General features: G+C 41.6%; 233 protein-coding genes, 1 pseudogene, 1 riboswitch and 1 other annotated feature (2 of these 236 only partly in view). Of the genes and pseudogenes, 194 read left to right on the top strand and 40 right to left on the bottom strand.

Annotated features, from left to right (window positions below):
• From G575_RS0101445 to G575_RS0101435, 3 genes are all read right to left on the bottom strand, one after another.
• On the bottom strand, positions 1 to 1,026 hold the 5' portion of the coding sequence (locus G575_RS0101445; protein WP_027971155.1) for a cysteine desulfurase family protein. Its footprint begins 90 nt before the window's first position; the window shows 1,026 of its 1,116 coding nt (coding positions 1–1,026); it begins with the start codon at positions 1,024 to 1,026; its stop codon lies beyond the left edge, outside the window.
• A 5-nt stretch (positions 1,027 to 1,031) separates the two neighbouring features.
• Positions 1,032 to 1,985: a ribose-phosphate diphosphokinase gene (locus tag G575_RS0101440; RefSeq protein WP_027971154.1), complete on the bottom strand. Its 954-nt coding sequence runs from the start codon at positions 1,983 to 1,985 to the stop codon at positions 1,032 to 1,034.
• Between the two features lie 122 nt (positions 1,986 to 2,107).
• Positions 2,108 to 2,674, bottom strand: coding sequence for a CYTH domain-containing protein (locus tag G575_RS0101435; protein ID WP_027971153.1), 567 nt, complete (start codon positions 2,672 to 2,674; stop codon positions 2,108 to 2,110).
• 101 nt (positions 2,675 to 2,775) lie between these two features.
• Between G575_RS0101435 and yjbM the strand changes: the two genes are divergently transcribed.
• From yjbM to pta, 4 genes are read left to right on the top strand one after another with little or no spacing between them, the layout of a single operon-like run.
• The gene (yjbM, locus tag G575_RS0101430; RefSeq protein ID WP_027971152.1) at positions 2,776 to 3,447 is read left to right on the top strand and encodes a GTP diphosphokinase; all 672 of its coding nucleotides are present in this window, start codon (positions 2,776 to 2,778) and stop codon (positions 3,445 to 3,447) included.
• Positions 3,422 to 4,258: an NAD kinase gene (locus tag G575_RS0101425; RefSeq protein WP_027971151.1), complete on the top strand. Its 837-nt coding sequence runs from the start codon at positions 3,422 to 3,424 to the stop codon at positions 4,256 to 4,258. Before yjbM ends, G575_RS0101425 begins: the two co-directional genes overlap by 26 nt.
• Positions 4,248 to 5,165: an RluA family pseudouridine synthase gene (locus G575_RS0101420; protein ID WP_027971150.1), complete on the top strand. Its 918-nt coding sequence runs from the start codon at positions 4,248 to 4,250 to the stop codon at positions 5,163 to 5,165. The genes G575_RS0101425 and G575_RS0101420 overlap by 11 nt, the downstream gene beginning before the upstream one ends.
• The gene (gene pta, locus G575_RS0101415) at positions 5,152 to 6,141 is read left to right on the top strand and encodes a phosphate acetyltransferase (protein WP_027971149.1); all 990 of its coding nucleotides are present in this window, start codon (positions 5,152 to 5,154) and stop codon (positions 6,139 to 6,141) included. Before G575_RS0101420 ends, pta begins: the two co-directional genes overlap by 14 nt.
• 548 nt (positions 6,142 to 6,689) lie before the next feature.
• On the opposite strand, the gene G575_RS10905 is transcribed toward pta, so the two are convergent.
• On the bottom strand, positions 6,690 to 7,151 hold the full coding sequence (locus G575_RS10905) for a TetR/AcrR family transcriptional regulator (RefSeq protein WP_051176860.1): 462 nt from the start codon (positions 7,149 to 7,151) through the stop codon (positions 6,690 to 6,692).
• A 278-nt stretch (positions 7,152 to 7,429) separates the two neighbouring features.
• On the opposite strand from G575_RS10905, the gene G575_RS10900 reads away from it, so the two are divergent.
• Positions 7,430 to 8,251, top strand: coding sequence for an alpha/beta hydrolase (locus G575_RS10900; protein ID WP_211218378.1), 822 nt, complete (start codon positions 7,430 to 7,432; stop codon positions 8,249 to 8,251).
• Positions 8,252 to 8,426: 175 nt separating this feature from the next.
• Positions 8,427 to 9,407, top strand: a complete 981-nt coding sequence (locus G575_RS0101395) for an alpha/beta hydrolase family protein (protein WP_027971148.1) — start codon at positions 8,427 to 8,429, stop codon at positions 9,405 to 9,407.
• 451 nt (positions 9,408 to 9,858) lie between these two features.
• Here the strand turns inward: G575_RS0101395 and G575_RS0101390 are convergent, their stop codons facing one another.
• The gene (locus G575_RS0101390; protein ID WP_027971147.1) at positions 9,859 to 11,442 is read right to left on the bottom strand and encodes a hypothetical protein; all 1,584 of its coding nucleotides are present in this window, start codon (positions 11,440 to 11,442) and stop codon (positions 9,859 to 9,861) included.
• Positions 11,442 to 12,188, bottom strand: a complete 747-nt coding sequence (locus G575_RS0101385; RefSeq protein WP_027971146.1) for an ABC transporter ATP-binding protein — start codon at positions 12,186 to 12,188, stop codon at positions 11,442 to 11,444. The genes G575_RS0101390 and G575_RS0101385 overlap by 1 nt, the downstream gene beginning before the upstream one ends.
• Before the next feature lie 120 nt (positions 12,189 to 12,308).
• Between G575_RS0101385 and G575_RS0101380 the strand changes: the two genes are divergently transcribed.
• Positions 12,309 to 13,061: an SDR family oxidoreductase gene (locus G575_RS0101380; protein ID WP_027971145.1), complete on the top strand. Its 753-nt coding sequence runs from the start codon at positions 12,309 to 12,311 to the stop codon at positions 13,059 to 13,061.
• A 10-nt stretch (positions 13,062 to 13,071) separates the two neighbouring features.
• Positions 13,072 to 13,653, top strand: a complete 582-nt coding sequence (locus G575_RS0101375) for an HD domain-containing protein (protein ID WP_037622432.1) — start codon at positions 13,072 to 13,074, stop codon at positions 13,651 to 13,653.
• Positions 13,654 to 13,732: 79 nt separating this feature from the next.
• On the opposite strand, the gene G575_RS0101370 is transcribed toward G575_RS0101375, so the two are convergent.
• From G575_RS0101370 to G575_RS0101355, 4 genes are read right to left on the bottom strand one after another with little or no spacing between them, the layout of a single operon-like run.
• Positions 13,733 to 14,380, bottom strand: coding sequence for an amino acid ABC transporter permease (locus G575_RS0101370; protein WP_027971143.1), 648 nt, complete (start codon positions 14,378 to 14,380; stop codon positions 13,733 to 13,735).
• A 12-nt stretch (positions 14,381 to 14,392) separates the two neighbouring features.
• The gene (locus G575_RS0101365) at positions 14,393 to 15,094 is read right to left on the bottom strand and encodes an amino acid ABC transporter permease (RefSeq protein WP_027971142.1); all 702 of its coding nucleotides are present in this window, start codon (positions 15,092 to 15,094) and stop codon (positions 14,393 to 14,395) included.
• Between the two features lie 15 nt (positions 15,095 to 15,109).
• On the bottom strand, positions 15,110 to 15,910 hold the full coding sequence (locus G575_RS0101360; protein ID WP_027971141.1) for a transporter substrate-binding domain-containing protein: 801 nt from the start codon (positions 15,908 to 15,910) through the stop codon (positions 15,110 to 15,112).
• Between the two features lie 5 nt (positions 15,911 to 15,915).
• Positions 15,916 to 16,683, bottom strand: coding sequence for an amino acid ABC transporter ATP-binding protein (locus G575_RS0101355; RefSeq protein WP_027971140.1), 768 nt, complete (start codon positions 16,681 to 16,683; stop codon positions 15,916 to 15,918).
• A 226-nt stretch (positions 16,684 to 16,909) separates the two neighbouring features.
• Between G575_RS0101355 and yycF the strand changes: the two genes are divergently transcribed.
• The 14 genes from yycF to ptsP all read left to right on the top strand — a co-directional run bounded on the left by yycF (position 16,910) and on the right by ptsP (position 30,071).
• The gene (gene yycF, locus G575_RS0101345) at positions 16,910 to 17,620 is read left to right on the top strand and encodes a response regulator YycF (RefSeq protein ID WP_027971139.1); all 711 of its coding nucleotides are present in this window, start codon (positions 16,910 to 16,912) and stop codon (positions 17,618 to 17,620) included.
• The gene (gene vicK / locus G575_RS0101340) at positions 17,613 to 18,980 is read left to right on the top strand and encodes a cell wall metabolism sensor histidine kinase VicK (protein WP_027971138.1); all 1,368 of its coding nucleotides are present in this window, start codon (positions 17,613 to 17,615) and stop codon (positions 18,978 to 18,980) included. The genes yycF and vicK overlap by 8 nt, the downstream gene beginning before the upstream one ends.
• A complete protein-coding gene (locus G575_RS0101335) occupies positions 18,958 to 19,764 on the top strand; it encodes an MBL fold metallo-hydrolase (RefSeq protein WP_027971137.1) in 807 nt (268 codons plus the stop codon). The genes vicK and G575_RS0101335 overlap by 23 nt, the downstream gene beginning before the upstream one ends.
• Before the next feature lie 130 nt (positions 19,765 to 19,894).
• Entirely contained in the window at positions 19,895 to 21,232 is a 1,338-nt protein-coding gene (xseA, locus tag G575_RS0101330; protein ID WP_027971136.1) for an exodeoxyribonuclease VII large subunit, read from the top strand.
• Positions 21,233 to 21,556: 324 nt separating this feature from the next.
• On the top strand, positions 21,557 to 21,775 hold the full coding sequence (locus G575_RS0101325) for an exodeoxyribonuclease VII small subunit (RefSeq protein WP_027971135.1): 219 nt from the start codon (positions 21,557 to 21,559) through the stop codon (positions 21,773 to 21,775).
• Complete coding sequence (locus tag G575_RS0101320) at positions 21,775 to 22,644, top strand: polyprenyl synthetase family protein (RefSeq protein ID WP_027971134.1); 870 nt, start codon at positions 21,775 to 21,777, stop codon at positions 22,642 to 22,644. The genes G575_RS0101325 and G575_RS0101320 overlap by 1 nt, the downstream gene beginning before the upstream one ends.
• Complete coding sequence (locus G575_RS0101315; RefSeq protein ID WP_027971133.1) at positions 22,637 to 23,482, top strand: TlyA family RNA methyltransferase; 846 nt, start codon at positions 22,637 to 22,639, stop codon at positions 23,480 to 23,482. Before G575_RS0101320 ends, G575_RS0101315 begins: the two co-directional genes overlap by 8 nt.
• Positions 23,451 to 23,897 carry an arginine repressor gene (locus G575_RS0101310; protein WP_027971132.1) on the top strand — a complete coding sequence of 149 codons (447 nt, stop codon included), beginning with the start codon at positions 23,451 to 23,453 and terminating at the stop codon, positions 23,895 to 23,897. The genes G575_RS0101315 and G575_RS0101310 overlap by 32 nt, the downstream gene beginning before the upstream one ends.
• Positions 23,898 to 23,911: 14 nt before the next feature.
• On the top strand, positions 23,912 to 25,570 hold the full coding sequence (gene recN / locus G575_RS0101305; protein WP_027971131.1) for a DNA repair protein RecN: 1,659 nt from the start codon (positions 23,912 to 23,914) through the stop codon (positions 25,568 to 25,570).
• Between the two features lie 131 nt (positions 25,571 to 25,701).
• On the top strand, positions 25,702 to 26,544 hold the full coding sequence (locus G575_RS0101300; protein ID WP_027971130.1) for a DegV family protein: 843 nt from the start codon (positions 25,702 to 25,704) through the stop codon (positions 26,542 to 26,544).
• Entirely contained in the window at positions 26,537 to 27,376 is an 840-nt protein-coding gene (locus tag G575_RS0101295) for an SGNH/GDSL hydrolase family protein (RefSeq protein WP_027971129.1), read from the top strand. Before G575_RS0101300 ends, G575_RS0101295 begins: the two co-directional genes overlap by 8 nt.
• A complete protein-coding gene (locus tag G575_RS0101290; RefSeq protein ID WP_027971128.1) occupies positions 27,351 to 27,965 on the top strand; it encodes a YpmS family protein in 615 nt (204 codons plus the stop codon). Before G575_RS0101295 ends, G575_RS0101290 begins: the two co-directional genes overlap by 26 nt.
• Positions 27,966 to 28,069: 104 nt before the next feature.
• Positions 28,070 to 28,333: a phosphocarrier protein HPr gene (locus G575_RS0101285; RefSeq protein ID WP_027971127.1), complete on the top strand. Its 264-nt coding sequence runs from the start codon at positions 28,070 to 28,072 to the stop codon at positions 28,331 to 28,333.
• Positions 28,334 to 28,337: 4 nt separating this feature from the next.
• Positions 28,338 to 30,071 carry a phosphoenolpyruvate--protein phosphotransferase gene (ptsP, locus tag G575_RS0101280; RefSeq protein ID WP_027971126.1) on the top strand — a complete coding sequence of 578 codons (1,734 nt, stop codon included), beginning with the start codon at positions 28,338 to 28,340 and terminating at the stop codon, positions 30,069 to 30,071.
• Positions 30,072 to 30,185: 114 nt separating this feature from the next.
• On the opposite strand, the gene G575_RS0101275 is transcribed toward ptsP, so the two are convergent.
• The gene (locus tag G575_RS0101275) at positions 30,186 to 30,836 is read right to left on the bottom strand and encodes a DNA alkylation repair protein (protein ID WP_037622429.1); all 651 of its coding nucleotides are present in this window, start codon (positions 30,834 to 30,836) and stop codon (positions 30,186 to 30,188) included.
• A gap of 79 nt (positions 30,837 to 30,915) precedes the next feature.
• Between G575_RS0101275 and nth the strand changes: the two genes are divergently transcribed.
• From nth to G575_RS0101250, 5 genes are all read left to right on the top strand, one after another.
• On the top strand, positions 30,916 to 31,542 hold the full coding sequence (gene nth / locus G575_RS0101270) for an endonuclease III (RefSeq protein WP_027971124.1): 627 nt from the start codon (positions 30,916 to 30,918) through the stop codon (positions 31,540 to 31,542).
• A gap of 131 nt (positions 31,543 to 31,673) precedes the next feature.
• Positions 31,674 to 33,596: a fructose-bisphosphatase class III gene (locus G575_RS0101265; protein WP_027971123.1), complete on the top strand. Its 1,923-nt coding sequence runs from the start codon at positions 31,674 to 31,676 to the stop codon at positions 33,594 to 33,596.
• A 376-nt stretch (positions 33,597 to 33,972) separates the two neighbouring features.
• Entirely contained in the window at positions 33,973 to 34,896 is a 924-nt protein-coding gene (locus G575_RS0101260; protein WP_027971122.1) for a phosphodiester glycosidase family protein, read from the top strand.
• The gene (locus G575_RS0101255; protein ID WP_037622425.1) at positions 34,871 to 35,269 is read left to right on the top strand and encodes a hypothetical protein; all 399 of its coding nucleotides are present in this window, start codon (positions 34,871 to 34,873) and stop codon (positions 35,267 to 35,269) included. Before G575_RS0101260 ends, G575_RS0101255 begins: the two co-directional genes overlap by 26 nt.
• 42 nt (positions 35,270 to 35,311) lie before the next feature.
• Positions 35,312 to 36,331 (top strand): bifunctional glycosyltransferase family 2/GtrA family protein, encoded by a 1,020-nt coding sequence (locus G575_RS0101250; RefSeq protein WP_027971120.1) that lies wholly within the window; start codon positions 35,312 to 35,314, stop codon positions 36,329 to 36,331.
• Between the two features lie 261 nt (positions 36,332 to 36,592).
• On the opposite strand, the gene G575_RS0101245 is transcribed toward G575_RS0101250, so the two are convergent.
• Positions 36,593 to 37,420 (bottom strand): exodeoxyribonuclease III, encoded by an 828-nt coding sequence (locus tag G575_RS0101245; RefSeq protein WP_027971119.1) that lies wholly within the window; start codon positions 37,418 to 37,420, stop codon positions 36,593 to 36,595.
• Between the two features lie 126 nt (positions 37,421 to 37,546).
• On the opposite strand from G575_RS0101245, the gene G575_RS0101240 reads away from it, so the two are divergent.
• On the top strand, positions 37,547 to 39,220 hold the full coding sequence (locus G575_RS0101240) for a hypothetical protein (protein WP_027971118.1): 1,674 nt from the start codon (positions 37,547 to 37,549) through the stop codon (positions 39,218 to 39,220).
• A 157-nt stretch (positions 39,221 to 39,377) separates the two neighbouring features.
• Positions 39,378 to 41,231 carry a family 43 glycosylhydrolase gene (locus G575_RS0101235; protein ID WP_027971117.1) on the top strand — a complete coding sequence of 618 codons (1,854 nt, stop codon included), beginning with the start codon at positions 39,378 to 39,380 and terminating at the stop codon, positions 41,229 to 41,231.
• Positions 41,232 to 41,342: 111 nt separating this feature from the next.
• On the opposite strand, the gene G575_RS0101230 is transcribed toward G575_RS0101235, so the two are convergent.
• On the bottom strand, positions 41,343 to 42,554 hold the full coding sequence (locus G575_RS0101230) for an AraC family transcriptional regulator (protein ID WP_027971116.1): 1,212 nt from the start codon (positions 42,552 to 42,554) through the stop codon (positions 41,343 to 41,345).
• A 164-nt stretch (positions 42,555 to 42,718) separates the two neighbouring features.
• On the opposite strand from G575_RS0101230, the gene G575_RS0101225 reads away from it, so the two are divergent.
• The 5 genes from G575_RS0101225 to G575_RS0101205 all read left to right on the top strand — a co-directional run bounded on the left by G575_RS0101225 (position 42,719) and on the right by G575_RS0101205 (position 51,682).
• Positions 42,719 to 44,242, top strand: coding sequence for an MFS transporter (locus G575_RS0101225; RefSeq protein ID WP_027971115.1), 1,524 nt, complete (start codon positions 42,719 to 42,721; stop codon positions 44,240 to 44,242).
• 65 nt (positions 44,243 to 44,307) lie between these two features.
• Entirely contained in the window at positions 44,308 to 46,497 is a 2,190-nt protein-coding gene (locus G575_RS0101220; RefSeq protein ID WP_027971114.1) for a glycoside hydrolase family 2 protein, read from the top strand.
• A 7-nt stretch (positions 46,498 to 46,504) separates the two neighbouring features.
• Positions 46,505 to 48,136, top strand: coding sequence for a GH35 family beta-galactosidase (locus tag G575_RS0101215; protein ID WP_027971113.1), 1,632 nt, complete (start codon positions 46,505 to 46,507; stop codon positions 48,134 to 48,136).
• A 37-nt stretch (positions 48,137 to 48,173) separates the two neighbouring features.
• A complete protein-coding gene (locus tag G575_RS0101210) occupies positions 48,174 to 50,840 on the top strand; it encodes a family 78 glycoside hydrolase catalytic domain (RefSeq protein ID WP_027971112.1) in 2,667 nt (888 codons plus the stop codon).
• Positions 50,837 to 51,682: a sugar phosphate isomerase/epimerase family protein gene (locus G575_RS0101205; protein ID WP_027971111.1), complete on the top strand. Its 846-nt coding sequence runs from the start codon at positions 50,837 to 50,839 to the stop codon at positions 51,680 to 51,682. The genes G575_RS0101210 and G575_RS0101205 overlap by 4 nt, the downstream gene beginning before the upstream one ends.
• A 65-nt stretch (positions 51,683 to 51,747) precedes the next feature.
• Here the strand turns inward: G575_RS0101205 and tehB are convergent, their stop codons facing one another.
• Entirely contained in the window at positions 51,748 to 52,626 is an 879-nt protein-coding gene (gene tehB, locus G575_RS0101200; RefSeq protein WP_037622422.1) for an SAM-dependent methyltransferase TehB, read from the bottom strand.
• Between the two features lie 125 nt (positions 52,627 to 52,751).
• On the opposite strand from tehB, the gene G575_RS0101195 reads away from it, so the two are divergent.
• From G575_RS0101195 to rfbB, 19 genes are all read left to right on the top strand, one after another.
• Complete coding sequence (locus G575_RS0101195) at positions 52,752 to 54,089, top strand: M20 family metallopeptidase (protein ID WP_027971109.1); 1,338 nt, start codon at positions 52,752 to 52,754, stop codon at positions 54,087 to 54,089.
• A 112-nt stretch (positions 54,090 to 54,201) separates the two neighbouring features.
• On the top strand, positions 54,202 to 56,259 hold the full coding sequence (metG, locus tag G575_RS0101190; RefSeq protein ID WP_027971108.1) for a methionine--tRNA ligase: 2,058 nt from the start codon (positions 54,202 to 54,204) through the stop codon (positions 56,257 to 56,259).
• A gap of 102 nt (positions 56,260 to 56,361) precedes the next feature.
• Positions 56,362 to 57,042 carry a tRNA (adenine(22)-N(1))-methyltransferase gene (locus tag G575_RS0101185; protein ID WP_027971107.1) on the top strand — a complete coding sequence of 227 codons (681 nt, stop codon included), beginning with the start codon at positions 56,362 to 56,364 and terminating at the stop codon, positions 57,040 to 57,042.
• Entirely contained in the window at positions 57,035 to 57,826 is a 792-nt protein-coding gene (locus G575_RS0101180; RefSeq protein WP_027971106.1) for a Nif3-like dinuclear metal center hexameric protein, read from the top strand. The genes G575_RS0101185 and G575_RS0101180 overlap by 8 nt, the downstream gene beginning before the upstream one ends.
• Before the next feature lie 21 nt (positions 57,827 to 57,847).
• Positions 57,848 to 58,666, top strand: coding sequence for a ZIP family metal transporter (locus tag G575_RS0101175; RefSeq protein ID WP_027971105.1), 819 nt, complete (start codon positions 57,848 to 57,850; stop codon positions 58,664 to 58,666).
• 2 nt (positions 58,667 to 58,668) lie between these two features.
• Positions 58,669 to 59,781, top strand: a complete 1,113-nt coding sequence (locus G575_RS0101170; protein ID WP_027971104.1) for an NAD(P)/FAD-dependent oxidoreductase — start codon at positions 58,669 to 58,671, stop codon at positions 59,779 to 59,781.
• Between the two features lie 30 nt (positions 59,782 to 59,811).
• Positions 59,812 to 60,921, top strand: a complete 1,110-nt coding sequence (gene glf / locus G575_RS0101165; RefSeq protein WP_027971103.1) for a UDP-galactopyranose mutase — start codon at positions 59,812 to 59,814, stop codon at positions 60,919 to 60,921.
• Positions 60,922 to 60,936: 15 nt separating this feature from the next.
• Positions 60,937 to 62,106 (top strand): beta 1-4 rhamnosyltransferase Cps2T, encoded by a 1,170-nt coding sequence (gene cps2T, locus G575_RS0101160; protein WP_027971102.1) that lies wholly within the window; start codon positions 60,937 to 60,939, stop codon positions 62,104 to 62,106.
• 3 nt (positions 62,107 to 62,109) lie between these two features.
• A complete protein-coding gene (locus tag G575_RS0101155) occupies positions 62,110 to 63,258 on the top strand; it encodes a glycosyltransferase family 4 protein (protein WP_027971101.1) in 1,149 nt (382 codons plus the stop codon).
• A gap of 53 nt (positions 63,259 to 63,311) precedes the next feature.
• A complete protein-coding gene (locus G575_RS10895; protein WP_342664493.1) occupies positions 63,312 to 63,869 on the top strand; it encodes a DUF1919 domain-containing protein in 558 nt (185 codons plus the stop codon).
• 57 nt (positions 63,870 to 63,926) lie between these two features.
• The gene (locus G575_RS0101145; RefSeq protein WP_027971100.1) at positions 63,927 to 64,913 is read left to right on the top strand and encodes a glycosyltransferase; all 987 of its coding nucleotides are present in this window, start codon (positions 63,927 to 63,929) and stop codon (positions 64,911 to 64,913) included.
• Positions 64,914 to 64,919: 6 nt separating this feature from the next.
• Positions 64,920 to 65,861, top strand: coding sequence for a WaaS/CpsH family glycosyltransferase (locus tag G575_RS0101140; RefSeq protein WP_027971099.1), 942 nt, complete (start codon positions 64,920 to 64,922; stop codon positions 65,859 to 65,861).
• Positions 65,858 to 66,934 carry a glycosyltransferase family 4 protein gene (locus G575_RS0101135; protein WP_027971098.1) on the top strand — a complete coding sequence of 359 codons (1,077 nt, stop codon included), beginning with the start codon at positions 65,858 to 65,860 and terminating at the stop codon, positions 66,932 to 66,934. Before G575_RS0101140 ends, G575_RS0101135 begins: the two co-directional genes overlap by 4 nt.
• Before the next feature lies 1 nt (position 66,935).
• Positions 66,936 to 68,048 (top strand): hypothetical protein, encoded by a 1,113-nt coding sequence (locus G575_RS0101130; protein ID WP_027971097.1) that lies wholly within the window; start codon positions 66,936 to 66,938, stop codon positions 68,046 to 68,048.
• Between the two features lie 39 nt (positions 68,049 to 68,087).
• Entirely contained in the window at positions 68,088 to 69,512 is a 1,425-nt protein-coding gene (locus G575_RS0101125) for a flippase (RefSeq protein ID WP_027971096.1), read from the top strand.
• Positions 69,513 to 69,755: 243 nt separating this feature from the next.
• Entirely contained in the window at positions 69,756 to 70,625 is an 870-nt protein-coding gene (gene rfbA / locus G575_RS0101120) for a glucose-1-phosphate thymidylyltransferase RfbA (RefSeq protein WP_027971095.1), read from the top strand.
• Positions 70,625 to 71,218 carry a dTDP-4-dehydrorhamnose 3,5-epimerase family protein gene (locus G575_RS0101115; RefSeq protein WP_027971094.1) on the top strand — a complete coding sequence of 198 codons (594 nt, stop codon included), beginning with the start codon at positions 70,625 to 70,627 and terminating at the stop codon, positions 71,216 to 71,218. The genes rfbA and G575_RS0101115 overlap by 1 nt, the downstream gene beginning before the upstream one ends.
• The gene (locus G575_RS0101110; protein ID WP_027971093.1) at positions 71,218 to 71,703 is read left to right on the top strand and encodes a phosphoribosylanthranilate isomerase; all 486 of its coding nucleotides are present in this window, start codon (positions 71,218 to 71,220) and stop codon (positions 71,701 to 71,703) included. The genes G575_RS0101115 and G575_RS0101110 overlap by 1 nt, the downstream gene beginning before the upstream one ends.
• A 187-nt stretch (positions 71,704 to 71,890) precedes the next feature.
• Positions 71,891 to 72,937 carry a dTDP-glucose 4,6-dehydratase gene (gene rfbB, locus G575_RS0101105; protein WP_002939751.1) on the top strand — a complete coding sequence of 349 codons (1,047 nt, stop codon included), beginning with the start codon at positions 71,891 to 71,893 and terminating at the stop codon, positions 72,935 to 72,937.
• Positions 72,938 to 73,136: 199 nt separating this feature from the next.
• Here the strand turns inward: rfbB and birA are convergent, their stop codons facing one another.
• Positions 73,137 to 74,072 (bottom strand): bifunctional biotin--[acetyl-CoA-carboxylase] ligase/biotin operon repressor BirA, encoded by a 936-nt coding sequence (birA, locus tag G575_RS0101100; protein WP_027971092.1) that lies wholly within the window; start codon positions 74,070 to 74,072, stop codon positions 73,137 to 73,139.
• A 353-nt stretch (positions 74,073 to 74,425) separates the two neighbouring features.
• Between birA and metK the strand changes: the two genes are divergently transcribed.
• The 6 genes from metK (at position 74,426) to G575_RS10890 (ending at position 79,630) form a co-directional block, all read left to right on the top strand.
• Entirely contained in the window at positions 74,426 to 75,616 is a 1,191-nt protein-coding gene (gene metK, locus G575_RS0101095; RefSeq protein WP_027971091.1) for a methionine adenosyltransferase, read from the top strand.
• A gap of 123 nt (positions 75,617 to 75,739) precedes the next feature.
• The gene (gene sstT, locus G575_RS0101090; RefSeq protein ID WP_027971090.1) at positions 75,740 to 76,951 is read left to right on the top strand and encodes a serine/threonine transporter SstT; all 1,212 of its coding nucleotides are present in this window, start codon (positions 75,740 to 75,742) and stop codon (positions 76,949 to 76,951) included.
• A 138-nt stretch (positions 76,952 to 77,089) separates the two neighbouring features.
• Positions 77,090 to 78,025, top strand: a complete 936-nt coding sequence (hprK, locus tag G575_RS0101085; protein WP_027971089.1) for an HPr(Ser) kinase/phosphatase — start codon at positions 77,090 to 77,092, stop codon at positions 78,023 to 78,025.
• Complete coding sequence (gene lgt, locus G575_RS0101080) at positions 78,018 to 78,800, top strand: prolipoprotein diacylglyceryl transferase (protein ID WP_027971088.1); 783 nt, start codon at positions 78,018 to 78,020, stop codon at positions 78,798 to 78,800. Before hprK ends, lgt begins: the two co-directional genes overlap by 8 nt.
• Positions 78,801 to 78,808: 8 nt before the next feature.
• The gene (locus tag G575_RS0101075) at positions 78,809 to 79,219 is read left to right on the top strand and encodes a DUF948 domain-containing protein (protein ID WP_027971087.1); all 411 of its coding nucleotides are present in this window, start codon (positions 78,809 to 78,811) and stop codon (positions 79,217 to 79,219) included.
• Positions 79,220 to 79,222: 3 nt separating this feature from the next.
• Positions 79,223 to 79,630 (top strand): YtxH domain-containing protein, encoded by a 408-nt coding sequence (locus G575_RS10890; protein ID WP_037622415.1) that lies wholly within the window; start codon positions 79,223 to 79,225, stop codon positions 79,628 to 79,630.
• Between the two features lie 58 nt (positions 79,631 to 79,688).
• On the opposite strand, the gene G575_RS10885 is transcribed toward G575_RS10890, so the two are convergent.
• Positions 79,689 to 79,967, bottom strand: coding sequence for a DUF3270 family protein (locus tag G575_RS10885; protein WP_037622414.1), 279 nt, complete (start codon positions 79,965 to 79,967; stop codon positions 79,689 to 79,691).
• Between the two features lie 161 nt (positions 79,968 to 80,128).
• Here G575_RS10885 and G575_RS0101060 point away from each other — a divergent pair, with 161 nt between their 5' ends.
• Together G575_RS0101060 and G575_RS0101055 are read left to right on the top strand one after the other, a co-directional pair.
• Positions 80,129 to 81,058: a peptidase U32 family protein gene (locus G575_RS0101060; protein ID WP_027971086.1), complete on the top strand. Its 930-nt coding sequence runs from the start codon at positions 80,129 to 80,131 to the stop codon at positions 81,056 to 81,058.
• 176 nt (positions 81,059 to 81,234) lie between these two features.
• The gene (locus G575_RS0101055; protein WP_027971085.1) at positions 81,235 to 82,521 is read left to right on the top strand and encodes a peptidase U32 family protein; all 1,287 of its coding nucleotides are present in this window, start codon (positions 81,235 to 81,237) and stop codon (positions 82,519 to 82,521) included.
• A gap of 37 nt (positions 82,522 to 82,558) precedes the next feature.
• On the opposite strand, the gene G575_RS0101050 is transcribed toward G575_RS0101055, so the two are convergent.
• The 4 genes from G575_RS0101050 to G575_RS0101035 form a co-directional block, all read right to left on the bottom strand.
• Positions 82,559 to 83,209, bottom strand: coding sequence for a phosphatase PAP2 family protein (locus tag G575_RS0101050; RefSeq protein WP_027971084.1), 651 nt, complete (start codon positions 83,207 to 83,209; stop codon positions 82,559 to 82,561).
• 22 nt (positions 83,210 to 83,231) lie between these two features.
• Positions 83,232 to 83,792, bottom strand: coding sequence for an ECF transporter S component (locus G575_RS0101045; RefSeq protein WP_037622411.1), 561 nt, complete (start codon positions 83,790 to 83,792; stop codon positions 83,232 to 83,234).
• A gap of 75 nt (positions 83,793 to 83,867) precedes the next feature.
• Positions 83,868 to 83,999, bottom strand: a riboswitch (FMN riboswitch).
• Positions 84,000 to 84,067: 68 nt separating this feature from the next.
• Positions 84,068 to 84,715, bottom strand: a complete 648-nt coding sequence (locus G575_RS0101040) for an HD domain-containing protein (protein ID WP_027971082.1) — start codon at positions 84,713 to 84,715, stop codon at positions 84,068 to 84,070.
• On the bottom strand, positions 84,712 to 85,221 hold the full coding sequence (locus G575_RS0101035) for a tRNA (cytidine(34)-2'-O)-methyltransferase (RefSeq protein ID WP_051176858.1): 510 nt from the start codon (positions 85,219 to 85,221) through the stop codon (positions 84,712 to 84,714). Before G575_RS0101035 ends, G575_RS0101040 begins: the two co-directional genes overlap by 4 nt.
• Before the next feature lie 261 nt (positions 85,222 to 85,482).
• Here G575_RS0101035 and pepF point away from each other — a divergent pair, with 261 nt between their 5' ends.
• From pepF to dnaX, 3 genes are all read left to right on the top strand, one after another.
• Positions 85,483 to 87,285 (top strand): oligoendopeptidase F, encoded by a 1,803-nt coding sequence (gene pepF / locus G575_RS0101030; protein WP_027971080.1) that lies wholly within the window; start codon positions 85,483 to 85,485, stop codon positions 87,283 to 87,285.
• Between the two features lie 318 nt (positions 87,286 to 87,603).
• A complete protein-coding gene (locus G575_RS0101025; protein WP_027971079.1) occupies positions 87,604 to 88,101 on the top strand; it encodes a GAF domain-containing protein in 498 nt (165 codons plus the stop codon).
• Positions 88,101 to 89,768, top strand: a complete 1,668-nt coding sequence (dnaX, locus tag G575_RS0101020) for a DNA polymerase III subunit gamma/tau (RefSeq protein ID WP_027971078.1) — start codon at positions 88,101 to 88,103, stop codon at positions 89,766 to 89,768. The genes G575_RS0101025 and dnaX overlap by 1 nt, the downstream gene beginning before the upstream one ends.
• A gap of 220 nt (positions 89,769 to 89,988) precedes the next feature.
• On the opposite strand, the gene G575_RS0101015 is transcribed toward dnaX, so the two are convergent.
• The gene (locus tag G575_RS0101015) at positions 89,989 to 90,180 is read right to left on the bottom strand and encodes a hypothetical protein (RefSeq protein WP_027971077.1); all 192 of its coding nucleotides are present in this window, start codon (positions 90,178 to 90,180) and stop codon (positions 89,989 to 89,991) included.
• A 112-nt stretch (positions 90,181 to 90,292) separates the two neighbouring features.
• On the opposite strand from G575_RS0101015, the gene G575_RS0101010 reads away from it, so the two are divergent.
• The 5 genes from G575_RS0101010 to budA all read left to right on the top strand — a co-directional run bounded on the left by G575_RS0101010 (position 90,293) and on the right by budA (position 94,588).
• On the top strand, positions 90,293 to 90,769 hold the full coding sequence (locus G575_RS0101010; RefSeq protein ID WP_037622409.1) for an NUDIX hydrolase: 477 nt from the start codon (positions 90,293 to 90,295) through the stop codon (positions 90,767 to 90,769).
• A gap of 98 nt (positions 90,770 to 90,867) precedes the next feature.
• On the top strand, positions 90,868 to 91,386 hold the full coding sequence (locus G575_RS10880; RefSeq protein ID WP_051176857.1) for a helix-turn-helix domain-containing protein: 519 nt from the start codon (positions 90,868 to 90,870) through the stop codon (positions 91,384 to 91,386).
• A gap of 76 nt (positions 91,387 to 91,462) precedes the next feature.
• Positions 91,463 to 92,650 carry an AI-2E family transporter gene (locus G575_RS0101000; RefSeq protein ID WP_027971075.1) on the top strand — a complete coding sequence of 396 codons (1,188 nt, stop codon included), beginning with the start codon at positions 91,463 to 91,465 and terminating at the stop codon, positions 92,648 to 92,650.
• The gene (locus G575_RS0100995; protein WP_027971074.1) at positions 92,640 to 93,869 is read left to right on the top strand and encodes a tetratricopeptide repeat protein; all 1,230 of its coding nucleotides are present in this window, start codon (positions 92,640 to 92,642) and stop codon (positions 93,867 to 93,869) included. The genes G575_RS0101000 and G575_RS0100995 overlap by 11 nt, the downstream gene beginning before the upstream one ends.
• Positions 93,869 to 94,588, top strand: a complete 720-nt coding sequence (budA, locus tag G575_RS0100990) for an acetolactate decarboxylase (RefSeq protein ID WP_027971073.1) — start codon at positions 93,869 to 93,871, stop codon at positions 94,586 to 94,588. Before G575_RS0100995 ends, budA begins: the two co-directional genes overlap by 1 nt.
• A gap of 85 nt (positions 94,589 to 94,673) precedes the next feature.
• On the opposite strand, the gene G575_RS0100985 is transcribed toward budA, so the two are convergent.
• Both G575_RS0100985 and G575_RS0100980 read right to left on the bottom strand, forming a co-directional pair.
• On the bottom strand, positions 94,674 to 95,549 hold the full coding sequence (locus G575_RS0100985; protein ID WP_027971072.1) for an AraC family transcriptional regulator: 876 nt from the start codon (positions 95,547 to 95,549) through the stop codon (positions 94,674 to 94,676).
• A 246-nt stretch (positions 95,550 to 95,795) separates the two neighbouring features.
• Positions 95,796 to 97,004, bottom strand: a complete 1,209-nt coding sequence (locus G575_RS0100980) for an L-lactate MFS transporter (protein WP_027971071.1) — start codon at positions 97,002 to 97,004, stop codon at positions 95,796 to 95,798.
• A gap of 224 nt (positions 97,005 to 97,228) precedes the next feature.
• Here G575_RS0100980 and G575_RS0100975 point away from each other — a divergent pair, with 224 nt between their 5' ends.
• Together G575_RS0100975 and G575_RS0100970 are read left to right on the top strand one after the other, a co-directional pair.
• Complete coding sequence (locus tag G575_RS0100975) at positions 97,229 to 97,837, top strand: NADPH-dependent FMN reductase (protein WP_027971070.1); 609 nt, start codon at positions 97,229 to 97,231, stop codon at positions 97,835 to 97,837.
• A 36-nt stretch (positions 97,838 to 97,873) separates the two neighbouring features.
• A complete protein-coding gene (locus G575_RS0100970) occupies positions 97,874 to 100,285 on the top strand; it encodes a flavocytochrome c (protein WP_027971069.1) in 2,412 nt (803 codons plus the stop codon).
• Positions 100,286 to 100,366: 81 nt separating this feature from the next.
• On the opposite strand, the gene G575_RS0100965 is transcribed toward G575_RS0100970, so the two are convergent.
• The 4 genes from G575_RS0100965 to G575_RS0100950 form a co-directional block, all read right to left on the bottom strand.
• Positions 100,367 to 102,085, bottom strand: coding sequence for a phospho-sugar mutase (locus G575_RS0100965; RefSeq protein WP_027971068.1), 1,719 nt, complete (start codon positions 102,083 to 102,085; stop codon positions 100,367 to 100,369).
• Between the two features lie 78 nt (positions 102,086 to 102,163).
• Positions 102,164 to 102,700, bottom strand: coding sequence for an ECF transporter S component (locus G575_RS0100960; RefSeq protein ID WP_245562361.1), 537 nt, complete (start codon positions 102,698 to 102,700; stop codon positions 102,164 to 102,166).
• Between the two features lie 31 nt (positions 102,701 to 102,731).
• Complete coding sequence (coaC, locus tag G575_RS0100955) at positions 102,732 to 103,277, bottom strand: phosphopantothenoylcysteine decarboxylase (RefSeq protein WP_027971066.1); 546 nt, start codon at positions 103,275 to 103,277, stop codon at positions 102,732 to 102,734.
• Complete coding sequence (locus G575_RS0100950; protein WP_027971065.1) at positions 103,274 to 103,954, bottom strand: phosphopantothenate--cysteine ligase; 681 nt, start codon at positions 103,952 to 103,954, stop codon at positions 103,274 to 103,276. The genes coaC and G575_RS0100950 overlap by 4 nt, the downstream gene beginning before the upstream one ends.
• Before the next feature lie 439 nt (positions 103,955 to 104,393).
• On the opposite strand from G575_RS0100950, the gene G575_RS0100945 reads away from it, so the two are divergent.
• From G575_RS0100945 to rpmA, 31 genes are all read left to right on the top strand, one after another.
• Positions 104,394 to 104,888, top strand: coding sequence for a YkgJ family cysteine cluster protein (locus G575_RS0100945; protein ID WP_027971064.1), 495 nt, complete (start codon positions 104,394 to 104,396; stop codon positions 104,886 to 104,888).
• A gap of 43 nt (positions 104,889 to 104,931) precedes the next feature.
• On the top strand, positions 104,932 to 105,252 hold the full coding sequence (locus tag G575_RS0100940) for a putative heavy metal-binding protein (protein WP_027971063.1): 321 nt from the start codon (positions 104,932 to 104,934) through the stop codon (positions 105,250 to 105,252).
• A gap of 84 nt (positions 105,253 to 105,336) precedes the next feature.
• A complete protein-coding gene (gene uvrB, locus G575_RS0100935; protein ID WP_027971062.1) occupies positions 105,337 to 107,322 on the top strand; it encodes an excinuclease ABC subunit UvrB in 1,986 nt (661 codons plus the stop codon).
• 400 nt (positions 107,323 to 107,722) lie between these two features.
• Positions 107,723 to 107,872: a hypothetical protein gene (locus G575_RS12260; protein ID WP_169365881.1), complete on the top strand. Its 150-nt coding sequence runs from the start codon at positions 107,723 to 107,725 to the stop codon at positions 107,870 to 107,872.
• A 180-nt stretch (positions 107,873 to 108,052) separates the two neighbouring features.
• Positions 108,053 to 108,394: a putative quinol monooxygenase gene (locus tag G575_RS0100925; protein ID WP_027971061.1), complete on the top strand. Its 342-nt coding sequence runs from the start codon at positions 108,053 to 108,055 to the stop codon at positions 108,392 to 108,394.
• A 116-nt stretch (positions 108,395 to 108,510) separates the two neighbouring features.
• Positions 108,511 to 109,395 carry a tRNA (adenosine(37)-N6)-dimethylallyltransferase MiaA gene (gene miaA, locus G575_RS0100920; protein WP_027971060.1) on the top strand — a complete coding sequence of 295 codons (885 nt, stop codon included), beginning with the start codon at positions 108,511 to 108,513 and terminating at the stop codon, positions 109,393 to 109,395.
• Between the two features lie 79 nt (positions 109,396 to 109,474).
• On the top strand, positions 109,475 to 110,713 hold the full coding sequence (gene hflX, locus G575_RS0100915; RefSeq protein WP_027971059.1) for a GTPase HflX: 1,239 nt from the start codon (positions 109,475 to 109,477) through the stop codon (positions 110,711 to 110,713).
• Positions 110,706 to 111,353, top strand: a complete 648-nt coding sequence (locus G575_RS0100910) for a cystathionine beta-lyase (RefSeq protein WP_027971058.1) — start codon at positions 110,706 to 110,708, stop codon at positions 111,351 to 111,353. Before hflX ends, G575_RS0100910 begins: the two co-directional genes overlap by 8 nt.
• On the top strand, positions 111,354 to 112,283 hold the full coding sequence (rnz, locus tag G575_RS0100905; protein ID WP_027971057.1) for a ribonuclease Z: 930 nt from the start codon (positions 111,354 to 111,356) through the stop codon (positions 112,281 to 112,283).
• Positions 112,280 to 113,047 (top strand): SDR family NAD(P)-dependent oxidoreductase, encoded by a 768-nt coding sequence (locus G575_RS0100900; protein ID WP_027971056.1) that lies wholly within the window; start codon positions 112,280 to 112,282, stop codon positions 113,045 to 113,047. The genes rnz and G575_RS0100900 overlap by 4 nt, the downstream gene beginning before the upstream one ends.
• Positions 113,047 to 113,418, top strand: a complete 372-nt coding sequence (locus G575_RS0100895; RefSeq protein ID WP_027971055.1) for a PaaI family thioesterase — start codon at positions 113,047 to 113,049, stop codon at positions 113,416 to 113,418. Before G575_RS0100900 ends, G575_RS0100895 begins: the two co-directional genes overlap by 1 nt.
• 27 nt (positions 113,419 to 113,445) lie before the next feature.
• Positions 113,446 to 115,650 carry a single-stranded-DNA-specific exonuclease RecJ gene (gene recJ, locus G575_RS0100890; RefSeq protein ID WP_027971054.1) on the top strand — a complete coding sequence of 735 codons (2,205 nt, stop codon included), beginning with the start codon at positions 113,446 to 113,448 and terminating at the stop codon, positions 115,648 to 115,650.
• A complete protein-coding gene (locus G575_RS0100885) occupies positions 115,643 to 116,059 on the top strand; it encodes a hypothetical protein (RefSeq protein WP_027971053.1) in 417 nt (138 codons plus the stop codon). The genes recJ and G575_RS0100885 overlap by 8 nt, the downstream gene beginning before the upstream one ends.
• Before the next feature lie 381 nt (positions 116,060 to 116,440).
• Entirely contained in the window at positions 116,441 to 118,273 is a 1,833-nt protein-coding gene (gene lepA, locus G575_RS0100880) for a translation elongation factor 4 (RefSeq protein WP_027971052.1), read from the top strand.
• A 387-nt stretch (positions 118,274 to 118,660) separates the two neighbouring features.
• Positions 118,661 to 118,852 (top strand): hypothetical protein, encoded by a 192-nt coding sequence (locus G575_RS0100875; protein WP_027971051.1) that lies wholly within the window; start codon positions 118,661 to 118,663, stop codon positions 118,850 to 118,852.
• A gap of 316 nt (positions 118,853 to 119,168) precedes the next feature.
• On the top strand, positions 119,169 to 119,453 hold the full coding sequence (locus tag G575_RS0100870) for a hypothetical protein (RefSeq protein ID WP_027971050.1): 285 nt from the start codon (positions 119,169 to 119,171) through the stop codon (positions 119,451 to 119,453).
• A 154-nt stretch (positions 119,454 to 119,607) separates the two neighbouring features.
• Positions 119,608 to 120,729 (top strand): radical SAM family heme chaperone HemW, encoded by a 1,122-nt coding sequence (gene hemW / locus G575_RS0100865; protein ID WP_027971049.1) that lies wholly within the window; start codon positions 119,608 to 119,610, stop codon positions 120,727 to 120,729.
• Between the two features lie 12 nt (positions 120,730 to 120,741).
• Positions 120,742 to 121,500 carry an acyl-ACP thioesterase domain-containing protein gene (locus G575_RS0100860; RefSeq protein ID WP_027971048.1) on the top strand — a complete coding sequence of 253 codons (759 nt, stop codon included), beginning with the start codon at positions 120,742 to 120,744 and terminating at the stop codon, positions 121,498 to 121,500.
• The gene (locus tag G575_RS0100855) at positions 121,490 to 122,110 is read left to right on the top strand and encodes an NUDIX hydrolase N-terminal domain-containing protein (protein ID WP_027971047.1); all 621 of its coding nucleotides are present in this window, start codon (positions 121,490 to 121,492) and stop codon (positions 122,108 to 122,110) included. The genes G575_RS0100860 and G575_RS0100855 overlap by 11 nt, the downstream gene beginning before the upstream one ends.
• Positions 122,111 to 122,215: 105 nt before the next feature.
• Positions 122,216 to 122,683: an 8-oxo-dGTP diphosphatase gene (locus tag G575_RS0100850; protein WP_027971046.1), complete on the top strand. Its 468-nt coding sequence runs from the start codon at positions 122,216 to 122,218 to the stop codon at positions 122,681 to 122,683.
• Positions 122,684 to 122,694: 11 nt separating this feature from the next.
• Positions 122,695 to 123,468 carry a TIGR01457 family HAD-type hydrolase gene (locus G575_RS0100845; RefSeq protein WP_027971045.1) on the top strand — a complete coding sequence of 258 codons (774 nt, stop codon included), beginning with the start codon at positions 122,695 to 122,697 and terminating at the stop codon, positions 123,466 to 123,468.
• Complete coding sequence (locus G575_RS0100840; protein WP_027971044.1) at positions 123,458 to 124,087, top strand: TIGR01906 family membrane protein; 630 nt, start codon at positions 123,458 to 123,460, stop codon at positions 124,085 to 124,087. Before G575_RS0100845 ends, G575_RS0100840 begins: the two co-directional genes overlap by 11 nt.
• A 251-nt stretch (positions 124,088 to 124,338) precedes the next feature.
• Positions 124,339 to 126,093 carry an ABC transporter ATP-binding protein gene (locus G575_RS0100835; RefSeq protein WP_027971043.1) on the top strand — a complete coding sequence of 585 codons (1,755 nt, stop codon included), beginning with the start codon at positions 124,339 to 124,341 and terminating at the stop codon, positions 126,091 to 126,093.
• A complete protein-coding gene (locus tag G575_RS0100830) occupies positions 126,068 to 127,810 on the top strand; it encodes an ABC transporter ATP-binding protein (protein WP_027971042.1) in 1,743 nt (580 codons plus the stop codon). Before G575_RS0100835 ends, G575_RS0100830 begins: the two co-directional genes overlap by 26 nt.
• Positions 127,811 to 128,283: 473 nt before the next feature.
• Positions 128,284 to 129,429: a cysteine desulfurase family protein gene (locus G575_RS0100825; protein WP_027971041.1), complete on the top strand. Its 1,146-nt coding sequence runs from the start codon at positions 128,284 to 128,286 to the stop codon at positions 129,427 to 129,429.
• Positions 129,426 to 130,301 carry a glycosyltransferase family 2 protein gene (locus tag G575_RS0100820; protein ID WP_027971040.1) on the top strand — a complete coding sequence of 292 codons (876 nt, stop codon included), beginning with the start codon at positions 129,426 to 129,428 and terminating at the stop codon, positions 130,299 to 130,301. The genes G575_RS0100825 and G575_RS0100820 overlap by 4 nt, the downstream gene beginning before the upstream one ends.
• 22 nt (positions 130,302 to 130,323) lie before the next feature.
• Positions 130,324 to 131,547, top strand: a complete 1,224-nt coding sequence (thiI, locus tag G575_RS0100815; RefSeq protein ID WP_027971039.1) for a tRNA uracil 4-sulfurtransferase ThiI — start codon at positions 130,324 to 130,326, stop codon at positions 131,545 to 131,547.
• Positions 131,548 to 131,549: 2 nt separating this feature from the next.
• Positions 131,550 to 132,152 carry a hypothetical protein gene (locus tag G575_RS0100810; RefSeq protein WP_027971038.1) on the top strand — a complete coding sequence of 201 codons (603 nt, stop codon included), beginning with the start codon at positions 131,550 to 131,552 and terminating at the stop codon, positions 132,150 to 132,152.
• 78 nt (positions 132,153 to 132,230) lie between these two features.
• Complete coding sequence (gene brnQ, locus G575_RS0100805; protein WP_027971037.1) at positions 132,231 to 133,556, top strand: branched-chain amino acid transport system II carrier protein; 1,326 nt, start codon at positions 132,231 to 132,233, stop codon at positions 133,554 to 133,556.
• A 75-nt stretch (positions 133,557 to 133,631) separates the two neighbouring features.
• Positions 133,632 to 133,703: a sequence feature (ribosomal protein L21 leader region), on the top strand.
• Between the two features lie 33 nt (positions 133,704 to 133,736).
• Positions 133,737 to 134,051, top strand: a complete 315-nt coding sequence (gene rplU / locus G575_RS0100800; RefSeq protein WP_027971036.1) for a 50S ribosomal protein L21 — start codon at positions 133,737 to 133,739, stop codon at positions 134,049 to 134,051.
• A 35-nt stretch (positions 134,052 to 134,086) separates the two neighbouring features.
• Entirely contained in the window at positions 134,087 to 134,377 is a 291-nt protein-coding gene (gene rpmA, locus G575_RS0100795) for a 50S ribosomal protein L27 (protein WP_027971035.1), read from the top strand.
• Between the two features lie 124 nt (positions 134,378 to 134,501).
• On the opposite strand, the pseudogene G575_RS11775 reads toward rpmA, so the two are convergent.
• Positions 134,502 to 134,687 (bottom strand): annotated as a pseudogene (locus tag G575_RS11775) (tyrosine-type recombinase/integrase); the annotation flags it as partial.
• A 308-nt stretch (positions 134,688 to 134,995) separates the two neighbouring features.
• Here G575_RS11775 and G575_RS0100790 point away from each other — a divergent pair.
• From G575_RS0100790 to pyrR, 4 genes are read left to right on the top strand one after another with little or no spacing between them, the layout of a single operon-like run.
• A complete protein-coding gene (locus G575_RS0100790) occupies positions 134,996 to 135,913 on the top strand; it encodes a LysR family transcriptional regulator (RefSeq protein ID WP_027971034.1) in 918 nt (305 codons plus the stop codon).
• Positions 135,910 to 136,368, top strand: a complete 459-nt coding sequence (gene lspA / locus G575_RS0100785) for a signal peptidase II (RefSeq protein WP_027971033.1) — start codon at positions 135,910 to 135,912, stop codon at positions 136,366 to 136,368. Before G575_RS0100790 ends, lspA begins: the two co-directional genes overlap by 4 nt.
• Positions 136,359 to 137,264: an RluA family pseudouridine synthase gene (locus G575_RS0100780; protein WP_027971032.1), complete on the top strand. Its 906-nt coding sequence runs from the start codon at positions 136,359 to 136,361 to the stop codon at positions 137,262 to 137,264. Before lspA ends, G575_RS0100780 begins: the two co-directional genes overlap by 10 nt.
• Positions 137,265 to 137,308: 44 nt before the next feature.
• Positions 137,309 to 137,830: a bifunctional pyr operon transcriptional regulator/uracil phosphoribosyltransferase PyrR gene (gene pyrR, locus G575_RS0100775; protein WP_027971031.1), complete on the top strand. Its 522-nt coding sequence runs from the start codon at positions 137,309 to 137,311 to the stop codon at positions 137,828 to 137,830.
• 42 nt (positions 137,831 to 137,872) lie between these two features.
• Here the strand turns inward: pyrR and G575_RS0100770 are convergent, their stop codons facing one another.
• Complete coding sequence (locus G575_RS0100770; protein ID WP_027971030.1) at positions 137,873 to 138,313, bottom strand: MarR family winged helix-turn-helix transcriptional regulator; 441 nt, start codon at positions 138,311 to 138,313, stop codon at positions 137,873 to 137,875.
• A gap of 150 nt (positions 138,314 to 138,463) precedes the next feature.
• On the opposite strand from G575_RS0100770, the gene G575_RS0100765 reads away from it, so the two are divergent.
• The 8 genes from G575_RS0100765 (at position 138,464) to G575_RS0100730 (ending at position 143,945) form a co-directional block, all read left to right on the top strand.
• On the top strand, positions 138,464 to 138,820 hold the full coding sequence (locus G575_RS0100765; RefSeq protein WP_027971029.1) for a DUF1304 domain-containing protein: 357 nt from the start codon (positions 138,464 to 138,466) through the stop codon (positions 138,818 to 138,820).
• Positions 138,821 to 139,153: 333 nt separating this feature from the next.
• Positions 139,154 to 140,533: a pyruvate carboxylase subunit B gene (locus G575_RS0100760; protein ID WP_027971028.1), complete on the top strand. Its 1,380-nt coding sequence runs from the start codon at positions 139,154 to 139,156 to the stop codon at positions 140,531 to 140,533.
• A 10-nt stretch (positions 140,534 to 140,543) separates the two neighbouring features.
• Entirely contained in the window at positions 140,544 to 140,849 is a 306-nt protein-coding gene (locus G575_RS0100755) for an OadG family protein (RefSeq protein ID WP_027971027.1), read from the top strand.
• Positions 140,850 to 140,867: 18 nt separating this feature from the next.
• Entirely contained in the window at positions 140,868 to 141,212 is a 345-nt protein-coding gene (locus G575_RS0100750; protein WP_037622402.1) for a biotin/lipoyl-containing protein, read from the top strand.
• A 9-nt stretch (positions 141,213 to 141,221) separates the two neighbouring features.
• On the top strand, positions 141,222 to 142,352 hold the full coding sequence (locus G575_RS0100745; protein ID WP_027971025.1) for a sodium ion-translocating decarboxylase subunit beta: 1,131 nt from the start codon (positions 141,222 to 141,224) through the stop codon (positions 142,350 to 142,352).
• 177 nt (positions 142,353 to 142,529) lie between these two features.
• Complete coding sequence (locus tag G575_RS0100740) at positions 142,530 to 143,147, top strand: VTT domain-containing protein (RefSeq protein ID WP_027971024.1); 618 nt, start codon at positions 142,530 to 142,532, stop codon at positions 143,145 to 143,147.
• 268 nt (positions 143,148 to 143,415) lie between these two features.
• Entirely contained in the window at positions 143,416 to 143,688 is a 273-nt protein-coding gene (gene rpsP / locus G575_RS0100735; RefSeq protein WP_027971023.1) for a 30S ribosomal protein S16, read from the top strand.
• 17 nt (positions 143,689 to 143,705) lie between these two features.
• Positions 143,706 to 143,945 carry a KH domain-containing protein gene (locus tag G575_RS0100730; RefSeq protein WP_027971022.1) on the top strand — a complete coding sequence of 80 codons (240 nt, stop codon included), beginning with the start codon at positions 143,706 to 143,708 and terminating at the stop codon, positions 143,943 to 143,945.
• Positions 143,946 to 144,012: 67 nt separating this feature from the next.
• Here G575_RS0100730 and G575_RS0100725 read toward each other — a convergent pair whose 3' ends face one another.
• Both G575_RS0100725 and G575_RS0100720 read right to left on the bottom strand, forming a co-directional pair.
• Complete coding sequence (locus G575_RS0100725; RefSeq protein WP_027971021.1) at positions 144,013 to 144,315, bottom strand: DUF1827 family protein; 303 nt, start codon at positions 144,313 to 144,315, stop codon at positions 144,013 to 144,015.
• Between the two features lie 39 nt (positions 144,316 to 144,354).
• Positions 144,355 to 144,813 (bottom strand): NUDIX hydrolase, encoded by a 459-nt coding sequence (locus G575_RS0100720; RefSeq protein ID WP_027971020.1) that lies wholly within the window; start codon positions 144,811 to 144,813, stop codon positions 144,355 to 144,357.
• Between the two features lie 137 nt (positions 144,814 to 144,950).
• On the opposite strand from G575_RS0100720, the gene G575_RS0100715 reads away from it, so the two are divergent.
• From G575_RS0100715 to G575_RS0100695, 5 genes are read left to right on the top strand one after another with little or no spacing between them, the layout of a single operon-like run.
• The gene (locus G575_RS0100715; RefSeq protein ID WP_027971019.1) at positions 144,951 to 145,130 is read left to right on the top strand and encodes a hypothetical protein; all 180 of its coding nucleotides are present in this window, start codon (positions 144,951 to 144,953) and stop codon (positions 145,128 to 145,130) included.
• Positions 145,127 to 146,008 (top strand): ABC transporter ATP-binding protein, encoded by an 882-nt coding sequence (locus tag G575_RS0100710; RefSeq protein WP_027971018.1) that lies wholly within the window; start codon positions 145,127 to 145,129, stop codon positions 146,006 to 146,008. The genes G575_RS0100715 and G575_RS0100710 overlap by 4 nt, the downstream gene beginning before the upstream one ends.
• 5 nt (positions 146,009 to 146,013) lie before the next feature.
• Positions 146,014 to 146,757: an ABC transporter permease gene (locus G575_RS0100705; RefSeq protein WP_027971017.1), complete on the top strand. Its 744-nt coding sequence runs from the start codon at positions 146,014 to 146,016 to the stop codon at positions 146,755 to 146,757.
• Entirely contained in the window at positions 146,757 to 147,845 is a 1,089-nt protein-coding gene (locus tag G575_RS0100700; protein WP_027971016.1) for a sensor histidine kinase, read from the top strand. Before G575_RS0100705 ends, G575_RS0100700 begins: the two co-directional genes overlap by 1 nt.
• Entirely contained in the window at positions 147,842 to 148,438 is a 597-nt protein-coding gene (locus tag G575_RS0100695; protein WP_027971015.1) for a response regulator transcription factor, read from the top strand. The genes G575_RS0100700 and G575_RS0100695 overlap by 4 nt, the downstream gene beginning before the upstream one ends.
• 128 nt (positions 148,439 to 148,566) lie before the next feature.
• On the opposite strand, the gene G575_RS0100690 is transcribed toward G575_RS0100695, so the two are convergent.
• Positions 148,567 to 150,825 carry an ATP-dependent Clp protease ATP-binding subunit gene (locus tag G575_RS0100690; protein ID WP_027971014.1) on the bottom strand — a complete coding sequence of 753 codons (2,259 nt, stop codon included), beginning with the start codon at positions 150,823 to 150,825 and terminating at the stop codon, positions 148,567 to 148,569.
• Between the two features lie 269 nt (positions 150,826 to 151,094).
• Here G575_RS0100690 and G575_RS0100685 point away from each other — a divergent pair, with 269 nt between their 5' ends.
• Positions 151,095 to 151,325 (top strand): DUF1797 family protein, encoded by a 231-nt coding sequence (locus G575_RS0100685; RefSeq protein ID WP_027971013.1) that lies wholly within the window; start codon positions 151,095 to 151,097, stop codon positions 151,323 to 151,325.
• Between the two features lie 208 nt (positions 151,326 to 151,533).
• Here G575_RS0100685 and G575_RS0100680 read toward each other — a convergent pair whose 3' ends face one another.
• Positions 151,534 to 152,625, bottom strand: a complete 1,092-nt coding sequence (locus G575_RS0100680; protein ID WP_027971012.1) for an iron-containing alcohol dehydrogenase family protein — start codon at positions 152,623 to 152,625, stop codon at positions 151,534 to 151,536.
• A gap of 137 nt (positions 152,626 to 152,762) precedes the next feature.
• On the opposite strand from G575_RS0100680, the gene G575_RS0100675 reads away from it, so the two are divergent.
• The 8 genes from G575_RS0100675 (at position 152,763) to recR (ending at position 160,582) form a co-directional block, all read left to right on the top strand.
• Positions 152,763 to 153,443: an amino acid ABC transporter permease gene (locus G575_RS0100675; RefSeq protein WP_027971011.1), complete on the top strand. Its 681-nt coding sequence runs from the start codon at positions 152,763 to 152,765 to the stop codon at positions 153,441 to 153,443.
• A 1-nt stretch (position 153,444) separates the two neighbouring features.
• Positions 153,445 to 154,179 carry an amino acid ABC transporter ATP-binding protein gene (locus tag G575_RS0100670; RefSeq protein ID WP_027971010.1) on the top strand — a complete coding sequence of 245 codons (735 nt, stop codon included), beginning with the start codon at positions 153,445 to 153,447 and terminating at the stop codon, positions 154,177 to 154,179.
• A gap of 92 nt (positions 154,180 to 154,271) precedes the next feature.
• Positions 154,272 to 155,543, top strand: coding sequence for a UDP-N-acetylglucosamine 1-carboxyvinyltransferase (murA, locus tag G575_RS0100665; protein WP_027971009.1), 1,272 nt, complete (start codon positions 154,272 to 154,274; stop codon positions 155,541 to 155,543).
• A gap of 1 nt (position 155,544) precedes the next feature.
• Entirely contained in the window at positions 155,545 to 155,733 is a 189-nt protein-coding gene (locus G575_RS0100660; RefSeq protein WP_027971008.1) for a DNA-directed RNA polymerase subunit beta, read from the top strand.
• 30 nt (positions 155,734 to 155,763) lie between these two features.
• Positions 155,764 to 156,606 carry a DNA/RNA non-specific endonuclease gene (locus G575_RS0100655; protein ID WP_027971007.1) on the top strand — a complete coding sequence of 281 codons (843 nt, stop codon included), beginning with the start codon at positions 155,764 to 155,766 and terminating at the stop codon, positions 156,604 to 156,606.
• Between the two features lie 335 nt (positions 156,607 to 156,941).
• Positions 156,942 to 157,634: a phosphoglycerate mutase gene (locus G575_RS0100650; protein ID WP_027971006.1), complete on the top strand. Its 693-nt coding sequence runs from the start codon at positions 156,942 to 156,944 to the stop codon at positions 157,632 to 157,634.
• A 257-nt stretch (positions 157,635 to 157,891) separates the two neighbouring features.
• Positions 157,892 to 159,967: a penicillin-binding protein PBP2B gene (gene pbp2b / locus G575_RS0100645; protein WP_027971005.1), complete on the top strand. Its 2,076-nt coding sequence runs from the start codon at positions 157,892 to 157,894 to the stop codon at positions 159,965 to 159,967.
• A gap of 18 nt (positions 159,968 to 159,985) precedes the next feature.
• Positions 159,986 to 160,582, top strand: a complete 597-nt coding sequence (recR, locus tag G575_RS0100640) for a recombination mediator RecR (protein WP_027971004.1) — start codon at positions 159,986 to 159,988, stop codon at positions 160,580 to 160,582.
• Positions 160,583 to 160,738: 156 nt separating this feature from the next.
• On the opposite strand, the gene G575_RS0100635 is transcribed toward recR, so the two are convergent.
• Both G575_RS0100635 and G575_RS0100630 read right to left on the bottom strand, forming a co-directional pair.
• Positions 160,739 to 161,479 carry an amino acid ABC transporter ATP-binding protein gene (locus tag G575_RS0100635; RefSeq protein ID WP_027971003.1) on the bottom strand — a complete coding sequence of 247 codons (741 nt, stop codon included), beginning with the start codon at positions 161,477 to 161,479 and terminating at the stop codon, positions 160,739 to 160,741.
• Positions 161,479 to 163,653, bottom strand: coding sequence for an ABC transporter substrate-binding protein/permease (locus tag G575_RS0100630; RefSeq protein ID WP_027971002.1), 2,175 nt, complete (start codon positions 163,651 to 163,653; stop codon positions 161,479 to 161,481). Before G575_RS0100630 ends, G575_RS0100635 begins: the two co-directional genes overlap by 1 nt.
• Before the next feature lie 223 nt (positions 163,654 to 163,876).
• Here G575_RS0100630 and proB point away from each other — a divergent pair, with 223 nt between their 5' ends.
• The gene (gene proB, locus G575_RS0100625) at positions 163,877 to 164,677 is read left to right on the top strand and encodes a glutamate 5-kinase (protein WP_027971001.1); all 801 of its coding nucleotides are present in this window, start codon (positions 163,877 to 163,879) and stop codon (positions 164,675 to 164,677) included.
• 3 nt (positions 164,678 to 164,680) lie between these two features.
• Positions 164,681 to 165,931: a glutamate-5-semialdehyde dehydrogenase gene (locus G575_RS0100620; RefSeq protein ID WP_027971000.1), complete on the top strand. Its 1,251-nt coding sequence runs from the start codon at positions 164,681 to 164,683 to the stop codon at positions 165,929 to 165,931.
• Positions 165,932 to 165,959: 28 nt separating this feature from the next.
• Here the strand turns inward: G575_RS0100620 and G575_RS0100615 are convergent, their stop codons facing one another.
• Together G575_RS0100615 and G575_RS0100610 are read right to left on the bottom strand one after the other, a co-directional pair.
• Positions 165,960 to 166,877, bottom strand: coding sequence for an FAD:protein FMN transferase (locus G575_RS0100615; RefSeq protein WP_037622399.1), 918 nt, complete (start codon positions 166,875 to 166,877; stop codon positions 165,960 to 165,962).
• 31 nt (positions 166,878 to 166,908) lie between these two features.
• Positions 166,909 to 167,094, bottom strand: a complete 186-nt coding sequence (locus G575_RS0100610; protein ID WP_027970998.1) for a 4-oxalocrotonate tautomerase — start codon at positions 167,092 to 167,094, stop codon at positions 166,909 to 166,911.
• Between the two features lie 124 nt (positions 167,095 to 167,218).
• Here G575_RS0100610 and G575_RS0100605 point away from each other — a divergent pair, with 124 nt between their 5' ends.
• The 45 genes from G575_RS0100605 to G575_RS0100380 all read left to right on the top strand — a co-directional run bounded on the left by G575_RS0100605 (position 167,219) and on the right by G575_RS0100380 (position 207,031).
• Positions 167,219 to 167,428, top strand: a complete 210-nt coding sequence (locus G575_RS0100605) for a hypothetical protein (protein ID WP_027970997.1) — start codon at positions 167,219 to 167,221, stop codon at positions 167,426 to 167,428.
• A 95-nt stretch (positions 167,429 to 167,523) separates the two neighbouring features.
• Positions 167,524 to 168,093 (top strand): thymidine kinase, encoded by a 570-nt coding sequence (locus tag G575_RS0100600; RefSeq protein WP_027970996.1) that lies wholly within the window; start codon positions 167,524 to 167,526, stop codon positions 168,091 to 168,093.
• A 326-nt stretch (positions 168,094 to 168,419) separates the two neighbouring features.
• The gene (prfA, locus tag G575_RS0100595; RefSeq protein ID WP_027970995.1) at positions 168,420 to 169,499 is read left to right on the top strand and encodes a peptide chain release factor 1; all 1,080 of its coding nucleotides are present in this window, start codon (positions 168,420 to 168,422) and stop codon (positions 169,497 to 169,499) included.
• Entirely contained in the window at positions 169,499 to 170,332 is an 834-nt protein-coding gene (gene prmC, locus G575_RS0100590; protein ID WP_027970994.1) for a peptide chain release factor N(5)-glutamine methyltransferase, read from the top strand. The genes prfA and prmC overlap by 1 nt, the downstream gene beginning before the upstream one ends.
• The gene (locus tag G575_RS0100585; RefSeq protein ID WP_027970993.1) at positions 170,319 to 170,951 is read left to right on the top strand and encodes an L-threonylcarbamoyladenylate synthase; all 633 of its coding nucleotides are present in this window, start codon (positions 170,319 to 170,321) and stop codon (positions 170,949 to 170,951) included. The genes prmC and G575_RS0100585 overlap by 14 nt, the downstream gene beginning before the upstream one ends.
• On the top strand, positions 170,923 to 171,450 hold the full coding sequence (locus G575_RS0100580; protein WP_027970992.1) for a GNAT family N-acetyltransferase: 528 nt from the start codon (positions 170,923 to 170,925) through the stop codon (positions 171,448 to 171,450). The genes G575_RS0100585 and G575_RS0100580 overlap by 29 nt, the downstream gene beginning before the upstream one ends.
• A 118-nt stretch (positions 171,451 to 171,568) precedes the next feature.
• Positions 171,569 to 172,495: a metal ABC transporter ATP-binding protein gene (locus G575_RS0100570; protein ID WP_027970991.1), complete on the top strand. Its 927-nt coding sequence runs from the start codon at positions 171,569 to 171,571 to the stop codon at positions 172,493 to 172,495.
• On the top strand, positions 172,488 to 173,291 hold the full coding sequence (locus tag G575_RS0100565; RefSeq protein WP_051176856.1) for an ABC transporter permease: 804 nt from the start codon (positions 172,488 to 172,490) through the stop codon (positions 173,289 to 173,291). The genes G575_RS0100570 and G575_RS0100565 overlap by 8 nt, the downstream gene beginning before the upstream one ends.
• A gap of 527 nt (positions 173,292 to 173,818) precedes the next feature.
• Positions 173,819 to 174,250, top strand: coding sequence for a GNAT family N-acetyltransferase (locus tag G575_RS0100560; protein WP_027970989.1), 432 nt, complete (start codon positions 173,819 to 173,821; stop codon positions 174,248 to 174,250).
• Positions 174,244 to 175,062 (top strand): metallophosphoesterase family protein, encoded by an 819-nt coding sequence (locus G575_RS0100555; RefSeq protein WP_027970988.1) that lies wholly within the window; start codon positions 174,244 to 174,246, stop codon positions 175,060 to 175,062. Before G575_RS0100560 ends, G575_RS0100555 begins: the two co-directional genes overlap by 7 nt.
• Before the next feature lie 13 nt (positions 175,063 to 175,075).
• Positions 175,076 to 176,326 (top strand): serine hydroxymethyltransferase, encoded by a 1,251-nt coding sequence (gene glyA / locus G575_RS0100550; RefSeq protein WP_027970987.1) that lies wholly within the window; start codon positions 175,076 to 175,078, stop codon positions 176,324 to 176,326.
• 39 nt (positions 176,327 to 176,365) lie between these two features.
• Positions 176,366 to 177,343 carry a nucleoid-associated protein gene (locus G575_RS0100545; RefSeq protein ID WP_027970986.1) on the top strand — a complete coding sequence of 326 codons (978 nt, stop codon included), beginning with the start codon at positions 176,366 to 176,368 and terminating at the stop codon, positions 177,341 to 177,343.
• Positions 177,343 to 177,951 carry a lysozyme family protein gene (locus G575_RS0100540; RefSeq protein WP_027970985.1) on the top strand — a complete coding sequence of 203 codons (609 nt, stop codon included), beginning with the start codon at positions 177,343 to 177,345 and terminating at the stop codon, positions 177,949 to 177,951. The genes G575_RS0100545 and G575_RS0100540 overlap by 1 nt, the downstream gene beginning before the upstream one ends.
• A 24-nt stretch (positions 177,952 to 177,975) precedes the next feature.
• Positions 177,976 to 179,700: an ABC transporter ATP-binding protein gene (locus G575_RS0100535; RefSeq protein WP_027970984.1), complete on the top strand. Its 1,725-nt coding sequence runs from the start codon at positions 177,976 to 177,978 to the stop codon at positions 179,698 to 179,700.
• Positions 179,693 to 181,408, top strand: a complete 1,716-nt coding sequence (locus G575_RS0100530; RefSeq protein ID WP_037622394.1) for an ABC transporter ATP-binding protein — start codon at positions 179,693 to 179,695, stop codon at positions 181,406 to 181,408. Before G575_RS0100535 ends, G575_RS0100530 begins: the two co-directional genes overlap by 8 nt.
• 207 nt (positions 181,409 to 181,615) lie before the next feature.
• Positions 181,616 to 183,634, top strand: a complete 2,019-nt coding sequence (locus tag G575_RS0100525) for a DUF1430 domain-containing protein (protein ID WP_027970982.1) — start codon at positions 181,616 to 181,618, stop codon at positions 183,632 to 183,634.
• 1 nt (position 183,635) lies between these two features.
• On the top strand, positions 183,636 to 184,268 hold the full coding sequence (locus G575_RS0100520; protein WP_027970981.1) for an ABC transporter ATP-binding protein: 633 nt from the start codon (positions 183,636 to 183,638) through the stop codon (positions 184,266 to 184,268).
• A gap of 115 nt (positions 184,269 to 184,383) precedes the next feature.
• Positions 184,384 to 185,460 carry an aspartate-semialdehyde dehydrogenase gene (locus tag G575_RS0100515; RefSeq protein ID WP_027970980.1) on the top strand — a complete coding sequence of 359 codons (1,077 nt, stop codon included), beginning with the start codon at positions 184,384 to 184,386 and terminating at the stop codon, positions 185,458 to 185,460.
• A gap of 24 nt (positions 185,461 to 185,484) precedes the next feature.
• Positions 185,485 to 185,757, top strand: a complete 273-nt coding sequence (locus G575_RS0100510; RefSeq protein ID WP_027970979.1) for a hypothetical protein — start codon at positions 185,485 to 185,487, stop codon at positions 185,755 to 185,757.
• Positions 185,758 to 185,818: 61 nt separating this feature from the next.
• A complete protein-coding gene (gene dapA / locus G575_RS0100505; RefSeq protein WP_027970978.1) occupies positions 185,819 to 186,754 on the top strand; it encodes a 4-hydroxy-tetrahydrodipicolinate synthase in 936 nt (311 codons plus the stop codon).
• A gap of 160 nt (positions 186,755 to 186,914) precedes the next feature.
• A complete protein-coding gene (locus G575_RS0100500; protein ID WP_156874698.1) occupies positions 186,915 to 187,394 on the top strand; it encodes a hypothetical protein in 480 nt (159 codons plus the stop codon).
• 136 nt (positions 187,395 to 187,530) lie between these two features.
• A complete protein-coding gene (locus G575_RS0100495; RefSeq protein WP_027970976.1) occupies positions 187,531 to 187,869 on the top strand; it encodes an inorganic diphosphatase in 339 nt (112 codons plus the stop codon).
• Positions 187,870 to 187,962: 93 nt separating this feature from the next.
• The gene (locus G575_RS0100490; RefSeq protein ID WP_027970975.1) at positions 187,963 to 188,232 is read left to right on the top strand and encodes a zinc ribbon domain-containing protein; all 270 of its coding nucleotides are present in this window, start codon (positions 187,963 to 187,965) and stop codon (positions 188,230 to 188,232) included.
• A gap of 183 nt (positions 188,233 to 188,415) precedes the next feature.
• Entirely contained in the window at positions 188,416 to 188,829 is a 414-nt protein-coding gene (locus G575_RS0100485) for a DUF1801 domain-containing protein (RefSeq protein WP_027970974.1), read from the top strand.
• A complete protein-coding gene (locus G575_RS0100480) occupies positions 188,822 to 189,502 on the top strand; it encodes a YdeI/OmpD-associated family protein (RefSeq protein WP_027970973.1) in 681 nt (226 codons plus the stop codon). Before G575_RS0100485 ends, G575_RS0100480 begins: the two co-directional genes overlap by 8 nt.
• Before the next feature lie 116 nt (positions 189,503 to 189,618).
• Positions 189,619 to 189,957, top strand: a complete 339-nt coding sequence (locus G575_RS0100475) for an ATP cone domain-containing protein (protein ID WP_027970972.1) — start codon at positions 189,619 to 189,621, stop codon at positions 189,955 to 189,957.
• A 69-nt stretch (positions 189,958 to 190,026) separates the two neighbouring features.
• Entirely contained in the window at positions 190,027 to 190,239 is a 213-nt protein-coding gene (locus G575_RS0100470) for a DUF1858 domain-containing protein (protein WP_037622461.1), read from the top strand.
• A gap of 1 nt (position 190,240) precedes the next feature.
• On the top strand, positions 190,241 to 191,599 hold the full coding sequence (locus G575_RS0100465; RefSeq protein WP_027970970.1) for a DUF438 domain-containing protein: 1,359 nt from the start codon (positions 190,241 to 190,243) through the stop codon (positions 191,597 to 191,599).
• A 179-nt stretch (positions 191,600 to 191,778) separates the two neighbouring features.
• A complete protein-coding gene (gene gloA, locus G575_RS0100460; RefSeq protein ID WP_027970969.1) occupies positions 191,779 to 192,162 on the top strand; it encodes a lactoylglutathione lyase in 384 nt (127 codons plus the stop codon).
• A 208-nt stretch (positions 192,163 to 192,370) separates the two neighbouring features.
• Complete coding sequence (gene pynA / locus G575_RS0100455; protein ID WP_027970968.1) at positions 192,371 to 193,054, top strand: pyrimidine 5'-nucleotidase PynA; 684 nt, start codon at positions 192,371 to 192,373, stop codon at positions 193,052 to 193,054.
• 67 nt (positions 193,055 to 193,121) lie between these two features.
• Positions 193,122 to 193,565 (top strand): VOC family protein, encoded by a 444-nt coding sequence (locus G575_RS0100450; RefSeq protein ID WP_027970967.1) that lies wholly within the window; start codon positions 193,122 to 193,124, stop codon positions 193,563 to 193,565.
• A gap of 59 nt (positions 193,566 to 193,624) precedes the next feature.
• A complete protein-coding gene (gene uvrC / locus G575_RS0100445; RefSeq protein ID WP_027970966.1) occupies positions 193,625 to 195,412 on the top strand; it encodes an excinuclease ABC subunit UvrC in 1,788 nt (595 codons plus the stop codon).
• 331 nt (positions 195,413 to 195,743) lie between these two features.
• On the top strand, positions 195,744 to 197,165 hold the full coding sequence (locus tag G575_RS0100440; RefSeq protein WP_027970965.1) for a PTS sugar transporter subunit IIC: 1,422 nt from the start codon (positions 195,744 to 195,746) through the stop codon (positions 197,163 to 197,165).
• Between the two features lie 63 nt (positions 197,166 to 197,228).
• Positions 197,229 to 197,507 (top strand): PTS sugar transporter subunit IIB, encoded by a 279-nt coding sequence (locus G575_RS0100435; protein WP_027970964.1) that lies wholly within the window; start codon positions 197,229 to 197,231, stop codon positions 197,505 to 197,507.
• Between the two features lie 55 nt (positions 197,508 to 197,562).
• Positions 197,563 to 198,048 carry a PTS sugar transporter subunit IIA gene (locus G575_RS0100430; RefSeq protein WP_027970963.1) on the top strand — a complete coding sequence of 162 codons (486 nt, stop codon included), beginning with the start codon at positions 197,563 to 197,565 and terminating at the stop codon, positions 198,046 to 198,048.
• Positions 198,049 to 198,060: 12 nt separating this feature from the next.
• Entirely contained in the window at positions 198,061 to 198,726 is a 666-nt protein-coding gene (locus tag G575_RS0100425; RefSeq protein ID WP_027970962.1) for a 3-keto-L-gulonate-6-phosphate decarboxylase UlaD, read from the top strand.
• Positions 198,727 to 198,730: 4 nt separating this feature from the next.
• The gene (locus G575_RS0100420; protein WP_027970961.1) at positions 198,731 to 199,594 is read left to right on the top strand and encodes an L-ribulose-5-phosphate 3-epimerase; all 864 of its coding nucleotides are present in this window, start codon (positions 198,731 to 198,733) and stop codon (positions 199,592 to 199,594) included.
• Positions 199,594 to 200,310, top strand: a complete 717-nt coding sequence (locus tag G575_RS0100415) for an L-ribulose-5-phosphate 4-epimerase (RefSeq protein ID WP_027970960.1) — start codon at positions 199,594 to 199,596, stop codon at positions 200,308 to 200,310. Before G575_RS0100420 ends, G575_RS0100415 begins: the two co-directional genes overlap by 1 nt.
• A 94-nt stretch (positions 200,311 to 200,404) precedes the next feature.
• Entirely contained in the window at positions 200,405 to 202,087 is a 1,683-nt protein-coding gene (locus tag G575_RS0100410; protein ID WP_027970959.1) for a BglG family transcription antiterminator, read from the top strand.
• A 105-nt stretch (positions 202,088 to 202,192) separates the two neighbouring features.
• Positions 202,193 to 203,284, top strand: a complete 1,092-nt coding sequence (gene ulaG / locus G575_RS0100405) for an L-ascorbate 6-phosphate lactonase (protein WP_024381204.1) — start codon at positions 202,193 to 202,195, stop codon at positions 203,282 to 203,284.
• Positions 203,285 to 203,380: 96 nt separating this feature from the next.
• Entirely contained in the window at positions 203,381 to 203,851 is a 471-nt protein-coding gene (locus tag G575_RS0100400; protein ID WP_027970958.1) for a hypothetical protein, read from the top strand.
• Positions 203,852 to 203,939: 88 nt separating this feature from the next.
• Positions 203,940 to 204,545, top strand: a complete 606-nt coding sequence (locus tag G575_RS0100395; protein ID WP_027970957.1) for a nitroreductase family protein — start codon at positions 203,940 to 203,942, stop codon at positions 204,543 to 204,545.
• A gap of 9 nt (positions 204,546 to 204,554) precedes the next feature.
• Complete coding sequence (gene pepV, locus G575_RS0100390) at positions 204,555 to 205,961, top strand: dipeptidase PepV (protein ID WP_027970956.1); 1,407 nt, start codon at positions 204,555 to 204,557, stop codon at positions 205,959 to 205,961.
• Positions 205,962 to 206,001: 40 nt separating this feature from the next.
• Entirely contained in the window at positions 206,002 to 206,460 is a 459-nt protein-coding gene (locus G575_RS0100385) for a GNAT family N-acetyltransferase (RefSeq protein ID WP_027970955.1), read from the top strand.
• Positions 206,447 to 207,031, top strand: a complete 585-nt coding sequence (locus G575_RS0100380) for a uracil-DNA glycosylase family protein (RefSeq protein WP_027970954.1) — start codon at positions 206,447 to 206,449, stop codon at positions 207,029 to 207,031. The genes G575_RS0100385 and G575_RS0100380 overlap by 14 nt, the downstream gene beginning before the upstream one ends.
• Positions 207,032 to 207,194: 163 nt before the next feature.
• Here G575_RS0100380 and G575_RS0100375 read toward each other — a convergent pair whose 3' ends face one another.
• The 3 genes from G575_RS0100375 to trkA form a co-directional block, all read right to left on the bottom strand.
• Complete coding sequence (locus G575_RS0100375; protein ID WP_027970953.1) at positions 207,195 to 207,722, bottom strand: hypothetical protein; 528 nt, start codon at positions 207,720 to 207,722, stop codon at positions 207,195 to 207,197.
• Between the two features lie 293 nt (positions 207,723 to 208,015).
• Positions 208,016 to 209,455: a TrkH family potassium uptake protein gene (locus tag G575_RS0100365; protein ID WP_027970952.1), complete on the bottom strand. Its 1,440-nt coding sequence runs from the start codon at positions 209,453 to 209,455 to the stop codon at positions 208,016 to 208,018.
• Between the two features lie 3 nt (positions 209,456 to 209,458).
• Positions 209,459 to 210,859: a Trk system potassium transporter TrkA gene (gene trkA / locus G575_RS0100360; protein ID WP_083958809.1), complete on the bottom strand. Its 1,401-nt coding sequence runs from the start codon at positions 210,857 to 210,859 to the stop codon at positions 209,459 to 209,461.
• A 163-nt stretch (positions 210,860 to 211,022) separates the two neighbouring features.
• Here trkA and G575_RS0100355 point away from each other — a divergent pair, with 163 nt between their 5' ends.
• The 19 genes from G575_RS0100355 to G575_RS0100265 all read left to right on the top strand — a co-directional run.
• Positions 211,023 to 212,069, top strand: coding sequence for a D-alanine--D-alanine ligase (locus G575_RS0100355; RefSeq protein ID WP_027970950.1), 1,047 nt, complete (start codon positions 211,023 to 211,025; stop codon positions 212,067 to 212,069).
• Positions 212,070 to 212,171: 102 nt separating this feature from the next.
• Positions 212,172 to 212,549 carry an OsmC family protein gene (locus tag G575_RS0100350; protein ID WP_027970949.1) on the top strand — a complete coding sequence of 126 codons (378 nt, stop codon included), beginning with the start codon at positions 212,172 to 212,174 and terminating at the stop codon, positions 212,547 to 212,549.
• A 98-nt stretch (positions 212,550 to 212,647) separates the two neighbouring features.
• Entirely contained in the window at positions 212,648 to 214,009 is a 1,362-nt protein-coding gene (locus G575_RS0100345) for a UDP-N-acetylmuramoyl-tripeptide--D-alanyl-D-alanine ligase (RefSeq protein ID WP_027970948.1), read from the top strand.
• Between the two features lie 108 nt (positions 214,010 to 214,117).
• Positions 214,118 to 215,545: an NADP-dependent glyceraldehyde-3-phosphate dehydrogenase gene (locus tag G575_RS0100340; RefSeq protein WP_027970947.1), complete on the top strand. Its 1,428-nt coding sequence runs from the start codon at positions 214,118 to 214,120 to the stop codon at positions 215,543 to 215,545.
• A gap of 93 nt (positions 215,546 to 215,638) precedes the next feature.
• Positions 215,639 to 217,030 carry a polysaccharide deacetylase family protein gene (locus tag G575_RS0100335; RefSeq protein WP_027970946.1) on the top strand — a complete coding sequence of 464 codons (1,392 nt, stop codon included), beginning with the start codon at positions 215,639 to 215,641 and terminating at the stop codon, positions 217,028 to 217,030.
• Between the two features lie 173 nt (positions 217,031 to 217,203).
• Positions 217,204 to 218,844, top strand: coding sequence for a phosphoenolpyruvate carboxykinase (ATP) (locus tag G575_RS0100330; protein ID WP_027970945.1), 1,641 nt, complete (start codon positions 217,204 to 217,206; stop codon positions 218,842 to 218,844).
• A 141-nt stretch (positions 218,845 to 218,985) separates the two neighbouring features.
• Positions 218,986 to 220,683: a M3 family oligoendopeptidase gene (locus tag G575_RS0100325; protein WP_027970944.1), complete on the top strand. Its 1,698-nt coding sequence runs from the start codon at positions 218,986 to 218,988 to the stop codon at positions 220,681 to 220,683.
• Positions 220,684 to 220,816: 133 nt separating this feature from the next.
• Positions 220,817 to 221,701: a mevalonate kinase gene (gene mvk, locus G575_RS0100320; RefSeq protein ID WP_037622389.1), complete on the top strand. Its 885-nt coding sequence runs from the start codon at positions 220,817 to 220,819 to the stop codon at positions 221,699 to 221,701.
• Positions 221,683 to 222,618 (top strand): diphosphomevalonate decarboxylase, encoded by a 936-nt coding sequence (gene mvaD / locus G575_RS0100315; RefSeq protein WP_027970942.1) that lies wholly within the window; start codon positions 221,683 to 221,685, stop codon positions 222,616 to 222,618. Before mvk ends, mvaD begins: the two co-directional genes overlap by 19 nt.
• Positions 222,619 to 223,605, top strand: a complete 987-nt coding sequence (locus G575_RS0100310; RefSeq protein WP_027970941.1) for a phosphomevalonate kinase — start codon at positions 222,619 to 222,621, stop codon at positions 223,603 to 223,605. It abuts the gene before it with no gap.
• The gene (locus G575_RS0100305) at positions 223,602 to 224,147 is read left to right on the top strand and encodes a GNAT family N-acetyltransferase (protein ID WP_027970940.1); all 546 of its coding nucleotides are present in this window, start codon (positions 223,602 to 223,604) and stop codon (positions 224,145 to 224,147) included. Before G575_RS0100310 ends, G575_RS0100305 begins: the two co-directional genes overlap by 4 nt.
• Positions 224,134 to 225,132, top strand: a complete 999-nt coding sequence (fni, locus tag G575_RS0100300; protein ID WP_027970939.1) for a type 2 isopentenyl-diphosphate Delta-isomerase — start codon at positions 224,134 to 224,136, stop codon at positions 225,130 to 225,132. The genes G575_RS0100305 and fni overlap by 14 nt, the downstream gene beginning before the upstream one ends.
• 68 nt (positions 225,133 to 225,200) lie before the next feature.
• Positions 225,201 to 225,377: a 30S ribosomal protein S21 gene (gene rpsU / locus G575_RS0100295; RefSeq protein ID WP_027970938.1), complete on the top strand. Its 177-nt coding sequence runs from the start codon at positions 225,201 to 225,203 to the stop codon at positions 225,375 to 225,377.
• Positions 225,378 to 225,455: 78 nt separating this feature from the next.
• On the top strand, positions 225,456 to 226,706 hold the full coding sequence (locus G575_RS0100290; protein WP_027970937.1) for a bifunctional folylpolyglutamate synthase/dihydrofolate synthase: 1,251 nt from the start codon (positions 225,456 to 225,458) through the stop codon (positions 226,704 to 226,706).
• A 76-nt stretch (positions 226,707 to 226,782) separates the two neighbouring features.
• Complete coding sequence (murB, locus tag G575_RS0100285) at positions 226,783 to 227,682, top strand: UDP-N-acetylmuramate dehydrogenase (protein ID WP_027970936.1); 900 nt, start codon at positions 226,783 to 226,785, stop codon at positions 227,680 to 227,682.
• 170 nt (positions 227,683 to 227,852) lie between these two features.
• Positions 227,853 to 229,007: an ABC transporter ATP-binding protein gene (locus G575_RS0100280; protein ID WP_027970935.1), complete on the top strand. Its 1,155-nt coding sequence runs from the start codon at positions 227,853 to 227,855 to the stop codon at positions 229,005 to 229,007.
• Positions 228,991 to 229,788 carry an ABC transporter permease gene (locus G575_RS0100275; protein WP_027970934.1) on the top strand — a complete coding sequence of 266 codons (798 nt, stop codon included), beginning with the start codon at positions 228,991 to 228,993 and terminating at the stop codon, positions 229,786 to 229,788. Before G575_RS0100280 ends, G575_RS0100275 begins: the two co-directional genes overlap by 17 nt.
• Positions 229,785 to 230,561 carry an ABC transporter permease gene (locus tag G575_RS0100270; protein ID WP_027970933.1) on the top strand — a complete coding sequence of 259 codons (777 nt, stop codon included), beginning with the start codon at positions 229,785 to 229,787 and terminating at the stop codon, positions 230,559 to 230,561. The genes G575_RS0100275 and G575_RS0100270 overlap by 4 nt, the downstream gene beginning before the upstream one ends.
• A protein-coding gene (locus G575_RS0100265) for an ABC transporter substrate-binding protein (RefSeq protein ID WP_027970932.1) crosses the window boundary here: on the top strand, positions 230,554 to 230,686 show its start. The gene runs 935 nt beyond the window's last position; the window shows 133 of its 1,068 coding nt (coding positions 1–133); it begins with the start codon at positions 230,554 to 230,556; its stop codon lies off the right edge, out of view. Before G575_RS0100270 ends, G575_RS0100265 begins: the two co-directional genes overlap by 8 nt.

Raw genomic sequence — 230,686 nt, 5'->3', positions numbered from 1 at the left:
TTTTAGTCTTGGCGATTGTTTGCCGTAGTAACTGGTTAGGACATGGCTAGGTGTAACGGCTCCTGCGGTGCAAGCTGATCCAGTTGAGACGGCAAATCCAGCTAGATCTAATTGGGTTAGTAAAAGGCCATTGTCGACACCAGGAAAGCCGATATTTAAGACATGAGGCAAACTCTCTTGGTTGGCATTGATGTAGTAATCGGTCCCATCAAGTCCTGTCAGCAAAGCCTCTCGACACTGTGATACTTTTTGGTAGCTGGCAGCCATGTTTTCGACACTTTCGATCAAAGCGGTGCTCATGCCAGCCAGAGAAGGCATATTTTCTGTTGAGGCGCGACGCTTATTTTCCTGATCTCCGCCGTGCAGGAGTTTATCAAATACTAAGGGCTTGGCGTAGAGTAATCCAACTCCCTTTGGACCGTGAAATTTATGGGCAGAAGCTGATAGGAAGTCAATCTGCCACTGGTCGGGGAGAACAGGGATTTTACCAAGTGTTTGTACAGCATCTACGTGAAAAGCGGCTTGATGAGTGCTAAGAACCTGACCGATTTCTGAAATTGGGTTTAAATCTCCCGTTTCATTATTGGCGTGCATGATAGAAACCAAAATAGTGTCTGATCGTAAGGCTTCTTGCACCTGTTGAGCAGAGATTTGCTGATGGATTGGCTGCAAGTAAGTGACGTCAAAATGAAAGCGACTCTCTAGATAGGACATGGCATGTAAGACCGAATGATGCTCTGTGGCGCTTGTAATCAAGTGCCTTCCTTTATCCTGATTAGCGAGCGCGTAGCCAATGATAGCGGTATTATTGCTTTCAGTGCCACCGCTTGTAAAGATGATATGGCTTTCGCTGGTTTCTAGACATCGGGCAATAGCAGAGCGATAAGTTCTGAGGAGTTGCTTTGCTTTGCGGCCATAGCTATGGAGACTAGATGGGTTGCCATAGGAAGTTTCTAATGCCTCTGTCATAGCAGCGATAACAGTAGGTGTTAAGGGTGTCGTGGCGGCATTATCAAAATAAATCATGTCTATTATTCTGGTTTATAAGTGAAAAGTGGGCTGACCGGTTGACGTTTGTGGATACGTTCAAGGGCTTCCCCAAGGAGCTCGCTTGCAGAGAGGTAATGGATTTTTGCAGGTTGGCGTTCTTTAGTAACCACAGAATTGGTCACTAAAATTTCTGTGATAGGAGCAAGGTCCAAAATATCTGCGGCTCCACCTGCGAAGAGACCGTGGCTGGCAACGGCATAAATATCAGTCGCTCCTCCACGTTCAACAATTTTAGCGGCTTCAGCAAAGGTTTTACCAGTATTTAGAATGTCGTCGATGAGAATAGCTTTTTTCCCTGCTACCTCACCGATGATATAGCCAGCTTCACGATTGGAATCATCTTGGGCATAGTCAATGATGGCAATAGGAGCATCTAGATATTCCGCCAAACTACGAGCACGTTTAATGCCAGAATTTTTTGGACTAACCACGACAACATCAGAGCCAGTCAATCCTTTTTCGATATAGTGTTTAGCAAACAGCGGTACGGTGAAGAGGTTACCTACTGGGATATCAAAGAAGCCTTGAACCTGAATAGCGTGCAAATCTAGAGTAACCACTCGATTAACACCTGCCTTGACCAGCATGTTAGCAACTAGTTTAGCTGTAATGGGTTCACGTGGGGCAGCGACACGATCCTGACGTGAGTAACCAAAATAAGGCATGACAACCGTTACGCTATTAGCGCTTGCTCGCTTACAAGCATCGACTGCAATCAATAGTTCCCAGAGATTATCATTGACAGGGTAGCTTGTGGATTGGATGAGATAGACATCAACACCACGAACGCTCTCCTCTAGATTGACCATGATTTCCCCGTCCGCAAACTGACGAGAAGACAATTTGCTTAGTGGGACACCGACAGCTTCGGCAATGTGATTGGCGATGTCTGGGTTAGATGAGAGGGAGAAGAGTTTCATTTTTTTGTCAGCCATGTCAAAGACTCCTTTTTGATACACATGAAAATTTTTCTCTCTTATTTTATCAAAAAATCTCTTAAAAATCATTAAGAGAGTGACGAAAAACAAAAGGAGACTCTAAAAAGTCTCCTCGTTCATTATCTTTTTAAGGTACTGACAAATCTAGCAACCTTGCTTTTAGCATATTTAAAGGCAATATTGTGCTCTTCTAAGAAATGGTCAAAATCTTTTTTTCCCACTTCAGGATCCTGAACTTCTAATTCTAGTTCGTAATCTTTGATACCAGCGTACTGGTTGTAGTCTAGAGCGAGAAGACCGATAGGGGTAAGCGTCTCTCTTCTTATGGTTGTTAAATGCCCAAGGACCATGAGGTCTTCAAGAGGAATTTTTCGTTCCAGGAGAAGGGAGAGGATTTCCCCTTCAGGAAGGGTAGCAGTTTTGATATAGTTTTTAGCATCAGAAAGCGCCAAGCTCTGATTGTACTCTCGGTTGCCGACTTCTTGTGGTACTTTGAGTGTCAGTTCAGCCTTGTCTGAGAATGTCCGAATGCGCAGGGACATTCGGTGGTTTTTGATGTCATTTGTCTTAGTGTCTAAGTAATAGTTCGTCTGAGTTAGAGGTTTAACATGGGAAAAACGAGCTTCCAGTCGTTGAAATTCATCCTGAGTTAGTAAGGTTTTGTATTCGATTTCTAGCGTAGGCATGATAATGTTTCTTTCTCTTAAAATTCCCAAAATATGTTATAATTAGATGTTGTGTTCATTTTAGCTTAAAGTTGGATATTTGACAAGAAAAGAGGGCGCTAATGAGTTTTGATTGGGAATATTTTTTGGATCCATACATTCAGACTGTCGGGGAACTAAAAATAAAACTTCGAGGCATTCGTAAACAGTTCCGCAAGCAGAATCGCCACTCTCCGATTGAATTTGTCACGGGACGTGTCAAATCGGTAGAGAGTATCAAAGAAAAACTGGAACGGCGTCACATAGCCTTTGAGAATATGGCTCAGGAGGTTGAAGATATTGCCGGTTTGCGTATCATGGTTCAGTTTGTCGATGACATTGATGATGTTTTAGAATTGATCCGTTCCAGAACAGACATGACGGTTATCAGAGAGAGGGATTATATTGCTAACATGAAAGCAAGCGGCTACCGTTCTTACCATGTCATTGTCTCCTATCCTGTTAATACCATCGATGGTCCTAAGACGGTTCTAGCTGAGATTCAGATTCGTACCCTAGCCATGAATTTTTGGGCCACTATTGAGCATTCTCTCAATTACAAATATCAAGGAAAATTCCCCGATGAACTTAAGCGACGTTTGGAAATTACAGCTAAAATTGCCCTCGAGTTGGATGAGGAGATGCGGAAGATTAAAGAAGAAATTCGCGAAGCCCAACTTTTATTTGATCATGATAGTAGAAAGCTCAGTGATGGCGTAGGAAATAGTGATGACACCGATGAATTTTACAGATAGTAAAAAAGTAGCAATTATTGCGAATGGCAAGCCTCAGAGCAGACGAGTTGCCGACAAAATTTTTAAAGCCTTGATGAACGATCCAGATTTTTATCTAACCAAGAAAAATCCTGATATTGTCATTTCTATTGGTGGAGATGGGATGCTTCTATCAGCCTTTCATTCCTATGAAAAAGAGTTGTCGCGCGTACGTTTTGTCGGGGTTCACACAGGGCATCTAGGGTTTTATACCGACTACCGTGATTTTGAAGTTGATGAATTGTTGCAAAATCTTCGTGAGGACACAGGAGAGAAGGTTTCTTACCCCATCTTAAAAGTCAGTCTGACACTGGCTGATGGACGTGTTATCACTTCGTTAGCTTTAAATGAAGCGACGATTAAACGAATGGAAAAAACCATGGTAGCTGATGTCTTGGTCAATCATGTGCCACTGGAGCAGTTTCGTGGCGATGGATTGGCGGTATCGACGCCAACAGGGTCTACAGCCTATAACAAATCATTGGGTGGAGCAATTTTACACCCGACCATTGAAGCTTTGCAATTGACAGAAATTGCTAGTCTGAATAATCGTGTCTACCGAACCTTGGGAAGTTCTATTATTGTCCCTAAAAAGGATAAAATTGAAATCATTCCCAAACGAGCGGGCTCTTATGTGCTAACAATTGATAATAAGACCTATCATCATCGGAATGTGCAATCAGTGACCTACGAGATTGATAGTGACAAGATTAGTTTTGTGGCGACACCACGACATACAAGTTTCTGGTTACGAGTTAAGGAAGCCTTCATAGGAGAAGACCATGAGATTTGAGTATGTGGCTCATAGACCTTGTCAGGTTAAAAGTTTATTGAAAGAACACGAGATTTCAAAAGGGCTACTAGCGAAGATAAAGTTCAAAGGTGGCCGTATTTGGGTTAATGGCAAGGAAGAAAATGCGATTTATGTTTTAAAGGTTGGTGATGTCGTGACGGTTGACATCCCTAATGAAGCAGATTTATCAGGGAGTTTAAAACCTGTTTTTCAACCTTTATCCGTAGTAGACGAAGACGATCATTTTTTAGTGCTTGATAAGCCTCATGGGATTGCAAGCATTCCAAGCAGTCTTCATTCTCACACCATGGCAAATCGTGTCAAAGGCTACTATGTATCAAAACAATACCCTAACCAGCAAGTTCATATTGTGACCAGACTAGATAAGGACACTAGTGGTCTCATGTTATTTGCCAAGCATGGCTATGCCCATGCCAGGTTAGATAAACAGTTGCAACAAAAACGTATTGAAAAGCGTTACTATGCCTTGGTTGCGGGTGATACTGATTTACCAGAAGAAGGCGATATAATAGCGCCAATTGCAAGACCTACGGATAGCATTATCACACGGTGTATTAATCCGTCTGGTAAATATGCCCATACCTCTTATAAGCTGGTTCAAAGCTTTGGTAAGGTAAAGTTAGTTGACATTCGTTTACATACAGGCAGGACTCATCAAATCAGGGTACATTTTGCTCATATCGGTCACCCACTATTGGGAGATGACCTGTATGGGGGGAGTTTGGATTACGGTATTGACCGCCAAGCCCTTCATTGCCACTACCTGTCATTCGTAGACCCTTTCACAAAAACACAAAAGGTGCACCAGTCTCCCTTGACATCAGATATGGAAAGGGTTATTCTAGATTTACAAGAAAAAAATAAAGAGGTTGATTCAAATGCGTAGTTTATTTGGTGATTTACGTAGCAAAATTGTTGGAAAACACATTAAGATTGTATTCCCAGAAGGAAATGATGAACGTGTGGTTCGTGCGGCAGCACGTTTGAAATTTGAAGGTTTGCTTGAGCCAATTATTCTTGGGAAGCCAGAAGAAGTTACGGGGCTTTTGACCAATCTTGGTTTTGAAGATCCTCGTGTAACCATTATTGACCCAACGACCTATGCTGACTTTGATGCAATGAAGGAAACCTTCCTAGAGATTCGTAAAGGAAAGGCAACACCAGAGCAGGCAGATACCATTTTGCGCGATGTTAACTATTTTGGAGTGATGTTGGTACAAATGGGCTTTGCTGATGGTATGGTTTCAGGAGCGATTCACTCAACAGCAGATACAGTTCGTCCAGCTCTTCAGACTATCAAGACGAAACCAGGTATTTCGCGTACGTCGGGTGTTTTCCTAATGAACCGTGAAAACACTAAGGAACGTTACATCATGGCTGACTGTGCGATTAATATTGATCCTAATGCTCAAGAATTAGCTGAGATTGCAGTTAATACAGCTGAAACAGCAGCGATTTTTGATATTGATCCAAAAGTGGCCATGTTGAGTTTCTCAACTTATGGTTCTGGTCAAGGTTCTCAGGTTGAGAAGGTAGCAGAAGCTACAAAAATTGCTAAAGAACTACGTCCAGAATTGGCGCTTGACGGTGAGTTGCAGTTTGATGCTGCATTTGATGAAAGTACTGCTAAAATCAAAGCACCAGATAGCCCAGTTGCAGGTCAGGCAAATGTCTTTGTTTTCCCAGATCTTCAGTCAGGAAATATTGGTTATAAAATTGCACAGCGCCTAGGAATGTTTGAGGCAATTGGACCGATTCTTCAAGGTCTTAATAAGCCGGTTAACGATCTTTCACGAGGCTCATCAGCTGATGATATTTATAAACTTGGTATCATTACAGCAGCTCAAGCCTTGGAAGGTTAAGAAGTTTATAAAAAAGAAAATCCCGATTAGCCGAGCTGACACCTAGCGGTTCAGTTATTCGGGTTAATAGTAGCGAGTCAGTCCACCTGACTCGCTTTTTTGTTGTTTAGTTTTTCGATGAAATTGTAATAAATGCCTATCTGGATAATTCGGTTGCGTTTCGTGCCAGTTGGCTTGCGAATCACAATTTTGTCAAATTTGGACCGACAAATCTAGTTTAAGTTTTGCAGTATTTCATGTGATGGATTAGGCTTAAAAGTCTCATTTTACAGGATTAAAAGAATTTTCTTCATCTACACGATTCGAAGACCGACTAGAATACCTATTCACCAAGTATGGTGTCAAAGGCGGTGATATTTCAAGGCTGAAAGAATAACTTTTGAATACAGTGACTTCCACTTAACAAATACCGCCAAGGCTTTAATTGAGATTTTGGAGATTGAGACGGATGATGAGTTTTTGGGGAATTAACAGAGTCTTACAAGAAAAAATTGAATGTGGATAAGGTTACTATAGAGATTCATTCAGTAGAAGATTTGGAATAATTATCACTGTTTGATTCTCTTCAAAATCTCTTCTGTTGAATCAACCATACCTCTTTGATACCAGGCATTTGCCCAGCCAAGAAGTAGATAATTGACTGTGGCAACACTATAAGCTACTTCCAGTGGCAGTTGTGTTATATTGTCTGATTCAATTAATTCGAGTAATAAGACTTCTTTCTTACTCTTAAATAATACTGAGATTAGATCCTTGTTTTGATTGAAGAACTCGAACATAAATCCGATTGAAAACTCTGTATCTTTAGTGAGTTTTTGAGTTTCATAGCGTTTCTTCATTTCTTGTCGCAAGATATCTTCCTTGCTGTCAAAGTTTCTGTAAAAACTGATTCGTGTGACACCCGCTTTTTTTGCGATATCTGTGATGGTAATATCATCGTAATTTTTTGATTCGATTAACTTAAAAAGAGCTTGAACAATAAAATCTTTTGCACGTAAGTTTTGGGTCATGTTACACTTCCTCCTTGTTTGTTACATTTTGTCGTAGCAGCATTGACTCTAATACATTTACGTGATACACTTGTTACATATTTTAGCAAAACTACAATATTTGTCAAGATTATATCTCAGTAGAAAAGGAGAAAGAAATGAGGAATGTCAATGGCTAATAAAAAAAGGATAATTATATTGCTACTGCTCGCCCTTGTGGGTTTTGTACTCGGTCGATTATTGATGAGATTTGTGATGAATACTCTACTAGGAGGGACCTTATTTGGAGGTAATTTCTTATGAGAAAAGTGAAGATGGGAAAGAAAATGTTTGTATTTATTAGCATTCTGACATTTGTCATTTCGTTGGCACTTGGTATTGTGTCTACATTTGCCATAAAACCAGCTTGGACCAAGGATTATAGCGTTACTTGGTCAGATGATATAGGAACAAGATATACTGACTTAGCCTATGGTGAAGGTGAAGCCAATAAATTTGACCTTTATCTTCCTAAAGATAATAGTAAAGAACATTATGGCTTAGTTATCTATCTTCATGCTGGTGGTTTTACTACTGGAGATAAATCCGATGATGAGGCCATGCTATCTTGGTTAACTTCTAAGGGATATGTCGCAGCTGGAATTAACTATACTTTACGAAATGAAACCAACACTGCGAGTGTGCTGAGTCAGTCTAACGAAATTAAGGAAGCTATTCCCAAAGTCATTGATGCAGCTAAAGAATATGGCTATAACATTGATGAAATGGCAGTAGCAGGTGGTAGTGCTGGACATGCTTTGGCGATGCTATACTCTTATCGTGACGGTGCAAATAGCCCTGTTCCAATTAAATTAACCTTTGGAGCTGTGGGTCCATCCAGTTTTTATGTAGAAGATTGGGGAATATTTGGTTTGGGTCAGGATACTGAAGAATCAAGAGAAGCAGGTGCAAATTTATTAAGCGTCATGAGTGGTGAAGAAATCACTGCGGAAATGATAGCAGATGGTAGCTATCTTGAAAAAGTCAAACCGATTGCTGCTTCTGAGTGGATTACGGAAAATTCACCAGCTACTGTTGTCGCTTATGGTACACATGACAAAATGCAACCATTCCAAGCATAACAGCGACTTTTACAGACTTTGGAAGAAAATAAAATTGATTACAAGTATTTTGAAATGCCACACTCCGGTCATGGATTACAAAATGATAGCAAACTTTACCAAGAATATATGGAGACTGTTGAAGAGTACTTGAATCTCTACATGCCTGTCAATAACTAATTCGGAGAATGAAGAGATGAAATTTTTGAAAGTAATAATCATTACGTTGCTAGTGATCATCGGTATCGTTTTGGTAGCAGTCTTGGCATTTGGTTTTCTAGCTAAGCAGAGAACTGACTCATATTACAAGTACTCCAATCCTGTTGGAGTGATCGAACAAACTTACGCCCCCATGGGGCCAAGTGAGGTTTCAGAGAAAGTATTTCCTTCCGATAATAAAAATATTGGTCAATTTATCATTCGTTATCCGAGTGAGCTTGAAAAAAATGACACTCATGCTCCAGTTGTCCTATGGGCAAACGGAACTGGGTCGAAATCAGGTACATATCAGTCGTTTCTGAATCATTTATCTTCTTGGGGATTCATTACGGTTGTAACTGATGATGAAAATTCAAGAACTGGGGAATCATTGAATGCTGCAATTGACTTGTTGATAAAAGAAAATGAAAATCCTGATAGTGTATTGTATCAGAAAGTGAATTTAGAAAAAATTGGTATTGGAGGACATTCTCAAGGTGGCGTAGCTGTCTTTAACATGGCAACAATCCAGCCACATGCAGACCTGATTAAAACAGTATATGCTGTGAGTGCGACCTCATCCTATCATTCCAATGTTTTTCAAGATGGTTGGCAATATGACATTTCAAAAGTGACAGTTCCAACCTTTCTAACTGCTGGTACAGGAGCTTTTGACGCAGGAACTGCAACATCAGCAAATCAGGAGTCTGATGAAAAGGCAGGAATCATGCAAGGGATCACACCCTTGTGGAGTTTGGAAGAAAATTTTAATCTTCTAACAAATGTTGATAAAGTTTATGTACGAAAAACGAATGTTGACCATGGTGACTCATACTTGCAGTTTGATGCCTATATGACAGCCTGGTTTAGGTATTATCTAATGAATGATAAAGAAGCTGGAAAAGCTTTCTTTGGTGAAAATCCAGAACTAGCCACAAACAAAAATTATCAAGATTTTAAATCATACTTGACAGAATGACTTTAGATTAACCTTTGTCCCATAATTGATTGGTTTTAATGAGTAAACGTTTAATTCATAAAACAATACAATAAAAAAACGGCAAATTGCCGTTTTTTATTGCTCTTATAAGGTGTATGAACTCAGATTTTCTTAAACTGCTGAATGTCATACTTCCATTTTCGGGATTTTTTTAAATATTGAAGAAAAGGTCCTTTTGCTATTTTTCTTAAGTGATAGAGACGGTAGTGGCTTTCTTTGGAATGCCATGCCTCATTTTTGAGTCTAGGATCTCAAAAATCCCTGGCGACGTCATTGCTAGTCTTGACGCAGGGCAAACAGTATCTGATGTGGCTTGCTTTTGCCTGCAAAATCGGTAACCACGTTTAGGCAAGTAGGGCTGTTTAGTTGGTTTAGTGAAAAATAAGGTCTATCCACACACTAAAAAAATCCCGAAAATCGGGATTTTCTGTTACATTTTTTTCCAGAAATGGAAGTAAAGGTAAATCTGTAGTCCAATAATGATAGCAAGTACAATAAAAGTCAAGGTGAGACTGACTAAGATCTCCCCGATGCGACTAGCGAGGATAACTGCGAGAACAGTGATTGCAATGTAGGTGATAAAAAGGAGAATAACCAGCAGGGCTGTCCACATTTGCCGATTACCTCGGGTTAGCAGTTGGTTGATGTTTTGCCAGTTGAGCATGAGATTCTTTTGATCACGTCGGAAATCAAATTGTCCCCCAACCAAAGAAGCTAGGAAAATGCCAGCTACAAGACAGAAAATCAATGCAGGGTGGAAGCCAAGAATACCTCCGATAATGCAATAGATTAGAGCAGGGAGGCCTGACTGGAGCAACCAAAGCAGGATAAATTTTTCTTTGATAAAGTTATTGAAATTAATTGGTAAGGCCTTGATGAAGGTATAGTTTTCTCGCTCTAGGGATATGCCAACCATGGTTAATACGGTCGACGACATTCCGATAAAGGTTCCGATAAATAGAGAAATCCCAAAAAGTCCCGGACTGATGAGGCTAGCCTTAAGATCGCCAGATGTCAATGGGCCAATCAGCATGAAAAGCATCATGGTAGATGAAAAGAGTGCAGATGTCCAAAGAGCAGGAATTTTCAATGTTGCTAGATGGTGGCGAATCCAAAGTTTTCTGACCCCATGATTTTTAGTGCGGCGTTGGCGATTCACTTTTGGAGTGCTATCAATCAAAAGCAGCTGATTATGGTAGCTTGGGATAACCGTTTTGATGAGGATAAAAATCAAGACAGCTAGCGCTACAATCCAAATCCAGTAATGTAGAAGGCTATCTAGTGAAAATGGATTGATGGCTACATGATAAAAACCGCTTAAAAATGGCACAAGGGGTAGGCTTAGGGGATGTTGTCCTTCCATGGATGCAGCATTGTTTGCATTCAGAAAGACAATCCCTCCCACAGCAATGACTTGAGATAGGATTAAAATACCCGTCGAAAAGACTTTCTTATATGGGCTTTTTACCAGCAAAGCTCCGACACGATTGACCAAAATAACAGACAAGCTGAGTGTAACTAGAGTAATCACAAGGAAGTTAAAGAGAGCTAACAATAAGGCTAAAAGAGGGTTGGTTAAGCGCCAGTAGAGAAAAGTCAGCAGACCCAAGGCAGGGAGCAGGTAGACACAGGCCTGACCAAGAGTAGATAGTACTTTTGCCAGTAAGATTTCCCCTGGTTTGAGAGGAAGTGGCAGGTAAAGTCGGGTGTCTTGACTATCATAGAAAACCGTAAAGAGTGGTGGGAAGGCCGAGACAAATGTCAGCACGACAAAAGTCGAGAGGTACATGGTAAATATGCCTGGATAGCTCGCATAGTCAACAAAAGCCAAGAGTGCACTGTAGAGGACGCCAATCAAAAGCATAGAAAATAGTTGCTGGCTCAACACACTTTTGTAGGCTTGGATTTTCTTTTTAGGCTTTTTAGCCTGTTTGTTTCGAATGTTAACGAGTAGCTGTGGGTTAGAATAGAGAATGTTAACTTTAACCAGTTCCCAAATGTTTGACCAGTTCATTAGGCTTCACCCGCCTCTCCTAAATCAGCATCACGTCCTGCTAATTCGAGATAGATAGCTTCCAAGTCTTTACCTGGATGTTTGTCCTTAAGTTCCTCAAGGGTTCCAACGAAAATGAGTTGCCCACGACGTAGGATACCGATGCGGTCACACAATTGCTCTGCGACAGAAAGGACATGAGTGGAGAAGAGAACAGTGTTTCCCTGCTCAGCATGTTTTTTCATCATTTCTTTAAGGTCAAACGAGGCTTGGGGATCAAGACCAGTTAAAGGCTCATCCAAAATCCAAATATCTGGACTTGGGATTAAAGCGCCAATCAAAATCGCTTTCTGGCGCATGCCGTGAGAATAACTAGCAATGGTTTCAAAACGACGGTCATAAATATCAAAAAGTGTTGCCAGCTCTTCAATGCGACTCTCGATAAGCTCGTCTGGAACTTGATAAATCTTAGCTAAGAAGTGCCAATATTCATCTGCTGTTAAGTTTAAGAAAATATCTGGTGAATCAGGAACGTAAGCAATTTTCTTTTTGATGGTATCGCGGTGCTCGCTCAATTTGAGATGATCAACATAGATATCACCGTAGGTCGCCTCAATGATAGAAGTTAACATAGAAATCGTGGTTGTCTTACCAGCGCCATTATGGCCGATGAGGCCAAAAATCTCACCATTTTCAATAGTTAAGTTTAAGTCGCTGAGAGCGAATGTTTCTCCATATTGTTTGGAAACGTGGTCAAATGTAATCATATCAAATCTCCTTTTTATATTTGCTTCATTATACCACTAATATCATACAAAAGTAAAGGGCTTAATGAGAAAAAAATGACAAAATATGATATGATAAAGAAAACGAAGGAGGAGAGACTTATGGGAAGAACGGTTTTGATTACAGGCGCTTCTGCTGGTTTTGGTAAAGCGATGGCAGAGCTTTTTATCGCAAAGGGTTATCGCGTCATAGGGGCAGCGAGACGCCTTGAGACGCTTGAGGATATGCAACTAAGGCTAGGCGAGAGATTTTATCCTCTGTCTATGGATATGACAGACTTGTCATCTATTGATAATGCGCTGGCGCATTTGCCTATTGATTGGCAGCGAATCGATGTTCTGGTTAATAATGCTGGTTTGGCTTTAGGACTTGACAAGGCCTTTGAAGCTAACTTTTCTGATTGGCAGACCATGATTATGACTAATATTGTTGGCTTAAGCTATTTGACGCGTCAGCTGTTGCCACAAATGGTTGATAGAAAGTCGGGACATGTGATCAATATCGGATCAACAGCAGGTACTTATCCTTATCCTGGCGGAAATGTTTATGGTGCGACCAAGGCTTATGTCAAACAATTTAGCTTAGAATTAAGGGCCGACCTAGCTGGCACTAAGGTACGTGTGACCAATGTCGAACCTGGCCTTTGTGGAGGAACGGAATTTTCAAAAGTTCGATTTAAGGGTGATAATGATAGGGTCGAAAACCTTTATGCTGGAGCAAATAGTCTTCAGCCAGAAGATATCGCAAACACCGTTCTTTGGATTACAGAGCAGCCAGAGCATGTCAATATCAACCGCATTGAAATAATGCCGACTTCACAAAGTTTCGGTCCTCAACCTGTAGAAAGAGAATAGGGAATAACGAATGTCAGACTTATATTTGCAGTGGGAATTTTTTAAAGAGTTAGAAGGTTTGAAAACGATTCAGAGGCAAAATCAAACCTTGGATGGTCGCTTTGAAAATTCAGCAGAACATTCTTGGCAACTGGCTTTGATGGCTGCTACTTTACGCCAGCATTTTCCAGAAAAGGTAGCAATGGAAAAAGTGTTGACCATGCTACTTCTCCATGATGTGGGGGAGATTGGTGCAGGAGACACTTCAGCTTTTGACGAGAAAGGTAAGTCTAGTTCTTATGACAGAGAGTTAGCATCTGTTCGGGAAACGTTCTCCCTTTTGCCAGAAGAGCAAGGAAGAAGTTACTTGGAACTTTGGAAAGAATTTGAATGTGGCGATTCTGCTGAAGCGCGTTTTGCGAGGTGTGTAGATGCTATTGCCCCTTTAATGAATCATCTCCTCATTGCAGAAGAAGGGGATAATCCAGATGGGTTGACCAAGGCTCAAGTTTTAGCGAAGAAAGCTTTTATTGAAAAAGACAGTCCAGATTTGTGGATTTGGGTACTCGATATGATTGATCAAAGTGTGCAAAAGGGATTGTATAGGCATTAAGGCCTTATTCTTCTCTTGTGGACATAAATAAAGACCCCCTATGATAGTCGTATAGGACTTCCGTAGGGGGTCTTTAGCGTTATTCTGCACTTGCAGCCCAACTTTTTGCCAAGTAGCGAGAAAGGCTAGAAATGGCAAAATTAATCAGAAAATAGGTTCCTGCAACGATGGCATAGAGGGTAAATATTTGTCCTGTTTCAAAATATTTACCCATCAGGATTTGGCTTTTTCCGAAAAATTCCTGAAGCGCTATGACAGTGTAGAGGAAGGAAGAGTCTTTGATGACCGTAACGAACTGTGAGATAATAGCAGGTAACATCTTTCGAAAAGCCTGCGGAAAGATGATATGGACAAAAATCTGAAAATGACTAAGCCCTTGTGAAAGCCCTGCTTCGGTTTGTCCGTAAGAAATAGCGTTTAAACCACCTCTGATGATTTCAGCTAAGGCAGCAGAGGTAAAGACGGTAAAAGCAATAATTCCTGCTGGAGTGGATTTGATTTGGAACACCAAGAAAATAATGAAAATCCATAAGAGATTTGGCACATTACGCACAAATTCGATATAGATACTAGCTATAAAGCTAAGCCATTTTTTCTTGCTATTACGCATAAGGGCTAAAATGCTACCAAATACGGTGGATAGCACAATAGCTACAAAGGAAATGTATAGGGTTAAAGCCAAGCCACTAAACAAAAAAGAGAGGTTGGCACTTGTAAAAATATCCATGAAAATCCCTTTCTAGAGACTGTAAGTCTCTTTGTTTTTGGCTTCAATGCGACGCCCCCAGTTTGCCATTGGGAAGCAGACAATAAAGTACAAGAAAGCTGCAGAAGCAAATGCCGGAATATAGTTCGTTGTATCATAGGCAAAATTTTTCGCAGTGAACATGATATCTGCTCCTGAAATGACAGAAACGGTTGCAGTGTTTTTGATCAGGTTAACCACTTGGTTTGTTAGAGGTGGTAAAATGCTGCGAATTGCTTGAGGCAAGACAATGAGGCGCATGGTTTCGCTAGGTGTAAATCCTTGAGAAAGAGCAGCCTCTGTCTGTCCTTTGGGAACCGCTTCAATACCAGAACGGATTACTTCAGCGATGTAAGCTCCGTGATAAAGTCCTACGCAAATAACGGCAGTTAAGAAGGCGCTAATCTGGATAAAGCCATCGGTCATAATAGCAAGTCCGTAGTAGATAAAGATAAAATGCACCAAGAGTGGCGTGTTTTGAAAGACTTCTACATAGACACGTGCTAAAAATCTTGGGATAGCTGAATGGTGTCTTTCTAGCATGGCAAAGACAGTTCCAAGAGCTAGTGCAAAAATCAGGGCCAAAGCTGCCGCGCTCAGCGTGTAAAGGAAGCCCCAGAAGAACTCATCAGCATAATCAAGAATACCTGCCCACCGCTCCAATGCCCAAGGGCTCACAATTGTTGTTAAGTACATGAGGTGTCCTCCTTCTTAATTGATTGGATCAGCTGGCGTTAAATCGTAGCTGTCATAAATATCTTGTAGGCTACCGTCTTTTGTCCAAGTTGCTAGTTGTTGATTGATAAAATCAGTTAGATCCGTATTGGTTTTCTTGGTCGCAATACCGTAGGCTTGGGTATTAAAGCCCTCCTCAAGAATGTTGCTATTTTTGCTGACATAGCCAGAGAGGATTGATTTATCAACGGAGAAGGCATCAATGCGTTTGGCTTGCAAGGACATGCTTAGCTCTGGAAAACTGCCTAGCTGTACAAAGCGGAACGTCAACCCATTTTCCTCAGCGTAAGCCTGTAAGTTAGCTTTTGTGGTAGATCCTTGGGTAACTCCAATGGTTAGACCGTCTAAATCTTCCATCTGGTTAACCTTACTTTTTTTTCTAACAAGAAAACCAATTTGGTCATAGTAGTAGGGGTCAGAAATGCTGAAGTTAGCTTGTCGTTGTTCGGTGATGGTATAGGTCGCAATAACCATATCGACTTGTCCGTTATCCATCAACGGTTCACGTGTCTGGGTTGTCACGGGGACATACTCGATAGAAACGCCTAATGCCTTAGCAATTTTTTTGGCAATGTCAATTTCCATCCCTTCGAATTGATTGGTCTCAGCATTTAGGTATCCAAAGTTAGGAACATCCTGTTTGACACCGACACGAAGGACTCCAGCTTTTTTGATCGCATCAATTTTTGGTGTTTTACTTGTTGCCGATGTTGTTAGGCTGGAGAATAGCAAGAGCAGTGTCAGAAAAACAAGAGCTAATAAATTTTTTTTCTTCATAAGCTTTACCCTTTCTTGCTAACTTTCTCACTAGTATGGTTGATAATTTTGCTAAGGAATTGCTGTGCGCGTGGGTCGCTTGGATGATCGAAGAATTCATTGACATCTGTTGTGTCGACAAGAATTTGGCCTTCTGCCATAAAGATAATACGGTCAGCCACTTCACGAGCAAAGCCCATTTCGTGAGTAACCACCATCATGCTCATGCCTTCAGAAGCAAGGTTTTGCATAACGGTCAAAACATCTCCGATAGTTTCAGGGTCAAGTGCTGAAGTAGGCTCATCAAAGAGAAGAAGCTCAGGTTGCATGGCTAGTCCACGTGCAATGGCAACACGTTGTTTTTGCCCGCCAGATAGGGTCCCTGGGTAATACTCTTTACGGTCCCACATGTTAACGTAGGTTAGGTATTTTTCTGCGAAAGCAATTGCCGTTTTCTCATCCATACCCAAGACTTTTCTAGGTGCTAGTGTTACATTTTCTAACACTGTTTTGTGAGGGTAGAGGTTAAAGAGTTGGAATACCATGCCTGCTTCTTTGCGAAGTGCTTGTAAATCTTTAGCGCTAGCTTTGGCAACTTCATGGCCGTTGACAATAAGACTTCCCGAATCAATGGATTCTAGGGCGTTAATTGTGCGGATTAGAGTTGATTTTCCAGACCCAGATGGTCCCAGAAGAACCACAACCTGACCTTTTTCAATGCTCAAATTAATATCTCGTAAGGCGTGGTAGTCACCATAATATTTATTGACGTGTTTAAATTCGATGAGTGCCATAAGGGACCTCCTTGTTTTGTGTTATGCATGTCACAAAATATAACATGTGATTACAATATCACACTTATTCCTGAGTGTCAAGGATTTTTTTGTATTTTCAGAAAATTGTATCGAAGGGTTTAGGGGGGAGCACTCCGCAGTTTTATTTTTTAGGCTTATTTGATATAATGAAAGCACGAGAATATGATGTAGAAAGAATAAAAAACCTTGAAAGGAATCAATTACCATGAAAAAAATTCTGATTGTGGATGATGAAAAGCCAATTTCAGATATTATAAAGTTTAATTTATCAAAGGAAGGCTATGAAGTGGTAACGGCCTTTGACGGTCGCGAAGCTCTAGCTCAATTTGAAGCAGAAGATCCAGACTTGATTGTTCTAGATTTAATGCTACCTGAGTTGGATGGTCTGGAAGTCGCAAAAGAAGTTCGTAAGACTAGCCATATTCCAATTATCATGCTGTCTGCAAAGGATAGCGAATTTGATAAGGTTATTGGTCTTGAAATTGGAGCAGATGATTATGTGACCAAGCCCTTCTCTAATCGGGAGCTTCTGGCACGGGTTAAGGCCCACCTTCGTCGGACAGAGAATATCGAGATGGCAATTGCAGATGAAAATGCCACGGACGCCTCAAATAGATTGCAAATCGGAGAACTTGAAATCTTGCCGGATGCCTTTGTAGCTCATAAACGTGGACAGGAATTAGAACTGACGCATCGTGAGTTTGAATTGCTTTTCCATCTGGCAACGCACATGGGTCAAGTCATGACGCGTGAGCATTTGCTTGAAACGGTTTGGGGATATGATTACTTTGGAGATGTGAGGACAGTTGATGTGACTATTCGCCGTCTCAGAGAAAAAATTGAAGACACGCCAAGTCGTCCAGAATATATCTTGACACGTCGTGGCGTTGGTTATTACATGAAAAATTATGATTAATCTCAAGAATTTAGGGGCATTTGAACTGTCCCTTCTCTTACTTTTAATAACAGCAACAGCTTACTTACTTTATGGTGCTTATCGTGACTATAGACAGGCAAAGGTTCTGCGACAGTTGACAGATAATGTGCAAGCCTTAATTAACGGGGACTATTCCGATGTTCTAGACGTTAAGGCGGGTTCAGATTTAGAAGAATTGGCAGATAGTTTAAGTGATTTGTCTGAAGTGGTGCGCTTGACTCATGGAAATTTATCCCAAGAGAAGGATCGTCTGGCAAGTTTACTAGCTTATATGACAGATGGGGTTATTGCGACCGACCGTGGAGGTAATATCACAACCATCAATGAAACGGCACAAAAACAGCTCAACTTAACGGCAGAGCAAGCTATGAAATTGACGATTCTGGATATCTTGGGAAGTGACAACACTTATACCTATCATGACTTGATTGTCAAGACGCCAGAAATTTCATTGAGTCGTCGTGACGAATTCGGTGAATTTATCACCCTACGCTTACGTTTTGCTCTTAACAGACGTGAGTCTGGTTTTATTTCGGGTCTGGTTGTGGTGCTTCATGATGTGACAGAACAAGAGAAAGAGGAAAGAGAGCGTCGTCTCTTTGTCTCAAATGTTAGTCATGAGTTACGCACCCCTTTAACCTCTGTAAAATCTTATCTGGAAGCACTGGATGAAGGGGCACTAAAAGATGAGGTTGCTCCGCAATTTATTAAGGTGTCGCTAGACGAAACCAATCGCATGATGCGAATGATTACTGATTTACTTAATCTCTCGCGGATTGATAATGGTGCGGTGCGTTTAGAAGTGGAAATGACCAACTTCACCGCTTTTATGACATCAATCCTCAATCGTTTTGAGCGCATCAAAGAGCAACATAGCACTTCGGAGAAAACCATTGAACTGGTCAGAGATTATCCCTTAAACTCTGTTTGGATGGAAATTGATAACGACAAGATGACTCAGGTGATCGAAAATATCCTCAATAATGCTGTCAAGTATTCTCCTGATGGAGGTCAGATACGAGTCAGCATGAAAACGACAGATAGTCAGTTAATTGTCTCGGTATCAGATCAAGGGTTAGGGATTCCAAAGAAGGATTTGCCCTTAATTTTTGATCGCTTTTACCGTGTTGACAAGGCTAGAAGCAGGGCTCAAGGTGGTACAGGTCTAGGACTCTCCATTGCTAAGGAGATTGTCAAGCAACATAAAGGGTTTATCTGGGCAAAGAGTGAAGAAGGAAAAGGGTCTATTTTTACCATTGTATTGCCTTATGATAAGGATGCTTTAGATTTGGATGAATGGGAGGATTACGAGGAAGATGACGATAAACAAGGGGTTTAAATACAGTATTCTAGCCTCTGGTTCAAGTGGCAATTGCTTCTATTTAGAAACTCCTAAGAAGAAAATTTTAGTGGATGCGGGTCTCTCTGGAAAGAAAATCATTAGCTTGCTCGGTGAGATTGATCGCAAACCTGAAGATTTGGATGCTATTTTGGTGACTCATGAGCACAAGGACCATATCCATGGTGTGGGCGTTTTGGCGCGGAAATACCACCTTGATGTCTATGCTAACAGCAAAACGTGGCAGGCTATGGATGCTGCCATAGGAAAGCTAGATGTTGACCAGAAGCATATTTTTGAGACGGGTAAAATGCTCACCTTTGATGATCTTGATATTGAGAGTTTTGCAGTCAGTCATGATGCTGTAGCCCCACAGTTTTATCGTTTTATGAAGGATAATAAAAGTTTTGTGATGTTGACCGATACGGGATATGTATCTGACCGAATGAGTGGTATTATTGAAAATGCGGATGCTTATTTGATTGAAGCAAACCACGACATTGAGATTCTTCGCGCAGGATCGTATCCTTGGTCGACCAAACAGAGGATTTTGTCGGACTTTGGGCATTTGTCAAATGAAGCTGGCGCTCAAGCTATGATTGATAGTTTGGGAGATCGGACACAAAAAATCTATCTGGGACACCTGTCGAAAGAAAACAACATCAAAGAGTTAGCTCATCTAACGGTGAAGACGAGTTTGGCACAGGCTGACATTGATGTTGACCGCAAAGTCAAGATTCTGGATACTTCGCCAGACACAGCTACTCCCCTAACTCAAATTTAAAAGTACCAGAGGGTACTTTTTTTGCCAAATTTCAGTCATTTATACAAGAATTTGGTATAATTGTATAGCTATGCAAAAATAAAAAGAGAAGTCTCTTGGAGAAGGTCAGTCACAGAAAGGGAGGAAAATAATGCCAGATTATCTTTCGGTTACGAGCTTGACCAAGTACCTCAAGCTAAAGTTTGATAGGGATCCTTATTTGGAGCGGGTTTATCTGACAGGTCAAGTATCAAATTTTAGACCTAGGCCAAACCATCAGTATTTTTCTTTGAAAGATGAAGGAGCTGTCATCCAAGCAACCATGTGGGCTGGTGTCCATAAAAAGCTTGGTTTTAATCTGGAAGAGGGAATGAAGGTCAATGTGGTCGGTCGTATTGAACTCTACCAGCCAAGTGGCTCATATTCTATTATCATTGAAAAGGCAGAGCCAGACGGTATTGGTGCTCTGGCGCTTCAATTTGAGCAGGTTAAGCAAAAATTGGCCGAGGCAGGGTATTTTGACGATCGTCACAAACAAGCTCTTCCTCGATTTGTTAAAAAGATTGGTGTGATCACCAGTCCAAGTGGGGCGGTTATTCGTGATATTATCACGACGGTTAATCGTCGTTTTCCAGGTGTTGAAATCCTACTCTTTCCAACAAAGGTCCAAGGAGATGGCGCTGCTGCTGAAATTGCGAGTAACATTGCTAAAGCTAATCTACGAGATGACTTAGATCTTCTTATCGTTGGGCGAGGTGGCGGATCGATTGAAGACCTTTGGGCCTTTAATGAAGAAGCAGTCGTTCAGGCTATTTTTGAAAGTCGTCTGCCACTAATCTCGTCGGTTGGACATGAGACGGACACTACTTTGGCAGACTTTGTGGCGGATCGTAGAGCAGCGACTCCGACAGCAGCAGCAGAGCTAGCCACACCGATAACACGAGCGGATCTCTTGTCTTGGATTTCAGAGCAACAGCATCGTGCTTATCAAGCAAGCTTACGTCGTGTCCGTTTTCAAGGCGAACGCTTGGCAAAACTTAGCAACTCTGTCATGTTTAGGCAACCAGGTCGCCTTTATGACACTTATGTACAGAGATTGGATAGGCTGACAAGTGGTCTAAAAAATGGCATGACAAACCAATTTAGGCAAGGTCAGCAAGCTCATATTTTGTTAGAGCAAAGATTGCTTGGATGTGATTTATTGGGGAAAGTTCGAGGATATCAAGATCGTATAGCCATTCAAGAACGTCTTCTGAAATCAAACACTTCCAATCAGTACGACAGCAAATTGGCTCGATTTGAGAAGGCACAGGATGCGCTTTTATCCCTAGATACCAATAGGATTATCGCTCGTGGCTATGCTATGGTCCAAAACACTGATCAGATAATATCAAGTGTCAAAGGCCTGGCGAAAGGTGATAAAATCAGCGTCCTCATGCGAGACGGTCGTTTGGAAGCCGAGGTTGTGGATGTCAGAGATGATCTGTGATAGTTGCTATCATGAAGGCTCATCAAATGATCGGTTAGAGGATGACAGGTGTATAACTCAATTGCCTAAAGCATTGAACAAAGGCACTCAACAATCCTTAGACTAAATGGCAAAAGAAATTGTGTCGGCTATTTTATCTTGCAGCTTGCAGGTAGGCTAGAAGCCTACGGTTATAATAACAAGATGAGGCGCTCTTAGCGGTCAATGAGGCTGATTTTTCAGCAAAGAATTGATATGAAAAACTAGGATTTGAAGTGATAAGAGATGATTTCCCTGGAAAATGTGGCACATTAGTCATCATGAAAAAAGAAAGAGAGGCCTGTTATGCCAAGTAAGAAAAAAACGTTTGAAGAACAGTTACAAGAATTAGAAGCGATTGTCACTAGGTTGGAAAATGGAGACGTGACTTTAGAGGATGCCATTTCAGAATTTCAAAAAGGAATGCAACTGTCTAAAGATTTACAAAAGACTTTGACGCAAGCGGAGAAAACGATCGTTAAGGTAATGCAAGCAGATGGCACTGAGACAGAATTGGAAGACTAATGGATAAATTAACAGCAATAGATGACGCTATTTACCGGTTTTATCAGGAACAAGGTGCGGTGTCGACGGAATTGATTACTAGCATCCTTTATTCGGTTGACAGTGGCGGTAAGCGGATTCGACCTCTGATATTACTGGAGCTATTGGAAGGTTTTGGGCTTTCATTGAAGGCGTGTCATTTTGATGTGGCAGCCAGTGTCGAGATGATTCATACGGGATCTCTCATCCATGATGATTTGCCTGCTATGGATAATGATGACTATCGTCGTGGTCGTTTGACCAATCATAAAAAATTTGATGAGGCAACCGCTATTTTAGCAGGGGATTCTCTTTTTTTGGACCCTTTTGCCTTGTTGGCAAAGGCAACATTTCCTGCACAGATTAAGGTGGATTTAATCGCAGAATTATCAGCAGCTGCAGGGACCTTTGGTATGGTCGGAGGTCAAAAATTGGATATGGCTGGTGAGGGGCGACAGTTGACCTTAGAAGAGCTACAAGCCATTCATGAGGGTAAAACAGGCGCGCTTTTAACCTTTCCTTTTGTTGCAGCAGCTATCATAGCTGAGCAGTCCTCAGATGTTCTGGAGGATTTAAGAAGAGCAGGTAGTTTAATTGGCCTTGCGTTCCAAATTCGTGATGACATTTTAGATGTCACAGCGACCTTTGCAGAGCTTGGAAAGACACCGCAAAAAGATGTCATAGCAGAAAAATCAACCTATCCTGCTCTGATGGGGTTAGATAAATCTTATGTGGTATTGCACAGGTCACTTGATCAAGCGCTAGCTATTTTTCAAAAACTAGAGAAAACTCAAGACTTTAAGTCTGATAAAATCAGAGATATTGTAGAAAGGTTGCGACTCTATGCCTAAGGAAAGAGTAGATGTCCTAGCTTATAAACAGGGGCTCTTTGAGACTCGTGAACAGGCTAAGCGAGGTGTTATGGCAGGTCTTGTTGTCAATGTGATCAACGGAGAACGTTACGATAAGCCAGGTGAAAAGATTGATGAAGCTATCGAACTCAAGCTTAAAGGTGAGAAGTTAAAATATGTCAGTCGGGGTGGTCTTAAACTAGAGAAGGCTTTGGCTGTTTTTGACATTGATGTGACAGGGGCTATTGGTTTAGATATCGGTGCTTCAACAGGTGGCTTTACAGATGTCTTGCTGCAGAATGGTGCTCAGCTAGTCTATGCGGTAGATGTAGGCACCAATCAACTGGCCTGGAAATTGCGTCAAGATGCGCGTGTTCGGTCTATGGAACAATACAATTTTCGCTATGCAGAGGAGACGGATTTTACAGAGGGGCGACCGGTCTTTGCATCGATTGATGTCAGCTTCATTTCACTCAGTTTAATTTTACCAGCCTTGCATAGGATTTTGGCAGATGGAGGTCACGTTGTGGCTTTGATTAAGCCACAGTTTGAAGCTGGTCGTGAACAGATTGGTAAGAACGGTATTGTCAAGGATAAGGCGGTACACCAAAAAGTCTTAGAAAAGGTAACGACGTTTGCGGTTGATTACGGTTTCAGTGTTAAGGCGCTTGACTTCTCTCCGATTCAAGGAGGGCATGGGAATATTGAATTTTTGGCACATTTGGAAAAGGCCACTGATGCAAGCAATACCATCAGTGCGAGCATTTCTGATATTCTAGAAAAAGCACACGAGGAATTTAAAAAAAATGAAGAAAAAGGAACGTTTGGAACTGATTAAAAGAATGGTCTTGACTCACGAAATTGAGACCCAACATGAGCTTTTGGACTATTTAGAAAAGGAAGGTTTGACCTTGACGCAGGCCACCATTTCAAGAGATATGAATGAAATTGGCATTGTTAAAATTCCGACAAAAGCTGGCAAATACATTTATGGTTTGTCAAATAGCAAAGCAGCAGTTGTGACGCCGCAACATTTAGACACATCGGAGATTTTACTAGGCATTTCTCGATTGAAAAACATGCTCCATTTTGATGTGGTTCCTGGCAATAGTCGTCTTTTGAAACGCCAAATCATGGCAGAATTTTCAGAACAGATTTTTAGTTTGATTGCTGATGATGATAGCCTATTACTTGTAGCTCCAACAGAGGCGACTGCAGAGGCGCTTCAAACGCGAATCAGTAAATGGATTTAACCTAAGGAGTGGCTATGTTATTAGAAATTGCCATTAAAAATTTTGCCATCATTGAGGAAATTTCCCTCAATTTTGAAACGGGTATGACTGTTTTGACTGGTGAGACAGGTGCGGGAAAATCCATTATCATTGATGCCATGAATCTTATGTTGGGAGCCCGTGCGAACACAGAGGTGATTCGGCATGGCGCTAGCAAGGCTGAAATTGAAGGGCTTTTTTCAATTGATGAGAATCCAAATCTCTCTAAGCTCTTAGAGGAAAATGGTTTGGAGGTTACGAATGAGTTGGTTATCCGTCGCGAAATTTTACAAAATGGTCGTAGCATCAGTCGTATCAATGGTTCCCTCGTTAATTTAACAACTCTAAAAGCTGTTGGTCAGTATTTGGTAGATATTCATGGTCAACATGATCAAGAGGAGTTGATGCGCCCGGCCTTACATGGTCATCTTTTAGACGCTTTTGGAGAGGCTGATTTTAGCCGTCTTAAAAGCTCTTACCAAGAAACCTTTGATGCTTATAAGACCTTGCGCCAGCAAGTGTTAACCAAACAGAAAAATGAACTAGAGCACAAAGCCCGTATTGAAATGCTAGAATTTCAATTAGCAGAGCTGGAAGCGGCCGATTTGAAAAGCGGTGAGGAGGCTTCTCTCAATCAGGAACGCGACAAATTGCTCAATTATAAGCATATTGCTGAAACACTAGCAAATGCTGCTGCGGTGCTGGATAATGAAGACTTCTCAAGTCTGTCAAATGTGAGGATTGCGATGAATGACCTCATGTCCTTGGAAACTTTTGATCCTCACTATAAGGCACTTTCAGCGAGCTTATCTGAAGCTTACTATGTCTTAGAGGATGTTAGTAAGCGCCTATCGGATATGATTGAAGGACTGGATTTTGATGCCAGTCGTTTGCAAGCCATCGACAATCGGCTAGACGTCATTTACAGCATGACTCGTAAATACGGTGGAACTGTCGATGATGTTTTAGAATACTTTACTAATATCAGTTCAGAATATCAGTTGTTGACAGGACAAGGAAAATCTTCTGATGATATGGAACGTGACCTTAAAGTTTTAGAGAAGGAATTGGTTCAAAAGGCGACTGAGCTCAGTCAAGCAAGGCATCAGATAGCTCAGGTGCTCCAAAAAGAGATTAAGCAGGAACTGCAGGATCTTTATATGGAGAAAGCAGAGTTTCAGGTTCAATTTACTAAAGCTAAGTTTAATCGAGAGGGTAATGAGACGGTTGAATTTTACATCTCAACAAACCCTGGTGAAGGGTTTAAACCCTTGGTTAAGGTTGCTTCAGGAGGTGAGTTGTCTCGTCTGATGTTGGCCATAAAATCAGCTTTTGCCAGACGAGAAGATAGAACCAGCATTGTATTTGACGAAGTGGATACGGGAGTTTCTGGTCGCGTTGCGCAAGCTATTGCCCAAAAAATTTATAAAATCGGTAACCACGGTCAGGTGCTGGCCATCTCACACCTGCCTCAGGTCATTGCGATTGCGGATTATCAATTTTTCATCGAAAAACAAAGCGATGATATGAAAACGGTGTCTACTGCTCATCTTTTAACAGCAGATGAACGAGTAGAAGAAATTGCTAAAATGATAGCTGGTAGTGATGTGACTGAAGCAGCTCGGATACAGGCTAGAGAATTGCTAAAGAAATAAATGAAAAAGGGAAAGCGCAAGTGTTTCCCTCTTTTGTTATTTTGTGCCAAATTTTGTTATAATAGGGGTATTAACAATGAAAAGGATGTGGGCTTACAAAGACATGTTGCTGTCTAGTTAGCCAAATAGGTATTAGTATGATAAAAATTATGACAGACTCTTCAGTGACCATTGAACCTGAGTTGGTTGAAGAATTAGGAATCACCGTTGTTCCCTTGTCGGTCATGGTTGATGGCCAGTTATATTCGGATGCGGACCTTAAGGAGGAAGGAAAGTTTCTTGGCCTAATGCAGGCAAGTAAAGAACTTCCCAAAACCAGCCAACCTCCAGTAGGTGTTTTTGCAGAAGCTTATGAGGATTTGGTCAATAGCGGAGCTGAGCACATTGTTGCTATTCATTTAACACATGCCTTGTCTGGTACGATTGAAGCTTCTCGTCAAGGTGCTGCCATCGCAGAAGCGCCAGCAACGATTATTGATTCGACTTTCACGGATCAATCCATGAAATTTCAGGTAGTAGAAGCGGCACGTTTAGCCAAAACAGGAGCCGATTTAGAGACCATTTTGGAAAAAATCGAAGACATCAGACAAAAAACAGAACTGTTCATTGGCGTATCCACGCTTGAAAACTTGGTTAAGGGAGGGCGAATTGGGCGTGTGGCAGGCATGTTAAGCTCACTTCTTAACATCAAAGTAATGATGGAGTTAAAAGACCATGAGCTAAAACCTATTGCTAAAGGTCGAGGAACAAAGACCTTTACCAAGTGGCTCGAGTCTTGGAAAGAACAGGTCGGTTCCCGTAAAATTGCCGAAATTGGGATTTCCTACTCAGGTACCATTAATTTTGCCAATAGTTTAAAAGAAAGTCTGCGTGATGTGGTGGATGTGACACAGATTTCGGTTTTAGAAACAGGGTCAATCATTCAGACCCATACAGGCGAGGGAGCCTTTGCAGTAATGGTGCGCTATGAATAAAGAACGTCTGATAGCCAATACATTATTTTTCGCTGTTAGCTTTATGATTTTCTTTGCTTTTTTCAATTGGATAATTCCAAAGTCGGACACCAAATTAACCAAAAGAGATTTTCTTTCTCAGAAAGTAGAGACCTTTTCTTACGTTGCTATAGGGGATTCGTTGACTCAAGGTATCGGCGATACGACGGGGCAAGGAGGATTTGTTCCCCTTTTGGCAAATAACCTCAATGCGACTTATGGCTATGAAATAGAAACCTCAAATTATGGTGTGGCAGGAAATACCAGCAATCAGATACTAAGCCGAATGCAGAAAAATGATGAGATTACCCAAAAGTTAGCTCAGGCTGATTTATTGACCCTCACCTTAGGTGGGAATGATGTTATGGCAGTGATTCGTAAAAACCTAGCTGATTTGAAGGTAGAGACCTTCAAAAAGCCTGCTAAATCCTATCAAAAACGCCTACGGAGTATTATTGAATTAGCAAGAGAGCAGAATGCTGATTTGCCCATTTATATTTTGGGGATTTACAACCCTTTTTACTTGAATTTTCCAGAGGTCACCGAAATGCAGACGGTGATAGATAATTGGAATCAAGCCACAGAGGAAGTTAGTCAGGAATATCAAAATGTCTACTTTGTCCCCATCAATGATCTTCTCTATAAGGGCATTGATGGGCAAGAAGGTATTGTTCAAACCGTCGGTGGACAAACCACTATTATCAATGACGCCTTGTTTGAAGATGATCTCTTTCATCCAAATAATCTCGGTTATCAATTGATGGCGGATACTGTAACGGAGGAAATACGTGTTACCAAGAAAAAATGGAAGTAAGCGCCGGTTAAATGTCTGGAAAATTAGTTTTTTAGTGTTATTGTCTGCTCAGGTAGCATTTTTTGCTGTGATTGCCAGTCGTTTGATAGAAGTACGTGAGCCAGTTACCGAAACCGTAGCAACGACTCCGGCGAAAGAGATTGTCAGTATCGGCACCATTACAACGACAAAAGAACAGCTTAATGAAACCTTGTCTTCTTACATGAATGGTCTTAAGTCAAAGAATATTACCTTTAATTTTTATGCCAGTTCGACGACCATGCTTTTTGAAGGGACTTATACCTTTTTAGGTTATGAGGTACCACTCTATATTTATTTTGAACCCTATGCCTCAGAAGAAGGAGCAGTGCAGCTGAAGTTGACGTCTTTTTCAGCAGGAACCCTATCATTGCCTAAGGCAGAGGTATTGAAATATCTGAGCAAGGTCTATGACTTACCCAAATTTGTCCATGTGGACATTGAAAATACCTTAATCACGATCAATTTAGAAGAAATCACAAACAAGCAAAACATTTTCTTGAAAGCTAAGAAAATTGACTTGAAAAATGATGTTATCACATTTGATATTTACAAGAAAATCGTAAAATAGCATAGCCATAACTTGAAAAAAAATCGGGAGTATGCTATAATTTGAGCTTGTAAGGGTTATCATAGGATAATTCATAAATTCAAAAAACATAAAGGAGAACCATTATGGCTTCTAAAGTATTTAATATTGTTGCAGAAACAGGAATTCACGCACGTCCAGCTACTTTGCTTGTCCAAACAGCAAGCAAATTCGCTTCAGATATCACATTGGAATACAAAGGAAAATCAGTAAACCTTAAATCAATCATGGGTGTTATGTCACTTGGTGTTGGTCAAGGTGCAGAAGTGACTATTTCAGCAGAAGGTGCTGATGAAGCAGAAGCACTTGCAGCAATCGAAGAAACAATGACAAAAGAAGGATTGGCATAAGAAGATGACAGAAATGCTTAAAGGAATCGCAGCATCTGACGGTGTTGCCGTTGCTAAAGCATATCTACTGGTTCAGCCAGATTTGTCATTTGAGACAATCACAGTTGAAGATACGAATGCAGAAGAAGCTCGTCTGGATGCTGCTCTGGCGGCGTCTCAGGACGAGCTTTCTGCTATTCGTGAAAAAGCAGTAGGTACGCTTGGAGAAGAGGCAGCAGCCGTTTTTGATGCTCACCTCATGGTGTTATCTGACCCAGAAATGGTTGGTCAGATTAAAGAAACCATCCGTGCAAAACAAACCAATGCAGAAACTGGTTTGAAAGAGGTGACTGATATGTTCATCACCATCTTTGAAGGCATGGAAGATAACCCATACATGCAGGAGCGCGCTGCGGATATCCGCGATGTGGCGAAACGTGTCTTGGCAAATCTCCTCGGTCGTAAGTTGCCAAATCCAGCAACCATCAACGAAGAAGCTATTGTGATTGCACATGACTTGACACCTTCAGATACTGCTCAATTGAACAAGCAGTTCGTCAAAGCCTTTGTAACTAATATCGGTGGCCGTACAAGCCACTCAGCGATCATGGCTCGCACCCTTGAAATCGCCGCTGTTTTGGGCACAAACAACATTACTGAAATTGTTAAAGACGGCGATGTTCTTGCGGTTAACGGTATCACAGGTGATGTGATTATCAACCCAACGGATGCACAAATTGCAGAATTCAAAGCAGCCGGTGAAGCTTATGCGAAACAAAAAGCTGAATGGGCTCTTCTCAAAGATGCTCAAACGGTGACAGCTGATGGCAAACACTTTGAATTGGCAGCCAACATCGGTACACCTAAAGATGTTGAAGGTGTCAACGACAATGGTGCTGAGGCAGTTGGTCTTTACCGTACAGAGTTCTTGTACATGGATTCTCAAGACTTCCCAACGGAAGATGAGCAATACGAAGCCTATAAGGCAGTATTAGAAGGCATGAACGGCAAGCCAGTTGTGGTTCGTACCATGGATATCGGTGGTGATAAGGAACTTCCTTACTTCGACCTTCCACACGAAATGAACCCATTCCTTGGTTTCCGTGCTTTGCGTATCTCAATCTCTGAGACTGGTAACCAGATGTTCCGTACGCAGTTGCGTGCCCTTCTTCGTTCATCTGTGCATGGTAAACTCCGTATCATGTTCCCAATGGTTGCCTTGTTGACAGAATTCCGTGCAGCAAAAGCAATCCTTGAAGAAGAGAAAGCAAAACTTTTGGTAGAAGGTATCGCAGTAGCAGATGATATCCAAGTAGGTATCATGATTGAAATCCCTGCAGCAGCAATGATTGCGGACCAATTTGCTAAGGAAGTTGACTTCTTCTCGATCGGTACAAACGACCTTATCCAGTACACAATGGCTGCTGACCGTATGAACGAGCAAGTTTCATACCTCTACCAACCATACAATCCATCTATCCTTCGTTTGATTAACAATGTTATCAAGGCTGCACATGCAGAAGGCAAATGGGCTGGTATGTGTGGTGAGATGGCTGGTGATCAACAAGCTGTTCCACTTCTTGTCGGAATGGGCTTGGATGAGTTCTCTATGAGTGCAACATCTGTCCTTCGTACACGTAGCCTCATGAAGACACTTGACACCGCTAAAATGGAAGAATATGCTCACCGTGCCTTGACAGAATGTGCAACGGCAGAAGAAGTTCTTGAACTTCAAAAAGAGTATGTTGATTTCAACTAATATGAAATAAAACCACTCCCAAATGGGAGTGGTTTTGACGTTAACTAGAGACAATTCCGCTATTTATAAGTGTGACGGATAAGGCGGTTTCGCCTATACCTGATTTTCTAGCTTTTAAATATACTTACTAGCTTCTCGGATAGAGAGGGGAGCTAGGCTGTCGCGGTGTTCTTCAATAAAGTCACGCACCCAGTCAGGGTTTGTTTTAGAATAGTCGCGGAGGCTCCAGCCGATGGCTTTGTTAATAAAAAATTCCTTGCTGCCAAGATTGTTGAGGATAATGGATTTTAGAAGATTGGTATCAGTCTTGTCTTTTCGTCCTAGCTGGTGATCGATGGCGATGCGACGTAGCCAAAAGTCCTCGGACAATGATAGCTCTAGCATGAGATTTGAAATCCTAGCGTCAGCAATATTGCCCAAAATACGGTCAAAATAATCAATGGTATCCCACCATTGATGGCTACTAGCATAAGTCAGAAGCTTAGGGACGTCATCGAAAGTGAGATGTTTTTGCATGCCTTTTAGGTAGTCGCAGACAAAATAGTCAAGTTCACGATGAGGGGCAGCCCAGGCTTGATTTAGCAAGCTCCAGTCGATAACCTTGCTCTTTTTAGCGGTGGCGATCACATCCTTGTAGAGGAGGCGACGCTGGGGACTAGGTACACCAAAAAAGGTAAACTGATGGCGCATGTAAGCCGACATGCTGTCAGCAAGCTCAGGATTTTGCGCTTCTTCAAAACGAGCGATTAATTCTTTGATTAGCATGCTTCTATTATAATGGAAAACAGTCGAGCTATCAAACAAGAGGTTTGGGCAATGGCAGAGCTTCTGCTATAATAGGGATATGGTATTATCAAAAAAACGGGCAAGACATGTCCTTGAAGAAATTATTGCACTTTTTCCAGATGCTAAGCCTAGCTTAGATTTTCGAAATCATTTTGAATTGGTCATTGCAGTTCTATTATCCGCTCAGACAACAGATAAGGCTGTTAATCAAGTTACTCCGGCCCTTTTTGCAGCTTTTCCGACTCCAGAAGCAATGGCTAAGGCCAGCGAAGAGGAGTTAGCAAACTATATCGCACGGTTAGGCCTCTACCGGAATAAGGCAAAGTTTATGAAAAAATGTGCAGAGCAGTTGGTCAATGAATTTGGCGGTGAGGTTCCCAAGACGAGAAAAGAGCTCGAGAGCCTAGCAGGAGTAGGGAGAAAGACAGCCAACGTGGTGTTGTCTGTCGGTTTTGGCATTCCAGCTTTTGCGGTTGATACCCATGTGGAACGGATTTGCAAGCACCATCATTTGGTCAAACAATCGGCGACACCTCGCGAGGTGGAAGACTATGTCTGCTCGGTCTTACCCCCTGAAAAATGGCTGGCGGCTCATCAGGCCATGATTTACTTTGGAAGAGCCATTTGCCATCCTAAAAATCCAGACTGCCATGAGTACCCTCAGTTGTACCACTTTCCAGATTGAAGCCAATCGTAATCGACAAGATGACCTAGAACTTAGTTTTAGGTTTTTTGGTGCTTATTTCCCTACTTAACTTGAAATCTAATTACTTTTTGTTAGACTAAAGGTAAGAAGCATGTGCAAGGAGGTTGGTTGTGGAGAGATATTATCAATTATTGAAGGAGAAATTTCCAACAAGATCAGCAGTGATGACGGAATTAATTAATTTGGAGGCGATTCAGCACCTTCCTAAGGGAACGGAATATTTTGTCAGTGATTTGCATGGGGAATTTCAGGCTTTTGATTACTTGTTGCGTAGTGGGGCAGGGTTAATCAAGGAGAAAATACGGCTATGTTTTGTGGAAGAGCAGCTAGATCAGGCGCTACTGGATGACTTATCATTCTATATCCTTTATCCAAGAGAACAACTTGAAAGAGGATTTAGCCAGTTAGGAAGTAAAGGCTTAGAACAACATCTGATGTCTTTGATTCCGAAAATGATCAGCTTTGCCCGATTTATAGGGAAAAAATATAGTCGCTCCAAGGTTCGTAAGGCGATGCCGAAGGAATTCTCTTATATTATTGAAGAATTACTAACAGAGATTGAGAGTAGGCGTGCTAAGCAAATCTATGTCCAAGCCATTCTTTCGAAGATTGCTCAGCTGAATCGATTGGATGATTTAGTGATTGCTTTATCAACATTTATCCAACGCCTGACGGTCGATCACCTGCATGTTGTAGGAGATATTTATGATCGAGGGAAAGAGCCAGATCGCATTTTAGATAAGTTGCTAGAACATCGTTCAGTTGATATACAGTGGGGTAATCATGATATTACCTGGATGGGCGCTGTTTCAGGATCCTTGGTTTCTATGGTCAATGTCATCAGGATTGCCGCACGTTACAATAGCATTGATCTTTTGGAAAATCGATACGGCATCAATCTTCGTCCTCTTATTGACTACAGTCAGCGTTACTTTATTCCTCAGGATAATTTTGCTCCCATTTTAGATGGGGAGGTTTTAGCAGAATCAGAAATCATCATCCTTAACCAATTGCAACAAGCTACCGCCTTGCTACAGTTTAAACTAGAAGAGCAGTTGATTCAGCGCAGACCAGAATTTCAATTGGAACATAGACGCCTCTTGAGTCGAGTGAATGTTGAGAAAGAAACAATCCAGTTGGGGGATAAAGAATATCCATTAAGAGGCTTTCCGACCGATAGCCTAGATTCTCAGTTCCCAGCTCGATTGAGTAGTGAGGAGAAGGCTTTGTTGCAGCAGTTAAACCATAGTTTTCAGCAGTCCGAAAAACTTAACCGTCACGTAGATTTTCTATTTGAAAAGGGTAGCATGTATTTGGTTTACAATCAACATCTGCTCTTTCACGGCTGTCTTCCGCTGCATGATAATGGTGATTTTAAATCTCTACGCATCAATGGCGTGTCTTATTCTGGTAAATCTTTGCTCGATTTTTATGAGGCATCGATTCGAAAATCCTACAAAGAGCCATCTGTTCAAGATGACTTAGAAACGGATTTGTTCTGGTATCTGTGGGTAGGAGAATCCTCTTCCTTATTTGGAAAGAAATCAATGACAACCTTTGAGCGGTATTTTATTGCAGATCAATCCACTCACCACGAAGAGAAGAATGCCTACTATCGATTAAGAAATCAGGCAGATATTTGTCAGTTGATATTGGAAGAATTTGGATTGACAGCTGGTGGGCGGATTATCAATGGGCATACGCCTGTCAGAGAGAAAATTGGCGAAAGTCCGATTAAGGCTGAGGGACGGATCTTGGTAATTGACGGCGGATTTGCTAAAGGTTATCAAGCTAAAACCGGATTAGCAGGCTACACACTGGTATCTAGTAGTTATGGGATGCAGTTGGTTGCCCACCGCTCTTTTAGAGGAGTTGACCATGTTTTAAAAGGTGAGGGAGATATCATCTCTGCTCACTATTTGGTGGAAGAGGCTTCTGAACGAGTGCTGGTAAAATCAACCACCATTGGTCAAAAACTGGCTAGGGAAATTCAAGACTTGGATTATCTCTACCAACACTACGAAGAACTATAAGCGGTGCTCTATTCGATATCAGGTGGTTAATAGACAAGAAATCAAAGCGAGTTGCAGGGGCAACTCGTTTTAATGTTCTTGTCGTTATCAAATGGTGTTAAGAGAAACTCTTTACGGCCCAAAATTCTTGATTTCTTGATTACAGATTTGTTAATGGAAGTACGAGGAAATCTTCTGTTATCTGAAACGCCTTCGTGTTCAAAGCTTCTCTAAGTCTTTTACCTACAAAGAATTTTTGCCTTATCTGAAGCTTCTAAGAAGATGACAGCTGGATGGTTTGAACAGAAGTGATTTTAAGGTTTTTATTAGCTTTCTTTAAGGAAAACTTTGGAAAACTGCTTTAGAATAGAGCCATCATAAAAGAGGGAGATGAGATATGAAATTCTTCAAAAAACACATTTACACATTGCTGTTTTCCAGCATCTTGTTGACAGCAAATACCTATCAGTTATTAAAGGTTTTTGTCTTACCAGAGGCAATGGCAACCGTTGTTACAAATACAACAACGACCAGCAATACAATTGTAGCAACGGCTTCTAGTGATATAGGAACTGTTAGTCAGACGGACTCATCTTATACAGATGACAATATCAGTATTAACATTAGTACAGGGCGTACATCAGATACAACCTATTACGTTGCAGATATCCGATTGGCAGATGCTTCTTATTTGAAGACAGCTCTCGCACAGAACACCTTTGGTACCAATGTGACAGAAAAGACATCGACTCAGGCTGCTAATGTTGGTGCGCTGTTTGCTATCAATGGTGATTATTACGGAGCAAATAGTACAGGCTATGTCATCAAAAACGGCGTCCTTTATCGAGACAGTGCACGTAGTAGTGATTATGAGGACCTGGTCGTTTATGAGGATGGTTCATTTGGATTGATTAACGAATCAGACACGACAGCTCAGGAGTTGATTGATTCAGGAGTGGTTCAAACTTTTGCTTTTGGTCCTGCTTTGATTAAAGATGGACAAATCGCCGTCTCAAGTTCTGATGAAGTGGGACGTGCTATGTCAGATAATCCTCGAACAGCCATTGGTATCATTGAGGAATCAGATGGTAGTCTCCATTACATTGTGATTGTTTCAGATGGAAGGACAGATGAATCTTCGGGTTTGACGTTACTGGAGATGGCTGAGCTAATGAAGTCTTACGGCGTAACGACAGCTTACAATTTAGATGGCGGTGGGTCATCAACCATGTATTTTAACGGTCAAGTAGTTAATAATCCGACAACAAGCGGACGCATTTCAGAAAGGGCGGTGAGTGATATTGTTTACATCGGTTACTAAAAAAGCTTTTAACAAGGCTAGTTTTATCTATTTATTATTGACAGTATTTCTAGGTCTATTTGCCTATGTCTACGAGCAATTCAGCTTTGGGGAAAGTTCTTGGTACATGCGCCTCATGTTTCTAGCCACCCTATTAGCGAGCTTTGTAACCTTCCTAGCAGGTCAAGCAGGACTGTGGATTCATCATCGTTTCTCTCTTTTGACCTATAACTCAAGCATTGCCACCATTGTTAGCGCTTGTTTGATTAAGGGGATTGTTGAGATTTCAGGACGAACCACTAATTTAGAAATTCAATATTGGTATGCAGCTTTAGCCCTTCTAGCTGTTAGCTTACTCAGTGGCATTATCTTTAGGCCTCATCGAGCTAGCTAAGAAGGACTTGTATATCCCTAGAGATGAGAAAGGAGAACACTTATGTATATCATCATACCCGCTTATGAACCCGATCAGCGCTTGGTTGATTTAGTAGCGACCATCCGTCAGCAACTTCGTGATGCCAAGGTTATCTTAATCAATGATGGTTCCAATCAACGCTATCAGCCCTATTTTGAAGGTGCGGAACAATTAGGAGCCACTCTTTTGAGCCATTCTGAAAATCGCGGGAAGGGGGCTGCTCTAAAAACCGCTTTTTCCTACCTTTTGGCCAATGGCGGAGCTGATAAAGAAGATTATCTGATTACGATTGACAGCGATGGTCAACATTTGGTATCTGATATGTTGAAAGTTGCTGATGCCGTAAAGGATAAACCATCAACATTGGTTTTAGGATGTCGAGCTTTTGTAGGAGACGTGCCAACTCGTAGCCGTTTTGGTAATATGATCACAGCAAAACTATTTGGTTTGGTGACAGGGCAGGCTCTCAGCGACACACAGACGGGGCTTCGTGCCATGTCAACCCATCTCTTGCCTTGGCTTTTGAGCCTTGAAGGGGACCGTTTTGAGTATGAATTTAACATGCTATTAGAAGCCAAACGCGCTAACGTTACTATAGAAGAAGTGCCTATAGAGACCATTTATTTAAATCATAATGAGGGATCGCACTTTAGACCCATTCGTGACTCCATTCGCATCTATACTCCATTTTTAAAGTTTTCTGGGACGGCTTTGACCGCCGCCGTCGCTGATGCTGCGTTTTTGTTTCTCTTGATGAGCGTGACCAATCATTTGCTCTTATCAGTTGTTTTGGCACGAGTACTTAGCGCAGGTTTACAATGGTCATTAAATGCTCAATTTGTATTCAATCAAGGAACCAGCCGTCCATTTCGTTCCCTGATTCGCTATTTTAGTTTGGTCTTAGTTCTCTTAGCTTGCAATTTCTTTCTCCTTCAAAGTTTGGTGGGGATTGGCATTGGATTAGCGCTTGCAAAATTGGTCACAGAGACCCTTCTATTTATCCTAAGTTACCGTGTGCAGCGCAATGTTGTTTTCACCTGATAGTTGTTAAAAGCCAGCTCAACTGTGGTTAAATTCAAATGGTAAAGGATTTCCCAGGGCACTTGGCACTTTCTTGGCTGAAAAAATTCTAGTGACAAGAATGCTGTTAACCTTACGGTGACTTCGTCAGAAGTTTTCTAGAGAAGTTAGTTGCTTGGATTTCATAACAGATAGGAATCATGTGGTTAATGACTATCTTGATCATCCAAATACAATCACAAAAAAATGGATTCAGATGTTTCTGAATCCATTTTCAAGTGTTTACCAGTTGATTTCCATAACAATTGGGGTATGGTCTTGTCTGCTTCCAGAGTCAATCATTTCCGATCTTGTTACCTTGTCGGCGATGCGATTTGAGGTCAACCAGTAGTCGATTCTCCAGCCAGTATTATTGATTTTACTGGTCTTACTGCGTTGCGCCCACCAGGTGTAGCGGTCAGGGACATTGCCGTGGATATGGCGAAAAGTATCAGTAAATCCTTTGGCAAGCAAGTTTGTGAAACCAGCACGTTCTTCGTCTGTAAAACCTGCTGACATGCGATTGCTAGCTGGATTTGCCAGGTCAATCTCGTGATGGGCGACGTTATAGTCTCCTGTTGCTAGGACTGGCTTTTTCTTATCGAGTTCAGCAAGGTAATCTGCGTATTTTTCATCCCAGCCTTGGCGGTCTTCTAGGCGCTTTAGGCCGTCGCCTGCGTTTGGGGTATAAACTTGGGTCACAAAGCAGTGTTCAAATTCCAAGGTGATGATACGACCTTCACTGTCCATGGTAGAAGGAGCACCGATTTCAGGAAAGGTAATGACTGGAGCTAACTCTTTTTTATAGAGAAACATGGTTCCAGCGTAGCCTTTTCTTGCGGGCTCAACAGAAGAACGCCAGGTATTGTCATAACCTGGGAAATAATCGGCTAGGATTTCCAAATGCTTTTTAGTAGGACCTGTTGCAGAGAGCTTGGTTTCCTGAATGGCAATAATGTCAGCATCTTCAGTGACTAGAGTGTCTAGAACTGCGCGTGAGAGTTCGCTACGTGGGGACGTCCCAGTCAGTGCGGCGTTTAGGGAATCAATATTCCAAGAAATGAGTTTCATTCGAGTTTCCTTTGCAAAGTTTTTTCACACTATTCTATCAAAAATACGCGGGCGATGCGAATAGAAGTCCTTGAAAAATGATATAATGGAAGAAAAGAGAAAAGGTTTTTACTGAGGTGCTTTGACATGAAAAAGAAAATTACTCTAATGTTATGGATTTTGTGGCTATTAGTGATTGTTGGGAGTTATTGGCTCTATCTCCCACCGCTAAACGTGATGAGTAAGCAATTTTGGTATTTTGTCATCTGGCTTTTACTTCTAGTGGCAGGTGTCTTTTTCCTTATGGGACTCTTAGGTGGGATCTCTGTGGGCAAAAATGCGTGGCAAAATTTTAAGTCAGGTCGAAAAGGCTTTACAGCTGATGCGACTTTAGACGTTAAGAAAAATCTAAAGGCAACTACCTTAGCTTTAGCAGGAGCAGGGACTATTTTGCTCCTTGTCTTTACACTAGGAATTGTTAATTCACGCATTTTCCGTGCAAAGAGCTATGCTAACATCATCAGTGTGACGGAAAAAGATTTTGCTAAAGACTTTCCAGAAACGGATGTCTCAAAATTAGCCCTTCTTGATAGAGCTTCGGCAGAAAAGATAGGAGATACTTATTTAGGGACCATTGATAAGGTATCGCAATTTGGCATATCGGATGATTACCGTCAGATTACCATTGGCGATCAGCCTTATCGTGTGTCTCCTTTGGAGTATAAGAGCTTTTGGAAATGGCTAAGCAATCACCAAGAGGGGATTAGCTATTATGTTAAGGTAAATCAAACCACAGGGAAAGCAGAATTAGCTAAGTTAAATCAGGGAATGAAATATTCTGATTCTGAATACTTTTTCAATGATACCATGCGTTATTTAAGGCTTCGCTATCCGTTTACCATTTTTGGCGATCCTTCTTTTGAAGTCGATGATGACGGCAACCCTTACTATGTAGCGACGGTTTATCGACCTAAGTTTATGCTTAGTGAAAATGACCCAGTCGGAGCTGTTTTACTTAATGCTGTGACAGGAGAAACCAAGGAATACAGTCTGGAAGACCTTCCTGTTTGGGTGGACCGTATTTTTTCAGCCAACAATGTCATTAAACGTGTCGATGATTACTACACCTACCAGAAAGGTTTTTGGAACACCGTTTTCAGTCAAACAGGTGTGAAGAAAACAACGGATAGTTACAATTACATCACTATAGGGAGTGATATTTACCTCTACACAGGCATCACCTCTGCCACAGCAGATTCGTCAAATCTCGGTTTTATCCTAGTTAACATGAGAACACGTGATGTCACCAATTATAAGCTGGCATCAGCAACAGAGACTGCCGCTCAGGAATCAGCTGAGGGAGAAGTGCAAGAAAAAGGTTATGTGGCAACCGCTCCTGCATTGGTTAAGCTAAATGGCAAAGCCTTTTACCTTGTTTCGCTCAAAGATGATGCAGGCCTGGTAAAATCTTATGCCCTTGTGGATGCGGAGGATTACCAACAGGTGACTGTCAATAACGACGTTGCTAGCCTTATTTCGCAATTCACCGATGCCAGTACCGATGTCCTATCAGGCATCAGTTCGGGAAGTGCGAGCAAAGAAAAAACGGTCACTGTCAGCGGACGTGTAGATGCACTAGCTAGTCAGACCATCAATGGGAACACCATCTACTTTATTCAATCTGGTGATACCATCTATAAAATCAAAGCTAGCACAGAAACCCCAGACAATCTGGCCTTTATCAAGGTAGGCGATACCTTCTCAGGTAATTTAGGAAAAAATGGCTATTTGACGGGGATTGACATTGAATCAAATGAATAGGAGAAAGGAGTATTATCAGATACTCCTTTTTGTGATAAATGATTATATTATGGGAATAAAGGACAAAATAGAACTATAATTATCAAATATATCCTTGTTTTTATATCGTTAATATATATAATTTACTTGTAGTAAATTATTTTAAAGGAGCAGAAATATGGCCAGATATTTAATGAATCCAATCAGTATCCCTTATAAATACCAATTTGTGAAAGAGTTTTATCAAGGAGAGACAGAATATAGCATTTACCGAGAAGCAGCGGATCCATCGATTATTTTTTTTAAAGGTCATTATTACCTTTTTGCATCTATGACAGCTGGATTTTTTACGAGTAAGGATTTAATAAATTGGGATTTTCACGACTACAAAGGACCTATTCCAATTGGAGATTATGCTCCAGATGTTCGAGTGATTGACGGTTATATTTATTTTTCAGCCTCGCGACGAGAATCGAATTGCTCCTTTTATAGATCTAAAAATCCAATAACAGATGCTTTCGAAGAAATTGAAGGCACGTTCCCATTCTGGGATCCAAATCTTTTTGTTGACGATGATAATCGTATTTACTTTTATTGGGGATGTAGTAATAATGAACCTATCTACGGGGTTGAACTTGATAAAGACACCTTATCTCCTATTGGTAAACCTCAAGTCATGTTTGATTCAGATAAGGAAAGCATTGGTTTTGAAAGGCTTGGTGATGATCATATTGCTCCACAATCTCCAGAGGAGATTGCTGAACAGGTAGAACGCTTGGCGCAAGGTCTATTAGTAACACCTGAAGAAGAACGTCTCGCCATATTTAATTTCACTGATGATTCAAAATCAGGAGTATCTCCTTTAGAATTGGCAAAAATGGCTATTTCCAAGTATATTAATGACCGTCCTTTTATTGAAGGGGCTTGGATGACAAAATACGAGGGAAAATATTACCTCCAATATGCAGCCCCTGGAACGCAATACAATGTTTATGCAGATGGTGTTTATGTGTCAGAAAATCCACTTGGTCCTTTCACACTAGCACAGAATAATCCTTATTCTTATAAACCTGGTGGCTTTATAAATGGCGCAGGACATGGGTCAACCTTTGATGATGGGGAAGGTAATTACTATCACACAGCAACAGCTGCTATTAGTGTAAATGGAAAATTTGAGCGTCGTCTAGGTATTTGGAAGGCAGGCTTTGACAGTGATGGCGAACTGTTTTGTGATCAACGTTTTGGAGATTGGCCGATTAACCTTGCAACACCAGCATTTTCAAAACCTGATTGGATGCTCTTATCTTATCAGAAACCTGTCAACGTATCATCAGGTTCCAATAGCCATGCGATTACCAACGAGTCATCAAAAGATTGGTGGCAAGCTGACACTAATGATAAAACTCCATTGGTAGAGCTAGATTTAGGCCAACTTTACGATGTACGGATGATTCAAGTAAACTTTGCTGATAGTAAGCTTTCTGTCACTCCAGAAAAAGATTTACCAATTTATAAAACAGACCATAACGAACGAGTGATTGATACCTCTAGGATGGTAACTAGGTGGTTTCTAGAAGGGTCAGCTGATGGGGAACGTTATGTTATGTTAGCTGATAAACGTCATGTTGAGACAGACTTGCCACACGATGCGATACTGATTGAAGAAGGCATAAAAATACGTTATTTACGCTTAACAATTTTAGCGGTGCCTTATAATCAAGCGCCATGTCTCTCAGGGATTCGAGTATTTGGTATTGGAAATGGGCAGGTGCCGCAAATGGCAGATAGTATAGAGGTGAATGAAATTAGCCCACTTGATATGACAGTCAGATGGAATGCCAATGATGCCATAGGTAGTACAGTTCTTTGGGGATTTTCTCCAGATAAACTTTATCATTCGCATCTAGTAATGGGTAAAACAGAAGTTAATATAGGCGCCTTAGTTAAAGATCAACCCGTTTATTTAAGGATTGATACCTTTAACGAATCGGGAGTTACAGAAGGGAATATCTTATGTGTACGGAAGAAGTGAATGGAGGTGAGCAGACAGAGTAAGCGTTCGTCTAATAGATAGGAACTAACATACAAGAAAAGGCATAGAACCAATGGTGTTAAAATCATGGTTCTATGCCTTTTATGGTCTCTAGGAATTGATGGTGCTGCGATAGCTACTTGGTGTTTGGGAATAATATTTTTTAAAGACTTTTACAAAATAGTTATTGTCTAAATATCCAACGAGTTCTCCAATTGATGCTATAGGAAGGTTTGTTGTACGTAGTAATCGTTCCGCGTGTTCACATCGAAATTTTGCCACATAATTGGAGAGGTTTTCTCCGGTTTCTTTTTTGAATTGACGAGAAAGATGGCTAGGCGAGACGGAAAAATGTTTTGCTAAAGTTGCAAGGCTACAGTCCTCAGCATAGTGTACGAATAAGTAATCGATGGCTCGAGTCGTTAGGGGAGAGTAGTTTTTGGTATGGGTTAAGTAGTCATGGACAGCCTGTGTCAATTCAATGATCATATTGATATTTTCTCGAGTGGCTATCTGGATATTGGAGGCGGTCAACTTAAGTTTTTGGGCGTTACGTTGAGTAATATCGTCGATAATAATCACAGATAAGCCGCTTTTCTCTGCCGCTTTTCGAGCTAAAATACGCAAGATGACAATACCGTTTAAGGTAGTATACAGGGCAGTGTTAACGTTTCTCCAGTCTTTACTAGGTAGATTTGAATTAAAGTTGACGATATCCGCAAATGCAGCTTGTACTGCAGCGACGTTACCAGTTGTAATCATATCCATAAACCGATTCTCTATCTCATACCGTTGATAAATATCATCATAATTCGTTACAGAAGAATGCTTCCAAAACAAATGGTCCACTTGCTCATCTGTTGACTTTAGACGATGGAGATGGTATTCGCTATAAAGTGGATTAAAGCTTTGGAGAACATTATTAATGGTTTCGCTGACCAAATAGCTGGAGATGATTGTAAGATTAGATAGATAATGTCTGAGACTCTGGAGATGATTGATGGGGATCTTATTCTGCAGGAGAAGGGGATATAATTGTTCTTCTGCTGGATTTGATTTAATATAAGGCCCAATAAGGATTGGTGTATGGTCAATTAATATGAAATTGACCGTAATCCCAAGATTATCACTATATTCATAAATAATCCCCTCTTTGAGGGTAGATAAAAACTCTCGCATTAAGTCAGGAGATTCTACCAAATTGACTTCTCTGTGAAAGGAAAATAGATTATGAAAATCCTCTAAGTCTTGGGGATTACGGTATACAATAACTGAGACCTTTAGCAAGTTGTAGAGCAAACGTTGTATTAAATGTAAATCCATAACAGTCACCTTAATATATAAATATTATAGCGTAAAAATGACATAATAACAATTAAAAATCAAAATAATACTAAAAATGGCGAGACAAAACTATCGTAACCGCTTCCAAATTGGTAAACTATATTTGAAATTATATTAATCTATTTATATAAAAGGAGAACTTTATGCTACAGACGAAGAAGTTATCACAAAGTAGTGTCGACGGTGTGGAATATCGGCGTGCAAAACTTTGGCAAATCATATTATATGCTCTTAACGGTTTAGGCGGTTCAGCAATTTTTATGTTGATGAATCAAGCAAGTTATGCAGCAAGTATAGGTTTTGGTATCTCTACAGTTGCAATAGGTACTATTTTGACAGGGACTCGTATTTTTGATGCGATTACAGATCCGATGTTAGCCTTTCTTTATGATCGCATCAATACACGGTTTGGTAAATTAAGGATTTTAATCATGGGTGGCTTCTTCGTAGAAGCTGTTGCGATTTGGCTTATTTTTGACGGGATGATTGGAAAAGGAGTCGGCTCAGTTGGGTTTATTTTATTCTATCTAATGTATGTCATAGGTTATACGATTATAAATATGACCATTCAGACGATTCCAGCTCTCTTGACAAATGATCCCAAGCAACGTCCAATGGTTGGTGTGTGGACTACGGTATTCAATTATGTGACCCCTGTCTTGGTGGCTATTGTCTTTTATAGTGTGATCTTGAAAATAGCTGGTGGTCAATTTAATGAACGTTATTTATCACTGGCCATGTCTTTGACATTGGGAATGGCGCTGATTGGCAATGTCCTCTGTTGTATCGGAATAAGCTCTATTGATAAACCAGAAAATTTTAGAGGGACTAATCTGACACAAGAGCCATTAAGAGTTAAAGACATGTTGGATGTTCTTAAGCACAATAAACCGCTCCAATCTTATATCGTAGCAGCCGCTTCAGATAAACTTGCCCAAAATACAGCCTCTCAAGCTGTTGTAGCTACCTTATTATCTGGCATTATCATCGGAGATATGGCTCTTGCTAGCAAACTCAATTTGATTGTTATGATACCTTCTATTTTGTTTGCCGTTTTTGGTGCCAGATATGTAGGTAAGAAGGGTTCACGAAGAGCTATTGTTGACTGGACAATTGCTAGTATTGTTGTTGCGGTCATATCAGTTGTTTATTTTATGGTTATTGATCCACAAAGAATAGCAGGTTTTGGAATTGAGACCATTATCTATGTCATCTTACGAATATTGTCAGTAGGCACTATGATGGTTGTTTCAATTGCGAACGGTTCATTTATGGCTGATACAATAGATTATGAATTGGACCGTAGTGGAAAATACATTCCAGCTGTTGTTTCTGGGACATATAGTTTGATTGACAAATTAATCTCTGCATTTGGTGTTTTAATTGCTACGATAGCAATTGCCACTATTGGTTATGTTGATACTGTTCCTCAGCCAGGAGATAAGGTAACTGTAGGTATTTTTGTTGTGACCATGGTCATTACATATGGTATGCCAATTTTAGGTTGGATAATCACCCTTGTTGCAATGAGACATTGCCATTTAACTAAGGAAGAGATGGTTCAGGTACAAAAACGTATCTCAGAAAAGAAAGCAACCGTTCAATCAGAATTTTTTAAAACGGAGTTGACACGAGGAGATAACTCGTCGTTGTCAGGCGAAGAGTAACGTGGTTTTATTTTCTAATCATTAAGAAATTATATGATTACAAATGAGAAAGGATTGTGGGAAAAATGGAACGTGAATCATTAACAAGATGGGAATTTATTAAAGGAGGAGACTGTCTTCCAGAAAATTGGTTAGATTCAGAAATAGTAACGCTACCTCATACATGGAATGCTGTTGATGGACAAGATGGTGGTAATGATTACTTTCGCGGGAAAGGCTGGTATCGCCATGTAGTGGATACGATTGATGTGCCAAGTAATGGTCAAGTTTATCTAGAATTTTTGGGTGTTGCTATGGTAGCTGAGATTTATGTCAATGGAAAGTATCTAGCTAAGCATGAAGGTGGCTACTCTACTTTTCGAGTAGCCATTACAGAGGAGTTATCAGATCAAACAGAAATTATTGTAAAGGTTAGTAATGAGGAGAATGCTGTTTATCCTCAAAAAGCAGATTTTACGTTTTACGGAGGTATCTATCGACAGGTTCACTTGTTAGTGGTTCCTGAGTGTCATTTTAATCTTGATTATTGTGGTGCACCGGCTTTAAAAGTAACCCCTGTCGTTATTGATTTAGAGGATAAGACGGTAGAAGTCACATTAGAATCTTGGATAAAGCATGCTGATCAAGTAACCTTTAAAATTGGAGATCAATCCGTAATTGTTCCTGTTGAGAAGGGAAAAGCGAGTACTGTGATGACATTGACAGACGCTAGACTATGGGACGGCATAGCAGATCCCTACCTCTATCTTGCAGAAGCAGTCCTTGAAAATGGTGAAAGGCAGACAGCGAGATTTGGATGTCGTCAATTTGAAATGGATCCGCAAAATGGTTTTATGCTGAACGGACGCTCATATCCACTGCGTGGAGTGTCTCGGCATCAAGACTTCAAAGCTATGGGAAATGCTATTTCTGAAGAACAGCATCGTTTAGATATGGATTTGATTTTAGAAATGGGAGCGAATACGATCAGGCTAGCACATTACCAACATGCTCAAGAATTCTATGATTTATGTGATGAAAAAGGAATATGTGTTTGGGCAGAGATTCCTTATATTACGATGCATATGACGGAGGGAAGAGCCAATACTCTATCTCAAATGGAAGAATTAATTGTGCAAAATTATAATCATGCGTCGATTATTTGTTGGGGACTCTCTAATGAAATTACAGCAGCCAGTATCGTCAATGAAGATTTACTAGAAAACCATCGTTTGTTAAATGAATTATGTCATACATTAGATCAGACGAGACCGACGACGATGGCAAACGTTTTTATGTTGGAAACAGATAGTCCGATACTAACCATTCCAGATATTAATAGTTACAACCTTTATTTCGGTTGGTATCTGGGAGAATTAGAGGAAACCGACCAATTCTTTGATCATTTTCATACGACTTATCCAGATCGTGTTATTGGTTTTTCTGAATATGGTGCAGATGCCAATATTGCTTTTCAAAGCAATTCTCCTGAGCGGGGAGACTATACTGAAAGTTATCAATCCCTTTATCATGAGCACATGCTGAACATGATTGAAAAACGTCCTTGGCTTTGGTCTACCTATGTTTGGAATATGTTTGATTTTGCCGCAGATGGACGTGACGAAGGAGGAGCACATGGGTTAAATCAAAAAGGCCTAGTGACCTTTGACCGTCGGGTAAAAAAAGATGCTTTTTATCTGTATAAATCTGCCTGGAGCAAGGAGCCAGTATTGCATATTTGTGGCAGTAGATATGTTGATAGGACAGAGGAAGTCACAACCATAAAAATTTATTCTAATCTAGGATCAGTAGCATTATATAAAGATGGTCTGCTGTTAGGGCAACAGACCAGTGATCGTGTGTTTACTTTTCAAGTTCCCATAGAGGCAGAACATACACTGGAGGCGCGTGCGAATCAATTCACTAGTAGTATCGTGATTAGACGGGTAGCTGAACCCAACCTAGATTACGTTTTTAACAAACAAATGAGGACTGTTACCAATTGGTTTGACGGGGAAATTGACGAAACAAGTTTTTCTATTCAAGATACGCTAGGGGAGTTGCAGTCCCATCCAGAAGCTGGACGGATTGTTGAACAAATGATGAGTCAAGGAGCATCTAGCCGCGGAGATGTCGCAGAAAGTGTTAAAGATAATCCAGCTTTGAAACGAATGCTAGGACGTCAGACGCTAATTAGTCTACTGAAACATGCCGATAATGTTACCGAGGAGCAGATCAGACAGCTCAATCGCATTCTTCAAGGAATCAAAAAGTGAGGTTCAAATGACAAGTAAACGCACAGTTTTTACAGTTGATAATCAGCCTTTTATCGTAATTGGAGGAGAAGTACATAATTCAACTGCATCCAGTCTTTCTTATTTTGAGGAAGCGCTTCGAAAAGCTAAGAATCTAGGGCTTAATACTGTTTTAGCTCCGGTTTACTGGGAATTGATAGAGCCTAGTGAAGGGGTATTCCATTTTGATTTGGTAGACGCACTGATTCATAAGGCGCGTCAAAAAGAGCTCCATTTAATACTATTATGGTTTGGAACTTGGAAAAATGCTCAATCTACCTACGCTCCAGAATGGGTAAAAACGGATTTAAAGCGTTTTCCAAGAGCTCAGGTTAAAAAAGGGGAAAATAAAATAACTCTAAAGGATTTTTATGGCATGCCTTACACCACCTTGTCCTATTTGGGAGAGGAGACAAAGGTAGCAGATGCTAGAGCATTTTCAGCATTTATGGCGCACTTAAAAGAGTTTGACAGTGAAGAACAAACCGTTATTGGTATTCAAGTAGAAAATGAAGTGGGATTGCAAGGCAGTGATCGAGAACACTCAGACCTTGCGGATGCGCTCTATAATAGTCAGGTTCCTAAAGATTTTCTTCATTACATGAAAAGTCACACAGAAACCATGGACAAGGACGTTAAGGAGGCTGTTGAACAAGGACAAGCCTCTGGAACTTGGGAAGATGTTTTTGGTCAATTTGCTGGAGAGATATTTTCAGCCTATCATATTGCTCGATTTGTGGAGGCAGTTGCCAGTGCAGGTAAGAAAGTTTACGATTTGCCCATGCTAGTTAATTGTTGGTTGGATAAAGGTCAGGTTGCAGGAATCTATCCATCTGGTGGACCAGTGGCTAAGGTTATGGAGGTTTGGAAGTATGTTGCGCCTTCTATTGATGTCTTTGCTCCAGATATTTATGTTCCGAATTTTACGGATGTATGTGATGCCTACACAAAGATTGACAATCCTCTTTTTATCCCAGAGACAGCTACTCACTCTCATGCGGCACCTCGATTAATCTATACAATTGGGCACTACCACGCTGCTGGTTATGCACCTTTTGGCTTTGAAGATATGGGACAGCCTTTTGATGATATCTCAGCCTATCTCTTTGGGGTTGATACATCAGATCCCTTGCTTCAGCATCCTCAAGATGTTGAAGAATATCAATGGTGCTCAAAGACCTTAAATAGCATGATGCCTTTACTCACGTCAACATATAATACGAAACATTTGCAAGCTGTGATTTCTGAAAAAGTTGATATGGCTGCATCAACTCCTTTTGACGCGACGAAGTCAGCAATGATATCCGAAAATGATACCATCTTATTTGATGATTTTGGTTTCAAAATACTGATGAATATGCCGCTAGTAACTCGTCAAGACGGGGTATGTCTTATCTTAAAAGAGTCTGATAATGTTTATTATATCATTGCTAATGGTTGCATGATTCATCCATTTTCGACAAATCCTCGCAAACCTCATTACGATATTATCTCTCTTGAAGAAGGGGACTTTTGTGATGGTCACTGGCAGACACGGCGTCGTCTGAATGGAGACGAAGCAAGTCGCTTAGTGTTTAATCAGTATACCTTGTTAAAATTAAAGGTATTTACCTATATGTAAACTAGAACAGTCAGAGATTTTTGAATGAAGGAGAACAATGAAAGCGATACAGTTACGTACCAATCATATGGATAAGCCAATTGGGATTTCCCCGTATAATCTTCTGTTGAGTTGGAACTGTGAAGACGATATTTCTCAAACAGCCTATCACATTCAGCTGTATGATTCTGAGACGATGATTTGGGATAGCGGTAAGATAAATAGTGCAGACATGCAAGTTTTCCCCAACATAACCATTCCTTATGCAACACAAATACGGTGGTCTATTCGTCTTTGGAATGAGCAAAACCATCCTGGTCCTTGGGAAAGTACTTGGTTTGAGACAGGGCTAGATTTGGACAGTATCACTGTCACTTGGGTAGAGCCAGAGCTTGATTCTCTAAGGGATGACAATGATGAGTGTTCAGATACAATGAATGATTACGCAAAGCAGCAGTATACTGCCTGGAAAATGGAAGGGACAAATCAGAACACCCCACCAATATTAGCGACCAAAGATTCTCTTCCTAGCTATCACCCCCATCAGCCGGCTTCTTATTTGCGCAAATATTTTAACCATCAAAAAACAGGGCAAGAACGCCTTTATATAACTGCAAAAGGTCTCTATGTTGCTTACCTCAATGGTAGGAGGGTAGGGAATATGGTATTGGCACCAGGGACGTTTTCAAGTGATGTGCATTTAGGAGTACAGACCTATGATATTAGTAATCTTTTGATTAATGGTGACAACGAGTTAAGTATTGTACTTGGTGATGGATGGCACAGGAGTACCTCAGGTGTTGATGGAGATAGAAACCTCTTTGGTGATAAAGTGGCTGTCTGGTTCCGATTGGAGAGCAAGGGGCAATTGATTTGTGAGTCTGATAGCAATATGGAAGCGTCACAATCTGGCGCGATTCGGCAAAATGACCTCCAACATGGTGAAATTTATGATGCCAGATTGGAAAAGATTACGGATTGGCATCCTGTACAGACAAATAAGACTGGTCCTAAGCTTGTTCATCAAGATACAGTATGGATTACAGAACACGAGCGATTCGTTGGGGAAACATTCCTTACTCCGAATGGTGAAACGGTAATAGACTTTGGACAAAACCTTGCAGGTTATCCTGAAATTACGGTAACAGCTCATGAAGGGCAATGGATTCGTTTGTATTGCGGAGAGACCCTAGATGAACATGGAAATTTTACACAAGAAAATTTTAGGGATGCCTCTAGGCATAAAGAAGGTGGAGCGCTACAAATGATTGAGCTTATCTGTAAAGAAGGGCAAAACATCTATAAGCCGAGCTTTACCATTATGGGATTCCAATATGCAAAGGTTGAGACGAATATAGACTTGACGAATGCTAGCTTCACATCTATTGCTGTCTATTCGGATATGGAAGAGTTACTATCATTTGACTCATCGCATAGAGAACTCAACCAGCTTGTTAGTAATAGTCTTTGGAGTATGAAAAGTAACTTCTGTGATGTTCCAACAGATTGTCCTACACGAGAACGCGCAGCTTGGACGGGAGATGTGGCTATATTTATTGATACCGCTCTTTATCTCATGAACTGTGTCCCTATTGTTTCAAAGTGGTTAGGTGAGTGTCGCATCTGTCAATATCCTGACGGACGTCTAGCCAATATTGCTCCTAAGAATAGTCGAGGAAGTTTTATGACAGACATGCTGTGTATGTCCGCTGGATGGGGAGACAGTTGCATTCTAACACCTTATGCTCTATACAAGCGAACAAGGGACATCACGATTCTCCGTCGGTCTTATCAAATGATGAAAAAATGGTATGCGTTTTTAGAAGCACGTGCTCAACAAACTAGCAAGGATCAAGAAGATGGTCCTTATGCAAAGTATACAGTTTTGAATGGACTGGATTATGGAGAATGGTGCGAACCAGGGATAACAGCTCAGGAAGCAATGATGAATCCGCGTAAAACAGTTGGAACAGCCTACCTAGCCTACTCAGGGAGGTTGCTATCAGAAATAGCAGAGCTTCTAGGGGAAGAACAAGATGCAATCTATTATCGCAAAATATCTCATTTAGCCAAAAAAGCTTACCGCCACGCCTTTACCCATGATGGGCGAATTAAAAGCGACCGTCAAGCAGAGTACGTCAGGGCACTTGCTTTCGATCTTTTATCTGACGAAGAAGCTAGGGTTGCTGCTTCTGATTTAAACGATCTAGTCATGGCTAATGATTATCATCTCAATACAGGCTTTTTATCTACCCCGTATCTTTGTAAGGTGCTTTCTGATTACGGATTTGTGGAAACAGCCTATCGTTTGCTACTACAGGACACAGCGCCAAGTTGGCTATTTGCTATCAAAAAAGGAGCTAATACCATTTGGGAGACTTGGGATGGTATTGACGAATCAGGAAGACCCTCAGAGTCTCTAAATCATTATGCCTATGGTGCAATATGTCAGTGGATTTTTGAGGATTTATGCGGAATTCGTTATGAATTTGGCAAATTGATGATACACCCTAAACCTTATCCTCTTTTAGAGCACATAAGTATGACATATAAAGCACCGTGTGGAGTCGTAACGAGTGGATGGAAGTATAGTGGAAATGAGATTATTTACACTGTTACCGTTCCTACTAATGTTACAGCAGAATTTATGACATCAACGGGTCAAAAACATCTCCTTACTTCAGGAATTCATACCATTATAGAGAAAGGAATGGACGTCTTATGACAAGAACCGCTATTCAACAATTCCAACTCAGAAAACACTTCTCTAGTCAAGGTCATGCTCAAGAAACGTTGAGAGCTATTGAAGAGATGGGATTTGATGGCATTGAACTTAATGGTTTTATGATTCGGAAGTTGCCATGGACTATTCGTTTATTGACACAAATGGCTGGCATGGGGATTGGTGCTAGTGGCAACCTAAACTGGGAACAGTTGCTGAGTGAGACTTCTTTGAAGGTTGTAGCACTCCATGAAAACCTAGGACATGTTTTGGAAAATCCTCGTGATATTGTGGCTGAAGCCAAGGTTTTAGGGACAAAAAATATTGTTATCACAGGGATGCGAAAGTTTGACTATTCGGATGAAAAGGCGGTACTAGAGTTAGCTAATCAACTTAATACAGCAGGTCATCAGTTAGCTGAACAAGGGCTCAGTCTCTCTTATCATAATCATAATTGTGAATTTCAGAAGGTAAATGGGGTGCAAACAGCATTCGACTTACTATTAGAAAAGACAGATGAAAAATGGTTGAATTTTGAAGTAGATGCCTTTTGGGCAGTAGAAGCAGGTGTGGATATTATTCAATTATTGAAAAAAGTAGGCCATCGCCAATCCTTTGTACACCTCACAGACCGTGGTTATCGTCCTAAGGGGAAAACAGGATCTATTTTAAAATCAGATTGTTTAGAGTTAGGAACAGGTAACATGAACTTAAATGGTATTCTACAGCAAAGCAAACAAAATCGAGTTGATAGTCTTATTATCGAAACTCATCGTAACTGGATCAATCAGTCGGCATTAGATTCTGCCAAATTAAGTATAGAGTATTTAAATAAAATCATGTGAATAGAAAAAGGCTTAAAACAATTGTGACTACAGTGTTGTTTTAAGCTCTTTTTTTTGATAAATTCCTAATGAGAAATTTTTCTAGCAAGCATTGTTGCAAACTGCATTTTCAAGCGGTTGCCATGTTGATCTGTCTTATGGAGTTCGCCCACATTTTCATTGTACTTAATCATTTCCCAACCGTCGTAATAATGGCGCAGTTCATTTTCCTTAAATGTGAAAGAGAATGGCATCTGACAAGGATAGGCCTCGGTATCCATGGCGGCCACAATCAGATTATAGCCCCCTAACTTGGTATGGCTCTGCATATCAGCAATAATATCTGGGATTGCCTGTCGGTCTAAAAACATGAAAACAACGGTCGAAATAATCGCATCATAAACTTCTTCTAGATTCGCCGAGTTGATGTCGTACCAGCCGATGTGAGAAGGCAGATCCTCCTGAATAGCCATATCTTCCAGCCTAGCAAGACTCGGTCCATCGGCATCAAGAGAGGTCACGTCATGACCTAACATGCTAAGATAAAGGGAATTTCTCCCTTGACCTGAGCCTAAGTCTAAGATTTTTGCCCCTTTTGGAAATAGCGGAGCTGCTTCAATGACTTCGGAATGCGTGCGTGTCCAGCCATATTTTTTAGATAAGTAGTCTTCAGGTTTACAGTAAAAATTCAAAATAAAAACTAAATCATCTGAAAAAGAAGCAATTTTATGCCAAACTTGAGGCTCTATATAAGGTGTTTCGCTTTGTGGCCAAAAGCTTTCTTCTGATAAGATATCGTCATTTTCAGACAAGAAAGCCAAGGTTAAGTTGCCTCGTAAAATCGTGAGTTTGGCATAGGTGCCAACGGCTGTACGGTGACGTGATTTTAGAGCTTCTGGCATGGTTTCAGCCGTCCAGGTGGGATTGCTCTTATAAAGCATTAGGTGATGGTAGTTGTTAGTCATCAGTTTTCCTCGTTTCTAGTCATATCATCATTATAGCAAAAAATCCGCCGAAATATTATCTGTAAATAGTAATTTTATGCAAAAATATGTGATATCTGTTATAATGATTCCAAAAGGAGATAGCAATGATAGCATTTATTCAAGACAAACACAAGACACAGGTTGTTTCTGCCATTAAACGCCTTGTCTCTTACCCTTCAATCTTAAACCAAGGAGAAAATGGAACACCTTTTGGACAAGCCATCTCAGATGTTTTAGAAGAAACTTTGACAATCTGTCGAGCATTAGGTTTCCAGACATTTAAGGATCCTGAGGGCTATTATGGTTATGCAGAGATTGGAGAAGGAAAAGAGTTGCTGGCGATTTTATGCCACCTAGATGTTGTTCCTGCGGGAGATTTAGACAAATGGCAGAGCGATCCTTTTGATGCCGTCATCAAAGATGAGGTGCTCTACGGACGTGGTGTCCAGGATGATAAAGGCCCCTCAATGGCAGCTCTTTTTGCGGTTAAAGCTCTCATGGACAAGGGGGAAGTGTTTACGAAACGCGTTCGTTTCATTTTTGGGACGGATGAGGAAACGCTATGGCGTTGTTTACATCGCTACAATGAGCACGAAGAAACAGCAAGTATGGGCTTTGCGCCGGACGCCTCTTTCCCCTTAATCTATGCTGAAAAGGGCTTGTTGCAGGCCCGTTTATTGGGGCCGGGTAGTAGTGATTTGGCTTTGGCAATTGGTCAAGCCTATAATGTTGTTCCTGCAAGAGCGACTTACAGTGGTCGTCTGGCACCTGCCTTGTCAAAAGGGTTAGGGCAATTAGGCTATACCTTTGAGGAAGTAGGAGAGACAATCACGGTTATGGGGGAGGCTAGGCACTCTAAAGATGCCCCCTTAGCCACTAATGCCTTGGTGCGACTATCAAAAGGGCTAGATGTCTTGATCAAACATCCTGCTATAGACTTTATTGCCAATGGTGTCGGAGAAGATGCCACAGGGGCCCAATTACTGGGAGAAATTGAAGATCAGGTATCTGGAAAATTGTCTTTCAATGTTGCTGGTCTCACGGTCACAAAAGACTTTTCTGAAGTACGATTGGATTTACGAATTCCGGTGCTAGCTGATGTTGGAGAGCTTGTGTCAGACCTAACTGATGCAGCAGCTACTTACGGGTTGACTTATCAAGAACATGATTATTTAGCACCGCTTTATGTTCCTAAAGAAAGCCAATTGGTGACCACTCTGATGTCCGTTTACCAAGATCAAACGGGAGACATGACTCCGGCAAAAACTTCCGGAGGAGCAACCTTTGCAAGGACCATGCCAAACTGTGTGGCTTTTGGCGCTGGTTTTCCAGAGACCGCTAAGACAGAACACCAAGAAAACGAGCGCGTGCCACTCGAAGATATTTATAAGGCTATGGCGATTTACGCTGAAGCTGTTTACCGCTTAGCTTGTGAAAAGTAAGAAAACAGTTTTTTTCATCCTGTAAACATGGTATAATGGTAGCTGATTTAACTGACCTCAAGTGTCAGCTAGTCCAAATAAAAGGTTTCATTTGCCTTGAAAGGAAAACACTATGACAAATAAAGCATTTTACATCACCACTCCGATTTACTACCCATCAGGGAAGCTCCACATTGGTTCTGCTTACACTACAATAGCCTGCGATGTTTTGGCACGCTATAAACGCCTGATGAATCAAGACGTTTTCTACTTGACTGGTCTTGATGAACATGGTCAAAAAATCCAGTCTAAAGCAGAGGAAGCAGGGATTACACCACAGGCTTATGTTGATGGGATGGCAGTAGGTGTTAAGGAACTTTGGAAAGTGCTGGATATCAGCTATGATAAGTTTATTCGAACAACGGATGATTATCACGAAACGGTTGTGGCCGATGTTTTTGAAAAATTGCTGGCGCAGGGCGATATTTACCTTGGAGAATACCAAGGCTGGTACTCAGTTTCTGATGAAGAATTTTTCACAGAAAGCCAATTAGCAGAAGTCTTTCGTGATGAAGCGGGAAATGTTATCGGAGGTATCGCACCTTCAGGACATGCAGTCGAGCTGGTATCAGAAGAATCTTATTTCTTTAAACTGAGCAAGTACCAAAAACACTTGGAAGCCTACTTTAAAGCCAACCCAGATTTCATTAGCCCAAATTCCCGTATGAATGAAATGCTGAAAAACTTTATCGAACCAGGGTTAGAAGACTTAGCAGTGTCTCGCACGACCTTTACCTGGGGCGTACCAGTCAAGTCTAACCCTAAGCATGTGGTCTATGTTTGGATTGATGCCCTTTTGAACTATGCGACAGCTCTTGGCTACGGTCAGTCAGACACAGCAAATTTTGACACCTTCTGGTTGGGGCAGACAGTGACCAAGTCATGGACGGATGAAGCTGGAAAAATCTGGGATTTCACAGTTAATCCAGAAGTCAATCACATGGTTGGTAAGGACATCTTGCGCTTCCACAGCATTTACTGGCCAATCATCTTGATGGCGCTTGATTTACCATTGCCAAATCGCTTGATTGCCCACGGTTGGTTTGTCATGAAAGATGGCAAAATGTCGAAATCAAAAGGCAATGTCATCTACCCTGAGATGCTAGTTGAGCGTTTTGGGCTTGATCCCCTACGCTATTACTTGATGAGAAGTTTGCCTGTTGGCTCTGATGGCACCTTTACGCCAGAGGACTATGTTGCCCGTATCAACTATGAGCTTGCAAACGATTTGGGTAACCTCCTTAACCGAACGGTTGCCATGATTAACAAGTATTTTGATGGGCAAGTGCCTGCCTTTGCGACAAATGTAACGGCTTTTGACGCTGATTTAGAAAAAGCTGTCGCGGACAATATTGCTGAGTATCACAAGTACATGGATGCTGTGGATTACCCACGTGCCCTTGAAGCGACTTGGAACATCATCTCTCGTACTAATAAATACATCGACGAGACAGCACCTTGGGTACTAGCAAAAGACGAGGCTGACAAAGAGAAGCTAGCAGCAGTCATGTCACACTTAGCAGCAAGCCTGCGTGTGGTGGCGCATCTCATCCAGCCATTTATGATGTCAACGTCAAGGGCGATTATGGAGCAACTAGGTTTGGAAGTAAGCTTCAACCTTGAAAATTTAGAGCTGTCAGCCTTCCCTCAAAACGTTACCGTTGTTGCCAAAGGGACACCGATTTTCCCGCGCCTTGATATGGATGCAGAAATTGCTTATATCCAAGGGCAGATGGGTTCTAGCAAACCAGAAGAAAAAGACTGGGATCCTGAGGCTGTTGAACTCAAATCAACAAAAGAAGAAATCAAATTCGAAACCTTTGACGCTGTTGAAATTCGTGTAGCAGAAGTCAAGGAAGTCGCAAAAGTTGAAGGATCTGATAAATTGCTTTGCTTCCGCCTGGATGCTGGTGATGGTGAGGATCGACAAATTCTGTCAGGGATTGCTAAGTATTATCCAAATGAGCAGGAATTGGTCGGTAAAAAATTACAAATTGTGGCAAATCTTAAACCACGTAAGATGATGAAAAAATATGTTAGCCAAGGCATGATTTTGTCAGCTGAGCATGACGGCAAATTGACAGTCCTTACGGTAGATGCATCAGTGCCTAACGGTTCAATCATTGGCTAAAAGGATAGAGAAGGTATGGTCTAAACTATGCCTTTTTCTAATCGCCAAAAATCAAGAATTTTGCTATAATAATTCTGATTATGATTTCAAGAAAGTGAGCTTATGGAAGGCCTATTATCTCGCCGCTTGCAAGCAGTAGCGGCTTATGTTCCCAATGGTAGTCATTTATTAGATGTCGGGAGTGATCATGCCTACCTCCCCATTGCCTTAATCAAAACTGGCGTTATCACTTCTGCTATTGCAGGTGAAGTGGTCCAAGGCCCTTTTGATTCGGCTGTAAAAAATGTGGCAGAGCACGGTCTATCTCATCAGATTCAGGTGCGATTAGCTAATGGGCTCTCTGCTTTTGATGTTTCTGATGGTGTGACTGCTATCACCATCTGTGGTATGGGAGGGCGTTTGATTGCAGATATTTTGGAAGCTGGTAAGGACAAGCTAGCGCAGGTTGAGCGTTTGATTTTACAGCCTAATAACCGTGAGGATGATCTAAGGCGTTGGTTATCGGCCAATGGGTTTCTTATTGTCGCTGAGACCATTATGACTGAAAACGGTAAATACTACGAAATCATTGTTGCGGAGCATGGGCATCAGGCGTTATCAGAAGAGGATTTGCGCTTTGGTTGCTATCTGAGAAGAGAAAAATCAACGGTTTTCCAAGCAAAATGGCAGGGAGAGATTGAAAAGTTAGGGCAGGCATTAGCTCAGATCCCAGAGATAAATACGGATGCCCGCTCTGCTATTTCCCGAAAAATTGACAAAATCAAAGAGGTGTTAGATGTTTAAAGCGAGTGATATTATTGCAAGGTATGAGAGCTTTTGTCCTAAGGAGCTGTCTCTTGAGGGGGATGTGGCAGGGCTACAAATTGGGACGCTCGATAAGGAAGTTAAGCGTGTTATGGTGACGCTTGATGTCCGTGAAAACGTCGTAGCAGAAGCGATTGATCAGCAAGTTGATTTGATTATTACCAAACATGCCCCGATTTTTAAAGGGGTGAAGGACCTGGTGGCAAGTCCACAGCGGAATATTTTGCTTGATTTGGTCAAACATGATGTGGCTGTTTATGTCAGTCATTCCAATATTGACGTGGTGCCAAATGGTCTGAACGATTGGTTTTGTGAGTGTCTTGGCATCTTTGATACAGAGCCTTTGTCACCAACTAAGGACGGCTTTGGTATTGGCCGTATTGGTCACATAGCAGAGCAATCGTTTGAGGATTTTGCTTTGAAAATCAAGTCGGTCTTCAATCTCGATAGTGTCCGTTTGATTGCTTATGATAAAAACAATCCCAAGATTTCTCGCGTTGCGATTTGTGGAGGTTCAGGAGACGAGTTTTACCCAGCAGCTCTTGAAAAGGGAGCAGATGTCTTGGTGACAGGAGATATTTATTATCACACCGCACAGGAAATGCTAACGGAAGGTTTACTGGCTATCGACCCTGGGCATCACATTGAAGTGCTTTTTATCGAAAAAATTGCACAGCTTCTGCGTGAGTGGTCCCTTCAGGAGGGCTGGCAACTAGATGTTTTAGAAGCCAAAAGCCGGACCAATCCTTTTTATCATCTCTAATTTAGAAAGTGTCAGCTTGTTATGTCGACTATGTTGTCATTGCATCCCGTGGTGCTAGCCTTTTTAGCTGGTCTTTTCACCTGGGGCTGTACCATATTAGGTGCAGGAATCGTCTTTTTCTTTAAGAAGATTAACCGAAAACTCTTAGATACCATGAATGGCTTTGCAGCAGGAGTCATGATTGCAGCCTCGTTCTGGTCACTTCTAGCCCCAGCTATCGAATACGCAGAGCCCCAATATGGGAATTTAGCCTGGCTACCGGTTGCCTTTGGATTTTTGGTGGGAGGCTTTAGTTTACGTTTGGTGGATGCGGTCGTGCCTCATCTTCATCTCGGAAAACAGCGTTCAGAAGCTGAAGGCATCGAACCTGAAAGATTATCAAAAACGGCCTTGTTATTTTTAGCGATTACCATTCATAATTTTCCAGAAGGTCTGGCAGTGGGAGTGACGTTTGGCTCGCTTGCTCAAGGAAATGTAACGCAGGCAGCACTTGCAGGCGCCATAGGCTTAGCGCTTGGAATCGGTTTGCAAAATATTCCTGAGGGGGCAGCTTTATCTATTCCTATCAGAGCAGAAGGCAAGTCTCGTCAATCAGCCTTTTACTGGGGAGCCATGTCAGCGATAGTAGAGCCAATTGGTGCAGCCCTAGGGGCAGCTTTAGTGATGCAAATGCTCGGGATTATTCCATATGCACTTGCCTTTGCTGCAGGTGCTATGATTTTTGTGGTTGTGGAAGAATTGATCCCAGAATCACAAACCAATGGGAACACAGATGTTGCGACGTTGGGCTTAATGTTAGGCTTTGTGATAATGATGGTCATGGATGTGGCTTTGGGGTAGGTATGAAAAAGATTGCAATTATTGGCGCTGGAATTGTTGGTTCCACAGCCGCTTATTATTTATCAAAAACAACAGCACAGGTCACGATTTTCGATGAAGGGACAGGACAAGCGACCAAGGCTGCAGCAGGCATTATCTGCCCGTGGTTTTCGCGTCGCCGACATAAAGCCTGGTACCGATTAGCACGTATGGGGGCGGATTTTTACCAAGATTTGCTAGCAGATTTACAAGCAGATGGCATTGTAGCAGATTTCTATGATCAGTCAGGGGCCCTACTGCTTAAATCTCGTCCTGAGTATCTTGAGGAGCTTAGGCTTCTAGCTGAGTCGCGCTTAGAGGAATCACCGCTCATTGGGAACTTATCTGTGCAAACCTTGGATCAGATACAGGCTGTTTATCCTGACATAGCGGGATTTGATAGAGGAATCTTAGCGACAGGTGCTGCACGTGTAGAAGGTGCACAGCTGACAGAGACCTTGCTTACTAAAGCAAACTTTCCAATCGTTAGAGAAAAGGCAACGCTAACTCCCCTGTCTGATGGCACTTATGAAGTGAATGGCCAAGCGTTTGACAAGGTGATATTAGCCTGCGGTGCCTGGTTGCCACAAATTCTTGAACCTTTAGGTTATCGTGTGGATGTCAGTCCACAAAAAGGACAGCTTCGAGATTATTACTTTGACCACATTGATACAGGTATCAATCCTGTTTTGATTCCCGAAGGGGAAATCGATGTGATTCCGTTTGCTGGAGGCAAAGTGTCAGTAGGAGCTAGTCATGAGAAAGATATGGGATTTGATATTAGGGTTGATACGGAAATCTTGGCAGATTTTGAAGAGAGAGCGACAGTTTTCTTTCCACGATTGAGAGAAGCACAAAGAAGCCGTGATCGCGTCGGCATTCGTGCTTATACAAGTGATTACTGTCCCTTTATCGGGCAAGTGCCAGACTTACCCAATGTCTATGCGGTGAGTGGCTTAGGCTCATCTGGCTTAACGACAGGCCCACTTCTTGGAAAAGTCTTAGCTCAACTTATCGACGGACAAAATCCAGAAATAAGTGTGGAAGATTATCCTGTAGGATGTTACGTATTTCGTAACAATTCTAGAAGATTATGATACAATAGACAGGATAGTTAGGAAAATATAATGTCACAATATGATTATTTAGTCGTTGGTGCAGGTTTGTTTGGTGCCGTTTTTGCACATGAAGCTGCTAAAAAAGGTAAAAAGGTGAAGGTCATTGAAAAACGCGATCATATCGCAGGAAATATCTACACCAAAGAAGTAGAAGGGATTCAAGTGCATGAATATGGTGCCCACATCTTCCATACTTCTGATAAAGAGATTTGGGACTATGTGAATCAATTTGCAGAATTCAATCGCTACACCAATACCCCGGTTGCAAACTACAAAGGTGAGATTTACAACCTTCCGTTCAATATGAATACCTTTAATAAACTTTGGGGAGTGGTAACACCAGCGGAAGCCCAGGCTAAGATTGAGGAACAGCGTGCTATTCTTGGTGGAAAAAGGCCAGAGAATTTGGAAGAGCAAGCCATTTCTCTGGTGGGAACAGATATTTATGAAAAACTCATCAAGTCCTACACAGAGAAGCAGTGGGAAAAACCATGTACGGAACTTCCAGCCTTTATCATTCGTCGTTTGCCTGTTCGCTTGACTTACGATAACAACTATTTTAATGATACCTATCAAGGGATTCCAATCGGTGGCTATACACAGATTGTCGAAAAAATGTTGGCTCATGACAATATTGATGTAGAGACAGGTGTGGATTTCTTTGCTAAGAAGGATGACTATCTTGCCAACTATCCAAAAATTGTTTTCACTGGAATGATTGATGAATTCTTTGATTATGAGCTTGGTGAGTTGGAATACCGTAGCCTCCGTTTTGAAACGGAAGTCTTAGATATGGAAAACTACCAAGGAAATGCGGTGGTCAACTATACAGACAGTGAAACACCTTATACGCGTATCATTGAACACAAACATTTTGAATTTGGCACACAACCAAAAACGATTATCACAAAAGAATATTCTCAGACATGGAAGCGTGGAGACGAGCCGTATTATCCAGTTAACAACGACCGTAACAACCACCTTTACACAGCTTATAAGAAATTGGCAGAACAGCAAGAAAATGTCATTTTCGGTGGCCGTTTGGGACATTATCGTTACTATGATATGCATCAGGTTATCGGTGCGGCATTGCAATGTGTGAGAAATGAAATCAAATAAGATTTTGGAGAAAATATGAAATCCGTTTATATCATTGGTTCCAAAGGCATCCCAGCAAAATATGGTGGTTTTGAAACCTTTGTTGAAAAATTAACAGAGTACCAAAAAGATAAATCAATCCAATACTATGTTGCTTGTACAAGAGAAAATTCAGCAAAATCAGGTATTACAGAAGATATTTTTGAACATAATGGAGCAACTTGTTTTAATATAGACGTACCAAATATTGGTCCAGCAAAAGCAATTGCTTATGATTTAATGGCACTCAAAAAAGCAATTACAATGGCCAAAGAAAAGAATGATAAGAATCCAATCTTTTATATCTTAGCCTGTCGAATTGGACCTTTTGTCCGTCATTACAAGAAGCAAATTGAAGCCATTGGTGGTCAACTATTTGTAAATCCAGATGGTCATGAATGGCTACGTGAGAAGTGGAGTTATCCTGTTCGTCGTTACTGGAAGCTGTCAGAGCGTCTGATGGTGAAACATGCTGATTTATTGGTTTGTGATAGCAAGACCATTGAAAAGTATATTCAAGAAGACTATCAACAATATTCTCCAAAGACCACTTACATTGCTTATGGAACAGAGCTCTCAGCCTCTAAACTTTCTAGTTCGGATCAAGTCGTTCGAGATTGGTTTACGTCAAAAGGCGTTACAGAGGATAACTATTACCTAGTGGTCGGTCGTTTTGTTCCAGAAAATAATTACGAAACCATGATTCGTGAGTTTATGAAATCAAACTCAAGGAGAGATTTCGTTTTGATTACCAATGTTGAACAAAATGCCTTCTATGAAAAGCTATTGAAAGAAACTGGCTTTGATAAGGATGCCCGCATCAAATTTGTCGGTACTGTTTATGATCAAGAGTTACTCAAGTATATCCGTGAAAATGCCTTTGCTTATTTCCATGGTCATGAAGTAGGTGGAACAAATCCTTCCTTGTTAGAAGCCCTAGCATCTACAAAACTCAATCTTTTACTAAATGTGGGCTTTAACAAAGAAGTTGGGGAAGATGGTGCAGTTTATTGGGAGAAGGATAGTCTTCATGAAGTTATTGACAAGAGTGAGCGACTATCACAAAACGAAATAGAAAAAATGGATGAATCATCAACAAAGCAAGTCAAAGAAAGATTTTCTTGGGCGTTTATTTGTGATGAATATGAGCAGTTGTTTAAAGGATAAAAGATGAAAAAGATTCTATATCTCCATGCTGGAGCAGAACTATATGGGGCGGATAAGGTTCTCTTGGAACTCATAAAGGGACTAGATAAAAGAGAATTTGAGGCACATGTTGTTCTGCCCAATGATGGTGTTCTGGTGCCTGCTTTAAGAGAAGTTGGTGCACAAGTTAAGGTTATCAACTATCCGATTTTACGTAGAAAATATTTCAATCCAAAAGGAATTTTTGAGTATTTGACATCCTATAGTCATTACTCTAAACAGATTGCTCAATACGCCAGAGAAAACCAGATTGATTTAATTCACAATAATACGACTGCCGTTTTAGAAGGGATTTATCTGAAACGAAAACTCAAATTACCTTTGTTGTGGCATGTCCATGAAATTATTGTCAAACCAAAAGCTATCTCGGATTTTATTAATCTCTTAATGGGTCGTTTTGCTGATAAGATTGTAACCGTATCGCAGGCTGTTGCCAGCCATATCAAACAGTCACCTCATATCAAAGATGACCAAATCAGTGTCATTTACAATGGGGTAGATAATAAGGTGTATTATCAATCTGATGCCCAATCTATCCGAAAAAAATTCGACATTGCAGAAGACGCTCTTGTCATTGGTATGGTTGGTCGCGTCAATGCGTGGAAAGGTCAAGGAGATTTTCTAGAAGCAGTTGCTCCTATACTAGAACAACATCCAAAGGCTATCGCCTTTATGGCTGGTAGTGCTTTTGAAGGTGAAGAGTGGCGTGTGCAGGAACTAGAAGAGAACATCACCAACCTAAAAGTGGCTGCTCAAATCAAACGCATTGATTACTATGCCAATACTACCGAGTTATATAATATGTTTGATATGTTTGTTCTACCAAGTACCAATCCAGACCCTCTACCAACGGTTGTATTAGAAGCAATGGCATGTGGTAAACCTGTTGTCGGTTACCGACACGGTGGTGTTTGTGAAATGGTAAAAGAAGGTGAAAATGGTCTTTTGGCTGAAGCTAATCAACCTGAAGCACTTTCAAAAATAATTGAAAAATTAGTGGTGTCTCACGATCTACGGACAACCTTTGGAAGAAATTCTGTAGAGCGCCAGAAGAAGCTTTTTTCATTAGACAGTTACATTGCTAATTTTTCAAAACTATATAAAGGTTTGTAATATGAATATTGAAAACATAAAAAATAAACTAAAGCCCATTATTTACCCTAGTTATTAGCTTTGTCCCGCGAAGACGATTAAAAAACAAAGAATTTACTATTATTTGCGATAATTGCTGGGCAGGTAAAGTTTATCAAGAATTGGGAATACCCTACCAAACGCCATTTGTAGGATTGTTTATCTTCTCACCGGATTATATTAAGTTACTTAATAATTTAGACTATTATTTGAAGTCAGGAGGCCAGTCTCTTAGATTTGTTAGAGAATCTAAATATATTAAGGAATTTGACAATAGCTATCTACTTGCTTTTTTAGATGATATTGAAATTCATTTTTTACATTATCAAAGCGAGAGTGAAGCACGAGAAAAGTGGCAACGTCGTTTAGCACGTATTCATTGGGATAATCTTTATTTTAAATTCAATGATAATGACCAATGCAGTTATGAATTAATGAAAATATTCGATAATCTACCCTTCAAGAGTAAAGTGATTTTTTCATCAAAGGATTATAAAGATTTAACATCATTGGTTCATTTTAAATCTAGAGAAAAAGAGGGGCATGTTGGTATTGAACTGAAAAATTTATCATCGATAGTTCAATGTGGTTAAGTGGTTGAATAAAGGTGGAGAGTATTTAAGTGCCTATTAATAAGATATGAGGAATTTATGAAACCATTACTTAGTGTAATAATACCAGTTTATAATGTAGAAAAATATTTAAAAAGATGTTTAGAAAGTATTCTGGTACAATCTTGGAATGATTATGAGATTATTCTTGTTGACGATGGAAGCACAGATAGTTCTGCTCAAATATGTGATTCATATGCGGAGAAATATGAAATGATAAGGGTTATACACAAAGAAAACAAAGGACTATCTGATACTAGAAATCAGGGTATTGAACAAGCAGTAGGGGAGTATGTATATTTTCCAGACTCAGATGATTGGCTTGAACCGAATACTTTTTCAGACTTGTCTGATATCATTGAAGAATGTATATATGATATCATTTCATTCAATCGAGAATTTGTGACTTCTGAGGAAGATAAGTTGATTTCAGCTAAACCTCGTATTCAGAAATTATCAGGTAAGCAAGCCCTACTTGAAATGTTGAAACAAGGGGATGTAACAGGATTTGCTAATGACAAAATTTATAGGAAAAAGCTATTTCTTGATAATGATATTGAGTTCCCGGTTGGAAAATATTATGAAGATTTAGGAACAAATTATAAGTTATTTCTTAAAGCTACTAAAGTTTATGTTACTAACCAAAAATATTATCATTACTTGATTACGAACCCGGACTCGATTACACAATCTTGGAATGAGCAAAAATTGAAAGATATGTTTGGTTTTTATCGAGAGATTTATTATTCTTCACTTGTTCGTGAAAAGCTTGAAGAATTTGAAGTAGAAATTTTGCAATCTTATTATATTAATGGATTGGTGCATATTTTATCAAGTTTATATAAATCTAATTTATCAAATCAATACGCAGACATAGAGGAAGATGTGCAGCAAGAGATTTCTAAAAATAGTCTTGCTGTGATTAAATTATCAAATCAGCCAAATAGGATAAAATATCTATTATATAGGCTTGGATTGCTAAAAATTTTGTTTAACATTCAGTCAAAAGTACGGGGAGATAGGTAAAGACTCATGGGGAAAACATTATTACTGTTCGAGCAAATTGATTCATTTGAACAATTTTTTGCTTCAGCAATTTCACACTATCCAAATATTGAGGTTTCTACTCCATATAAAAGAGTTTCTTCAAAGATAATGCATAATATAAGGGCTATTTCTAAAAGGATACCAATTGAGGTTACTCATAAATTTTGGCTTGAAGATTGGAAAAAACATTTAAATGAGTATAGTACAATTATTATTTTCGATAATGCAATTACTCCGAGACTTCTAGATTTTATCAAAACGAATATATCAGAAAACTCTGAATTAAAAATTTGGCTTTGGAATGTTCCCAATGAGAGAATTGAATATTTGAAAGAAAATTTTGATGTTTATTGTTTTGATCAGAATTATTCAAAGGAGTATGGGTTAACCTTTTTGGAACAGTTTTACATTTTGGATAGTGTTAATCTAGATGAAAAAATAGATGTCTTGCGAGATTTTTATTTTGTTGGAGCTGATAAAGGTCGTGTACAGCAACTGGATCAATTAGCTGGAGTGATAGAGGAATCAGAATTGACCTATCTGTTTGATGTTTTTAGTAACGATAAACAGTCCAATCGCAGTGGAATAAATTATCTTGATAGTAAGATTACCTACCCTGAAATTATCAAGAAAATTCAAGAATCAAAAGTTATTGTAGAAATTAATAAAGACGGGCAAGTAGGTCTGACTTTACGAGCTTTAGAAGCAGTTTTTTATGGTAAAAAATTAGTTACTAACAATTCCCGTATCAAGGAGTATGATTTCTACAATCCTAACAATATTCTTGTACTAGATGATGTGAACTCTGTAGATTTAATAGAATTTTTAAACAAACCATATCAGTCTGTTCCAAAACATGTTATTGAAAGATACTCATTTAGTAATTGGTTGAATTGCATGACAAAAGTTAGTAGGAGAGAAGAATGAAAGTGACTTTTTGCCTTCCTGAAATAAGTCAAGTTCCCATGGGAGGCTATAAAATTATTTTTGAGTATGCCAATCGATTGCAAGAAAGAGGGCATGAAGTAGCTATTGTTTTTTTAACTCACAATGTATGGAGTCGCCTAACCAGCAATAATAAGATTAAATCAATAGTTGGGCAGATTAGAGGGCGGAATGAACCATCATGGTTTTACTTGAATCCCGAAATAAAAAAAATCATGACGCCTTATTTAGATGGTAGAGAGTTTCCTAACGCTGATTTTATTTTTGCAACCGCAGTAACCACAGCTAAGATTGTCAAAGAATTACCATCTAGATGTGGTAAAAAATGTTATTTTATTCAAGATTTTGAAACATTTATCCTTCCTGAAGATAAAGTTGTTGAAACTTATCAATACGACTTTCTAAATTTTACCGTTTCCAATTGGTTAAGTGAGATTGTCGGAGCGTATACAAGAAATAAAACGATATGCCTTCCGAATCCAATAGATACTGAGACTTTCAGAGTGATTACTCCACTAAACGAACGTAATCCCTACACTTTAGGGATGCTTTATCACGAGGGAGAACATAAAGGAATTCCATATGCCTTGGAAGCAATTGATATAGTCAAAAAAAAATATAATGATGTTGTAGTAAATGTTTTTGGTGTACCAAATCGTCCAGAAACGTTACCTGATTATTTTAAATATATACAGAATGCAAATCACAATGATCTATTGAGCTTATATAACGACACTTCGATTTTTGTTTGTGCAACAATTGATGAGGGCTTCGGCTTAACGGGTGCTGAGAGTATGGCTTGTGGTTGCGCGTTGGTTTCAACAGCTTATAATGGTGTTTTTGAGTATGCAGAGCATGGTGTAAACGCCTTACTTTCTCCTGTAAGAGATAGTGAAGCGTTGGCTGAAAATATCATGAAACTTATCGAAAATGAGGCCTATCGTCAGTCATTAGCTCAAAAAGCCAGTGAAATGATAAGAGAGAGGTCGTGGGATAAAACAATTAAAAAACTAGAAACAGTTTTAGCAAGTGAACTAGATGTGAACAGAGGTTAGTATGATTAGAATAGAGAGAGTAATAAATTTCTTTTTTTATATTAGTGTTATTTTATATATGTTTTCTTTGTCTAATATTCCATTTTTTTTTCATACGGAGTATATAAATATTATACCGGTTGTTTTAGGATTACTTGCCTACGTGATATACTACTATAAGACAAGAAGGCTACCAATTGATTCAATACCATCTCTCTTATTGGTAATGATATATATTGTCTTTATAGTATTGTTTTGGAAAAGATTTAATATTGACTGGTCTCTGTTAAGTATACTAATATACTTACCGTTAATTGGTCCTGAAAATAAAGGTTTCCTTCGTGGACTTTTGTCAGTAAAATTGTTTGTGCTGATAACTGTCATAGCACTGTCAGTTCTTGGATTGATAAATGATACATCTTATTTAAAATTGAGTGGTGTCAGTCATTCGCTTGGTTTTTTTCATCCTAATACATTAGGTTCGGTCATCTTATCTATTTTCTTTGACTGTTTTATATTATTTAAAAATTTAAGAAAACAATATTTTGCATTTTTTCTTCTTGTAGTGCTGTATGTAGATTATCGGTTAACTTTTTCAAGAGCGTCCATTCTTATAGCTGGACTCGGTATACTGATTTATTTATTACGAAAGAGACTGTCTCAATGTGTAATTAATAAATTTGTATTTTTGATTTCGGCTACTGGAGTTTATCTTTTTGGAACCTTGTATTCAATGTTCTATAGTCCTTCCAATCCCTTTTATATGCAATTAGATACGTTTCTAACTAACCGAGTTAGATTAGGAAAGTTGTACATCCAAAGATATGGTTTTACACCTTTTCCAAAAAGCACCCCTAACATTATACCGCAAGGGTGGTGGAGTGTAGACCAACTTTTTAATGATAATACTTTCCTGAAGTTTGCTCTTACACAGGGAGTAATTATTGCGGGGCTATTTTTGCTCTATATTTTATATATTCTAGGAAGTAAAGAGTACCGCTTATACAATGCACTACTTATTCTGCTGGCATTTTTATTCTTAGTGATAGAAGCTCAAGGATTTTATGTATTCTTATTAACACCATTACTGTTCAAGTTTATGGCTGTTGAAGATAATAGTGTAAAACAAGTATAAAAATGATATGACAACATTTTTATATGATAAAGGTGTTTTATGAAGACAGTAAAAAATTATATCTATAGTTCACTATATCAGTTGTTTTTAATTATTGTTCCATTTGCAACAATTCCTTATGTATCACGTGTGTTGGGTGCTGAGTTGATAGGTGTCAATTCGTTTACGAACACAATCATGACATATTTTGTACTATTCGCAAACTTAGGAACAACTGTTTATGGAAATCGAACAATTGCTTATTACCGAGAATCAATAACGAAGCGAAGTCAAAAGTTTTGGGAAATCCTTATTCTAAAATTGGTTGTTTCATTAGTTATCTACCTCATGTTCTTAGTTTTTATTTGGTTATACCCTAACTATAGAACCGTTTTTATGATACAATCAGTCCAAATTTTGGCTACAGCAGTTGATGTCTCATGGCTGTTTGATGGATTGGAAGATTTCAAACGTACAGTTGTTCGTAATTTTATTGTGAAATTAGCATCTGTAATGATGATTTTCTTGTTTGTAAAAACTCCTCAGGATTTTAATACATATGTTTTAATCATGGTGGGGTCGTCTTTAGTGGGGAATCTAACTCTTTGGACATATTTAAGACGCTATATTACAAGCATTAAGTTTACTAATTTGAATATAGCAGAGCATTTTGCACCAGTGTTCGCTTTATTTGTTCCACAGATTGCCTCTACTATTTTTGTTTCTTTAAATAAAGTTTTGCTAGGAACTCTATCAACGATGTCACAGGCGGGTTATTTTGAAAATTCTGATAAGGTAATAAGAGTTTTACTGGCGTTAGTTTCGTCTATTGGTGTAGTTATTTTTCCAAAGGTTGCTAATGCCTATAAGAATCGAGACACTAAGAAAGTGATAGAACTGACAAAGTTAACTTTTAATGCTGTTAATATCATTACAATTCCTATGGTAATTGGGATGATATCAATTAGTGATATTTTTTCGGATATCTTTTTTGGACCGGAGTTTTTGGGAATTGATATTGTATTGTCAATTTTAATTCTAGAACTATTATTTATGGGATATTCTTCAGTGTTGGGAAGTCAATATTTGATTGCTACAGGACAAGCAAAATATTTAAGTGTTGCTGTAATTGGCGGTCTTTTTACTACTAGTGTATCGTCTATTATTCTGATTCCTCATCATGGTGCTGTTGGGGCAGCAATTGCGTCAGTGGTTGGAGAGGCTACTATAGCGTTCATCGAGCTTATTTTTATCAGAAAGCAAATCAATATATTAGAGTTATGTAAGGACGTCCCTAAATATAGTATAGCAAGCCTATTAATGTTTTTAGGAATCTATATGACAAAGTTACTCACAGTCCCTCCCTATATAAATTTGTTTATGAGAATTATAGTAGGCGGGGTTATCTATGGCGTAAGTTTATTGTTGCTGAAGCCACAATTGGTGAAAATTTCTATTGAGAAAATAAAGTTTGCTAAGAAATAAATGGAAAGCAGTGCGATGATAAGAAACGATTGTTTAGATTAATTTTACAAGTTCTGTTTAAATAAAACATCATAATCTCAAAACTATGGGAATAGCAACCTTAGGAATTATATCAGAATTTGCCCTTATGATGGCTTAGGGAAAATATATTGACAGGGAGCTTAGCTCCCTTTTTCAAATGACACTAATGTTTAAACATGGTATAATAGACTTAATAAATTTTTGATTAAAAGGTGTCATAACATGAAAGGTATTATTCTTGCAGGTGGGTCTGGAACTCGCCTTTATCCACTGACTCGTGCGGCGTCAAAACAGTTGATGCCAATCTATGATAAGCCAATGATTTACTATCCACTGTCAACCTTGATGTTGGCTGGGATTAAAGAAATCTTGATTATCTCAACTCCTCAGGATCTTCCTCGTTTCAAGGATATGCTGGGAGACGGTTCAGAGCTTGGTATCACCTTGTCATACGCTGAGCAACCAAGTCCAGACGGCTTGGCACAAGCCTTTATCATCGGCGAAGAGTTTATCGGTGATGATAATGTAGCCTTGATTTTGGGCGACAACATCTATCATGGAAATGGTTTGACCAAGATGTTGCAACGGGCTGCTAGCAAAGAAAAAGGTGCGACTGTCTTTGGTTACCAAGTAAAAGACCCAGAACGCTTTGGTGTTGTCGAGTTTGACGCCGACATGAACGCGATTTCTATCGAAGAAAAACCAGAAGAGCCAAAATCAAACTTTGCGGTTACTGGTCTATATTTCTATGACAATGATGTTGTAGAGATTGCCAAAAACATCAAGCCATCACCTCGTGGTGAGCTGGAAATCACAGATGTCAACAAGGCTTACTTGGACCGTGGTGACTTGTCTGTGGAACTTATGGGTCGTGGCTTTGCTTGGTTGGATACAGGTACGCATGAAAGCCTTTTGGAAGCTGCGCAGTACATCGAAACCGTTCAACGTTTGCAAAACGTTCAAGTAGCTAACTTGGAAGAAATTGCCTACCGCATGGGTTACATTACAAAAGAACAAGTGCATGAATTGGCACAGCCTCTTAAGAAAAACGAATACGGACAATACTTGCTCCGTTTGATTGGAGAAGCCTAATGACTGAACAATTTTTTGATAAAGAGCTAGCTTGTCGTCCTGTTGAAGCCATTCCAGGAATGTTAGAATTCGACATTCCTGTTCATGGCGACAACCGTGGCTGGTTTAAGGAGAACTTCCAAAAGGAAAAAATGCTTCCGCTCGGCTTCCCTGAAAGTTTCTTTGCAGAAGGAAAATTGCAAAATAATGTTTCCTTCTCTCGCAAAAACGTTCTTCGTGGTCTTCACGCAGAGCCTTGGGATAAATACATTTCAGTAGTAGACGGCGGTAAGGTTTTGGGAACTTGGGTCGATCTTCGTGAAGGCGAAACCTTCGGCAATACCTACCAAACCGTTATCGATGCTTCAAAAGGTATCTTTGTCCCACGTGGCGTTGCCAATGGTTTCCAAGTTTTGTCAGATTTCGTGGCTTACAGCTACTTGGTCAACGACTACTGGGCTTTGGAACTCAAGCCTAAGTATGCCTTCGTCAACTATGCTGACCCTAGCCTCGACATCAAGTGGGAAAACCTCGAAGAAGCGGAAGTTTCAGAAGCAGATAAAAATCACCCACTCCTCAAAGACATTAAGCCTTTGAGAAAAGAGGACCTCTAATGTTTCAAGCCTTTTTGGAAATAGCAGAGCAGTTAAACAAGCTAGGAATCACTCCCTTGTTAATGGGCTCAGTTGGTTTGGAAAGGCGAACAGGTAGGGACTGGCAGGCAGGAGATTTAGATATTCATGTCCCAAGTGATCCACGTGGCTGGGAAGCCCCAGACGACGAACGGATTTATCGTGCAGATGAGCTGATAGCCATAATGAACCAACTAGGCTATGTCCTGGTTGACCGTCACGAACATGAATTTCATAAAGACGGCCTGTCTGTTGAATTTGGAGGTCTACATTCACTGCCTGAATTTGCTGGTGTAGAGCTAGAAGATTTGGAAGAACTAGAAACAGCAGGTGTTCGTTACTATCTACCGACACTTGAACAGTACCTGAAAATCTATCAAGCCTCCTCTAAAGATTCCTACCGTGCAGAAAACAATAATCAAAAAGACTTTGCCAAGATTGCTTACTTGGAAGAAATCTTGAAGTAAAGAAAGCGAGCATAGTGAGCCGCTCCGTGTGTCATCGCCGTAGTGAGAAGCTCCTTTGCTTTGCTAAGGAGCGGGGGGAACCATGAGACCTTAGGCTCATGGTTTAGTAATGAAACACCTTGGTGGTTGCTTACGACCCCACTACCTAAGATGACACACAAAAAAGAAAAAATTTTCGGAGAAAAAAATGTCTCAATTTAAAAATATTATCGTAACTGGTGGAGCTGGTTTCATCGGTTCAAACTTCGTACACTATGTTTATAACAATCATCCAGATGTTCACGTAACTGTTTTGGATAAACTTACTTATGCAGGAAACAAGGCTAACTTGGAAGCTATTCTTGGTGACCGTGTTGAGCTGGTTGTTGGCGATATTGCAGATGCTGAATTGGTTGACAAATTGGCAGCTAAGGCAGATGCCATCGTTCACTATGCGGCAGAAAGCCACAACGACAACTCCCTCAACGATCCAAGCCCATTCATCCATACCAACTTTATCGGTACTTACACCTTGCTTGAAGCGGCTCGTAAATACGATATCCGTTTCCACCATGTATCGACTGATGAAGTTTATGGTGACCTTCCTTTGCGTGAAGACTTGCCAGGTCATGGCGAAGGTCCAGGTGAGAAATTCACTGCAGAAACTAACTACAACCCATCATCACCATACTCATCAACCAAGGCTGCTTCAGACTTGATTGTCAAAGCATGGGTGCGTTCATTTGGTGTTAAAGCGACTATTTCTAACTGTTCAAACAACTACGGTCCATACCAACACATCGAGAAATTCATCCCACGCCAAATCACCAACATCTTGGCAGGAATCAAACCAAAATTGTATGGTGAAGGTAAAAACGTCCGTGACTGGATTCATACCAACGACCACTCGACTGGTGTTTGGGCAATCTTGACAAAAGGCCGTATGGGTGAAACTTACCTAATTGGTGCTGACGGTGAGAAGAACAACAAAGAAGTGCTTGAATTGATCCTTGAAAAAATGGGTCAACCAAAAGACGCTTACGACCACGTGACTGACCGTGCAGGACACGATTTACGCTATGCTATTGACGCAAGCAAACTTCGTGATGAGCTTGGCTGGACACCACAGTTTACCAACTTCTCTGAAGGTTTGGAAGAAACTATCCAATGGTACACAGACAACCAAGACTGGTGGAAGGCTGAAAAAGAAGCTGTTGAAGCCAACTACGCGAAGACGCAAGAAGTGATTAAATAGGATTTGAAAAACCTTGTCCAATCAACCTTTGTTGATAGAGGCAAGGTCTTTTTTTTTATATTTGGAGGATAGCATTTGTTACACAGATATGAAGATAAAGGGCTTGTGAAAAAAAACGTAACACAGAGCCACTCCATTAAAAACAGCTTGATGCTACGATTTTTTGCTACTATGAAGTAAAGGTTAAGGTGTTGTCGCATTACCAAGAGCTTAGACTGACTTCTCCGCTGGAAATTTCCATCAGTCCGCCACTATCCAGTTCTACGATCAAACCACCACTTGGAGTGATATCCTGAGCAGTGCCGGCGTAGTCTTGACCATTTTGACTAAAGGTCACATGTCTGTCTAATACCAAAGATTTATCACAGTAAACCTTGTAGAGATCTTTTTCAGAGACTGTTGAGAAAATGTGCCACATTTCACTGATAAGGTCTGTTCGTGTAATGGTTGGTTGACTGTCTGAAAATAAGCTACCGACTTTGTGCTTAAGATCATAAGGAATGTTCTGCAATTGAAAGTTTATGCCCACACCGATGATGACATCTGTGATAGTCCCTGTTTCGATAGAAGAGACTGCCTCAGTCAAAATGCCTGCAATCTTTTTACCATTAAGATAGATATCATTAACCCATTTGATATCACAATCAAGCCCTGTTAGGCGGTGAATAGCCCTTACAAGAGCTGATGCTGTCATCAGAGTATAGGTAGGCAAACTATCAAAAGAGAGGTTAGGTTTGATGTGGAGGCTCATGTAAATGCCTCCGTTTTTTTCAGTAAAGAAGGAACGATTCATCCGTCCTCTGGCTGCTGTTTGCTGTTCAGCCAGATAGAGTCTAGGAGATGATAGCCCCTCATCCATCCCCTTTTTAGCATCCAGTTGAGTCGATACACTGCTAGGGACAAAAGTAACAGGAAGTCCAGTTCTCTCAGTAATCTTTTTAGGGAGAAGAAGATCGCCTGAAAGCCATTTGATGCTATCTTTTGTTACCTCAAAAGAAAGTCCTTTTTCCTCTAGGATTTTAATTGTAGGTAAAATAGCAGAGCTAGGTATCTCTAAGGCGTCTGCAATCTCAGCTTGACTGAGCGCTTCTGAAGAATGGTAGAGTCGTTCAAATATTTTTTCTTGTAACATCATAAGTCTAGTATATTATAAAAGCGCTTTTTTCGGTAGTGAAAACCTTATCATTTAGTCAGATAGATTTAGTTGGTAAATTCCGCTAAATTATGCTAAAATAGTGAGGTTATTAAGTCCCGATAAGACGACTAAAAGGAAAACAAATCTTCTTAAGCGTAGGGCCTTAGGAAGTGATTTGTGAATGATAGTCGGTTCTTTGTAACTTTTTAACTAGCTAAGAAACGGAATATTAAAGCGATTCAGAAATGATGGTCAGTTATTAAGAGTTTGGAAGATTGCTTTTCTGATTTTTCTAGATGGCTCAATATCACCTTCTTAGCAACACACTTTATATTAAAAGGGGGACATTTTTTATGTCAGAACGTAAACTTTTCACGTCTGAGTCTGTTTCGGAGGGGCATCCGGATAAGATTGCAGACCAGATTTCAGATGCTATTTTAGATGCTATTCTAGCAGAAGATCCAGATGCTCACGTTGCTGCAGAAACAGTCGTTTATACAGGATCGGTTCATGTTTTCGGTGAGATTTCAACGACAGCTTATGTCGATATTAATAAAGTAGTTCGTGATACCATTGCAGAAATTGGTTACAATAAGGCTGAATATGGCTTTGAAGCTCATTCTGTTGGTGTTCATCCATCCTTAATCGAACAGTCTGCCGATATCGCTCAAGGGGTTAATGAGGCGCTCGAAGTGCGTGAAGGTGAGGCAGATGAGCTTAGCCTTATCGGTGCGGGAGATCAGGGGCTGATGTTTGGTTTTGCCATTGATGAAACGCCAGAATTTATGCCGCTTCCGATCTCTCTTTCTCACAAGTTGGTTAGAAGATTGGCAGAGCTTCGTAAATCAGGAGCTATCAGCTACCTACGCCCTGATGCTAAATCACAAGTGACTGTTGAATATGATGAAAATGATCAACCCATTCGTGTTGATACCGTCGTGATCTCGACCCAGCATGATCCAGAAGCCACAAATGAACAAATCCGAGAGGATGTCATTTACCAAGTGATTAAGGCAGTTATTCCAGCTGACTATCTTGATGAGAAGACTAAATTCTTTATCAATCCAACAGGACGCTTTGTTATCGGTGGCCCTCAAGGTGATTCAGGTCTTACAGGGCGTAAGATTATCGTTGATACTTATGGTGGTTATTCACGTCACGGTGGTGGTGCTTTTTCTGGTAAGGATGCAACAAAGGTTGACCGTTCAGCTTCCTATGCGGCGCGTTACATTGCCAAAAATATCGTGGCAGCAGGTTTGGCTAAAAAAGCAGAAGTTCAGCTAGCTTATGCTATCGGTGTTGCTCATCCGGTTTCGGTACGTATTGATACTTTTGGAACTGCTATTGTTTCAGAGGCTGCTTTGGAAAAGGCGGTACGTGATCATTTTGACCTCCGTCCAGCAGGAATCATTAAGATGCTTGATCTTAAGCGCCCGATTTATAAACAAACGGCAGCCTATGGTCACATGGGACGTACAGATATTGACTTACCATGGGAAAAACTAGATAAGGTTGAACAGCTCAAAGCATCTGTTAATCTCTAAAAAGATAGGCTAGAAGATTCTAGCCTTTTATGATTTCCTTAGAAAGATTAAAAATATTCAAATTCTTGCAAGTTTAAGATGATTTTGGTATAATATATTGAATATTTATAAAGAGGTAATGGAATGACTAATCTAGTGTCACTTTGGAAACGAATGGATTTGATTCGGAAAATTGGGATTGGAGTCCTGTTGGGCATTTTCTTAGGGATGGTCTTGCCACAAGCTCAAGCCATTGCATTATTGGGGACTCTTTTTGTAGGGGCCTTGAAAGCTATTGCCCCTCTTTTGGTGCTGACTCTAGTAGCACACGCCTTGTCCCAAACGCAAGCAGGGCAAAAGACCAATATGAAGATGGTCATATTGCTTTACATTTTGGGAACCTTTGCAGCTGCTTTGGTAGCAGTAGTGGCTAGTTTTCTCTTTCCGATAACGGTTATTTTATCGGACACCACTTCAGCTACAGATGTTCAACCTCCACAGGGAGTTGTTGAAATTTTTCAAGGATTATTATTAAATATAGTTGATAATCCAATCAATGCTTTAGCCAAGGCAAACTATATTGGAGTGCTGACATGGGCTGCGGTATTTGGCATTGCCTTTCGTCATGCAACAGATCACACTAAGGATTTGCTTCAATCGGCTGCTGAAGTAACGTCAAAAGTTGTAGCTTGGATCATTAGTTTTGCGCCTTTTGGTATTTTGGGATTGGTTTATGAAACAATTTCAAATAATGGCTTAGGTGCACTGAAGGATTACGGTATTTTATTGCTGGTTCTTGTAGGCAGTATGCTCTTTGTAGCTTTGGTGGTTAACCCTCTCATTGCCTTTATTGTGATGAAGAAAAACCCCTATCCTCTAGTCTTTGAATGCTTAAGAGTCAGCGGTTTAACAGCTTTCTTTACGAGAAGCTCTGCTGCCAATATTCCTGTTAACATGCAGCTCTGTGAAAAACTAGGTTTGGATCCAGATACCTACTCTGTCTCTATTCCTTTAGGAGCTACGGTAAATATGGCTGGTGCAGCAATTACCATCAATATTTTGACCATGGCTGCAGTACATACTTTAGGGATTAGTGTTGATTTTAGCTCTGCTATTCTGTTATCTGTAGTGGCTGCTCTGTCGGCTGCAGGAGCATCTGGTGTGGCTGGTGGCTCCCTTCTTTTGATCCCTGTGGCTTGTAGCCTCTTTGGTATCCCAAATGATATTGCCATGCAAGTGGTAGGAGTTGGCTTTGTTGTCGGTATTATCCAAGACTCCTGTGAGACAGCGCTTAATTCATCAACAGATGTTCTCTTTACAGCAGTAGCTGAAAAATCCGCTTGGAAAAAATCGTAAGTGACTAAGGCTAGTGTGGACTAGCCTTTTTGCTGTTAGGGAGATTTTCAGAAAGTGATTTTGCTATTTTCCAAAATTCATAAAACATGTTATAATTAAAAGATAAGAAGCAAAGCGCTTACTTTGGAAAGGAAAGATATGGCACTTACCGTAAAAATGTTGGTTGACAAGGTCAAACTAGAAGTGGTTTATGGGACAGACGACTTATTAGGAAAGCTTATCACAACGTCTGATATTTCACGTCCTGGTCTTGAAATGACAGGTTATTTTGATTATTATTCGCCCGAACGTATCCAACTGTTAGGCATGAAAGAATGGTCATATTTGACCAGTATGACAACTAATAATCGCTATGCCGTACTAAGCGAGATGTTTAGACCAGAGACGCCAGCTGTTATCGTGGCTCGTGGCTTGGATATTCCAGAAGAGATGCTTAGAGCAGCTACGGAAAAGAGCATCGCAGTCCTCAGGGCACGAACAGCAACAAGTAGTCTTGCTGGGGAAATGTCTTGGTATATCAATGCACAACTAGCTGAGAGAACCAGTGTTCATGGTGTTCTTATGGACATCTATGGTATGGGGGTACTGATTCAAGGAGATTCTGGGATTGGTAAGAGTGAAACAGGTTTAGAACTTGTGAAACGTGGGCACCGTTTAGTGGCAGATGATCGTGTAGATGTTTATGCTAAAGATGAGGAGACACTGTGGGGAGAACCAGCAGAAATTCTGCGTCATTTGCTTGAAATTCGTGGTGTCGGCATTATTGACATCATGAGCCTTTATGGCGCTAGTGCTGTTAAGGCATCTTCTCAAATCTCTTTAGCGGTCTATTTGGAGAATTTTGAGACGGGCAAGGTCTTTGATCGTTTGGGGAACGGCAATGAAGAAATTGAGTTTTCCGGCGTTAAAATTCCGCGTGTGCGCATTCCTGTTAAGACGGGACGTAACGTGTCAGTTGTCATTGAAGCTGCAGCGATGAACTACCGTGCGAGACTGATGGGATTTGATGCTACCAAGACTTTTGAAGATCGCTTAACAGCTCTTATCAGCAAGAATGGAGAGGCTAATGATTGATCCTATTGCTATAAAAATTGGGCCTCTATCTATTCACTGGTATGCTATATTGATTGTCACAGGTGTCTTGTTAGCCGTTTATTTGGCCATCAAAGAAGGGGTTCGTAAAAACATTTCTGAAGATGATATCACCGATTTTATCCTGATTGCCTTTCCTTTAGCCATTTTAGGTGCTAGGCTCTATTACGTGATTTTTCAGTGGTCTTACTATAGCAAGCACTTGAATGAGATTTTTGCCATTTGGAATGGCGGTTTAGCCATTTATGGAGGATTGATTGCAGGTGTTTTAGTCCTATTTGCCTTTTCTTACTATCGCATGATTAAGCCCTTGGACTTTCTAGATATTGCAGTTCCAGGCGTAATGATTGCACAAAGTATAGGGCGCTGGGGTAATTTCGTTAATCAAGAAGCTTATGGAAAAGCAGTCGAGAGTTTGCCCTATTTGCCAGAGGTGATCAGAAAGCAAATGTATATTGATGGGGCTTATCGGGTGCCGACTTTTCTCTATGAGAGCCTGTGGAACCTGCTTGGTTTTATCATTATTCTCTTCTTACGGCGTCGACCAAATTTTCTAAAGCAGGGCGAAATAACAGCATTCTATCTGATTTGGTATGGCTGTGGACGTTTTGTTATTGAAGGCATGCGCACAGATAGTTTGATGCTGGCAGGTTTAAGGGTGTCCCAATGGTTGAGCGCAGGCCTAGTGATTACAGGGATTATCTTTATTCTTTATCGTCGCCGTCAGGCGCATGTTCCCTATTATCAAATAAAGTGAGGTAAAATATGGACTTAGGTGGAATTGCACTATTGATTATTGCGGTAGCTTTTGCTGTGCTGGTGATTTTCTTAGTGTTCTTTATTAAAAAATTAACGGAAACAGTTGATGAAACAAAGCAAACCATCAAATTACTGACAAGCGATGTTAATGTGACTCTCTACCAGACAAATGAAATTTTGGCCAAAGCCAATATCTTGGTAGGAAATATTAATGGCAAAGTAGCAACGATTGATCCTTTGTTTGACGCTATTGCGGATTTATCAGTTAGTGTTTCTGATTTGAATACACAAGCACGTCAGCTGACTGTGAAGGCTAGTAAAGGTGCCTCAACGGCTGCCAATGTGAGCAAAGCCGCTTTTGCAGCTCGTATGGTATCAAAAATTTTTGCTAAAAAAGACAAACATTCGGAGGAATAAAGGATGGGAAAATTTCTTAAAACAGTAGTTGTGGCTGCAGCAACAGGAGCAGCGACAGCCTATTTCCTTGGCACTGAAAAAGGAAAACAGCTAGCAGCCCAAGCTAAGGCTGGTATCGATGACTATAAGGAAAATCGTGAGGCCTATCATCAGGCAGCTAAAGAAAAAGTTGCCGAGTATAAAGAATTAGCGACAACAACCTATACTGACTATAAAGAAAAATGGGAAGATGGTCAGTTCAAGACAGATAGCATTGGTCAAGCTGTTAAAGCAGCTGTTAGCCAAGTCAAAGATAAGGTCAATCAGTTGACAGAGTCTTCAACTCAAAGTCAAGAAAAAGCTGAATTACCAAAAGAAGACACCCTCCAAGAAGACATTATTATTGATTTAACTGAGGAAGATGCTTTATAAAAAATAAATCCGCTCAAATAGAGCGGATTATTTGTATAAAAAAACTAATCCCGAGAGATTAGCGTCTAAGTAGTTCAAAAAGAAAAGTCAATGTGATGAGACTAACCCCACCTAGTCCTAAAGCCAGAGGAAAGGCAAAAAAGCTAGGAACATTGTTTGAAAGAAGGATAAAGCACATGAGCACTGTTGAAATGGCAAAAACAACAATCCTTGCAATGGCAATTACATCTTGCAGCTGAGCTTTGTTATTAACTGGTGCTTGATACTCTTGAAATTTAGGCTGCGCATTGACGTTTAGTTGTTCAGTTTCTTGCTCTCTTCGCAAAGGTGTAACCATGTTTTTCCTCCTTTCTCTTGACATTTATCTGCAGAGCAAATGACACTATTATTATCATAGCATAAAATTAATGAATAGTTTGTTACAATACGGTTACACTTGTTTCACCGGGCTTCACAAATAACTAGGCAAACGGTTTGTTTTTTGATAAAATAAATGTTATGAAAAAAATTGTTATTACTGCAACAGCGGAAAGTGTTGAACAAGCTCAAGCCCTTATAGATATTGGGGTTGACCGTATTTACATAGGTGAGATGGCCTATGGCCTTCGCTTGCCTAAAAATTTATCTTTTTCTCAGATGCGAAAAATCGCTGCTTTGGCACATGAAAAGGGGAGAGAAGTTACTGTAGCGGTCAATGCACTCATGCATCAAGCGATGATGGATGCTTTGCCAGAATATCTTGATTTCTTAGAAGAAATCAAGGCAGACTATATTACAGTTGGAGATGCAGGTGTCTTCTACATTTGCAAACGTGATCATCGACCATTTAAGACGATTTACGATGCTTCAACTATGGTCACTTCGAGTCGCCAAATCAATTTCTGGGGGAAAACAGCAGGTGCATCTGAAGCTGTTTTAGCGCGTGAGATTCCGTCTGCCGAACTTTTTGTCATGGGAGAAAAGCTTGAGATTCCAGGTGAAGTTCTGGTTTATGGAGCAAGCATTATTCACCACTCTAAGCGCCCACTTTTACAGAACTACTATAATTTTATCAAGACCGAAGAACGAGTTGGTAAGGAACGCGATCTTTTCTTGGCGGAACCAAGTGATGAAACGTCTCACTATTCGGTCTATGAGGATAATCACGGAACGCATATCTTTGCTAACAATGATCTAGATATGATGACTAAGCTCTTGGAATTGCAAGAGCACGGCTTTTGCAATTGGAAACTGGATGGTGTTTACTGCCCAGGGGATAATTTTGTCAAAATTGCAGACTATTTTGTCAAAGCGCGAGATTTGATGATGGAAGGGAAGTTTACTCAATCTCAAGCTTTTCTGTTTGATGAGGAAATCCGTAAATTACACCCGAAAAATCGTGGTCTTGATACAGGTTTTTATGAGTATGAGCCTGACCGCGTAAAATAGGGACGTTAGCAAAAGGAGAGATTTTCTTATTTCAAGGCCTTTTGCCACTTATGTCTGGAGTTTGGAAGTATCAAAAATAAGTAGGGGCTCCTTAGAAGGCTGTTGTTGTCCCTTAGGATACTTCTTTTCGAAATAACATTAGAGATTATCTTACTATCTTGAAAATAGGAGAAAACATGTCACAAATAAAACGTCGTCCTGAGGTGCTGGCACCTGCAGGAACACTGGAAAAGTTAAAAGTTGCTGTTGATTACGGTGCAGATGCCGTCTTTGTCGGTGGACAAGCCTATGGTTTGCGTAGTCGTGCGGGGAATTTTACCATGGAAGAGATGCGTGAAGGCATTGAGTATTCACATGCTCGTGGTGCTAAAGTCTACGTAGCTGCTAATATGGTTACCCATGAAGGAAATGAAGTGGGAGCAGGAGCATGGTTCCGTGAGCTTAGGGATATGGGCCTTGATGCTGTCATTGTATCGGATCCCGCTTTGATTGAAATTTGTGCGACAGAAGCACCCGGCCTTGAAATTCACCTTTCTACCCAAGCATCTGCTACCAATGTAGAGACCTTTCATTTCTGGAAGGAGTATGGCTTGACACGTGTAGTATTGGCACGTGAAGTTTCTATGGAAGAATTAGCAGAGATTCGCCGACGGACAGATCTTGAAATTGAGGCCTTTGTTCACGGTGCGATGTGTATTTCATATTCTGGACGCTGTACCCTATCCAATCACATGTCTGATCGCGATGCCAATCGAGGTGGGTGTTCCCAGTCTTGCCGCTGGAAATACGATCTTTATGACATGCCATTTGGGCAAGAGCGTAAAAGTATTGCAGGAGAGATACCAGAAGCCTTCTCAATGTCAGCTGTTGACATGTCGATGATTGATCATATTCCAGATATGATTGAAAATGGCGTTGACAGTCTTAAAATCGAAGGTCGGATGAAGTCAATTCACTATGTGTCTACTGTGGCTAATTGTTATAAGGCTGCTGTTGATGCTTATATGGAGAGTCCTGAAAAGTTTGAAGCTATCAAGCAAGACTTGGTAGATGAAATGTGGAAGGTTGCCCAGCGTGAATTGGCTACTGGTTTTTACTATGCAACCCCAAGTGAGAATGAGCAGCTGTTTGGTGCGCGTCGTAAGATTCCTCAATACAAATTCGTTGGAGAAGTGGTTGCCTTTAATAAAGCCAATATGACAGCAACGATTCGTCAGCGGAACGTTATTATGGAGGGGGATCGTGTCGAATTTTATGGCCCTGGTTTCCGTCATTTTGAATGCTTTATTGAAGATCTTCATGACGATAAGGGGAATAAAATTGATCGTGCACCGAATCCGATGGAGCTTTTAACCATTAGAGTGCCACAAGTCGTTCAGCCTGGAGATATGATTCGCGCTTGTAAGGAAGGCCTTATTAACCTTTATCAAGAAGATGGCTCTACAAAAACAGTTCGTGCCTGATGAACAGTCAATTGAAAAAAGTGGCGGAAGTTTTCCGTCACTTTTGTTTATTTTGGAAACGCCATTCAAAACGTTTTTGGTCGTAAAATGGAAAAATGGCATTGAGCACACCATAGCCTAGAACAAATCCAGCAATAACATCTGTTGGATAGTGAACCCCTAGATAAATTCGGGAAAGGCCAATCAATAAGATGATTGAGGCGAGTAGACTCTGTATCAGAAGAGCAGAAGCTCTATGCTTAATCCTTTGACCGATGATGATAATAAGACTACCTAGAATCATCATAGATCCCATGGAGTGTCCACTAGGGAAGGAGAAGCCATCCGCATGAACGAGGTGGCTAATACTAGGCCTAGGACGGCCATAGAGGTATTTGAGACTGCTAATTGCAAGAGCGGCCGTCATACCAGAGATAAGGAGAAAAATCCCTTCACTATAGTACTTTTTATACAGTAAGAAAGCGACAGCCACCATGAGAATGATGATTTGACTAGAGGTATTACCAATGATAGTAATAGCCTTGAAGAATTGTGTTGCAAAGCTAGGGAGTTGACCTCTAATGATTGTCTGAATCGGTGTGTCAAAGATTTCCAGATGTTGAGGGTAAAATGCGACCACGTAACCTAGAAAGACAAAGATTAAAATGGCAAAACTAGCTCTTAAAAAATAAGTTTGTTTTTGTTTCATAGCAATACTATAGCATAAAATCCTAAATTTTTTCTAAAATAGGTTTTGTTGCTAGGTAAATCAGATAGAAGGATAGGGCAAAGGCGCTTCCTTGAATCAGATTAAAAGGGATAACTCCTGTGTAGATATAAACATCCATGCCAATGTATTTGTTGATGTCATAGTTAGCAAATGTGGCATAAGCAGGCACAGCGTAATAAATATTGACAAGAACCATAGCAAGGGTCATTAGTAAATTCCCAACACAAGAAGCCATCAGATAAGTTCTTGTATCGGTTTGCTTTCTCCAGAAGACCGCCAAAACGGTCATGAAAGTCCCAAGAGCAATAATATTCAAGGGAGTTCCGATGATTGTTTCAGGTGTAAAGCTAATGACAAGATTGAGTGAGCTTCTAACCAACAAAACCAGCCATGCTGTTTTAAGGTCAAAAATGACCAAGGCTAGTAGCATGGGGATGATTGAAAAATCAAATTTCAAAAAGGGAATAGCAGGAAGTGGTGACACTTGAAACTGCATCAGCAAAAAAGATAGCGCAGCCAAAATAGAAATATAGGCTAATCGGCGCGTGCGTTGTGTAGACATAAAAAAATTCCTCCAAATTTTACAATTTGAAAGAAGTTCCAAGACTTTTGTACGCTAAAAAGTGTAGCAAAAAAGCATGGTCTTCTCCCATCCAGACTCTACTGTCGGTTGTGGAATCTCACCACATCAGCTTGCGCTCACGGACTTCATGCCAGATAAAGGCATGTCACCGCCGGTCGGGAATTTCACCCTGCCCTGAAGACCATTTAAGCATAGCAAAAAAGTCTTGGCTTTGCAAGACTTTTTACACAAAAAATACTAATTAGTAGTTAAAGTTATTTAATACCGTCCCACTCAGCATAAAATTCCGCTAAATAAGCTTCCATAAAGCTGTGACGCTGCTCTGCTATTTCTTTAGCATAGGCAGTGTTCATTAAGTTTTTCAGTTTGAGTAATTTTTCATAAAAGTGCATGATTGCAGTATCATCCCCCTTGCGATAGTCTTCAGCAGTCAGGTGATGACGTGGCTGGCGTTTAGGGTCGTGGATGAGTCGCCCTTTGTGGCCTGAAAAAGCCATAGTTCTAGCAATGCCAATAGCCCCAATCGCATCCAGACGGTCAGCATCCTGTACCACTTGCCCTTCAAGCGTGGTCATAGGCTTGCCATTTCCTCCCTTAAAGGACATGGTTGAGATGATTTCTAAGATATGAGCTTTTCGTCTATCATCGATCCCTTTTTCAGTTAAAAGCAAAGCCACCTTATCAAGGCCTGCTTGAGCAGAGGCATTGAATTTGTCATCCGAAAGATCATGAACTAAGGCTGCCGCTTGACAAATAAAAAGATCGGCCTTCTCTTTGTCAGCGATAGTAGTTGTCAGGTTTCTGACGCGAACAATGTGCCACCAGTCATGGCCACTGGCTTCAAAGGCAAGCTCTGATGCCACGTGTTCTTCTAAATGATTTAAGATATCCTCATCGGTCATTTGAGTTTGTCCTTATTGTAGGTGTGAGTCAACTCTAGGCCCGAAAATCCTTGTTGGCGCAAAGCTTCATAAACGACCATGCAAACTGCGTTGGAAACATTGAGGCTGCGAACATGCTCATCATTCATAGGAATACGAATCGCTTTCTCAGGATTGTCCCGCATAAATGCTTCAGGCAGACCAGTATCTTCACGTCCAAACATGAAATAATGTACCAGCCCATCCTGATAATGCTCATCTGAATAAGTCTTGTCTGCGAACTTGGTTACCAAATGAAGCTTGGAAGAGGCGACCATGTTTTGGATAAATGCTTCGATAGAATCATAGTAGTATATCTCGAGTTTGTCCCAATAATCAAGACCAGCTCGTTTCATCTTTTTGTCATCAATAGGAAACCCCATGGGACGAATGATATGAAGTGGCGAATTAGTTGCAGCACAAGTACGGGCAATATTGCCTGTATTTTGAGGGATTTGTGGCTGAAAAAGAACGATATGATTTGTCATCTTAACTCCCAGATATAAAAATAACCACCATGCCCGGAGTCAAGCTCAGCAGACAAGGTGGTTTGTAGCGATTCATTACCTTAACTCATAACAGGTTTGGGTTAAACCAACGAATTCATGTTATTTAGTATAGCACTTTGTATGAAAATGTCAAGATTTTTAGCTAAATTTAAGAAAAATACTTTTCAGTAGCGGTTGGAAATGTTGGCAGAGCTTTTTTTATGCTAAAATAGACTTATCTTATGACTTTGGAGGAAAATCATGTCAGAAAATCGTAGTCACCTAGAAGAAAAATACACTTGGGATTTAAGCACTATTTTTCCAACTGATGCAGCTTGGGAAGCTGAATTAGTGGCGCTAACACGTGATGTTGATGCGGCAAAAGGCTTAGCAGGGCACCTTTTAGATAGTAGCACAAGCTTACTTGAAACAACAGATACTTATATGGGGCTCATGCGTCGTTTGGAGAAGCTTTATGTTTATGCCTCTATGAAAAACGATGAGGACACGACAGTTGCCTATTATCAAGAACTTCAAGCTAAAGCTTCAGCACTCTATGCAAAACTCAGTGAGACCTTTGCCTTCTATGAGCCAGAATTCATGGGACTTAGCCAGGAAACATATGACAAGTTCTTAGCAGAAAAACCTGAGCTTAGCCTCTATAACCACCATTTTGAACGTCTTTTTAAAGCTAAGGAACATGTGTTGTCACAAGAAGCAGAGGAATTGTTGGCTGGCGCTCAAGAAATTTTTGGCGGTGCGCGTGAAACCTTCTCTATCCTTGATAATGCGGACTTGACCTTCCCTTGGGTGACCAATGATGAAGGAGAACTTGTTGAGCTGACTCATGGGAACTTTATTAGTCTGATGGAATCTAAGCAACGCGACATTCGTAAGGGAGCTTATGAGGCTATGTATGGCACCTATGAGCAATTCCAACATACTTATGCTAAGACGCTACAGACCAATGTCAAAGTGCACAATTACAATGCTAGGGTTCGTAAGTACACTTCGGCTCGTCAGGCAGCTATGTCAGCTAACTTTATTCCAGAAGCTGTTTATGATACGCTATTAGAAGCGGTCAATAAGCATTTACCGCTGTTACAGCGCTATATGAAGCTACGCCAGCAGGTTTTGGGACTTGATGACTTAAAAATGTATGATGTCTACACGCCTTTATCTGAGGTCGACATGGCGATTACCTATGATGAGGCTTTGGTGAAAGCTGAGGAAGTATTGGCAATTCTAGGGAAAGATTATGCAGACCGTGTCAAACGTGCCTTTACAGAGCGCTGGATTGATGTGCATGTCAATAAAGGAAAACGCTCGGGAGCTTATTCAGGAGGTGCTTACGACACCAATGCCTTTATGCTTCTCAACTGGCAGGACACACTAGATAATCTTTATACCCTTGTTCACGAAACAGGACACAGTCTACACTCTACCTTTACACGAGAGAACCAACCCTATGTTTATGGGGACTATAGCATTTTCCTAGCAGAAATTGCTTCAACAACCAATGAAAACATTATGACAGAAGCGCTTTTATCTGAAGTAACGGATGAAAAGCAGCGCTTTGCTATTCTTAATCATTATCTGGATGGTTTTAAAGGAACGATTTTCCGTCAAACACAATTTGCAGAATTTGAACACGCTATCCATGTGGCTGATCAAGCTGGAGAGGTTTTGACTAGCGAATACCTCAATAATCTCTATGCGGACCTTAATGAAAAATACTATGGCCTTTCGCGTGAAGACAACCCCGAAATCCAATATGAATGGGCACGTATTCCGCATTTCTACTACAATTACTATGTTTACCAGTACGCAACAGGATTTGCAGCAGCCAATTACCTAGCAGACCGCATTGTACATGGAACTCAAGAAGACAAGGACAAGTATCTGGATTACCTAAAAGCAGGAAATTCAGACTATGCCCTAAACGTGATTGCTAAAGCAGGTGTCGATATGACTAAGGGGGATTACCTTGAGGCAGCCTTCAAGGTATTTGAAGAGCGCTTAACAGAACTGGAAGCTTTAGTTGCAAAAGGTGTTCAAAAATAAAAAGGTGTTCACAAATAGATATAAAAGAAAGGTCGAAGGCCTTTCTTTTATAGTGTAGACAAACCTTATTTTCACTTAGACAAACTGAAAAGCTTTGCTAGTTTAAGATGTGCTTGTCGATTTTACGAGCACCATCAGATACTTTTTGACCTGCTACAAATAACGCTATCAGAATGTTTGAAATCTTAGGCTCAAAAACGAGGTATGGTATTAGGATGAAAGGCGCTGTCGTCCCTACCACTTCAGAAAAAGGAGCAAAGGGCCCTTCTTTTTGTCTCTGCTATGCCAAAAATGGGTGCTTATGTTATAATAAAAGCTATGGAAAATAAAGAAAAAATTGCAACATACGACCTCTTACTTATGCAGGCTAGAGCCCTCTTTGCTAATGAGACAAATCCTCTCGCAAATTTATCAAATGCCTCTGCCATGCTCAATGCTACTTTGCCGAATTCTGTCTTCACGGGTTTTTACCTTTATGATGGTCAGGAGTTGATACTTGGGCCTTTTCAAGGGGGTGTTTCTTGTGTCCATATTGCTCTTGGAAAAGGTGTTTGTGGGGAATCTGCTGCTAAGAGGGAAACCATCATTGTTGATGACGTGACCAAGCATGATAACTATATTGCTTGTGATAGCGCTGCTATGTCTGAAATCGTTGTACCGATGATAAAAGGTGATCGATTAGTCGGTGTTTTGGACTTGGATTCTCGTTTGGTGGCTGATTATGACGCTATTGATCGTGAGTACTTGGAACAATTTGTAGCCATTTTACTTGAAAAAACCATTTTCAATTTTGAGATGTTCGGAGTGGAAAACTGATGTACCAAGCCTTATACCGTAAATACCGTAGCCAGTCTTTTGGAGAGATGGTTGGACAGGAAGTGATTTCGACTACCCTGAAGCAGGCGGTAGCTTCTGGTAAAATCAGCCATGCCTACCTCTTTTCGGGCCCTCGTGGGACGGGAAAAACTTCAGCAGCTAAAATATTCTCCAAAGCGATGAACTGTCCAAATCAGGTGGACGGTGAACCTTGTAATAACTGTGATCTTTGCCATGATATCACCAGCGGCAGTTTAGAAGATGTTATTGAAATTGATGCGGCGTCAAATAATGGTGTAGACGAAATCCGTGACATTCGTGATAAATCTACCTATGCTCCTAGCCGTGCGACCTATAAGGTTTATATCATTGATGAAGTTCATATGCTTTCAACAGGAGCTTTTAATGCCTTGCTAAAGACCCTTGAAGAGCCGACAGAAAATGTTGTTTTCATCTTAGCAACAACGGAATTACACAAGATCCCAGCGACCATTTTGTCACGTGTGCAACGCTTTGAATTTAAGTCAATCAAGCAACATGCTATTCAAGAGCACTTAGCTAAAGTTTTGAAGGAAGAAGCTATCGCTTTTGAGGAAGATGCTCTTCATATGATTGCCCGCCGTGCAGAAGGTGGGATGCGAGATGCCTTATCTATCTTGGATCAAGCTCTGTCTTTGTCTGCGGATAATCAGGTGACTTTAGCAGTTGCTGAAGAAATCACAGGCTCTATTGGTCTTGTAGCTTTGGATGCTTATGTGACACATCTTCGAAGTCATCAGGTCACGGAAGCCTTATCTGATTTGAATCTTTTGTTTGACAGTGGCAAATCCATGAGCCGTTTTGCTACGGATTTACTGACCTATCTGAGGGATTTGTTAATTGTTCAGGCGGGAGGGAATGTTCTGCGTCAGAGTCAGGCTTTTACGGAGAATTTGACCCTTTCTCAAGAACGCCTCTTTACCATGATTGAGGTCGTGACCAATAGTTTGCCTGAGATTAAGACGGGCACTCAACCTAAAATTTATGCGGAGATGATGACCATTCGTTTGGCAGAAAATGCTAGAACCAACCAATCACAACTCCCAGAGAATTTAGAAGCAGAGCTCAATCAGCTACGCTCAGAAATTGCTGAGCTGAAAAAACAATTAGCAAATGGTCTAACAGCTCCTAGCTCAGCTATTGTCCCTAAAGAGCCAGTTAAAAAATCAGCCCTAGCCTTCAAGGTGGATCGGGTCAAAATCGAGACTATTATGGAAGAAACGGTGGCAGATAGCCAGCGGTCAAGAGCTTACCTAGATGCTCTTAAAGGTGCTTGGAATGAGATTTTAGATAGCATCTCTGCTCAAGATAGAGCCTTACTCTTGGGATCGGAGCCTGTCTTAGCCAACAGTGAGAAGGCTATACTAGCTTTTGATGCAGCCTTTAATGCTGAGCAGGTCATGAAACGAGAAAATCTTAATGCCATGTTTGGCAATATTATGAGTAAGGTTGCCGGCTTTTCCCCTGAAATTATGGCTGTGCCTCGTCAAGACTTTAACGCTATCCGTGCAGATTTCGCTCAGAAATTAAAAACTAAACAACCCATAGAAGAAAAGCAAGAAGACAGCCAACTCTTACCAGAAGCCTTTTCCTTCTTGCAAGAAAAAGTAGAAATTATTGAGGATTAAAATAGCCAATGGCTATTTTAAGTCCCCTCTTAAAAATAAGAAGGAGGGGAAGCCATTGGCTATTTTAAGTCCCCTCTTAGAAATAAGAAGGAGGGGAAGCCATTGGCTATTTTAAGTCCCCTCTTAGAGATAAGAAGGAGGGGAAGCCAGAGCTCTTCCAATTAGAAATGTCGTAATAGAAAAGAACTGGCAATTGCCAGTTCTTTCAAATCATTGAGACTTATTTTCCCAAAAGCCCTTTAACAGCTCCTAGGATACCATCAGCACCTTTGGCACCGTCAATCAAGCCTTTAGCTTGTTCAAAGTATTCGCCTAGATTGTCTTTGTGCTCGTTGACAAAATCCATAGCGGCAGAAAAATCTTTTTTCTCAATCATTTCTTTGACTTGGTTTAATAGGTCTTGTGGATTCATAGATGAAACCTCTTTCTTTTTTGATACTTTCATTTAACCATAAATTCTGAAAATTAGAAAGAGATTTGACTCTTAGGAGCATCACTTTTTTGTCATAACATATGAGGTAAACATGAAATTAGCAACAATTTGTTATATTGATAATGGACGAGAACTCTTGCTGTTGCATCGAAACAAAAAGCCAAATGATGTGCATCATGGGAAATGGATTTCTGTTGGCGGGAAACTGGAGAAAGGAGAGAGTCCAGAGGAATGTGCTCAGCGCGAAATTTTAGAAGAGACAGGATTAGTAGCAGAAGCAATGACCTTGTGTGGCATCATCACTTTTCCAGACTTTACTCCAGACACTGATTGGTACACCTATGTCTTCAGGGTGACACGTTTTTCAGGACAGCTCTTAGCGGATTCTCCAGAAGGAACCTTAGAATGGGTCCCTTATGATCAAGTCCTATTAAAACCGACTTGGGAGGGAGATTATGAATTGTTCAAATGGATTTTAAACGATGTGCCCTTTTTTTCGGCTAAGTTGACTTATGAGAAAGAAACCTTAATTGAGCAAAAAGTTGTCTTTTATCCTAGCACAAAATGATGTCAAAATCTGTTGACATGGCCATTTGATAAGGTTTTTAGGCAGACAAAGTAGGGGTTATCTGCCATAATAGAGCTAGAAAGAGAGGGAGTCACTGTATGATTTCAGAAAAATTGAGAGATTATCGCCTCCAAAAAGGCCTTAGTCAAGAAGCATTGGCAGAGCAGTTGGGGGTTAGCCGTCAGACAATTTCAAACTGGGAGACCAATCGACGTGTCCCAGATATTTATAGCTTGGTAGCGCTTAGTGATCTTTACGAGATATCGCTAGATCATCTTATCAAAGGTGACGCAAAGGTCATGGAGATGCTTAGTGGTAAAACCAAGAAAATAGGATTATTTTACTTATATGGAACGGTGGTCATCAGTTGTATTGGCATGCTAGAAGTTATGTACCTAGAAGATTTGAATAGTCTGGTTAGAGTTGGTTTCATGATTGTTTATTTACTAGTAAGCATGATGCTTGCTCAGTATTACTATCCTTATTTCCGAAAAGAGATAAAGAAAGCGAGGGATGCTGGTAGTAGTCGGGGAGATTATTTGGGGATGATGACTTTTTACCTCTATCCACCGCTTTCTGCTATCATTCTCATTTTACTAAATTTCTTTTACCTATGAAGGCTAAAATCATCGTTAGACGATGATTTTTTTCTTGTAATCATGCTATAATATAAGAAAATAAACCTGTTGGGGGATAAATATGAAGAATGATGATACTAAATTTACCTTTAGTTGGTTTTTCCGATGGCTTTTGAACAATAAAGCGGTGACAGTACTTTTGGTCATGCTTTTGGTTTTTCTCAATATTTGGGTTTTCAGTCATATTAGTTCACTGTTTACCCCAATCCTAGATTTTGTAAAGGTCGTTAGTCTGCCTTTGGTGATGTCTGCGGTCATTTACTACTTGCTTGAGCCTTTAGTAACGGTTCTTGAAAAACACGGTGTGGGTAGGGTTTTAGCAATCGGTATCGTCTACACAGGTGTGGCGCTTTTGTTGATTTGGGCCATAGCCATGGTGATTCCTATGATTGAAACTCAGTTAACGGCTTTTGTCAAAAATTTGCCAACCTACATCACTGACTTAGAAAAAGAAGTGACTTTGATTTTACAGGATGACCGTTTGGAGCAATTTCGACCGCAGCTTGAAAAATTTGTGACTAATTTTTCGGATAAGGCTCTAGGTTATGCGCAGAGCTTTTCTAAAGGAGCGGTTAATTGGGCCGGAAATGTAGCAGGGGTTGTCGCTAGAGTTGCGGTAGCTATTATCATTTCTCCGTTTATTATTTTCTATTTCCTCAGGGACGGCAAGTCCATGAAGGATAGTTTTGTCACCTTTTTACCGACAGGCATTCGTGAAACTTCTAGCCGTGTCCTAAACAATGTTAATGCTCAACTGTCAGGCTATGTGCAAGGGCAGGTGACAGTTGCCATCGTGGTTGGTATAATGTTCTCCATTCTTTTTAGCATTATTGGTTTGCCTTATGCTGTTACCTTTGGAATAGCAGCTGGTATTTTAAACATGATTCCTTATTTAGGAAGCTTTCTTGCCATGGTACCAGTTGTTATCTTAGCTTTGGTAGATGGCCCAGTTATGCTGATTAAGGTCATTGTTGTGTTTACCATCGAACAGACCATTGAAGGACGTTTTGTCACCCCTCTTGTTTTAGGGAGCAAACTCAATATCCATCCTATCACAATTATGTTTATCTTATTGACTGCAGGTAGTATGTTTGGCGTTTGGGGAGTCTTTATAGGGATTCCAATCTACGCAGCTGTCAAGGTAGTGCTTGCTGAACTCTTTATGTGGTATAGAGATGTTAGCGGACTCTATGAAGAAGTGACCGTTCGAGAACATTTAGAAGGAGAGTCTGATGTTAAATAGCGAGAAGATGTTAGCTTCTTTGCAGTCACAAGACCTCGCTCACGCAGATAAGTATTTTCAAAAAGCGCTGAGAGAAGATCCGGTTGATGTGTTGTTGGAATTGGCTGAATACTTAGAATCTATAGGTTTTTTACCACATGCCAAACAAATCTATGAGCAAATCTGTGAGACGTTTCCAGAAACCAATATTAACTTAGCACAGATTGCTGCGGAAGATGGTGAGGTTGAGCAGGCCTTTCTTTATCTTGATCGGATTTCAGAAGAAAGTCCTGATTACCTTTCTGCTTTATTGGTTATGGCGGATCTGTATCAGATGGAGGGTTTAACGGACGTTGCTAGAGATAAGCTCTACTTGGCAAGTCAGTTGAGTGATGATCCTATCGTGATTTTTGGTCTTGCTGAAATGGAGTATGAATTAGAGGATTATCAATCTGCTATCAAGCATTATGCAGAACTGGACAATCGTGCCATTTTAGGGTTAACAGGTGTGTCTACTTATCAGAGAATTGGGCGCTCTTATGCTAACCTTGGAAAATTTGAAGCGGCAATTGATTTTCTTAGCAAAGCCTTGGAGATTGAATATGATGATACAACGGCCTTTGAGCTTGCTGTGATTTTCTACGATCAAGAAGATTATCAAAAGGCTAATTTCTATTTCAAACAGCTAGACACCATGAATCCAGATTTTTCTGGTTATGAATATGCTTATGCTCTTTCTTTGCAGGCCCAACATCAAAGGGCTGAGGCCCTTCGTTTAGCGCAGAAAGGCTTGTCTAAAAATGCTTTTGATAGTCAATTGTTGCTTTTAGCTTCGCAACTATCTTACGAGACACACGATAGGGCTGCTGCAATCTCTTATCTCTTATCAGCTAAAGCTGTGATGGAGGACACAGAAGAAGTGTTACTTCGCTTATCAACGCTTTACTTGGAAGAAGAGGCTTACGACAAAGTGATTGCGCTTGATTCTGAAGAGGTGGAGAGGGTTTTAACTAAGTGGAATATCGCAAAGGCTTATCAAGCTTTGGATCGTGACGATAGAGCGCTTGAGCTGTACCGTTCTATAGCATCGGAACTGAAGGCTAATCCAGAATTCTTGCAGGATTACATCTATTTGCTTCGCCAATTTGGCTATCGTGATGAGGTGCGTGACCTTGCTAAGCATTATCTTAAACTAGTGCCTGATGACGTTAATATGCTAGCTTTTATGGAGGAAATGTAATGTCAGGACCAATTAAATTGTTTCAGTATAATACGCTAGGCGCACTGATGGCTGGTCTCTACGAAGGCACTTTGACCATAGCAGAATTATTAGAGCATGGAGACTTGGGAATTGGAACCTTGGATTCCATTGACGGAGAATTGATTATTTTGGATGGCAAGGCTTATCAAGCTAAGTCAACAGATGGGGAGCTCCAGGTGGTAGAAGTTCCAGGCCATCTCAAAGTTCCTTATGCAGCTGTTGTTCCGCATCAAGCAGAAGTTATTTTCAAACAACGATTTGAGATGTCTTCACAAGAATTGGAAAATCGTATTGAAATGTATTATGACGGGGCCAATCTTTTTCGTTCCATCAAGATTCACGGTATGTTTAAGCGTATGCGTGTGCGGATGATTCCAAAATCCAGCTGTGATCGTAAGTTTGCAGAGGTAGCGACTAACCAACCAGAGCATGAAGCAGAGATGATTAGTGGGACGCTTGTGGGAATTTGGACGCCTGAGATGTTTCATGGGGTGAGTGTTGCTGGTTACCATCTTCATTTCTTATCCGATGACAAATCTTTTGGCGGACATGTGATGGATTTTACCATCCTTGAAGGGATTGTTGAAGTTGGGCCAGTAGATCAGCTTGATCAGCGCTTCCCTGTACAAGATCGTAACTATCTTTTTGCTAAGTTTAATATGGATGAGGTCAAAGAAGATATCTCAAAAAGTGAGTAGTTCAGGTGAGAAGAAGCAAAAACACCACAAGGCAAAGATTTTACTTGTGGTGTTTTTGATGTCTTGAAAACATGATTCATTTGAGTCACGGTGTTTTCGTCTGTTTTTTACGGTATTGATAAGGGGATAGGTGAAACCGTTGCTTAAATTGTCGGTTAAAGTTTGATAAGTTGCTAAAGCCTACTTGAGCAGCGATTTCAGCAACGGATAAATTCGTATGTATCAAGGCTTCGCAAGCCTTATTGAGTCGTAATTGAATCAAGAAATTCATGCAAGAACTGCCAGTATGTTGCTTGAAGATGGCCATAAAATGATTTTTACTATAGCCAAAAGATTTAGCTAGCTGTTCAATCGTGATGTTCTCTGCATAATGGTCTTGAAGAAAACGAATCAACTCCTTTAATTTCTGGTATTTCTGATATGTATCATCACTATAGTGGCGATTGACATGCCGATTTTTAAAAAGGAGATAAAGCAGTTCATGGAGTTTAGCTTTGACCATCATGTCATAGTAAAGGCCTTCCTCTTCGATAAGAGCAAACAGGTTAAAGAGGCATTCTTTAATAGCCAGATAGCCAGCATCACTCGCTTTAAGGACTGGTGTGAGGTGAAAATGACCAGAATGTAAGGGTTGAATATAGCGCTGGCTAAAGGCTTCAATCTGTTGCCTTCCTAAATTGTCTAAATGAATACGAAAAGTTGTCGTTACCTGCTCTTGATTTCCAATAGGATGAATAGCGTGCATGGCTGACGGTTGAATTAAGATAATATCGCCTGGTTGGCTATCAAATGGTTGATAGTTGATATAGTAAGAAGCCGTTCCCTGATGTACATAAATAATCTCTAATTCAGCATGCCAGTGGTAGACCTCTTCAGGGAAACCATTTTTGATATGGATTTTTTCGTATTCATAAGGAAAACCAGAGGGATTCTCTTTTAAAAAACGGCTATATTTTGCCATAAATAGTCCTCTTCCTTGTAACGTGTCATTGTTATTATAGCAAAAACTTCCTCGGTGGAGGAAGTCAAGGTTGTAACTGGCTTTGGTTTAGAAAGCCTTTTTTTGTCATACGATTCAATAGATGCTTTATTACTGGATTTGAAAGACAACTACGAATTCTTCTGATTATCATTTTGCTGAGTCTATTGTTTCAGTAGAGTAGGCATTGTTTGCTTCTGGAGAACCATGTCTATGCCATATAAGAGGCTAGTTAGCTTTTTTATGGCATTTTATGTAGACAAGATTAAGCCCAAGTCCAATTAAGGCTAGTATAATGGCAACATAGAAGGCTTGACTATAGTTACCGTTATTTGCGCTAGCCATTTGAACCGCTACACGTGGAGCAAAGAATGCAGCCAGTGAATAGCCAGTAAAGACAATGCCATAGTTGACCCCTTGGTTAGCAGGGCCGTAGTTTTCCATAACGATTGATGGGAAAACTCCCATTACCCCACCAAAACAAATACCAAGACCGATAATACCGATGGTAAAACCAAGTTGTCCAGGGACAAGCGTCAATGTTAACAGAGCACTAGCAACGACAGAATAAATGATGAGGAGTGTCTGACTGCGCCCAATTTTATCTGAAACGGTTCCCCAAATCAAACGTCCGCTAGAATTGGCAATTGAGTAGAGGGAGACATAGAGTGCTGCGGTTCCTGCTGATAATCCAAACATGGATTGACCAATTGGAGAGGCTTGTGAGGCGATCATGAGTCCAGAAAAAGCACCTAGGAAGAACATTGAAATAATAATGTAGAAAATAGGTGTCTTCACCATGTCTTTCCAAGTTTTATTGACCAGCCCTTTCCCAGCCTGAGATGGGGGAGTCCAACCGTGAGGTTTGTAGCCTGCTGGGGCAGCTTTAATAAAGAAGTTAGCTATGATAATGATAGCTAGGTAAGCCATGCCAATGGTACGGAAGGCAAATTTAGCATCATGGCTCTGGATAAGACTAGAAGCGATAGGAGAAGCGATAACAGCAGCAAAACCCATTCCACCAGTCAGTATGCCAGAAGCAAGCCCGCGTTTATCAGGAAAGAGCCTTAGGGTGTTGGATAAGGCGCCAGAATAAGCAAAACCTTGTCCTAGGCCCGCCATGAGTCCATAAGTCAGATAGAGCATGGTTGGAGAGCTTGCATAGCCTGTTAGATAGAATCCATAAGCAAACAGAAGGGCTCCTAGGGCGATAGTCCATTTGACATAGCCTCTATCTACAAGATAGCCTCCTAAAATCATAGGGATGGGACCTATGGCAGAGTTAATGGCAAATGCCATCATGATTTCAGGCATTGTCCAACCGGTTTGAGCACTCAGAGGTCCAGCAAAGACTGAAAAAGCATAAACAGCTCCGGTACACAATAAAATAGCAGTTGAAGCGGCGATAACCTGCCAACGGTTTAAGGTTTTTGTCATAAGAAAAGCATCCTTTCTAAAACTTTGTTTGTTATTTCACAGAGACTATAACACAGATTAAAAAAAGCTGTCAATAAGATTTGATATAAATTTGGAATTTTTTTCACAAACTTATAGTAAAGTACGAAATACTGATAGAATAACACTGTTTTTTAGAAGATAGCGTTTACAAAAATGCGATAAATTATATAATAATCTTGTAAAAATGTGAAAGAGGTAACAAGATGAAATTAGTTGCTATCGTTGGAACCAATTCGGATCGCTCCACAAACCGCAAACTTCTGAAGTTCATGGCAAAACATTTTGCCGATAAGGCTGATATTGATATCTTAGAAATAGCAGCCTTACCAGCCTTCAATGAACCAGAGGATAAGACACCATCAGCAGCTGTTGCTGAGTTTTCTGCAAAGATTCTAGCAGCGGATGGTGTTATCATTTCAACTCCAGAGTATAACCATACCATACCAGCCCCACTTGCTTCTGCTCTTGAGTGGATTGCTTATACAAGTCGTGCTCTGATCAATAAGCCGACCATGATTGTGGGTGCTTCCCTTGGTCTTTTGGGAACATCGCGTGCGCAGGCACATTTGCGTCAGATTCTGGATGCACCAGAGCTGAAAGCGCGTGTCATGCCAGGTACCGAATTCTTCCTTGGACATTCTGAGCAAGCCTTGACCGATGCTTGTGATCTTGTGATTCCAGAAAAAGTAGCCGAACTTGAAGAGCATTTTGCAGAATTTACTAACTTTGTCGCTCTGACGAAACAATTGGTTAAGCCAGAAGACACCGACCGCAAAAAATCCTTTATCTGGGAAGAATGGCTCAAAGTATAAGCGATTAAGAGTGAATAGAAAGGAAGAGAAGATATCATGAAATTAGTTGCAATTGTTGGAACCAATGCGAAAAAATCTTATAACCGCATGCTCTTGCAATTTATGCAAAAGCATTTTGCTAAGAAAGCAGATATTGAGATTTTGGAAATCACAGATGTTCCTATGTTTAATGAAACAGACGATCAAACAGATACACCTATCATCCAAAAATTCAATACCAAAATTACAGAAGCTGACGGAGTGATTATTGCGACGCCTGAGCACAATCATACCATTCCATCTAGCCTTAATAGCCTATTAGAATGGCTGTCTTTCAATGTGCACCCGCTTGAAGGTAAGCCAACTATGATTGTTGGAGCCTCATACGATGTTCAGGGGTCTTCAAGAGCTCAATTGCACCTGCGCCAAATTTTGGATGCTCCAGGTGTTAATGCTACGGTGATGCCAGGAAGTGAGTTTCTGCTTGGGCGAGCTCACCGAGCATTTGATGATCATGGTGACTTGATTCATGACAGAACTGTTGATTTCTTGGAATCCTGTTTCTTCCGTTTTCAGCGCTTTGTCCAAGTGGCTAATCAGCTTAATCTGCCTGAGGAAGTGCGTTTTGAACCAGGGACTTACACGGTGACAGCAGAAGGTCACAATGGCAAGTTACCAATGGAGGTCACTTTATCAGATGAGCGCATTGAGAAAATTGATATTGACTCATCCGGTGAATCATCTGGTATTGCAGATATTGTCTTTACGCGTATTCCAGCTGAAATCATTGAAGGTCAGACCTTAAATGTTGACGCTATTTCAGGAGCTTCTGTAACGGCTAATGGGGTTCTTGACGGGGTGGCTCGTGCCATTAAATTAGCAGGTGGAAATCCTGATGTCCTCCGTAAGCGTCCTAAAGCGCCTTCTGCTTTGGACAAGGAAGACAAGACTTATGATACGGATGTTGTCATCGTTGGTGGTGGTGGTGCAGGTCTGGCAGCAGCGGCAGCGGTTCTTCAAGAAGGTAAAAAAGTCATCGTGGTGGAAAAATTCCCAGCCATTGGTGGTAATACGGTTCGTGCAGGGGGGCCAATGAATGCTCCTGATCCTGCTTGGCAAAATACCTTTGCCGCTAATCCAGGCGAAGCGCACAACCTGCAAGAATTGATTGCGATAGACGAAGCGACCATCGATCCAGAGTACTTAGCAGACTTTCGCGCTCTGAAAGTTGAAGTTGAACAATACCTTGAAAACCCAAGTCAACTTTTTGATTCAACCCTTCTTTACCGCATTCAGACCTATATTGGAGGCAAACGAACAGATCTTAATGGCCAAGAGATCCATGGTGATTATAACCTTGTCAAAGTTTTGACAGAAAAAGCCTTGGAATCTGTGCGTTGGTTGGAAGACATTGGAGTTGAGTTTGTTCGTTCAGAAGTGACCATGCCGGTAGGTGCTCTATGGCGCCGTGGGCACAAGCCTGTTCAGCCAATGGGCTACGCTTTTATTTCTGTCCTTGAAAAATTTGTCCGTGACAATGGCGGTCTCATCCTAACGGATTCACCGGTTAAGGAATTGACTGTCAAAGACGGTGCTGTCTGTGGTCTGATTGCGCAAGGACGTAATGGCCAAACCATCACTGTCAATGCTAATGCTGTTGTTCTGGCTTCTGGAGGTTTCGGTGCTAACACCAAGATGCTACAACAGTACAATACCTATTGGTCTGAAATTGATGATGACATTGCCACTTCAAATACGCCAGCTGTAACAGGTGATGGCATTCTCCTTGGTCAATCAGTAGGTGCAGATCTTGTAGGTATGGGATTCAGTCAAATGATGCCAGTATCAGACCCTGTGACGGGGGCGCTTTTCTCAGGCCTTCAAGTGCCGCCAGCTAACTTTATCATGGTCAATAAAGAAGGCAAACGCTTTGTTGACGAGTATGGTAGCCGTGATAAACTGTCACAGGCAGCCATTGATAACGGAGGTCTCTTCTACCTCATTGCTGACGATAGGATTAAAGCGACAGCTTATAATACTAGTCAAGAGAAGATTGATGCGCAGGTAGCAGCAGGAACCCTCTTCAGGGCAGATACCCTAGAAGAATTAGCTGAAAAAATCGGTGTTGATCCAGAGACTTTTGTGACGACGATTAGGAATTACAATTCTTATGTCGATGCAGGTTACGATCCGGAATTTGACAAGGGCGGTTTCGATCTCAAATGTGAGGTGGCGCCTTTCTATGCGACTCCACGTAAGCCAGCTGTTCACCACACGATGGGCGGTCTCAAGATTGATACCAGTACCCATGTCATCAATGAAAAAGGAGATATTATCAAAGGCCTTTATGCTGCTGGTGAGGTAGCAGGAGGTTTGCACGCTGGTAATCGTTTGGGTGGCAACTCATTGACAGACATTTTTACTTTTGGACGCATTGCAGGACAAACTGCAGTTACTGAACACTGTTGATATGAAAAAAGCACCAAGCGGTGCTTTTTCTGTCTTTGTCATTGTAAAAAGAGCTATTTCAAATAGCTCTTTTCTGATGTGCTAGCCAACGAATGCGTTGATTTCCGCTTCGATATTGGCGATTTTTTCTTCGGCTTCAGCAAGGGTTTCACCAACCGTTGCAATGTAGAACTTGATTTTTGGCTCTGTTCCTGAAGGACGAACGGCAAACCAAGAATCATCTGCCAAGGTGTATTTCAAGACATCTGAAGGAGGAGTAGAGAGTTTTTCAACATTTCCGTCCTTGTCTGTCTTGGTTTGAAGGGCAAAGTCTTCAAAGACCGCGATGTCTGTTGCGTTGAATTGCTCTGGAGAATTATCACGGAATTTAGCCATGATAGCCTTGATCTGCTCTGCACCATCTTTACCAGACAGGGTAACAGAGATTGTTTTCTCAGCGAAGTAGCCATATTCCTTGAAGATTTCATCAATACCGTCAGCTAGGGTCATGCCACGTGAACGGTAGTAGGCAGCAATTTCAGCGACCATTAGAACGGCTTGGATTGCATCCTTGTCACGCACAAATGGCTTGATGAGGTAGCCGAAACTTTCTTCAAAACCAAACATGTAGGTATGGTTGTGTTTTTCTTCAAATTCTTGGATTTTCTCAGCGATAAACTTGAAACCTGTCAAGACGTTGAACATGGTCGCACCGTAGCTTTCAGCAATCTTGGTCACCAATTCGGTTGATACGATTGATTTAGCAAGGGCAGCGTTTGCTGGAAGAGTTCCAGCTTGTTTGTGAGCTTCGAGGATATATTTGGCAATGATGGCACCGATTTGGTTACCAGACAGGTTCCAGTAAGAGCCGTCTGCTTGGCGGACTTCCACACCGACACGGTCTGCGTCAGGGTCTGTTGCAAGAAGGACATCCGCATCAACTTGGCGGCCTAATTCTTCCGCAAGAGCAAAGGCAGCTTGGCTTTCAGGGTTTGGCGAAGCGACAGTTGAGAAGTCAGGGTCAGCAGTTGCTTGGCTTTCGACAACTTGAACAGACTCAAAACCAGCTTGTGCCAGTGCACGACGAGCCAACATTTCCCCTGTACCATGAAGAGGAGTATAGACAATCTTCATGTCTTTACCGTACTCAGCAATCAATTCTGGGTTGATATTGAGGTCTTTGAGTTCCTCAAGATATTTCACGTCTGTTTCTTCGCCAAGAACAGTAATCAAACCGTTTTCCTTGCTAGCTTCAAGGTCAGCCAATTCCACTGCGAATGGATTGTCAATAGCACGGATAAAGTCAGTCAGAGCATCCGCATCCGCAGGAGGCATCTGTCCGCCGTCCTCACCGTAGACCTTGTAGCCGTTAAATTCTTTCGGGTTGTGGCTTGCAGTCACCATGATACCTGCGATGGCATTGTAATGGCGCACAGCGAATGACAACTCAGGAGTTGGACGAAGGCTTTCAAATACATAAGATTTGATACCATGCGCTGCCAAAACTTGAGCCGATTCAAAAGCAAATTCTGGCGAGAAGTGACGTGAATCGTAAGCGATGGCAACACCACGTTTTTTAGCTTCTTCACCTTTTGATTCTACCAATTTTGCCAAACCTTCAGTAGCTTGACGGACTACGAATACGTTGATGCGGTTGGTACCAGCTCCAATGTAACCACGCATACCGGCTGTACCGAACTCCAGGTTTGTATAGAAGGCATCTTCTTTTGTTTTTTCATCCATTGCGACTAATTCTTCACGCAAGTAATCTGGAAGGTTCGCAAAGTTGAGCCATGTCGTAAAATTATCTTGGTATGTCATAGGATCTCCAATCATATAAGTTAATCGCTTACATTATAGCATTTTCACGAAAAAAAAGCACGGTTTTCCGTAACTTTTTCATGATTTTTTGAATTTTTCCAGTCGAGGAACCATCAGAGCCGTTAAGAGAGCAGCAATGATGATTTCAATGAGTGATAAGGTACTTACGATGACCCCTATCAGGCGTTGCCCATCTCCGTTTAAAAAATTGGGAAAGAGGAAAAAAGCACCTGTTACGACAAAAATGGTATTGGTCAGAGCTCCAGAAGCCCCTGCTATCAAAAGCCCAATCGGATGTTTGCTCAGCCATTTGGCCAAAAAGTAAGGAACAATCCCAATCAAAACCCTAGGGAGAATGGCAATGACCAATGATAGAAGGCTACCACCTGGTGCCAGTGGTGAGAAGAGATAGCTACTTGGCCCAATAATGATCGAGTTACGAATGACACTCATAACTCCCATACCAAGACCGAGTCCCGCTCCAATTCGTGGTCCAAACAGAATGGCAGCGATAATGACAGGAACGAAAGTCACCGTCGGTTTGATAGGAAGTGGAAAGGTTTGGAAAATCATCTGACTAATGATTTCAATAATGATCATTGCTGCAAAGAGCATGGCAATAGTAGCCGTTTGATTCGCTTTTTTTCTATTCACCGAGTGTCTCCTCTATGGTTTGTAAAATAATGTCAAGATCAGCCAGAGCCCCTCGTCCCACATCACCACAGGCTAGTAAGGCGGATTTTGGTTGGATTTCCAAGTAGCCGATGTCTTTTAGAGTAGCAAGATTGCGTTGGGTCAAGGGGTTGTCATACATTTTAGTGTTCATGGCTGGTGCGATGAGTTTTGGGGTCTTGCTAGGAAGAGCTAGCGCAGTGGCTGTTACCATGTTATCCGCTAGTCCCTGTGCCAATTTAGCGATGGTATTGGCTGAGGCAGGTGCAACTAAGAAGAGATCAGCTTCCTTAGCTAGGTCGATGTGGTTGATTCGGTCTGCTATTTTTTCTGTCATCACATCTGTGTGGACAGGGTTTTTGGACAAGACTTGTAAGGTCAGCGGTGTGATAAAATCAGTGGCTGCAGCAGTCATCAGGACATGCACCTGATAACCGAGTTTCCCGAGTTGACTAGTCAAGTCAGCTGTCTTATAAGCTGCGATAGAGCCAGATACTGCAAGTAGGATTGTTTTACTCATAGAGTCAACCTTTCGTAGAGTTTGTCAGCAATGTCAGACTTAGTGGTAGCCAGTATCTCAGCGTCTTGATCTACCAGATAAGCCAGGTGTTGGTCTGGTGTGATGTCTTTGAGATCGTTGGCAACAATAAGTTCAGCTTGGTTGTTAACCAGACTCTTGCGTGCGATTTGAAAGAGCTCTGCCTTTTCCACAGCTACCAAGAGCTTAAAGCCAACCAAGCGGATATGGGGATTCCATGTCTTGACAAGGCTGATGATTTTTGGTGTTTTTTTAAGGAAAAGAACCTGGTAGTCAGCTTTTGAGGAAATCTTGGCTTCCTCATTTTTGTGAGTCAATAGCTGAGCAGGTGAGTCAGCTTTTTCCAACTCATCAATATCTGTCATATAGACAGGCGTGTAGTCAGATACCGCCATGCTGTGAATCAGTACGTCATGAGATTTGACTAAGGGCTCTAATGTTTCAAGGAGTGATGCCACATCACTGATGACAGAGACTCTTAAGCCTTCTTGAGCCTCAGGTTTGACGGCTTGTTTTGTTGTCACTAAAGTGACCTGATGACCGCCAGCTAAAAAGCGTTCTGCAATGATTTTTCCAAGATGACCTGTAGCGTGATTGGTGATGCCACGCACCTGATCAATAGCCTCAGTGGTACCACCTGATGTAATCAAAATTTTCATAGGCTGATTATATTAAAAAATGCCTTATTTGTAAATGATGAAGTCACAAGAGATATGCTATAATAGAGCAATAGTTAAGAAACTAGCAAAGCGATTAGGAAACTCATTATGGACTTGCCCCTTATCATCTGCTTGTTCCAGCTACCGACCCTATAGGGTGAGCCTCTTTATCACCCATTTTTGGGGAATTGGTACGGATATGGCGCCTTTATAAAGAAGGCGCCAACCTATGTGGCCTATCTGAGGCATTCTCCCATCAAAGCTAGCCTAGTCAGGTTCAATAGGGTATCGGATCCGATGAACGTAGGTCAGTGCCGTTAGGGTTGGTAATATAGAGGAAAATGACTTTGGGGATGCCACTGTTGTCCTCAGTAAAGTTGTTGTGGTTTCAGGTATTGATTTGGACGAGGAGTCATCAAAATGATAGAGGAGACATTATATGGGTAGGATTGATCTTGAAAAATACCATGAGTTAGCCCTTCAAAAGCAAGGAGAACACCGTAAATTTTTAACAAGCTTAAAAAAGAAAGCACCAAAGGACTTAGATAAGATTGTTCAGCAGGTTCACCGTGAGGTGTTCCTAGAGATTGATTGTACAGAGTGTGCCAATTGTTGTCGTAACCTAGGGCCTCTTTTCACAGAGGCTGATATTACCCGTATTGCTAAACATTTTCGCATGAAGCTGCCTGTCTTTGAAGACATGTATCTGCGGATGGATGAAGATGGAGATAAGGTTTTTCAAGCCATGCCCTGTCCTTTTTTGGGGGATGATAATCTTTGCAGCATCTATGATGTTCGCCCCAAAGCCTGTCGTGAATTTCCTCATACAGACCGTAAAAAGATCTACCAGATTAACAACCTTACCATCAAAAATACTTTGTTTTGTCCAGCAGCCTATCTATTTGTTGAAAAGCTAAGAGAACGCTTGCTATAGGATACTGACCATGCTATAATGAGGAGAAAAAGGAGGTTATCCTATGATTATTACAACATCTAATCACATCGATGGTCGTCAAGTGACGGCTTATAAAGGGATTGTATTTGGTGAAGTTATCACTGGAATCAACATGTTCAAAGACATTGGTGCTGGCTTGCGTAATATCTTTGGAGGTCGTTCAGGATCTTATGAAGGGGAATTGACTCAAGCACGTGAATCAGCTCTGGCAGAAATGGAAGCAAGAGCGAGTCAATTGGGAGCAGATGCAATCATTGCTGTTAAAATGGACTATGAAGTGCTCGGTTCTGATAATGGTATGCTCATGGTGACCTGCAGTGGTACTGCAGTGACATTGTCATAATAGTAACAAAAGGAAAGATTGGAAAAACAATCTTTCTTTTTTCTATGGTAAAATAGAGGAAAAGAGTTTCAAAGGATAGGTAAAATGATTGATAGACGAGAAAACAATACCTTTAAGCTGGTCTCAAAATACCAGCCATCTGGTGACCAGCCACAAGCCATCGAAACCTTGGTGGATAACATCGAGGGAGGTGAAAAAGCCCAGATTCTCATGGGGGCGACGGGGACTGGTAAGACTTACACCATGAGTCAGGTCATCGCCCGTGTCAACAAGCCTACCTTGGTCATTGCCCACAACAAGACCTTGGCAGGTCAGCTTTATAGTGAGTTCAAGGAATTCTTCCCAGAAAATGCGGTCGAATACTTTGTGTCCTACTACGATTACTACCAGCCAGAAGCCTATGTTCCTTCTAGTGATACCTATATTGAGAAGGACAGTTCGGTCAATGACGAGATTGACAAACTTCGTCACTCAGCGACGTCAGCACTCCTCGAACGCAATGATGTCATTATCGTAGCTTCGGTTTCTTGTATCTATGGTTTGGGGTCACCTAAAGAATATGCGGACTCTGCCGTTTCCCTGCGTCCAGGTCAGGAAATCTCTAGGGACCAATTGCTCAATGCCCTTGTGGATATTCAGTTTGAGCGCAATGACATTGACTTCCAACGGGGACGCTTCCGTGTGCGTGGGGATGTGGTGGAGATTTTCCCAGCTTCTCGTGATGAACACGCCTTCCGTGTGGAGTTTTTCGGGGATGAAATCGACCGCATTCGTGAGATTGAAAGCCTGACAGGTAAGGTCTTGGGCGATGTGGACCACTTGGCGATTTTCCCTGCCACCCACTTCGTGACCAACGACGATCACATGGAAACGGCCATTGCCAAGATTCAAGCAGAACTGGAAGAGCAGCTCAAGGTCTTTGAGGCAGAAGGAAAACTCTTAGAAGCTCAGCGATTGAAACAACGAACCGACTACGACATTGAAATGCTACGGGAAATGGGCTACACCAACGGAGTTGAGAACTATTCACGACACATGGACGGGCGAAGCGAGGGCGAGCCTCCTTATACCCTACTGGACTTTTTCCCAGAGGATTTCTTGATCATGATTGACGAGAGCCACATGACTATGGGGCAGATTAAGGGCATGTACAATGGCGACCGCGCTCGCAAGCAGATGTTGGTCGATTATGGTTTCCGCCTCCCGAGTGCACTGGACAATAGACCGCTGCGCAGGGAAGAATTTGAGAGCCATGTCCACCAGATTGTCTATGTCTCTGCGACGCCGGGTGACTATGAAATGGAGCAGACCGATACCATTGTCGAGCAGATCATTCGGCCGACTGGGCTTCTAGATCCAGAAGTGGAAGTCCGTCCAACCATGGGACAGATGGACGATCTCTTGGGCGAAATCAATGCCCGTGCTGAAAAAGGTGAGCGTGTCTTTGTCACTACTCTAACTAAGAAAATGGCAGAGGACTTGACCGACTACCTGAAAGAAATGGGCGTCAAGGTCAAGTATATGCACTCGGATATCAAGACCTTGGAGCGGACGGAGATTATCCGTGATCTTCGCCTGGGTGTCTTTGATGTCCTGATAGGAATTAACCTCTTGCGTGAAGGGATTGACGTGCCAGAAGTCAGTCTGGTGGCTATCTTGGACGCTGACAAGGAAGGCTTCCTCCGTAATGAACGGGGGCTCATTCAGACAATCGGTCGGGCAGCTCGTAACGCTGAAGGCCATGTGATTATGTATGCGGACAAGGTCACCGAGTCTATGCGGAAGGCTATGGAAGAAACAGCCCGCCGCCGTCAAATCCAAATGGCTTATAATGAAGAACATGGTATCATTCCACAGACCATTAAGAAGGAAATCCGTGATCTGATTAGCGTGACCAAGGCTGTCACTCAGGACAAGGAAGAAGTTGTGGACTTCAATGCCCTCAACAAAGACGAACGCAAGGCCATGATCAAGAAACTGGAAGGTCAGATGCAGGAAGCGGCAGAAGTGCTTGACTTTGAACTGGCAGCCCAGATTCGTGATATGGTCATTGAGTTGAAGAATATGTAAGAGCATGGTAGAGAAGTAAGGGTCGTATCAAGTGAGAGATAGTGTATCGGGAAATGAAGGAGTAAGGCTATTAGCCTATTGACTGTCTTTCTTACCTACCTACTTTAGGTACTGACAATCCTCATGCTTTATTATTGAATATCGAACCTTATTGAAGCTATCATAGAGCAACTTGATAGAAAAGATGAGTAGTCTGTAGAAGCCATAAGACTTGTGAAATATCCTCAAAAAAAATCAGGTGGTCATTTTGTAAAGCGATTCATTACATGATTGACAATTTTTTGGATTATATATAATAATATTACAATAACTAGTTCCGTTAGCCATTTAGCATCTTTACTTAGGAAGTATATGATGCTAGGGCACAACATGTCATCGCTTTTAGAGGAGGAGTGATACCATGAATGAAAAAAGACACATCTACTTACTTTGTCTAGCTATTATTTTGTCATCTATCATTTTAGGCGCTTTTATCTATCAAGGACTTGATACATTAGGTCAATTTATCAATGATGGGCTGAGAGTCATGAATCAAAATTTAGCTCGATAAGACTGTTCTGTAAAATTCAGATTATTGAAACGGCGAATCAGGAATAATGGTCGCTGTTTTTTAGTAGGCTGTCACCCTAACCTGTTGACCAAAAAGCAAAAATCATGTTTTTTTGTTGCGAGAGCTAGTCAAATCATGGCATAATTAACTTAATCACGAGAAAGCCTAGGAGGTGGCCTGATGCCTATAACCATCAATATTTACTATACCGGTCTTGGAAATGCTGCTAAGGAATTTGCAACAGAAATGATTTCTAGTGGTATTGTTTCAGAGATTAGAGAGAAAAAAGGCAATTTAAAATACGATTACTTCTTTCCATTTGATGATCACGAAACGATTCTCTTGATTGACAGGTGGGAAAACCAAGAGGCACTAGATGAACACCATCACTCGCCTATCATGACAAAAATCATGAGCTTAAGGGAAAAGTACAAGTTGCAGATGAGGGTGGAAAGATATGTCGAAGATGATTACCAAATACCTAAAGGTGATGAAAAATATAGTCAAGTCGAGATAAGATAACCGTTACAATAGGGTTTGTCGAAGAAACTTGACTGACTTGACTGCGATGAAGAGGTGAGACACAGCCCTATCCCTTGCGATTTGGACTCTTATCAGAGCTGTGCTATAATAGCCTTATGACAAAAGTAATTGTAATTGCAGGACCTACAGCGGTGGGCAAGACTGCGCTAGGGATTCAGTTGGCACAAGCCTTTAATGGGGAGATTATTTCTGGGGACAGTCAGCAAGTTTACCGTAAACTTAATATCGGTACCGCTAAGGCGACTGCTGAGGAACAGACAGCTGCCAAGCACCATCTCATCGATGTCCGTGAGGTGACAGAGACCTATTCAGCTTTTGATTTTGTGGTAGAAGCAAAAGAGGCTATCGACCAAATCACTTGCCGAGGAAAAGTCCCTATCATAGTGGGCGGGACGGGACTTTATTTACAGAGTTTACTTGAAGGCTACCATCTAGGTGGTCAGGTTGATCAAAAGGCAGTTTTGGCCTATCGCCAGGAGCTCAATGCTTTTTCTGATGAGATTTTGTTTGGGAAAATAGCAGAGCTAGGCTTAACGATTCCTGAGCTTAACCGCAGACGTGCCATGAGAGCTCTTGAGCTTGATAAATTTTCAGACAAGCTTGAAAATCAAATGCCAGACTATGATGCGCTGTTAATTTGTTTGACTGATGAGCGTGAGAGACTCTATGACCGTATCAATGCTCGTGTCGATAAAATGGTTGAAGCTGGCTTGCTGGATGAGGCTAAGTGGCTTTATGAGACATTTCCTGATGCGCAAGCAGCTAGAGCTATTGGCTACAAAGAGCTGTTTCCTTATTTCGCTGGAGAGACGGATTTGCCGAGTGCCCTTAATCTGTTAAAACAAAATAGCCGTCGCTTTGCCAAACGGCAATTGACCTGGTTCAGAAACCGTATGGACATGATGTTTTATGACGTTAGCGATAGCCACTTTCCAAATAATGTTAGGGAAAAAGTGGCCGAATTTTTGGATGAAAAATGATGTCAGGGTGGTCTGTTTGACCGCCTTTTTGTATTTTTATGATAAAATGGTAGAAGTGAGTTTTTCAAGGAGGTCGACCATGATCGAGACTAAAAAAGAGCAAGAGCGTGTCATCTTGGTCGGTGTTGAATTACAAGACACAGAACACTTTGACATGTCAATGGCAGAGCTAGCAAATCTTGCTAAAACAGCTGGAGCAGAAGTGGTGGCTAGCTATACTCAAAAGCGAGAGCGTTATGACAGTAAATCCTTTATTGGTTCTGGAAAATTGGCAGAAATCAAAGCCATCGTTGAGGCTGATGAGATAGACACCGTTATTGTCAATAACCGCTTGACCCCTAGGCAGAATGCCAATTTAGAGACCGAGCTAGGGGTGAAAGTGATTGACCGCATGCAGTTGATTTTAGACATTTTTGCTATGCGGGCAAGAAGTCACGAAGGCAAGCTTCAAGTCCATTTGGCTCAACTAAAATACATGTTGCCACGACTTGTTGGACAAGGGATCATGCTTAGTCGTCAGGCTGGGGGTATTGGGTCTCGTGGGCCGGGTGAGAGTCAATTGGAGCTTAACCGCCGCTCTATTCGTCATCAAATCGCTGACATTGAACGTCAGCTGAAGGTGGTTGAGAAAAATCGACAGACCATTCGTGATAAGCGCAGTCAAGCAGATGTTTTTAAGATTGGCTTGATAGGTTATACCAATGCTGGCAAGTCAACCATCATGAATCTTCTGACGGACAATAGTCAGTATGAAGCAGATGAACTGTTTGCGACACTGGACGCCACCACAAAGCAGATTTATTTGCAAAATCAATTTCAGGCGACCTTGACTGACACGGTTGGCTTTATCCAGGACTTGCCGACAGAGTTGGTGGCGGCTTTCAAATCAACCTTGGAAGAGTCTCGCTATGTGGACTTGCTTTTACATGTCATTGATGCCTCTGATCCAGACCATGCTGAGCAGGAAAAGGTGGTTTTGGACCTTTTGAAAGAGTTAGACATGCTGGATATTCCGCGCTTAGCTATTTATAATAAAATGGATAAAGCGGTCAATCTAACCGCGACAGCCTTTCCAAATGTTCGCCTCTCAGCTCGAGAAGATGGTGCAAAAGATTTGTTACGAAAGCTGATTGTCGATGAGATTCGAGATATTTTTGAGCCATTTTCAGTTAAGGTGAGCCAAGATAAGCTCTACAAACTTTACGACCTTAATAAGGTGGCTCTTTTAGACAGTTACCATTTTGAGGAGACAACTGAGGACATCACAGGTCATATCGCCTCGCATAACCGTTGGAAATTGGAAGATTTTTATGACTGATTACCTAGAACTTGCTCTGACTTATGGAGGCTTTACCAGTTTGGATAAGGCTTATTTAACCCATAAGCTAAAGCACCTGTCAGAAGAAGACAAGTTGGCCTTTATCACACCACCGCCAAGTGTTATTAACGCCTACTTTGCAGAATATTATCAAAAACAAGGTCCCAAAGCAGCGACAGATTACTTTTTCAGCTTAAGTTCTGCGCTGAAACTCTACACCAGCAACCCATCTTTTGCAGAAGAAAAACCTTTTATTCGTTTAAATCTGTCAGGTAAATCTTACGGCTTTGCCTATGAAAGCGACAAAGAGCTGGCAAGGGTCTTTTCAGAAGAGGCTGAGTTGGTGACACCTCAGCTCTTGTTTGAGTTGGCACAGCTTTTTCCGCACTATATGGTATCTGTTCAAGCAGAGCAGATCAAGATGGCTAAGCTGGCTTTTGAAGACCTAGAGCTGGAAGACCTGACACCTGACTGGGCACTGCTCAGTCAGGTCACAAGGCTTCCGAATCAGTTGATTAAAATAAGCTCCTTTAATCAGGAGGAGTGTTTAGACTTGGCCTGTCAGTATCAGGGACAGGCTTACTACCATTTTGAACAAAGACAGTTTGTTGTCTACATGAGATTAGAAAGTATGGATTAAATGGAAATTCAATTCCTTGGAACAGGGGCAGGTCAACCTGCCAAACAACGTAATGTCTCGAGCTTAGTTTTGAAGCTGCTAGATGAAATCAATGAGGTCTGGATGTTTGATTGTGGTGAAGGCACCCAGCGCCAGATTTTAGAAACCACGATTCGCCCACGTAAGGTCAAAAAAATCTTTATCACCCACCTTCATGGGGACCATGTCTTAGGGCTTCCTGGTTTTCTGGCCAGTCGTGCTTTTCAAGCCAGTGAAGAACAAACCGATTTAACAATCTATGGTCCAGTTGGTATTCGCCAATTTGTGTTGACCAGCTTAAAAGTGACAGGTTCACGCCTGCCTTATCGGATTCATTTTCAGGAGTTGGATAAGGATAATCTTGGTAACATTTTAGAGACCGATAAGTTTACGGTTTATGCAGAGGCCTTAGATCACAGTATTTTTTGTTTAGGGTATCGTGTGATGCAAAAGGATCTTGAAGGGACTCTTGATGCTGAAGGCCTAAAAGCTGCGGGTGTTCCTTTTGGCCCTCTTTTTGGGAAGGTCAAAAATGGGGAAGATATTGTGCTTGAAGACGGTACAAAAATCATTGCCAAAGATTATATTTCAGAGCCTAAAAAAGGGAAGGTTATCACGATATTAGGGGACACAAGAAAGTGTGACGCCAGCATTCGATTGGGATTAGGAGCAGATGTCTTAGTGCATGAGTCAACCTATGGTCGCGGTGATGAAGCGATTGCTCGTCATCATGGGCACTCGACCAATATCCAAGCAGCAGAAGTGGCTAAAGCAGCCTCTGCTAAGCGGTTGTTACTCAATCATATTTCGGCGCGTTTCTTGGGGCGTGATTGTGTGCAACTGGAAAAAGATGCTGCACAGATTTTCCCACATGTCCGTGTGGTGCGTGATTTTGAGGAGATTGAGATTTGAGAGTGATTGCCATTACAGGCGCTTCTGGAGGCATAGCAGAGCAGATTATCAAGCGACTGCCTGAGGACGATATGCTAGTTCTTATTGGCCGTAGCCAAGAAAAACTAGAAAGCCTGTACAAGGAGCGTCTCAATAAACGTTGTATCGGTCTTGACATCACAGACGATCAGGCTGTAGAAGCCTTGTGCCAACACCTGTATCAGGAATTTGGCAAGATAGATATTTTGATCAATAATGCTGGTTACGCCGTTTATAAGGATTTTGAGACATTTTCTATGCCTGAAATCCGTGACATGTTTGATGTTAATACCTTTGCTAGCATGAACTTTTGTCGCTTAATTGGCGGGCAGATGAAGAAGGCTAAGTCAGGCCATATCATTTCGATTGTTTCCATGTCAGGTTATATGGCTACGAGTCAATCATCGATTTATTCGGCGTCCAAGTTTGCTATGATTGGTTATTCAGATACCTTGCGTTTAGAATTAGCTCCCCATAATGTCTATGTGACCACAGTCAATCCAGGACCAGTTGCGACAAGGTTTTTTGATCAGGCTGATCCAACAGGCAGTTATCTAGAAAGTGTCAAAGCTTTTACCTTAGAACCCCAAGTGGTTGCGGAAAAAATCATTGCCATTTTAGGCAAGGAAAAACGTCATCTCAATATGCCATGGACGCTAAATCTGGCTCACAAGTGTTACACGCTTTTCCCTAGACTGTCAGACTATTTAGCAGGCACTGTTTTTAATTTTAAGGATAAGAAATAATGGATATGACCTTACAGGAAATCAAGGTTTTTGAGAATTACACGATTGAAACCGCAGAAAAAGGGCATGTTGTCCTCAGTACAAGAGTGGTTGACAGTTCACTCAACTACTACGGAAACGCTCACGGAGGCTATCTCTTTACCCTCTGTGATCAAGTGGCTGGACTTGTCGTGCGCTCGACTGATACAAATGCCGTAACGCTTCAGTCCAATATTAACTACCTAAGACCGGGGCGGCTGGCGGATCGTTTGACCGTTGAAGGGCTCTTGACACATAGTGGACGGACCACAAAAGTCGTTGATGTAACGATTACCAACAGCAAAGGGAAGCTTATTTGCAAAGGGGCTTTTACCATGTTTGTAACGCCCTAAAACCTATTTTATTGTCAAGGATATGTTATGATTACTTCAAAATTCACTTGGGCTTTTGGGAACAAGGAACCTGACCAGAGCTTTTTAAAGATGGCTAAGAAGGCCGGGGTAACAGAAAAAGCGGCGCAGATTGCTTTTGAACGTGGAATCGCTACCGAAGAAGCTCTGATGGCTTTTTTAGGAGCGGACCTCACACAACTACACAGCCCCTATCTTCTCCATGATATGGATAAGGCAGTTAATCGCATTCGTCAAGCTATCGAAAATAATGAGCAAATCCTCATCTATGGGGACTATGACGCCGATGGTATGACAAGTGCGACGATTGTCAAGGAGGCTTTAGAGATGATGGGAGCAGAGACCATTGTCTATCTTCCTAATCGTTTTACTGATGGTTACGGCCCCAATCAGAGTGTTTATAAATATTATATTGAACACCATGACGTTTCTCTTATTGTAACGGTGGACAATGGCGTAGCAGGGCATGAAGCTATTGCTTATGCACAAAGTCAAGGAGTTGACGTTATTGTGACAGATCACCACAGTATGCCAGCAGAGCTTCCAGATGCTTTTGCCATTGTGCATCCTGAACATCCCCAAGCAGACTATCCCTTTAAACATTTGGCTGGCTGTGGTGTAGCCTTTAAGCTGGCCTGTGCCCTTCTTGAATCGCTTCCAACAGAATTGTTAGACTTGGTGGCTATTGGAACTATCGCTGATATGGTCAGTTTGACGGATGAAAACCGTATTATGGTTAAGGTGGGACTGTCCATGTTACGACAAACGGAGCGTGTAGGGTTATTAGAACTTCTAAAATTATCAGATGTCGACCTAAATGCTATTGATGAAGACACGGTTGGCTTTACAATTGCTCCCCAACTCAACGCTTTGGGGCGTCTAGATGATCCAAACCCTGCTGTTGAACTTTTGACCAGTTTTGATGATGAGGAAGCGCAAGCCATTGCCCTCATGATTAAGGAAAAAAATGCAGAGCGAAAAGCCATTGTTCAGCGTATCTTAGATGAAGCTATGGCTATGGTTAATCCTGATAAACCTGTACAAGTATTAGCTAAAGCCGGTTGGCATCCGGGAGTATTAGGAATCGTGGCTGGTCGTATCATGGAGGAAATCGGTCAAACCGTAGTGGTCCTAAATATTGAAAATGGTCTGGCAAAAGGCTCAGCTCGTAGTCTGGAGTCTATTGATATTTTTGCCGCTTTGAATGATCATCGCGAGATTTTTACCGCTTTTGGGGGACATAGCGGAGCTGCTGGCATGACACTTCCGGAGGAAAATGTCGAAAAACTCTCAGACCTTCTTTGCTCCTATGTGGTGGATCATGCTATTGACACCAATTTGAAAAACACATTGAGACTTGATGGAGAGCTTGATTTGGCAGAGCTCAGTCTTGAGACCATTAAATCACTAGATAAGTTAGCACCATTTGGGATGGACAATAAAAAACCTATTTTCTGGCTTAGAGATATTAAGGTTACGCAGGCCCGTACCATGGGACAAGGCAATGCTCATCTTAAACTGAAAATCACTCAAAATGGCGCAGACTATGATGTGATTGCTTTTCATCAAGGAAACCTCTTGCAGGAATTTCAACAGGCACAGGGGTTAGAATTGGCTGTTAGCTTATCAGTCAATGTGTGGAACGGTGCGACAACTCTACAACTAATGCTAGAAGATGCTCGTGTCAATGGGGTGCAACTCTTTGATATTCGTGCTAAAAATGCCAGTTTACCAGTAGGAGTACCAGATATTGCTCTTTCTCCTACCTCTGAGGCTGTAGTGGTCAGTGAACTGCCAGCTTCAGCGGCAGAGCTTAAAGCCCTTTTTTCAGGGAAACAGTTTGAAGCGATTTATTTTAAAAATACCATCAGAGAGGCCTTTTATCTAACAGGCTATGGCACGCGAGAGCAGTACGCAAGACTCTACAAGACCATCTATCAATTTCCAGAATTTGATGTTCGCTACAAGCTTAAGGAGCTTAGTCAATTTCTTAACATTGATCAGATTCTTTTGGTCAAAATGATTCAGATTTTTGAGGAATTGGCATTTGTAACCATTACTGACGGTATTATGACGGTCAATAAAGAAGCTAAAAAGCGAGATATCTCGGAGAGCCAGATTTACCAAAAGCTCAAAGAAGTTGTAAAATACCAAGAATTGATGGCGCTTGGAACCCCTCAAGAAATCTATGAGTGGTTGATGGCTGATGACTGAAGCAGAATTGATTCGAAAAGCAGTAAGTCTCCTGCTTGAGACAAGCTATTATCAACATCATCGGGATTTTAAACACCTTCATTCACTCTTTGATGGGACGCGTTTGGATATGCAGGTCAAGATGACTTTTTCATCACAAGAGCAAGAACTGGGTATTTTTGTCAGTGAGCGTGGACAAATTATCTTTGAAAAAATAACCCAAGATCTGGATTTGGCTGCCTATTATATTGTTTATCATGTTATCGATAAGGTGACCAGAGATTCTTATGTCAATAATAGCTTGTCGGTTGAAAAGGCATTTTATCATCAAAGAAATGCAACAGCTAAAGCTCATTTGGCGCTAGCTTTTCACCAAATCGGTGCCCCTTATTTACAGTATTTTAAGCAAAGCGAGAAGACCTTCTATTAAAAAAGCAGACAGAAAGCGTCGGCCAAAAGATGGAAACCTATTTAGATTTTAGTTAGTCTCTTGATATATCTGGTGAGTTTGTTCAAGGACGAGGACACTGTTTCCAAAGATATAGATTGGTCTAGATTGCAGGTAAGTTTCCAATGCTATGACAGGATGTTTATACAGTGATCGGATTTAGGTGATAGCTGTTTGGAACTAAGGTAATAATATTGGTAATTGACTTAAAGATAAGGAAACTCTGTTTTTAGCTTGCCCTATAAGGCTACCTGTATAGCAATTTATAATGGATAAGCTGAGGCTAAAAGAAAGCGATTGGCATTAGACCATTGCTTTCTTTTTTGATATAATAAAGAGAATACCATATGGAAAGAAAATCTTATGCCTACTTTTGAAGACTTAAAAAAACGTCAGGAGAAGATCCGTAACTTCTCTATCATCGCCCATATTGACCATGGGAAATCTACCCTTGCTGATCGTATTTTAGAAAAAACAGAGACGGTTTCCAGTCGTGAAATGCAGGCACAACTCTTGGATAGCATGGACTTGGAGCGTGAGCGTGGGATTACCATCAAACTGAACGCTGTCCAGCTCAATTATAAGGCTAAAGACGGTGAAACCTATATCTTTCATCTAATTGACACACCTGGGCACGTGGACTTTACCTATGAAGTCTCACGTTCCCTTGCTGCCTGTGAAGGGGCTATCTTGGTAGTTGATGCGGCTCAGGGAATTGAAGCCCAGACTTTGGCCAATGTCTACTTGGCACTTGATAATGACTTGGAAATTTTGCCTGTCATCAATAAAATTGACTTGCCAGCAGCAGATCCAGAGCGAGTCCGCCAGGAAATCGAAGATGTCATTGGGCTAGATGCTTCAGAAGCGGTGCCATGCTCTGCTAAGGCAGGGATTGGGATTGAGGAGATTTTAGAGCAAATTGTTGAGAAGGTGCCAGCACCGACGGGTGACGTCACAGCACCTTTGCAGGCTCTTATTTTTGACTCCGTTTATGACCCTTATCGTGGGGTTATTCTACAGGTTCGTGTGGTCAATGGGATGGTTAAACCAGGTGATACCATTCAGCTCATGTCAAATGGTAAAACTTTTGATGTCACTGAAGTTGGGATTTTCACGCCAAAAGCAATCGGTCGTGACTATCTAGCAACAGGTGACGTTGGCTATATCGCAGCCTCGATCAAGACGGTTGCAGATACCCGTGTTGGTGATACAGTGACCTTAGCTGAAAATCCTGCTAGTGAGCCTTTATCTGGCTATAAGCAGATGAACCCCATGGTCTTTGCTGGTCTTTACCCGATTGAGTCCAATAAGTACAATGACCTACGTGAAGCACTTGAAAAACTCCAACTTAACGATGCTAGTTTGCAATTTGAACCTGAAACATCACAAGCCTTAGGGTTTGGTTTCCGTTGTGGCTTCTTGGGACTTCTGCATATGGATGTTATCCAGGAACGCTTGGAGCGGGAATTCAACATTGACCTGATCATGACAGCGCCGTCGGTGGTTTACCATGTCAATATGACAGATGGCGAGATGGTAGAGGTGTCTAACCCGTCTGAATTTCCAGATCCTACACGAATTGATAGCATTGAGGAGCCTTATGTTAAGGCTCAGATCATGGTCCCTCAAGAGTATGTTGGTGCTGTTATGGAGCTAGCACAGCGCAAGCGTGGTGACTTTGTGACCATGGATTATATCGATGACAATCGTGTTAATGTCATCTATCAGATCCCGCTGGCTGAAATTGTCTTTGATTTCTTTGACAAGCTCAAATCTTCAACTCGTGGTTATGCTTCGTTTGATTATGAAATTTCAGAATACCGCTCGTCTAAGCTGGTGAAAATGGACATCCTGCTTAATGGTGACAAGGTCGATGCGCTTAGCTTTATTGTTCACAAGGAATTTGCTTATGAACGCGGGAAGCTCATCGTGGAGAAGCTCAAGAAAATCATTCCGCGTCAACAGTTTGAAGTTCCGATTCAAGCAGCAATCGGACAGAAAATTGTGGCTCGAACAGACATTAAAGCCCTGCGTAAAAATGTCCTTGCCAAGTGTTATGGCGGCGACGTTTCGCGTAAACGTAAGCTTCTTGAAAAACAAAAAGCTGGTAAGAAACGCATGAAAGCCATCGGTTCAGTCGAAGTTCCACAAGAAGCTTTCTTGAGTGTGCTTAGCATGGATGATGACGAGAAATAAAACAGTCCAGTGGACTGTTTTATCTTTTCGCCCAGAAATTGAAGAGCGAAAATGTCCAGTGGACTGTTTTATCTTTTCGCCTAGACATTGAAGAGCGAAAATGTCCAGTGGACTGTTTTATCTTTTCGCCTAGAAATTGAGAAGCGAAAATGTCCAGTGGATGATTTTATCTTGAAAAGTAGAGGACAAGAAGGGAAGGACAAGTTCAGCAACATGTGTGCCCCTATAAACCTTAGTCTTTTGGATTAGCTGGGCAAATGTGACGATTGCTTAAAAAAGAATTTCAAGAGTCTTTGATCAGTGATTCTGTCTAAAAATGTTACGGTCACCTGATAACACGTTTTTTAATGTATTTTTGATATAATAAGGGAAAGAATGGAGGAATACATGAAGAAATTATTTGGTTCAGAAAATATCATGACCTGGTACTTTCTTGCCCTTTATGGTATTGGATTTTTCATCAATATTAGGGGCAACAATCTTTTGATGGCCATCTTGTGTGGGCTGCTATTTTTGCTTAATGGTGGCTTGTTTGCCTATCGTATCTGGCGCAAAGAGAATACTGAACAGCTTGACTAAGAGATTCGCTCTGATTCGTGATGAGTTATCACCAAGCGTTGCGCAGCTATTTCCCAATAATCGAGCTCTAAGAAGGGCTAGATTAAGGGCATCTATCAGAGGGGGATTAGGGCTAGCGGATAAAGTAGATGGCTAGACGATAGCAAGTCTTCTTTTTAGGCCTCAATTTTTAAACCGTCGGTTGTTACTTTTGACAAGAGGCCTATCACTTTATCAAGAAGGTAGTTTTTAGTGCTTGTTTCATATCAGCAAATGACTATCGGTGATTTTTAGCCATTATCAAGGTGGAAAAGATAGTAAATAGAGAGGAAAATGAATGAAAGCAGAAGAGTTTTGGTGGCTTTATGAGAGGTGTTTTCGTCAATACGAGGGACCAGAATTTAGTCTTCGTCAGTCTCCATTGGGTGGTGATTTTGGTTGCTTTCTAAAAGGTGTTTATAAAGACCAAGGCGTATGGAAAGTTGATGAGACCATAGAACGTAGCAATTACCCTCATACTCGCTCTTTTGATAGTGAGGAAGCCTGTTTTCTCTTTCTTTACCAAGAAGCGAAATCATATGTGCGCTATGAATTGGCATTTGGACGGTTAAGGAAAAGGTAAAGATAATGGGAAAGAAGGTTCTTGATTCTAAAATCAGGAACTATTCATTTTGAGCTTGCTTGTAGAGGAGTTGTGAAGGGAATAGTTTTTGCCTTAGGCAGCCATTTGACTTCGGTCATTTGGATGGATAGCCTGGCTGTGGTATAATAGTTCCATGATAAAACCAACTTCCGCTTATATCCATATCCCATTTTGCACGCAGATTTGCTATTACTGCGATTTTTCAAAGGTTTTTATCAAAAATCAGCCTGTAGATGATTATCTGCGGGCTCTTATTCGTGAGATTGAACTGGCGGATATGGGATCACTGCGGACGCTCTACATCGGTGGAGGAACACCGACAGCACTCTCTGCTGACCAGTTGGATTATCTGCTCAGCCATTTGACCAAATACAGCAAAGGGGTAGAGGAGTTCACCATCGAAGCCAATCCAGGCGACTTAGACCCTGAAAAAATAGCGGTGCTGCAAAAATCAGCTGTCAATCGCATCTCGCTTGGGGTGCAGACCTTTAATGACAAACATTTAAAGCGCATCGGCAGAAGCCATAATGAAGCTCAGATTTATGAAAACATTTCAGCTCTGAAAACAGCGGGATTTGATAACATTTCCATTGACCTTATTTATGCTTTACCTGGTCAGACCATGGCTGATGTCAAGGAAAATGTAGCAAAGGCAATAGCGCTAGATATCCCCCATCTAAGTCTTTATAGCCTGATTTTAGAACATCATACCGTTTTTATGAATAAAATGCGTCGCGGAAAACTTAATCTGCCAACGGAAGACTTGGAAGCCGAAATGTTTGATTACATCATTTCCCAACTGGAAAAAAATGGCTTTGAACATTATGAGATTTCCAATTTTACCAAGCCTGGCATGGAAAGTCGCCACAACCTCATGTACTGGGACAATGATGAGTATTATGGCTTTGGAGCTGGCGCTTCAGGTTATGTGAATGGTGTGCGTTACCGTAACCGGGGTCCTATTCAGCACTACCTCAAAGCTATAGCAGAAGAGGGGCATGCCAGATTAACCGAGGAAGTTTTGAGCAAAGAGGAAAAGATGGAGGAGGAGTTCTTCCTAGGCCTTCGTAAAAAATCAGGTGTTTCGATTGCCCGTTTTGAGGAAAAATTCCAAGAAAATTTTGAGGCACGTTATGGACAAATCGTGTCTGACTTGCAAGCAGATGGCTTGGTCAAGATAAGCGATGGCAGGCTCCGGATGACTAAAAAAGGTCTTTTCTTGGGGGACACCGTTGCCGAAAAATTCATGTTATAGAAAGTGTGAGCTATGGGACAGGTTTATAGAGAAGATTTTGTGGTTCCTTTTGACATGGTCAATATGGAGAAGGAAATAGTGCTCTCTCGCTTTATGTCTTATTGTCTGGGTGTTTCTGGTCGTCAATCTGCTGGTCTCAACCGCAGTGACACGGACATTTATGAGCAATATGGTTTGATTTGGGTGGTGACGGACTATCACTTTGACATTCAGCGGTTACCGCGATATGATGAACGGGTTGTGATTGAGACAGAGGCTGTTGCTTTTGATAAGTTCCTTTGTCAACGTCGTTTTAATATTCGTGATGAGGTAGGGCAGGTTTTGCTAACCATAGACTGTTATTTTGTCTTGCTTGATTTTGATAGCCGTAAGTTAGCCCCAGTTCCAGAGGACTTGATTGCTCCTTATCAGTCAGAGAAAGTTAAAAAGATACCACGCTTGATCAAGTGGGAGAAGCTGAGCGATTACCTCACGATCAATCATGCCATCAGCTATTTTGACATGGACATGAATCGACATGTCAACAATGGCACTTATCTCAACTGGCTATTTGATAGTATGGATTGGCCAATGCTCAAAGATTATCGAGCTAAAGAGTTAACGATCAAGTACCTTAAGGAAATTTCCTGTGAGGATTTTCTAGAGACTTATGTTAATGTTCGAGTGGCGAATGAAGGATTGGCGACTCAGTATGAGATTTACAATCAAGGGCAATTAAGAGCACAAGCACGAATTGTTTGGCAGAAAGTGGAGGAAGAGGATGACCGATAAGCCAAACTATTTGGATTGGGCTATTCGTTTGCAGGCGCTGGCTCAGGCTGGATTGACTTATAGCAAGGATAGATTTGATATCGAGCGTTTTGAGGAGATTAGAGATATTGCTTGCCAAATCTTAGTCGAGCCCTCGGGCTTACCAAAAGAGAAGGTCGTGGAACTTTTTGCCGGTGAGACAGGCTACCAAACTCCTAAAATCGATACCCGTGCAGCTATTTTTAAAGATCAAAAAATCCTCTTAGTGCAGGAATACGATGGTCTGTGGACCTTACCGGGTGGCTGGTGTGACGTGGATCACTCTATCATGGACAATACCATCAAGGAAGTCCGTGAGGAGGCGGGACTTGAGGTTGAGGCGAAACGCTTGATTGCGGTGTTAGATAAGGCTAAGAACAACCCTAAAAGAAGTGCGATAAGAGTGATCAAGCATTTTGTGCTCTGTCGGGTTATTGGTGGTAGTTTTACTCCAAATAATGAAACCCTCGATGCACAGTATTTTGCCTTAAATCAGTTGCCTGAATTAGCTGAAACAAAAGCTACTTCAGCACAAATTGCGCTCTGTTTTGAAGCCAATGCGGCGGACAAGTGGGAAACGGTATTTGACTGATATGAAAACACGCTTAAAGGTGAAAAAACAAGTTATGAACCCAGCAACTGTTATCGGAGTTACAGCTGAGATGACTGATATTAGAGTAATGAGAAGGGAGATAGGATGTCACGAGCAGAAAAAGTGATTCTAACCAATATGTGTATGATTGAGGATGAAAAGGGACGTGTGCTGATGCAAATCCGAGATCCAAAGCGTTATGTGTGGCATGGCTATGCCCTACCTGGCGGTCATGTTGAGGAAAAAGAGAGTCTTCATGAGGCGCTTGTAAGAGAGGTTTATGAGGAAACGGGGCTAAGGGTTAAGGATCCACAGTTGATGGCGGTCAAGCATTTTCACACCAGAGATGAAGGTATACGTTACTTGGTGTTTCTTTATAAAGTAACAGCCTTTGAAGGTTCAATTCGTTCCTCAGAAGAAGGGGAAATCAAGTGGGTAGCTAAGAGTGATTTAAGGACCGTTGACCTCGCCCCATACATGGAAGATATCATCGATGTTTTTGAAAAGGGAGATGTTTCAGAACTCTTTTATTTTCGAGATGAGCAGGACGACTTACAGAGTCGCTATTTTTAAGAGGAAAAGAAATGACATACAAAGGTTATTTGATTGATTTAGATGGGACCATTTATAAGGGCAAGGAGCGGATTCCCGCTGGTGAGCAGTTTATTCGTGACTTGCAGGAGCGCGAGCTACCTTATCTTTTAGTGACCAATAATACCACACGCCGTCCTGAGCAAGTGCAGCAGATGCTAGCTGAGACATTTGATATAAAAACGCCGATTGAGACCATATACACTGCAACGCTTGCCACAGTAGACTATATGAAAGACTTGGCCAGAGGTAATACAGTCTATGTCATCGGAGAAGAAGGGCTTAAATCAGCCATTTACGAGGCAGGTTTTGTGGAAGATTCTGAAAATCCAGCCTATGTTGTAGTGGGTCTTGATTGGACAGTGGATTATGATAAGTTTGCTACAGCTACTCTGGCTATCCAAAAAGGAGCCCACTTTATTGGTACCAATCCAGATTTAAACATCCCGACAGAGCGAGGCCTCTTGCCTGGTGCAGGAAGTTTGATAGCCTTTCTTGAGGCGGCGACTCGGGTTAAACCGGTCATTATTGGCAAACCTGAGGCCATTATCATGGACAAGGCTTTGGATCGTTTAGGGGTTAAGAAGTCAGAAGCCATTATGGTTGGTGATAATTATCTGACAGATATTATGGCAGGGATTCAAAATGGCATTGCGACTCTTTTGGTATTGACTGGTTTTACCAAAAAAGAAGAAGTTGAAAGTCTACCAGTGGCGCCAACTGTTGTGCTTGAGAGTTTATCGGAGTGGCATTTTGATGAAAACTAGACTTTTTTCCTATCTGACTCTTGTCTGGCTTTTGACAATAGCGGTGTTAGCAACCATCTATGGCGCTTGGTTGTTTTACCCCTTGGAAGTTGACAGCCTTAAACTGACTGAGCAGGTCCCTCTTGCCAAACCAGAGCTTTTAGAGAATTACAACATCTTATTAACCTATCTCACCAGTCCTTTTTCACAGGTGCTAGACATGCCAGACTTTCCCTCATCGGCTAGCGGGTTAAAACACTTTGCAGACGTGAAAATGCTCTTTCATCTGGTACAGGTCATTTTCCTTGCCACCAGCTACCCTGCTGTTAGGTTTCTTGTGATAACTAGCAGAACTAAAAGCTTGTGGAGCTATCAGCAGTACTTTCTGACAGCTGCCTTGGTACCACTAGGCATTGGTGTTTTTGGTGTCCTGATTGGTTTTGAACAATTTTTTACCCTTTTTCATCAGCTGCTCTTTCCTGGTGATAGTTCTTGGCTGTTTAACCCAGCCACAGACCCTATTATTTCAGTCTTATCAGAGATGTTTTTCCTTCATTGCTTCATCCTCTTTTTGGTTTTATATGAGGTTCTTATGTTGGGGATGTTCGGAAAATGTCGAAAAATGTTAAAAAGAGCTTGACCAAATCATCATATTATGATAAATTACTAGGCAGAAAACAAGAAAGGAGAATACAAACATGAATAATACATATCTTATGACATCTATTGTAGTTGAGAAAAGTCTCCTTTCACACCGTATCCTGTAGCTGTTTAGCATTATGACAGCTTATGCGAGGTCTATGGAAGGATTCTTTCCGTAGGCCTTTTTGCGTGCTTTTCATTAAAATAGTAAAACACCACACGTATAATGAGAAAATAGTTAGGAGACATATGTTTAAACTAGTAGGGACTTATATTAAAGAGCATAAGTGGCTCTATCTCTTGATAGGTTTAGTCTTGATTGTTTATGATGCGAGTTTAGTTGTGCCGACTCAGATTATTCAGCGTTTAATTGATTTGATGAGCCAGGGAAAACTGACCGAATCAAATCTTTGGATTAATATTGGGATTCTAGTTGCAGCAACGGTGATTAGTTATCTCACTGCTTTCTTTTGGAGCTTTAAACTATTTCAACAAGCCAGTCGTTTTAAGTTTGATTTACAAAAAAATGCCTTTAAAAAACTGGTCACCATGAGAACACCTTTTTATGAAAAATTTCGTGCGGGTGATATGATGACGCGGTTTTCGACAGATGTTGAAATGCTTCAAGATTTAGTGGGTTTTGGTCTGATGACCTTGCTTTATGCTGGGGGGATGCTTGTCTTTATTCTCCCTGTTATGTTGCTGATTTCTTGGCAAATAACCGTGGCTGCTTTGATTCCAGTTATTCTACTTTCTGGAGGGATATACCTTGTGAGTCGCAAGACGGAAATTTTAGTCGATGAGAATCGTGAAGCTGTGGCTAACTTAAGCAATGACGTTTTGGAAATCATTGAAGGGATTCGTGTGATGAGAGCCTATAGTCGAAAGGATTTACAAGCGACTCGCTTTCGAAAAAGGACTCAAGAATTGGTCGACCGTGAAAGCCATTTGTCACGTTACACCTCTCTTTATGGTCCGCTGTATACCTTGATGTTTGGTGCGACCACTGTCATTACTTTGTTCTTAGGGGCATCTTTTGTGGAAGCAGGTAGAATGAGTGTCGGACAAGTCCTTGCCATGCAACTTTATACGGTTTCTCTGATGGAGCCTATTTCGATGCTTTCAGAATTGGTTTTGGTCTATCAAACAGGACGCACCTCCTTTAATAAGTTGCAAGAGCTCATTGAAACGGGCGATGACATGGAAGAAGATGGACAATGTGACCTCAATACTCTTGAAGAAGTTGTTTTCCAAAACTACCACTTTAGCTATCCTCAAGCAAAGGGAGAGAGTCTAACAGCTCTTACCCTCAAACTATTTAAGGGACAAACCTTGGGGATTGTGGGCAAGACAGGTTCTGGCAAAACCACTTTGGTGCGCCAGTTCTTACGGCAATACCCTGTTGGTTCTGGAGGTTTTGAAATCAATGGCAGAGCAGTAACAGCATTTTCTCGACAGAGTTTAGAGCGATTGATTGGTTATGTGCCACAAGAACATCTCCTTTTTTCACGATCAGTAGCTGAAAATATTGCCATGGGCAAGACAAGCGCCAATCAAGCAGACATCAGAAAAGCGATTGAAACTGCCTCTTTTAGTCAGGATTTAGAAAGGATGTCAGATGGTCTTGATACCGCGATTGGAGAGCGTGGGGTTTCCATATCTGGAGGTCAAAAACAGAGGATTTCCTTGGCGCGTGCATTCATTAAAGATCCAGAGCTCTTAATATTGGATGATTCCTTGTCGGCAGTTGATGCGAAAACCGAGAAAAAAATTATTGGCAATATTCAAAGGGAGCGTGCCGGAAAAACCAATATCATTGTGACGCATCGACTATCAGCTGTGCAGCATGCAGATTTGGTTCTTGTCATGGATGAAGGAAAGATTGTAGAAGCTGGAAGCCCAAGTGATTTGCTGGCTAATAAGGGGTGGTATTTTGAGCAATACCAGAGACAACAAGCGCAAATAGAGGAGGGAAGTCATGAAACTGATGAAAGACTTGCTTAAGCAGATAAAGGTGGTTAAGGGACGCTTTACTCTAGGAGTTGTGCTTTTAGGATTGGCTACAGGACTTAGTCAGATTACCCCTTTGGTCTTACAAAAGGTTATTGACAGCAGTTTGACAGCTCTAGACAAAGGAAGACAAATTGACCGTAGGCTTTTTAATGAGCAACTCACCCTGTATGTCGGGCTAACCATAGCTAGTCTCTTTCTCTTTTACAGCATGCGTTATGTGTTTAATCGCTGTTCCTTTTTAATCACTGCACATTTGCGACATCAGGCTTTTGATAAGATGCAAGGTCTGCCTATTTCCTATTTTGATGATAAGCCTGCTGGAAAAATTGCGACACGAATTATCAATGATACCGAAACGCTACGCACACAATTTTATAATAATCTATTGACGATGTTGGCTGTTAATCTGATTAAGGTTTTTGCCATTTATGCGATTTTATTGAGCATTGATTGGTTGATAGGACTCTATATGCTGATATTGTTACCCCTCTTTTATGGCTTGCAAGTTCTCTACCGTCGAGCAACAGATAAGCCCATGAAAGACTATTATGAGGCTAGGAGTGAGGTGAATACTCAGGTTAATGAAACCATGGCTGGTGCCAGTCTTATTCAGCTTTATCAGCAGGAGGAGCGCGTCTTAGCAGAATTTGATGAAACGTCAAGTAAGCTACTAGAAGCAGATAGCCGTATGCATTTGGTCAATGCCACAGCCTCTTGGACTCTGACAGAATCAGCTAAGTATTTAGTGATTTCAGGAGTCTTGACCCTTGTGGGTTATCAATTTTTAGGTAATCAAACAAATCTATCGCCAGGACGATTATTTGTCTACATCAATTACATCACAAGCTTATTTGAATTGATGGGAATGTTGGTGAGACAATTTCCTAATATCCAACGGTCATTGGAAACGGGGGCACGTGTTTTTGAACTCTTAAATGAAGAAGAGGAAGTTGATAGTCAAGCGCAGCTAGTGGTCAGGAAGGGAGATGTGGTTTTTGACCAGGTTAGTTTTGCCTATGAAGAAGACAAGCTGGTGTTAAGAGACATTACTATTAAAGCTAAGGCCGGTGAGACGATTGCTCTGGTGGGGCATACGGGGTCAGGAAAATCGTCGATTATGAATCTGCTCTATCGGTTTTACGATCCTCAAAAAGGGCGTGTCTTAATTGACGGTCAGGATATTCGGAACTACTCTCGTGAGAGTCTACGGTCTCATATGGGAATTGTTCTTCAAGATCCCTATTTGTTTACAGGAACGATTGCAAGCAATGTCACGATGGAGAATCAGGATTTTTCTGAAGATGATATCATGGCTAGTCTAAAAAAAGTTGGGGCTTTAGACTTGGTGGCACGGCTTGAAAAAGGGATTTATGAGCCTGTAGTGGATAGAGGCGCAGCCTTGTCATCTGGGGAGCGTCAGTTAATTGCCTTTGCAAGAACCTTAATAATGAACCCTAAAATTCTGATTTTAGATGAAGCGACATCCCATATTGATACTGAGACAGAAGAAACAATTCAAAGAGCTATGGAGGTCGTTAAAGAAGGGCGTACCACTTTTATCATCGCTCATAGGCTTTCTACGATTCAGAATGCAGATCACATTTTAGTGTTAGATGCCGGACAAATTGTTGAACAAGGCAAACATGCAGACCTACTGGAACTTGGTGGTCGCTATGCCGAGATGCATAAGATTCAACAGAAAGTCTAAGATTACGAAGTCATCGGAATAGGGTGAACAGGACCTTGGTAGATTATTGTGAAATCAAAGAAAGGCTGCAATGCCAATGGCAAAAGGTAGCTCAATCAGGCACTCCTTTTCCAGAAGCCACTTTCTTTTAACGGATGATAACCGCATTCGGTGATGTAGCTATAGATTTTTTGTTGGGACTCAAAGCCAATTGAAGACGCTAGGGTGTCTTAGAACGTAGACAAACCCCTAAAAACATAAAACTAGAACAGTTTTTGATAGAATTACAAAATATAAAAATCAGAGAACCACTGATATTTCAACGTTTCTAGGAGTTTTTGATTTTCACTATAAAGAAAAAAGACTAAAGAAAAACGTCCAGACTTTTTCTTCAATCGATAAGACGCAAGGGCGTCTTTTTTTGCTTCTTTTCGCTCCGAAAATAGGAGTATTTTATGGTATAATGATAAGGATTGAATTAACGGAGAAGACTGATGATTTATTTTGATAATGCAGCAACGACACGCCCCTATCCAGAAGCTTTACACACTTATCAAGAAGTAGCTAGTAAGATTTTTGGTAACCCTTCTAGTTTGCATAATCTGGGTAGCCAGGCCTCACGTATCCTTGCAGCATCCCGAAAGCAGATCGCGGAGCTTCTTGGTCGGTCAGAGGAGGAAATTTTCTTTACTTCGGGTGGTACTGAAAGTGACAACTGGGCAATCAAGGGAATTGCTTTTGAAAAAGCTCCTTTTGGCAAGCATATCATTGTGTCAGATATTGAGCATCCAGCAGTTAAAGCCGCGGCTAAATGGCTGAGCAGTCAAGGATTTGAAGTATCTTACGCTCCAGTTGATGGGCAAGGTTTTATTGATATTGACGCCCTATCAGCACTCTTAAGACCAGATACCATTTTAGTGTCCGTCATGGCGGTCAATAACGAAATCGGATCAATTCAGCCCATTAAAGCAATTTCTGATCTTCTAAGAGATAGACCAAGTATTTCATTTCATGTTGATGCGGTTCAGGCTATTGGTAAGATTCCAACAGCTGATTATTTAACGGATCGCGTAGATTTTGCTTCTTTTTCAGGTCATAAGTTCCATGCTGTCCGTGGTGTTGGCTTCCTTTATAAAAAATCTGGTAAGAAAATAACGCCACTTTTGACTGGTGGAGGTCAAGAAAAGGATTTACGTTCCACGACAGAAAATGTAGCAGCCATAGCTGCTATGGCAAAGGCATTACGTTTGACGATGGATAGGTCAGAGCAATCTTTGGTCTATATCGCGAGAATGAAAGACATTCTACGTGAGGAATTATTGAACCATGAGGACATTACAGTTTTTTCAGGGCAAGAGGGGTTTGCACCCCATATCTTGACTTTTGGCATTAAAGGCGTTCGTGGCGAAGTTGTGGTTCATGCTTTTGAAGACCATGATATCTATATTTCAACCACCTCTGCTTGTTCGTCAAAGGCGGGTAAGCCTGCTGGGACTCTCATTGCAATGGGGGTGCCAAGTAAAGCGGCTCAGACGGCTGTTCGCATCAGTCTTGACGGGGAAAATGACATGGGACAGGTAGAACAATTTTTGACGATTTTTAGACAAATCTACAAAAACACTCAGAAGGTACGCTCATGAGACAAGACGAGTTAATTAGTGTTATTATCCCTATTTACAATGATGAAAAGTTCCTTGAACAGTGTGTGACGAGTGTCTTGAACCAGACCTATCAAAATCTCGATATTATTTTGATGGATGATGGCTCAACCGACCAAACCCCAGATATCTGTTCCGCTTTTGCTTCAAAAGATCGCCGTGTGCGCGTGTTTCGAAAGGAGAATGGTGGTGTTGGATCTAGTCGCAATGCAGCTCTAGCAGAGGTGATGGGAGCTTATGTTCTGTTTATCGACCATGATGATTGGATAGATCCGACACACATTGAAGACCTTTATCGCAAGCTGGTTGAGACTGGAGCCGATATTGCTATCTCGAATTTCTCAGAGTTTGATAACGAAAGAGGCGTTTTTAAAATTGCTGTTCATGCCAAAGATTATTATGAAGACATCATGACCCCTGATCAGTGGTTTCAGCAGCAGTACCATTCACGATTTCAAATCAGCCAATGTTTTACCGTTCCTTGGGGGAAACTTTATAAAAGCCACCTCTTTGAAAATATCCTCTATCCTACCTTGGAAAAAGTTGAGGATGATTTTACCACTTGGAAGATTTATCTTAAGGCAAAGGCTTTGGTTTATATGAATAAGGCTACCTATGTTCATCGTAAATTAGCTTCAAGTGTGACAGGTACTGTGGATGTGACAGCTATTTTTCCCTTAAGAAGTATTGAAGAGAGGATAGCCATGCTCAGCCTTTTGGGAATGGATATCAGCAATGAACTGAGAGCCTACCGTTGGCGCTTGGAACGTCATCTGGCATTTTATCTCGAAACGGGCAATAGCGATGCTTATCGCAATATTAAACAAAAGCTAGACTTGCTAAAGACAGAGTAATCCAAATAAAGAAAGAAGTATTATGACATTACACTATTCAGAAATTATGGTTCGCTATGGTGAGCTATCCACCAAAGGCAAAAATCGCATGCGCTTTATCAACAAATTGAAGCGAAATATTCAAGATGTCTTGTCTATTTATCCAACGGTTACGGTTACAGCGGATCGTGATCGTTGCCACATTTTTTTAAATGGGCAGGCTTATGAACCTGTCGCAGAGAGCCTCAAGCAGATTTTTGGAATCCAAGCGTTTAATCCCGTTTATCGTTTAGAAAAGGATGTGGCTGTATTAGAAAAAGCCGTCCAAGCCATCATGACAGGCCTGTATCGTGACGGTATCACTTTTAAAATAACCAGTAAGCGTGCGGATCATTCCTTTGAACTTGACAGTACAGAGCTCAACCACACTCTTGGTGATGCTGTTTTCAGAGCATTGCCAGCCATAAAAGCTCAAATGAAAAAGCCTGATATCAACCTCAAAGTTGAAATTCGTGACGAGGCTGCTTATATTTCCTATGAAGAAATTAAAGGAGCAGGCGGACTTCCAGTAGGGACTTCAGGTAAGGGCATGTTGATGTTATCTGGTGGTATTGACTCGCCAGTGGCAGGCTACCTGGCTCTTAAACGTGGCATGGAAATTGAAGCCGTTCACTTTGCTAGTCCGCCTTACACTAGTCCAGGAGCTCTCAAAAAGGCTCATGACTTAACGCGTCAGTTGACTAAATTTGGAGGCAATATCCAATTTATCGAAGTGCCGTTTACAGAGATTCAAGAAGAAATCAAGGCAAAAGCTCCTGAGGCTTACTTGATGACCTTGACCCGTCGTTTTATGATGCGAATAACAGATCGTATCCGTGAGGAACGTCGAGGTCTTGTCATTGTAAACGGTGAAAGTCTTGGACAGGTGGCTAGTCAGACTCTTGAGTCCATGCAAGCGATTAACGCAGTGACCAATACTCCAATTATCCGTCCTGTTGTGACCATGGATAAGTTAGAAATTATTGATATTGCGCAAGAAATAGATACATTTGATATCTCGATTCAACCCTTTGAAGATTGCTGTACTATTTTTGCACCAGACCGTCCAAAGACCAATCCTAAGATAAAAAATGCAGAGCAGTATGAAAGCCGAATGGCTGTTGAGGCTCTGGTGGAGAAGGCTGTTGCAGGTATTATCGTTACCGAAATCACCCCAAAAGAAGATGTTAAAGATGAAGTCGATAGTCTGATTGAGGATCTGCTATAAGCATGGATGACTTTTTAAATGGCCTTATCTATTCCCTGAATTGGGACGGTGAGATGACAAATGTTATTTTGGGAAACCATTTAAGCTGGCTCTATGCATTGGGAATCGTGATCAATTTTCTTGTCTGTCTTGCGGTGTTTATCTATGTCACTCGTGATTTGCTGAAGACTGTGAAAGAATCAGGTGGTTGGCGTAGGTTTTGCTTTGACACTCATCAGAGACTTGTGGCGTCTAAGGGACTTCTGCGATTTTGGTTGTCTGTTTCCCTTAATCTGATCTTTATAGTTTGGACGATTGTTTACCTCCTTGGCTACCGCGTGGTGAATGGGCTGACGCAATATCACTATTTTACCTCTCAGGAGTTGACAAGAACTGTAGCTATGGTGACAGTAGAAGAGACTAGAGTTGGAAGGATTGGGCGCCATTACTCTAAAGTAGTACTCTCTGCTAATGTTTCTGGAGTTCATCAAAGGATGAATGTTAGTAATAGCACCAAAACCATGGCCCATTTCTATCGGTCTTTGGAAGGCAAAACCTATCCAGCATTGGTGGGAGTCAATGAAAATAATAAGATTATCTACATTTATGGGATAGTGACGAAGTAGTCTAGTTATTTTGCAAAGATTACGTAATGAATTTATGGATGAGTAACAGTAATATTATAAATATGATAAGGAGTTTTTATGAAAAAAGGAGCACTGACAGGTTTACTCCTGTTCGGAATGTTTTTTGGTGCGGGGAATTTGATTTTTCCGCCTGCACTGGGTGTACTATCAGGTGAGAATTTCTGGCCTGCTATTTTAGGATTTGTCGTTTCGGGTGTTGGTATTGCAGTCCTTGCCTTGATTGTGGGGACGCTTAATCCCAAGGGCTATATCCATGAGATTTCACGGAAGATTTCGCCTCTTTTTGCGACGGTCTATCTGGTAGCCTTGTACTTGGCAATCGGTCCTTTCTTTGCCATTCCACGTACAGCGACGACAGCTTTTGATATGGGGATTGCTCCCTTGGTAGAAGGGCAGAGCACACAGCTTTGGTTGTTTGGCTTTACAGCCTTGTATTTTCTGGCTGCTTACTTGATTTCCCTCAATCCTTCTAAGATTTTGGATCGTATTGGTCGGATTTTGACCCCTGTTTTTGCCATTTTAATCGTCATTTTGGTAGTTATGGGAATTGCAAAATATGGTCAAACAACGCCTTTGGCAGCTTCTGAGGCCTACTCAGCTAGTCAGGCTTTTGGTACAGGTTTTATCGAAGGCTACAATACCTTGGATGCTTTGGCTTCTGTTGCTTTCAGCGTGGTGGCAGTGACGACCTTGAAACAGCTGGGCTTTTCTTCTAAGAAAGAATATATTTCAACCATTTGGGCGGTTGGTCTTGTCGTTGCCCTGGCTTTCAGTGCCTTGTATGTGGGCTTGGCCTTTCTGGGCAATCATTTCCCAGTTCCAGCTGATGTCTTGGCTTCAGATACACATAAAGGTGTTTACGTTTTGTCAGCAGCGACCCAGGCAATTTTTGGTCCGTCCGCTCAGCTTTTCTTGGCCCTGATGGTAACGGTGACCTGTTTCACAACGACAGTTGGATTGATTGTATCGACGGGGCAATTCTTCAATAACCGTTTCCCGCAATTCTCTTATAAAGTCTATGCGACCATTTTTACCTTGATTGGTTTTGGGATTGCCAATCTTGGTTTGAGCAAGATTATTGCCTTTTCTATTCCAGTGCTCTTGGTCCTTTACCCGATTACCATTTGCTTGGTCATGATTATTGTGGTCAATAAATTTGTCCCACTTTCTGTCTATGGTATGCAGCTGACAGTAGGTGTGGTGACAGTCTTGTCCCTCGTGGAAGTAGTGGCGGGTCAGCTGGGCTTGGAGCCAGTAAAGGCTTTCTTTGCAGCTCTGCCATTGTCCCAACAATCCCTAACCTGGCTCTTGCCAGCCGTGGTTGGTATCGCCCTATCAGTCTTCTTGCCCAACAAGCAAGTCAGCGAAGCTTTTGAGATGTAAAAATCTACGATAAATAACACAAAACACTTGCAATGGCAGGTGTTTTTGGTATAATAAGAATGTTGACTAAATGCACATCCTGTGCAACCGCACGACTGCCGTTTTAAGTGGTTCGCCCCACGGCACAAGGCGAGTCTTCACAGAGGGAAAACCTCACAAAATCTTTATAGGAGGTGCATCATGAGCACATATGCAATCATCAAAACTGGTGGAAAACAAGTTAAAGTTGAAGTAGGTCAAGCTATCTACGTTGAAAAAATCAATGCAGAAGCTGGTTCAGAAGTAACTTTTAACGAAGTTGTTCTTGTCGGTGGTGATAAAACTGTTGTTGGTACGCCAGTTATTTCAGGCGCTACTGTTGTCGGAACTATCGAAAAACAAGGTAAACAAAAGAAAGTTGTTACTTTCAAATACAAACCTAAAAAAGGTAGCCACCGCAAACAAGGTCACCGTCAACCTTACACAAAAGTTGTTATCAACGCTATCAACGCGTAAGTTAGCGACTCATTACTAGGAAAGGACACAATCTTATGTTGAAAAATCTTGAAAACTTGCAACTGTTCGCCCACAAAAAAGGTGGAGGTTCAACTTCCAATGGTCGTGACTCACAAGCGAAACGTCTTGGAGCAAAAGCTGCTGATGGTCAAACTGTAACTGGTGGTTCAATTCTTTACCGTCAACGCGGTACTCACATCTATCCAGGTCTTAACGTTGGTCGTGGTGGAGACGATACACTTTTCGCTAAAGTTGAAGGTGTTGTACGCTTCGAACGCAAAGGTCGCGATAAAAAACAAGTATCTGTTTACCCAGTTGCTAAATAAAAAGGTTCGGGGAACCTTTTTAGCAACTCTCCTTTACATAAAAGAGAGAGTTGAGCTAGAAGTAGCAAAGAATAGGCTTTCCGAAATTTCGGAAAGCCTGTTTTTTTGTTTTGGTACCCATAGCTTAAAATCCAATGTAGGAAGCGAACTTATCAGCGACTTCATTATTTGCTTTTTGAGTGACATGGGCATAGATGTCTATAGTAGTTTTGATGTTCTCATGACCTAATCTTTCCTGGGCTTCTTGAATTGTGGCACCAGCTTCAAAGAGAAGTGAGCAGTGGGTATGTCTGAAGCCGTGAGGTGTGATGTGTTTGAAGTCTGGAGATTTTCTCCAAACACGATTGAGCTCTTATTAACATGGGAAATACGATTTGGCTCCTTGACCTCATTTTTGAAGAGAGGACCTTTGGTGCTATATTTTTTCCTGGTTTTTAAAATTGCTACAATTTGAGGGTCTAGCCTTATTGCTCTGGCACTTTCTTTTTGGATTCTGGAAGATCAGCTTATGAAAACGAGGCTCTGTGATACAATCGACAATCACTTATTTGAGGTAAATACTGTCTAGGCTTTTCTTACAGCTAGGCTTTTTTCTCTGATTTTTGGTATAATAGGCTCATGAATATTCAACAATTACGTTATGTGGTAGCCATTGCTAGCACGGGTACTTTTCGTGAAGCGGCAACGACCCTTTATGTTAGTCAACCCAGTTTATCGGTAGCCGTTAAAGACTTGGAAGAGGAACTTGGTTTCAAGATTTTTAAGCGGACTACTTCTGGAGCCGTTTTGACGCGTAGAGGGACACTTTTTTTTGAAAAAGCCCAACGTCTGGTGGCGCATTTTGATACCTTTGAAAATCAATACAGTCTAGCCAGTAGACCTGGTAAGCAGGAGTTTTCCATTGCTAGTCAGCACTATGATTTTTTACCTCCTTTGATGACAACATTTTCAGAAGCTTATCCTGAACATGCTGAATTTCGAATTTTTGAATCGACGACGGTGCAGATTTTGGATGAGGTGGTAGATGGGCATAGTGAGTTAGGAATCATTTACCTGAGTGAGCAAAACCGCGATGGTATTTTACGGAAAATGGCCAAGCAGGGGTTGGAATATGAGATTCTTAGTACCTTCCAGACTCATATTTACCTGAGGAAGGGGCATCCTTTGGCTCAAAAAACATCTTTGACCATGGAAGATTTGGCAGGTCTGCCTTCAGTTCTTTTCACACAAGAAAAAGATGAATACCTCTACTATTCGGAAAATTTGGTTGATAGAAGTGATGCAACAAAGGTTTTCAAGGTGACCGATCGTGCGACTTTGAATGGGATTTTAGAGCGTACAGATGCTTATGCGACAGGATCTGGTTTTTTGGATAGTGAGAGTGTCAATGGCATCACGGTTATTCCTTTAGAAGGTGCCAAAGACAATCAGATGATTTACGTCAAACGTGCAGAGATGGAGTTATCACCTTGTGCTAAGAAATTTGTGGCTGTTATGGAAGCCTATTTTGAGCAATTAGAAAATGAGGAGCTATGAGAAAAATAGTAATCCCTAGTGTGATTCTAGGAATGATTGGTCTGGATCAGTGGACCAAGTTTTGGATTGTGACAAACATTCCTCAGGGGGAAGTGAGGTCGTTTTTCCCACCGATTTTTAGTTTAACTTACTTGAGAAATTATGGTGCGGCTTTTTCGATGTTGCAAAACCAACAGTGGCTGTTTACGCTGATAACCATTCTGGTTATAGGCGTAGCGATTTTCTATCTGATCAAACATCTGAGTGGCAATGGCTGGTTTTTAGCGGGACTAGTTCTAGTGATTGCTGGCGGTCTTGGTAACTTTATTGATCGCTTACGTTTAGGTTATGTTGTAGATATGGTTCATTTGGATTTTATGGACTTTGCTATTTTTAATGTGGCGGATGCTTACTTGACAGTTGGAGTGGCTGTGCTTGCCTTGGTTCTATGGAAAGAAGAGGAAATATGGAAGTAATTGTAACAATCGCTGGTGCAAGGCTGGATAAGGCTTTGGCTGATTTAACAGAATTATCCCGCGCTCAAGCCAATGAAGGGATAAAGGCTGGTCATGTTTTGGTCAATGGCCAAGCTGTCAAAGCAAAATATGCTGTTAAAGAAGGAGATGTCATCTCTTATCAGCTACCAGAAGACGAAGTGCTTGATTATGTGGCAGAGGCTATTCCCCTTGAGATTGTCTATGAGGATGAAGATGTTGCAGTTGTCAACAAACCACAGGGCATGGTGGTGCATCCTTCAGCTGGACATGCTTCTGGTACCTTAGTCAATGCGCTGATGTATCATATTAAAGACCTCTCTTCTATCAATGGAGTGATTCGACCAGGAATTGTGCACCGAATTGATAAAGACACCTCAGGGCTTTTGATGATTGCTAAACATGATAAGGCTCACAATGCCCTAGCTACGGAGTTAAAAGAACAGAAATCATTACGCAAATATGTAGCAATTGTTCATGGCAATTTACCAAATGACCGTGGTGTTATTGAGGCACCTATCGGACGATCGGAGAAAGACCGCAAAAAGCAAGCGGTCACTGCTAAGGGAAAACCTGCCTTGACGCGTTTTCAAGTCTTAGAGCGTTTTGGCAACTATACCTTGGTTGAATTAACTTTAGAAACAGGGCGTACGCATCAGATCCGTGTGCACATGGCTTACATCGGCCACCCTGTTGCAGGTGATGAGGCTTATGGACCCCGGAAGACTTTGAACGGGAAGGGACAGTTTCTCCATGCTCAGACCTTAGGATTTACCCATCCAAGAACTGGAGAATTAGTCACTTTTACCGCAGAAGCGCCAGCTATTTTCCAAGAAACCTTAAATCAGTTGCGCCAAGAGGCGGCAAAAAATCGTTAATGTTACTGATAGAAGGTATGTAAGTTTACGGAGGAGGTATTATTGTGAGAACAAAAGAAATCATTGATGCAATGACCATGAAACGGGCACTGACTCGGATTACTTATGAAATCATTGAACGTCATAAAGGCTTAGATAATCTTGTTCTAGCCGGTATTAAGACACGAGGTGTCTTTCTAGCGCAACGGATTAAGGATCGTCTTGCCCAATTGGAGAACCTAGATATTCCTGTGATTGAATTAGATACCAAGCCTTTTCGTGATGATATGAAAGTGGAAGAAGATACCACTAATGCTCCGGTTTCGGTTACGGATAAGGATGTTATTCTTGTCGATGATGTGCTTTATACAGGACGAACCATTCGTGCTGCCATTGATAATCTAGTCTCTATTGGACGTCCAAGTCGTGTTGGCTTGGCAGTTTTAGTAGATCGGGGACATAGAGAACTACCGATTCGTGCTGATTATGTTGGAAAAAATATACCGACAAGTTCACAGGAAGAGGTTATCGTTGAAGTTCAAGAAGTAGATGGTCAGGATCGTGTGATTTTGGTTGAAGCTATCTAAGCATGTGATCTAAAAAAGCCCTATCAATAGATGGGGCTTTAGTCATGCCTTAAGAAAATCTTGTAAGCTGTCAATCAGTTTCTGGTTTTGCTCAATGTAGCGCCCATAAGTTTCCTTATTGATGCCGTTTAGCTGCTGAAATGACACGGTTAGACTTTCTTCTAAACGGGCTTGTAGTTGTTTGCCATTGTCCGTTAAATGGATCACTAACTGGCGTTGGTCTTGTTTTGGAACAAACCGCTGCACATACCCTTTTTCTTCTAAGCGCTTGAGGAGTGGTGTGAGGGTATTGCTTGCCAGGTCTAGTTTTTCCCCCAACTCTTTAAGGCTAAGGGGCGATTTTTCCCAAAGAAGAAAGAGAACCAGGTACTGGGTATAAGTTAAATCAAATGGTTTTAGGGTTTTGAGATAAAATTGATGGAAGAGTTTGTTGACCTGATAGAATGAGTGGCAGAGTTGTTTTGAAAAATCGTATTCAGACATAGTGGTTTTCCTTTTCAATCGTTGGCGATAGAAATATGATAGCAAAAAACACTTATCTTGACAAATTTTAGAAATCATTATAAAATATAAAACAATCGCGCGCGATTTATATTTCGAACGCGACATCTTTAAATACTATCGGAGGCTATGATGTCAATTGTGACGATGATTTTAGCAACACTTGTTGCTTTTGAATTTTTCTATATTTTTTACCTTGAGACCCTGGCTACGACGTCTGCATCGACTGCTCGTGTCTTTAAAATGGATCAAGAAGAGTTATCTCGCCACTCGGTGAATACCCTTTTTAAAAATCAAGGGGTTTATAATGCTTTGCTAGCTGTTTTAATCTTGATTGCTCTTTTTGTTGCTCCAAGTCAAACTTGGCTAGCCATACTTATGGGCTATATCATCTTGGTCGCTGCATATGGTGCTATTACAAGCGACAAAGGCATTCTTTTTAAACAAGGTGGTTTGGCTATATTGACGTTAATTTCACTCTTGTTTTAAGAAGGAAGAGCTATGAGCTAGCCTGAAGGTCAACCTTGTAAAAAAGCTACGGTGAATCGTTTCAGAAGATCAGTTTGCTTACTGATTAAGAAGTGATTATTTGATTCATATTATCCAAAGATCTGAAAGAGGCCATTTCAGGTCTTTTGTGATGTCTGGGTGCTCGCTAGCAAAGCAGCATGTTTGAGGAGATATTTCCTATCAAGAAGAACGGACAGATTTTAGGGATATTTTTGTTTTTTCTTCAAAAAATTGCATGAACCGTTTATGATTTTTATGTTATAATATGATTATAATATTATGCAAAAAATCACAAAATAGAAAGGAGTTTCTATGCAAAAAGTTGCAATCACAGAAACCTTGTTACGTGATGCCCATCAGAGTTTGATGGCAACGCGCTTAACCATAGAGGATATGTTACCTGTCTTACCGTTATTAGATAGTGTTGGTTATTATTCTCTGGAGTGTTGGGGTGGGGCGACATTTGATGCCTGTCTGCGCTTTCTTAACGAAGACCCTTGGGAAAGGCTTCGACTCTTGAAAAAGCATCTGCCAAACACCAAACTCCAAATGCTTCTCAGAGGACAAAATTTACTGGGCTATCGTCATTATTCAGATGATGTGGTGGATAAGTTTGTTGACTTATCTGCTGAAAATGGTATCGATGTGTTTCGGATTTTCGATGCCCTAAACGATCTCAGAAATCTTCAACGTGCTCTAAATGCTGTCAAGAAAACAGGAAAAGAAGCGCAGCTTTGTATTTCCTATACGACAAGCCCTGTTCATACCCTTGATTACTATATTGATTTGACCAAGCAAATGGCAGAGCTAGGAGCAGATTCTATCTGTGTTAAAGATATGGCGGGTGTTCTAACGCCAAAAGATGCTAAAAATCTTATTTTGGGAATGAAGTCAGTGACAGATTTGCCGATTATTCTGCATACGCATGCGACAAGTGGCATTTCTGAAATGACCTATCATGCCGCGGTTGAAGCTGGTGTTGATAGGATTGACACAGCCCTATCCCCATTTTCAGGAGGAACTTCTCAGCCGGCAACGGAATCTATGTACCTGGCGCTTAAAGATGAGGGTTATGACATTAACCTTGATGAAAAAGTGATGGAAGAAGTTGCTAGTTACATGCGTTCTGTGCGTCAACAATACCTTGATGATGGTACTCTAAGCTCTACTCTTTTGTTTGCGGATCCTCGTACTTTAATTTATAAGGTGCCTGGCGGTATGTTGTCCAATATGCTATCACAGCTGAAACAGGCTGGAGCAGAAAGTAAACTGGATTTGGTATTGGCAGAAGTGCCAAAAGTTCGTCAAGATATGGGATATCCACCATTAGTAACCCCTATGAGTCAAATTGTAGGAACTCAAGCAGCTATGAATATTATTCTTGGCGAGCGCTACAAAATGGTGTCAAAAGAAGTCAAACAATATCTTGCGGGCGAATACGGAAAACCTCCAGTTGCTATTGACCCTAGCTTTACCCAGTCTATCATTGGGGACACAGAAGTTTATACAGGCCGTCCAGCTGACCGTCTGGAACCAGAATTGGACAAACTAAGGCAGGAACTTGGGAACCTAGCTAAGTCTGATGAAGATATCATTTCCTACGCCCTTTTCCCAAATGTAGCAAAAGAGTTTTTGGCTAAAAAGTATCTTCCTAAAGATGACCTCATCAAGGTCACAGCTTATATGAGTTAAGGAGGTAGAAATGACCTATTCATTACTAGATGTTTTACAAGTAACTATAGTGTCCATGGGTGTGGTTTTTGTCTGCCTAACTGGAATCATGCTCCTAATGGAATTGACTGGAAAAATCATCGGACAAAGAAAGCCCACTCCCCCTGTCAAAGACTTAGCCTCAGGGCAAGAGACGGCTATAGCTCCTCAGCCAGTAGGCTTAGCCTTAGTAGAAAAAGACGAGCTAGCCAAAGTGGCTGTTTTAACAGCATTGGCCCATGCCGCTCAAAAAGAAAGTGGCAAACGTTTTGAAGTCATACAGGTAGTCAAACGATAAATGAGAAAGGAATGTTTCATGAAATACGAAGTAACAGTAAATGGCCAAGTCTACGAAGTAACCTTGCGCGAACTAGCAGAAGGTGAGACGGTGGTGACGACAAGTCAAAATCCTAGTCCGAAAGAAGAGCCTAAAGCTGCTCAAGTCCCAACAGGAGATTTACTAAAAGCCCCAATGGCAGGTACCATACTATCGGTTAAGGTTCAAGCAGGGCAAACTGTGACCAAAGGGCAAGTCGTTGCCATTCTTGAAGCCATGAAAATGGAAAATGAAATCCTAGCTCCAGCAGATGGTACAGTTTCTCAAGTCTTTGTGACAGCAAATCAAGCAGTTGAGTCTGATCAAGCCTTAATGGCCTTTTAGGAGGTGCTTATGTTAGATGTTATCAATCAAATGATTGAGACTTCAGGATTTGCCAATTTGAGCTGGCAACATCTCGTGATGATTGCTTTGGCCTTGGTTTTCCTCTATTTGGGAATCAAAAAAGAATATGAGCCTTATCTAATGGTGCCGATTGCTTTTGGTATTCTGTTAGTCAATCTACCTCTAGGAGGGTTGATGGTTGCTCCACAAGATGGTAATCCAGGAGGTCTTCTTTATTATCTGTATCAAGGAACCAATTTAGGAATCTACCCACCTTTGATTTTCTTATGTTTAGGTGCCTCAACGGATTTTGGGCCATTGATTGCTAATCCCAAAACGATTTTATTAGGAGGGGCAGCGCAACTTGGTATTTTTGTTGCTTTCTTCTTGGCCATTCTTTTTGGGATGACACCTCAGGAAGCTGCTTCTGTAGGAATCATTGGTGGTGCAGATGGCCCGACGGCAATTTATGTGACAACACGTTTAGCGCCAGATCTATTGGCTACTATTGCGCTAGCGGCTTATTCTTACATGGCGCTTGTGCCGATTATTCAGCCGCCAATTATTCGGGCCCTAACTACAGAAGAAGAGCGAAAAACCAAGATGGTACAGGCACGGCCTGTTTCACAGACTGAAAAGATTATTTTTCCTATTGTTGTGACGATTTTTGTCAGCCTCATGGTTCCTAGTGCCACTACTTTGGTAGGCTGTCTGATGCTTGGAAATCTGGTTCGGGAAATCAAAATTGTGCCTAAAATTATGGAGAATCTCCAAAACACGCTTATGTATTGTGTGACGATTATCTTAGGGTTGACGGTTGGTGCAAAGGCAAATGCAGAGCTTTTCCTGTCTGTAACAACCTTGAAAATTATCGCCCTAGGATTACTTGCATTTGCATTTGGAACTGCAGGAGGCGTTCTTCTAGGCAAGCTGATGTATCGCTTATCTGGCAAAAAAATCAATCCTATGATTGGAGCAGCTGGTGTCTCAGCTGTGCCAATGGCTGCCCGTGTTGTTCAAAAAGTTGGCCAAGAAGAAGATCCGAGTAACTTCTTGCTCATGCATGCTATGGGACCAAATGTAGCGGGAGTTATTGGCTCTGCCATTGCAGCTGGTGCCCTTTTAGCCTTCTTTGGTTAGTTTGCCCTCTTAGATTTATAGTCGATTTTCTGCCTCGCTATTTAGCGAGGCTTTTCTTACAAAAGTGTAAGGGCATGCATGTTTAAAGCTGTTATACTGATTATAGTAATCATTTGACAAGGGGTCATTGTTTTGATATACTTGTACTAAACTAAGAACACAAAGGCGAATTACTCCATGAATAAATCCATCAATCCTAAGCGGTATGCTAGCTACCAACGTATGATAAAGATACTTGGAACCTTGTCGATGATTGTATCGGTAGTACTGGTCATTTACCTGATACGTGGTCTCAATATTTTTAAAGAGCCAGATGCTTTGGCGGAATTGATCAAGAGCCACATGGTTTTAGGGAGTATCATTTTCTTCATCATTCAGATTGTCCAAGTTGTTATTCCTATTATACCCGGAGGCATAACGACCGTAGTAGGTTTTATGGCATTTGGACCTGTCTGGGGATTTGTGTTAAATTATATCAGCCTTTGTTTAGGGTCAGTGATTCTTTTTTGGCTGGTTAAGGAGTATGGTCGAGCTTTTATTTTATTATTTGTAGATGAGAAGTATTTGATCAGATATGAAAAACATCTGAGTTCAAAAACTTATGAACGTTTTTTTATTCTCAATATGATTTCGCCAATTTCACCTGCAGATATTCTGGTGATGGTGACTGGCTTGTCTAATATGTCCTATAGCAAGTTTCTAAAAATTATCCTGTTGACCAAACCCTTCTCAACCTTTGCCTACGGCTATTTGTGGATTTATGGTGGTCAATGGATTCAACAATTACTCCAATAAACAGGAAGCCCTCTCCGGAGGGTTTTGATGTGTTTTTAGAAGTTCTGTCAAAAGGAGTAATCCCCACAAGGGGTCCAACTGTTGTTAGCCATTGGGTAGCGATAGCGCTATGATGATGAGAGTTGCCTTGTTTAAGTAAACTATTTTATCAATAATGATGTCAAGTTTTTTTCTTGACAGAAAAAAATCTTGTGGTATACTAATTAGAGTAAGTTAATAGCTCTGCTATTGACCCATAAAATAACAAAAAGAAAAGAGACATTTAAAAATGGCAGTAAAAATCCGTTTGACTCGTATGGGTTCTAAGAAAAAACCTTTCTACCGTATTAACGTAGCTGATTCACGTGCACCACGTGATGGTCGTTTCATCGAAACTGTTGGTACTTACAACCCACTTGTTGAAGAAAACCAAATCACAGTTAAAGAAGATCGCGTTCTTGACTGGTTGTCTAAAGGTGCACAACCTTCAGACACAGTTCGTAACATCCTTTCAAAAGCTGGAGTTATGAAGAAATTCCACGAACAAAAATTTTCAAAATAAGCGAGTGATAAAAGCCTATGGATACCATTGAAAATTTGATTATCGCTATCGTGAAGCCTTTGATTTCACAGCCTGATCAATTGACCATAAAAATTGAAGATACTCCAGAATTTTTGGAATATCACCTTGATTTAGATCCACAAGATATCGGACGTATTATTGGCAAAAAAGGGCGTACGATTACAGCGATTCGATCGATTGTCTATTCGGTACCAACTCAAGGCAAAAAAGTTCGACTTGTTATTGATGAAAAGTGATGCTGTAGAGGCATCATTTTTTGTCTTCTGAAAAAGACATAAGCTAGGCCATAGACCTAGCTTATGTTTATTGTTTAGTTGGAATCGAAATCTCAATCAGACGAGGTGTGTGAATCGTCTTAATCAAGTCTAAACGGCACGTGTTAACATCAATTTTTCGGCGTAGAAAAAAGTCTCTAATTTGCTCGATTTCATTGTCTTGAATCGCGCGGTGTTTATTAGTAACCAGGAGTTCGTAGTGACGCGGGGCCTGGGTAAAGATGACATCTGTATTTCCAGCAGAATAAACTTCTACCAAAGTAGCATCTGTGTTACGAAGCTGGTTGACTACTAACTCAGCATGGCTATTTGTTGTATTTATCAATCGCATCATCAACCTCCTGTTTTCTATATTATAGCACTAATTCCTTCAAATAGTGCTTTTTTTGTGGCTTTTTTGCCACTCTTCAACGCCCCATTTATGACTGCCACGTTTTAGTTTTGAAATGGCTTCATCAATAGGAAACCAAGCCAGATTATTGAAATCTTCCAAGGGATTTCCAATAGCGGTGAACTGCGTCACTTCATAAATATAGGCAGGGTTATAGTAGTGGGTGTCGCGGTGGCTAGAGTAAAAGTATTCATCAGCTTGGCCATAGTATTCCCCGATTTTAGCTGAAAATCCTAGCTCTTCTAAAAGTTCGCGGTTCAGTGCTTCTAAATGGTTTTCATCCGCTTCGATTTCTCCCCCTGGCAAGAACCAAGCACCATTTGGTGCCTGAACTAGAATAATCTGTTCTTGCTTCTCATCAGGAATAACGGCGTAAACCCCATAGCGATTCTTGTAGGTCGCATTCTCTTTTTTCTCTCCGAATGTTGGAATTGTCATGTTAAATACCTCATTTTCTTAGGATAATCATATCAAAAATCATGACAAATGTCACATCATGTCATGACAAAATGGGCTAACTCATTTCTTCGTTTTGCGATAGAATACTGGTAAATAAGAAATGAGGAGAAATAACGATGAAAAAGGCACTAAAAATGAGTTTGAGTAGTTTTATGCTGATTTATGCTAGCTGTATTCTGTTTGGAGCTGTTAGTGATGATTTGGTGAGACAGGTGTTTCAATATCTATCTTGGTCAGTGCCAGCTAGTCTGATTATAGGGCTGCTAAGCTACTATCAAAAAGGAGAAGAGTTATGAGGAAAGCGGTGATTTCAGTCAAGGGCTTGAGCAAGTCTATCAAGAAAAAAGACATTCTACACGACATTTCTTTTGAGGTGCATGCGGGTGACTGTCTGGCCTTGATTGGGCCAAACGGTGCTGGTAAGACGACCTTGATGAATTGTCTCTTGGGAGATTTAAAAGCCAGTGCAGGGCTTATTACGGTTTTAGATAAAAAGCCTGATGCAAGCCTCTTGAAAGAAAAAGTTGCGGTACTTTTTCAGGATAATCTAACAGAGACGGGCTTACGGGTACAAGAGTTGTTGGATTTTCAAAAGGCTATTTACAAAAATCCTTTGTCGGATAAGGCAATTGATGCTATCTTAAGATTTTCAAAGGAGCAAAAAGAGCAGTTTGCTGAAAAATTATCAGGTGGACAACGCAGGCTCTTAGCCTTTGTGCAACTTTTAATTGGTCAGCCAGATATTCTCATTTTAGATGAGCCGACCTCTGGTATGGACACTACTACCCGTAAGCGGTTTTGGGAGATTATCGCTGATTTGAAGTTGGCTGGAAAGACTATCATCTATTCCTCACATTATATTGAGGAGGTGGAGCATACGGCAGATCGCATTTTGGTCTTGCACCGTGGGAAATTGCTGCGCGATACGACCCCTTACGCCATGCGAAGAGAAGATAGGGAAAAGTGTTTTACCCTACCGAAACTTTTCAGCACTGCCATTGACCGCTCACAAGTCTATGACTATGAGGAGGGGCTAGATCGTGTGTCCTTTGCGACGCGCGAGGCGGAGCTAGTTTGGCAGGACTTGCAGGCAGCTGGTCTCAGTATAGATGAGGTTGAAGTGACTAATCGGACACTTTTGAATAGTATTTTCGCAGAAGCAGGAGAGGAGTGAGTGTGATGAAAACTTTTAAAGCGATTTGGTGTCAGGAGTGGCTCTTAGCTCTTAGAAATTGGCAATCTATGATATTAGCATTGGGTATTCCGGTGGCCTTTTTCCTACTGTTTTCAGCTACTTATGATGTCAGTGATTATAGTCAGGAGATTCAAAATGTTATTTTTAAACAAGTCCTTATGATGATGACCATTTCTTCGGTATTGAGTCTGGTGCTTTACAATTTGCCTTACACTCTTCAAGCAGATAGGATTGGCAATCGTCTTAGAGGGCTAGAGCATTCTCCGTTGCCTATGTGGCAATATTACCTGGCAAAGATGCTCCGCCTTCTTATCAATTTTGGTTTATCTATTCTGGTGGTTTTCCTTGTGGGCTATCTGGTGAAGGGAATCAGCATGTCTCTTGGTGACTGGCTCATGTCTGTTGTATTGATCCTACTAGGAGCGAGCCTCTTGTTACCTTTGGGAATCTTGATTAGTCTGATTAAGTCCCAAGAAACCCTTTCTCTGGTGGGCAATATCGCTTATATGGGCCTAGCCATGCTTGGTGGGCTCTGGTATCCGATGGAATCTTTTCCAGACTGGCTTCAGAGGGTGACAAAAGTCACTCCGACCCACCATGTCTTAAGGCTTTTGACCTCTTACTATGATGGGAAATTTTCTTGGCAATCCCTTGCAATTTTGGTAGGATATGCCATAATATTTTTAGGGCTCACAGCTCTGATCAAAAAAAGAATGGACGTTAACTAATGTTTCAAAAAATCAAGTGGCAGCACCCGCTTTATTATGTTCCTATGATTTTTCTGATCTTTCCTCTTTTAGGGATTGTTGTTTTTGATTATCCTAGCTGGACTATTTGGTTGACCTTGCTGTTTACACTGGGCTATCTCTATGTCACGCATGCTAAGGTGAGTTTTTGGATCAATCTGGTCTGGCTTTACATGCTAATCTATGTGGTTTATATGACCATCTTTGTCAATGGTGGCATGATGTGGTTTTTCTTTTATTTTGCCAGTCCTATCGTTTTTCGATTCGGTGATCGCCTGCTATCTTTTCGGATGTTGACTTACCTATCTGCCATGCTTTTTATGGTGATTACAGCTATCTTGTATGCAAAAGATATTGGCTCCCAAATCATGTCAGTGCTGGTGCCCATCATCAATCTCAGTATGATGTTTTTTTGGAAAAAAGAGCTGGAAGATGAGGAGCAACGACGTCTAATCATGGAGAAAAATCAGCAGATTAACCTCTTGTCTGCGGAAAATGAACGCAATCGAATTGGACGAGATTTGCACGATACCCTTGGGCACACCTTTGCCATGCTGTCGCTGAAGACGGAGCTGGCGCTAAAGCAATTAGATAAGGACAATCTTGATGCGGTAAGAACAGAATTAAAAGAGTTAAATGCCATCAGCACAGATGCCATGACCAACGTCAGACAGTTGATCAATAACCTCAAATACCGTACCGTGATGGAAGAACTAGACAATATCAGGGAAATGTTTGCCTTATCAGACATCCAACTGTCTTTGGATAATCAATTGGACCTGTCTACCCTTTCGCCAGTCATGCAGTCAACCATGACCATGATTTTACGTGAATTAACGACCAATATCGTCAAGCACGCAGCAGCTAAAAATTGTCAGATTAAGATTTACCGTCAGAAAAAAGTGATTATTGAGGTTTCTGATGACGGGCGTGGTTTTGAGCGGTTGACAGGAGAAGAGTTACACTCTATCAGAGACCGTTTGCAATTGGTCAAGGGAGAAGTTGTCATCTTATCTCGGCAAAATCCTACTCAAATTCAGGTGCTTTTGGAAGAAGGAGGTCAGCTATGAAGTTATTAGTGGCAGAAGATCAAGCCATGTTGCGAAGTGCCATGTGTCAACTTTTGCTCATGGAAGAAGACGTGGAAGCTGTCTTTCAGGCGAGCAATGGCAAGGAAGCGCAAGCTATTTTACAAAAGGAAACGATTGATGTGGCTATTCTAGACGTGGAAATGCCAGAAATGTCAGGCTTAGAGGTGCTGGAGTGGGTACGCCTTCATCTGGATGTCAAGGTCGTTATCGTGACTACCTTTAGGCGTACAGGTTATTTCAAACGAGCTCTGGCAAGCCATGTCGATGCTTATGTCTTAAAAGACCGCTCCATCGCAGAACTCATGTCAACCCTACAAACCGTCTTAGCTGGCGGAAGGGAATATTCGCCAGAATTGGTAGAAGATTTGACGGTAGAGACCCATCCACTGAGTCAACGTGAGCGTGAAGTTTTAGAATTAATTGCCAAAGGGCTGAGCAATAAAGACATCGCTAGTCAGCTTTATCTATCCGATGGAACAGTTAGGAACTATGTGACAAGTCTTATGACAAAACTGGGTGTAACCAATCGTACCGAGGCTGTTCATGTAGCTAACGAGAAAGGTTGGATATGAAGAGGCTGGGTGAAAAGTCTTAGAAATAGAAAACAGCTTAGAATTGCGTTATCAGGAACGTTGATTCTAAGCTGTTTTTGCTTGTTAAAATTTTAATCGGATAGGGAATTTTTGCCTAGTCTATATTATTAGTCTGTGATGTCAACGGAAACGGTAACATCGCTAGGTTTGGAAGCTGATTTGATGATGATTTTACCATTTGAGCTCATCACAGCTTTCAAGTCCTTTTCGGTAGGATTATCAAGGTAGAAGTCGGTAATGGCATCTTCAATGTAATCCTGAATGGTTCTACGAAGTGGACGGGCTCCCATTTTTGGATCGTAGCCCAAATCAACTAATTTTTCTTTAACTTTGTCTGTGACGGTTAGATGAATGTCACGACTTGAGAGACGCTTGTTGACGTTTTCCAACATGAGATCGACAATGGTGAGAAGATTTTCCTTGCTGAGAGAATGGAATTCGATGATACCATCAAAGCGATTCATAAATTCAGGACTGAAGAAATCACCTAACTGATTAAGGACGGAATTGGTACGTCCTTCACGGGCAGCGCCAAAGCCGACACTTGCCTCAACCTTACCAGTACCAGCATTTGAGGTCATGATGATAATGGTATCCTTAAAGCTCACGGTGCGCCCTTGTCCATCTGTCAAGCGACCGTCGTCTAAGACTTGGAGGAACATGTGCATGACGTCAGGGTGGGCTTTTTCAACCTCATCTAGCAAGATGAGTGAATATGGATTACGACGGACTTTTTCAGTCAATTGACCGGCTTCCTCGTAGCCGACATAGCCTGGAGGAGCACCTACAAGTTTAGCAACCGCATGTTTTTCCATATATTCCGACATGTCAAAACGAATCATGCTCTCAGCTGAACCGAAGAGTTCAATAGCTAATTGTTTGGACAATTCGGTTTTACCAACTCCAGTAGGTCCGACAAAGAGGAAGGACCCTATTGGGCGGTTTGGAGATCCAAGTCCGACACGGTTACGACGGATAGCTTTAGCAATTTTATCAACAGCATCATCTTGACCGATGACGTGAGATTTGAGGTCATCAGCTAAGTTAATCAATTGCGTTTGTTCTTTTTCCTTTAAATCCCCAACAGGAATATTGGTTTTTTGCTCAACGATGGCCTCGATATGCTTTTCAGTAATGAGGGGAACGTCTTGTTGAGAAACAGTTTGATTTTGCATCTCTTTGAGCTTAGCAATTTGGTCTCGGAAGTAAGCAGCTTTTTCAAAGTCTTCATCACGCGTCGCTTGCGTTTTGAGATTTTCAGCTTCGATTAAGCGTTTATCAATGTCTTTAGGATCAACAAAATTCAAGGTTAAGTTCATCTTAGAACCAGCTTCATCCAGAAGGTCAATGGCCTTATCAGGTAAGAAGCGGTCTTGAATATAACGGTTTGACAAAACAGCGGCAGCAATGATAGCCTCGTCAGTGTATTTGACATGATGGTAGTCCTGATACTTGTTTTGAATCCCTTGTAAGATGGTAATGGTTTCCTCTACGCTTGGTTCATCTACCTTAACAGGCTGCATACGGCGCTCCAATGCAGCATCTTTTTCGATGATGCGATATTCGTTAAGAGTGGTAGCTCCGACCAGTTGCAGTTCGCCACGAGCTAATGCAGGTTTTAAAATATTTCCTGCGTCCATGCTGCCATCACTAGTGCCACCTGCTCCAACAATTTCATGGATTTCGTCGATAAAGAGAATAACATCTTGTCTCTGGCGAATTTCATCCATGAGTTTTTGCATGCGCTCTTCAAACTGACCACGGATACCTGTTCCTTGAACCAGACTGACCACATCTAAACGGATAACCTGTTTGCCTTGAAGTTTTTGCGGCACGTTACCGTCGACAATTTTTTGGGCTAGTCCTTCTACAACAGCAGTCTTACCGACGCCGGGTTCTCCGATAAGGACGGGGTTATTTTTAGTGCGACGATTGAGGATTTCAATGACACGAATAATTTCTTCGTCTCTTCCAATAACAGGATCAATATCACCACGACGCGCAATATCTGTCACATTGATTCCGAATTCTTCCAAGAGCCCTTTTGGTTGTTGAGGTGCTTGTTGACGCTGAGGATTCGGGCGACGATTGCCATTGCCTCCATTTCCAGCTCCGCCATTTCCACCAGATTGAGCTTTAGGTGCATTTGGAAGATCGTTATTAAAGGCGCGGAAGTTGTTTAAATCACCAAAGAAATCATCAAGGAAGGGATTTAATCCTCCGTGAAGAAACATATCGGCTTCACCGCTACCTGATTTCATGACTTTATAGCAATGCTGGCAAAGATCAACTTGTTTTTGTTTGCCATTCACATTGGTGTAAAGATGAATGCTAGCTTCATTTAGATTACAGTTTTGACATAGCATAAGCAAATACCTGTCCTTTCTTTTGAGCGATGTGACTAAATGATAAATGGTCAAATATGGTCAAATCTCTTTATGCCTATATTATAGCATGATAAGGGAACATTTCAAGTAAAAAGTGTTAAAATTTAGCACTCTTTCAAATAGAGTGCTAAAATATGTGAAGCCACTCATAGAGCAAACAATTTTTAGCTAGAGACAGAATTATTTGTGATTTTCCACACTTTTATGATAGAATAGTAGGGACGACAAAAAGAATTAGGAGTTTTAATATGGAATCACATTTAGTAAGAATTATTAACCGTCTTGAAATGATGGCGGCGGATGGCGGTACTCTAAAGCGTAATTTTGAACGTGAGGGTGTTGTAGTAGCAGAGGTGGCTTTTTCTAACGATCCTGAAAATGGGCCAGTCTTCACTCTTCGCGATGTGGCTGCACGTGAGTCATACAGCTTTGATAGCATTGACTTAATCGCGATGGAAATCTACGATTTGCTTTATTAATGTATAAGAAGAATTGAATCATAGATTTAATTTAATAAACAAATAAACACTCTGGAAACTAGCGGCTAGTCTCCAGAGTGTTTTTGTCTAGATAATATCGTTTTTAAAAGTTCGACAATTTGTACCACTATTGGGTTCTCAATGTGATGATATTTTTTGAAAGATGATACTGGGAGCAGTTGTTTTGAAATGTGTATACATTTCTGTCTTATTCGATATTTCTCCCAAATTCATCCGCTTCAAGGATAGCTTCAGCAAAGCGGTTTTCGTCAAACGGCGTGTTTTTGCACTCGTTGGTAGTCAAGGCCTTAGCGACGATAACAGGAATGTCTGATTTTGTAAGGCCGATGTCAGCTAGAGTCGTCGGGAGCTCTAAACATTTATTAAAGCGAGCAACCTGTTCAAGCTCTGCCATTTCTTTAAAGTAAGCGTGGAGAACCATGACACCAAAGGCGACAATAGATCCATGCAAATACTCTCCCTCACGCGCGATAGCAGTTGTCCCATTGTAGAAAGCGTGCGCGTGACAGGCAGTGTAGTCAAAATGTTCTTGATTGACAAGATTGGAGGCGTAACCAGTCGAGACAATAATGGCTAAAACAATTTCTTCAATAGCAGAACTTGATTGGCCATTTTGGGTATCCTGCATGGCTTTTAAACCATGTTGGTAAAAAGGAGGTAATGAAGATTTGGCAACAGCCAGTCCTAATTGGGCAGCGTGTGGAAGTGTCACCCCTCGTTTTAAGGCTTCTTTGGTAGCTCTCTCCACTTCTGGACCTTTTGAAATCCCATCACCGATACCGGCCCAGAGGTACTTAGAAGGAGCTTGGGCGATAATGTTTGTTGGAATCAGCATGTGCGAAGCTGCTTTAGGAAAACCATAGTAATCAAGAGAGTGGTCTTCTTTATAAATAATAGCGATGGCAGTCCCCGCAGCACAGGTAGATGCAATCGTCGGAACGGTGATAAGAGTCTTCTCCAAGAGATGTGCCACCATCTTACAGATGTCTAAAGCTTGGCCGCCTCCAAATGCTAGAATCACATCCGCACTTTGAACCTCTGTGAGAGCTACTAATCGGTCTATATTAGCCTGTGTCGCAGCCTTACCATAAATAAAAACTCCTGTTATCTTAATGTCAGAGTCTTTGAAACTGTCACGGACGGCTCCTTCAGCTACAGAAAGAGCGGTTTTTCCTCCTAATAAAACAACAGACTTAGCACCATATTTCTTGAGCAGAAGAGGCAGTTGGGCAAAGCAATCATCGCCGTAGCTATAGTTTGATAAATATTGAGTAGCCATGGTATTCTCCTTTACATCTTTTAGGGTATTTTATCAAAAAACAAGGCAAATGCAACTAAAATTTCAAATTTACGCTTTAAATATTGCATTTTTATTCATTTTTTGATAAACTATAGAAAATTATGCAAGGAGTATTTATGGATTTTTCATTTTTAGAAAATTACTGGGCTTATTTTAACTACGGTGTGTTGGTAACGATTATTATTTCGACCTGCGTTGTCTTTTTAGGCTCGATCATTGGTGTTTTAATTGTATTTGCAAAGCGGAGTAAAATCAGAATCTTGGATTGGTTAGTTTCCTTTTATGTCTGGATTTTCCGAGGAACGCCTATGGTGGTTCAGATTATTTTGGCCTATGCCTGGATGAACTTTGGCAACCTCCCGATTATTCCTTTTGGGATATTGGATATGGATTTGTCTCGCCTGGTTCCTGGGATTTTGGTGATTTCTTTAAACAGCGGAGCTTATATTTCTGAGTCCATCAGAGCAGGGATAGAGTCTGTTCCTAAGGGGCAACTAGAGGCGGCTTATTCTTTAGGGATTAAACCGATCAATGCTTATCGTTACGTGATTATGCCACAAGCTCTAAAGAACATTTTACCAGCTCTCGGAAATGAATTTATCACTATTGTCAAAGATAGTTCACTCCTTCAGGCTATCGGTGTCATGGAGCTTTGGAATGCTGCAACAACGGTTCAAAGTACGCTGTATTTGCCTTTTGAACCAAAGCTTTTTGCGGCCCTTTATTATTTAATGTTGACAACGATTTTGACAGCCATTTTGAAAAAATACGAAAACCGTTTGAATGGAGGAAAATAAAGTGACAGAAAGCATTATATCCATTAAAAATCTTCATAAATATTTTGGTCAACATGAGGTGCTAAAAGGCATTGACCTTGATATCAAACAAGGAGAAGTGGTGGTTATTATCGGCCCATCAGGGTCTGGCAAATCAACCTTTCTCAGAACCATGAACCTACTAGAGGAACCTACCAAAGGTACAGTTACCTTTGAAGGGGTAGATATTACAGACAAGAAAAATGATGTTTTTAAGATGCGTGAAAAAATGGGGATGGTCTTTCAACAGTTTAATCTATTTCCCAATATGACTGTCTTAGAAAACATCACGCTTTCTCCTATTAAAACCAAAAAAGTAGAGCGTTCTCAAGCAGAGGCCAAGGCCTATGAGTTGTTAGATAAAGTAGGGTTGCGAGATAAGGCAAATGCTTACCCAGCGAGCCTTTCTGGCGGTCAACAACAACGGATTGCCATTGCTAGGGGCTTGGCTATGGATCCTGATGTTATGCTTTTTGATGAGCCAACATCAGCTCTTGACCCAGAGATGGTTGGAGAGGTTTTAGCGGTTATGCAAGATTTAGCAAAATCTGGAATGACGATGGCAATCGTGACGCATGAAATGGGCTTTGCGCGGGAAGTAGCTGATCGCGTTATTTTCATGGATGGAGGTCTGATTGTGGAGCAAGGTAGTCCAGAGCATGTCTTTGGCAATCCGCAAGAAGAACGAACCAAGGATTTCTTGAGTAAGGTGTTATAAGAAGGGCTATCGACGAGGTCGATAGTCTTTTGTTTTCTAGCTAAGGGAATTATGATATAATGCAACTATTGATTTTTAATAGTGGAGTAGGTATGGATACAATTATCATTGAAGGTAGCAACAAGCCCTTACGTGGCGAAGTAACTATTGAGGGGGCTAAAAATGCAGTTTTGCCACTCTTGGCAGCGACTATTTTAGCGAAAGAAGGGAAAACCATTCTTAATAATGTCCCAATTTTATCAGATGTTTTTACCATGAATCATGTTATTCGAGGTTTGGATATTGATGTGGATTTTAAACAAGAAGACAAGCGCTTGGTTGTTGATGCAACAGGGTGGATTTTGGATGAAGCGCCGTATGAATACGTGAGTCAGATGAGGGCATCAATTGTTGTTTTGGGGCCAATCTTGGCGCGCTGTGGCCATGCTAAAGTGTCCATGCCAGGTGGCTGTACAATTGGCAGTCGTCCGATTGACCTTCATTTAAAAGGCTTGGAAGCAATGGGAGCTCAGATTAGACAGGCTGGGGGAGACATTACAGCTGTAGCCAATAAGCTAAAAGGGGCTTATATTTATCTCGACTTCCCAAGTGTGGGTGCTACACAAAATCTAATGATGGCAGCTACCTTAGCAGAAGGGCGTACAGTGATTGAGAATGCTGCGCGTGAGCCAGAAATTGTTGATTTAGCCTTGCTTTTAAACAAAATGGGAGCAAAAGTTAAGGGGGCAGGAACTGAAACTCTGACCATAGATGGTGTGGAAACTCTTCATGGTGCAGAGCATGATGTCTTACAGGATCGTATTGAAGCTGGTACCTTTATGATTGCAGCAGCGATGACTTCAGGAAATGTTTTAATCAAGGATGCGGTATGGGAGCATAACCGTCCCTTGATTTCTAAGCTTAAGGAAATGGGAGTTCAGGTATCTGAAGAAGAAGGAGGCATCCGTGTTTCTTCAGATGTGACCAAGCTTAAACCAGTTACGGTGAAGACCTTGCCTCACCCAGGCTTCCCAACCGATATGCAAGCTCAGATGACAGCCCTTATGGCTGTTGTCAGCGGGGAATCAACTATGGTTGAAACCGTTTTTGAAAACCGCTTCCAACATTTAGAAGAAATGCGTCGTATGGGCTTACATTCAGAAGTTTTACGAGACACAGCAATCATTCATGGTGGCAAGCAACTGCAAGGAACTCGTGTCCTGTCGACAGATCTTCGCGCAAGCGCAGCCCTTATCTTGACGGGATTAGTGGCCGAAGGAAAAACAAGAGTTGGTAAATTAACACACTTAGATCGTGGGTATTATCAATTTCATGAAAAATTAGCTCAACTAGGAGCAAACATTAAACGTGAAAAAGGAGCTTAGTATGGACATTGGTTGGAAATATATAGGCAGACAGTTTTTACTCATTTTCATAATCCTTCTTTTGAGTCTTCTTTTTTTAGGTTTGGGCCTTGTTATTGGCTATGGTTTTTTTGGCGACGGAGATAACCCATTCTCTATTCTTTCTCCTGAAAAATGGCAGAGCATCATCAGCAAATTTACAGGAAAATAAATGGTGTTGAGTGGATAAAGGAACCATACGATGAAAAGTAAAAAAAGTAAATCCCTAATCTCCCTTTTAGCGCTACTTGCCACCATCGTCTTTGGAGTATGGGGAGGGTCTACTGATAGTAATCCTCTAGGGCAGTTTTTATCTGTTCTGACAGCATCTAAGGAGAGCGGTGATACGCCCGCTACTACGGAGGGTGTACCTTCTCAAGAGCTGGCAGAGTCTGTTTTAACGAGTCAGGTAAAGAGTCAATTAGGTAGTCTTAAGTGGAATGGAGCAGGGGCATTTATTGTTGATGACAATAAAACTAATCTTAAGGCAGATGTAGCCAGTCTTCCTTATGCGACTAATCAAACCAAAAAAGTACAAGGAAAGACAGTTCCTGTAAATGGGAATGCTCTACTTGCCAAATCGACGCGCCAATATAAAGATCGTGAGCAAACTGGAAATGGAGGCAATAGCTATCGTCCGCCAGGTTGGCACCAGGTCTATGATTTGCCGGGAGAATACGATCATGCTATTGATAGAGGACATTTGATTGGTTATGCTATAGCTGGAGGCTTGTCAAACTTTGACGCCTCTACCAGTAATCCAGAAAATATTGCCGTTCAAACAGCCTGGTCAAATCAAGCTAATCTTGAGGAGTCGACAGGGCAGAACTATTACGAAAGTTTAGTGAGAAAAGCTCTTGATAACAATAAGCGTGTCCGTTATCGGGTGACTCTAATCTATGATGGTGATAATCTGATTGCTTCAGGCACGCATTTAGAGGCTAAATCATCCGATGGCAGTCTAGAATTCAATGTTTTTATTCCAAATGTTCAGAGTGGTATCACTATTGATTATTACTCTGGCGAAATCACACGGGATGAGTAGCTGTATTTTCCATAGAGATGACATTTTTTCTGAACACTTCCCTGCCAAAGAAATGAGTCCGTAAAAGTGTCTTGTTCCCTGAAGCCATATGGTTTCAGGGTTTTTCATAGGGCAAACTCTAGATTTAGGGCTATCCTACTTGATAAAAAATCCTGTAGCGATGCCCAATTGTTTCAGGTAAGCTATTCTAATCGCAAACTATTCTAAAAGGTTCAAAACCAGCAGCATATCCCCTCTATTAAAGGAATTCTAACGGTTTCTTGTCTTAGACTAGCTTTTTTGAAGCATTTTAGGTAAAATAGAAAGGTAATATCAAAAAATAGAGGAGTTTTACAATGGTAAAATTGGTTTTTGCTCGCCACGGTGAGTCTGAATGGAATAAAGCTAACCTTTTCACTGGTTGGGCTGATGTTGATTTGTCTGAAAAAGGTACACAACAAGCGATTGACGCTGGTAAATTGATCAAAGAAGCAGGTATCGAATTTGACCTTGCTTTCACATCTGTATTGAAACGTGCGATCAAGACAACAAACTTAGCTCTTGAAGCGGCAGATCAATTGTGGGTACCAGTTGAAAAATCATGGCGTTTGAACGAACGTCACTACGGTGGTTTGACTGGCTTGAACAAAGCTGAAGCAGCTGCTGAATTTGGTGATGAGCAAGTTCACATCTGGCGTCGTTCATACGATGTATTGCCACCAGAAATGGCAAAAGACGATGAGCATTCAGCACACACTGACCGTCGTTACGCTCACCTTGATAGCTCTGTTATCCCAGATGCTGAAAACTTGAAAGTAACGCTTGAGCGTGCCCTTCCATTCTGGGAAGACAAGATTGCTCCAGCTTTGAAAGACGGCAAAAACGTATTCGTAGGTGCACACGGTAACTCAATCCGTGCCCTTGTAAAACACATCAAAGGCTTGTCTGATGACGAAATCATGGATGTGGAAATTCCAAACTTCCCACCACTTGTTTTCGAATTGGATGAAAACTTGAACATTGTGAAAGAGTACTACTTGGAAGCATAATTTAGTAACACCTGAGCTTAGCTTGGGTGTTTTTCGATTCTCATTGTAAGAGGCGTTTTGATGATGTTTTCTGTGATGTGACGAAAGTCTATTTTTTGCTCTTTCATGGTGGCCTATACAATGGATTAGCGCTTGTTGGCTAGCGTTTTAGTTGCAGGAAAATGGCTCTAAAAAATCTTGAAAATGCCTCAGATTTTGTCAGTTTTTTTTGAGTAATTATGATAAAATAGATAGCATAGTTTTTAGTGGGGGTTACAATGGCAAAGGAGAGAGCATCAAAAACACAAAGAAAATCACGGGTAGGAACGGTAATGACTCGCCGTATTTATCTGATTTTTGCGATAGTCGTTCTTCTTTTTATTGTTCTTCTCCTGAGATTGGCACAGATGCAGATTGTCAATCAAAAGTTCTATACTGAAAAGCTGACGGCGACCATGACCTATACGGTAAAGAGTTCGAGTCCGCGTGGGAAAATTTTTGACGCAACAGGTAATCTTCTAGCAGATAACGATACTAAAGAGGTTGTCTCATTTACGCGGAGTAATTTTATTACTGCAAATGGTATTAGGGACTTAGCTTGGCGATTGTCGACCTTGGTCACTTATACGGAGACTGATGTGACACTGCGTGAGAAAAAGGACTATTACCTGTCTGACAGTGCTACCTATGGCACGGTGGTTGAAGGCTTGCCTGCTGAACAAAAGCGAGATAGATTTGGTAACAGTTTGCCAGAAAGTGAGATATATGCGAATGCCATTAAATCGGTAACAGAAGATATGGTCGCTTACTCGGAAGAGGAGCTAAAGGTGGTTTACATTTTTAGCCAAATGAATGCCACTCCGACCTTTGCAACGATTTCTTTAAATACTGCTGAATTGACAGCAGAACAGATTGCTTTGGTATCCTCTGATAAGGAACTAGATGGCATATCGGTTCGAACGGACTGGGAAAGACGTATTCTAGATACTTCCTTGTCTTCCATTATTGGAACGGTATCAACTGAAAAAGCGGGCTTACCTGCAGAAGAAGTAGAAGAGTATCTTGCTAAGGGTTATTCTTTGAATGATCGTGTCGGAACCAGCTACTTAGAAAAAGCTTACGAGGAGAAACTGCAAGGCAAGGCTCAAGTGCGTCAGGTGACCGTTGATCGAAAAGGTGCAGTTGTAGAAGATACTGTAACTCAGGCTGGAAGTAAGGGGCAAAATATTAAATTGACCATAGATTTGGCCTTCCAGCAAGGTGTGGAAAATATTCTCAACCAGTATTTCAGTGCTGAGAAAGCAGAAGGCAACCTAGACTTATCGGAAGGGGTATATGCCGTTGCGCTTGAACCTAATACGGGTGCTGTTTTAGCCATGGCTGGCCTTTCTCATGATACCGAAACGGGTCAGGTAGAGAAGAATGCTCTGGGAACTATTACGCAGGTCTTTACACCAGGATCTGTTGTTAAGGGAGCGACACTTGCCTCTGGCTATGAAAATGGCGTCATTTCAGGGAATCAACTATTGAATGATCAACCGATACAATTTGCTGGCTCTAATCCAATAGAATCTTGGTTTACAAAGTCTAGCCTGCCTCTTACCGCCACCCAAGCCCTAGAGTATTCCTCTAACCCTTACATGGTCCAGATCGCCATGAGGCTAATGGGGCAAGAATATTCTCCAGGAATGGTGTTATCCACAGAAGGGTTGGATGATGCGATGGCAAAACTGCGAGCTACTTACGCTCAATTTGGGATGGGAGTAAGTACTGGAATTGATTTGCCGGGAGAATCAATCGGTTATATCCCTAAAGATTTTACGGCGTCAGGTTTCTTAACAGAGTCGTTTGGACAGTTTGATAATTACACCACAATGCAGCTGGCACAGTACGTTGCAACGATTGCAAATGGCGGAAAACGTCTGTCGCCCCGACTGGTAGAAGGTATCTATGCTTCTGATAGTTCTGGTCAACTGGGTGAGTTGACGGAGTCAGTGACAAGTACTCATCTGAACAACCTTAACATTAGTCAAGAGGAATTGGCGATTATTCAACAAGGGTTTTATGATGTGGTGAATGGGTCATCTGCTTATGGGACAGGAAAAGATATTGGTAGAGGCGCTAGTGTGCCGATTTCAGCCAAAACCGGTACGGCAGAAGCTTATGTGACCAATAAACAAGGGGAATCAGTCTATACAACCAATCTAAATGTTGTTGCCTATGCCCCAAGCTATAACCCACAAATCGCAGTGGCTGTTGTCCTTCCTCATGAAACCAATTTCAAGAGCAATGCTAGTAATCTCATTACTCGTGATATTATTAACCTCTATCATTCCCTACACCCAATGCAATAACTAGAAAGGCTTTTACTGATGTTGTATCCAAGTCCCATTGCTAAATTGATTGATAGTTTTTCAAAATTACCTGGAGTCGGTATAAAGACGGCTACCCGATTGGCTTTTTACACAATAGGGATGAGCGATGAAGATGTCAATGAATTTGCTAAAAATTTATTGTCAGCTAAACGCGATCTGACCTATTGTAGTATTTGTGGTAATTTGACTGATGATGATCCTTGTAATATTTGTCAAGATGAGACGCGAGATGCTAGCCTTTTACTGGTTGTGGAAGAGTCCAAAGATGTTTCAGCTATGGAAAAGATTCAAGAGTATCGGGGCAGATACCATGTCCTTCATGGCTTGATTTCACCGATGAATGGCATCAGTCCAGATGATATTAATCTTAAAAGTTTGCTGACTCGATTGATGGATGGTCAAGTAACGGAAGTCATCATTGCTACCAACGCGACTTCAGATGGTGAAGCAACGTCTATGTATATTTCTAGAGTCCTAAAGCCAGCAGGAATCAAAGTCACACGTTTAGCGCGTGGATTAGCTGTAGGTTCTGATATCGAATATGCTGATGAAGTCACCTTGCTTCGTGCCATTGAAAACCGAACGGAACTCTAATAAAAGACGTAGAAATAATTGCTGCGTCTGGACAAATAAAAAAGACAAACACCGACTAGGATGTTTGTCTTCAATCTAAAAGAAGTTCTTTATGAACTTCTTTTTTTGTGGAGATAAGACCCCTAAGGCGAGGGTTCAAGGGTATGGTAGACGTTCCTACACGTTAAGAACCTTATCAAGAAACTCAATGAGACGTGGGTGTTTTGGATGATCAAATATCTCTTCTGGAGTACCATCTTCTAAAAATTGTCCGCCTTCTGTAAAGATGACACGGTTAGCCACTTTACGAGCAAATCCCATCTCGTGAGTTACAATTAACATGGTCATGCCTTGCTCGGCTAGATCTTTCATAACGTTGAGAACGTCACCGACCATCTCTGGGTCAAGTGCGGAAGTTGGCTCATCAAAGAGCATGACATCAGGGTTCATAGCAAGTGAGCGTGCAATGGCGACACGTTGTTTTTGCCCTCCAGACAAACTATCAGGCATAGCGTTAGCCTTATCAGACAAACCAACCTTTTCCAATAATTCAAGCCCAATTTTTTCGGCTTCTTCCTTGCTATATTTTCCAAGTTCAACTGGAGCAAAGGTGATATTGTCAAGAACTGTCATATGTGGGAAGAGGTTAAAGTGTTGGAAAACCATACCGATGTTTTCACGCGCTTTATCGATGTTTGTGTTAGGGTTGGATAATTCGTAGCCGTCAACGACAACTTTTCCTGAGGTAATGGTTTCAAGCAAGTTTAATGTACGGAGGAAAGTGGATTTTCCGGAACCAGAAGGTCCGATTATGCAGACCACATCCCCTTCGTAAAACTTAGCATCAATGCCTTTTAGAACTTCGTTGTCACCGTAATATTTGTGCAAATCTTGCACATCAATTTTTAATTCTGCCATTATTTAGCCCTCTTTTCTAAACGTTTTGCAAATCGTGTCAGTACCGTAATGACTACCAGATAAATCACAGCCAAGATAGCATACATGCGGAATGACTGGTAGTTGCGAGCGATAATGATTTTACCTGTTTGGAAGAGCTCGACCAGTCCAATAGCAGAAACGATTGTCGTGTCTTTTAGTGAGATGACAAATTGGTTGATAAAGTTTGGCAACATCAATTTGACAGCTTGTGGTAGAATCACTTTGCGCATGGTTTTGCCATATGGGATTCCCAAACTACGACTGGCTTCCATTTGACCTCCAGGGACGGCTTCGATACCACCACGGACGATTTCAGCGATATAAGCACCACCATTGAGCGACAGTGCGATCGTTGCGGCCACAAAGTCATTGATAGGAGATTGTTGACCGGTCATTCCTTCAATAAGGTTTGGAATTCCCCAGAAGATAAAGGCTGCGACAATCATAAGTGGGATACCACGGATGACGTCTACAAAGATACTTGCAATAAGGCGCAAGGCTTTGTTTGGCGCTACGCTCATCATCCCAAAGAGAATACCGATAAGTGTCGCAATCGCAAATGAAATAAGGGTCAAACTCAAGGTTGTCCATAGACCAGATAGAAGTTGTTTATAGTTATTTGAGATTAGTCCAGAGATTGTTGTTTCATCAACAGCACTTTCGCTTGATGTGGTTGATGTCGTGCTACCGAGGTATTTATCGATGATAGCGTCATATTCACCAGATTCTTTCAAAGCTGCGAGACCATTGTTGAACATTTGGATCAGTTCAGGGTTTGTTCCCGTTTTAACGGCAAATCCATATTCACCAGATTTTTCACCAGGAAGAGGTGCTTCGAAGTTTCGTCCTTGTTGGATAGCGTATCTCAAAACAGCTTCATCATCCATAAGACCATCAATCGACCCAGAATTCAGACTGTCATACATGGTTGAGCCTTCGTCGAAGACTTTGATGCTATAGCCGTATTCTGAGACATGTTCATCCAACCAAGCATAAGAAGCGGTACCGTTCTTAGCGCCGATGGTTTTTCCAGATAGGTCAGCATAAGAGGTAACTTTATCGCCTTTTTTGACTGCCAAAAGGATATTTGATGTGTAGTAAGGATCGGAGAAGTCAAAGATTTTTTTACGGGCATCAGTAATAGACATGCCTGCAATAACAGCGTCAGCTTGACCGGCTTGTACTGCATTTAGCGCTGCATCAAAGCCAGGGTTTGAAATCTCAATCTTAAAGCCTTGTTGATCTGCAATAGCTTTGATCAACTCCATGTCGATACCAACATAATTACCAGCATCATCTTGGAAATCAAAGGGAGCAAATGAGGAATCGGCAACAATTTTATAAGTAGCTTTTACAGGTGTTGCTTTAGCAGAGGCATCGCCTGTTGAAGTCAATGTTGAGGTGTCAACGCCAAGCCATTTTTCCATAATAGCTTGATAGGTGCCGTCTTCTTTCATGGCAGCAAGAGCCTTGTTGAAATCCTCTACAAGATATTCGTAGTCGCTACCTTTTTTGACAGCGAAGGCAAAACTTCCTACGGCTTCACCTTTCATATTGATGGCATAGGCCTTACCTTGTTTGATGGCAAATTCAACGACAGGTTGATCATCCATTGCTGCATCGATAGATCCTGCATCAAGGCTGTTGTTCATCAAATCGCCTGTATCAAAGGTTTTGATGGTATAGCCATACTTGTCTTTATTTTCTTCGAGAAAAGCTTGCGCCGCGGTACCATTTTTGACGCCGACAGTTTTACCTTTTAATTGTTTGTATTGTGAGATTGTTGTTTCTTGACGTGTGTAAAGCACAACGGCAGTATCATAGTAGGTATCTGAGAAGGTAAAGACTTTCTTCCTAGCTTCTGTGACCGTTGTTCCAGCCATGAGGGCATCAGCCTGACCGGCTTGAACAGCATTAACAGCCGCATCAAATCCAGGGTAGGTGATGCTATAGTTCCAACCAGAACGTTTAGCCACCTCAGTAATCAAGTCAACATCAATGCCTTTGTAAACTTGATCAGAATCTTTAAATTCAAAAGGGGCATAAGCAGTGTCAGAGACGACATCTATAGTGTCTGCTAGAGTTGTTGTATTGGTCACGACTAGTAAGGATGTGAGTAGCGTTGCCAAAAACAACTTGATTTTTTTCATCATACAGAACTCCTTTTTTAAAAAATTACTGTCCATTATAGCAGAAAACGACTAGCGAAGCAAGCGTTTTGCACTTACATGTCAGGTTTTGTGACATGGCTAAATCCTATGACCATTTTTTACTTTCAAACTGTTTGCTATGAAGTCAGATAGTAGCTTTCTTTGGTTGGAAAGGATTAGGTTTTTCTCCTTAATCAACTTCAAAAAATGTGGTATAATAACCCTTATGAAACGAAATTTTGAATCTGTAAAACGCATTGTTATTAAAATCGGAACCAGTTCACTGGTATTGGCTAATGGTAAAATCAATTTGAAAAAAATTGATGAGTTAGGTTTTGTCATCTCAAGTCTCATGAATCAAGGCAAAGATGTCGTTCTAGTTTCATCAGGAGCTATGGGATTTGGACTTAATGTCTTAGGGCTTGATAAGCGTCCAAAAGAGCTAGAACGCCAGCAGGCGGTTTCTAGTGTGGGGCAAGTTGCGATGATGAACCTCTACGCTCAGATTTTTTCTCATTATCAGACCACGGTATCTCAAATTCTCTTGACGCGTGATGTGGTTGAATTTCCAGAAAGTTTGACAAATGTTACCAATGCCTTTGAAACCCTTCTATCAATGAGGATTGTTCCGATTGTTAATGAGAATGATGCTGTCAGCGTTGATGAAATGGATCATGCAACTAAATTTGGTGATAATGACCGGTTATCAGCTATCGTTGCAAAGATTGTAAAAGCTGATCTTTTAGTGATGTTGTCTGATATTGATGGGCTCTTTGATAAAAATCCGACTATTTATGCCGATGCTAAGCTACGTCATTTTGTTCCAGAAATAACGGATGAAATCATCAAATCGGCAGGTGGAGCAGGCAGTAAGTTTGGGACAGGAGGCATGTTGAGTAAAATTCAAAGTGCTCAGATGGTCTTTGACTATAATGGAAAAATGGTTCTCATGAATGGGGCTAATCCGCGTGACATTCTACGTGTCTTGGATGGTGAAAAGTTGGGAACTCTCTTTGCAAAGGAGTAAGATATGACATACATGGATGATTTGGGGCGAAAAGCCAAGCAGGCAACTAAGAGCCTAAATGGACTTGGAACAGCTAGGAAAAATCACATTTTAAAGCAAGTGGCGGATGCCTTGGTAGCTGAGACTGCCTACCTTTTAGCAGAAAACTTACGTGATTTGGAACAGGCGGAGGCAAATGGCATCACAGCTGTTATGGTTGATCGCCTAAGGTTAACAGCGGAGCGTATTGAGGCTATGGCAGAAGGGGTTCGTCAGGTGGCGGACTTATCAGATCCGATTGGCGAAGTAGTACGTGGATACACCAATCTTGACGGTCTTAAGATTGTGCAAAAACGAGTACCACTAGGGGTTATTGGCATGATCTTTGAAAGCCGACCAAATGTAACAGTTGATGCGTTTAGCCTGGCCTTCAAAACCAGTAACAGTATTATTTTGCGTGGCGGTCGAGATGCCATTCATTCTAATAAAGCCTTGGTTAAGGTCATTCGTCAGTCCTTGAAAGAGGCGGAGCTAGATGCTGATGTGGTCCAGCTTGTTGAAGACACTAGCCATGCGGTGGCAGAAGAAATGATGCAGGCTGTTGATTATATTGATGTGTTGATTCCGCGTGGAGGAGCTGGTCTGATTAATCGCGTTAAAGAGACGGCAAAAGTCCCTGTTATTGAAACAGGTGTTGGTAACGTTCATATCTATGTGGATGAATCAGCCAATCTTGACATGGCAACTAAGATTGTCATCAATGCGAAAACACAACGTCCAAGCGTCTGCAATGCCGCTGAAAGTCTACTGGTCCATGAAGCCATAGCACCAACTTTTTTGCCAAAACTAGAAAAAGAAATCGCAGCAGTACATGAAGTTGAGTTTCGCGTAGATGAGGAAGCAAAAGCATTTTTAACGCAGTCTGTACCAGCAAGCGAAGAAGACTATGCTACAGAATTTTTGGATTATATCATGTCTGTGAAGGTGGTTACAAGCTGTCAGGAAGCGATTGATTGGGTTAACAAATATTCTAGCCATCATTCAGAAAGCATTATTACTCAGAGTCTTGTAAATGCTGAAAGCTTTCAAGATCAAGTGGATGCGGCGGCCGTTTATGTTAATGCCTCAACGCGTTTTACAGATGGATTTGTCTTTGGATTAGGTGCAGAAATTGGTATTTCAACTCAAAAAATGCACGCTAGAGGTCCTATGGGGCTTGAAGCTTTAACCAGCACCAAATTCTATATCAATGGAACTGGTCAAATCAGGGAATAAAAAAAAGCCGTCTAGATGAACGGCTTTTCTATTTAATGCCTTGACTGGTTATCACTTTCAAGTTTTTTGTAACGATGAGTCCATGGATATGGGGGGTCTGATTGATGATGGTTAGGGCCAGGTCTATTGGCAAGCCAAATAATCTAGTCGTCCAAATTTCACAGTCTAGAGATGATTCAGCGATGATGGTCAAACTAGCCATGTCCGTTTCGATTGGCCAACCCGTCTTTCGATCAAAGATATGGTGATAGGTGTGATCCCCGATTGTTAACACGCGTTCATAAATGCCAGACGTGACTACAGAAGCATTTTTGATAGGGAGTACCGTTAGAAACTGGCCTCGTTCCTTAGAGGGATTTTGAATACCGACATACCATAGCTTATTGGTACGCTTATGATTTGGGCCATGGGCTAAGAAGTTGCCCCCTAGATTAATCATAGCAGAGCCTGCACCAGATGCCAGAAAGAATGCCATAATTTTATCTGCGATATAACCTTTCGCTAAGGCACCTAAATCAATTTTCATACCCTTTTGGCTTAAAAAGACACTATTGTTACTCTTGTTCAATATGATTTTTTCAGGATTGGTCAATGGCAATAACTCTGAAATGTCTTGTTGACTAGGTAATCTAGCATCGCTAAAACCAATGCGCCAGCTTTGTACTAAAGGGCCGATAGCGATATTGAGATTGCTATTTGTAGCGCAGCTATGTTCTTTTCCGACAGCAATGAGTTCGAACAGTTCTGGATGGACAGAAACTGGCTCGATTCCAGCTTTGCGATTGATCAAAGAGAGTTCGGAAGTATCATCGTTGGCTGAAAAGCGTTTCTCGTAAGTGTGAAGGAGCTCTATAGCTTTCTCAATGAGTTGAGAACTATTAGGTGCATAAAGGGAAAGGTCGATGGTAGTTCCCATGAGTTTGAGTTGGTGGTTGCTCTCTGTCATTATATGTATGTGAAAAAACTAAGCTGAATGCTTAGTTTTTCTTTCTAACCTCTCCAGCAGGGAAGTAAGTGCCTTCTGGCATATCATTGATGAAAACATGGATAGCCTCTTTAGGCGCTTTAGCAATACGAGATACAACCTCTGTGACTTCGCGAGCCAACTCAATTTTTTGCTCATCAGTGCGTCCTTCAAACAGGTCGATTTTTACAAATGGCATAGGTATACTCCTTTTCTTTTCTTTAAGTATAGCACAAATTTTGTCTTTTTGATAGGTAATATTTTGACAAATAAGCTCTAACTATGCTCGCATAATAGACATAAATATAAAGGAGGCTTCTCATATGAAACGAATCTTCTTGGCATTTATTGTGGCTATTACTTCCGTTGTTTTGGCTGCAACCGTTTTTTCCAAATCAGTTTTCATAGGCCCCTTGTTGATTACGCTCTCTCTCTTTGCAGGGGGCTATGGTTTGGTGGTTTTTTACCAAATCAGGCAAAAATCAGCAGAAATCCTTCTAGAGTTTATTCTTAATTTTCTCATGTGGCCATAAGTCAAACAAGCCAAGCATGGCTTGTTTTTCGTTTTCCTAAACAGTTAAATTATGATAAAATAAAGGGAGTGAAATTTGAAGATTTGGAGTAAAAAGTGGCACAATTATATTACAAATATGGGACCATGAACTCAGGCAAGACCATTGAAATTCTCAAGGTAGCCCATAACTATGAAGAGCAGGGCAAGCCTGTCGTCATTATGACCTCTGCCTTGGATACCCGAGATGCTTTTGGTGTTGTATCTAGTCGTATTGGCATGCGTCGGGATGCGGTGGCCATTGATGATGAAATGGATATTTTCGGTTATATTGAAAAAATAGAGCCCCGTCCTTATTGTGTCTTGATTGATGAGGCTCAATTCCTTCGTCGTCATCATGTCTATGACTTGGCACGAGTGGTCGATGAATTAGGTGTTCCAGTCATGGCCTTCGGTTTGAAAAATGACTTCCGTAATGAGCTCTTTGAAGGCTCCAAACACTTGTTGCTTTTGGCGGATAAATTGGATGAGATTAAAACAATCTGCCAGTATTGTTCCAAAAAGGCGACCATGGTGTTGCGAACACAAGACGGCAAACCCACCTATGAAGGTGAGCAAATCCAAATCGGTGGCAATGAAACCTACATTCCAGTCTGCCGCAGACATTACTTTTCACCGGAATTGTGATTTCTTAAGTCGCCTAACGGCATTTATATCTTACGAAAAGAACTGAATACGGGCTACGAACTGTGCCTGTTTCATGTTCACTATATTACAGAGAGGAACTGAATATGCCTACGACTCTGTGGAAATAGATAATTCTTCCTAGAAACCGAAGTTTCTACGTCAGAATTCCTAATTTCCTTTGAGTCGCTTAACGGCATTTATATCTTAGAAAGGAATTGAACACGCCCTAAAAGCTACGGAAAAAAGATAGACTGTTTTGTGTGTAAACACACTGCATCAGTCTCCTATTTTTCTCTTGCTTTCTTAACGGGCTTTGTATCTTAATTATGAACATCTACGATCAATTACAGGCGGTGGAAGACCGTTATGAAGAGTTGGGGGAGTTGCTGAGTGACCCTGAGGTTGTCAGTGATACCAAGCGTTTTATGGAGTTGTCTAAGGAAGAGGCGGCGACACGTGATACGGTAGCGGCTTACCGTGAATATAAGGCTGTTTTGCAGAACATCATCGATGCAGAAGAGATGATCAAGGAGTCATCTGGCGATGCAGACTTGGAAGAAATGGCTAAGGAAGAACTCAAGCAAGCCAAGGCCGACAAGATTGACTACGAAGAAAAACTTAAAATCTTGCTCCTGCCAAAAGATCCAAATGATGACAAGAACATCATCTTGGAAATTCGTGGTGCAGCAGGTGGTGATGAGGCCGCTCTCTTTGCGGGAGACCTCTTGACCATGTACCAAAAGTATGCAGAAAGTCAGGGCTGGCGTTTTGAAGTCATGGAAGCTTCTGTCAATGGTGTCGGTGGTTTCAAAGAAGTGGTGGCCATGGTATCTGGCCAGTCTGTTTATTCAAAACTCAAGTATGAATCAGGTGCCCACCGTGTGCAACGCGTGCCTGTAACAGAAAGCCAAGGCCGTGTCCATACATCAACTGCCACCGTTTTGATTATGCCAGAAGTAGAAGAAGTGGAATACGACATCGATCCCAAAGATCTCCGTGTTGATATCTACCACGCCTCTGGTGCTGGTGGACAGAACGTCAACAAGGTAGCAACTGCTGTTCGTATCGTTCACTTGCCGACCAATATCAAGGTTGAGATGCAGGAAGAGCGGACGCAGCAGAAAAACCGTGACAAAGCTATGAAGGTTATCCGTGCTCGTGTGGCAGACCACTTTGCTCAAATCGCTCAAGACGAACAAGATGCGGAACGCAAGTCAACCATTGGTACTGGTGACCGTTCAGAGCGTATCCGTACCTATAACTTCCCGCAGAACCGTGTCACCGACCACCGTATCGGTCTTACCCTGCAAAAGCTCGACACCATTTTATCTGGAAAAATGGACGAAGTGGTCGATGCCCTGGTCTTGTATGACCAAACCCAGAAACTAGAAGAGTTGAACAAGTAATGAACTATGCGGAATTATTTGCCAGCTACGAGGAAAGACTAGAAGCACAAGGTGAAGAGGCAGAAGCACTGTCCTTCACCTTTCGTGGCTTAAAAAGCCTGAGCCTGACCGACTTTGTCTTTCTCTTGCGACAAGAGGTGTCCGAGGAGGACCAAAACCTGCTAGAAGACATCTTTCAGCAGCTGAGCCAGCACATTCCTGCTCAGTACATCATCGGTAAAGCTGACTTTCACGGTTTGGAGTTTGCGGTAGATGAGCGAGTCCTCATTCCGCGACCTGAGACTGAGGAGTTGGCTGATTTGGTATTACAGGAAAATAGCAGAGCAGATCTTCGTGTTTTGGACATCGGTACAGGAAGCGGTGCTATTGCCATTTCCCTTGCTCATGCCCGTCCAGACTGGCAGGTCACCGCAGTCGATATCTCTCCGCAAGCCTTGGAAGTGGCCCAAAAAAATGCAGAAAATAATGCCGTACAGCTCAAACTTATCCAGTCAGATGTCTTGGACCAGGTGACTGGACAGTTCGACCTGATTATCTCCAATCCGCCCTACATCTCTCCAGCAGATAAAGAGGAAGTCGGCCTCAATGTGCTTCACTCAGAGCCACATTTGGCTCTGTTTGCAGAGGAGGACGGCCTTGCTATCTATCGGAAAATAGCAGAGCGAGCAGGAGAGTTTCTAGCAGAAAAGGGTAAAATCTACCTGGAAATTGGCTACAAGCAAGGGCAGGCAGTGAGCGAAATATTTCAAACGCATTTCCCTGATAAGCGAGTACGGGTCTTGCAGGATCAATTTGGCAAGGACAGAAAGGTGGTAGTCGATGACGGAAACTGATATTCTAGCCCGCCTTGAAGCAGGTGATGCGGTTATTTTACCAACGGAGACTGTCTATGGTCTCTTTGCCAAGGCCTTGGATGAGGAAGCTGTCAATCGGGTTTACGAGCTTAAACAACGCCCTCGCGACAAAGCTATGAATCTCAATGTTTCTTCTTTTGAGGATGTTTTGGCCTTCTCAAAAGAACAACCAAGCTACCTCAAACAGCTTTATGAAGCCTTTTTGCCAGGTCCTCTCACCATTATTTTAAAGGCTAATAGCAAGGTTCCTTTTTGGATTAATTCAGAGTTGGAGACAGTTGGTTTTCGTGTTCCCAATCATGAAAAAACCTTGGATTTGATAAAAAAGACAGGGGTCTTGATTGGACCGTCTGCCAATCTTTCTGGAAATGAAAGTGGCAAGCAATTCGCAGCCATTCAGGCACAATTTTCAGCAGATTTACTTGGAATTGAAGACGACCAAGCCTTAACAGGTGTCGATTCGACTATTCTAGACCTTTCTGGTGATAAGGCCAAAATTCTCCGCCAGGGAGCCATTAAAAGGGAAGAGATTATCAAGGCGGTTCCAGACATCAGATTTGAGGAGAGCGATGAAAGTAGTTCCAGTGCGTCCCTTTAGTAAGCGTTCGCGAGCAGTCAGAAAACTTTATCTGGCTTCCTTTCCTAAAGAGGAACGGTTGCCGTTTTGGTTTTTAATGGTCAAAAGCTGGCGCAGACAAGCTGAATGTTTGGCCTATGAAAATGAGCAGACACTGCTTGGTTTTTCCTATAGCATTAGCGGTCAGGCTGGTAATTTTTTACTCTTTTTAGCTGTTTCAAGAGATCAACAATCAAGAGGTTACGGCAGTAGCATTCTAGCATCAATCAAGGAAAAAGCAGAGCGTCAACCACTTATCCTAGCCATCGAACCCCCTCATGTAGAAGCTGATAATAAGGAGAAACGCCTGAGACGACTGGCTTTTTACGAGAAAAATGGTCTCCAGCTAACACCGTTTTTTTACAAAGAAAATAAAGAGACCTATCAACTCATGACCAGTCACCTTCCTCTTGATAAAGTGATTTTTGAAAAGGATTTGCGAACCTTTTTTGGTCAATATGTTCAAACAGAGGTGGAGTAAAAATGCGTTCAAGTGCGATATTGCTAGATAAAAGTAAGGGATTTAATCATTTGTATAGAAATTTTGATGAGCTAAGAAATGACTTTAGTGAATTAATAGAATGCGGAGCAAAAGATTAATGGTTTGTATTTTAAAAATAGATGATTTAACAGTTACATATGGCAATAAAATAGCTCTTGACAACATTTCATTGGAAATTAATTCAGGAGATTTTATAGCGCTATTAGGTTCTAATGGAGCTGGGAAATCAACTTTTATTAATTCAATTCTAGGTTTACAAGAGATCAAATCAGGTATAATTTTGTATAATTCAGAAATGCTGTCGAATAAGAAACAATTATTTTCATGTATTGGTTTTACACCTCAGACTTCTGTTATGGACTATTATACTACGGTTTGGGATAATGTCATTCTAGGTCTCTATCTTGCAGGAAAAAAAGGAAAAGAAGCAGAATATCTATGTCAACAGGCATTGAGCATAGTTGGATTACTGGAGAAGCGAAATCATTTAGTTGAATCATTATCTGGTGGACAACTACAAAGAGTGCAAATTGCCCGAGCGATAGCTCATAAACCTGATATCTATATTTTGGATGAACCGACTGTTGGTTTGGATGCTGAATCGTCAGAACGTTTTTTGAGTTACTTAAGAAGTGAGTCAGAAAAAGGAAAAACTATCATTATTTCCTCACATGATATACAACTTTTGGAATCGTATTGTTCAAAAATCCTCTTTTTAAAAAATGGAAAGATTAACTTTTGGGGAAATATTTCAGATTTTATAGATAATGATTCATACGTAGTAGAAATTACTTTTAATACTAAATTGAGTGAAGAAGATATAAACTGGCTAGAAAAATACGAAATTCCAATTAAAATAGTAGATTCATTAATTTGTATTCTGTTTGTTCCTAAAAGTAAATCGTTAGTAGAAATAATTCAGGATTTATCTACATTACCTGAAATAAAAGATATTTCTTTAAAAGATAAGCATTTAAGGGATATTTACTTAGAACATGTTAATGATGAGGTGAACAATGATTGAGGCAAAGGAGCTTAGAGTTAAATCAAATTTAGGTATTCGTGGTCTACAGATTGTAGCTAAAAATGAATTAATAGCATTTTTTAGAAGTAAGGGATTATTAGCTTCACAATTAATTCAACCGATACTTTATGTTGTTTTTATTGTAATTGGATTACATTCATCAATTAGTTCTATTTATTATAAAAGTAATGAAGTTACATATGCTGAATATACGACTATAGGAATTATTGGATTACTAATTATTAATCAAATGACTCAAGTAATATATCGAGTAACTATTGACAAGAAATATGGTCTTTTAGCATTAAAACTTTGTAGTGGTGTAAAACCAATATACTATATCTCTGGAATGAGTGTTTATCCATTAATAGGTTTAATAATTCAAGAAATTGTTATTTATATCATTTCTATTTTAAGTGGTATAGATATAGCGATTGATAGATATATTATCATAATTTTCTTTTCTGTTGTGATTTTATTATTTTGGAATTCAATAGGTATATTAATCACTATGTTTATTAATGATTATAGAAGAAGAGATATTGTCATACGTTTTTTATTAACGCCTTTAGGTTTTACTGCACCTGTATTTTATATTATGGATTCTGCACCAAAATTTGTTCAATTAATTGGGAAAATAAATCCTTTGACTTATCAATTAGAAATACTAAGAGATGTATATTTTAATATTCCGTATCAACGAGGGATTATTTTAATATTTAGCTCAACACTATTAGCATTGATTGTTACTGTCAAGATTATACCAAAGATAAAAATAGTTCTGCTTGAACGATAGAAGTTGAGAAGTATGCATAAAGAAGATGTAAATGATATGACTTCGAGAAATTGAACAATTGAAAAGGAAAAACTATCCTACTACCAATACGACAAGGATAATATCCTGACGTCAGATGCTAAAGATTTCTACCCTCAGATTTGTCCACCGTGGGCGTGTCGTTATGCAAATTCGCTCGCCAGATCGCTATCGCTGGTCGGGTACGGGAGACTTGAGGAAGGCGAGATTTACCAAGATGCCGTGTTTCAGACCAGTCAACTACCAGATACCTTTAGTGAAGGCAGTGCCAAGTTGGGCACTGCTTTTTGGATGTGTTAGCAGCCTAAAGATTGAGTTGGCTGAACATTTGTCCAATCATGGAAGAGGTATAACCGTCAAAAGTTAATATAAAGGGGCAATTTTAGGAAATCGTGAGATTATGACCTCTTATTAGCTGATATTTTGGTATAATAGAAATACCTTTATAAAAAGGCTTAGGCTTCCTTTAGCTAAATACAAAAGGAAGCTTGCGATTAAGGAGGACAGACATGATGCGATGGATAGACGTAACAGATGCGGAAGCCCTAAATCGCCTTAATGATGAGGCGCTTGGTTATCCTTTTCCTTTGGAAAAAACGCAATCTCAGCTAGAAAAATGCTTAGCTAACGGTAGTCACCTCCTAATCGGGGCAACGGATGATGAGGATAGAGTGATTGCTTATGTCCACGCGCAGGTCTATGAGGCTACTTATTCAGAAGCTGGTCTCAATGTATTGGCCTTAGCGGTTAGTCCTGCTTATCAAGGCAAGGGACTGGGGCGCCAACTCATGGAAGAGCTTGAAAAGGAAGCCAAGGCTAGAGAACTTGGCTTTATTCGCCTAAATTCTGCTTGTCACAGGACGGATGCTCATGCTTTTTACAGAGCTATCGGTTATACCAATGACAAGTGCCAAGAACGGTTTATGAAGGTCTTATCATGAGTAAAATAGCCCTTTTATCAGATATTCATGGCAATATGACAGCTCTAGAAGTAGTGCTTGCAGATGCTAAAAAGCAAGAGGTGAATGATTATTGGCTGTTAGGAGATTTGCTTTTGCCTGGTCATGGGGATAGTGATTTGCTGGATTTACTGGCTAATATAAAACCTAGTGTCACTGTTCGTGGAAATTGGGACGACTGCTTTTTAGAAGCGCTAGATGGTCAGTACGGCTTAGAGGATTGTGAAGAAGTTTATTTGTTGAAATTGTCGCAATATTTGTCACGTAATGTCTCGCCTGAACACATTCAAACCATTCGAGAAACGCCTCTTCATGTCATTAGAGAAGTTGAAGGCATACGTTTTTCCATCTCTCATAATCATCCTGACAAGAACTGGGGAGGAGATCTTATTCATCATGCGCCACAAGAACGAATCGATGAACTTTTTCAAAAATATCCCTGTGATGTCGCTGTTTATGGGCATATTCACGAGCAAATGTTACGGTATAGTAGCAAGGGACAAATGCTGATAAACCCTGGTTCGGTGGGAAATCCATATTATCCTTGGGAGACCTTACGAAAGGATTTTCGTGCCCAATATGCTATTTTAGAGGTAAATGGCCATGGAGTAAGTATCAATTTCAGGAAAGTTTTCTACGACCGGGAAAAAGAAATTGAACGTGCCCGACAAAAAGACCTTCCATTTTTTGATCTCTATACTGAGCAGATTCGTACCAGTATAAACCAGACGCATAATCGTACTCGGCTAGAGGAGATTATTGCCCGAGAAGGTTATATAAAAGATTTACAATAAAAAGGAGAAAAACATGATTTTTGATAAGGAAGATTACAAGGCATTTGACCCCGAGCTATGGGCGGCGATTGCAGCAGAAGAGGCGCGTCAGCAGAATAATATTGAGCTGATTGCTTCTGAAAACGTGGTATCAAAGGCTGTTATGGCTGCCCAAGGCTCTGTTTTGACCAATAAATACGCTGAAGGTTATCCAGGGAAACGTTACTACGGTGGGACAGATTGTGTCGATGTGGTGGAAAATTTGGCCATTGACCGCGCTAAAGCCATCTTTGGGGCTCAGTTTGCCAATGTTCAACCCCACTCAGGTTCTCAGGCAAATGCTGCTGCTTATGCAGCATTGATTGAGCCAGGCGATACGGTTTTAGGCATGGATTTGTCTGCTGGTGGACACTTGACACATGGTTCTCCTGTTAATTTTTCAGGGAAGACCTACAACTTTGTCGCTTATGGTGTTGATAAAGAGACTGAAATGCTTGATTATGAAGCGATTTTGGCGCGTGCTCATGAGGTTAAACCTAAGCTTATTGTGGCGGGTGCGTCAGCTTATTCTCGCACGATTGACTTTGCAAAATTCCGTGACATTGCGGATAGCGTAGGAGCTAAGTTGATGGTCGACATGGCTCATATCGCAGGACTAGTGGCGGCAGGTCTTCACCCAAATCCTGTCCCATATGCTGACATCACGACTTCAACGACTCATAAAACCTTGCGTGGGCCACGTGGTGGATTGATTTTGACTAATGATGAAGCCTTGGCTAAAAAGATTGACTCGGCTGTTTTCCCAGGCATGCAAGGTGGTCCTTTGGAACACGTGATTGCAGCTAAAGCTGTTGCTTTCAAGGAAAATCTAGACCCATCATGGAAAGACTACGCTAGTCAAGTCATCAAAAATTGTCAGGCGATGGCTGATGTTTTTGCACAAGATAAGGCCTTTCGTTTGATTTCTGGTGGGACAGATAACCATGTTTTCTTGGTTGATGTGACTCAGGTGATTGAAAATGGCAAAGCTGCTCAGCATTTGCTCGATGAGGTCAATATCACCCTCAATAAAAACAGCATTCCTTTTGAGACCCTATCACCTTTTAAGACATCAGGTATTCGTATCGGCAGTGCAGCAGTAACCAGTCGTGGTTTCAAGGAAAAAGAGTGTCGTAAAGTTGCTGAACTCCTCATTACCGCCCTTAAAAATCACGATAATGAGGAAGTCTTGGACCAAGTTCGAACAGCTGTCCGTGACTTGACCAATCAATTTCCATTGTATTAAAACGATTTGGCTTAGTCCGAATCGTAATGAAGAGGAACGATGCTAGATTTATATATCAAAAAAATTATTATTCACCAGTTTACCCCAGAGGACACTGACCTGATTTTGGCGGAAGAGGCTCTAACCATAACACCGCGTTTGGATGAGTATTTTCGTAAAAAACTCAGCAAGGTTTTTTCTGATGAAGCCAAGCGGGGACAGTTTGAAGAGGATAACACTTTTCTTTCTTACCTGACAGATGATTTTTTGGAGACGTCTGTTAAAATAGCAGAGCTTTGGAAGGAAGAATTTGTCATTTCAGAGGATCAAAAGACCAATGATTTGGTCTTTATCCAATTTGACCGGGATGGTCAGGAGTATTTTGCTTTTTTACGTGTCGGCCTACGTGAGAACCTGACTCATGTCAGTGGCGACAGCACATCTCCCATCAAACTCACCCAAAACAACCTGCCATCTGCAGCACAAACCCCTGATGAAGCCCTGCTCATTAACCGAAAAACCTATCAATATTATCTGATTGAAAAGCGTATCAAGCATAACGGTGCTTTTGCCAACTATTTTTCGGAGAATTTATTGCAGGTTAAGCCAGAGCAGTCGGTCAAAAAGGCCATCAAGCAGGTGGAACAAGTAGCACAGAAGGTGGCTGATAGTTTCAACCAGGATGACTTTGCTTTCCAGTCTAAGATGAAAACAGCTATTTTCAAAAACTTAGAAGAAGACGAAGAATTGTCGCCTGAAAAGCTGGCTAACCAGCTTTTTGATCAGAATTTGACCGCACGCTTAACCTTTGTAGACCAGCTGAAAGACAGTATTCCTGAGCCTATCAAGGTATCTGATATTGACCATTCACGTCAGATTAAAAAATTGGAAACCCAGAAGCTATCTTTGTCAAATGGGATTGAGCTCATCGTTCCAAATAATATTTATCAGGATGCAGAGAGTGTGGAATTCATCCAAAATACAGATGGCACTTACTCCATACTCATCAAAAATATACAGGATATTCAAAATAAATAATGTTAAAAAAACTTAGACGGTTACTGGCTCTGCTATTTTTCCTAGGCATGCTTATCTGGGGCTTTCGTACCCATCAAGCGGTTCAAAGGGTTCTCACATACCGAGAAATGGTAAGAGAAGTGTTAGCTGAAAATGATAGTCAGGCTAACGAGGACTTGGTGTTAGCCATGATCTATACAGAAAGTAAAGGGGATAGGGCAGACATCATGCAGTCAAGCGAAAGCTCAACTGGGCAGGTCAATACCATCACAGACAGCAGGGAAAGTGTCCGTCAGGGAGTGACAGTTCTGTCAGACAATTTAGAGAAGGCAGAGCAAGCAGGGGTTGATGTTTGGACAGCTGTTCAGGCTTACAATTTTGGTTCCAATTACATTCGCTATGTTGCGGAAAATGGCGGTGTTAATAGCCTTGAGTTAGCAAAACACTACTCTAAAGAAGTCGTTGCTCCTAGTCTTGGTAATAACACTGGTAAAACTTATCCTTATCACAATCTCATTGCCTACCTCAATGGTGGAGCAGAGCTTTATCAGAATGGTGGTAATTTCTATTACTCCAGGCAGGTGCAGGCCAATCTTTATTTAATCAAAGTTTTCAACCTCTTCTCCTAGAGGTTGTTTTAGAATGGAAAAGTGATGACAGATTTACTCAAGTATTTTAAAGGCTATCTGAAGGAAGCTATCTTAGGTCCTTTTTTCAAACTTTTAGAAGCTTCTTTTGAACTCATAGTTCCTTTAGTGTTGGCACAGATTTTAGACCATGCTATTCCAAATAACGATATGAGGCAGTTTGGAGCCATGATTGCTTTACTTGTGTTCTTAGCGATCGTCGGTTGCTTGGTTGCGATAACGGCACAATACTACTCAGCAAAGACAGCGATTGATTATACCCAAAAACTGAGTCAGGATTTATTTCGTAAAATCATGACTCTGCCACAATCAGAGCGTGATAAGCTAGGGACTTCTAGTCTTGTTTCGCGCATGACTAGCGATACCCTACAAATTCAGCAAGGCATTAACCTGTTTTTGAGGCTGTTTCTGCGTTCTCCTTTTATTGTTTTTGGCGCTATTATCATGGCTTTTACCATTGATCAAAAGCTGGCTCTTTGGTTTTGCCTCATGGTCTTTGTTTTATTTATCATTGTCGGTATTACCAGTCGACTGCTGACGCCTCGCTATGCTTTACTTCGCCAACAGTTGGATAAGATGGTTTCCTTGACGCGTGAGCAAATGCAGGGTATCCGAATCATCAGAGCTTTTAATCAGACAAAAGGTGAGATTGCGGATTTTTCAGAAGTTAATGCAGCTTATAGGGCGCAACAGATTAAGACAGGAGATTTGTCTATTCTGGTAACCCCACTTACCTATCTGGTGGTCAATATGACCTTAGTTGTCCTCATTTGGCAAGGTGGTTTAAGCATTCAAGGGGGGCTCTTAAGTCAGGGAATGTTGGTGGCTTTGGTCAATTATCTTCTCCAGATTTTAGTTGAGCTAATTAAGTTAACCATGTTAATCACCACATTGAATCAATCCTTTGTCTCGGCTAAACGTGTTGCCTCGGTGTTTGATTTAGCCTCAGAAGATTTATCGGCTCCTTTAGAACAGACCTTTTCAGAACAGGCTTTAGTTGCCGATGCCATCAGCTTTACCTATCCAGAAGCTAGTCAACCAGCCCTTTCGAACATCTCCTTAACTCTTGATAAGGGTGAATGTTTAGGTATTATTGGAGGTACAGGTTCTGGTAAAACAAGTTTTGTAAAACTCATCAATGGTCTCTACTATCCCAACCAGGGCAGCTTTGCCATTTACCAAGAAGGAAAGAGTCCTCAAACCTTGAAGGAATGGCGACAACTTGTTGCTGTAGTTCCTCAAAAGGCAGAACTTTTCAAGGGGACGATTCGCTCCAATCTGACCTTGGGCTTGGAAGAAATGGTAGAAGATGCTGCGCTTTGGCAGGCTCTTGAGATTGCTCAAGCTGATGATTTTGTTCGTGATAAAGAGGGGCAATTGGATGCTGAGGTCGCAAGCTTTGGTAGAAATTTTTCAGGAGGACAACGCCAACGCTTAACCATTGCGCGTGCCATCCTTAGAAAAGCGCCATTTTTGGTTTTAGATGATGCTACCTCTGCTTTGGATTATCTGACAGAAAGTCGATTGCTTAAGGCTCTGCGTGTTCATTTGACAGGGACCACTGTCATCTTGATTTCGCAACGACCGGCTAGTATCATTGAAGCGGATAAGATTTTAGTGTTAGAGCAGGGGCAACAGTCAGGTCTTGGCAAACACCAAGAGTTATTGGAGGGAAATACCATTTATCAGGAAATTTGTGCCTCTCAAGAGAAAGGTGGCCTACATGCTTAAACGTTTGCTAAAAGACTTGCTGGCTTCCCCTAGCCTAATCATCAGTATTTTTATCTTGACGATAGCGCAAGTAGCGCTAACCATTTACTTACCTATCTTAATTGGTCGGGCTATCGATAGCCTTCTCCAAGAACAGCTGCTTCTTGTTTTACCAACTGTGATAGGGCAGATGGTGGTGGTCATTGTTGCCAATAGTCTGGTGCAGTGGCTGGCTCCTCTCCTTTACAATCGCTTGATTTTTAAGAAGATTGAACAGCTGCGTCAATCAGTTATTGCCAAACTTCATCACTTGCCCATTACCTATCTGGATAAACATGGTGTCGGAGATATGGTTAGCCGTTTGACAGCCGATACCGAGCAACTGAGTAATGGCCTTCTCATGATTTTTAATCAATTTTTAGTAGGTTTTTTGACGATTTTAGTGACAATTGTTACCATGGCTGGTTTGGACATAGTGATGCTAGTCTTAGTCTTGTGCCTGACGCCACTTTCTCTTTTTGTAGCCCGTTTTATTGCTAGTAAAAGTTACAGCCTATATCAGAGTCAGACACAGTCACGAGGGCTTCAGACGCAGCTAGTAGAAGAAATGATAGGACCAGAAAGTCTTATCCAGTCCTTTAATGGCCAAGCGCAAGCCATTGCTAGCTTTACGACCATCAATGAGACTTATGCTAAGCATTCCTTAGGAGCCACTTTCTACTCTTCTACAGTCAATCCAGCCACGCGCTTTGTTAATGCTTTGATTTATGCGCTATTGACGGGTGTTGGTGCCTATCGGATCATGACTGGCAATTTTACTGTTGGACAGTTGACTACTTTTTTGAACTATGTCGCCCAGTACACTAAGCCGTTTAATGATATTTCGTCGGTTTTGGCTGAATTGCAGAGCGCCTTAGCTTGTGCAGAACGCTTATATGCTATCTTAGATGAGCCTAGTCTCATCGACGATGGAAGGGCGCTACCAGAGGGAGAAAAATTAGCTGGGGAAGTCATCTTTGATCAGGTTTCCTTTGCCTATCCCAATAGCCCACAATTGATCGATAAGCTTTCGATGACCATTCCTGCGGCTAGTAAAGTAGCTATCGTGGGACCTACTGGGGCTGGGAAATCAACGCTTATCAATTTGCTGATGCGCTTTTATGACGTTACCGGTGGACAGATTTTATTGGATGGAACAGCCTTGAGTGATTACAAACGTGAGGATTTTCGCAGTCAAATCGGCATGGTATTGCAGGAAACTTGGTTGAAAAATGCAAGTATTCACGATAATATCGCCTATGCTAATCCTAATGCCAGTAGAGAAGAGGTGGTAGCTGCTGCCAAATCGGCCAATGCTGATTTCTTTATTCGGCAGTTGCCACAAGGCTATGATACCCTCCTCAAGGATGGTGGGGATTCCTTGTCTCAAGGTCAACGTCAGTTGTTGACCATTGCTCGAATCTTCCTTAAATTGCCTCAAATCCTCATTTTGGATGAAGCTACTTCCTCCATTGACACCCGTACAGAGCTTTTGGTTCAAGAAGCCTTTGAGACATTGATGCAAGGGCGGACCAGTTTTATTATTGCTCATAGACTGTCCACTATCCAATCTGCTGATATGATTTTAGTGATGGTAGATGGTAATATTGTTGAACATGGCAATCATCAAGAACTGATGGCTAAGCAAGGCATTTATCACCAGATGCAAATGGCTCAAGCAGTCGCGTAAGTGCGACAAAGGAGTTGGATAAGGTATCATTACTGCTTAGTAGTAAGTGATTCGTCTATTTTTTGAGAGACCTTGTCGTCTCTCTTTTTTTGTCAAAATGGAGATTATTTATGATTGCGCTTACAAAATAAATGTGTTATATTATATATGAAAAATATACATATAAAATATCTACATATAGCACTTACGATTGTCGGAGGTAATGACATGAAAAGCCTGTTTGTTCTAATATCTAACGTGTTAGCCAGTCTCTTTTTTGTCTGGGTATTTACAGTTTGGTCGGATACCTTTGTGTCTCATTATTACCCATCGGTTGCGGTTATGGAGAGACCCTCTGATCTTACTTACCCTCAAGTGGCAGATGCTTTGGAGGATCTGGCGAGGCAACGTCACAGTCTGATTGCACTTCAACATTGGGATTTAGGCAGTGATGGGATATCTAAGCCGACTTACACAGTCTTTGGTGAGGGGGAATTACCAGATGGCTTAAAGGAAAAAGAGATTAAGGATGAGGAAGAAATCAATTTAGCGGTCAATTATTTCATTTTTTCCGGACAGTTGAGAGTTGGAGAATTAAAAGACGCTTTAAGTCAACTTGGTCTGACAAAGAGCCATATCCATTCACCATCATTTCTGAGCACTCTTAGTGTTGTTTTTGGTCGTGGTTTCCCATTTATGGGCTTGATAGTCTTTCTGCTGACTTTTGGGGCCATGACTGTGATTGGGCATATTAAGGTCTTACGGACAGTAGGCATTTTGCTTATTTCTGGTGAAAGACACTGGAAGATTTTTCTTGGTCATGTCCAGTCAGATAGCCTGATGTTAGCGCTTGGTTGCTTGGTAGGACTTGTAGTAGCTGCTCTTACAGGGAGCCTTCTTCACTTTACCTGGCTGCCATTTTACATGACAGTGATGGGTTTGTTAGCTTACAATCTGCTCTTACTAATCTTGTCACTGCTTTTGGCTCTTTTATTCGCCATTGCCATGAAGAGAATCTCTCTCATGCAAGTCATCAAAGGTAAGTTACCGGTGCGAGGCATGATGAGTGTCATGCTGATTGGGCAAGTGTTAGCAGTTTTGATGGTAGCTTTTGGGCTCCATAGGAGTGTGATTTATTTTCAAGGCATGCAGCAACAGGAGATGGGGCGTTTGGCTTGGGAGAAAGAACAGTCTCTCATTTCCTTGTCCATGAATCGAGACAGTTTTGAACGGGAATCTGTGGGAGAGGCAGGTGCAAGATCAAGCAACTGGTACAGCTTTGTCAATCAAGCGATAAAAGAAGATGTGGCGATTTTATCAGAACATTATTTGGGTCTTCGTAATATCGCTGCATTGACGACAAAAGGACACATGGAAGCTTCTTACGTCTGGGAAGATTATAGTCCTGAAGGCAATGCCCTTTATGTGACACCTCAGTACCTCAAACGCCAACAGGTAGAGGTTAGTCCAGAGATAGCTGAAAAGGCCAATAATCTCAGTCTTGGGGAATTTATCCTTCTCTTGCCTGAAAAGCTAAAACATGATGAGGCAAATTACCGTGCTTTATTTGAAAAGCATGTGACTCGCCAAACCGCAATGCGTGAGGCAACTATCGAACAGCCCATGACTGCGACGATTGCCTATCTAGATAATAATAAAGATCGATTTATCTACAATGCCAGTCCGATGACCTATCATCAATTTTTACGAGACCCCATTATCGTAGTCGTGACGCCTGAGGCTATGGGTGAACATTCCTATGACTTTTGGACCAATGTGTTGCAAACCTCTCTGTATATTGACGATTTGAAGACTGCGCAAAAACTCCTCCAGACACATGATTTGGTCAAGTTCGTCGGAGAACTAGGGTCTCCTTATCAGACCTATCTGACCTTATTGGATAATCTAAAGCGTGAGAGTCTTACAATGTTCCTAGGTTCCTTACTAGGTGTGGCGACGTCACTTCTCATGTTTAATACGATGAACCTGCTTTATTTTGCGGAGTTTCGTAGGGATATTTTTATTAAGCGAGTAGCAGGTTTTTCATTTTTTAGTCTCCATCGCAGCTATCTCTTAGCGCAATGCACAGTCTTTCTGCTTGGTTTTCTAGCCAGTAGTATGATGATCAGTAATGTTTGGGTTGGCGCAATAGTCTTTTGGGTATTTATGCTCAATGCCATGTTGTTACTAGCAGCTCAATCTCGTAAAGAAAATGCCATGTCTATGATAATGTTAAAAGGAGCTTAATATGATTACGCTAAAAAATGTCAGCAAGTCATTTGGTAAGAGATGCCTATTTTCAAATCTCTCGTTAACTTTTGAAGCTGGTAAGGTCTATGCTCTCATCGGTTCTAGTGGTAGCGGTAAAACCACGCTAATGAATATGATGGCTAAACTGGAAAGTTATGACGGTCAGATTATGTTTCGGGGGAAAGATCTCAAAAACTACACAGCGAGTGATTTTTTTCGTTGGGAGCTAGGCTATCTCTTCCAAAACTTTGGACTGTTAGAGAGTCAAACTATCGACGACAATTTAAAACTAGGGTTGATTGGTCGAAAAATAAGTAAAAAGGAGCGGCGAAAGTTAGAACTTTCAGCCTTGGCAACTGTAGGGCTTAGCTACTTGAATTTGAATCAAAAAATCTTTGAGTTGTCTGGTGGCGAAGCGCAACGAGTAGCTCTGGCTAAGCTTATGTTGAAAAATCCTCCTTTTATTCTTGCAGATGAACCGACTGCAGCCATTGATCCAGACACTTCAAAAGCTATCATGGAAATCTTACTATCCCTACGTCAAGCTAATCGCACCATTATCATTGCGACTCATAATCCGACTATTTGGGACATGGCAGATGAAGTGATATCAATTGATCAGTTAAGATAAAAAAGTTCTCATTTTGAGGACTTTTTCTGCTTTGCAAGACTTCGAAAATAAGGTATAATAGTTCTACTTACAATTTTTAGAAAATTTTGAAGAATTGACCTAAAGGAGATTTTTTATGGCTTATGTAGTAGCTGTTGTTGGTGCAACTGGTGCAGTTGGTGCCCAAATGATTAAAATGTTGGAAGAATCAACTCTACCAATCGAGAAAGTACGTTTCTTGGCTTCTGCTCGTTCAGCAGGCAAGACCTTGCAGTTCAAGGGACAGGACATTGTCATTGAAGAAACAACAGAGACAGCTTTTGAAGGCGTGGATATTGCCCTCTTCTCAGCTGGTGGCTCTACATCTGCCAAATACGCTCCTTATGCTGTGAAAGCTGGTGCGGTTGTAGTGGATAATACCTCTTATTTCCGTCAAAATCCAGATGTACCATTGGTTGTTCCAGAGGTAAACGCTCACGCACTAGATGCCCACAATGGTATCATTGCTTGTCCAAACTGTTCGACTATTCAAATGATGGTTGCCTTGGAACCTGTCCGTCAGAAATGGGGCTTGGAGCGGATTATCGTATCGACTTATCAGGCAGTTTCTGGTGCAGGTATGGGAGCTATCTTGGAAACGCAAGCTCAATTGCGTGCGGTCTTGAATGACGGTGTAGAGCCAAAAGCGGTGGAAGCAAATATTCTTCCTTCTGGTGGCGATAAGAAGCACTACCCAATCGGTTTTAATGCGATTCCACAAATCGATCTCTTCACTGAAAATGATTATACTTACGAAGAGATGAAGATGACTAAGGAAACTAAGAAAATCATGGAAGATGACAGCATTGCTGTTTCTGCAACCTGTGTCCGTATTCCAGTCTTGTCAGCTCACTCTGAGTCTGTTTACATTGAAACTAAAGAAATTGCTCCAATTGATGAGGTAAAAGCAGCCATTGCTGCCTTCCCAGGTGCAGTTTTGGAAGATGATGTGGCTAATCAGGTCTATCCGCAAGCCATTAACGCTGTTGGCAGCCGTGATACCTTTGTCGGTCGTATCCGTAAGGATTTGGACAAGGACAACGGTATTCACATGTGGGTTGTTTCTGACAACTTGCTTAAAGGTGCGGCTTGGAACTCTGTTCAAATCGCTGAAACCCTCCACGAACGTGGTCTAGTTCGTCCAACAGCAGACTTGAAATTTGAGTTGAAATAAGGACTAGGTTTAGGAGATTGAAAAATGAATGATAACATTGCTAAGAAAATGGGGCAACGCCCAAAGGTGCAAATTTTCTTCAGTACCGTTTTGGGTCTTGTAGTTGCCGTCTATGGATTCATTATCAGGCAAGATTTGTTAGTTTGGGAAGAAACAGGTGGAGAAAAACTCCTCCCACGCTTTATTTACTGGATTTATACTTTAGTGGGTGCTACTGGAGTCGCTCTCGCATTCCTAGCAGTGAGTATGATTTTCTTTGTCAATAGCTATCGTATTTTCAAAAAATTAAAAGCTTAGATGTTAAGGGCTTGGCTTTTGATGATTTGATTGTGGCATTCAGTTGTAGAAAGGTTGAGATATGTCTATTCAAGATTTACGTGATGTAAAAATCATAACAGCTATGATTACACCATTTAAAGAAGATGGTGCTATTAACTATGATGTGTTGCCAGAATTGATCGAACATTTGTTGGCTCATCATACAGAAGGGCTTTTGTTGGCAGGAACAACTGCGGAAAGTCCAACTCTGACACACGCGGAGGAATTGGAATTATTTGCAGCTGTGCAAAAAATCGTTAATGGTCGTGTGCCTTTGATTGCGGGTATCGGTACCAATGATACCCGTGACTCGATTGAGTTTGCTAAGGAAGTAGCGGCTTTTGGTGGCTTTGCAGCAGGTCTTGCTATTGTGCCTTACTACAACAAGCCTTCTCAAGAGGGAATGTATCAGCACTTTAAGGCTATTGCGGATGCCTCTGACTTACCAATCATTATTTACAATATCCCAGGTCGTGTCGTGGTCGAAATGACGCCTGAAACCATGTTGCGTTTGGCAGAACATCCAAATATCATCGGTGTCAAAGAGTGTACCAGCCTTGCTAATATGGCTTACTTGATTGAAAACAAACCAAAGGATTTCTTGGTTTATACAGGTGAGGACGGCGATGCCTTCCATGCTATGAACCTTGGAGCAGATGGTGTGATCTCCGTTGCTTCCCATACCAATGGCGATGAAATGTATGAGATGTTTACTGCTATTGAGCAGCAAGACATCCGAACAGCAGCCGCTATTCAACGCAAGTTTATTCCGAAAGTTAATGCCCTCTTCTCATACCCAAGTCCTGCACCCGTTAAGGCAGTTCTCAACTATCTTGGTTTTGAAGTTGGCCCACTCCGCTTGCCATTGGTACCATGCCCAGAAGAAGATGCCAAACGCATCATCAAAGTCGTAGTGGACGGCGACTATGAAGCAACTAAAGCAACCGTGACAGGCGTTGTTAGACCGGATTATTAGAATAAGCAGTGTAAAGTAGTGTTTAGTGGCTTTGCTAATAGTAACAGTTGATAGAAACTTGGGAAAGGTCCCCTCATTTCTTTTCTTATCCTAGGGAGGAAGATGTTAGTGACGAATGGATTGACTGAGGCCAATAAATAATGTTTAAAGGAATATCTGGATGTCAGAAACAATAATATGGTTAATAATGATTTTGCCTATTTTACCAGTTTCTATCGGTTTGATTATTTTTATAGGGATTCAGCGACACCGTCAGCGGGAAGCACAGCAACTGTCTGAGTTTGTAGGAGACAGTCTTGTCCTTGTGACCAAGGTGACATCGGGTGAGACTGATTTAGCTGACAATGTTTATATTCAATCTGTTAATGGTCAGCCTATCCAACGGGTTGTGCTTAGTCTAGGCGTGGCTGGTTACTATTTACCGGTTGGTGAGCAGGAATTGGTTGTAGCTGTTGATTATGGTGTCGGTCGCCTTGAACGTGGGAAAGTTATCCGTCATGAGGGACTCAAGTTGACCGTACATGTGGACAAAGGCATCAACTACCACCTTTCTTACCATGTGCCATCTGGGAAACTTAATTTTGAGCCCTATGAAAATCCGAGGCTTATCAAACAGCCAAAAAGCGGTCCTTTTTTCTAGTCAAAGAGTTATATCCTGAGGCCTATTCGTGGCTGATTAAAACCAAAGAAACGAAGTATTTCAGCTGGCATCTGAAATACTAAAGTCCGCATCTTAGACCTGAAAAACCACTCTATCTAGCAAAAGGAGATGCTTTATGACAACTGTTCCAAGTCGCGTTAGGGTTCATATTGATAGGCCACTAGGGAGTAGGCATCCTAAGTACAAAGATATGGTTTACCCCGTTAACTATGGCTATGTTCCGAATATTTTAGGAGGGGATGGACAGGAGCAAGATGTCTATCTCTTGGGAATAGCAGAGCCCTGTCGTCAGTTTGAAGGAAAGGTTATAGCTGTCATTCATCGACGAGATGACTGTGAGAGCAAATGGGTAGTGGTACCCGAGGGCACCTTCTTTTCGGAGGATGAGATCAAAGAAGCAGTCGCTTTTCAAGAACAATATTTTGATAGCTGGATTGAGCTATTGAAATCGTAGAAGTCAGTAAAAGGTAAAGTTGTCAATGAAGGTATTCCGTTCATTAACTCCCTTACTTTTTATCCAATCTAGATATATTAAGAGGTAAATCTTGTGGAAAAATTTTGCCAATCTTGTGCCATGCCACTTCATTTGCATGGACAAGATGTTAGAGGAACAGAAGCTGATGGAAGTCTTTCGCTAATGTATTGTTCTTATTGCTACACTGCTGGTGCTTTTATTGAACCCGGTATCACATTTGAAGAAATGGTAACAAAAGGGAAAACGGCTATTTCAAATGGCCAAGGAAATGCCATTGTCAAATTCCTGATGAAAGTTAGCTATCCAATCATGTTGAAAAAAGTTAAGCGTTGGCAGTCTTAAGCTAATCGCTTAGAAAAGAAAACGATCTATCCGTAGCACGGCAGAAATGGATAGACAGTTTATTGACCACAGTACAGATGATTATCCTCCTTGATTAGGAGGATTTTTCTCTAGCGAAAAACTAGCAGAAAGTGGTTTAAAATGTTAGACTAGAAAAGAAATTGACCCCTAGAAAGGAACAATATGGGAAAATTTGCACCCACTGAGCAATCAGTAGACGAACTCTTTGCCGAATTGAAAACAACAAGCAAACAAGAAGATGCTTATCGTCTCCTAGAGATGTATAGACGCATCAGCAAAGAAGACCCTGTGGTCTGGTATCCTGGTATTGTTGGTTTTGGTAGGTATCATTACAAGTATGAAACTGGGGTTGAAGGCGATGCCCCGCGTTTAGCCTTTGCTCCAAGACAGGCTAAAATCAGTCTCTATATTGATCAACATTTGCCAAAGAGAGCGTCATTACTGCAAGCATTAGGAAAGCACAAGGCAGCGGTTGGCTGTGTCTATGTCAATAAATTAGCGGACATTGACTTACAGGTGTTAGAGGAGATTTTGCGGGCATCACTTGAGCATTTAGCAGGGAGATACGATGGATAGGCTATTACTTCAAAAATTAAAGTTAGATACCTTTAGTGACTTAGCCATGATTAGACCAGCAAAAGAAGCACAAACAGCTTTTGATGGCTTTGACTTTCCATCTCCTCTCGCTTTAAAACTCCAGTTAGCCATAGCCTATGTCTATAGCTTGGAGGAGATGAAAGACGTCATTGTTCAATGCTCAGATAAGGAAGTCTTAGTGGAAAATGGACAGCTGTATCTTCTTTACCCCAAAATGAAAAATAAATTAGGGCATCCACCCATTCATCGTGACGCCATTTTTCCTTATTTAGAGGTTGATGATGAGGACGGCTATGTCAAAGCTAGTGACTATAAGTTCAATCGCATGCTGGCACTGGATGACAATTACACCTTGGTGGCTCTGAAATATCAGCCGAAAAGAAGGGTTAAGGGAACCATGCGTTCTTCTGCTAGGGTCAATGATTACCTCGATAGAATCAAAGATATTGAGGCCTTTTTGGCAGCTTATCCTGAGCAACTAGCTTTCTACCAAGGACTGACACCGGGGTATCAAAAAGACTGGGCACGCCATGTCTACTCAGCCAAAACAGAGGTCACTATCTCAAAACGCCTAGAAGAGATGGTAAGGATTTTATCAGAGGGCTATAAAACCAAGCAACACTATCGTGAGGGAAAAAAGTATAGCCTTTAAGACAGAAACACTTTTCGGCTTGATTTAGAGGCTTATCTTATGTAAAGACTTGACAAATCATGAAAACATTTGCATAATGTAAGTAAAGATGAAAAGACATGAAAAGAGGTGTGTCTATGCAAATTATTAAACGTGACGGTCAAGTGGCTGACTTTAATCCTGATAAAATTTATCAAGCAATCTTAAAAGCAGCTCAAACTGTCTATGCCCTTGATGACGACTGGCGTCAGAAGTTGGCACAGGTGACTAAAAAGGTTGTCATTGACTTACAAGAAGCACAAGCAGAGCGCCCGACCATTAGCATGATTCAATCCTGTGTTGAAAATCGTCTGATGGATGCAGGCTATATCACGATTGCTGAGCATTATATTTCTTATCGTTTGCAACGCGATTTAGAACGGAATGGCTATGGTGATAAGATTGTAGTGCATTTACGATTTGAACAGACGAAATAAAGATGTAAAAGGGGCTTTGGCTCCTTTTTCGCTCATAAAGTTAAGGAGAATCTTGTGAATACCATTGATATGAGTCAGCCTGTGGCTGAGATTATTGCTAAAAATCCAGAAGTCTTGGAGTTATTGGTTGGTTTAGGCTTTAAACCACTTGCTAACCCTGCGATGCTACATACGCTTGGAAAGGTAACCAGTTTAAAAGCAGGCGCAAAGATTGCCCATATTCCCATAGAAAAAATAAAAGAAACGCTAGAGTGGAATGGTTATGACGTGATTGGAGAGTGACATGATAAGAAATCGTATTGATATTTTGAAAGATATTTTATTGGACTTGCACAACGGAGCCAGTCCTGAGAGTGTTCAAGAGCAATTTAACCAACACTTCAAAGGGGTTTCTGCCCTTGAGATTTCCTTGATGGAGCATGAGCTGATGAGCTCAGATACTGGCATTACCTTTGAAGATGTGATGAGCCTGTGTAATGTCCATGCCAATCTTTTTAAGGGATCAATTGCAACCGTTGATACGCCTGATGTAGATCAAGAAGGGCATCCAGTTTATGTGTTTAAACAAGAAAATTTGGCTCTGCGGGCTGCTATATTACGGATTCGTCGTATCATGGAGAATCTGGCAAAGCCTGAACAAGAGAAGATCCAAGAAGAACTATTCAAAGGTCTCAAACACCAAATCGCTCTTCTTGGGCAATTTGACAATCACTATAACCGAAAAGAGCAGCTCTTTTTTCCCATCATGGAGCGCTACGGGCATGATGCTCCTCCAAAAGTGATGTGGGGAGTGGATGATCAGATACGCGACTTATTTAAAAAAGTGAGACATCAGGTTGAGAGCTTCACAGACTTCGATAGCCAAATCTTCTCAGAGGCGTTTGATGCCTTTTCGCATGAGTTTGAGGAGATGATTTTTAAAGAGGAAGCCATTCTCTTGATGATATTATTGGAGACGCTTACTCAGGATGACTGGTTGTCGATTGCCAAGGAGAGCGATACTTACGGCTATGCCATCATTAAGCCAACAGCTACATGGCAACCTCACCGTCATGATTTTACAGCTAATGATATGGTGTCAGAGCAGGAGGGATCCAAGGAGCAGCTCTTGGCCAATCAGATCCAAGACGTTCAAGGCGGTCAGACACGTGTTATTGAGACACCAGAGGGAACATTTAGCATTAGTTTTACCCCAAAAGAAAAAGAGGCGGCATTTGATGTTACAACACCCCAAGCCTTTGGGAATGGCTACCTTTCTGTTCAGGAAGCTAACTTGATTTTAAACCATCTTCCTCTAGAAATCACCTTTGTGAACAAAGAAGACATTTTTCAGTATTACAATGATAGCGTGCCAGCAGAGGAAATGATTTTCAAGCGTAGCCCTTCTCAGATTGGACGTCATGTTGAGCTCTGTCACCCTCCAAAAGTTCTAGACAAGGTCAAAAAAATCTTTGAACTCCTGCGTTCGGGTCAAAGAGATAAGGTTGTCATGTGGTTCAAATCTGAAAAAATGGGAAAATTTGTCCATGTTACTTACGCGGCTGTGCGTGATGAGAATGGGGAGTTTCAAGGTGTTTTGGAATATGTTCAAGATATTCAGGAATTTTTTGAACTTGAAGGCGATAGCATGCGAGAGATTTAAGCTCAGAACGAATCCTTAATAACCAATAAGGACTTCTCAAAAAGTCTCGAGAGACTAGATTATTTGATGATATGTCTTAAGTGATGGAGAAGTGATTTTCACCGTGTTAGGTAAGGTTAGGTTCGTTTTTCAGGATAAATATGCTATACTAAAGGCATAACAATAAAAGGAGTACCAATATGGCCAGTAAAAAAATGTTGCATGCTTGTTTGCGAGTTGAAGATCTAGAAGCTTCGCAAAAATTCTATGAAGAAGGTTTTGGCTTTAAGGAAACCCGTCGTAAGGACTATCCCGAGCATCAATTTACCCTTGTCTACCTTGCACTTCCAGGTGATGACTTTGAGATTGAATTGACTTATAACTACGATCACGGGCCTTATACAGTAGGAGATGGCTTCTCACATTTGGCTCTCTCATCTGATGACTTAGAAGGGGATAATGCAAGGCACAAGGAGCTTGGCTACCCAACGACAGATATTAAGGGATTGCCAGGAAGTCCAGGACGCTACTATTTTGTAACAGATCCTGATGGCTACCGCGTGGAAGTGATTCGTGCAGACTAGTTTTGGAACAGAAATAGTTGCTTGACGGTGTGACAAGTCTCATCGACTATTTTGAGAACACTTGCCTAAAATCGTTAACGTGTCATGAAGACACATAATCATAAGAGTAGCTAGTAAGTCATTTAGGAAATCCCCAAAGAGCTTGCCGCCCACTCTTGAGTGACTTTAGTCTCAAGAGTGGTAATGAATTGAAAGGAAAATTCCCATATTGCATTACAAATTTCTATTATTCGACCTTGACCATACCCTTTTAGATTTTGAGCTTGCTGAAGATATGGCATTGACCTTTTTACTTGAAGAAGCAGGCGTGTCAGAAATTCAGGCCTATAAGGATTATTATGTGCCGATGAATGCTGCTCTTTGGCGTCAGCTTGAGCGTGGAGAAATCAGTAAATCAGAGCTCATTGCAACCCGTTTTTCCCGAGTATTTGATCATTTTGGTCAGGAGAGGGATGGAGAGCACCTTGCCTTACGTTACCAGCATTTTCTAAGCCAACAAGGGCAGACTTTTTCAGGGGCGCGTGAACTTTTGGAAGAATTGAAGGCTCGAGGCTATCGTCTTTTTGGTGCCACAAATGGCGTCACCCTTATTCAAGAAGGACGCCTTGAGCAGTCAGCTATTGGGCATCTCTTTGAGCGGGTTTTTATTTCGGAACAAATTGGCACTGCTAAGCCAGATAGGGCTTATTACGATTGGATTGCTTCAGAGATTGATGGTTTTGATCAGAAAGCTGCGCTAATGATCGGTGATAGTCTGACAGCAGACATTCAAGGAGGAAATCAATCAGGCATTGATACGGTATGGTTTAATCCAGAAGAAAAGCCAAATAATAGCTCAGCCATTCCCACCTATCAAGTAAATTCTTACGCAGAGCTTTTAGAACTTTTGTAAGACAGATGATTTGCTTCTAATCACTTCTTTTGATATAATGAGCCATTCACAAAACTTGGAGGTCCTCATGCTTAAAGCAATGGAAGCTTATCTCGTTACCAATGGTAATGGTCAGGAAGCAATTGAATTTTATAAAAACGCCCTTGGTGCCGAAGTAGAACAAGTCAATCTCTACAAAGATTTCGTGCCAAACTGCCCAGCAGAATTAGAAAACTTTGTCATGAACGCTCAGTTCCGTTTGAGTAATGGTCAACGGTTCATGTTGTCAGACAACAATCCAGAAATGCCATACTCAGTAGGGGACAACATTACTGTTGCCTTGATTACAGATGACGAAGCGACAGCAAAAGACTTGTTTGCTAAATTGTCTGAAGGTGCCAAGCAAATCACTATGGACTTGCAAGCTGTGCCATGGTCACCAGCTTACGGCTCATTGCAAGACAAGTTCGGTATCCACTGGCAAGTCAATGCAGAAGTAGCAGGCTACGGTCAAGAATACTACGCAGACTAAGATGAATCATAGATGAGTTGGGATAAGGTCCTAGCTCATTTTTTTGCTATAATAAACCTATGAATACAACCATTAAACACAAACTAGAGCTTTTGCCAGACAGCCCTGGCTGTTATTTGCATAAGGATAAAAATGGAACCATTATCTATGTGGGTAAGGCTAAGAATCTGAAAAACCGCGTTCGTTCCTATTTCCGTGGTAGTCACGATACCAAGACAGAGCTACTGGTATCTGAGATTGAGGATTTTGAGTTTATTGTAACAGAATCAAATATTGAAGCGCTTTTGCTTGAAATCAATCTGATTCAGGAGAATTTACCAAAGTACAACATCAAACTCAAGGATGACAAATCCTATCCTTTTATCAAGATTACCAAAGAAATTTACCCTCGCCTGATCATTACCCGTCAGGTCAAGAAAAATGATGGCCTTTATTTTGGCCCCTATCCTGATAGCGGTGCGGCAAATGACATCAAAAAACTCTTGGATCGCATTTTCCCTTTTAGAAAATGCACCAACCCAGCCAATAAAGTCTGCTTTTATTATCATTTGGGGCAATGCAATGCCCACACCACTTGTCAGACAGATAAAGCATACTGGGATGGGCTGATTGAAGATGTCAAAAACTTTTTGAATGGCCATGATGACAAGATTGTCAATCAACTCAAAGCAAAAATGCAGGAAATGGCAGAAAGCATGGCCTTTGAACGGGCTGCAGAGTACCGTGATTTGATTGAAGCGGTAAATACCCTTCGCACCAAGCAGCGTGTCATGCATCAAGACATGCAAGATAGGGATATTTTTGGCTATTATGCCGATAAGGGATGGATGTGTGTGCAGGTTTTCTTTGTGCGTCAGGGAAAACTTATCCAGCGTGATGTCAATCTCTTTCCCTACTATAATGAGGCTGGAGAAGATTTTTTGACCTATCTTGGGCAATTTTACAGGGATAGTAGTCATCTTATGCCTGGTGAGATTTTCATTCCATCAGATATTGACCAAGAGTCGGTAGAAGCCTTGGTGACCGCTAAGGTAATTAAGCCACAAAAAGGTGAGAAAAAACAGCTGGTCAATCTTGCTACAAAAAATGCTCGTGTTAGTTTGGAGCAGAAGTTTAACCTTATCGAGAAAGACTTGATTAAAACTCAAGGCGCGGTTGATAACCTCGGCCTCCTCTTAGGGATTCCAACGCCAAATCGCATCGAGGCCTTCGATAACTCCAATATCATGGGGACGAGTCCTGTGTCAGCTATGGTTGTTTTTGAAAATGGAAAGCCAGCCAAGAAGGAATACCGTAAATATAAGATTCAGACAGTTGACGGTCCAGATGATTATGCCAGCATGCGTGAAGTGATTCGACGTCGTTATAGTAGGGTAAAGCGTGACGGTCTCATCTTGCCAGATCTGATCATCATTGATGGTGGGCAAGGTCAGGTCAATGTGGCAAAGAAAGTGATTGAGGATGAATTAGGACTTTCTATCCCTATTGCTGGTCTACAAAAAAATGATAAGCACCAGACCCATGAATTGCTTTTCGGCAATCCGTTAGAAGTCGTCGAGCTTCCCAGAAATTCTCAGGAATTTTTCCTACTGCACCGTATTCAGGATGAGGTGCACCGATTTGCCATTACTTTCCATAGGCAAGTGAGAAGTAAAAACAGCTTTAGCTCAAAACTGGATGGTATTAAAGGCCTTGGACCAAAGCGGAAGCAGGCTTTACTCAAAGCCTTTAAGTCTATTACGGCTATTCAACAAGCTAGCATTGATGAGATGAGGTCTCTGGGGGTACCTGAGACGGTTGCTGAGCGCGTGCTTGAGGTTTTAAAGCATCAAGCAGAAGCTAAGTAAGAGTATTGCTTAGCGTTGACTAGCCTATCGTAACTGTCTAGTAAACCAGTTACTGACGAATAGGGGGAAGGGAACACTAAACTGAGATTAGACACATCTCTTAATAGCATCAAAAGGTTTTAAATCAGCATTTAGGAAGGCTCATTTAAAGCCTTTTTTGATTACCTTTCTGCTATTTTTGCTTTTGTACTCACCGCCTTTCCAATCTGTTTGTCAGAAGAATAGTCCAAGAGTGAACAGTTGCCTGTGTAATTCTTGGTCTTTTACAAGCGCTTACAAAAGGTTATGATGAATATGTAAAATAAAACAAATCAAAAGAGAGGTATATCGTATGAATATCCTACAATGGTTCTCAACCAACATTTTGCAGAACCCTGCATTCTTTGTTGGTCTCTTGGTTTTAATAGGATACATTCTCCTAAAAAAACCAGCCCATGAAGTTTTTGCTGGATTTATCAAAGCAACGGTTGGTTATCTGATTTTAAACGTCGGTGCTGGGGGCTTGGTCACAACCTTCCGTCCAATTCTCGTTGCCCTTGCTAAAAAGTTTGAATTGGAAGCAGCGGTTATTGACCCTTATTTTGGGCTTGCAGCAGCCAATGCAAAATTAACTGAAATGGGCTTCATCGATGTGGCGACCACAGCTCTCTTGATTGGCTTTGGAGTAAACATCCTTCTGGTAGCCCTTCGTAAAGTAACCAAAGTTCGTACCTTATTCATCACAGGGCATATCATGGTGCAACAAGCTGCGACTATTTCAGTGTTTGTTCTCCTTTTGATCCCTCAGTTGCAAAATGCAGCTGGCGCTTGGGCGGTAGGTATCATCTGTGGTCTTTACTGGGCAGTCAGCTCAAATATGACCGTTGAAGCGACGCAACGTTTGACAGGTGGTGGCGGATTTGCCATCGGTCACCAACAACAATTTGCCATTTGGTTTGTCGATAAGATTGCGCCAAAACTTGGTAAAAAAGAAGATAATTTGGACAACTTGAAGTTGCCTAGCTTCCTCAATATCTTCCATGATACTGTTGTGGCTTCAGCGACTTTGATGTTAGTATTCTTTGGTGCGATTTTGGCGGTTCTTGGTCCAGAAATCATGTCAAATGCAGAATTGATTGGCCCTGGGGCATTTAACCCAGCTAAATCATTCTTCATGTATGTGATGCAAACAGCTTTGACTTTCTCTGTTTATCTCTTCATTTTGATGCAGGGTGTGCGCATGTTCGTAGCAGAGTTGACAAATGCCTTCCAAGGTATTTCAAGCAAACTTCTTCCAGGTTCATTCCCAGCGGTGGACGTTGCGGCTTCTTATGGATTTGGTTCTTCAAACGCTGTGCTTTCGGGTTTCACTTTTGGTCTCGTTGGTCAGCTGATCACCATCGCACTTTTGGTTATCTTTAAAAATCCTATTCTTATCATCACAGGCTTTGTGCCAGTATTCTTTGATAATGCAGCCATTGCAGTCTATGCGGACAAACGTGGTGGTTGGAAAGCAGCTGCTGTTCTCTCCTTCCTTTCAGGGGTTCTCCAAGTAGCGGTTGGTGCTGTAGCTGTGGCACTTCTTGGATTGAAGGGTGGTTACCACGGCAATATCGACTTGGCAATTCCATGGGTACCATTTGGCTATCTCTTTAAATACATCGGCATTGCAGGATATGCTTTAGTTTGCTTGTTCTTGCTCGTTATCCCGCAACTGCAATTTGCCAAAGCAAAAGATAAAGAAGCTTACTATCGTGGCGATGTTCAAGACTAATCTTGGCAATATCCCAAATCACCATGTTGAAAATGATATATTCTATAATAGGAGGAAGAGACAATGGTTAAAGTATTAACGGCTTGTGGCAATGGTATGGGCTCATCTATGGTTATTAAAATGAAAGTGGAAAAAGCCCTTCGTGAGCTTGGTGTCACAGATTTTCAATCCGCTTCATGCTCAGTTGGTGAGGCAAAAGGTTTGGCAGCTGGTTATGACATCGTTATTGCTTCTAAGCATTTGATTGCTGAGTTAGAAGGTCGGACTCAAGGTCACTTGGTCGGACTTGATAACCTCATGGATGACAATGAAATCAAGACTAAGTTACAGGAAGTATTATAGACAATAGTTAGGGGTAGGGAGTTTCCCTCCCCTTTCCTAATAGGAAGGATTTGTTATGAATTTACAAAAAGCATTTATCGAAAACAATTCCATTCGTTTGGGATTGACAGCGGAAACCTGGCAGGAAGCTGTTCATTTGGCAGTTGAGCCCTTGATTGACAGCGGTGCTGCAACGGAAGAATACTACGACGCAATCATCGCTTCGACTGAAGAATATGGTCCCTACTATGTGCTCATGCCAGGCATGGCTATGCCTCATGCCCAGGCAGGTGTCGGAGTCTTGAAGGATTCTTTTGCCTTGATAACTTTGACAAAGCCAGTAGCCTTTTCAGACGGTAAGGAAGTTTCTGTTCTGTTGACCTTGGCTGCGACAGATCCAAAGATTCACACATCAGTAGCTATTCCACAGATTATTGCCCTCTTTGAATTGGAAAATTCCATTGAGCGTCTGGTAGCTTGTCAGACACCGGAGGAAGTCTTGGCAATGGTGGAAGAATCAAAAAGTAGCCCGTACTTAGAAGGTTTAGATTTGGATAGCTAGGAGGAAGAAAAGATGACAAAACATATCCCAAATTTACAGGTTGCCCTTGACCATTCAGACTTGCAAGGAGCGATTAAGGCTGCAGTGTCTGTTGGACATGAAGTGGATGTTATTGAAGCAGGTACGGTTTGCTTGCTCCAAGTTGGTAGCGAGTTGGTAGAAGTTCTTCGTAGCCTCTTCCCAGACAAGATTATCGTTGCAGATACTAAGTGTGCGGATGCGGGTGGTACGGTTGCTAAAAACAATGCCGTTCGTGGTGCGGACTGGATGACCTGTATCTGTTCTGCAACCATTCCAACCATGGAAGCTGCTTTGAAGGCTATCAAGGAAGTGCGTGGTGACAAGGGTGAAATCCAAATCGAACTTTATGGTGATTGGACGTTTGAACAAGCTCAGCTTTGGTTGGATGCAGGTATTTCCCAAGCGATCTATCACCAATCTCGTGACGCCCTCCTTGCTGGCGAAACCTGGGGTGAAAAAGACTTGAACAAGGTGAAAAAATTGGTTGAAATGGGCTTCCGTGTTTCTGTAACAGGTGGTCTTGATGTGGATACCCTCAAACTCTTCGAGGGAGTAGATGTCTTCACCTTTATCGCAGGTCGCGGTATTACAGAAGCGGCAGATCCAGCGGCTGCGGCACGTGAATTCAAAGACGAAATCCGTCGTATCTGGGGGTAGGCCTATGGCACGACCAATCGGAATATATGAAAAGGCAACGCCCAAGCATTTCACATGGAAGGAGCGTTTGGAGTTTGCCAAAGAATTAGGTTTCGACTTTGTGGAAATGTCGGTAGATGAGAGCGATGCACGCTTGGCTCGTTTGGAATGGACCAAGGAAGAGCGTTTGGACTTGGTCAAAGCTATCTATGAAACAGGTGTCCGCATTCCGACAATCTGCTTCTCTGGTCACCGTCGTTATCCGCTTGGTTCCAATGATCCTACTCTTGAAGCTAAGTCCTTGGAAACCATGAAACAGTGTATTGAGCTGGCTCAGGATTTGGGCGTTCGGGTTATCCAGTTGGCTGGCTATGATGTTTACTATGAGGAAAAATCACCTGAAACCAGAGAGCGTTTCATCAAGAATCTCCGCAAGGCTTGCGACTGGGCAGAACAGGCTCAGGTCATGTTGGCCATTGAGATTATGGATGATCCATTTATCAACTCCATTGAAAAATATCTAGCAGTTGAGAAGGAAATCGATTCGCCTTATCTCTTTGTCTACCCAGATACTGGAAACGTATCTGCTTGGCACAATGACATTTACAGCGAATTTTACCTGGGACACCGTTCTATCGCAGCCCTTCACTTGAAAGATACCTATGCGGTAACCGAGAACTCCAAGGGTCAATTCCGTGATGTCCCATTCGGTCAGGGCTGTGTGGACTGGGACAATATGTTTGCAGTCTTGAAAAAGACTAACTACCAAGGTCCATTCTTGATTGAGATGTGGTCAGAAAACTGCGAAACGGTTGAGGAAACACGAGCAGCTATCAAGGAAGCGCAGGATTTCCTCTATCCATTGATTGAGAAAGCGGGGTTGAACTAATGCCAAAAGATTTACAGGAAATGCGCCAACGGGTCTATGAAGCCAATATTGCCCTGCCTGCCCACGGACTTGTCAAGTTTACCTGGGGAAATGTATCAGAAGTTTGCCGTGAACTTGGTCGCATTGTTATCAAGCCTTCTGGTGTGGATTATGAAAAATTGTCACCAGAAAACATGGTGGTGACTGATTTGGATGGAAATGTGGTAGAAGGAGATCTCAACCCGTCGTCTGACTTGGCGACCCACGTTGCCCTCTACAAGGCTTGGCCAAATGTACACGCCGTTGTGCATACCCATTCGACAGAGGCAGTTGGCTGGGCTCAGGCTGGTCGCGACATTCCATTTTATGGTACGACTCATGCGGACTATTTCTACGGTCCAGTACCATGTGCCCGTTCTTTGACGGCCGAAGAAGTGAATACTGCCTATGAAAAAGAAACAGGCTCAGTCATCATTGAGGAATTTGAGCGTCGTGGTATTGACCCAGTTGCTGTACCAGGAATTGTTGTCCGCAATCACGGTCCGTTCACTTGGGGCAAGGACCCTGCTCAGGCAGTTTACCACAGTGTTGTCCTAGAAGAAGTGGCTCGGATGAACCGCTACACCGAACAAATCAATCCACGGGTGGAACCAGCACCAAGCTACATTATGGATAAGCACTATCTCCGTAAGCACGGCCCAAATGCCTACTACGGCCAAAAGGGTGGCGAACATTAAGATGGTATCAAGAAGGTAAGACAGGAGTCTTATCTTCTATCTTTTTGTTAAGAAATATGTTAAAATAAAGCGATTTCAGTAAGGAGGATAGGTTATGGATAAGAGTAGCTATGACCTTTTGGCACACCTGATTCGTTTACAAGAGCCTGTGACGGTTATGGCTATCTCACGTGACTTGGGACAATCTCGCCGTAAGATTTACTACCAGATTGACAAAATAAACTCCCTATTACCAAGCCAGGTTCCCCCTATTGAGAGCCTGCCTAGGGTCGGTATCATGTTATCGGAGTGTCAAAAAGATGCGGCTCAGCAATTAATGCAGACCCTTGATTCCTATCAGTATGTGATGAATATGACGGAGAGGATGCAGTTGATGATGGTATATATTTGTATCACGTCAGAGCGCATCACTATTGAGAAGCTCATGGAACTGACAGAAGTCTCACGTAATACAGTCTTAAATGATCTCAATGAGATTCGAGCACAGCTGGCTAAAAATAGTTATCAAATGACCCTGTATGTGTCAAAGTCTCAAGGTTATGACCTCGCTTGCCATCCGCTTAATAAAATGCAATACATGCATACCCTTTTGAATAATTTATTAACAGAAGCAAGCGCGGGTTTCCTACAAATTTTAGAAACAAAAGTGGCTCAGTTTGAAGGTTGTCAACAATTCTTCTCACCAGAAATCACTCAGTTTTTGAGCCGTCAAGTGCCAGAAATTGAAAAAGGATTAAGCAAGAAAATCAATCCAGCAGAGATTGCATTTATGCTTAAAGTTTTGCCTTATCTCTTGCTTAGTTACCATAATACCGAATTAGATACGGTCGAAAAAGAAGCTATTGTCAGGGAATTTAATTTGGTCTATGAGCGCATTGAATACCGAGTGGCTCAACAACTCCAAGAGTCACTTGAAAAAGAGTTTGGCTTAGTGTTAGATGAGATTGAAGTCTCTCTCATAGCCATTTTACTCTTGTCCTATCGTAAGGATCGTGATGGGCATGTTAACAGTCAAGACTTTGTAGCGCTCAAAAAAGTTGTGGATCTCTTTATCGATGATTTTGAGAAAAATTCTTCCTTTGTCTTTGAAGATAAGGAAGAGCTCGCTCAGAACCTTCTTGCACATTGTAAGGCCTTGCTGTTTCGAAAAGCCTATGGCATCTTATCAAAAAATCCTTTGACAAAACAGATCAGGAATAAGTATCAAAGTCTATTTCAAGTGACGCGTCATGCCAGCCGTATCTTGGAAGAGGCTTGGCATATTGTCTTATCTGACGAGGATCTCGCTTATCTAACGGTTCACATGGGTGGAGCCTTGCGGCGAACGACTCATCAAAGAACAAGCTTTCCAACCGTTTTTATCATTTGTGATGAGGGCATATCTGTTCAACGCCTTTTAATTCGCCAGTGTCAGCAATACCTGCCTGATAAAATCATCTCAGCCGTATTTACAACAGAACAATTCAAAAGTGTAGAAGATCTCCTTGAAGTGGAGTTTTTGATTTCGACTAACGAAGCCTTGGAGACGCATTTGCCTTTAGTGCAAGTGCAGCCGATATTAGATTTTGATGATGTGATACGTCTAGTGCATTTTTCAAAATACCGTAGCTTTACGGATCATCAAAAAGGCTTTGCTGTAGAATTGGATCGTTTATTAACAGCTTACCTTTCGGATAGTCAGCAGGTGCTAGAGCTAAAGCAACGCCTGCAAAGTTTGATTGCTAACGAATTACTAACCTGTATTTCGGGGGCTTGTCTTGAAACGGATATCTATTAAAGTCCAAATGTGAACACAGCACTGTGTTAGATTTGGTCTTTTTTTTGTACCCAAGGGAGCTTATACTTAGACTATACAATACGAAAATCCTAGGAGGACTAAGAAATGGCTAAAGTTCAAGATATTACAAGAGAATCTTGGATTCTATCAACCTTCCCAGAGTGGGGAACATGGCTTAATGAAGAAATTGAAGAAGAAGTGGTGCCAGAGGGCAACTTTGCTATGTGGTGGCTTGGGAACTGTGGTGTTTGGATTAAGACACCTGGTGGAGCTAACGTGGTCATGGACCTTTGGTCATCTCGTGGTAAGTCCACTAAAAAAGTAAAAGATATGGTTTGGGGACACCAAATGGCCAACATGGCCGGTGTGCGCAAATTGCAACCAAACTTGCGTGTACAACCAATGGTCATCGACCCATTTGCAATCAACGAATTGGACTACTACCTGGTATCGCACGTGCATAGCGACCATATGGATATCAGCACTGCCGCTGCTATTATCAACAATCCAAAATTGGACCATGTGAAATTTGTTGGTCCAGTTGAAAGTGGCGATATCTGGGAAAAATGGGGTGTGCCCGCTGACCGTATCATCCGCATCGCACCAGGCGATAGCTTTGAATTCAAAGACATCAAGGTCCACGCAGTTGAGTCATTCGACCGTACCTGCTTGGTGACTTTACCCATCGAAGGCTACGACGAAAATGGTGGCAAACTAGCAGGTCTTCCTGTAACAGATGAACTCATGGCTCGCAAGGCAGTCAACTATGTCTTTGAAACACCTGGCGGAACCATCTACCACGGTGCAGATTCTCACTTCTCAAACTACTTTGCAAAACACGGTCGTGACTTCAACATTGACGTTGCTATTAACAACTACGGTGACAACCCAATCGGTATTCAGGACAAGATGACCTCTATCGATTTACTTCGTATGGCAGAAAACTTGCGTGCTAAGGTCATTATCCCTGTTCACTATGACATCTGGTCTAACTTCATGGCATCAACAGATGAAATTCTTCAACTATGGAAAATGCGGAAAGAACGCCTGCAGTATGACTTCCACCCGTTCATCTGGGAAGTTGGTGGTAAGTATACCTATCCACTTGATAAGGACCGCATTGAGTATCACCACCCACGTGGCTTTGATGATTGCTTCTTAGAAGATTCAAATATTCAATTCAAGGCCTTGCTATAAGAAGAGAAGAGGGCGGGACGAAAGTCCTGCCTTTTTTGTGACTTTTGTGACATCATGCTATAATGAAGCGTATCAAAATGTAAATAGAGGGAAGCTATGGGAATTGTAATACTTGTTGGGATGTTTGGCTCATTTTTATTGGGAATGCTTGTAACAGGGGTGAATCTTCTGGTCAATGCTTTACTGAGAAAAACGGGTTTTAATAATTACTTTTTGGTATCAAGTCTTGTTTTGATTGGGCTATTGTTAAGACTAGGTGGGACTGTTCTAGGATTTATGACCAATACTCATCTGTCATCAAGCGCATTACGATTAGCCGAACTCTTGCTATTTTTGCCTGCTTTTTTCATCCTAGTGATTAATTGGGGGTTAGGCCTGTGGTTTTCATTTAAGAAAAAGGGAGCGCCAAGTCTCATGATAGCAATCATGTTACTATTGGTTTTGATTTTCTGTCTATCAGGTCAAGGACTTTCTCTGATGATACTTTATGTCGTGGCGTGTCAAGTGTTTTGGCTACTCAACAGGCGTGCGGAGAAAGCAGAAAGAGCCAAGGGGGATGGGTTATAGAGAAAGACGATAACTTTTGCTCTGCCATTTCCCAAAAACCTAAATTATGGTAAAATGTAAGGGTAATCATATAGAAAAGAGGAAGCATATGAAATTCCTAGAATTGAATAAAAAGCGTCATGCCATCAAGCATTTTAATGACCAGCCGATTGACATCAAGGATGTGCGTACCGCCATTGAAATTGCAACGCTGGCACCGTCTGCCCACAATAGCCAACCATGGAAATTTGTGGTTGTTAAAGAGAAAAAAGCAGATTTAGCTGAACTTGCTCATGGGGCTAACAAAGAGCAAGTCAATGAATCTCAATACACCATTGTCCTCTTTACGGATACAGATTTAGTCAAACGGGCGCGTAAGATTGCTCGTGTTGGTGTTAAGAGTTTATCAGATGAGCGCCTCAGTTATTACATGGATGCTCTGCCACCTCGCTTTGCTAAATTTACCGAACAAGAAAAATCAGACTATTTGGCTTTGAATGCTGGTATTGTTACCCATAACCTTGTTATGGCTCTAACTGATCAAAAAATTGGGTCAAACATGATTCTTGGATTTGATAAAAGTAGCAGGGTAAACGACGTCCTTGACATTGATAAACGTTTCCGTCCAGAACTCTTGATAACGGTAGGTTATACCGATGAAAAACCAGAACCTAGCTACCGTTTGCCAGTAGATGAAGTAATTGACTATAAGTAAGGAGAAAGCATGACCATTGATTTTAAAGCAGAAGTAGACAAACGCCGTGAGGCCATGATGGCTGACCTTTTTAGCCTTCTTGAGATTAATTCCGAACGTGATGATTCAAAAGCAGATAAAGACCATCCTTTTGGTCCAGGGCCTGTGCGTGCGCTAGAGAAATTTTTAGAAATAGCAGAGCGTGACGGTTACAAGACGCGTAATATTGATAATTACGCTGGAGATTTTGAATACGGCGACGGTGAAGAAGTGCTTGGTATCTTTGCCCACTTGGATGTGGTGCCAGCTGGTTCAGGTTGGGACACAGACCCTTACACACCGACCATCAAAGATGGCAAACTCTTTGCCCGTGGGTCTTCAGATGACAAAGGGCCAACCATGGCTTGTTATTACGGCTTAAACATCATCAAAGAGTTAGGACTTCCTGTCTCTAAAAAAGTTCGCTTTATTGTGGGAACAGATGAAGAGTCAGGTTGGGCAGATATGGATTACTACTTTGAGCATAACGGCCTCAAAGATCCTGACTTTGGCTTCTCACCAGACGCAGAATTCCCAATCATCAACGGGGAAAAAGGAAACATTACGGAGTACTTGCATTTTGATGGTCAAAATGATGGTGAATGTGTCCTTCACAGCTTAAGCGGTGGTCTTCGTGAGAATATGGTACCAGAGTCTGGGACAGCTGTGATTTCAGCACCATTAACCTTATCAGATTTACAGGAAAAACTTTCAGACTTTACCAGTCAAAATCCAGTCACAGCTACTGTGTCTGAAGAAGCAGGTCGTTTTACCATTACCTTCATTGGAAAGTCGGCTCACGGCGCTCATCCAGAAGCAGGTATCAATGGGGTAACTTACCTTGCTCATTTCCTTGGGCAATTTGACTTTGCTGGAGCAGCGCGTGACTACCTCTATGTTGCAGGACAGGTTATCCATACAGACCATTACGCTGAAAAGACTGGTGTTGCCTACACTGATGAGAAAATGGGTCAATTGACCATGAATGCAGGGGTCTTTAAGTTTGATGCAACTTCAAGTGATAATACCATTGCTCTCAATTTCCGCTACCCACAAGGGACAGACAAAGAAACGATTCAATCAGTTTTAGAAACCTTAACGGGCGTTAAGAGTGTTACCCTTGCAGCCCATGGACATGTTCCACATTACACCCCTATGGATGATGAACTTGTATCGACCTTACTAGCGGTTTATGAAAAGCAAACAGGATTAAAAGGATTTGAACAAATCATTGGTGGTGGAACCTTTGGACGCCTTCTTAAGCGGGGTGTTGCTTTTGGAGCTATGTTCCCAGGCTACACAGACACTATGCATCAGGCTAATGAATTTGCGGATGTCGAAGATTTATATCGTGCAGCAGCCATTTATGCAGAAGCTATCTATGAGTTGATCAAATAGTAAGTTAAGACGGGTTCGCCTGTCTTTTTTAGGAGGAAGTATGACAATAGAAACATTAGTAAGTTCAGACAAGGACAGGGTCAAAGACCTGTTTGTGTCAGTTTTTAGCCAAGCACCTTGGCATGACGATTGGTCAGATGAGCAACAATTAGACCGTTACATCGGAGATTTGCTGGCACACCCAAGAGCCCTTTGTTTTGGACTGTTTGACCAAGTCAACCTCATCGCCCTCTCACTTGGCTATATTCGCTACTGGTATGAGGGGACGGAGTACCGCATTGAAGAACTCTGCATCGCCCCTGACTATCAAGGGCAAGGTCTGGGTAGTCGTTTTCTTTCGGAAATAGAGAAACTGTTGGCGGACAGAGGTATTGTCCATATCCTCTTACAAACCGAACGCAATCTCCCAGCCTTTTCCTTCTACAAAAACTGCGGTTTTCATGCCCTAGAAGAAGATGTGACCATGGTCAAGAAAGTAGGTCGTCATGAATCTAACTGAGATGAAACAAGCCATAATAAAGGACCCATCCAACCAAGTTTTTACCAATCAAGGAATAACTCCTCTTTTCCAAGTTTCCTCTACTGCACGAATCCTGATTATTGGGCAGGCTCCTGGTTGGAAGACACAAGAAAAGGGCCGTTTGTTTGACGACGCCAGTGGGGATAATCTTCGACATTGGTTAGGAGTAGATCGTCAGACTTTCTATGAATCGGGTCTTTTTGCTATTCTCCCTATGGATTTCTATTATCCAGGTAAGGGAAAATCTGGTGATTTACCCCCTCGAAAGGATTTTGCTCAAAAGTGGCACCCAGACATTCTAGCACTGATGCCAAAAGCAGAGCTTCTGATTCTGATTGGAAGTTACGCGCAGCAGTATTACCTAAAACAACAATCGAGGACAACAGTAACTGATACCGTTAAACATTATAAGGATTTTCTGCCACACTATTTTCCCCTGGTTCATCCCTCTCCTCGTAATAATATCTGGCAGGCTAAAAATCCTTGGTTCAAAGAAGAGCTCTTACCCGAACTGAAAGAGCGGATATCTGCGATAATCGAAGACTACTGACAAATCAGTGCCTCTCCTTTACATTTTGAAAATACAGGAACCACAGCAGCTTATTCCAATAATGAGAATAGACTGTTGTGGTTGTTTTTTATAAGTGATTGTCGTAAAGAGTGAAGGAGTAAGTCACCATCAAGCTACGAGCCTAGCCTGTTCTTTGAGGTGGCTATCTTTCAGGAATGTTGGGGTAAATAGCGGGGCAGACTTTCAAGTAAAAGTCTTCCAAGGTTTGACCTTCTTGAGTAACGGTGATACCTTGTGGAAATAGTTTAGAAGCTAGCCACAGAGGGACCAGACTAGGATACCAAATTGCCATGACTTCAAAGATGAAGCGACGGTTATTTCCCCGACCGATATAGCGTTTCTTGTACTCTCTTTGTAGTCGTGGATGAGGAATATAGATATGGACCTCCCTAACTTTCTGACGAATGCATTCGACAAGGAGAGGAAAAAGAAAGTTCAAGGCAACCAAAACCGTTTTGCCTTGATGATGCAAAGCCATGGCTTTTTGAATATAAATTTGTTTATAATGTTTATCTTTAATAGGACGCGGTGTGGACTTGCGTTCTTCCTTACTGAGATGGCTGACGCTGGAATTATCATATTTGATATCAGACATTTCAAGATCGACAACATTGTGGTATTTTTTAGCAAGGGTTGTTTTTCCCATACCTGGAAAGGCAAACAAAAGCATCACTGGACTCCTCTTTTCTTTCTGGATGTTACTTAGGATAACATCCATTTCCAAAAGAAACCTTAAGAATTTTGAGCCATTTGATCAAATGTTATAAGCCTGATAGTTTTAAGATATTATAACAGGATTGTGACGAGTTTTTTATCACTGCTTGGAGTAGAGCAGATGTAGCAACTGACAAAGCCTGATTGGTTTGTTTAAAGAACTGAGTCACCTCTTGTCCACTAAAAAGTGTGTCCTCAAAAATCATTGAGAACACACTCTTTGTTATTATCACCAATCATTTCAAGAGCCTAGTATTTATTCCAAGAACGTGGCAGAAAGAGGAGAAGCATAGGATAGATTTCCAAACGTCCCGCAATCATGGCTAGTGATAGAACAAATTTTGACAATGGGCTGAAAATAGCAAAAGTCTCACTAGTTCCTAGAATAGGACCAATATTATTAAAGGTTGAAGCCACAGCACTTACCGTGATCATAAAATCCTTACCATCAGCAGATAAGAAGATAATGAGTCCGACAAGAATCATTAAATAGACCGATAAGTATTTTAAAATGCTGTGCTGGGTAGCCTTGTCTAATGGGCTATCATTAACGTGAATGGTGAGGATGCGATTGGGAGAAATGCTAGATAGGATTTGGCTACGTGAAATTTTTGCCACAACCATAGCTCGAATGACCTTAAACCCTCCTGCAGTGGAACCAGCAGACCCACCAATAAACATGAGCATGAGCAGGATAACTTGTGAAAAAAGAGGCCATTTTGTCAGATCTGTGATGCCAAAACCTGTTGTCGTGATGATGGTAGCAACTTGGAAAAAGGAATATTCTACTGTTTGACTAAGATTAGCGTAAAGGTGGTAAATGTTAATAGCAATCATGGCAGAAGATGCCAGAACGATTCCAAGATAAACGCGAAGCTCCTCGTCGCTGAAAAATGCTTTAACTTTCCGCACCAAAATAAAGTAGTAGAGGTTAAAGTTGACACCGAATAAAAGAGTACCAATAGAAACAGCATAGGAAATAGCAGAGCTATTGTAATGAGCTATGGAGTCATTGTAGACAGCGAATCCTCCCGTACCAGCCCCTCCCATAGCAATGACAAGAGAATCATAAAGAGGCATGCCAAGTCCCCAAAGGACCAAGGTAAAGATGAGAAACATCACCAAATAGATGATATAAAGAATTTGAGCAGTGTTTTTTAGTTTGGCAACGACTTTACCAAAGACAGGTCCAGGAACTTCAGCCCGCATGACCTCTAAGTGAGCATTCTTGCTGTTTTCCATAATAGCAAGGGCAAAAACCAATACCCCCATACCACCGATGAGGTGAGTAAAACTGCGCCAAAACATGAGAGAAGGCGACAAGACAGCAACATTTGGTAATATGGTAGCGCCAGTGGTTGTAAAGCCAGAAGAGATTTCAAAGAAAGCATCGATGACATCGGGAATTTGTCCAGCAAAGACAAAAGGTAAGCCACCAAAGAAAGACCAAAGAATCCAGGTCATGGCTGTAATGAGTAGCCCCTCCTTTGTATAAATGCGGTAATTTTTTGGCTTAAAGCAAATACCGATTACCCCTAGGAGAATTAAGATACCTTGTGTTGCGATAATCGCTTTAAAAACAGTTGCCTCTTCCTGATAAATCGTAGCCACAATGAGAGGGACCACTAAAAGAGCTGCTTCAATGAGTAGTAATTTTGAGAGAAGGTAGCGGACCATTGAATGATTCATGTCTTACCTCGCTAACAAGTCACGAACATTTGTGACATTCTGTAAAAGGGTGAAAACAACAATTTTATCCCCAACTTGAAGACTATCCTCACCTGTTGGATAAATAGGTTTGCCTTTTCGGATAATGGCAGCAATGAGGACATTTTTCTTTAGATTTAAAGCCATCAAATTGATGCCGACCATGGGACTACCTTGGTGAATCTCAAATTGCAGAGTTTCGATTCTTCCGTCTCCAATATGGTGCATGGCATCAAGCGTTGACGCCTCTTGAGCGTTTTTTCGTCCGCGAATAAAATGCATGATGCTATCTACCGCAATCCGTTTAGGGGTCACAATACTTGCAAATTCTTTGCGGTCAATAATGTCAAGGAGACTCGTGCGATTCACTTTGGTGATGTTTTTACGGATACCAATTTTATCCAAGGACATCGATGTTAAAATATTTTCCTCATCAATAGGTGTCAATGTAGCAACAGCATCGAAGTTTGTAACCCCTTCTTCAAGAAGGACACTTTTTGCTGTCCCGTCCCCTTTGACAATGTGAATATGAGGGAATTCCTCGCTAAACCATCGCGCTCTTTCTTCATTAACCTCAATCATTTTGACCGAAATCTTGGTTTTTGAAGCTTCAAAAATATTGAGAAGGTAGTAAGCAATCTTTCCAGCACCGACAAGCATCAAATTGCGAATGGTATTTGATTTAACATGACTGTGGAAGAGAATCATTTCAACGCGGCTACCAGTGACAAAAATCGTATCGCCAGCTTGTAAAGTAGCATCTCCATCAGGAATGATAATGTCATGGTCACGTTCAATCGCACAGACCAAGATATTGCCAAATTTTTTGCGGAATTGGCTCAATTGAATGTGACAGAGCTTGCTATCGGCAGTGATTTTGAATTCCATTAGCATGACACGTCCACTAGCAAAGTGTTCAACTGATTGGGCATTTGGAAATTCCACGATATTAGCAATAGAGCGCGCTGCAAGCATCTCTGGGTTGACAATCAAGGAGAAATCGAGGAAATTCTTAGCTTTAAAATAGATATTAGAATACTCAGGGTTGCGTACTCGGACAATGGTTTCAGTCGCCCCCATTTTTTTAGCCAGAACAGCGGCAATCATATTGACCTCGTCTTTTTCGGTCAAGGCCACAAAGATATCACAGGTCTTAATGTCAGCTTGTTCGAGAATTTTAAAGTTAGCTCCATTGCCAACAATTCCCATAATGTCTTGGCGCCGAGTGACTTGTTTTAAAACTTGTTCATCTGCTTCAATCAGAGTAACATCATGCTTTTCTGCTACAAGTGAGCGGCAAAGTGCAGAGCCGACTTTACCAGCTCCTACAACGATAATACGCATATTTTCGTATGATATCAAAAGCACGGTTAGATGTGCTTTCATCCCTTTCATTTATAGTATCTTCTTATTATACCCTTTTTTGAGGAAAATGCACGTTATATTAGGCTAAAATTCTCCTTTTACCATGCGAATTTAGGTTTTGTCATTCCCATCAAATTATGATAGAATAAACCTATTATCTTGCAATGTTAGAAAAGAGTTTAAGATGTCAAAAGAAACCTTGATTTTACTCTACGGCGGTCGTTCAGCAGAGCGTGAGGTATCCGTCTTGTCTGCTGAAAGTGTGATGCGGGCTGTCAATTATGACAAGTTTTTCGTCAAAACCTACTTCATCACCCAGACAGGCGACTTTATCAAGACCCAGGAATTTTCCCAAACACCGTCAGCAGATGAAAAGTTGATGACCAATGCGACCATTGTTGCGGAGCAAGCTGTTCGTCCTAGCGACATTTATGAAGAAAATGCTGTTGTCTTCCCTGTCCTCCACGGTCCAATGGGCGAAGATGGCTCTATCCAAGGCTTCTTGGAAGTTCTTCGTATGGCTTACGTGGGCACCAATATCCTGTCTTCCAGCGTGGCCATGGACAAGATTACAACCAAACGTGTCCTGGAATCAGCAGGCATCTCCCAGGTACCCTATGTGGCAGTGATTGAAGGGGAGCCGATTGCCGACAAGATTGCGGAGATTGAGGGCAAGCTGACCTATCCAGTCTTTGTCAAACCCGCCAACATGGGCTCTAGCGTTGGTATTTCCAAGGCAGAGGACCTGGCGAGCTTGCAGGCAGCCCTGGACCTTGCGTTCAAGTATGACAGCCGCGTCCTCGTTGAGCAGGGAGTTGTTGCCCGTGAGATTGAGGTCGGTCTTTTGGGAAATGCTGACGTGAAAACCACACTTCCGGGTGAAGTAGTCAAAGACGTTGCTTTTTATGATTACGATGCCAAATACATCGACAACAAGATTACCATGGAAATCCCAGCTAAGATTGACGAGTCTGTCATGGACACCATGCGTGATAATGCAGCCAAGGCCTTCCGAGCGATTGGTGGCTGTGGCCTGTCCCGCTGTGATTTCTTCCTGACAGAAGACGGCGACATCTTCCTCAACGAACTCAATACCATGCCAGGTTTCACCCAGTGGTCTATGTATCCACTCCTTTGGGATAACATGGGACTTGCTTATCCAGACCTGATTGAAGAATTGGTCCGTCTGGCCAAGGAAATGTTTGAAAAACGGGAAAGTCATTTGATTTAATGAGAATGAAAGGATTGGAATTTTTCCAATCTTTTTCTAGTTCATTTGCTTGCAAAGGTTTGCAAAAAGGAATAGAATGGGAACAAGTATCTGGAGGTATCGATGTATCAAACGACAGTAAAAGGAGAAGGCTTGTTTCAGGCCGTGTCTCAGGGCTATGGGGATCCAGTTCGGACCTTTGGGGTGACCGAGCAGGGAGAAACGCCTGTCAGCCTGGTCAATATCGGCTTGGCTGCTTGTGTGACCATGTGTGTGCAGGGCTATTATGCCAGTCAAGAAGGCAATAAAACCATGCCGGTTCAAGTATCTTGTCAGCTGGATGACAGAAAATTTGCCCTGAACATTGGCCTGGCCGAACAGGTTTCTGCAGAAAAGCAGGAGGCGATCCTAGCCTACATAGAGCAGAAGTGCAAGGTAAAGGCTCTCTTGAGCGATGATATTAAGTATGACATGGATTTTTACCTATTGGAAGAAAACTAATCAGATACCGTCTATAAGACGGTGTCCTGACTCAAGTTCGGTAAAAAGTGGTATAATAAAAAGAGCGAAAGCTCTTTTTTAGTTTATTGGAGAATCACATGAAATTAACCCTACACGAAATCGCTCAGGTTTTGAGTGCCAAAAATGACATCAGCCTCTATCCCGACACCGTCCTCAACAAGGTCGAGTTCGACAGCCGCCTCATCAGCTCAGGCGACCTTTTTGTTCCCCTCAAGGGATCAAGGGACGGTCATGACTTTATTCCTGTGGCTTTTGAAAATGGCTTTGCGGTAACCCTGTCTGAAGTCAGCCTTGAAGTTCCCCACATCCTAGTAGAAGATTGCCTGGCTGCGCTACAAACATTAGCGGCCTACTACCTAGAGAAAACGGGAGTGGAAGTTATTGCCGTGACAGGCTCAAACGGTAAAACGACCACCAAGGACATGATTCACGATGTTCTGGCGACGACTTACAAGACCTACAAGACCCAGGGCAATTACAACAACGAAATCGGCCTGCCTTACACCGTCCTTCATATGCCAGATGACACAGAAAAACTGGTCTTGGAAATGGGGCAGGACCACTTGGGCGACATTCACCTCTTGTCAGAAATCGCCAAGCCGAGCCTGTCTGTCATTACCCTTTTTGGAGAAGCTCACCTGGAATTTTTTGGCTCACGAGAAGAGATTGCCAAAGGGAAGTTGCAGATTGCGGACGGAATGACCGCTGGAAGTAAACTCTTGATTCCGACAGATCCGATTGCGGATAAGCTCTTGCCGAGCCATGTGGAGCTCATTCGTTTCGGTGAGCAGGCTGATTTGCAGGTGACCATCCTGGTCGAGTCAAAGGACAGCCTGACCTTCACCGTCAACTTTATGGACGGCGACATTTTCCTACCTGTAACGGGTAAGTACAATGCCACCAATGCTATGGTAGCAAGCTATGTGGGCAAGACCTTGGGTGTGCCTGATGAGGCAATCAAGTCAGCCCTAGCTAGTCTAAACTTGACCCGCAACCGTACCGAGTGGAAAAAGGCAGCCAACGGAGCAGACATTCTCAGTGATGTTTACAATGCCAACCCAACGGCCATGCGATTGATTTTGGAAACTTTTTCTAGTATTCCCGCAAACGACGGCGGCAAGAAAATCGCAGTTTTGGCAGACATGAAAGAATTGGGACATCAGTCCGTAGACCTCCACAATCAGATGATTCTGAGCCTGTCGCCAGATGTGCTGGACACCGTCATCTTCTACGGTCAGGATATTGAAGAATTGGCCCAGTTGGCCAGTCAGATGTTCCCGCTTGGAAAAGTCTATTTCTTTAGGAAGAATGCAGAGCAGGACCAATTTGAAGACTTGGTGAAACAGGTTAAAGAAAGTCTAGGGAAAAATGACCAAATCCTCTTCAAAGGCTCCAATTCCATGAATCTTGGCAAAGTGGTGGAAGAATTGCTGAAATAGCTTGAATAATAGAATGAATTTTCTGAATCTTTTTATAGCAATTCTTTGAAATAATTTGAAAAAATGGTACAATGGTTACAATTATTTATGGATTAAGGAGAAATCATCTTGACAAAACAATATAAAAATCTTGTGAATGGAGAGTGGAAACTCTCTGAGAATGATATTAAAATTTTTGCTCCAGCTAATGGTGAGGAGTTGGGATCTGTCCCTGCCATGAGTCAAGAGGAAGTAGACTACGTTTACGCGACAGCTAAAGCAGCCCAACCGGCATGGCGTGCGCTATCATACGTGGAACGTGCAGCTTACCTTCATAAAGCAGCAGACATTCTTGAACGTGATGCTGAAAAAATTGGTGCGATTCTTTCTAAAGAAGTGGCAAAAGGTTATAAAGCAGCCGTTTCTGAGGTTGTTCGTACAGCAGATATTATTCGTTACTCAGCTGAAGAAGGCCTTCGTATGGAAGGTGAAGTTCTTGAAGGTGGAAGTTTTGAAGCTGCAAGCAAGAAGAAAATTGCAGTTGTTCGTCGTGAGCCTCTGGGGCTTGTTCTGGCCATTTCACCATTTAACTATCCTGTCAACTTGGCTGGTTCTAAAATTGCACCTGCTTTGATTTCAGGAAATGTTGTAGCCCTTAAACCACCAACACAAGGTTCTATTTCAGGACTTCTTTTGGCGGAAGCTTTTGCGGAAGCTGGTCTTCCGGCAGGTGTTTTCAGCACTATCACTGGTAAAGGTTCTGTTATTGGAGATTACATCGTTGAACACGAAGCGGTTAACTTTATCAACTTTACAGGTTCAACGCCAATCGGTGAGCGTATTGGTAAACTAGCAGGTATGCGTCCAATCATGCTTGAGCTTGGTGGTAAAGACTCTGCTATTGTTCTTGAGGATGCAGACCTTGCTAAAGCAGCTAAAGACATTGTTACAGGTGGTCTGAGCTACTCTGGTCAACGTTGTACAGCCGTTAAACGCGTTCTTGTTATGGAGAATGTGGCTGATGCCTTGGTTGCCAATATTAAGACGGAGGTTGAAAAGCTTTCAGTTGGTATGCCAGAAGAGGATGCAGACATTACACCAGTTATCGATTCGGGATCTGCTGATTACATTGAAGGTCTCGCTAAAGACGCAGAAGAAAAAGGGGCTAAAGCGTTGACTGCCTTTAAACGTGAAGGCAACCTTATCTGGCCAACGATCTATGATAATGTCACAACAGACATGCGCTTAGCTTGGGAAGAGCCTTTTGGGCCAATCATGCCAATCATCCGCGTGTCATCACTAGAAGAAGCTATCAAGATTTCTAATGAATCTGAATACGGGCTTCAAGCGTCTGTATTTACAGCTAATTTCCCACTTGCTTTCTCAATTGCGGAGCAATTGGAGGTTGGTACTGTCCACATCAATAACAAAACGCAACGTGGTACAGACAACTTCCCATTCTTGGGAGCTAAAAAATCAGGCGCAGGTGTTCAAGGGGTTAAATACTCTATTGAAGCGATGACGACTGTGAAATCTGTTGTCTTTGATATCAACTAAGAATAAAAGACTGGCTTGCCAGTCTTTTTTGCATTTTGATTGCAATAATGTTAAAGAAATGTTACAATCTAAGCAATTAGATTGAGAGGCCTTATGAAAGCATTGACTTATTTGTTACGGATATTAAATGCATGCTTGTTAATAGCTGCTCTTTTTTTGTGTGTCAAAGTCTATGGCAAAATGCAGAGCATTCAGCGTCTTGAGGAGGTCATTTCAAAAGAAGAAGCAGTCATAAAGGAAAATAAAGCCATTGTGACACAGACCGGGATGATCGATAGTACCTTTGTTATGGTAGCTTATCCGATCGATGAGAGCGGAAATGTCCTATCAGCCATCGAAACCGACTTAAAAGATTATATACAAGATCAGTTTGGAGACAGTCAGAAGGTTTCAAACATGTCTAGATTAGCATTTCTTGATAGCAAAATATCTGAAAGTGGCTTAAATAACGTGACTAAATACGAGTTACAGGTACGTCGCTACCAAAAAGATAAGGATGGTATCACTAAAAGGGCTCAAGAAAATATAAAAGAAGTCTACATTCGTCAGGATACACAGGTGTTTGACCTGACTCAATTGGTCAAGGATAGTCAGTTTCTTAAGGACAAGCTGATTACACAGATGGAAAAAGAGCTATCTAGCATTAACCAACTAGATCAAATAGCCGTACAAAAGTTGGAAAATCTCAAACAATCTGATTTTAAACGCCTTTTGTTTCAAGTCGATGGCGAAAACCTAAAAATACAGCTTCCCGAAAAAATAGGCGATAAGAGCGACCTTGTCCTTCCTTTGTCCGATTTGTATGACCAAATTGATGCCAGCTATCTTAAAGGAAAAGCTCTCGAAAATTATCAGGCCTATGAGAAGGAAAAAGAAGAGGCCCTAAGAAAGACGCGTTTAGCTCAGGCGAATAATCAGGTTGTTTTAGAGGGAAATGTCGTTGCCTTAACCTTTGACGATGGTCCTAATGCTAGCACGACGCCACGTATTTTAGATATTTTAAAAGGCTACCAGGCTAAAGCCACGTTCTTTGTGATTGGTAAATCAATTGCTGGCAATGAAGAGCTTTTAAAACGGATGAAGTCAGAAGGGCATGAAATTGGTAATCATACTTGGAGCCACCCTTCCTTACCGACCTTATCTGCAGATCAAATCACATGGCAAGTTAATGAGACTAGCAAAGCCATTACAAAGGTTACTGGAGACCAAGTGACTTTACTACGGCCACCTTACGGCGCGACCAATGCTAGCGTTAGATCCTTGCTAACATATCCTCAGATTATGTGGGATGTGGACACTGAAGATTGGAAAAATCGCAACACAGAGTCTATCTTAGCGAATGTCAAAGCGCAGCTGCACCCAGGAGCTGTTATTCTCCTTCATGACATTCACGGTTCTACCGCTGATGCCCTACCAGTTGTGATGGACTATCTGGTGAGTCAGGGTTACCGTTTTGTTACCATCAGTGAACTTTATGGATACTAGAAAATGGCTGTGTCAACAGTCATTTTTTTGAGCTCTTGCCACTTGAATTGGTCAGATGATTTTCTATCAAATAGGGTAAAAATTTAAAATTTTTCTAAAAAATGGTAGCGCTTTCTTAAAAATGTGTTATAATGAAGTCATGAAATATCACTAAAAAATTAGGAGGAAACCCTATGGTAACACGTCAGCATTTTTCAGAAGAAGTTATGCGTAAGGATAGTCCTTACTTTTCAGCCTTGAAGACGACGATTGAGTCAGCTTTTTATGAAAATCATGTGCGACAAGTCAAAACTTTGTCAGAGGCTTATCAGCTTGCATTGAAATCACCAGGCACAACAGTTCTTGACATGCCTGTTGCTCACACCAAAGAGCTTGGTTTGCCAGACGATGCCAAAGTGCTTTTGGAAAATGGCGGAGCTATTGTCGGCCGGACAGCTAAGGCTCGCCGTATCTTTGGAAACAATCCAGCTGAAGATGCTAAGCTCTTGCCGATTGTTCGCGAAGCAATCTTCCAAAGCCGCCATCGTCCTTATTTGAAAGCAGATGCAGTAGTTGGTCTTGATGAAGCCTTTATGCTTCGTGCCCATCTGATGGTTCCAGAAGATAACGTCAATAACCTCTATTCATGGCTGATGAATTTCCAAATTCTAGATGCTGATTATCAAGCACGCCTTAAAAATTCACCACGATATGAAGAGACAGACATCTATATCTTCTCTGATCCTGAATGGAGCCACCCAGACTATCCAGATGGTTTGGCATACTTTGATACCAATCATAACTGTGCCATTATTTTGGGGATGTATTACTTCGGAGAACTCAAAAAATCAACCTTGACTCTAGCTTGGGGAACAGCTGCGCGTAACAACTATGTTTCTTGTCATGGCGGTCTAAAAATCTTCAAAAAAGATGGTCAAAAACCATACGTTGCGTCCTTCTTTGGTCTTTCTGGATCTGGTAAATCAACCCTAACCCACGCTAAACACGATGGAAAATATGATATCAATGTCTTACATGACGATGCCTTTATCATCTCTCAAAAAGATGGTTCTTCCATTGCTCTTGAACCATCATACTTTGATAAGACCAGTGATTATCCAGCTGGACACAAAGAACAAGATTACTTTGTTACTGTTCAGAACTGTGGGGTTGCCCTTGATAAAGAAGGTCGCTTGCGCCTTGTGACTGAAGATGTTAGAAATGGTAATGGCCGCACGGTGAAATCACGTTATTCTACGCCAAACCGAGTGGATCGCATCGAAGACCCAATTCAGTCAATCTTCTGGATCATGAAAGATGATTCTCTACCACCTTTGGTACGTTTATCTGATCCAGTTATGGCTGCTACAATGGGCTGTACTTTGACAACGATGCGTTCAAGTGCTGAAAACACTTCTGATAGTCTCAATAGTTTAATTATTGAACCGTATGCAAACCCATTCCGTGTTTACCCATTGGTTGAAGACTATAAGAAATTCCAATCCCTCTTTGAAGCGGGTGTGCAGTGCTACATCATCAATACCGGCTCTTACATGGGCAAGAAGATTCCAAAAGAAGTAACGCTTTCTATCATTGAAAATATTGTAGATGGCACAGGAAACTTCAAACCGTTTGGTGGTGTTCGTGGCTTTGATTACTTGGATGTTGAAGGATTTGATGTTCCTGAATTTGACGAGAGCTATCGTCAATTGCTCCGCGATCGCATGCAAATCCGTCTGAACTACTTGCTCAATTTCAATCATGACAATCAAGAAAATCCACTTCCAGCGGAAGCTATTCTCCATATGGAAGAAGTTTTCAATGATTTGATTTAAAGCGTAATGTCTGGGACTTTTGTCTCAGGCATTATTTTTGGTTTTAGAAAAAGATTAAAAATATGGGGACTTTTCTTTTGAAAAGGCTTGCCAAATGCTTCTAAAAAGGCTAAGATGAAAGGAGTAGAAAGTGAGGATTTTATGGGATTTAAAGACTATACCTATACTCGCCCAGATTATGAGGCATTGAAGATAGAGCTACGAGACTTGACAGAAAAACTAGCTCAAGCGACATCAGGGCAAGAAGCGGTAGCTGTGGCTAAAGAAATCACAGCGATTAACTTTTCCATTGACAGCCAAGGAACCCTTTGGAGTATTCGTCACTCCATTGATATGAACGATGACTTTTACAACGAAGAGACCAAGTTTTGGAATGAATACTCCCCCCTTTTCCAAGAACTGACAACCGACTATTATAAGGTTGTCCTGGCATCACCTTACCGTGAAGAACTAGCTGAATTCTTACCAGAGACCTTCTTTTTGATGGCGGAGAATAAACTGGCTACCTTTTCTTCAGAAGCTATCCCTCTTTTCCAAAAGGAAAATGATCTGGTTGACCGTTATAATAATTTGATGGCGACAGCTAAGATTGAATTTCGTGGGGAGACTTATAATTTGGCGCAAATGGGTCCGTTTGGTCAGTCAACGGATCGGACGACGCGAAAAGAAGCTAGCGAAGCTGTGACTCAATTCTTTGTTCAAAATGAAGAGGCTTTTGATGAGATTTACGACGAACTTGTCAAGGTACGTCATGAGATTGCGACAAGTCTTGGCTTTAAGGATTATGTTGAATACGGCTATAAGATGATGAACCGCTTCGACTATGATCGTGAGATGGTTGCGACCTATCGTGGGGAAATCCTGAAGCATGTGGTGCCGATTGTCGAAGAATTGCACCATCGTCAAGCAAAGCGTATTGGACTAGATAGTCTCAAGCATTACGATTTGGGCTTGGAATATTTGGACGGTAATGCAACTCCTAAAGGGACGCCAGATGAGCTGGTGGCTAAAGCGCAAACCATGTACCGTGAATTATCACCTGAAACAGGCGACTTCTTTGACTATATGATTGACAATGACTTGTTAGATTTGGTTGCTAAGGAGGGCAAAAATACAGGTGGCTACTGTACTTATATTCCAGATTACAAGAGCCCATTTATCTTTGCCAATTTTAACGGAACAAGTGGAGACATTGATGTTCTCACTCATGAAGCAGGACATGCTTTCCAAGTCTATAACTCGCGTTGGGTAGAGACACCAGAAGCGATTTGGCCAACCTATGAGACCTGTGAAATCCACTCCATGTCAATGGAGTTTATGACCTGGCCTTGGATGGAGCTTTTCTTTAAAGAAGAGACTGAGAAATACAAATTTAGTCATTTATCAGGGGCACTTCTTTTCTTGCCTTATGGTGTCTTAGTTGACCATTATCAGCATGAAGTCTATGAAAATCCAAATATGACACCAGCAGAGCGCAAGGCGACTTGGCGTCGTTTGGAAAAGTTGTATCTGCCAGGTAAAGATTATTCAGAATCTGAAGCCTTGGACAATGGTATTTTCTGGTATCGTCAAGGTCATATCTTTGCAGCACCGTTTTACTATATTGATTACACGCTAGCTCAAGTGTGTGCCCTTCAATTTTGGAAACGGACGCAAATTGACCATGATGTAACTGCATGGGCAGACTACCTACGTATCTGTCAGATGGGTGGTACAGGGACCTTCTTGCAAGTGGTTGAAGCAGCGGGAATCAAATCACCTTTCCAAGAAGGTGCTCTATCTGAAACCTTATTTGAAACTAAGAAATGGCTTGATGCTGTAGATGACAGTCAATTTTAAGGCGATTTCTTTCTAAGATAAAAGTCACCTTGCAAGGTGGCTTTTGTCTTGCCTTCATCAGTCTCAGGTCGTAATGTCAAGAAAACAATAACTTTTAATCGCCAAATGCGCTAATTTTCGGTAAAATATCACTATGGAGAAGCAAAGCAAAATTGGGATTGGAAAGTCCCACAGTAAGATTATATTGATGGGGGAGCATGCCGTGGTTTATGGTTACCCAGCCATTGCTCTACCACTGAAAAATATTGAAGTGACGTGTTATATTGAAGCTGCCAAGGATCGTCTACGGTTCGATGCGACGGATCCTTTGGTGACAGCTATTTTTGCAGCCTTACGCTATCTGGATATCAAAGACCAGCCTATCAGCTATCGGATAGAGTCAATGGTACCGGAACGCCGAGGTATGGGATCGTCAGCAGCAGTGGCGATTGCGGCTATTCGTGCTGTTTTTGATTATTTTGAACGTGACTTGCCAGCACAGGTTCTAGAAATGCTGGCCAATCAAGCAGAAATCATTGCCCACACCAATCCTTCTGGCTTAGATGCTAAGACCTGTCTTAGTGATCATGCCATCAAGTTTATTCGCAATATCGGATTTTCGCCCATTGAGATGGGACTTGGTGCTCATCTTGTCATTGCAGATACGGGGGTTCACGGGCATACCAGAGAAGCAGTGCGTGCGGTGGAAGCTTTGGAGGAAAAAGCTTTGATTCCTATGCACCGTTTGGGAGATTTGGTGGAAATAGCAGAGCAAGCCATTAAAGAAAAGGACATGTCGCGTCTTGGTCAAGCCATGAGTCAAGCACATGACAACCTTAGAAAGCTTGGAGTTTCAAGTCCAGAAGCTGACAAGCTAGTCAGCTCTGCCATTGCCAGCGGAGCTCTAGGAGCCAAAATGTCAGGTGGAGGTCTAGGAGGTTGCATCATTGCTTTGGTAGCTAATCACAAAAGTGCGCAAATACTAGCGCAACAATTAGAGAAAGAAGGAGCCGTCAATGCATGGATAGAAAGCCTGTAAGGGTCAAATCTTATGCCAATATCGCTATTATCAAGTACTGGGGAAAGGCTGATGCTGAAAAGATGATTCCTTCGACGTCTAGCATCTCACTGACTTTGGAAAACATGTATACTGAGACACGCTTATCTTTTTTGGCTGATGATGCCAGCTCAGATATCATGTTTATCGATGATGTGGCGCAAGGGGAAAAAGAAGTTCAAAAGGCGTCGAAAGTACTGGATTTATTTCGGACCGACAGGAGCCAGTTTGTCAAAATCGAAACTTGGAATAATATGCCAACGGCAGCAGGTTTGTCTTCGTCTTCATCAGGATTATCGGCGCTTGTTAAAGCAGCCAATGAGCTTTTTAACACCAATAAATCTCAAGCTGAACTGGCTCAGATAGCTAAATTCGCTTCAGGCTCTTCGTCACGTTCTTTCTTTGGACCACTAGCTGCCTGGGATAAAGATACTGGAGACGTATACCCTGTCAAGACGGATTTGAACTTAGCTATGATAATGTTGGTCTTAAACGACCAGAAGAAGCCTATTTCAAGTCGTGATGGGATGAAGTTGTGTACGGAAACATCAACCAGTTTTCCAGAGTGGATCAAGCAGTCAGAACAAGATTATCGGGATATGCTGACCTATCTGGCGACTAATGACTTTGAAAAAGTAGGAGAATTGACTGAAGCCAATGCGCTTCGTATGCACGAAACGACCACAACAGCGAGTCCTGCCTTTTCCTACCTGACTGAGGCAAGTTATGCAGCGATGGAAAAAGTCAAAACGCTTAGAGCTCAAGGTCATCGTTGCTATTTCACTATGGACGCAGGGCCTAATGTCAAGGTCCTTTGCCTTGAAGAAGACTTAGAGCGCTTGGCAGCAATTTTTGCGGAAGATTATCCAATTATCACGTCAAGAACGGTGGCATTGTAAATGATCACAAGGGTAAAAACAGGTGGAAAACTTTATATCGCTGGTGAGTACAGTGTTCTGACGCCAGGTCAAACCGCTATTATCAAGCACATTCCGATGTACATGACAGCGACGGTTGAAGATGCAGAGCAGACTCGCATCAAGTCGGATATGTTTGATTATGCTGTCGATATGAGACCAGACAGAAATTATGCGCTGATTCAAGAAAGTATTCGGACTCTTCAGACTTACAGTGGGGATGACTTGCCAGCTTTTTCTCTTGCAATCACTGGAAAGCTAGAGCGTGACGGAGTGAAATACGGCATTGGGTCTAGTGGATCTGTGACGGTATTAGTGATTAAGGCACTGGCGCAGCATTTTGGGATTGGCCTGAGCTTGGATCTCCTTTTTAAATTGGCTAGTTACACCCTCTTAAAGCTTGGGGACAATGGTTCGATGGGAGACATTGCTTGCATTGCTTATCAAGACTTGGTGGCTTATACCTCTTTTGACCGTCAGAACATAGCAGAGCTCATAAGGGAAAAAACCTTGGAAGAGGTGATAGCCTTGGATTGGGGTTATCAGATTGAAAGGCTTTTGCCATCTCTTAAAGCTGACTTTCTAGTGGGTTGGACCAAAGAGCCAGCGATTTCTAAAGACATGATAAACCAAGCCCTCTCAGCTATCAATCAAGATTTTTTAGAGAAAACGCAGCTGGCTGTCAAAGCCACTAGAGACGCTCTATTGAGAGGAGATGTGAGGCAACTCAAGTCAAGTTTGCAAGAAGCTTCAGATCAATTAACTTCTCTTAGCTCTGGGATTTATAGTCATAAATTAAAAGAGCTGAAAGAAGCAGAAGTTGGGATTGATGTTATTGCTAAGTCTTCAGGTGCTGGCGGTGGCGATTGTGGGGTTGCTTTTAGTTTTTCAGCTAGAGATACTGAAGGCCTACTAAAGCGCTGGTCTCAGGCAGGTATTGAGCTTTTGTATGAGGAGAGACAGTTATGACGGTACTAGAATTAGTTAAACCAAGACGTGTGCATTTGGAGCAAGTTGCTGCTTACAAGGCTGAATTTGTCACGTCAGGTGAGCAACTTCATGGCGGTGCACGGTTAGCGGAGCTGTCAGACTTGTCTGACTGGCTAAATCATGTAACAGCTATAGCCAGGGGACAAGGACTTGAAGAGGGGCGTGTTGCTTCATCAACCTTTCTTTGCTTACGACAGTCAGATCAGAAAATGGTTGGGATTTGTAATGTTAGGCATGCGCTAAGTCAGCCCTATCTAATCAATTTTGCAGGTCATATTGGTTATTCGATTTGTCCCAGTGAGAGAAGGAAAGGCTATGCTAAGGAACAGCTGAGACTTGCTTTGCAAGAAGCAGGAAAATTAGGGATCATACGAGCTCTGCTGACCTGTGATGTTGCTAATCAAGCTTCTGAGAAGACCATTTTAGCCAATGGGGGTATCTATGAAAATACCTACATTGACCCAGAGGATGGTTCTCAAACCAAACGCTTTTGGATAGAGGTAACAGATGACCAATCGTAAAGATGACCATATAAAGTATGCCCTAAAGTATCAGGCGCCTTATAATAGCTTTGATGATATGGAGCTGATTCATTGTTCTTTGCCAAGCTATGACCTTTCAGAGATTGATTTGACCACACAGTTTGCAGGGCGCAACTGGGAGTTTCCCTTCTATATCAATGCCATGACTGGTGGTTCTGAAAAAGGCAGAGCTGTCAACCGAAAACTCGCCCAAGTAGCAGCGGCGACAGGTATTCCCATGGTGACTGGGTCTTACTCTGCTGCGCTGAAAAATGAGCATCCTGACTCCTTTGATTTTCGGGAAGACTTTCCAGATTTGCTTCTTGCGACCAATATTGGTATTGACAAGTCAGTCGAGCTTGGGCAACAGACCATTGCTGAGATGAAGCCTCTTTTTCTTCAGCTTCATGTCAACCTCATGCAGGAGCTTCTGATGCCAGAAGGAGAACGTGAGTTTCGCTCTTGGAAGGATAATCTAGAAGACTATGCTAAAGACCTAGATATCCCTATCGTCCTTAAGGAAGTTGGCTTTGGCATGGACGAAAAGACTATTCGCTTTGCTATATCGAAAGGTATCAAGACAGTCGATATCTCAGGTCGTGGAGGGACTAGCTTTGCTTATATCGAAAATGAACGTGGCGGCAACCGAACTTATCTCAATGATTGGGGGCAGACGACCGTTCAGGCCTTGCTCAATAGCAGAGCTCTGCAAGATGAGGTTGAAATCCTAGCCTCTGGCGGTGTCAGACACCCACTTGATATGATTAAATGCTTAGTTTTGGGGGCACGAGCCGTCGGACTATCTCGAACCCTTTTGGACTTGGTGGAGCATAAGCCAGTGGATGAGGTAATCGATATCATCAACGGCTGGAAAGATGATTTACGACTCATCATGTGTGCTCTAGATTGCTCGACTATAGGAGAGCTAAAGCAGGTTGATTACCTGCTCTATGGAAAATTGGCAGAAGCTAAGAAAAAGTCTTGACTTAAGATGAAATTGTGATAAAATAATATGGAACAATTTTGTTACATTATCTTGAGGAGGTGAAATCTATGTCAAAAACAGTTGTCCGTAAAAACGAATCACTTGACGACGCACTTCGTCGCTTCAAGCGTTCTGTTGTGAAAGCTGGTACTCTTCAAGAGGCACGTAAGCGTGAACACTATGAAAAACCTTCAGTAAAACGTAAACGTAAATCTGAAGCAGCTCGCAAACGTAAAAAATTCTAATAGAATGAACGAACCTAGGGAGACCTAGGTTTTTTTGCTTATCATTAAAACTTCTGATATACTAATCACATGACTAAAATGACATATAATGAAACCCTTGATTGGATTCATGGGCAATTAAAATTTGGGATAAAACCAGGTGTTCAGCGCATGTTGTGGATGCTAAATGAGCTGGGGAATCCTCAAGACAAGTGTAAGGCCGTCCATGTGGTTGGAACAAATGGTAAAGGGTCTACAACAAATTACCTGCAACACATTTTTACGCAAGCAGGTTATCGGGTGGGAACCTTTACGTCTCCCTATATAATGGATTTTCGTGAACGTATTGCTATTGATGGGCAGATGATTTCCAAAGAAGAACTGGTTAAAGTAGCAGAGGTGGTAAAACCAGTCGCCGATCGATTGCCGCTTGAGACTGACTTAAAACCAGCTACAGAGTTTGAAATCATCACTACCATGATGTTTTATTATTTTGGCAGTCAGTGTCCTGTTGATATTGCTATTATCGAAGCTGGCTTGGGAGGACTTCATGACTCTACTAATGTCTTCAAAGCTTTAGCGGTTGTCTGTCCTTCCATTGGGCTGGATCACCAGACCATTCTAGGGGAAAGCTACCAAGAAATTGCCAGCCAGAAAGCAGGGGTATTAAAAGCAGGGGTGCCTTTTGTTTTTGCAGAAGATAAGCCAGAGGTCTTGGAGGTTTTTGAGACTAGCGCTCGCGCTCTTGCTTGTCCAGTCTATCGCTTGCATGACCAGTTTGAGGCTTTGGGAAATAGCAGAGCTTTTGACTTTTGCTATGGAGAGCAGAAGCTGTCAAACATTCAGCTAGCTATGCCAGGTCACCATCAAGTGGCTAATGCCAGCCTGGCGATTATGACCAGTCTTTTATTGGCACAAGAATTTTCACGCCTAAGACCAGACATCATTAAAGCTGCACTAGCAGAAGCCAAATGGCTTGGTAGGACGGAGTTGATAAGGGATAACTTGATGATTGATGGTGCTCATAATGATGAGAGCATAAAGGTACTGGTAGACCTTCTCCACTCACATTATCCTGACAAGGACATTCACATTCTTTTTGCCGCTATTGATACCAAGCCGATTGACAGCATGTTGAAACAGTTGTCAGGTTTTGCCAGTCTGACGGTGACCAGTTTTGATTATCCAAATGCTGTCGCCTTGGAGAAGTATCCGATTCACCATCAAAAGGTATCTGACTTTACCAAATGGCTAGAGCAGGTGGAAAAGGCCCCGTCGCACCACCTTTATGTTGTGACTGGTTCACTCTATTTCATCAGTCAGGTCAGAACCTTTCTTTTGAGGGCTTAAAATGATCGTCAAAGTTTCTAATTTTTGATATAATAAGAATCAGCTTTATGCTGATTTTTTATGTTTGGAAAGAACCATGATTGAATTGATTAATAATGAACTTGGGGGCATGGATGTTCGTCTTAATGACCCTTTAAGCAAGTATACTTACACCAAAGTGGGAGGACCAGCTGATTTATTAGCATTTCCAAGGTCCCGACAAGAGTTAAAACGACTTTTAGCTTTTGCTAAAAAACACCAATTAGACTGGACAGTTCTTGGGAATGCCAGTAATCTCATCGTTCGTGATGGTGGGATTAGAGGCATGGTGATTATGCTTGAGAAGATGAATACCATTACGGTATCAGGCTATGTGATTGAAGCAGAAGCAGGGGCTAGTCTCATTGAGACTACAAAAGTTGCCAGTCGCCACAGCTTGACAGGCTTTGAATTTGCCTGTGGGATTCCAGGCTCTGTCGGTGGGGCAGTTTATATGAATGCTGGCGCTTATGGTGGTGAAATTGCTCACCTCCTCACTTCTGCGCAGCTATTAACCGCTGATGGTGAGATTGTCACCCTTAGCAATCGCGATTTGCTTTTTGGCTACCGTCATTCTAGCGTGCAGGAGTCGGGCGGTATCATCCTTTCAGCTAAATTTGCCCTCAAACCAGGGGATTACACGCAAATTACTCAAGAAATGGCACGCTTAACGCACCTAAGAGAGCTCAAACAACCTCTAGAATTGCCATCCTGTGGCTCGGTCTTTAAACGACCACCGGGACATTTTGCAGGTGCTTTGATTACTGAAGCTGGTCTTAAAGGATATCGTGTAGGGGGAGTTGAAGTGTCTACCAAGCACGCTGGTTTCATGGTCAATATCGACCATGGCACAGCTTCTGACTATGAAGCGTTGATTGCTGATGTGGTGGAAAAAGTCAGAGCACACTCAGGTGTGACTTTAGAGCCTGAAGTAAGAATTATCGGTGTTGGCAAATAACGGCCAAGCCAATCAATCAACATCTTGTAGCCCATCATAGGCTAAGAACGTCGTAAAGGGGGTGGAGCCTATCGTCTCGGATAGTATGAAGGGTGAGTTTATCACCCACTATGTCGAAAAGGCCTAGCAGAGCCTAGTTAATCTGCAATACACAAAAAGGAAGAAGTTTATTGAAACAACCGATTATCGCCTTTAAAAATGTCACTAAGACATTTGAGGACTCTGGCACACAGGTGCTTAAAAATATCAACTTTGAGCTTGAAGAAGGAAAATTTTACACCCTTCTAGGGGCTTCTGGTTCAGGGAAATCAACCATCCTCAACCTCATCGCAGGGTTATTAGATGCCACAAGTGGAGACATTTTCTTGGATGGCAAGCGCATCAATGATGTGCCAACCAATCAACGTGATGTTCATACCGTCTTTCAGAATTATGCCCTTTTCCCACACATGTCTGTGGCAGAAAATGTCGCCTTTCCTTTAAAAATCAAAAAAACAGATAAAAAGGAAATCGAGAGACGTGTGGCCGAAGCTTTGAAAATGGTACGTTTGGAAGGGTTTGAAAAACGTCCAATTCAAAAACTCTCTGGAGGTCAACGCCAACGCGTTGCCATTGCTCGTGCTATTATCAATCAACCTCGTGTGGTCTTGCTAGATGAGCCGCTTTCTGCCTTGGACTTGAAGTTGCGGACTGAGATGCAGTACGAACTACGCGAGTTGCAACAGCGTTTAGGCATTACCTTTGTCTTTGTCACTCACGACCAAGAAGAAGCTCTTGCTATGAGTGACTGGATTTTTGTCATGAATGATGGTGAAATTGTCCAGTCAGGAACGCCGGTCGATATTTATGATGAGCCGATCAACCATTTTGTGGCGACCTTCATCGGAGAATCTAATATCTTGCCTGGTGTGATGATTGAAGACTACTTGGTAGAGTTTAACGGCAAGCGCTTTGAAGCAGTGGATGGCGGGATGCGTCCAAATGAAGCGGTTGAAGTAGTGATTCGTCCAGAAGATCTGCAAATTACCTTGCCAGAAGAAGGAAAACTCCAAGTGACGGTAGATACGCAACTTTTCCGTGGGGTTCACTATGAAATCATCGCTTATGACAATCTTGGTAATGAATGGATGATCCACTCCACGCGCAAGGCTATCGTTGGTGAAATTATCGGGTTAGACTTTGAACCGGAAGACATCCACATCATGCGTCTCAATGAAACCGAAGAAGAATTTGATGCCCGTATCGAAGAATACGTGGAAGTGGAGGAAGTAGAAGACGGCCTCATCAATGCGATTGAGGAGGAACGTCATGAAGAAAACCTCTAATATTGCTTTTTCAGCTCCCTATATTCTTTGGCTTTTGCTTTTTGTTCTGGCTCCAGTAATGCTATTGCTCTGGCAATCTTTATTTGATCAGTCAGGGAACTTTACCTTGGCCAACTATGGAACTTTTTTCTCCAGTTGGACCTACCTGCGCATGAGTTTTAACTCGGTACTCTACGCAGCTATCATTACCTTAGCAACCTTTTTGATTGCGTATCCAGCAGCCTTACTCTTGACCAGACTTAAGCACAAACAGCTCTGGCTCATGTTAGTCGTCCTACCGACCTGGGTTAACCTTTTGTTAAAGGCTTATGCGTTTATGGGAATTTTTGGACAGCAAGGTGGCGTCAATGCTTTCTTATCCTTCATGGGAATTGGTTCGCAGCAAATTCTCTTTACTGATTTTTCATTCATTTTTGTAGCGGCCTATATTGAATTGCCCTTTATGATTTTGCCCATTTTCAATGCCCTTGATGACATTGATGGTAATGTGATCAATGCCAGTCGTGATCTTGGTGCGACTGAGGCGCAAACCTTTAGGAAAGTGATTTTTCCACTCTCTCTCAACGGGGTGCGCTCAGGCGTTCAATCGGTCTTTATTCCAAGTTTATCCCTCTTTATGTTGACACGTTTGATTGGTGGTAATCGCGTGATTACGCTAGGGACTGCTATCGAGCAGCATTTCCTCACGACTGAAAACTGGGGAATGGGTTCAACCATCGGTGTGATTTTGATTGGGGCTATGATTGCCACCATGTGGTTTACAAAGGAGAGACGCCAATGAAAAAATTAGCAAATCTTTATTTGGCGCTGGTCTTTCTGATCCTTTATATTCCTATTGTTTACTTGATTGTTTATTCCTTCAATCAAGGTGGGGATATGAATGGCTTTACAGGCTTTACCTTGGAGCATTATCAGACCATGTTTGGGGATAGTCGCCTGATGTTAATCTTGGTTGAGACCTTCTTCTTAGCCTTTCTGTCTGCATTATTAGCAACCATTATCGGTACTTTTGGAGCTATTTACATCCATCAGACCCGCCGTCGTTTACAAACGGGTTTGTTATCTGCAAATAATGTGCTTATGGTAGCACCAGATGTTATGATTGGTGCCAGTTTCTTGATTCTTTTTACACAAATCAAGTGGCAACTGGGTTTTCTATCTGTTTTGCTGAGTCACGTGGCCTTTTCCATTCCGATTGTGGTGCTTATGGTCTTGCCACGTTTGAAAGGGATGAACTATGACATGGTCAATGCTGCCTATGACTTAGGAGCTACTCGTTTTCAAATGATGAAAGAAGTGATGTTGCCTTATCTGACACCAGGCATTATCGCTGGTTACTTTATGGCCTTCACCTATTCTTTGGACGATTTTGCCGTGACCTTTTTTGTGACGGGTAATGGCTTTTCAACCTTGGCTGTCGAGATTTACTCTCGCGCACGCAAAGGGGTTTCTTTAGAAATCAATGCCTTATCAACGGTTGTCTTTCTCTTTAGTATCCTGCTTGTGATTGGTTATTATTTCATTTCTCAGGAAAAGGAGGCTAAAGATGCGTAGACTATATTCATTTCTTTTGGGTGTTTTGAGCATCGTTGCTCTGCTATTTGCCACAAGCCTTGTCTTAAAAAACAACTCTGGAGCAGCAGAGGATAAGTTGGTCATCTATAACTGGGGAGACTACA

The organism is Streptococcus plurextorum DSM 22810 (assembly GCF_000423745.1).
GTDB lineage: Bacteria > Bacillota > Bacilli > Lactobacillales > Streptococcaceae > Streptococcus > Streptococcus plurextorum.
Note: the sequence above shows the minus strand (reverse complement) of the source record. Positions and strands in the feature narration are given on the sequence as shown.

Bases quoted from the DNA above. Each gene is read 5' to 3' on its own strand.
- G575_RS0101440 (WP_027971154.1), bottom strand. From the start codon at position 1,985: ATGGCTGACAAAAAAATGAAACTCTTCTCCCTCTCATCTAACCCAGAC.
- G575_RS0101435 (WP_027971153.1), bottom strand. From the start codon at position 2,674: ATGCCTACGCTAGAAATCGAATACAAAACCTTACTAACTCAGGATGAA.
- yjbM (WP_027971152.1), top strand. From the start codon at position 2,776: ATGAGTTTTGATTGGGAATATTTTTTGGATCCATACATTCAGACTGTC.
- G575_RS0101425 (WP_027971151.1), top strand. From the start codon at position 3,422: ATGACACCGATGAATTTTACAGATAGTAAAAAAGTAGCAATTATTGCG.
- G575_RS0101420 (WP_027971150.1), top strand. From the start codon at position 4,248: ATGAGATTTGAGTATGTGGCTCATAGACCTTGTCAGGTTAAAAGTTTA.
- G575_RS10905 (WP_051176860.1), bottom strand. From the start codon at position 7,151: ATGACCCAAAACTTACGTGCAAAAGATTTTATTGTTCAAGCTCTTTTT.
- G575_RS10900 (WP_211218378.1), top strand. From the start codon at position 7,430: ATGAGAAAAGTGAAGATGGGAAAGAAAATGTTTGTATTTATTAGCATT.
- G575_RS0101395 (WP_027971148.1), top strand. From the start codon at position 8,427: ATGAAATTTTTGAAAGTAATAATCATTACGTTGCTAGTGATCATCGGT.
- G575_RS0101390 (WP_027971147.1), bottom strand. From the start codon at position 11,442: ATGAACTGGTCAAACATTTGGGAACTGGTTAAAGTTAACATTCTCTAT.
- G575_RS0101385 (WP_027971146.1), bottom strand. From the start codon at position 12,188: ATGATTACATTTGACCACGTTTCCAAACAATATGGAGAAACATTCGCT.
- G575_RS0101380 (WP_027971145.1), top strand. From the start codon at position 12,309: ATGGGAAGAACGGTTTTGATTACAGGCGCTTCTGCTGGTTTTGGTAAA.
- G575_RS0101375 (WP_037622432.1), top strand. From the start codon at position 13,072: ATGTCAGACTTATATTTGCAGTGGGAATTTTTTAAAGAGTTAGAAGGT.
- G575_RS0101370 (WP_027971143.1), bottom strand. From the start codon at position 14,380: ATGGATATTTTTACAAGTGCCAACCTCTCTTTTTTGTTTAGTGGCTTG.
- G575_RS0101365 (WP_027971142.1), bottom strand. From the start codon at position 15,094: ATGTACTTAACAACAATTGTGAGCCCTTGGGCATTGGAGCGGTGGGCA.
- G575_RS0101360 (WP_027971141.1), bottom strand. From the start codon at position 15,910: ATGAAGAAAAAAAATTTATTAGCTCTTGTTTTTCTGACACTGCTCTTG.
- G575_RS0101355 (WP_027971140.1), bottom strand. From the start codon at position 16,683: ATGGCACTCATCGAATTTAAACACGTCAATAAATATTATGGTGACTAC.
- yycF (WP_027971139.1), top strand. From the start codon at position 16,910: ATGAAAAAAATTCTGATTGTGGATGATGAAAAGCCAATTTCAGATATT.
- vicK (WP_027971138.1), top strand. From the start codon at position 17,613: ATGATTAATCTCAAGAATTTAGGGGCATTTGAACTGTCCCTTCTCTTA.
- G575_RS0101335 (WP_027971137.1), top strand. From the start codon at position 18,958: ATGACGATAAACAAGGGGTTTAAATACAGTATTCTAGCCTCTGGTTCA.
- xseA (WP_027971136.1), top strand. From the start codon at position 19,895: ATGCCAGATTATCTTTCGGTTACGAGCTTGACCAAGTACCTCAAGCTA.
- G575_RS0101325 (WP_027971135.1), top strand. From the start codon at position 21,557: ATGCCAAGTAAGAAAAAAACGTTTGAAGAACAGTTACAAGAATTAGAA.
- G575_RS0101320 (WP_027971134.1), top strand. From the start codon at position 21,775: ATGGATAAATTAACAGCAATAGATGACGCTATTTACCGGTTTTATCAG.
- G575_RS0101315 (WP_027971133.1), top strand. From the start codon at position 22,637: ATGCCTAAGGAAAGAGTAGATGTCCTAGCTTATAAACAGGGGCTCTTT.
- G575_RS0101310 (WP_027971132.1), top strand. From the start codon at position 23,451: ATGAAGAAAAAGGAACGTTTGGAACTGATTAAAAGAATGGTCTTGACT.
- recN (WP_027971131.1), top strand. From the start codon at position 23,912: ATGTTATTAGAAATTGCCATTAAAAATTTTGCCATCATTGAGGAAATT.
- G575_RS0101295 (WP_027971129.1), top strand. From the start codon at position 26,537: ATGAATAAAGAACGTCTGATAGCCAATACATTATTTTTCGCTGTTAGC.
- G575_RS0101285 (WP_027971127.1), top strand. From the start codon at position 28,070: ATGGCTTCTAAAGTATTTAATATTGTTGCAGAAACAGGAATTCACGCA.
- ptsP (WP_027971126.1), top strand. From the start codon at position 28,338: ATGACAGAAATGCTTAAAGGAATCGCAGCATCTGACGGTGTTGCCGTT.
- G575_RS0101275 (WP_037622429.1), bottom strand. From the start codon at position 30,836: ATGCTAATCAAAGAATTAATCGCTCGTTTTGAAGAAGCGCAAAATCCT.
- nth (WP_027971124.1), top strand. From the start codon at position 30,916: ATGGTATTATCAAAAAAACGGGCAAGACATGTCCTTGAAGAAATTATT.
- G575_RS0101260 (WP_027971122.1), top strand. From the start codon at position 33,973: ATGAAATTCTTCAAAAAACACATTTACACATTGCTGTTTTCCAGCATC.
- G575_RS0101250 (WP_027971120.1), top strand. From the start codon at position 35,312: ATGTATATCATCATACCCGCTTATGAACCCGATCAGCGCTTGGTTGAT.
- G575_RS0101245 (WP_027971119.1), bottom strand. From the start codon at position 37,420: ATGAAACTCATTTCTTGGAATATTGATTCCCTAAACGCCGCACTGACT.
- G575_RS0101240 (WP_027971118.1), top strand. From the start codon at position 37,547: ATGAAAAAGAAAATTACTCTAATGTTATGGATTTTGTGGCTATTAGTG.
- G575_RS0101235 (WP_027971117.1), top strand. From the start codon at position 39,378: ATGGCCAGATATTTAATGAATCCAATCAGTATCCCTTATAAATACCAA.
- G575_RS0101230 (WP_027971116.1), bottom strand. From the start codon at position 42,554: ATGGATTTACATTTAATACAACGTTTGCTCTACAACTTGCTAAAGGTC.
- G575_RS0101225 (WP_027971115.1), top strand. From the start codon at position 42,719: ATGCTACAGACGAAGAAGTTATCACAAAGTAGTGTCGACGGTGTGGAA.
- G575_RS0101220 (WP_027971114.1), top strand. From the start codon at position 44,308: ATGGAACGTGAATCATTAACAAGATGGGAATTTATTAAAGGAGGAGAC.
- G575_RS0101215 (WP_027971113.1), top strand. From the start codon at position 46,505: ATGACAAGTAAACGCACAGTTTTTACAGTTGATAATCAGCCTTTTATC.
- G575_RS0101210 (WP_027971112.1), top strand. From the start codon at position 48,174: ATGAAAGCGATACAGTTACGTACCAATCATATGGATAAGCCAATTGGG.
- G575_RS0101205 (WP_027971111.1), top strand. From the start codon at position 50,837: ATGACAAGAACCGCTATTCAACAATTCCAACTCAGAAAACACTTCTCT.
- tehB (WP_037622422.1), bottom strand. From the start codon at position 52,626: ATGACTAACAACTACCATCACCTAATGCTTTATAAGAGCAATCCCACC.
- G575_RS0101195 (WP_027971109.1), top strand. From the start codon at position 52,752: ATGATAGCATTTATTCAAGACAAACACAAGACACAGGTTGTTTCTGCC.
- metG (WP_027971108.1), top strand. From the start codon at position 54,202: ATGACAAATAAAGCATTTTACATCACCACTCCGATTTACTACCCATCA.
- G575_RS0101185 (WP_027971107.1), top strand. From the start codon at position 56,362: ATGGAAGGCCTATTATCTCGCCGCTTGCAAGCAGTAGCGGCTTATGTT.
- G575_RS0101180 (WP_027971106.1), top strand. From the start codon at position 57,035: ATGTTTAAAGCGAGTGATATTATTGCAAGGTATGAGAGCTTTTGTCCT.
- G575_RS0101175 (WP_027971105.1), top strand. From the start codon at position 57,848: ATGTCGACTATGTTGTCATTGCATCCCGTGGTGCTAGCCTTTTTAGCT.
- G575_RS0101170 (WP_027971104.1), top strand. From the start codon at position 58,669: ATGAAAAAGATTGCAATTATTGGCGCTGGAATTGTTGGTTCCACAGCC.
- glf (WP_027971103.1), top strand. From the start codon at position 59,812: ATGTCACAATATGATTATTTAGTCGTTGGTGCAGGTTTGTTTGGTGCC.
- cps2T (WP_027971102.1), top strand. From the start codon at position 60,937: ATGAAATCCGTTTATATCATTGGTTCCAAAGGCATCCCAGCAAAATAT.
- G575_RS0101155 (WP_027971101.1), top strand. From the start codon at position 62,110: ATGAAAAAGATTCTATATCTCCATGCTGGAGCAGAACTATATGGGGCG.
- G575_RS0101145 (WP_027971100.1), top strand. From the start codon at position 63,927: ATGAAACCATTACTTAGTGTAATAATACCAGTTTATAATGTAGAAAAA.
- G575_RS0101140 (WP_027971099.1), top strand. From the start codon at position 64,920: ATGGGGAAAACATTATTACTGTTCGAGCAAATTGATTCATTTGAACAA.
- G575_RS0101135 (WP_027971098.1), top strand. From the start codon at position 65,858: ATGAAAGTGACTTTTTGCCTTCCTGAAATAAGTCAAGTTCCCATGGGA.
- G575_RS0101130 (WP_027971097.1), top strand. From the start codon at position 66,936: ATGATTAGAATAGAGAGAGTAATAAATTTCTTTTTTTATATTAGTGTT.
- G575_RS0101125 (WP_027971096.1), top strand. From the start codon at position 68,088: ATGAAGACAGTAAAAAATTATATCTATAGTTCACTATATCAGTTGTTT.
- rfbA (WP_027971095.1), top strand. From the start codon at position 69,756: ATGAAAGGTATTATTCTTGCAGGTGGGTCTGGAACTCGCCTTTATCCA.
- G575_RS0101115 (WP_027971094.1), top strand. From the start codon at position 70,625: ATGACTGAACAATTTTTTGATAAAGAGCTAGCTTGTCGTCCTGTTGAA.
- G575_RS0101110 (WP_027971093.1), top strand. From the start codon at position 71,218: ATGTTTCAAGCCTTTTTGGAAATAGCAGAGCAGTTAAACAAGCTAGGA.
- rfbB (WP_002939751.1), top strand. From the start codon at position 71,891: ATGTCTCAATTTAAAAATATTATCGTAACTGGTGGAGCTGGTTTCATC.
- birA (WP_027971092.1), bottom strand. From the start codon at position 74,072: ATGATGTTACAAGAAAAAATATTTGAACGACTCTACCATTCTTCAGAA.
- metK (WP_027971091.1), top strand. From the start codon at position 74,426: ATGTCAGAACGTAAACTTTTCACGTCTGAGTCTGTTTCGGAGGGGCAT.
- sstT (WP_027971090.1), top strand. From the start codon at position 75,740: ATGACTAATCTAGTGTCACTTTGGAAACGAATGGATTTGATTCGGAAA.
- hprK (WP_027971089.1), top strand. From the start codon at position 77,090: ATGGCACTTACCGTAAAAATGTTGGTTGACAAGGTCAAACTAGAAGTG.
- lgt (WP_027971088.1), top strand. From the start codon at position 78,018: ATGATTGATCCTATTGCTATAAAAATTGGGCCTCTATCTATTCACTGG.
- G575_RS0101075 (WP_027971087.1), top strand. From the start codon at position 78,809: ATGGACTTAGGTGGAATTGCACTATTGATTATTGCGGTAGCTTTTGCT.
- G575_RS10890 (WP_037622415.1), top strand. From the start codon at position 79,223: ATGGGAAAATTTCTTAAAACAGTAGTTGTGGCTGCAGCAACAGGAGCA.
- G575_RS10885 (WP_037622414.1), bottom strand. From the start codon at position 79,967: ATGGTTACACCTTTGCGAAGAGAGCAAGAAACTGAACAACTAAACGTC.
- G575_RS0101060 (WP_027971086.1), top strand. From the start codon at position 80,129: ATGAAAAAAATTGTTATTACTGCAACAGCGGAAAGTGTTGAACAAGCT.
- G575_RS0101055 (WP_027971085.1), top strand. From the start codon at position 81,235: ATGTCACAAATAAAACGTCGTCCTGAGGTGCTGGCACCTGCAGGAACA.
- G575_RS0101050 (WP_027971084.1), bottom strand. From the start codon at position 83,209: ATGAAACAAAAACAAACTTATTTTTTAAGAGCTAGTTTTGCCATTTTA.
- G575_RS0101045 (WP_037622411.1), bottom strand. From the start codon at position 83,792: ATGTCTACACAACGCACGCGCCGATTAGCCTATATTTCTATTTTGGCT.
- G575_RS0101040 (WP_027971082.1), bottom strand. From the start codon at position 84,715: ATGACCGATGAGGATATCTTAAATCATTTAGAAGAACACGTGGCATCA.
- G575_RS0101035 (WP_051176858.1), bottom strand. From the start codon at position 85,221: ATGACAAATCATATCGTTCTTTTTCAGCCACAAATCCCTCAAAATACA.
- pepF (WP_027971080.1), top strand. From the start codon at position 85,483: ATGTCAGAAAATCGTAGTCACCTAGAAGAAAAATACACTTGGGATTTA.
- G575_RS0101025 (WP_027971079.1), top strand. From the start codon at position 87,604: ATGGAAAATAAAGAAAAAATTGCAACATACGACCTCTTACTTATGCAG.
- dnaX (WP_027971078.1), top strand. From the start codon at position 88,101: ATGTACCAAGCCTTATACCGTAAATACCGTAGCCAGTCTTTTGGAGAG.
- G575_RS0101015 (WP_027971077.1), bottom strand. From the start codon at position 90,180: ATGAATCCACAAGACCTATTAAACCAAGTCAAAGAAATGATTGAGAAA.
- G575_RS0101010 (WP_037622409.1), top strand. From the start codon at position 90,293: ATGAAATTAGCAACAATTTGTTATATTGATAATGGACGAGAACTCTTG.
- G575_RS10880 (WP_051176857.1), top strand. From the start codon at position 90,868: ATGATTTCAGAAAAATTGAGAGATTATCGCCTCCAAAAAGGCCTTAGT.
- G575_RS0100995 (WP_027971074.1), top strand. From the start codon at position 92,640: ATGTTAAATAGCGAGAAGATGTTAGCTTCTTTGCAGTCACAAGACCTC.
- budA (WP_027971073.1), top strand. From the start codon at position 93,869: ATGTCAGGACCAATTAAATTGTTTCAGTATAATACGCTAGGCGCACTG.
- G575_RS0100985 (WP_027971072.1), bottom strand. From the start codon at position 95,549: ATGGCAAAATATAGCCGTTTTTTAAAAGAGAATCCCTCTGGTTTTCCT.
- G575_RS0100980 (WP_027971071.1), bottom strand. From the start codon at position 97,004: ATGACAAAAACCTTAAACCGTTGGCAGGTTATCGCCGCTTCAACTGCT.
- G575_RS0100975 (WP_027971070.1), top strand. From the start codon at position 97,229: ATGAAATTAGTTGCTATCGTTGGAACCAATTCGGATCGCTCCACAAAC.
- G575_RS0100970 (WP_027971069.1), top strand. From the start codon at position 97,874: ATGAAATTAGTTGCAATTGTTGGAACCAATGCGAAAAAATCTTATAAC.
- G575_RS0100965 (WP_027971068.1), bottom strand. From the start codon at position 102,085: ATGACATACCAAGATAATTTTACGACATGGCTCAACTTTGCGAACCTT.
- G575_RS0100960 (WP_245562361.1), bottom strand. From the start codon at position 102,700: ATGCTCTTTGCAGCAATGATCATTATTGAAATCATTAGTCAGATGATT.
- coaC (WP_027971066.1), bottom strand. From the start codon at position 103,277: ATGAGTAAAACAATCCTACTTGCAGTATCTGGCTCTATCGCAGCTTAT.
- G575_RS0100950 (WP_027971065.1), bottom strand. From the start codon at position 103,954: ATGAAAATTTTGATTACATCAGGTGGTACCACTGAGGCTATTGATCAG.
- G575_RS0100945 (WP_027971064.1), top strand. From the start codon at position 104,394: ATGGGTAGGATTGATCTTGAAAAATACCATGAGTTAGCCCTTCAAAAG.
- G575_RS0100940 (WP_027971063.1), top strand. From the start codon at position 104,932: ATGATTATTACAACATCTAATCACATCGATGGTCGTCAAGTGACGGCT.
- uvrB (WP_027971062.1), top strand. From the start codon at position 105,337: ATGATTGATAGACGAGAAAACAATACCTTTAAGCTGGTCTCAAAATAC.
- G575_RS12260 (WP_169365881.1), top strand. From the start codon at position 107,723: ATGAATGAAAAAAGACACATCTACTTACTTTGTCTAGCTATTATTTTG.
- G575_RS0100925 (WP_027971061.1), top strand. From the start codon at position 108,053: ATGCCTATAACCATCAATATTTACTATACCGGTCTTGGAAATGCTGCT.
- miaA (WP_027971060.1), top strand. From the start codon at position 108,511: ATGACAAAAGTAATTGTAATTGCAGGACCTACAGCGGTGGGCAAGACT.
- hflX (WP_027971059.1), top strand. From the start codon at position 109,475: ATGATCGAGACTAAAAAAGAGCAAGAGCGTGTCATCTTGGTCGGTGTT.
- G575_RS0100910 (WP_027971058.1), top strand. From the start codon at position 110,706: ATGACTGATTACCTAGAACTTGCTCTGACTTATGGAGGCTTTACCAGT.
- rnz (WP_027971057.1), top strand. From the start codon at position 111,354: ATGGAAATTCAATTCCTTGGAACAGGGGCAGGTCAACCTGCCAAACAA.
- G575_RS0100895 (WP_027971055.1), top strand. From the start codon at position 113,047: ATGGATATGACCTTACAGGAAATCAAGGTTTTTGAGAATTACACGATT.
- recJ (WP_027971054.1), top strand. From the start codon at position 113,446: ATGATTACTTCAAAATTCACTTGGGCTTTTGGGAACAAGGAACCTGAC.
- G575_RS0100885 (WP_027971053.1), top strand. From the start codon at position 115,643: ATGACTGAAGCAGAATTGATTCGAAAAGCAGTAAGTCTCCTGCTTGAG.
- lepA (WP_027971052.1), top strand. From the start codon at position 116,441: ATGCCTACTTTTGAAGACTTAAAAAAACGTCAGGAGAAGATCCGTAAC.
- G575_RS0100875 (WP_027971051.1), top strand. From the start codon at position 118,661: ATGAAGAAATTATTTGGTTCAGAAAATATCATGACCTGGTACTTTCTT.
- G575_RS0100870 (WP_027971050.1), top strand. From the start codon at position 119,169: ATGAAAGCAGAAGAGTTTTGGTGGCTTTATGAGAGGTGTTTTCGTCAA.
- hemW (WP_027971049.1), top strand. From the start codon at position 119,608: ATGATAAAACCAACTTCCGCTTATATCCATATCCCATTTTGCACGCAG.
- G575_RS0100860 (WP_027971048.1), top strand. From the start codon at position 120,742: ATGGGACAGGTTTATAGAGAAGATTTTGTGGTTCCTTTTGACATGGTC.
- G575_RS0100855 (WP_027971047.1), top strand. From the start codon at position 121,490: ATGACCGATAAGCCAAACTATTTGGATTGGGCTATTCGTTTGCAGGCG.
- G575_RS0100850 (WP_027971046.1), top strand. From the start codon at position 122,216: ATGTCACGAGCAGAAAAAGTGATTCTAACCAATATGTGTATGATTGAG.
- G575_RS0100845 (WP_027971045.1), top strand. From the start codon at position 122,695: ATGACATACAAAGGTTATTTGATTGATTTAGATGGGACCATTTATAAG.
- G575_RS0100840 (WP_027971044.1), top strand. From the start codon at position 123,458: ATGAAAACTAGACTTTTTTCCTATCTGACTCTTGTCTGGCTTTTGACA.
- G575_RS0100835 (WP_027971043.1), top strand. From the start codon at position 124,339: ATGTTTAAACTAGTAGGGACTTATATTAAAGAGCATAAGTGGCTCTAT.
- G575_RS0100830 (WP_027971042.1), top strand. From the start codon at position 126,068: ATGAAACTGATGAAAGACTTGCTTAAGCAGATAAAGGTGGTTAAGGGA.
- G575_RS0100825 (WP_027971041.1), top strand. From the start codon at position 128,284: ATGATTTATTTTGATAATGCAGCAACGACACGCCCCTATCCAGAAGCT.
- G575_RS0100820 (WP_027971040.1), top strand. From the start codon at position 129,426: ATGAGACAAGACGAGTTAATTAGTGTTATTATCCCTATTTACAATGAT.
- thiI (WP_027971039.1), top strand. From the start codon at position 130,324: ATGACATTACACTATTCAGAAATTATGGTTCGCTATGGTGAGCTATCC.
- G575_RS0100810 (WP_027971038.1), top strand. From the start codon at position 131,550: ATGGATGACTTTTTAAATGGCCTTATCTATTCCCTGAATTGGGACGGT.
- brnQ (WP_027971037.1), top strand. From the start codon at position 132,231: ATGAAAAAAGGAGCACTGACAGGTTTACTCCTGTTCGGAATGTTTTTT.
- rplU (WP_027971036.1), top strand. From the start codon at position 133,737: ATGAGCACATATGCAATCATCAAAACTGGTGGAAAACAAGTTAAAGTT.
- rpmA (WP_027971035.1), top strand. From the start codon at position 134,087: ATGTTGAAAAATCTTGAAAACTTGCAACTGTTCGCCCACAAAAAAGGT.
- G575_RS0100790 (WP_027971034.1), top strand. From the start codon at position 134,996: ATGAATATTCAACAATTACGTTATGTGGTAGCCATTGCTAGCACGGGT.
- lspA (WP_027971033.1), top strand. From the start codon at position 135,910: ATGAGAAAAATAGTAATCCCTAGTGTGATTCTAGGAATGATTGGTCTG.
- G575_RS0100780 (WP_027971032.1), top strand. From the start codon at position 136,359: ATGGAAGTAATTGTAACAATCGCTGGTGCAAGGCTGGATAAGGCTTTG.
- G575_RS0100770 (WP_027971030.1), bottom strand. From the start codon at position 138,313: ATGTCTGAATACGATTTTTCAAAACAACTCTGCCACTCATTCTATCAG.
- G575_RS0100765 (WP_027971029.1), top strand. From the start codon at position 138,464: ATGTCAATTGTGACGATGATTTTAGCAACACTTGTTGCTTTTGAATTT.
- G575_RS0100760 (WP_027971028.1), top strand. From the start codon at position 139,154: ATGCAAAAAGTTGCAATCACAGAAACCTTGTTACGTGATGCCCATCAG.
- G575_RS0100755 (WP_027971027.1), top strand. From the start codon at position 140,544: ATGACCTATTCATTACTAGATGTTTTACAAGTAACTATAGTGTCCATG.
- G575_RS0100750 (WP_037622402.1), top strand. From the start codon at position 140,868: ATGAAATACGAAGTAACAGTAAATGGCCAAGTCTACGAAGTAACCTTG.
- G575_RS0100745 (WP_027971025.1), top strand. From the start codon at position 141,222: ATGTTAGATGTTATCAATCAAATGATTGAGACTTCAGGATTTGCCAAT.
- G575_RS0100740 (WP_027971024.1), top strand. From the start codon at position 142,530: ATGAATAAATCCATCAATCCTAAGCGGTATGCTAGCTACCAACGTATG.
- rpsP (WP_027971023.1), top strand. From the start codon at position 143,416: ATGGCAGTAAAAATCCGTTTGACTCGTATGGGTTCTAAGAAAAAACCT.
- G575_RS0100730 (WP_027971022.1), top strand. From the start codon at position 143,706: ATGGATACCATTGAAAATTTGATTATCGCTATCGTGAAGCCTTTGATT.
- G575_RS0100725 (WP_027971021.1), bottom strand. From the start codon at position 144,315: ATGCGATTGATAAATACAACAAATAGCCATGCTGAGTTAGTAGTCAAC.
- G575_RS0100720 (WP_027971020.1), bottom strand. From the start codon at position 144,813: ATGACAATTCCAACATTCGGAGAGAAAAAAGAGAATGCGACCTACAAG.
- G575_RS0100715 (WP_027971019.1), top strand. From the start codon at position 144,951: ATGAAAAAGGCACTAAAAATGAGTTTGAGTAGTTTTATGCTGATTTAT.
- G575_RS0100710 (WP_027971018.1), top strand. From the start codon at position 145,127: ATGAGGAAAGCGGTGATTTCAGTCAAGGGCTTGAGCAAGTCTATCAAG.
- G575_RS0100705 (WP_027971017.1), top strand. From the start codon at position 146,014: ATGAAAACTTTTAAAGCGATTTGGTGTCAGGAGTGGCTCTTAGCTCTT.
- G575_RS0100700 (WP_027971016.1), top strand. From the start codon at position 146,757: ATGTTTCAAAAAATCAAGTGGCAGCACCCGCTTTATTATGTTCCTATG.
- G575_RS0100695 (WP_027971015.1), top strand. From the start codon at position 147,842: ATGAAGTTATTAGTGGCAGAAGATCAAGCCATGTTGCGAAGTGCCATG.
- G575_RS0100690 (WP_027971014.1), bottom strand. From the start codon at position 150,825: ATGCTATGTCAAAACTGTAATCTAAATGAAGCTAGCATTCATCTTTAC.
- G575_RS0100685 (WP_027971013.1), top strand. From the start codon at position 151,095: ATGGAATCACATTTAGTAAGAATTATTAACCGTCTTGAAATGATGGCG.
- G575_RS0100680 (WP_027971012.1), bottom strand. From the start codon at position 152,625: ATGGCTACTCAATATTTATCAAACTATAGCTACGGCGATGATTGCTTT.
- G575_RS0100675 (WP_027971011.1), top strand. From the start codon at position 152,763: ATGGATTTTTCATTTTTAGAAAATTACTGGGCTTATTTTAACTACGGT.
- murA (WP_027971009.1), top strand. From the start codon at position 154,272: ATGGATACAATTATCATTGAAGGTAGCAACAAGCCCTTACGTGGCGAA.
- G575_RS0100660 (WP_027971008.1), top strand. From the start codon at position 155,545: ATGGACATTGGTTGGAAATATATAGGCAGACAGTTTTTACTCATTTTC.
- G575_RS0100655 (WP_027971007.1), top strand. From the start codon at position 155,764: ATGAAAAGTAAAAAAAGTAAATCCCTAATCTCCCTTTTAGCGCTACTT.
- G575_RS0100650 (WP_027971006.1), top strand. From the start codon at position 156,942: ATGGTAAAATTGGTTTTTGCTCGCCACGGTGAGTCTGAATGGAATAAA.
- pbp2b (WP_027971005.1), top strand. From the start codon at position 157,892: ATGGCAAAGGAGAGAGCATCAAAAACACAAAGAAAATCACGGGTAGGA.
- recR (WP_027971004.1), top strand. From the start codon at position 159,986: ATGTTGTATCCAAGTCCCATTGCTAAATTGATTGATAGTTTTTCAAAA.
- G575_RS0100635 (WP_027971003.1), bottom strand. From the start codon at position 161,479: ATGGCAGAATTAAAAATTGATGTGCAAGATTTGCACAAATATTACGGT.
- G575_RS0100630 (WP_027971002.1), bottom strand. From the start codon at position 163,653: ATGATGAAAAAAATCAAGTTGTTTTTGGCAACGCTACTCACATCCTTA.
- proB (WP_027971001.1), top strand. From the start codon at position 163,877: ATGAAACGAAATTTTGAATCTGTAAAACGCATTGTTATTAAAATCGGA.
- G575_RS0100620 (WP_027971000.1), top strand. From the start codon at position 164,681: ATGACATACATGGATGATTTGGGGCGAAAAGCCAAGCAGGCAACTAAG.
- G575_RS0100615 (WP_037622399.1), bottom strand. From the start codon at position 166,877: ATGACAGAGAGCAACCACCAACTCAAACTCATGGGAACTACCATCGAC.
- G575_RS0100610 (WP_027970998.1), bottom strand. From the start codon at position 167,094: ATGCCATTTGTAAAAATCGACCTGTTTGAAGGACGCACTGATGAGCAA.
- G575_RS0100605 (WP_027970997.1), top strand. From the start codon at position 167,219: ATGAAACGAATCTTCTTGGCATTTATTGTGGCTATTACTTCCGTTGTT.
- prfA (WP_027970995.1), top strand. From the start codon at position 168,420: ATGAACATCTACGATCAATTACAGGCGGTGGAAGACCGTTATGAAGAG.
- prmC (WP_027970994.1), top strand. From the start codon at position 169,499: ATGAACTATGCGGAATTATTTGCCAGCTACGAGGAAAGACTAGAAGCA.
- G575_RS0100585 (WP_027970993.1), top strand. From the start codon at position 170,319: ATGACGGAAACTGATATTCTAGCCCGCCTTGAAGCAGGTGATGCGGTT.
- G575_RS0100580 (WP_027970992.1), top strand. From the start codon at position 170,923: ATGAAAGTAGTTCCAGTGCGTCCCTTTAGTAAGCGTTCGCGAGCAGTC.
- G575_RS0100570 (WP_027970991.1), top strand. From the start codon at position 171,569: ATGGTTTGTATTTTAAAAATAGATGATTTAACAGTTACATATGGCAAT.
- G575_RS0100565 (WP_051176856.1), top strand. From the start codon at position 172,488: ATGATTGAGGCAAAGGAGCTTAGAGTTAAATCAAATTTAGGTATTCGT.
- G575_RS0100560 (WP_027970989.1), top strand. From the start codon at position 173,819: ATGATGCGATGGATAGACGTAACAGATGCGGAAGCCCTAAATCGCCTT.
- glyA (WP_027970987.1), top strand. From the start codon at position 175,076: ATGATTTTTGATAAGGAAGATTACAAGGCATTTGACCCCGAGCTATGG.
- G575_RS0100545 (WP_027970986.1), top strand. From the start codon at position 176,366: ATGCTAGATTTATATATCAAAAAAATTATTATTCACCAGTTTACCCCA.
- G575_RS0100540 (WP_027970985.1), top strand. From the start codon at position 177,343: ATGTTAAAAAAACTTAGACGGTTACTGGCTCTGCTATTTTTCCTAGGC.
- G575_RS0100535 (WP_027970984.1), top strand. From the start codon at position 177,976: ATGACAGATTTACTCAAGTATTTTAAAGGCTATCTGAAGGAAGCTATC.
- G575_RS0100530 (WP_037622394.1), top strand. From the start codon at position 179,693: ATGCTTAAACGTTTGCTAAAAGACTTGCTGGCTTCCCCTAGCCTAATC.
- G575_RS0100525 (WP_027970982.1), top strand. From the start codon at position 181,616: ATGAAAAGCCTGTTTGTTCTAATATCTAACGTGTTAGCCAGTCTCTTT.
- G575_RS0100520 (WP_027970981.1), top strand. From the start codon at position 183,636: ATGATTACGCTAAAAAATGTCAGCAAGTCATTTGGTAAGAGATGCCTA.
- G575_RS0100515 (WP_027970980.1), top strand. From the start codon at position 184,384: ATGGCTTATGTAGTAGCTGTTGTTGGTGCAACTGGTGCAGTTGGTGCC.
- G575_RS0100510 (WP_027970979.1), top strand. From the start codon at position 185,485: ATGAATGATAACATTGCTAAGAAAATGGGGCAACGCCCAAAGGTGCAA.
- dapA (WP_027970978.1), top strand. From the start codon at position 185,819: ATGTCTATTCAAGATTTACGTGATGTAAAAATCATAACAGCTATGATT.
- G575_RS0100500 (WP_156874698.1), top strand. From the start codon at position 186,915: ATGTCAGAAACAATAATATGGTTAATAATGATTTTGCCTATTTTACCA.
- G575_RS0100495 (WP_027970976.1), top strand. From the start codon at position 187,531: ATGACAACTGTTCCAAGTCGCGTTAGGGTTCATATTGATAGGCCACTA.
- G575_RS0100485 (WP_027970974.1), top strand. From the start codon at position 188,416: ATGGGAAAATTTGCACCCACTGAGCAATCAGTAGACGAACTCTTTGCC.
- G575_RS0100480 (WP_027970973.1), top strand. From the start codon at position 188,822: ATGGATAGGCTATTACTTCAAAAATTAAAGTTAGATACCTTTAGTGAC.
- G575_RS0100475 (WP_027970972.1), top strand. From the start codon at position 189,619: ATGCAAATTATTAAACGTGACGGTCAAGTGGCTGACTTTAATCCTGAT.
- G575_RS0100470 (WP_037622461.1), top strand. From the start codon at position 190,027: ATGAGTCAGCCTGTGGCTGAGATTATTGCTAAAAATCCAGAAGTCTTG.
- G575_RS0100465 (WP_027970970.1), top strand. From the start codon at position 190,241: ATGATAAGAAATCGTATTGATATTTTGAAAGATATTTTATTGGACTTG.
- gloA (WP_027970969.1), top strand. From the start codon at position 191,779: ATGGCCAGTAAAAAAATGTTGCATGCTTGTTTGCGAGTTGAAGATCTA.
- G575_RS0100450 (WP_027970967.1), top strand. From the start codon at position 193,122: ATGCTTAAAGCAATGGAAGCTTATCTCGTTACCAATGGTAATGGTCAG.
- uvrC (WP_027970966.1), top strand. From the start codon at position 193,625: ATGAATACAACCATTAAACACAAACTAGAGCTTTTGCCAGACAGCCCT.
- G575_RS0100440 (WP_027970965.1), top strand. From the start codon at position 195,744: ATGAATATCCTACAATGGTTCTCAACCAACATTTTGCAGAACCCTGCA.
- G575_RS0100435 (WP_027970964.1), top strand. From the start codon at position 197,229: ATGGTTAAAGTATTAACGGCTTGTGGCAATGGTATGGGCTCATCTATG.
- G575_RS0100430 (WP_027970963.1), top strand. From the start codon at position 197,563: ATGAATTTACAAAAAGCATTTATCGAAAACAATTCCATTCGTTTGGGA.
- G575_RS0100425 (WP_027970962.1), top strand. From the start codon at position 198,061: ATGACAAAACATATCCCAAATTTACAGGTTGCCCTTGACCATTCAGAC.
- G575_RS0100420 (WP_027970961.1), top strand. From the start codon at position 198,731: ATGGCACGACCAATCGGAATATATGAAAAGGCAACGCCCAAGCATTTC.
- G575_RS0100415 (WP_027970960.1), top strand. From the start codon at position 199,594: ATGCCAAAAGATTTACAGGAAATGCGCCAACGGGTCTATGAAGCCAAT.
- G575_RS0100410 (WP_027970959.1), top strand. From the start codon at position 200,405: ATGGATAAGAGTAGCTATGACCTTTTGGCACACCTGATTCGTTTACAA.
- ulaG (WP_024381204.1), top strand. From the start codon at position 202,193: ATGGCTAAAGTTCAAGATATTACAAGAGAATCTTGGATTCTATCAACC.
- G575_RS0100400 (WP_027970958.1), top strand. From the start codon at position 203,381: ATGGGAATTGTAATACTTGTTGGGATGTTTGGCTCATTTTTATTGGGA.
- G575_RS0100395 (WP_027970957.1), top strand. From the start codon at position 203,940: ATGAAATTCCTAGAATTGAATAAAAAGCGTCATGCCATCAAGCATTTT.
- pepV (WP_027970956.1), top strand. From the start codon at position 204,555: ATGACCATTGATTTTAAAGCAGAAGTAGACAAACGCCGTGAGGCCATG.
- G575_RS0100385 (WP_027970955.1), top strand. From the start codon at position 206,002: ATGACAATAGAAACATTAGTAAGTTCAGACAAGGACAGGGTCAAAGAC.
- G575_RS0100380 (WP_027970954.1), top strand. From the start codon at position 206,447: ATGAATCTAACTGAGATGAAACAAGCCATAATAAAGGACCCATCCAAC.
- G575_RS0100375 (WP_027970953.1), bottom strand. From the start codon at position 207,722: ATGCTTTTGTTTGCCTTTCCAGGTATGGGAAAAACAACCCTTGCTAAA.
- G575_RS0100365 (WP_027970952.1), bottom strand. From the start codon at position 209,455: ATGAATCATTCAATGGTCCGCTACCTTCTCTCAAAATTACTACTCATT.
- trkA (WP_083958809.1), bottom strand. From the start codon at position 210,859: ATGAAAGCACATCTAACCGTGCTTTTGATATCATACGAAAATATGCGT.
- G575_RS0100355 (WP_027970950.1), top strand. From the start codon at position 211,023: ATGTCAAAAGAAACCTTGATTTTACTCTACGGCGGTCGTTCAGCAGAG.
- G575_RS0100350 (WP_027970949.1), top strand. From the start codon at position 212,172: ATGTATCAAACGACAGTAAAAGGAGAAGGCTTGTTTCAGGCCGTGTCT.
- G575_RS0100345 (WP_027970948.1), top strand. From the start codon at position 212,648: ATGAAATTAACCCTACACGAAATCGCTCAGGTTTTGAGTGCCAAAAAT.
- G575_RS0100335 (WP_027970946.1), top strand. From the start codon at position 215,639: ATGAAAGCATTGACTTATTTGTTACGGATATTAAATGCATGCTTGTTA.
- G575_RS0100330 (WP_027970945.1), top strand. From the start codon at position 217,204: ATGGTAACACGTCAGCATTTTTCAGAAGAAGTTATGCGTAAGGATAGT.
- G575_RS0100325 (WP_027970944.1), top strand. From the start codon at position 218,986: ATGGGATTTAAAGACTATACCTATACTCGCCCAGATTATGAGGCATTG.
- mvk (WP_037622389.1), top strand. From the start codon at position 220,817: ATGGAGAAGCAAAGCAAAATTGGGATTGGAAAGTCCCACAGTAAGATT.
- mvaD (WP_027970942.1), top strand. From the start codon at position 221,683: ATGGATAGAAAGCCTGTAAGGGTCAAATCTTATGCCAATATCGCTATT.
- G575_RS0100310 (WP_027970941.1), top strand. From the start codon at position 222,619: ATGATCACAAGGGTAAAAACAGGTGGAAAACTTTATATCGCTGGTGAG.
- G575_RS0100305 (WP_027970940.1), top strand. From the start codon at position 223,602: ATGACGGTACTAGAATTAGTTAAACCAAGACGTGTGCATTTGGAGCAA.
- fni (WP_027970939.1), top strand. From the start codon at position 224,134: ATGACCAATCGTAAAGATGACCATATAAAGTATGCCCTAAAGTATCAG.
- rpsU (WP_027970938.1), top strand. From the start codon at position 225,201: ATGTCAAAAACAGTTGTCCGTAAAAACGAATCACTTGACGACGCACTT.
- G575_RS0100290 (WP_027970937.1), top strand. From the start codon at position 225,456: ATGACATATAATGAAACCCTTGATTGGATTCATGGGCAATTAAAATTT.
- murB (WP_027970936.1), top strand. From the start codon at position 226,783: ATGATTGAATTGATTAATAATGAACTTGGGGGCATGGATGTTCGTCTT.
- G575_RS0100275 (WP_027970934.1), top strand. From the start codon at position 228,991: ATGAAGAAAACCTCTAATATTGCTTTTTCAGCTCCCTATATTCTTTGG.
- G575_RS0100270 (WP_027970933.1), top strand. From the start codon at position 229,785: ATGAAAAAATTAGCAAATCTTTATTTGGCGCTGGTCTTTCTGATCCTT.